The following is a 228,093-nucleotide window of genomic DNA, read 5'->3' as shown; positions in this document are numbered from 1 at the left end:
GCCTTGTTCGTGAAGGTGACGGCAAGCACGGTGGCCGGCGACGCGTAGCCCTGCTGAATCAGCCACGCGATGCGCGTGATCAGCACGCGGGTCTTGCCGCTGCCCGCCCCCGCGAGGATCAGCGCCGGTTCGTTCGGCAGCGTGACGGCGGCGTATTGTTCAGGGTTCAGATTGGCGAGCAGATCGGGCATGGAGCGGCAGCGGACGTGCGAGAAAAGTGCGGACCCGCCATTATAAGTCGGCCGCGCGATGCCGTTTTCGATCCGTTCCGCCGCATGCCGTCGCCCGCGTTGCGGCGCCCCTGCGACCTGCCCGCGCGGGCAAGCAATGGCTGGCCGATGTGCATCCATTTATAATTGTCAGATTCGGCATCCAATTCACGCATTTTTCGGCAGATTTCCACCATGAGCGACAACACGCTTGCGAAGAGTTTCGAGCCCCGCACCATCGAGTCCCAATGGGGGCCGGAGTGGGAAAAGCGCGGCTATGCGGCCCCGGCCTTCGATCCGGCCCGCCCCGATTTCTCGATCCAGTTGCCGCCGCCGAACGTGACGGGCACGCTGCACATGGGCCACGCGTTCAACCAGACGATCATGGACGGCCTCACCCGCTACCACCGGATGCTCGGCGAGAACACACTGTGGCTGCCCGGCACCGACCACGCGGGGATCGCGACCCAGATCGTCGTCGAGCGCCAGCTCGACGCACAGGGCGTGTCGCGACACGACCTCGGCCGTGAGAAGTTCGTCGAGCGCGTGTGGGAATGGAAGGAAAAGTCCGGTTCGACGATCACCGGCCAGGTGCGCCGCCTCGGCGCGTCGCCCGACTGGTCGCGCGAATACTTCACGATGGACGACAAGATGTCCGCCGCCGTGCGCGACGTGTTCGTCACGCTCTACGAACAGGGCCTGATCTACCGCGGCAAGCGCCTCGTCAACTGGGATCCGGTGCTGCTCACCGCGGTGTCGGATCTCGAGGTCGCGAGCGAAGAGGAAAACGGCCACCTGTGGCACATCCGCTACCCGCTCGTCGACGGTTCGGGCTCGCTGACCGTCGCGACGACGCGTCCCGAGACGATGCTCGGCGACGTCGCGCTGATGGTCCATCCGGAAGACGAACGCTACGCGCACCTGATCGGCAAGCTCGTCACGCTGCCGCTGACGGGCCGCGAGATCCCGGTGATCGCCGACGACTACGTCGACCGCGAGTTCGGCACGGGTGTCGTGAAGGTCACGCCCGCGCACGACTTCAACGACTACCAGGTCGGCCTGCGCCACAACCTCACGCCGATCGAGATCCTGACGCTCGACGCCAAGATCAACGACAACGGCCCCGAGCAGTATCGCGGCCTCGACCGCTTCGACGCGCGCAAGGCGATCGTCGCCGACCTCGATGCGGAAGGCTTCCTCGACTCCGTGAAGCCGCACAAGCTGATGGTGCCGCGCGGCGACCGCACGGGCGTCGTGATCGAGCCGATGCTGACCGACCAGTGGTTCGTCGCGATGACGAAGCCGGCGCCGGAAGGCACGTTCAACCCGGGCAAGTCGATCACCGAAACGTCGCTCGACGTCGTGCGCAACGGCCAGATCAAGTTCGTGCCGGAAAACTGGACGACCACCTACTACCAGTGGCTCGAGAACATCCAGGACTGGTGCATCTCGCGCCAGCTGTGGTGGGGCCACCAGATTCCCGCATGGTACGGCGAGAACGGCGAGGTGTTCGTCGCACGCAACGAGGAAGACGCGCGCGCGAAGGCCGCCGCGCAAGGCTACACGGGCGCGCTGAAGCGCGATGAAGACGTGCTCGACACGTGGTTCTCGTCGGCGCTCGTGCCGTTCTCGTCGCTCGGCTGGCCGAACGAAACGCCTGAACTGAAGCACTTCCTGCCGTCGTCGGTACTCGTCACGGGCTTCGACATCATCTTCTTCTGGGTCGCCCGGATGGTGATGATGACGACGCACTTCACCGGCAAGGTGCCGTTCCACACCGTCTACGTGCACGGCCTCGTGCGCGACGCGGAAGGCCAGAAGATGTCGAAGAGCAAGGGCAACACGCTCGACCCGATCGACATCGTCGACGGCATCGACCTCGAGACGCTGGTCGCGAAGCGCACGACGGGCCTGATGAACCCGAAACAGGCCGCCACCATCGAAAAGAAGACGCGCAAGGAATTCCCGGACGGCATCGCCGCGTTCGGCACCGACGCGCTGCGCTTCACGATGGCGTCGATGGCGACGCTCGGCCGCAACGTGAATTTCGACCTCGCGCGCTGCGAAGGCTATCGCAACTTCTGCAACAAGCTGTGGAACGCCACGCGCTTCGTGCTGATGAACTGCGAAGGCCACGACTGCGGCGCCGACAAGCCGGAAGTGTGCGGCGCGGGCGACTGCGGCCCCGGCGGCTACCTCGACTTCTCGGCGGCCGACCGCTGGATCGTGTCGCTCCTGCAGCGCACCGAGGCCGACATCGCGAAGGGCTTCGCCGACTACCGCTTCGACAACATCGCCACCAGCATCTACAAGTTCGTGTGGGACGAGTACTGCGACTGGTACCTCGAACTCGCGAAGGTGCAGATCCAGAACGGCACGCCGGAACAGCAGCGCGCGACGCGCCGCACACTGCTGCGCGTGCTGGAAACGGTGCTGCGCCTCGCGCACCCGATCATTCCGTTCATCACCGAAGCGCTCTGGCAGAAGGTCGCGCCGCTCGCCGGCCGTTATCCGCAAGGCAAGGCCGAGGGCGAAGCGTCGCTGATGACGCAGGCGTATCCGATTGCGAACCTGCAGAAGATCGACGAGGCATCGGAGCAATGGGCGGCCGACCTGAAGGCGATCGTCGACGCGTGCCGCAACCTGCGCGGCGAGATGAACCTGTCGCCGGCGACCAAGGTGCCGCTGCTCGCGGCCGGCGATGCCGAGCGCCTGCGCTCGTTCGCGCCGTACGTCCAGGCCCTCGCCCGCCTGTCGGAAGTGCAGATCCTGGCCGACGAAGCGACGCTCGACCAGGCGGCGCACGGCGCGCCGATCGCGATCGTGGGCCCGAACAAGCTGGTGCTGAAGGTGGAAATCGACGTCGCGGCCGAACGCGAGCGCCTGTCGAAGGAAATCGCGCGTCTGACGGGCGAGATCGCGAAGTGCAACGCGAAGCTCGGCAACGAGGCGTTCGTCGCGAAAGCGCCGCCGGCCGTGGTCGAACAGGAGCAGAAGCGCGTCGCGGAATTCCAGAGCACGCTGGAAAAACTGCGCGCTCAGCTCGATCGGTTGCCTGCGTAACAAACAGTAAGGTCGTTTGCGTTCACTATAATCGGAACGTGAACATAGACTGTCTGACAAGTCGATTACAGGAATAAAGGTTCGATCATGTTGAAAGTCACCAAGGCGGTATTCCCCGTTGCCGGTCTCGGCACGCGGTTCCTCCCGGCAACGAAGGCGAGCCCGAAGGAAATGCTGCCCGTCGTCGACAAGCCGCTGATCCAGTACGCCGTCGAGGAAGCGATCGCCGCGGGCATCACCGAGATGATCTTCGTGACCGGGCGCAGCAAGCGCGCGATCGAGGATCACTTCGACAAGTCGTACGAAGTCGAGGCCGAACTCGAGGCGCGCGGCAAGGAGAAACTGCTCGAACTCGTGCGCAGCATCAAGCCGAGCCACGTCGACTGCTTCTACGTGCGCCAGCCGGAAGCACTCGGCCTCGGCCATGCGGTGCTGTGCGCGGAGAAGCTCGTCGCCGACAATCCGTTCGCGGTGATCCTCGCCGACGACCTGCTCGACGGCAACCCGCCCGTGATGAAGCAGATGGTCGATGTGTTCGACCACTATCACAGCTCGGTGATCGGCGTGGAAGAGATCCCGCCGTCGGAGACGAAGTCGTACGGCATCGTCGACGGCAAGGAATGGGAAGAGTCGATCGTGAAGATGTCGGCGATCGTCGAGAAGCCGGCGCCGGAAGTCGCGCCGTCGAACCTCGGCGTGGTCGGCCGCTACATCCTGAAGCCGCGGATCTTCCAACACCTGCGCGCGCTGAAGCCGGGCGCAGGCGGCGAGTTGCAGCTCACCGACGCGATCCAGGCGCTGCTCGCCGATGAACAGGTGCTGGCGTACAAGTACCAGGGCACGCGCTACGACTGCGGCAGCAAGCTCGGCTACCTGAAGGCGACGGTCGAATTCGCACTGCGCCACCCGGAAGTCGGCGCAGAGTTCGACGCGTACCTGCGCGCGCGCGGCAACGGGCAACCGGCTGCCTGAACGGCGCACGGGCCGGCCTCGCCTGGCGCGGCGGGCCCGCCCTCACCTCACGGCCGGCGCGTCAGCGCATGGCGGCCGACTTCACAGAGACGACGCTTGGCATTGCGCCCGCGTCGTCTTTTTTCGTCTTCACGAGCCAGCCGTCGCCCTGCTCGAACGGCAGATTCGCGAGCGCGCTCTTCACGAGCGTCGGCGCGGCCCGCTGCGTGCCCGCATCGCGATCGCGCATCGACGCCGACACGCGATAGACGTCGGCGCCCGACTTCGCGTCGACGAAACGCAGCGTCAGCACGTGGCGGTACACCTTGCCGGCGAACGGCAGCGCCAACGGTGCCGGCCCGTCGACGGTCACGCACGCGCTGCTTGCCGCACCGCACTGGTCGGCCGTCGCCGCGACCGACGCCGGCTGCGTCGCGTACGCGATCGACAGCCGGTAGCGCGCGGCCTGGCCGGGCTGCGCGTCGAAGCCGCGGTGCGCGAGTTCGTCGCGCACGAGCGTCTCGATCTGCCGGTATTCGGCGTCGTCCGCCTGCGCGGCCGTGCGAACGAAATCGTAGTCGTGCGCCCCGGATTCGAACGCGGTCGGCTGCCCGAGCGCGCTCACGCCGGTCGTGACGCCGGCGCAACCGGTCAACAGCGCCACCGCCACCGCGGTCGCTGCCCATTCCTTTCTCATGACTTCCCCCAAATGCCTGCCGTCGTGCCCGGCCCTGTCAGGCGGACGGCTCGTCGATCGCGGGCAGCGACACCGTCACCGCGGTGCCGACACCCACTTCGCTGTCGACCGTCACGCTGCCGCCGTGGCGCGTGACGACCGTCTTCACGAATGCCATGCCGAGCCCCGAGCCCGAGATTTCAGGCCGCTCGCCCGCATGGAATCGCTTGAAACGCTCGAACAGATGCCGCTGATCTTCCGGCGCAATGCCGTACCCCTGATCGCGAATCGTACAGAACATCCGCTTCGACGCATGCTCGACCGTCAGCGTACACGTGATCACCGTGTCGGACGGACTGTATTTGACCGCATTGTTCAGCAAGTTGACGAACGCGCGCGTGATCAGCGAGCGGTCGGCACGCGCCCAGCACATGTCGGTGCCGACGTCGGTCTCGATGCGGATGCGCTTCGCCTGCGCCTGCGGCCAGACTTCGTCGCTCGCGTCGATCAGCACGTCGACGAGACTGGTCGGTTCGAGCTGATATGCCTGCGACTCCGCGCGCGCCAGCTGCACGAACTCGTCGGCGAGTGACAGCGCGCGGTGCGCATACCGCTCGATCCGCGCGAGCAGCCCGCGCATCGCGTCGGTTTCGACGCGATCGCGCTCGATCTCGACGAGCGCGAGGATCGACGACTGCGGCGAGCGCATGTCGTGCGACAGCAGGTGCAGCGCCTCCTCGCGCTGCCGCTCGGCCGCGTGCAGTTCGGTCACGTCGACGAGGCCGGCGATCCAGCCCGTCACGTGGCCCTGCGCATTCGTACACGGGGCGTAGCGTAACAGATGGTCGAGCCCGTCGCGATCGCGCACCTCGATGCCGCGCGCCATCGCTTCGTCTTCGGCCCCGAGCGTCGGGTCGAGCGCGGCCGGCCAGTGTTCGCGGATCGTGACGTCGTGTTCGGCGTTGCCGTCGACGGTCTTCACGAAGGTCAGCTCGCCGAGCGCGGCGCGCAGCGGCCGCCCTTCCGGCAGCGGCAGCGCGAGGCGTTCCCCGTAGCGCTTCGCCGCGTGGTTCGCGATCAGCACGGTCCCGGCCAGGTCGGTGACGAAGATCGGCTCCGGCATGCTGTCGAGGCTGTCCCACACGAAGCGCTTCATGTCCTGGACGCGCTGCGCGGCCTGCGCCATCAGCGCCATCTGCCGTTCGAGCACGTCGCCGCCGACGCTGCGCGTGCGCGGCGCCTCGGGCAGCAGATGCGGCTCGTCGGCCAGCCGCTGCAGTTCGCGGCGCAGGTACGACATCGTCATTTCCAGGCGCCGCCAGTTCCAGATCGGGTAGACGGCGATCAGCCCGAAGATCGCCGGCGCGGGCGACAGCCACACGCGCGCCTCGAACAGCAGCGCCAGGCTCGCGACGACGGACAGCGCGGCCAGGCTCAGCGTCAGCAGCAGCGCGCGCCACGGCGACAGCATCAGGAATCCGCCCAGCAGCACGGCGAGCGGCAGCAGCGATGCGGCGAAGAGCCAGATACGAGACGCGGGCAGGATCGCGCTGCCGGTGGCCAGCATGTCGAGCACGTTCGCATGAATGTACACGCCGGCGAGCGGGCCGAAGTCACCCGACACCGGGGTCGCGAAGCGGTCGTAGAGGCCCGATGCGGTCACGCCGACGACAACGATCTTGCCGCGCAGCGCGTCGGGTTTCACGCGTCCTTCGAGCACGTCGTCGAACGACAGCGTCGGATAGGCGGGCGTGTTGCGGCTGAACGGGATCAGGTAGCGGCCCTCCCCGGTCGCGTCGCGCGACAGGTCGTGCGCATTCGCGCCGGGCACACCGCCGACCGGATGCAGCCGGCCGGCCTGGATCGCACGATAGACGGGCACCATCAGTTGCGGCCAGCGCACGCGTCCGTCGCTTTCGAACAGCGCGACGCTGCGCACGATACCGTCGGGGTCGACTTCGAGATTGATGTGGCCAAGCCCCATCGTGCGTGCCGACAGCTCGGCCACCGGCGGATCGATGGTGCGCGTGCCGTCCGCCTGCTCGGGACTCAGCAAGACAGGCAGGAAGGTCGGCACACGGGTCATTGCGTCCGCGAACGCGCGATCTTCCGGCGACGGCTCGGTAAACAGCACGTCGTAGACGACGGCAGCCGGCTGCACACGCGCCAGCGTGTCGAGCAGCCGCGCGTGCACGCTGCGCGGCCACGGCCAGCGACCGAGTGCGGACACGCTCTGGTTGTCGATGTCGACGACGACGACATCGGGCGACAACGGCAGGCTGCGCAGCATCAGCAGCCGGTCGTAGATGAGCCCGTCGACGCTGGACGAGAACCGGCCGAACGCGCACGCGAGGATCACCGCGATCCCGAGGCAGCCGATCGCGATCCACTCGATCAGGAAGCGGCGGCCGAGGCGCCGCCGCGGGGAAACGGAGTCGGTTTTCATGCGCCGCGGGTCAGCGCGACAACGTGAACGCGCTGACCGGACTCGTCTTCTGATAGAACTTGCCGCCGTCGAACTCCTCGACCGTCACCGCCCAGTAGTAGTCGCCGGGCGGCAGGTGCGAAACCGTGATCCTGCGCGCCTGCAGGCCCATCTGGTCGACGACCGGCGCGCTCAGGTCCTTCGAGCGCGACAGCACGAACCGATAACGCGCATCCTTGCTCGCGCCGTTCGGCGACCAGCGGAACTCATAGCCGTTCGGGCCGGGCGACGCCGTCGCGTCGAGCCCCATCAGGCGCCGCTCGAACGCGTAAATGTGCGGCATGCCTTCGAGGCCGTTGTCGTCAATCGCGGCAATCCGGACGAAGTACGTACCGTTCGGCACCTCGCGGAACACCGCGCGCGACGAGACCGTGCGCGTTTCGCTGAACAGCTCGAGCATGCCCGCGTCGCGCGCGAGCTGCAGGTGATAGGCATGCGCACGCTCGAGCGGCACGATGTCGAACGTGAGGTCGGACTCGTCCTGCACCTTGTCGGGATGCATGAGCGCGGGCGCCGGCAGCAGTGGCACGGGTGCGCCGACCGCGCCGGACGACGTCGAGACGCTGCCGAAGTTCGCATGCACGAGCGTCGGATCGGCCGACTGCTGCTTGCCCGCGACGCCGACGGTGCCGTCGAGCACCTCGACGCGCGTCGCCGCGTTGCCGGCGGCGTCGTAGTTCACGCGGAACCGCGTGCCGCGCACACCGGCCACGACCGACGGCGAGCGGATCTGGAAGCGGTCGTCGCGCTTCTTCAGATGCGTGACCTCGCTGTCGACCGAGCCGCGCGTGAGTTCGAATTCGCGATCGAGCGTGCCGGTCAGCACGGTGCGGCGCAAGGTCTTCAGGTCGAGCTGACTGTCGGGCGGCAGGCTCATGTGCGTGCCGTCGGCCAGTTCAAGCGTCAGGAAGCCGTTCGCGCCCGTGCGCACGCGGTCGCCCTCGGTGAGCGTCGCATCGCTCACGAGCGGCGCGTAAGCGGCGCCGGACGCGCGCTCGGCCGTGCCCTGCACTGCGACGACGCGCGCGGTCAGCTTTTCCTTGCGCAAGCGCGCGACGGGCAGCTTCAGCACAACGCCCGGCTGCAGGCGCTTCGGCGCGGGCACGCCGTTGATCTGCTGCAGGAGTTGCCAGTCGTCCGGCCCCTGCAGGTAGCGCGCGGCGACGTCGTACAGCGTGTCGCCGGCATGCGTGCGGTAGACGACCGTCTTGCCCACGGCAGCGGGCGGCTGCGCAACGGCCTGCTGTGCCGCGAACGCGAACGCAACCGCGACCGCGCACGCCGCGTGCAGTGCCGCCGTGCGCAAGCGCGCCGTGCGCTGCGTGATTCGCTGGGTCACTCCGGTTCTCCCTGGCCGACCCGCTCGAGCCGGTAGCCGTAGCCGTAGATCGGCGCGAGGCGATAGCCGTTTTCCGGCCGCAGGCCGAGCTTCGTGCGCAGCATCGAGATGTGCGTGTCCATCGTGCGCGACGGAATGTCGGTCGCCTGCTTCCACACGAGATCGAGAATGTGCGCGCGCGACAGCGGTCGGTCGAGGTGCTGGAACAGCAGCAGCGCGAGCTCGAATTCCTTCTGCGTGAGGCTCACGGCCTTGTCGCCGACGTACGCCTGCTTCAGGTTCACGTCGAAGCGGAACTGGTCGAACTCGCGAACGGTCGCCTCCGCGTTGACCGGATACGCGCGCCGCAGCAGCGAGCCGATGCGCGCGCGCAGGATCGGGCCCGACACGGGCTTGACCACGTAATCGTCGGCGCCGGCATTGAGGATCTGCGTGATCCCCGCCTCGTCGTCGCGGCTCGTCATGAAGATGATCGGCAGGCTGTGCTCGGTCTGGTTCGCACGCACCCACTTGAGCACTTCCTCGCCGGACATGTCCGGCACATTCCAGTCGAGCACGAGCAGATCGAACGTCTCGCGCTGCAGACGCTTCTTCAGGGCCTTGCCTTCCTTGAACGCATAGCATGTGTGGCCGGCGGCCGTCAGCGTTTGACTGACGAAATCCGTCTGGGCCGGATCGTCATCCAGTACAGCAATTCTCATAGCACCCCGCAAATCGAAATCGATTCGTCCAGTTCAGCTCCCCGCGCTCACCCCGCGCAACCGCCGACGCCGGCCGGCGAGCCGTCGTTTGCCGAGCGCGCAACCTGCGCGACACGGCACCCCGGCAAAATATCTCGAAAACGGGGCACGGACGAACCGGCGATTTCACCATAGTAGTATGAAATTCGCCAAGAAATTGCGCGAACTACGGTCCTTTATTCGAATAATCCTTCCCGTCGCGCGATCACGCGCCTAGTCGGGGCCGGCCTTGCCGGCCACCGGCTCGGCCAGATCGTCGGTCGACAGGCGCCGCAGCCGCGCGACCGGGAGATCTTCCGGTTGCCGCAGCAGCCGCTCCAGCTGGCCGCGCACGCGCTCCCACGCCGGCGCCGCGTAGTCGGGCTGGCTCGCCGCCCACGTCTGCGCGATATCGAACACGCGCTCGACCGTTGCGCCGCAATACGTGAAGCCTGCGCCGTCGTCCTGCGCTGCGCCGCGCAGCCTTTCATCGAGCGATTCGGCCAGCCACGGCATCTCGGCCGCCGCCGAATCGGCATACGCTTCCAGCGCGGCACGCGCGTGGCGATCCCGTTCCGGGTCGAGCTCGATCCGGCTCAACCCCGCCGCGCGTGCGGGCGCGATGCATTCCGCTGCGGACGGACTTCGAATGGTCCCTGGTCTGAAGGACATGTCCTCTCCCCGTTTGTACGACGGTAGCGTCAGGCATGGCCCCCGTGCCAGCCTCATGTGACGTACCGTGGCCGGCGCATCCATCCGAGACGGACGACCGGCCGGGTCAGTATACGCAGCCGGCCGTGTGACGAGGTTTAAGAATTGTCAGAGGTGTCAGAGGCGCGGCCAGGCCGCAACGAGCGCTGCCCGTGGGTGCCGCAAGCGGCGCGTGATGCGGACCGTCAGCGGCGGCGCATCAGGAATACGAACGTCTTGTCCTGGGTCGTGACTTCGACGATCTCGTTGCCCGTCTGCTTCGCGAATGCGGCGAAATCGCGCTGCGAGCCCGGATCGGTCGCGAGCACCTTGAGGATCTGCCCACTCTCCATATCGGCGAGCGCTTTCTTGGCGCGCAGGATCGGCAACGGGCAATTGAGCCCGCGCGCATCCACTTCCTTGTGAATCTGCATCGGCTGTCGACCTTCGAATGACGCGCCACACGGGCGCGGGAGGAAACAGCGATTTTACCGCAGCGCCCCCCTGCCCGCGCGGCCGGGGCCCGGCCATGCGACGCGGCGAGCCCGCCCTCGCGAGCCCTCGCCCGTCAGGCGCCCGTGAAACCGCCCGCGAGCCGCTCGCGCAGGTGCCGCACGAGCGCGCGCACGGCACTCGGCACGACCGGGCTGTACGGCCGGATCGCGAAGATGTGGTCGCCGAACGCGCCCGACGGTCGCCAGCCGTCGAGCAGCACGACGAGCCGGCCGGCGTCGAGATCGCGCCGCGCGCTGAAATCCGGCAGCAGCGCGATGCCGAGCCCGCCGAGCGCGGCCTCGCGCATCGCCTCGCTGTTGTTCGCCGCAAAGCTGCCGCGCACGGGCACGCTCACGCGCTGGCGCCGGCGGCCGTCCGGCTCGAAGCTCCAGGCCGCCGGTTCGTTGTCGCGCAGGTAGCACAGGCAGCTGTGGTCGACGAGTTCGCTCGGGTGGCGCGGCGTGCCGCGCGCGTCGAGGTAGTCTCGGCTCGCGACGAGCAACGAACGCGTGTCGCACAGCTTCCAGGCGACGTGGGTTTGCGGCGCGATCGTCGTATGGCGGATCGCGAGGTCGAAACCCTCCTGCGTCAGCGAATGCAGCCGGTCGGACAGGTCGAGTTCGATATGCACGCCCGGATGCTGCCGCAGGAAATCGGGCAAGTGCGGCACGACCTGCTGGCGCCCCAGCGCGACGGGCACCGTCACGCGCAGCAGCCCGCGCGGTTCGCCGGCCAGGTCCTTCACGCGCGCGAAGTGCTGGCCGATCGATTCGAACGCGTCGCGCGTGCTGTCGACCAGCGTCTGCCCCGCGTCGGTGAGCCGAACGCTGCGCGTCGTGCGCCGCACCAGCGGCACGCCGGCCGCCTTCTCGAGATCGGCGATGCGCTGGCTCATCGCGGCCTTGCTGATGCCGAGCCGCTGCGCGGCGGCCGTGAAACTGCCTGCCGCCGCCAGTACGGTCAGCGAATGGATATGCGGCCAGAGCGCCTGGACATTTTGCTGATTCATTCACCGATTATTCATAATTCTGAACAGTGAATCAAGCTGCGCGGCCTTCTCCCGCCCCGCCGCTTTGCCTAGACTAGGTTCCGTCCACCCCCATCCTCTGGAGACACGATGAACCCGGTTCCCGCCTACACGTCCGACGCCGACGTCGGCCACTATGTCGACGGCGCGCCCGTTGCCGGCCGCAGCGGCCGCTTCCAGGACGTCCTCAATCCGGCGCTCGGCCGCGCGGTGCGCCGCGTCGCGCTCGCCGGCGACGACGAGGTGCAGAAAGCCGTCGCGTCCGCTCACGCCGCGTTCCCGGCCTGGGCCGAGACGCCGCCGATCCGCCGCGCACGCGTGCTGCACCGCTTCCTGCAGTTGATGAATGAACACCGCGACGCGCTCGCCGCGATCATCACGGCCGAGCACGGCAAGGTGTTCTCCGACGCGCAGGGCGAAGTCGCGCGCGGCATCGACATCATCGAATTCGCATGCGGCGTGCCGCAGCTTCTGAAGGGCGACTTCACCGATCAGGTCAGCACCGGCATCGATAACTGGACGATGCGCCAGCCGCTCGGCGTTGTCGCCGGGATCACGCCGTTCAACTTCCCCTGCATGGTGCCGTGCTGGATGTTCCCGGTCGCGCTCGCGACGGGCAACACGTTCGTGCTGAAGCCGAGCGAACGCGACCCGTCGGCGGCGCTGTTCATGGCCGACCTGCTGACGCAGGCCGGCCTGCCCGCCGGCGTGTTCAACGTCGTGCAGGGCGACAAGGGCGCGGTCGACGCGCTGCTCGACCATCCGGATGTGCAAGCCGTCAGCTTCGTCGGCTCGACGCCGATCGCGGCCTACGTGCAGCAGCGCGCGGTGCAGTCGGGCAAGCGCGTGCAGGCGCTCGGCGGCGCGAAGAACCACCTCGTCGTGATGCCCGACGCGAACATCGAGCAGGCGGTCGACGCGCTGATCGGCGCCGCGTACGGCTCGGCGGGCGAACGCTGCATGGCGATCAGCATCGCGGTGCTGGTCGGCGACGTGGCCGACAAGATCGTGCAGGCGGTCGCCGAGCGCGCGCGCGCGCTGGTGATCGGCGACGGGATGTCGCCGGAAGTCGAGATGGGCCCGATCGTCACCGGCGAAGCGCTGAAGCGCATCGAAGGCTATATCGAGCAAGGCGTGAGCGAAGGCGCGCAACTGGTGGTCGACGGGCGCGGGCTGCGCGTGCCGGGCCGCGAGGCAGGCTTCTTCACCGGCGGCACGCTGTTCGATCATGTGACGCCCGACATGCGCATCTACAAGGAAGAAATCTTCGGGCCCGTGCTCGGCTGCGTGCGCGTGAAGGACTTCGGCGAAGCGGTCGACCTGATCAACGCGCACGAGTTCGGCAATGGCGTGTCGTGCTTCACGAGCGACGGCGGCATCGCGCGCGAATTCGCGCGGCGCATCCAGGTCGGCATGGTCGGCATCAACGTGCCGATCCCGGTGCCGATGGCATGGCACGGCTTCGGCGGCTGGAAGAAGAGCCTGTTCGGCGACATGCATGCATACGGCGAGGAAGGCGTGCGCTTCTACACGCGCCAGAAGTCGGTGATGCAGCGCTGGTCGTCAAGCATCGGCAAGGGTGCCGAGTTCGCGATGCCGACCGCGAAGTAAGCGCGATGGGTATGCCGCCCGCCGGATGTGCCCGCGGGCGGCAGGCATGCGGAAGGCCGGTGTCAGCCGGCCTTCGTGCCGTGCGCTCCGTCGGCGGTCGGCAGGTACGACAGCTCGAGCCGGTATGCGAGCGCCACGAACAGGCTCTGCGCGAGGCCCATCGTCGCGGTCAGCGCACGGAACCCGAACGTCGCGCTGTCCTGCACCATCAGCGTCACCTCGGCATCCCGCGCCAGCGGGCTCATCCGGCTGTCGGTGATCGCGATCAGGCGCGCGCCGCGCTGCACGGCCTGCTGCGCGACCTGCACCGTCTCTTCCGCGTACGGCATGAACGAGATCACGATCATCACGTCGCCTTCGCGCACCGACCGGATCTGCCCGAGATGCATGCTGCCGAGCGCGCTGAACAGGCCGATGCGCTTGTCGGTGTGCTGCAGCGCGTAGTCGAGATAGACGGCGATCGGAAACGCGCGGCGCGAGCCGGCGATCCAGATTGCCTGCGTGTCGGCGAGCAGGTCGACGGCCTGCGCGAGCGCCTGCGGGTCGAGCGTCTGCCGCAGCTGCTGCATCCCGGCAATGCTGCCCTTGATGAATTCGTCGGCGATCTGCTCGGGCTGCAGGCTCGACGAGCCCGATTCGATGACGTCGCGCAATCGCAGGTTGTACGCGCGGCCCGGCGCGATCTGCTGGGCCAGGCCCTCGCGGAACAATCGCTGCATCTCGGAGAAGCCGGAAAAGCCGAAATGCTTCGCGAACCGCACGACGGCCGACGGCTGGACCCCGCACGCCTCCGCGAGCGACTGGATGCCTTCCAGGCCAAGCTGATCCCGATTCGTTTCCACGTGACGCGCGATCACCTTCAGGCGATTGCTGAGGCCGTCGTACTCCTGCGTCAGATGCTGCAGGAACTGCTCGACGGTGGCGGGAGGTTTCTCGGATGAACTCATCGGATAGCGCGAAATTGACGGCCCCGATGCGCGCGCGATACCGACGCACGCCGCCCGGGACTCACCTGTACACATGCATGAAGGGCGAATTTAATCACGTTTGCGGCACGGACCGCGCCGCACGCTCGCTCCCACGCGCTCGATCATCACCTGCACACGCTCCACGGCTTGGCTGGAAACGATTTTCCAACGTGCTTGCCCCGGCGTAAAGACTAGGGCGTTCACCGACGCCGATGCCGGCATCGCCCCTCCATCGCTCAACGATAGTCGACCCACACGCCGCCCGCATCGGCGGAGCGCACGCAGTTCTCGACCCATCGCACGCCCTCGACACCCGCGCGGACGTCCGGAAAATGGATGGCCTCCAACGCCTGCCCGTCGCCGCGATCGGCGGCGTCCATCGCGAGCGCGAAGCGCGCGTACAGGTTCGACCACGCTTCGAACAGCCCTTCCGGATGCCCGGCGCCGATGCGATCCTCGCGCAATGCCTGCGGATGCAGATACCCCATTCCGCGATCGAGCACCTGCGCGGGCTGCCCCTGGATTTCGTAGCGCAACTGGTTCGGATGCTCGTCCCACCATTCGACGCTCGCCTTCGACCCGATCACGCGCACCTTCTGTCCGTGCATCGACCCCGCGTTCACCGCGCTCGACCAGACGTAGCCGATCGCGCCGGTGTCGTATTCCATGATCGTGAACGCGTTGTCCTCGAGCGGCGCGCGGCTCTTCACGAAGCTCTGCCTCGAACACATCAGCCGCTTGATCTTCAGTTCCGGCGCCATCACTTCCGAGATGTACAGCGGATGGGTGCCGATGTCGCCGAGCACGTAGCTCGGGCCCGCGAACTTCGGGTCGACGCGCCAGCGTGCAGCCGCGCTCGCGGCCTCGACGCCCTCGCTGTGGAAGCCGTGCGCGAACTGCATCTGCACGATGCGGATCTCGCCGAGATCGCCGCGCGCGATCATCTCGCGCGCCTGCTCGATCATCTGGTGTCCGGAATAACCGTACGCGACGCCGACGATTCGATTCTTCTCGACCGACAGCCGCTGCAGTGCCTCGGCTTCCTCGGTCGTGAAGCACAGCGGCTTCTCGCAGACAACGTGCAGCCCAGCGCTCAGCGCCGCGCGGCAGATCTCGAAGTGCGTGTTGTTCGGCGTCGCGATCGACACCGCGCGGATGCCGTCGGCGCGCTTCGCCTCGGCTTCGAACATCGTCCGGTAGTCGAAATAGCAGCGTTGCGCGTCGACACCGAGCTTCACGCCGAATTGCCGGCCGCGCTCGGCATCGATGTCGAACGCGCCGGCGACCAGCTGGAAACTGCCGTCGCGCAATGCGGCCGATCGGTGGCTATAGCCGATCTGGCTGCCGAGGCCGCCGCCGACCATGCCCCAGGGAATCGAATGCCCGAGCAGAATCTGTCCGTCAATCATGATGGTGGTGTTCCTGGTACGTGTTCATAAGATCATGCAAAACCGGCCGACGCGAGAAACGCGCGGCTCGCGGCGACGTCGCGCAGGCTCGTGCCGGCGTTGCGCGGGTCGCGCTCCTGCTCGATCGTGATGTAACCGGCGTAGCCGATCTCGTCGAGCGCCTGGCGGATCGCGCGGTAGTCGAGCACGCCGGTGCCGATCGGGCACATCACGCCGCGCGCGCACGCGGCGAAGAACGCGATGTGCTCGCCCATCACCGCGTCGTACACCGCCGCGTCGATATCCTTGAAATGCACGTAGTCGACGCGCGCCGCGTGACGGCGCAGCCAGGCTTCCGGCTCCATGCCCGAGTAGTACAGGTGGCCCGTGTCGAGACAGAGGCCGGCCGTGTCGGCCGGAATGTCCGCGACGATCCGGTCGATCTCGTCCGCGAACTCGATGTAGCCGCCCGCGTGCGGATGAATCACCGCGCGCACGCCGAACTCGTCGCGCGCGATCGTCGCGATCTGCCGGATATGGTCGACCATCGTCGACCAGCGCTCGTCCGACAGCCGCGGCGCACGATCGCCGTGGCCGGCCGCGTAGTCGCGTTCCTCGTGGCCCCAGTCCATCACGACCAGGTACGGCGCCGCATGGCGCTGGCCGTCCTGCGTCGGCAGCCTGGGCAGCCGCGTGATCAGCGCGCAGATGTCGCGGGTCTGGCGCAGCAGGTTCGGCAGGTTCTCCGGCGACACGAGATCGTCGAAGATCGTGCCGGCGGTGATGCTCAGGCGTTGCTGCTCGAGCTCGGCGCTCACCACGTCCAGTTCGAGCGGAATGTAGCCGTAGGGCCCCAGCTCGATGCCCGAGTAACCGGCCTGCGCGGCCTCGGCGAGCACCTGCCGCCACGGCGGCAGGTGCGGGTTCTTCACGTCGTCGACACCCCAGCAGCACGGTGCGCAGCCAATCTTCATCGTCATGTCGGTCGGTCCGTTAGACAAGCGGCGGGTGGCCGCGGATCAGCCGCGATAGAACGCGGGACGGTCGGCCATCGCGATCGGTTCGACCGCGCCGCTCTTCTGTGCGCGCACGCACGCATCGGCCGCGACCGCCGCTGCGTAGCCGTCCCACGCGGACGGCCCGGTCAGCGCGCCCTGCCGCACGCCGTCGATGAACGCCTGCAGCTCGACGTCGTACGACGCGATGAAGCGCTCCTTCCAGTCGGTCATGATCTCGACCGACTGCCGTGCCGCATGCTTGAGCCCGACGGCCGGCGGATCGGGCAGCTTTGCGATGCCCTGCTCGCCGACCACCTCGCACTGGATGTCGTAGCCGTACTGGCAGTTCACGAAGACCTCGACGTCGATGCGCACGCCGCTCGCGGTTTCGAGCAGCACGATCTGCGGATCGGCGAGATGCGCTAACGCATGGCGCGTCTTCTTCGGATAGACGACCTGCGCGCTCGTGTAATCCTCGCCGAGCAGCCAGCGCAACACGTCGAGTTCGTGGATCAGCGTGTCGGTGATCGCCATGTCGGTCGTGTAGCGCTCGCCGACCGACTGGTTGCGGTGCGCGCAATGCAGCATCAACGGTGCGCCGATTTCGCCGCTGTCGATCACGCGCTTCAGCGCGCGGTAGCCTTCGTCGTACGGCCGCATGAAGCCGACCTGCACGAGCCGCTTGCCGTGCGCGACTTCGGCTTCGACGATCCGCATGCAGCCGTCGGCCGTGACGGCCAGCGGCTTCTCGCAGAACACCGGCTTGCCGTGCGCGATTGCGTCGAGCACGAACGCTTCGTGCGTCGGCCCCCACGACGTGACGAGCACGGCCTGCACGTCGGCGGCCGCGACGACCTCGTGGCCGTCGCCGTAGATCTCCGCATCGAGCCCGTACTTCGTCACCGCGTCGCGCGCCTGCTGCGGATCGATGTCGTTGACGGCCACGACGCGCGCGCCGGACAGCGTGCGGGTCAGTCTGCGGATATGGTCTTGGCCGATCGCGCCGCAGCCGATCACGCCGATTTGCAAGGTCATCTACGAGTCTCCAGTCGTTCATCAGCGGCGCGGCCCGTGCCGCGCCGGTCAACAATCGGTCAGCGCGCGGTGCGGTCGAAATGGCGATCGACGTAGCGCTGGATGGTGTCGCGCATGTAGCGCGACGATGCTTCCGCGCGGTCCTCCCACGCGAACACGCACGACGACATCACGCCGTCGAAGCCGGCGGTGCCGAGCGCGCGGAAAAACTCGTCCCAGTCGATCTCGCCCTGCCCGATGTCGAGATGCTGGTGCACACGGACCTGGTTCGAACCGGGCGGGTTCACGATGTAGCGCAGCTGGCTGCTCTTGCGGTGGTCGAACGTATCGGCCACGCGCGCGTGCGCGAGGATCGGCGCGGCCTGCGCGATCATCGCGGCCATGTCGTCGCCGTAGTAGAACGTGTGCGGCGCGATGTACGACAGCTTCAGCGACGGCGAGCCGAGGTTCGTGACGATGTCGATCGCCGGCTGCAGCTGCTCGATCCAGTCCTCCGGATGCGGCTCGACAGACAGCACGATGCGTTCGCGCTCCAGAATCGGCAGCAGTTCGTCCATCGACCGGAACCATGCGGCCTCGCACAGCTCCTTCGGGTTCGCCCCCGGCCGCTCGCCGACCGAGCGCTCGGGCGACGCGCCGCGCCCGAACTCCGACACCATCAGCGCGCACTCCATCTCGACCGCCACCTCGATCGCCTTCTTCCAGCACCGCACGGCCCATTGCCGCTCGTCGTCGAACGGGCTCGCCCAGCGGTACATCGGCTGCAGCGACGCGAGGCCGACGCCGCTTGCGCGCATCGCCTGGCGGAACGCGGCCATGCGCTCGCGGGTCGCACGCGGCATCACCCACCAGTCGAGAAAGTCGCTGCGCGGCGACAACTCGATCTGGTCGTAGCCGAGCTCGGCCACCGCGTGCGGCAGCCGGTCGAGCGGCAGGTGGCGAATCATGTAGGGATCCAGCGCAATCTTCATCGGGCTTCCTTCGCGAATGGGGGTGGCTGACGCGAGCGCAGGCGTGCGCTCAGCGGCGCTTCTTCTTGTTGCGATACTGGTCGGCGATCACGGCCGCGACGATGATCGCGCCCTTGACCATCTCCTGGTAATACGCGTCGATCCGGATGAACGTGAAGCCCGACGTCATCACGCCGAGGATCAGCACGCCGATCACGGTGCCCGTCACGCGCCCGAGACCGCCCGACAGCGACGTGCCGCCGATCACGACGGCCGCGATCGCGTCGAGCTCGTACATCACGCCCATGCCCGACTGGCCGGAGATCGCACGCGCGGCCGTCACGGTGCCGGCAATGCCGCTCAAGAGGCCCGCGATCGCATAGACGAACACCAGGTGACGCGTGACGTTGATGCCCGACACGACGGCCGCGTGACGGTTCGCGCCGATCGCGTACGTGTACTTGCCGAAGCGCGTGTAGCGCAGCACGACGTGGAAGATCGCGGCCACCACGACGAAGATGATGACCGGGTTCGCCCCCGCGCCGATCGCCGCGAACTGGTCGGTCAGCATCGACACCGGCATCCCGTTGGTGAACCACTTCGCGAAGCCGCGCGCGGCAACCATCGTGCCGAGCGTCGCGATGAACGGCGGGATTCCCGTCAGCGCGATCAGCGAGCCGTTCAGGAGGCCGACCAGCAGGCCGACGCACACGCCGGCCAGCACCGGCCAGATGATCGGCAGGTCGGTCAGGTGCGGGAACACCGCGCGCGGAAAATCGGATACCTGTGCGAGACTGGCCGACACGACGGCCGCCGCGGCGACGACCGACCCCGACGACAGGTCGATCCCGCTGGTGATGATCACGAGGTTCACGCCGACCGCGATGATGCCGATCACGGCCATCTGCAACACGATGATCTCGAGCCGCTCGGCGTTGAACAGGAAGCTCTGGCCGACGACGAGCCAGCCGATCACCTCGAAGAACAGGCTGATGCCCACCAGCACCAGGAAGATGCTCAGCTCGGGCGGCCACTTCGCGTGCCGCGTCTTGATCGTCATGGACTGCGCGTCCGCGACCGGATTCAGGTTGCCCATTTCAGTTGTCTCCATGCTTGTTGCGGCTCAGCGCGAGGCCAGGTCCATGATGCGGACCTGGTCGGCGTCCTTGCGCTCGACGATGCCGGTCATCCGGCCTTCGTGCATCACCATCACGCGGTCGCTCATGCCGAGCACTTCCGGCATTTCCGACGAGATCATCAGAACCGCGACGCCCTTGCCGGCGAGCGCGCTGACGAGCCGGTGGATCTCGGCCTTCGCGCCGACGTCGATCCCGCGCGTCGGCTCGTCGAGGATCAGGATGCGCGGTTGCGTCAGCAACCACCGGCCGATCAGCACCTTCTGCTGGTTGCCGCCCGACAGGTTCTGGATTTCCTCGTGCAGCCCCGGCGTCTTCACGCGCAACATCCGGCTCATTTCCTCGCAGTCGCGCTTCAACTGCGCCTGCCGCACGAAATTGAACTTCACGTAGCGATGGCTGAGCACCGCCGCTTCCATGTTCGCGAGCAGGTCGAGATTCAGGAAGCAGCCGGTGTCCTTGCGGTCCTCGGTGAGGAACGCCATCCCGTGCTTCATCGCCTGCGCGGGCGTGGAAACTCGCACCGGCTTGCCGTCGATCCGGATCTCGCCCGTGGTCGCCGGCACGACGCCGAACAGCGCCTCCGCGACGTTCGAGCGCCCCGAGCCGACGAGGCCCGCCACACCGAGGATCTCGCCCGCGCGCAGCTCGAAGCTGACGTCGCGGAACACGCCGTCGACGCCGAGGTTCTTCACGGCCAGCACGACGTCGCCGATCGGCACCTCGTCCTTCGGGAACATCTGCGTGATCTCGCGGCCGACCATCATCCGGATGATGTCGTCGCGCGTGACGTCGGTCGACGCATGCGTGCCGATGTACTTGCCGTCGCGGAACACCGAGAATTCGTCGGCGATCTCGAACAGCTCGTTCATCTTGTGCGTGATGTAGACGATGCCCTTGCCCTGCTCGCGCAGCTGGCGAATGATCCGGAACAGGTGTGTGACCTCCTTGTCGGTCAGCGCGGAAGTCGGCTCGTCCATGATCAGCACGTCCGAGTCGAACGACACGGCCTTCGCGATCTCGACCATCTGGCGGCTCGCGACCGTCAGCGTGCGCACGTCGGCTTCAGGGTCGATGTCGATCGACAGCCGCTCGAACAGCGCGGCGGTGCGGCGGCGCAGCTCGGCGTGATCGATCAGGCCGAAGCGGTTCTTCGGTTCGCGGCGGATCCAGATGTTCTCCGCGACCGTCATGTACGGCATCAGGTTGAGTTCCTGGTGGATCATCGCGATCCCGCGATCGAGCGCGTCGAGCGGGCCGCTCAGCACGACCGGCTCGCCGTTGATCAGGATCTCGCCCTGGTCAGGCGTGTAGACGCCGGCGATGATCTTCATCAGCGTCGACTTGCCGGCGCCGTTCTCGCCCATCAGCGCATGCACGGTGCCGCGGCGCACGCGGAACTGCACGCCGTCGAGCGCGACGACGCCGGGAAACGACTTGCCGACGCCGCGCACCTCCAGCAGGCAATCGTCGACGGGCGCAGCGGACGAACCCGATGCGGCGAACGAGGCGGCCGGCGCGCTTTCGCTGGCCATCGAGCGCGCCATCCTGGCTGTAAACATGGACGTTCCTCGAAATTCACACGCGAACCCGGACGCGCCGGGCCCGCGCAGTTCAGCGGAAAAACCGGTCAGTGCTTCGCGTACTGGTTCATGTTCTCGGGCGTGACGAGCTCGAACGGCACGTTCACGTAGCGGTCGACCGGCTGCTTCTTCGCGAGCTTCAGCGCGGTCGCGACAGCCTGCGCACCCTGCCCGGCCGCGTTCTGGTACACGGACACCTTCAGGTCGCCGCTCTTCATCGCCGCGAGCCCGTCCGGCGTCGCGTCGATGCCCGCGACGACCGTTTTCGGCGTCAGCTTGCGCGCGGCCTTCAGCGCGTTGATCGCGCCGATCGCCATTTCGTCGTTGTTCGACACGATCGCGTCGAACTTCGTCCCGGAGCTCAGCCAGTTCATCGTGATGTCCTGGCCCTGCGTGCGGCTCCACTTGCCTTCGCGCTTGTCGACGATCTTCATGCCGGAACAGTCCTTGGTCGCGATCACGTCCTCGATGTCCTTGGTGCGGGCGCGGGCCGACTCGTTGGACAGCTCGCCCATCAGCACGAGGATGTCGCCCTTGCCGCCGAGCAGCTTGCACACCTGGCGCGCCTGCAGCGTGCCGGACTGTTTCTCGTCGGACGCGACCACCGCGACGCCGGCCGGCAACTTGTCGAAATCGACCGGCTTGCGGTTCACGTAGACGAGCGGAATCTTCGCGGCGGTCACCATCTTCGTGATCTTCGGCGTCGCGTCGGTGTCGACCGCATTCACGATGATCGCGTCGACCTTCTGCGCGATCATGTTCTGGACCTGGCTCAACTGCTTGCCGACGTCGTTGCCGCCGTCCTCGATCTGTACGGTCGCGCCGTCCTTCTTCGCCGAATCGGCGATGCTGTTGCGCAGGATCGTCAGGAACGTGTCGTCGAACGATGCCATCGTCACGCCGATCTTCTCGGCATGCGCGAGCGGCATGGCCAGGATCGCGGCGGCCGCGGCGGCCATCAGCTTGGTCTTCATGATCACTCTGTCTCCTCATCTCCGGGGGGCGGAAAACGGCGCGTTGCGCGCCGCCGGGCCGAGTCCGATAACGGACTGAAGCATCCGGATGAAACTGTAGATCACTTCCTCGAACATTTGGAAATTTATTTCTACGTGATTTCACCTAGGGAACTGGATTTCCAAAAAGTCTAGACTCCGTTCCGTAGCCCGAGTCGTTGCGGCAGGCGCATTCGCGTCGCGTCGTGACATGCGACGAAGATCCGTCGCTGGATCGGTCCCCAATCCGCCGGCATGGTCGAACGCCGGCCGCGAGCGTGATACGTGATATGAGCCCGTTGAACTTTCCGACTGACCGCCCCGTCGATCTCGCCTGCCTCGGCCGCGTCGCCGTGGACCTTTACGCGCAACAGTACGGCAGCCGCCTGGAAGACGCGCGCAGCTTCCAGATGTATCTCGGCGGCTCGTCGGGCAACGTCGCGTTCGGCGTCGCCCGGCTCGGGCTGAAGACCGCGATGATCTCGCGCGTCGGCGACGAGCAGATGGGCCGCTTCGTGCGCGAGACGCTCGAGCGCGAAGGCTGCGACACGAGCCAGCTGCAGACGGATCCGGAACGGCTGACCGCGCTGGTGCTGCTCGGTCTGAAGGATCGCGACACGTTCCCGCTGCTGTTCGTACGCGAGAATTGCGCGGACATGGCCGTGCGCGCCGACGAGATCCGCGAGGACTTCATCGCCGGTTGCCGCGCGCTCGCGATCACGGGCACCCATCTGTCGACGCCGGGCACCCGCGAGGCATCGCTGACCGCGCTCGGCTACGCGCGCCGCCACGGCGTCGTGCGGATCCTCGACATCGATTACCGGCCGGTGCTGTGGGGGCTGACCGCGCGCGGCGCGGGCGAAAACCGTTACGTGCCGGACGCGCAGGTCACACGGCAGTTGCAGCAGGTGCTCGGCGAATTCGATCTGCTGGTCGGCACCGAGGAAGAATTCCTGATCGCGGGCGGCGTGCCGCACGACCTGATCGCGTCGCTGCAGGCCGTGCGCCGCGCGAGCGGCGCGGCGCTGGTGGTCAAGCGCGGTGCGCTCGGCTGCTGCGTGATCGAGGGCGACATCCCCGCACGCATCGAGGATGCGCCGACCTTCCATGGCGAACGCGTCGAAGTGCTGAACGTCCTCGGCGCGGGCGACGCGTTCCTGTCGGGCCTGCTGTCCGGGCTGCTGCGCGGGCGCGACTGGGCCGAATCGACGCGCATCGCGAATGCGTGCGGCGCGATCGTCGTGTCGCGCCACGCGTGTTCGGCCGCGATGCCGACGCCTGCCGAGCTCGCACACTGGTTCGGCGGCAGCCGCAATCCGCGGGTGGACGCCGATCGCACGCTCGCGCACCTGCATCGCGTGACGGTGCCGCGCCGCGAATGGGACGACCTGTGCGTGATGGCGTTCGACCATCGCAGCCAGTTCTACGAACTCGCGGTGCAGGCCGGCGCGGACGAGGCGCGCATCAAGACGCTGAAGCGCCTGCTCGTGCGCGCGGCCGAACAGGTCGAGCGCGATCGCCATATCGAAGGCCATGTCGGCGTGCTGATCGACGGCGGCGCGTACGGCAGCGACGCGCTCGCGTCGGCCACCGGCCGCGGCTGGTGGGTCGGCCGCCCGGTCGAACTGCCCGGCTCGCGGCCGCTGTGTTTCGACGACACGCGCTCGGTCGGCTCGTCGCTCACGCACTGGCCGACCGAGCAGGTCGTGAAGTGCCTCGTCCACTACCACCCCGATGACGACGTCGACCTGCGCGTCGCGCAGGAGCAGCGCGTGCTGGAGCTGTGGGAAGCCACGCGCGCGAGCGGCAACGAGTTGCTGCTGGAAATCATTCCGCCGCGCGCGGTCACGCCGGCCGGCACCGAGGACGACGCGGTGCTGCGCACGGTCGCGCGCTTCTACAACCTCGGCGTGATGCCCGAGTGGTGGAAGCTCGCGCCGATGAGCGCCGACGGCTGGGCGCGGCTCGAGACGCTGGTTGCCGAGCGCGACCCGTACTGCCGCGGCGCGGTGATCCTCGGGCTGAACCAGCCGCTGCAGTATCTCGTCGACAGCTTCCGCTCGGCGACCAATCCGATCGTCAAGGGCTTCATGGTCGGCCGTACGCTGTGGGCCGACGCGTCGCTGCACTGGCTCGCCGGCCGGATCGACGACCAGGCGCTGATCGACGAAGTGGCCGGCAATTTCGCGCAGCTGGTCGACGCCTGGCTCGGCCGCCGTGCCGCCGCGCGCACCGCGGCAGCAGCCTGATGCAGATGTCCGTGACGACCACCCGACTCCTCTTGATCGACAGACGATGACCACCACCGTGAGACTGACCGTCAGCCAGGCGCTCGTGCGCTACCTGGCCGCCCTGCGCGCCGAAGTCGTCCAGCCGGACGGCCGCACCGAGATCCTGCCGTACTGCGGCGGCGTCTTCGCGATCTTCGGGCACGGCAACGTGGCCGGGCTCGGCGAAGCGCTGCACGCCGAAAAGGACCGGCTGCCGACGTTCCGCGCGCACAACGAGCAAGGCATGGCGAATGCGGCCGTCGCGTTCGCGAAAGCGAATTTCCGCCAGCGGATGATGGCGGCGACGTCGAGCATCGGCCCCGGCGCGACCAACATGCTGACCTCCGCCGCGCTCGCGCACGTCGGCCGGCTGCCGCTGTTGCTGCTGCCCGGCGACGTGTTCGTGTCGCGCTTGCCCGACCCGGTGCTGCAGCAGGTCGAGGATTTCGAACAGGGCGACGTCAGCGCGAACGACTGCTTCCGGCCGGTGACGCGCTACTTCGACCGGATCACGTCGCCGGAACAGTTGCTCGTGGCGCTGCCGCGCGCGATCCAGGTGATGACCGATCCCGCACAGTGCGGACCCGTGTGTCTCGCGCTGCCGCAGGACGTGCAGACCTTCGCGTACGACTGGCCGGAGGATTTCTTCGCGCCGCCAGTGATCCGGACGCGCCGGCCGCCCGCGGACTCGCTCGAACTCGCGGATGCGCTGGACGTGCTGAAGGCCGCGAAGAAGCCGCTGATCGTCGCCGGCGGCGGCGTGCTGTACAGCCAGGCATGGGACGCGCTGCGCACGTTCGCCGACACGCATGGCGTGCCGGTCGCCGAATCGCAGGCCGGCAAGGGCAGCCTCGCGTGGGACCACCCGTTGAACCTCGGCTCGATCGGCGTGACGGGCTCGCCTGCCGCGAACCGCGCGGCCGCACAGGCCGACGTGGTGTTCGCGGTCGGCACGCGCCTGCAGGACTTCACGACCGGCTCGCACGCGCTATTCGGCAACGCGACGCTGCTGAGCCTGAACGTGCAGCCGTTCGACGCGGGCAAGAAACGCGGCCGGCAATTGATCGCCGACGCGCGCACCGGCCTCGGCCAGCTGTCGGCCGCGCTCGCGGGCTGGCAGGCGGATGCGGCGTGGACCGCCGCGAACCGCGACCAGGCCGCCGCGTGGAACGCGCGCGTGACCGAGCTGACCACGCGCGTGCCGAAGGACACGCTGCCGTACGACGCGGAAGTGATCGGCGCGGTGCGCGACTCCGCGGCCGACGCGGGGCACGACAGCGCGCGCGACGATCTCGTCGTGTGCGCGGCCGGCACGCTGCCAGCCGAGCTGCACAAGCTGTGGCGCAGCGGCGTGCCGGGCAACTATCACATGGACTACGCGTACTCGTGCATGGGCTACGAGGTCGCGGGCGGCCTCGGCGCGAAGCTCGCGCGGCCCGAGCGCGAAGTGATCGTGATCGTCGGCGACGGCTCGTACATGATGCTCAACGCGGAGCTCGCGACGTCCGTGATGCTCGGCCGCAAGATCATCGTCGTGATCCTCGACAACCGCGGCTACGGCTGCATCGAGCGGCTGCAACTGAACTGCGGCGGCGCGAGCTTCAACAACATGCTCGACGACTGCGTGCCCGAGGGCGGCGAACGCTCGACGATCGACTTCGCGATGCATGCGCGCGCGATGGGCGCCGAAGCCGTGCACGTGCGCGACGTCGGCGAGCTGCGCGGCGAAATGAAGCGTGCGCGCGCGGCGAAGACGAGCCAGGTCATCGTGATCGACACGACGCACGAGCGCACGACCGCGGACGGCGGCGCGTGGTGGGAAGTCGCGGTGCCGCAAGTGTCCGCGCGCGCCGGCGTCGACGATGCGCATCGCGCGTATCTCGACGCGAAGACCCGGCAGCGGCGCTGACCCGCTTTCCGTTTCAATCCGCCGCCCCGCGACAACAACATTCGAACCAAGGAAGCAAGTCATGAGCTGGAACGTTCGCATCGGTATCAATCCCCTGTCGTGGATGAACGACGACCTGCCGTCGCTCGGCGGCGAGACGCCGCTCGAGACGGCGCTGAAGGAAGGCGCCGAAATCGGCTATGCGGGCTTCGAGCTTGGCAACAAGTTTCCGAAGACGGGCCCCGAGCTGAAGGCGAAGCTCGCCGAATTCGGGCTCGTATGCGTGTCGGGCTGGTATTCGGGCTTCCTCGCGGAAGTCGAACCGGGCATGAGCGACGCCGATGCGCTCGCCGCCGAAATCGAGCGCTGCCGCGCGCACATGACGAAGCTGCAGTTCAACGACGTGAAGGTCGCGGTGTACGGCGAATGTGCGGGCACGATCCAGGGCCGCATCGACACGCCGGTCGCGAAGCGTCCGCGTTTCGTCGACGATGAAGCCTGGCGACGCTATGCGGCACGCCTCGACGCATTCGGCGCGCACCTGCTCGAGACCTACGGGATCAAGCTCGCCTACCATCACCACATGGGCGCTTACGTCGAATCGCCCGCCGACGTCGACCGGCTGATGGCGCTGACCGATCCGGCGAAGGTATTCCTGCTGTTCGACACGGGTCACGCGTATTTCGGCGGCGCGGCCGATCCCGTCGCACTGCTGAAGAAGCACGTGTCGCGCGTCGTGCACGTGCACTGCAAGGACGTGCGGCCGCAGGTCGTCACGCAGGCGCGCAACGGCGGCTGGAGCTTCCTGAACGGCGTGATCAACGGCACCTTCACGGTGCCGGGCGACGGCGCGCTCGATTACGAAGCGACGCTTCGCACGCTGAAGGACGCCGGCTACGAAGGCTGGCTCGTGGTCGAAGCCGAGCAGGACCCGGCCGTCGCGCCGAGCTATCAGTACGCGAAGAAGGGCTACGAATCGCTGCGCGCGATCGTCGACCAGTTGAGCGCGTAAGCCCTGTCACCCCATTGCGGAGCCCCGTTCCATGACGATTTCTCCCCTGCTGGTCAAAGCATCCGCCGACCGCGAAATCTGCAACGTGACGCCCGAGTCGGCCGGCTGGAAACATGTCGGCTTTCGCGCGCTGCGCCTGAAGGCCGGCGACACCGAAACGCTCGATACCGGCGCGCGCGAACTGTGCGTCGTCGTGCTCACCGGTACGCTGCGCGCGCAAGTCGACGGCGAGACGTACGATGCGCTCGGCAAGCGCGACAGCGTGTTCGAGGAAGTGTCGCCGGACGCGCTGTACGTGCCGGGCGGCAAGACCGTCACGCTGGTCGCGACGCGCGATGCGGAAGTCGCGCTGTGCACCGCGCCTTACGCGAGCGGCGACAAGCGCGTGCAGCGCCTCGACGGCGAACGGATGCGGCGCGCGGTGCGCGGGCACGGCACCAACACGCGCTACGTGTGCGACATCCTGATGGGCGACAATCCGGCCGCCGACCGGCTGCTCGTCGTCGAAGTGATCACGCCCGCGAGCCACTCGAGCAGCTATCCGCCGCACAAGCACGATCGCGACGCGGCGCCGGACGAGACGTCGCTCGAGGAAACCTATTACCACCGGATCGATCCGCCGCAGGGTTTCGCGTTTCAGCGTGTGTACACGGACGACCGCAGCCTCGACGAGGCGTGCGCGGTCGAGAACCACGACGTGGTTCTGGTGCCGCGCGGCTATCACCCGGTGGTCGCGCCGCATGGCTACAACCTGTACTACCTGAACGTGATGGCCGGGCCGAGCCGCGCGTGGGCATTCAAGAACGACCCCGCGCACGAATGGATGCTCGACGCGGCACCCGGGCGCTGACGCATCGATGCGCTGAACGATCGACGGCCGGCGCGCGAGACGCAGGATGAAAACGCGTGCGTGAGCCGCATTTGCGACGACACGGAGTTGCCATGGCGACCACCTTCCCCCGCTTCGCACCCGCGCCCATCTGCGACACCGCGTCGACACCGATGCTGTCGCACTTCGATGCCGACGTCGCGCGCCGGCTCGGCGACATCGCCGTCAATCTCGCGGCGCGCCGCGGGCTGCCGATCGCGGTCGGCATCGTCGGTGAAACCGCGCCGCTGTTCTATTGCGCGCTGGACGGCAGCCGCGCCAACGACAGCGACGCGATCCGCCGACGACAGAACACGGTGTTCCGTTTTGGCGTCAGTTCGTTCGAGGTCGGCGCGCGCTTTCGCCGCGCCGGCTGGTCGTTGCAGTCGCAGGGATTGTCGGACGCCGACTATGCGCTCGATGGCGGCGGCGTGCCGTTGCGGCTTGCCGGCGGCGGCATCGTCGGCGCGATGACCATCGCAGGGCTCGACGACGCACGCGATCACGCACTCGTCATCGAGAGCCTGCGCTGGCATGTCGGCGCGAACGCGCTCGCGATGATCGCGTAGCCGCCCGCGCCGACTCGCGCGATCAGTGCAGCCCGCCGCTCGCGACGAGGCGCTCGCCGGTCAGCCAGCGGGAGTCGTCCGATGCGAGGAACACGGCGACCGACGCGATGTCGTCCGGCTCGCCGAGGCGGCCGAGCGGCGTCTCGCTGCGCACCTGCTTCTCGAGATCCGACCCGATGATGCCCGAGCTGTGCGTGCCTTCGGTCACGATCATGCCCGGGTTGATCGCGTTCACGCGGATCTTGCGCGCGCCAAGCTCGAGCGCGAGCACGCCGGTGATCGCGTCGACGGCGCCCTTGGTGCCGCTGTACACGGCGCTCGCGGGCGGCGTGATGCTCGTCACGACCGAGCTGATGTTGATGATGCTCGCGCCTTCGCCGAGATGCTTGACGGCGGCCTGCGTCGTCAGCAGCACGCCGAACACGTTCGTGTCGAACTGCCGGCGGTAGTGCTCTTCGGTGATCGCCTCGATCGGCGCGAACTCGTAGACGCCGGAGTTGTTGACCAGCACGTCGAGACGGCCATAGTTTTCGATAGCGGCATCGACGATGCGCTGCGCGTCCGTTGCCTTCGACACGTCGCCGCCCACCGCGACCGCACGGCCGCCCGCTTCGACGATCGCGCTCACGACGGCGTCGGCACCGGCCTTGCTGCTCGCGTAGTTCACGACGACCGACGCGCCTTCGGCGGCCAGCGCCTTCGCGATCGCGGCGCCGATTCCCTTGGACCCGCCCGTGACGATCGCTACCTTGCCTGTCAGCTTGCTCATGATTTCATTCCTCAGTCGGAAGACATTCGATGGATGAGGGCCGGTTGCCGCGTGCGCGGCGCGTCGGCCTTGCTGGCAATATTCGCGGTTCGCGCGACGGCGATAAAGCGGCTCGGCACGAATTGACTGGCGGGGTTTGCCGAACAATCGGCGCGCTTGCGCTCAACCGGCACTCAGCCACGCACTGACGACGTCGGCGCCGAGCCCGTCGAGCGCGCCGTCGTAGACGATCCGTCCCCGCCCCATCACCGCGACGCGCCGCGCGAGCCGCGGCGCGAGTTGCAGCCGCTGCTCGATCAGCAGGATCGCGACGCCGTCGGCCTGCAGCGCGGCGAGACAGGCGCCCACCTCGTCGACCGCGAGCGGCGCGAGCCCTTCGGCCGGTTCGTCGACGATCAGCACGCTCGGGCGGCCCGCGAGCGCGCGCACCAGCGCGAGCACCTGCTGTTCGCCGCCCGACAGCCGTCCGGCCTTCACGTCCGCCCGCGCGGCCAGCAGCGGAAAGCGCGCGAGCAACCGGTCGAGCGCCGCGCGTTCGGCCGTGCCGTGCACGCCGCGCAGCCCGAGCCGCAGGTTGTCGCGCACGCTCAGTAGCGGAAACACGTCGCGGCTTTCGGCAACGTAAGCGACACCGCGCCGCGCGATCTCGAAGGTGCGCGCGCCCGCGCATTCGGCGCCGGCGACGCGCACCGAACCCGCCGTGCGCACGAGTCCCATCACGGCCTTCGCGAGCGTCGAGCGGCCCGAGCCGTTGCGGCCGAGCAGCGCGAGCGTCTCGCCAGGCGCGAGCGCGAGATCGACACCGTCGAGCACGGGTTGCATCCCGTACCACGCGCGCAGGCCGCGAATGTCGAGCAGCACGCTCATGTGCCCTCGCCAAGATAGGCGGCGCGCACGGCCCGGTCCGCGCGGATCGCGTCGGGCGCGCCGGTTGCGACCACCGCGCCGCGCACGAGCACCGTGATGCGCTCGGCGAAGCCGAACACCGCATCCATGTCGTGCTCGATCATCAACACCGTGCGGCCCTGCGTCGTCGCACGGATCAGCGCGATCATCCGCGCCGCCTGGTCGCGGTTCATGCCGGCCGTCGGTTCGTCGAGCAGCAGCGTGCGCGCGCCGCTCGCGAGCGCGATGCCGAGATCGAGCGCGCGCTGTTCCGCATAGCCGAGTTCGCCGGCCGGCGTGTCGCGCCGCCCATCGAGACCGATGTCGCCCAGCACGCGCGCGGCCACGCGATCGACCGACGCGGATTCGCGCAGCCGGTTCCACCAGCGCGGCCGCTCGGCCGGCGCATGCAGCGCCGCGCAGCGCAGGTTGTCGAACACGCTCAATCGTGCGAACACGCTCGTCTGCTGAAAACTGCGGCCGACGCCGAGCCGGCTCGCCACGATCGGCCCGCGCCCGCGCAGCTCGACGCCGTGCAGCAGGACGCGCCCGCGCGTCGGCCGCGTTGCGCCGGCGATCACGCCGAACAGCGTCGACTTGCCCGCGCCGTTCGGCCCGATCAGCGCGTGACGCTCGCCGGCCGGGACGTTCAGCTCGACGCCGTCGAGCACGGTCTGCACACCGAAGCGCTGTACGATCCCGTGCAACTCGATCGCGCTGCCGCTCATCGCCCGTCCCCCCGCTTGCCTTGCCCGTGGCTCTGGAACCGTGCACGCCAGCCCCACAGCAACGTGCCGATGCCGGCCGCCGAGCATGCGACGGCCCAGCCCGCCGGCGCATCGGCGTCGATGCCCCACGCGCCGAACGCGATGCCCGTGCCGTCGTCCTGCGCGAAGCGCCATGCATAGCCGAGCTCGGCCGCGCAGACGATCGCGACGGCCCAGAACGCACATGCGCCGACGCCACACAGCACGCGCCAGCGCTCGGCGGGAGGTGCGTCGCCGCGCAACGCATGCGCCAGCGTCTGCGCGATGCCCGCGATCCCGCGCGGCGCCGCGACGACGACCGCGACGAACAGGAGGCCGAGATACAGCGCCCATGCGCGCGACACGCCCGCGACGACGACGCTCAGCGCGGTCAGCACCACCGCGCCGGCCGCCGGCCCGAAGAATGTGCCCGTGCCGCCGATCACTGCTGCAATCAGCACGGTCGCCGAACGCGCCATCGACACGCTGTCGGGTGTCGCGATCTCGACGTCGATCAGCGTCAACGTGCCGGCAATGCCCGCGAAGAACGACGCGGAGGTCACCATCGCAAGCCGCACGCGACGCGGCTCGGTGCCGAGCGCGGCAACGCGCGCGGGGTTGTCGCGCACCGCGTTCGCGAGCCGCGCGAGCGGCGTGCGCGTCAGCGCGTGCATCGCCACCGCGGAGACGATGCACCATGCGGCAATCACGGCGTAGGCCTGCATTTGCGCGCCGAAATGCCAGCCGCCCAAAGGCGTGCCGCTCGCGCGGTCGATCGGTACGCCGCCGAGGCCGCCGAACCACGCCGGCACGCTCCACGCCGCAGCCGCGACGCACTCGCCGAGGCCGAGCGTGATCATCGCGAACACGGTGCCCGCGCGGCGTGTCGCGAGCAGTCCGGCGATGAACCCGAAGCCCGCGCCGGCCACGCCGCCGACGAGCGGCAACAGCGGCAGCGGGCCGCCGACATGATTGAACCAATGCGCGGCGGCGAATGCGCCAAGGCCCGCGAAGGCTGCATGACCGAACGACAGCAGCCCGGTCGTACCGAGCTGCAGGTTGTACGACAGCGCGAGCACGACGAGCGCGGCCGTCTGTGCGAGATAGCCAAGCACCGCGCCGTGCGGCCACAGCCACGCGGGCAGCGCGACGCACGCGGCGAACAGCACCCAGCGCAGCGCGCCGGCCCGTGCGCGGCTAGCCATCGACACGCTCGCCGAACAGTCCGCGCGGGCGGGCGACCAGCACCGCGACGAGCAGCAGGTACGGGACCAGCGGTGCGAGCTGCGCGATCGACACGGCAGCGACGCTGTCGGGCAGCGCGACACCCGACCCTTGCGCGAGGTCGCGCAGCGACGTGTCGCTGGCCGCCGCGAAGGTCTGCGCGAAGCCGACCGCAAGCGACGCGACGAACGCGCCGCCGAGCGAGCCGAGCCCGCCGATCACGACGACCGCGAACACCACCGACCCGACGGTCTCGGCCAGCGCCGGTTCGATCACCGCAAGCGGCGCGCCGATCACGCCGGCCAGCGCCGCGAGCGCGGTGCCGGCGCCGAACAGCCCCGTCATCACGCCCGGCACGTCGTAGCCAAGCGCCTCGACGGCCGCGCGGTGCGTGAGCGCGGCGCGCACGACGAGCCCGATGCGCGACGCGCGCAGCAGCGCGCCGAGCGCGACCAGCATCGCCGTGGCAATCGCCATCATGAAGAGCCGGTAGCGCGGCAGCGCGAGGCCGAACACGGCCACGGGCGCACCGTCGAACAGCGGCGGCACCGGCGCCGGCAGCGGCGCGAGGCCCCACAGGAGTTTCGCGCCCTCGCCGATCAGGTACGCGAGCCCGACGGTCAGCAGCAGTTCGCTCGTGTGTCCATGCGGCTGTACGCGGCGCAGCAGCCAGCGCTCGCAGCCGGCGCCGAGCAACCCGACCGCGAGCGGCGCGAGCGCGAGCGCGGCCCAGAAACCCGCGCGGGCGGCGATGCTGTATCCAATGTATGCGCCGAGCATGTAGAAGCTCGCGTGCGCGAAGTTGAGCACGCCCTGCACGCTGAAGATCAGCGTGAGGCCAGCCGACAGCATGAACAGCAGCAACCCGTAGCTGAGGCCATTGAACGCCTGGAGCGCGAACGCGTGCACGCCGCGCGCCCGTCAGCCGGCGAGTGGTTCGAGCGCCGCGCGCAGCGCGTCGGGCAGCGGCACCGGGCGGCGCGTGCCGCGATCGACGTACACGTGCACGAAATGCCCTTGCGCGGCCGGCGCGGCTTCCCCAGCCGCGAACAGTCCGATCTCGTAGCGCACACTCGACGTGCCGAGCTTCGCGACGCGCAGCCCCGCATCGACCGACTGCGGAAACACGAGCGGCGCGAAGTAGTTGCACTGCGTCTCGACCACGAGCCCGATCGTCTGCCCGTGCTCGACGTCGAGCACACCCGCGCGGATCAGGTATTCGTTCACGACGGTGTCGAAGTAGCTGTAGTAGACGACGTTGTTCACGTGCCCGTAGACGTCGTTGTCCATCCAGCGGGTCGTGATCGGCAGGAAGTGGCGATAGGCGTCGCGGGAACGCGGCTGCGGCTTGTCGGACATGGCGATGGCGGTCAGGATGAAGAAGGCGCAGCGGACGGCGCGCGGTGGCCGTTCGCGACGGCGCGCCGGCCAACGGCGGGATGCCGCGTCGCGATCGCGCGCGGCGCGGCGGATGACATTCCGGGAGCGGCGCGGCCCGTCACTGCCCAGCTCGATCGACGAATTCGAAATCGAGGCCGCGCGCGCGCATCCAGTCGGCCAGCGCGTAGCCGGTGCCGGCGCGCCACGGGCGCAGCAACGGCGGCTCGACGAGCCGGTATTCGAGCAGCTCCGGCGACAGCGCGACGGTGCCCGACGCGCGCACGTGGTACGCGATGATCAGCTCGTTCTTGCGCATGAATTCATAGACGCCGACCAGCGTGACCTGCTCGGCCTTCAGCGCGGTTTCCTCGAACACCTCGCGCGCGATGCCGTCCTCGGGCGTCTCGCCGTTCTCGAGGAAACCGGTGATCAGCGCGAACATCCCCTCCGGCCAGGCCGCATTGCGCGCGAGCAGGATCTTGCCGTCGAGCTCGACGATCGCGGCCACCACCGGCAGCGGGTTGTTCCAGTGCACGTAGCCACACGCGTCATCCGGGCAGGCCTGGCGGACGCGCCCGCCCTCGTGTTCGGGATCGGCGCGCTCGGTCAGCGGACGCGCGCAGCGCGGGCAAAAACGGTAGTCGGCGATGGTCATCGATGGGGATCTGGCAGGCGCCGACGGCGGCCGGCAAGCCGCCTCGCACGCCCGCTCGGCGCAGGAAAGGCTTCATTCTAGCGAGTTTGCCCGCGTCGCTGACGATCCGGCCCCGATGATGTCAGGGTTGCATGCTCGGTTGCGCACGCCCGCGTGCGGCCGTCGCCGCGAAGCCGGCGGCACCGACGAGCAAGGCACCCGCCGCGACCCACAGCGCCGGCGAGAACGACCCGAAACGCGCGGTCAGCGGCGCCGCGACGAGCGGGCCGACAATCTGCCCGACCCCGTACGACGCGGTCGCATAGCCCATCAGCCCGGCCGCGCGTTCGCCGTGCAGCCGCCGCGCCTCGCGCATCGCGAACAGCGTGATGGCGGTGAACGGCAGGCCGAGCAGCGCGCTCCCGATCGAGAAGCCCACCGCATTCGGCCACACGATCCCCGCCGCGATCCCGAGCGCCTGCGTCGCGCAACCGGCGGCGAGCAGCAGCCGGTTGTCCCAGCGGCCGGGCAGCCGCGCGGCCGCGATCGCGCCGACGATCAGCGCCGCGCCGAACATCGGCCAGAACAGGTCCGGCCACGGCGAGCCGGCCGGCAGCGCGGCGCGCGCGATCACTGGCAGGAACGTCGCGGTGATGATGTAGCCGAAACCCGGCATCCCGTACAGGACGACGAGCCATGCGGCGTCGGCCCGATGGCGCCGCGCGTCGTGCGGTGCCGCGTCCGTCGCCGCATGCAGGACGGGCGCGGCTGACGTGGCGCCTGCCGCCGCCGGCACCGGCGCGCTGCCGAACGTGCGCCAGATCGCGATCGACAACACCGCCGACAACGCCGCGAAGCCGAGCCAGCCGGGCGCCGCGCGATGGCCGGCGAGTGCGCTGCCGATCAGGCCCGTCAGCACGATGCCGACACCGGGCCCCGCGTAGATCACCCCGCTCCATTCGGGCGCGTGCAGTTCGGCGAGCCGCCGCAGCCCCCATTGCGACACGAATACGAACGTCCATGCGCTGACGACGCCCGCGACGAAGCGCACCACGAGCCACACCGGCAGCACATGGCCGACGCCCATCGCGGCGGTCAGCAGCACGGTGGCGGCAAGCCCGAAGCGCACCATTCGCGCGGGCGCGACGCGCATCGCCGCGCAACTGACCGCGCCGACGAAATAGCCCGCGTAGTTCGCCGACGCGAGCCAGCTGCCGGCTTTCAGGCCGATCGAACCGTCGGCGAGCATCAGCGGCAGCAGCGGCGTGAACGCGAAGCGGCCGATGCCGAGCGCGACGGCAAGCCCGATCATGCAGGCAAGCGCGACCGCGCGGGCGCGACGGTCGGCGTCATCGGAAAGGGGTACGCCGGCGGCGCTCGGAGCATCGGAACGGGACATGGCGGCATGGGCCGCGCGGGTTGCGCAACGGCCGGAACGAGAATCGGATTGCTTGTATCGTAGCTTGACCGAACGTTCTCTAAAAACGAATAATTGAGAATCCAGCAATCTCACGGAGAGAATCATGGACCTGGCGGCGCTGGCGATTTTCCGGGCCGTCGTGCGCGAGAACGGCATCACGCGCGCGGCGGTGAAGCTCAATCGCGTGCAGTCGAACGTAACGACGCGCATCAAGCAGCTCGAGGAGGAACTCGGCGCGGCGCTGTTCGTGCGCGACGGCCGCCGGCTCGTGCTGACGCCGGCCGGGCATACGCTGCTGCCGTACGCGGAGCGGCTGCTCGAGCTTGCCGACGAGGCGCGCGACGCCGTGCGCGAGGACACGCCGCGCGGGCGGCTGCGGCTCGGCACGATGGAAAGCACGGCCGCGAGCCGGCTGCCGGCCGTGCTCGCGCGCTATCACCATGCGTGGCCCGACGTATCGCTGGAACTCGTGACCGGCACGACCGGCTGGCTGATCGACAAGGTGCGCGACTTCGAGGTCGACGCGGCGCTGTTTGCGCGGCCGCCCGAGCCGGACACGCTGCCCGACACGTTCGAGACGGTGCCCATCTTCCGCGAGGACCTGGTGCTGCTGACGCCGCGCGGCCATCCGCCGGTGCGCACGCCGCGCGACGTGATCCTGCCGACGCTGATCGCGTTCGAGCGCGGCTGCACGTACCGGAAGTATGTCGAGCGATGGTATGCGGCGCACGGGATGAAACCCGCGCGCGTGCTCGAACTGGGTTCGTATCACGCGATCGTCGCGTGCGTCGCGGCCGGTGCGGGCGTCGCGGTCGCGCCGCGCTCGGTGCTCGAGCTTCAGCCCGAGACCGGCAACGTCGCCGCCCACAGGATCGCGGAACTCGAAGCAATCGACACGCTGCTCGCGTGGCGGCACGGTTACGCGTCGGCGGCACTCGCCGCGTTGCGCGATGCGCTCGGCGATGCCGCGCGGCAGTCGGGAGATTCGCCCTCGTTGCCGGCAACGGCATTACCGGCCTGATTCCGCCGCGCCGACGCGCCGGCATGCGCTCATCCTGCGCACCGGCAAAAACAAAACGACCCGACCGGCCACCGCCGATCGGGTCGTTTTCTCGTGCGCTGCGACGGGGTCAGCAAGACCGCATCGCATCAGCCATGCCGATCAAAGACGCTCTTCAACCCAGCCCTTGACGCCTGCCAGCGCGCCCGGCAGGTTCGCCGGTTCCGTGCCGCCTGCCTGTGCCATGTCCGGACGGCCACCGCCCTTGCCGCCCACCTGCTGCGCGACGAAGTTCACGAGCTCGCCGGCCTTGACCTTCTTGCTCGCGTCCGGCGTGACGCCCGCGATCAGGCTGACCTTGCCGCCTTCGACGGCCGCGAGCACGATCGCCGCGCTCTTCAGCTTGTCCTTCAGCTTGTCGACCGTTTCGCGCAGCGTCTTCGCGTCGGCACCGTCGAGCGTCGCCGCGAGCACGTACACACCGCCAATTTCGACGGCCTGCTGCGCGAGTTCATCACCCTGGCTCGATGCGAGCTTCGACTTCAGCGCGCCCAGTTCCTTCTCGAGCGACTTCACCTGGTCCTGCACCTGCGCGATGCGCTGCGTGAGCTCCGACGGCTGTGCCTTCAGCGCCGCCGCCGCCTGGTTCACGCGGGCGTCGAGCTCCTGCACATAGCGCACCGCGTTGTCACCGGTGATCGCCTCGACGCGGCGGATGCCGGCCGCGACGCCGCCTTCGACGACGATCTTGAAGAAGCCGATATCGCCGGTACGGTGCACGTGCGTGCCGCCGCACAGTTCGCGCGAGAAGCCGAGGTCGAGCACGCGCACTTCGTCGCCGTACTTCTCGCCGAACAGCGCCATCGCGCCGCCCTTCACCGCTTCGTCATACGGCATCACGCGCACGATGCCCGGCGCGTTCGCGAGGATTTCGTTGTTGACGATCTGCTCGACGCGACGGATTTCATCGTCGGTCATCGGCGCGTTGTGCGCGAAGTCGAAGCGGGTTTTCTCCGCGTCGACGAGCGAACCCTTCTGCTGCACGTGCGCGCCGAGCACTTCACGCAGCGCCTTGTGCATCAGGTGGGTGGCCGAGTGGTTGCGCTGGGTGCGCGCGCGGCGGTGCGCGTCGATTTCCGCGCGCAGCACGTCGCCGATCTTCAGCGTGCCCTGTTCGAGCGTGCCGTGGTGGCCGATCACGTCGGCCTGCACCTTCAGCGTGTCGGCCACCGCGAAGCGCGTCGCGGCGTTCGCGAGCACGCCCTGGTCGCCGACCTGGCCGCCCGATTCCGCGTAGAACGGCGTGTGGTCGAGCACGACGACCGCGTCCTGGCCGTGCTTCACTTCGTTGACGGCCGAACCGTCGACGTACAGCGCGACGACCTTCGCGTCGTCGAACGCGATTTCCTCATAGCCGTGGAAGGTGGTCTTCGCGCCCGAGTATTCGAGGCCCTGCGTGGCCTTGAACTTGCCGGCCGCGCGCGCCTGCTCGCGCTGGCGCGCCATCGCGTCGTCGAACGCCGGCTCGTCGACCGTCATCCCGCGCTCGCGGCACACGTCGGCCGTGAGGTCGAGCGGGAAGCCGTAGGTGTCGTGCAGCTTGAACGCGAGTTCGCCGTCGAGCACCTTGCCGCCCTTCGCCTCGACATCCGCCAGCGCGGCCTCGAGGATCGACATCCCGTGTTCGATCGTCTCGAAGAAGCGCTCTTCTTCCTGACGCAGCACGTCCGTCACGCGCTGCTCGGCTTCCTTCAGTTCCGGATACGCGGCGCCCATTTCGGCGACGAGGTCGGCCACCAGCTTGTGGAAGAACGAGCCCTTGCGGCCGAGCTTGTAGCCGTGGCGGATCGCGCGGCGCACGATGCGGCGCAGCACGTAGCCGCGGCCTTCGTTGCCGGGGATCACGCCGTCGACGATCAGGAACGAGCACGCGCGGATGTGATCGGCGATCACCTTCAGCGAGTTGTTGTTCAGGTCGCTGATCTCGGTCACGCGCGCGGCGGCCTTGATCAGGTTCTGGAACAGGTCGATCTCGTAGTTGCTATGCACGTGCTGCAGCACCGCGGCGAGACGCTCGAGGCCCATGCCGGTGTCGACCGACTGCTTCGGCAGGCGCGTCATGTTGCCCTGCGCGTCGCGGTTGAACTGCATGAACACGAGGTTCCAGATCTCGATGTAGCGGTCGCCGTCTTCTTCCGGCGATCCCGGCGGACCACCCCAGACGTCCGGGCCGTGGTCGTAGAAGATTTCCGTGCACGGGCCGCACGGGCCCGTGTCACCCATCGTCCAGAAGTTGTCCGACGCGTAGCGCGCGCCCTTGTTGTCGCCGATGCGGATGATCCGCTCGGTCGGCACGCCGACTTCCTTCGCCCAGATGTCGTAGGCTTCGTCGTCTTCCTGGTAGACGGTGACCCACAGCTTTTCCTTCGGCAGCTGGTAGACCGTGGTCAGCAGTTCCCACGCGAACTTGATCGCGTCATGCTTGAAGTAGTCGCCGAACGAGAAATTGCCGAGCATCTCGAAGAACGTGTGGTGGCGCGCCGTGTAGCCGACGTTCTCGAGGTCGTTGTGCTTGCCGCCCGCGCGCACGCTGCGCTGCGCCGTGGTGGCGCGCGAGTACGGACGCGGGTCCGTGCCGAGGAACACGTCCTTGAACTGGACCATGCCCGAGTTCGTGAACATCAGCGTGGGGTCGTTACCGGGCACGAGGCTCGACGAGCGGACGATCGTGTGGCCCTTCGATTCGAAGAATTTGAGGAATTTCTCGCGGATTTCGGCAGCTTTCATGGCGTGCGGGGAATGTCTGGCTGAGACGGCTTCAAACGCCGGCCGTCCTCGCGGACGCACGGCGGGCAAATATCGTAAACGATCGATTATACGATACAGACCGGCGCCCCAGACGGCAGCGGCCCGGCGCGGCGGACGACCGGCCTGGGCCACCCGTGCGGCCGATTCGCCTTAAGATGCTCGGCATGCCAATCCGCCTTGCCCCGGCCAGGCGAGCCATGAAAGGAGACGATTCGACGATGGGTGCCTTGAGCCATATCCGCGTGCTTGACCTGACCCGCGTGCTCGCGGGCCCGTGGTGCGCGCAGACGCTCGCCGACTTCGGCGCGGACGTAATCAAGGTCGAGCGCCCCGGCGCCGGCGACGACACGCGCCACTGGGGGCCGCCGTACCTGAAGGACGCGAACGGCGACGATACGGCGGAGGCCGCGTACTATCTCGCGGCGAACCGCAACAAGCGCTCGGTGACGGTCGACATCGCGACGCCGGAAGGCCAGCAGATCGTGCGCGAGCTCGCCGCGCAGAGCGACGTCGTGCTCGAGAACTACAAGGTCGGGCAGTTGAAGAAGTACGGGCTCGATTACGAATCGCTGCGCGCGGTGAAACCCGATCTCGTCTACTGCTCGGTCACGGGCTTTGGCCAGACAGGCCCGTACGCGCACCGCGCGGGCTACGACTTCATCGTCCAGGGAATCGGCGGATTCATGAGCATCACCGGCGAGCGCGACAGCGAGCCGGGCGGCGGCCCGCAGAAGGCCGGCGTCGCGATCGCCGATCTCGCGACGGGCCTCTACTCGACGATCGCGGTACTCGCCGCGCTTGCGCACCGCGACCGGACGGGCGAAGGCCAGTACATCGACATGGCGCTGCTCGACGTGCAGGTCGCGCTGCTCGCGAACATGAACACCAACTTCCTCGCGAGCGGCAAGCCGCCGGTGCGCTGGGGCAACGCGCACCCGAACATCGTGCCGTACCAGACGTTCCAGACGAGCGACGGCTGGATCATCGTCGCGGTCGGCAACGACGGGCAGTTCCGCAAGTTCGTCGAGGCCGGCGGCCGGCCCGAGCTGGCCGACGACGAACGGTTCGCGACCAACCCGTCGCGCGTGCGCCATCGCGATACGCTGGTGCCGATCCTCGCCGAGATGGTGAAGACGCGCGGCAAGGCAGACTGGATCGGCGCGCTCGAAGCGGCCGGCGTGCCGTGCGGGCCGATCAACGAGCTCGACGAGGTGTTCGACAACGAGCAGGTGGTCGCGCGCGGGATGCAGGTGTCGCTGCCGCACCCGTGCGGCGCGGACGTGAAGCTCGTGCGCAATCCGATCCGGATGAGCGCGACGCCGCCCGATGCGCGCACCGCCCCGCCGCTGCTCGGCGCGCAGACGGAAGACGTACTGCGCGACATGCTCGGCTACGACGAGGCTCGGATTGCGGCGCTGAAGGCGAAACAGGCGATCTGAACCGACCCGGGACGAGTGCGCCGCAGCGTCTTCCGGGGGCACGCGGCGTGCCCGAGCGCTGGCGGACGCTGACGGCTCGATGGACCGGCGGTTAGCAGCTAACCACTAGCGCGCGAGCGCATCGAGCCAGCCTCGCGCGTCGGGCCAGTCGCCGAGTCCGCTGTCCGCGTTGATGTGGCCGCGCGGGCCCAGGTCATGGAAGGCGCTGCCCCACGCATCCGCGCAGCCGCGCGCGAACGCGATCGAGCCGTACGGATCGTCGCTGCTTGCAACCACGCAGGTCGGAAACGACAGCCGCTCATGCGGCACCGGTCCGAAGCCGTGCGCGTCGGCCGGAAACGCCCGCCCGGCCGGATCGGGCAACGCGACGAGCAACGCACCGCGCACCTTCGCGAGCGCGGCCGGCCGCGCGTAGCGCGTCGCCCACCACGCGGTGGTCAACGTGCCGAGGCTGTGCGCGGCGATCGTCACGGGGCCCGGTGCGGTCTCGATCGAGCGGTCGAGCGCGAGACACCAGGCGTTGCGGAACGCACTGTTCCAGTCGGGCATCGCGACGCGCACGAAACGCGCGTCGGCGCGCTCCCAACGGCTTTGCCAGTGGAGCGGACCGGAGTTGCCGTAGCCCGGCAGCACGAAAACAAGAGAATCGCTCATGGATGGTTCGTCGACGAATGAAGTCGTTATGTAACGTCGACGAAGTGTCGCACACCCGCTCCTCCCTGATGCTGCCTGTCGAATCGCGGAATGGATGTGCGAAGCAGAAACGGGCCGTGACGCTGCGGCAATACCGTCACGACCAGCCGGCGCTCACGCGCGCCGGCTTCGATCAGCGCACGCCGGCGCCGACCAGGCCACCCGCCGCGGCGCCGGCAACCGTGCCGACCGGGCCGCCCGTGATCAGGTAGCCCAGCGCGCCGCCCGCGGCCGCGCCGATACCTGCATTACGCTGCGTCGTCGTCATCGCGCATGCGCCGAGCTGCGACAGGGCCGCGACGATTACCGCGGTACGAACGAGAAAAGTGGTCTTCTTCATCATGATTGTTGGTGTCCTCCCGCCAGCAAAAAATACGAATGGCGGCATTGAATCGGTAAAAGCCATCATAGGAAAAGCCGAATGCGCCGGGCAATCCGATTTACGTCGTGTTACAGCCGACACACAATCGAGATATTGCGGTTCCGCGCCGCGAACCGCCCGCCCGGTGGCGCAACCCGCGCGGGACGGACCCCGGTCAGGTAGAATTGCGGGATTACCCCGGCGCGACGCGCCGACACAACCTGACGCCAACCGCATGAGCACCGAACGCAACGACGCCCCCGCGGCTTCCAATTTCATCCGCAACATCATCGACGACGACAACCGCACCGGCAAATGGGGCGGCCGCGTCGAGACGCGCTTTCCGCCCGAGCCGAACGGCTATCTGCACATCGGCCATGCCAAGAGCATCTGCCTGAACTTCAGCGTCGCGCGCGACTACGGCGGCGTGTGCCACCTGCGCTTCGACGACACGAACCCGGAAAAGGAAAGCGTCGAGTACGTCGACTCGATCGTCGACGCGGTCCGCTGGCTCGGCTTCGACTGGCGCAAGGATGCGGTCGATCACCAGTATTTCGCGAGCGACTACTACGACAAGCTGTACGAATTCGCCGAGTTGCTGATCCAGCGCGGCAAGGCATACGTCGACAGCCAGAGCGCCGAGGAAATGCGCGCGAACCGCGGCTCGCTGACCGAAGGCGGCAAGCCGTCGCCGTTCCGCGACCGTTCGCCCGAGGAAAACCTCGACCTGTTCCGCCGCATGAAGGCCGGCGAGTTCAAGGAAGGCGAGCACGTGCTGCGCGCGAAGATCGACATGGCTTCGCCGAACATGAACATGCGCGATCCGGTGATCTACCGGATCCGCTACGCGCACCACTACCGCACCGGCGACGCGTGGTGCGTGTATCCGATGTACGACTACACGCACTGCATCTCGGATGCGCTCGAAGGCATCACGCATTCGCTGTGCACACTCGAGTTCGAGGATCACCGCCCGCTGTACGACTGGGTGCTGAACGAACTCGCGGAAGCCGGCGTGTTCACGCGCCCGCTGCCGCAGCAAATCGAATTCTCGCGGCTGAACCTCACGTACGCGATCACCAGCAAGCGCAAGCTGCTGCAGCTCGTCACCGAAGGCCACGTCGACGGCTGGGACGACCCGCGCATGCCGACGATCGTCGGCGTGCGACGCCGCGGCTTCACGCCGGAGAGCATCCACTTGTTCTGCGAGCGGATCGGCGTGACGAAGATCGATTCGTGGATCGACATGAGCATCTTCGAAGGCGCGCTGCGCGACGACCTCGACGACAAGGCGGCGCGTACGGTCGCGGTGCTCGATCCGCTGAAGCTCGTGATCGACAACTATCCGGAAGGCCAGGAAGAAGCGTGCACGGCGCCCGTGCATCCGCATCACCCGGAGCGCGGCGTGCGCACGTTCCCGATCTCGCGCGAGCTGTGGATCGAACGCGAGGACTTCGTCGAGAACCCGCCGAAGGGTTATTTCCGCCTGTTCCCGGGCAACAAGGTGCGCCTGCGCTACGGCTACGTGATCGAGTGCACGGGCTTCGACAAGGACGCCGACGGCAACGTGACGGCCGTGCACTGCAACTATTTCCCGGACAGCAAGTCGGGCACCGAAGGCGCGAACACCTACAAGGTCAAGGGCAACATCCACTGGGTCAGCGTGAAGCATGCGCAGGCGGCCGAAGTCCGGATCTACGACCGGCTGTTCAAGGAGCCGCATCCGGACGCGGGCGGTGCGAACTTCCTCGAGGCGCTGAATCCGGATTCGAAGAAGGTCACGCAGGCCTACGTCGAACCAGGCGCCGGCGACGTTGCGCCGGAAACGCGCCTCCAGTTCGAGCGTCACGGCTATTTCGTCGCCGACCGCGTCGATTCGAAACCGGGCAAGCCCGTGTTCAACCGGATCGTCGGGCTGCGTGACAGCTGGGGCAAGCCGGCCTGACGGCCTGCTCCATGCACGGCGCGCGGCTCCGGGCCGGCGTCGCGTAGCGATAAAAAAACCGGCCTTCGGGCCGGTTTTTTATTGCGCGCGCGGGATCGTCGGAATCGACGCGGCAGCGCTCACGCGCCCGCCAGTCGCCGGTGCAGATCCGCGAGCGACAGCGTCGTGCGAAACAACCGCGCGAGGCTGCGGCTCGCATATGCGTCGACGTCGCCGGGCGCGGTCCAGCGATACGCGTCCATCTCGGGAATCGGCGAGCCGTCGCGACGGCTCGGGAACATCGACGTGCACGTGCAGTGCGCGGGATCGATCTCGTCGTCCGCGACCCGCACCGCGAACAGGTGCAGGTCCTTGTCGTGACGATATGCGAAGCGGCCGAGATCGAGCAGCCGCGCCGCCGCGAGTTCGATGCCGGTTTCCTCGCGCAACTCCCGCAGCGCCGCGTCGGCCGGTGACTCGCCGGGCTCGCCCTGCCCCTTCGGGATGTCCCAGTGCGTGGTATCCGTCGCGTGCGCGAGGAACACGCGGCCGGCCCCGTCGAGAATCACGACGCCGCACGATACCGTGCGCCGCGCACCGCTGCGCTTCATTGCTCGCGCGCTCAGCGCTTCTGCAGCTGCCACTTGCCCGCGGCGGTCTTGCAGTAGACGGGCTTGAGCGTCATCGTCTGGCCCTTCGCGGTAATGTCGGTGGCGATTTCGCGGCAGGTCTTGCCGTCGTTCTCGGACGTCGACGGCGTGAGCTTCGCGTCGATCTGCGTGCCGCGGCCGCTGCTCTGCCACGTCGTGGTCTCGCCGTCCTTGCCTTCGTCGCGCACCTGCACGACGGCCTTGGCCAGCGACGCGCGGTCGGTCTTGCTGAAGTAGGTCAGCGGCGTGTCGTTCAGGAAGCCCAGGTTGCTTTGCGCGTGGGCGGGCAGCATCGCGGCTGCGCACGCGGCGCCGGCCAGCACGCGCGTGACGACGGAAAGGGATGCACGCATCGACATGTGTTGTTCTCCTTGGATGTTCGATCGAACGGCGTGGCGCGCGGCCGGCGACCCGGCACGCGCCACGCCCGTCAGCCAGCGAGCATAGCATGCGTGCCGCAAGGCCCGTGTTCTAGCGCGCGGCCGACGTGGCCGCCGGTTGATATCCGTCGGTCAGCGTGTTCAGGAACGCGATCACGTCCTTGATCTCGGCCGCGTTCAGCGCGGGGGCGTCGCCGCGCTTGCGGTCGAACGGCGGCTCGCGGTTGATGTTCGGCCAGTAGCGCTTCGGCAGGTCGTCATACACCTGCACCTTGCCGTGCACGACCGGATAGAACTTCTCGGGATGGATGTCGCGCTCGACATAGAAGCGCATCACGTCCTCGAGCGAGTGATACACGCCGTTGTGGAAGAACGTCTTGCGCAACGCGACGTTGCGCAGCGACGGTGTGCGGAACAGCCCGCAGAATTCGTCGCGGCCCTTCAGGTCAGTGCGCTCGGGGCCGCACGCGCCGAGATCGTGGAAGCGCGGATCGCGATTGACCGGCAGCGCGCGGTTGCGCGGCACAGCGATCGCGATCAGGCCGAAATCGCTGAACTGCGGCGGCCCCCCTTCGAGCGTGCGCTGGCTCACGTGACAGCTCGCGCAGTTGCCCTTCTTCTCGTCGTTGAACAGCTGCAGCCCGTGCAACTCGGCGGGCGTGAGTTGCGCGTGGCCGGCCAGATACGCGTCGTACTTGCTCGTGTACGGATCGAACAATGCCGGCTGCTGCTGGAATGCGTCGAGCGCACGCAGCACCGCGCCGAACGTCGCCTGGTCGTCGCCGAGGACCCGATCGCCGAATGCCTTGCGGAACGCGTCGGCATAGGGCGCGGCACGCACCGCCTTCGCGACCCGCGCCGGCGAGCTGCTCATCTCGAATGGCGACGTGAGGGGAATACGCGCCTGCGCATCGCGCGTGTCGACGCGACCGTCCCAGGTCAATCCACCGGTCGGGCCTGCATCGATGCTTTCGTCGCCTTCGTCGGGCGAATCGTGGAAGTGCTCGGTGAATGGCGGAATGCCGCGCACGTACTTCAGCGACGGCACCGCGCGAAAGCCCATGCGATGCATGTCGTCGCCGCCGAGCTGCACCGACAGCGCGTTCGGCGGACCGAACGCATGCTCGGCGCTATGACACGACGCGCATGCGAGCTTGCCGGAGCCGGACAGCGACGGATCGAAGAACAACTGCTTGCCGAGCGCCGTCATCTGCTTCACGCCCTCGAATACCTGCGCGCGTGTCTGCGGCTGGCTGGCCGGCGCGACCGCCGGGGTGGCCGGGGCGGCCGGGGCGGCTTGTGCCGCCGACACGACGGAGACCGCCTGCGCGTTCGCACCGGGCCGCGCATCGCAGCCGGCGAGCGGCGCGAGCCCGCCCATCAGCGCGAGCGTCGCCGCGGCGGGGATCAACGATCGCGCGAACGCGAAGGATTTCAGAAGGCTGTGCATCGTCGTTCTTCTTGTAGCGGTGGGCAATCGGCCGGAGCTTATGTCAGTTCCGTGACCGGTGCATGACGTTCGACCGACAGTCAATTGAAAGCGCCCCTACACCCGGCTGTCAAACGGGTTTCAGATAATGCGCGCAGCCGGTTGGTGCCCCGTGGTTCCTGCGCCGGCCCGACGCCAACCCGGTTCCCACACGCGACAAACGACGAAAGAGAGAGAACATCGCATGAAGAAGCACGCCTGGATTCGCTACACGCCGATCGCCCTCGCGGCCGCGCTCAGCCTGACCGCCTGCGGCGGCGACGATGTCACGCAGCAAGGCCTGTCGGCCGTCAAGAACGTCGTCGTGATCTACGCGGAAAACCGCAGCTTCGACAACCTCTACGGCAACTTCCCGGGCGCGAACGGTCTGCAGAACGCAACGGCTGCGAACTCGGTGCAGAAGGATCGCGACGGCTCGACGATGGCGACGCTGCCGAAGGTCTGGGGTGGCCTGACCGCAACCGGCATCACGCCCGCGGTCACCGAAGCGATGACGGCGAACCTGCCGAACGCACCGTTCGCGATCGACGATCCCAACGGCTTCAACCAGTCGATGAGCATCGCGACGCGCGACATCGTGCACCGCTTCTACCAGGACCAGATGCAGATCGACGGCGGCAAGAACGACATGTATGCCGCATGGACCGATGCGGGCGGCCTGACGATGGGCCACTACACGCCGGATCCGTCGAAGCTGCCGCTGTGGAAGATCGCGCAGCAATACGTGCTGGCCGACAACTTCTTCATGGGCGCGTTCGGCGGCTCGTTCCTGAACCACCAGTACCTGATCTGCGCGTGCGCGCCGTTCTACGCGAACGCCGACAAGAGTCCGGCGGCCGGCAAGATCGCAGTCCTGAACGCCGACGGCAAGTCGCTCGCAGTCGCCGCGAACTCGCCGGCCTCGGCGCTGAGCGGCCCGCCGAAGTTCGTCAACGACGGCGCACTGACGCCGGACTTCTACGGTGTCAACACGATGCAGCCGGCGTACCAGCCGAGCGGTAACAAGGCGGCCACGGGCGGCGACCCGCTGCTCGCCGACCCGGCCAATCCTTCGACGATGCCGCCGCAGACGGCGACCAACATCGGCGACCTGATGACCAATGCAAACGTGTCGTGGGCATGGTATAGCGGCGCATGGGGCCAGGCGCTGCAGGCGAGCCAGAACGGCACGTCGAACGTGATCTACGGCGCCGACCTCTCGACGCCGAACTTCCAGCCGCACCATCAGCCGTTCAACTACTACGCGAACCAGGCACCGGGCACCGCGAGCCGCGCGCAGCACCTGCTCGACGGCGGCGCGAACGGCGCGGACTTCATCAAGGCGATCGACGCGGGCACGCTGCCGCAAGTTACGTTCTACAAGCCGCAGGGCAACCTGAACGAGCACCCGGGGTACACGGACGTCACCTCCGGCGATCAGCACATCGCGGACGTGATCGCGCACCTGCAGGCCAGCCCGCAGTGGAAGAACATGGTCGTGGTCGTCACGTACGACGAAAACGGCGGCTTCTGGGATCACGCAGCGCCGCCGAGCGGCGATCGCTGGGGCCCCGGCACCCGCATTCCGGCGCTGATCGTGTCGCCGTTCGCGAAGAAGGGTTTCGTGGACCATACGCAGTACGACACGGGTTCGATCCTGCGCTTCATCACGCGTCGCTTCTCGCTGCCGCGCCTCGCGGGCCTGCAGCAGCGCGACGACGCGCTGAAGGCGAACGGCGCGCAGCCGATGGGCGACCTGACGAACGCGCTCGCGCTGTCGCCGAACCTGTAACGCCATCGCGGCAAACGGGCCGGCCGCGGTGCCGGCCCGGACGCACGAAGGGCGGCCCCGCGCGGCCGCCCTTTTTTCATGCGCGCGCGGTGCCGCGCGGCCGCGTCACCAGCCGTACTTCAGCTCGATGCCGGCGTAGTCCGCGTTGTGCCCGCCCGCCTGCCGGATCGCGTCGCCGACCTGGAAGTGCACGGCCTCGACCGCGCCGATCAGGTTCGCGGCGATCGTCCAGTCCGCACGCAGCTGCACGTACATCCCCGTCCACAGGCCGCCCTTGCCTGCCGTGCCGGGTACCGCGACGTTCGGCTGCTGATAGACGGCGTCGCCGGTGGTCTCGCGCCACTGGAAGCCGAGCGCACCGAGCAGCGACAGGTTCGGCGACGGCTTCAGCGTCACCGACGGCTTCACGTGGATCAGGTTCGAGTAGCCCGTGTAGCCGGCAAGCGTGAAGTAATAACCGTTCGGAAAGAGCGGGTTGAAGGTGCCGACGCGGCCATCGTGCGGATGCCGGTCGCCCGATGCCGCATCGACCTGCAGCGCGATGCGCGGCGACCACGGCGCATCGAGCTTGTAGCCGGCGATCGAGCCGACGGCCCACGCACCGATCGTGTTGTTACCGACCGTCCCCGTCTGCAGCATCGTCTCGAGATCCAAGTCGAAGCGGCCCTGCGTGCCGGTGTAGCGCAAGTCCCATACGTCACGATGCTCGGGGCCGCTCGCATCGAGGAAACGTGCGTTGCTGCGGTTGTAGCGCGACCAGTAGCCGGACAGATCCCCCGGCCCGACCGACTGCCGCTCGAAGCGCACGCCACTGAAGGTGAGGTCGCGGTTCGACACGTCATCGAACGCGGACACCGTGCGGTTCTGCACGGGCTGCGTCGCATACCCGATGAAGCGCCACTTCTGATATTCGTAGTCGGCCCACACTGCATCGAACGCCTGCCTCACGTTCGGGCCGTCGCGCGTGGCAATGAAGCGCTGCAAGTCGAACGCCATTTCCTGCCGGCCGACGCGGAACTTGAACGTGCCACCGCCGAGCGCGCCCGTGTAGGTCGCGAACGCCTGTTCGAGATCGAGCGGGTTCCTGTCGACCGGCGAGATCGTGTTCTTGCCGAATGCGCGGTCGTCCTGCAACTGCACGAAGAACTGCCAGTGCTGGCCCAGATGCGCATCGGCATGCACTTCGACGCGCTGGATCAGGTACGTATCCGATTGCGCGGAGCCGATCCCGAACAGCGGCGCGTCGTTGGTCTCCAGCCGCTCGCGCAGGTTCACGCCGAGCGACAGATAGGAGGCCGGATCATTGCCGAGCGGAATGTATTTGAGCCCGTCGAGCGGCGCGCGCGGCACGCACGGATTCGCCAGCACCGACCAGTCTTCCTGCCAGCGGTTGAACAGCACCGTCGGCCGCTTCGCCGTGCATGTCGAAGCGGTTGCGTCACCGTGTGTCGATGTCGACGTGGAAGTCGACGTGGATGTCGCCGCCGTTTCCGCGAACGCCGCGTCGGCGCCCGCGAACAGCAGGCCCGCGACGATGGACAAGCGCGCGGCCTGCTCGAAGCGGCGGCCGTGGCGCCTCCCTTGACTCCCCCGCTCCCGCGCGATCATGCGCGCTCCTGCGTGGCCGGTCCGGCCGCTTGCGCCGCACACAGTGCGAGCATCGCAAGCACGCCGACGGGTACGAGCAGCGCCAGGAATCCGACATGGCGGAACCCGAGCGCACCGCCCGCCGCGCCGAGCGCGAACGCAACGATCGCCGGCAGCATCTTGCCGAAGCGCGCCCGCGCCGCCGCGCGCGCGGTGTCTGCGGTGCCGGCCGACAGCAGGTCGACGACATCGAGGATTGCCTGCGTCACGTTGCCCGTCATCACCGTATTCGGCACGCCGCCCGCACGCGGAATCACGCGCGGATGCGCGTTCTGCACCCCCATCGCGAACGTACCGACAATGCCGGCCACGAGTGCCGGCAACGCGTCGGGCTGCGTGACGGGCGTCGCCCACACGCCGGCCGCGCAGAAGCCGAGCAGCAGCACGGCCTGCACCGCGTGCAGCGCGCGCGCACCCTGCCAGGCGGGCCGCCCGGACATCGACCGCGCGATCAGGCTGCTCGCGATCACGCCGCACACGAACGCGGGAAACACGCTGAGCTTCAGCACGACACCCTGGCCGAAGCCCGCGATGCCCGCGCCGATCAGCACGAAGTTGCCGGTCACGTGTGCGGTGAACAGCCCGAATAGCGCGACGAAGCTCAGCGTATCGACGAAGCCGGCCACCGCGGCAAGGAGCGTGTCTTCGTGCTTCATCGCGCGGCGCTCGCATGGATCTCGGCGACATAGCCGCCCGGGAACTGCACGAGTGCAGCGTCGCGCCCATCCGCCGTGAACGGCGGCACGAGCACGGTCGCACCCGCGGCTTCGGCCTTCTTCAGCGTCGCGGCGAGATCGGGCACGTCGTAGCCGGTCATCTCGCGCCCGAACGGGTAAGGCAGATGGCCGTCGGTCACGAGCACGGTCATCTTGCCGAAGCCCGACTCGATGCGGATGCGGCGGTACGTGTCGTTCGGCCGGCCGATCTCGATGCCCGGCGCCTTCAGGTTGTCCGACACCACCTTGCCCTTCGAGAACTTGACGAAGTCGTGCACGAACTTGCGTACGCTTTGCGGCGACACGTAGACGCGGTTCTCGGGGATCGTCTGCAACGCGTCGTAGTTCGGCGCCTGCGTATGCCAGTAGAGCTGCATCTTCACGCCGCCCGCCCACGCAATGACCGCATCGCGGCCGATGGGATCCGGGAACGTGTCGATGATCACGTCGGCGCCATGCTCGCGCGCCGACTTCACGGCGACATCCATGTCCGTGACGAGATAGCCGGTGCGCTCCGCGCAGAACGGATACGGGATCGGCGTCTTGAAGCCGAACACCGAGATCGTGCCGACGGGCGTCAACACGAGCTGCGACATCGTCTGGCTCGGTGTCGGCGTGACCTGGAACACGCCCTGCTTCGACTTCTTGCCGCCGAACGTCGCGACCAAGCTGTCGGTGAAGCGGTCGAAATCTTCCGGTGCCACGCACACGTGCGTCGTATCGTACTGCGGACCGACGGCAACCGTGGGCGCGACGGCGGGCGGCACGGGCGGTTTCGCGAACGCGGCAGGCGCGGCGACGAGGCCGCTGGCAACCGCAAGCGCCAGCAACGCGGAACGAAGGATTTTCATGACGGATGTCCTTGTTGTTTCATCAAATGGTGCAGCGGCTCGGGCGATCCCGGTCACCCGAGGCCGTCGCCGGCCGGTGGCCGAGCATCGTCGAGCACGGTCGCGAGCACGAGTGCCGCGATCACCCAAGATGCTCGAAAAAGCTGTTGAGCGCCATGAAATGTTCGGCGCCCGAGCGGTTCCAGAAATCGTTCGCCACGACCATCGCGACGAAGCGGCCCGCGGTGATCGCCACTGCGGTCGCAGACGGGTTTGCGCGGTCGAGCGTCGTGAACCTTCCGTCGTGAAGGATCAGATCCGGTTGGGACTCGGTTGCGCTCATCAATATGTCCTCGATGCAATCAGAAACCGAGCCAGTGACGGACCGGTGCGACGACCGCCACGCCGATCAGCATGCCGGCCAGCCCGACCAGCGCGATCAACGGCGGTGCGGGCGAGCGCACCTTGATCACGCTGTATATGACGCCGACCAGCACGCCCGCGCCCAATGAAGCCAGATACGATTCCATACGCCCTTCCCGACTGAATTAGAATGTGCCGCATTGCCGCCCGGGCGCGGTGCGCCGGCTGCACGAACCGTTGCCGCCCCGTCCGCTTCACTTCGCCGCCACGCTCTCCAGCCATGCAACATCTTCCCGATCTCGAAGCCTGGGCCATCTTCGCGCGCGTCGCCGAGACCGGTTCGTTCGCCAAGGCCGCCGACCTGCTCGGCATCTCGCAACCGACGGTGTCGAAAGCGATCGCACGCCTCGAAAAGCGCCTCGGCGCGATGCTGCTGTACCGCACGTCGCGCAAGCTGTCGCTCACGCCGACCGGCGAACTGCTGCGCGATCGCGCGATCCGGCTGCTCGCCGACGCCGAGCTGATCGAGGGCGAGGCATCCGCGCACGCGCTCGAACCGCACGGCCTCGTGCGCGTGAACGCGCCGATGTCGTTCGGGCTGCACCACCTGGCACCGGTGCTGCCCACGTTTCTCGAACGCTACCCGCGCGTCGACATCGACCTCGTGCTGACCGACCACTTCGTCGACATCGTGTCGGGCGGTTTCGACGTCGCGATCCGGATCGCCGAGCTGAACGATTCCTCGCTGCGGGCGCGTCGTCTCTGCGCGGTGCGCCGGCCGCTCGTCGCATCGCCTGCGTATCTCGACCGGCATGGCCGGCCGACCCATCCGAGCGAACTCGACCAGCACGTGTGCCTGACCTACACGAACATCCCGACGCCCGACTACTGGCGCTTTCGCCATGCCGCGTCGAACGACGAAATCGGCATACCCGTGCGCGGCCGCATCCGCACCAACAACGCCGACGTCATTGGCCCCGCGCTGCTTGCAGGCCACGGTCTCGCGCTGCAGCCGACATTCCTGGTGTGGGATGCGCTGCAAAGCGGCGAGCTCGAGGAAGTCATGCACGACTGGAAAATCGCCGACATCAACGTCAATCTCGTCACGCCACCCGGCATGCTGCGTGCCGCGCGCGTGACGGCATTGCTCGACTTCCTCGTCGAACATCTGTCGCACGCGCCGTGGGCTCTGCCGCCCGTCTGAACGGGCGGCCCGCGCCCGTTACTTCGCCGGCACGGCCGGGATCGACTCGTGCGGCGTCGCGGTGCGCTGCGCGGCCTTGTGGACCATCGTGTACGCGTAGTCGACGCCCATGCCGTACGCACCCGAATGTTCCTTCGCGATCGCCATCACGGCGTCATACGTCTCGCGGCGTGCCCAGTCGCGCTGCCACTCGAGCGCGACCTGCTGCCAGGTGACGGGCACGACGCCGGCCTGGATCATCCGCTGCATCGCGAAGTCGTGCGCGTCCTTCGACGTGCCGCCCGACGCGTCGGCCACCATATAGATCTCGTAGTCGCCTTCGAGCATCGCGCAGAGCGCGAACGTCGTATTGCAGACTTCGGTCCACAGGCCCGAGACGACCACCTTCTTGCGACCGTTCGCGGCCAGCGCATCGCGCACCTTCTGGTCGTCCCACGAGTTCATCGACGTGCGTTCGAGCGTCTTCTGGTTCGGGAACACGTCGAGCAGTTCGGGATAGGTGTAACCCGAGAAGCTGTCGCTTTCGACGGTCGTGATCGTGGTCGGGATGTTGAACGCCTTCGCGGCCTTGGCGAGCCCGACGACGTTGTTCTTCAACGTCTGGCGATCGATCGACTGCACGCCGAATGCCATCTGCGGCTGCTGGTCGATGAAGATCAACTGGCTGTTCTGGGGGGTGAGGACTTCAAGCTTCGGGTTGCGCATGGCGCGAATCATCCTTTGAACAGGAATCGTGGGAGGCTTGCCTCGATCGGAAACCGAGAGGAGCCGGCTGTGCGTTACCCCGGATCTGCGTCTTCCGGTTGCAGGCATTTAATCGGAAAAGCCGCGGCTCGAACATCCAAGAAATGGAATCGATCGAATTCCGAAAGAAGGGGCTCTTCAAGGGCTATCCGCCCTTTTGTTCCACACGTAAACCCGATACGCTTCCAGCACGTTGAAGACGCGCCCTTCGCCCCCCGATCAGCCTATCACGAACGATTTTCATCATGAAACCGTATTTTCTGTCGCTGTTCGCAGGCATCCTCGCCGGCGTCATCTACGGCGCGCTCGGCGTGAATTCGCCGGCGCCGCCGATCATCGCGCTCCTCGGCCTGCTCGGCATGCTGGCCGGCGAGCAGATCCTGCCGCTCGCGCGCCGGATGCTGTCCGGCTACGGGCTGAATACCGCGTGGCGCGATGCGCAATGCAGCCAGCACATGTTCGGCGCGCTGCCGGGCGGCGCCGCGAACGACCGCAAACCGTCGTGATGCAAGGCTCATGACCAACGTCGAACTGTTTCATTACCTGCTGCTGTTGATCTGCGGCGCCGGCGCGCTAACGTGGCTCGCGGAGCGGATCTCGATTCCACCGGCCGTCGTGCTGCTGCTCGGCGGCTGCGTGGTGGCCGTCGCCGGCAAGCGCGTGCCCGACATGGACCCGGCGCTGCTGCTTGCGGCCGTGTTGCCGCCGCTGCTGATGTCGAGCGGCTTCTATACGGCATGGAAGGAATTCCGGCACGAGCTCGGATCGATCGCGTCGCTCGCGCTCGGTGCGGTGGCGTTCACGACGGTTGCGGTCGCGCTCGCCGTGCATGCGGTCAATCCGGCGCTGCCGTGGGCCGCGTGTTTCACGCTCGGCGCGATCGTGTCGCCGCCCGACGCCGTCGCCGCGAAGGCGATCCTGCAGCGCCATCCGCTGCCCGCCCGGCTCGTCGCGGTGCTCGAAGGCGAAAGCCTCGTCAACGATGCGTCGGGCCTGCTGCTGTATCAGATGGCCGTGTCCGCCGCGCTCGCCGTCACCATCACGACCGCGAGCGCCACCGGCCTGTTCTTCTCGCTCACGCTGATCGGCATCGCGGTCGGTCTCGCATGCGGTCATGCGATGTGCTGGGTGTTGCAGCGCCTGCGCGAGCCGATGCTCGGCATCGTCGTGACCTTCGCGATGGCGTGGGGCAGCTACGGGATCGCGGAAGCCGTGCACGGCTCGGGGGTGCTGTCGGTCGTGACCTGCGGCCTCGTGCTCGGCGTGCGCCAACATCGCGTGTTCGACGCCGACATGCGGATCAAGGCGAAGGCGACCTGGGAAGCGATCGTCTTCGTGCTCGACGCGCTCGTGTTCATCCTGATCGGCCTCGCGCTGCACGCGATCCTCGCGCGCGTGAACCACGAAGGCGCGGTGCTGATGGCCGGCCTGCGCGTCGCGCTGCCGGCGACGGCCGCCGCGATCGCCGCGCGCGTCGTGTGGGTGTTCGTCGCGATGTGGCTGCCGGGCCGCCTGCGCGCGCCGCGCGCGGGCCACGCGCCGTGGTCGTGGCGCGAAGCCGTCGTGCTCGGCTGGTCCGGCATGCGCGGGGTCGTGAGCCTCGCGGCCGCGATCGCGCTGCCGAACGACTTCCCCGGGCGCGACCTGATCCTGTTCAGCACGTTCCTGCTGATCATCGCGACGCTGGTGGTGCAAGGCGGCACGCTCGCGCCGCTGATCCGCGTGCTGAAGCTGCGCCCGGCCGCGCGGCACACGATGTCCGAGCATGCGGCGCGCGCGTACACGTTCGGCGCGGCGCTCGCCGAACTCGATGCTCGCGAACAGCGCGGCCCGGGCCTCGAACGTGCATCGCTCGACCGGCTGCTGACCGAATACCGCAGCCGCGTCGCGTTCAACGAGCACGCGCACCGCGACGGCGCGCAACCGGCGGACGTACGCGCGCGGATGCTGCGCGTCGAGCTCGAGCTGGTCGGCGTGTCGCGCGACGCGCTGCTCGACCTGCATCGCGATGGCCGGGTCGACGACGCGGTGCTGCACCGCATAGAATCCGAGCTGGATTTCGAGGAACTGCGACTGCAGCGCCTGCTCGAACCGTGACGCCCGGCCATGCCTGGCCGGCCCGTCTCCCCTTTCCCCACATGGAATTGCAATGAGCGAACTGTCCGTCGAAGCGAGCATCGGCTCCGTCGATTACCTGGTCCATTTCACCGACGGCGTGCATCAGTGGCGCGCCGACGAACCCGTGTCGCTCGGCGGCGGCGACACCGCACCGACACCCGTCGCGCTGCTGCTGTCGAGCCTCGGCGCCTGCACCGCGATCACCCTGAAGATGTACGCGCAACGCAAGGGCTGGCCGCTCGCCGAAGTCCACGTGAAGCTCGCCCACGAAGCGGGCAGCGCGGGCAGCACGATCATGCGCCGCATCACGCTCGACGGCGACCTGACCGACGAGCAGCGCGAGCGCCTGCTGCAGATCGCGAACGCGTGCCCGGTGCACAAGATCCTCACGCACCCGATCACGATCGATACGGCCATCGCCTGACTCACCGAAACCGGGAGACCCACCATGTCCGCATCGATCAAGACCCTGCTCACGCCGCGCGAGAGCGACATCGGCAACCTCGTCGTGCGGCGCGTGCTGCCCGCGCGCGCCGCGCGCCTCGTCGGTCCGTTCATCTTCTTCGACGAAATGGGGCCGGCCGTGCTGCCGGCCGGCAGCGGGATCGACGTGTTGCCGCATCCGCACATCGGCCTCGCGACCGTCACCTACCTGTTCGACGGCACGCTGATGCATCACGACAGCCTCGGCTTCCGGCAAAAGATCGTGCCCGGCGACGTGAACTGGATGACGGCCGGGCGCGGCATCGTCCACTCGGAGCGCTCGCCCGACGAGGACCGCCCGCATGAACAGCCCGTGCACGGGATCCAGACCTGGGTCGCGCTGCCGGTCGAGCACGAGGACACGGCGCCCGCATTCGTGCATCACGCGGCCGACACGCTGCCGTCGTTCACGCGCGACGGCGCGAGCGTGCGCGTGATCGCGGGCACTGCATTCGGGCTCACGTCGCCCGTCGCCGTGTTCTCGCCGACGCTGTATGCGTATGCGGAATTCGCCGCGGGCGGGCAACTCGCGCTCGATGCGGAACACGACGAGCGCGGCGTGTATCTCGTCGACGGCGACCTCACGATCGACGGCACGCCGCTCGCAGCCGCGACGATGGCCGTGCTCGAACCCGGCGCGAACGTCGCGCTCGCCAGCGGGAACGGCGCGCGCGTCATGCTGCTCGGCGGTGCGCACCTGCCGGGCGAGCGGTTCATCGAATGGAATTTCGTGTCGAGCGAGCGCGCGAAAATCGAGGCGGCCCGCAACGCGTGGGCCGAGCAGACCTTCGGCAAGGTGCCCGGTGAGGAAAACGAATGGACGCGCCAGCCGGCGCGCCGCGCGCAGTAGGCCGGCAGCAGTCGGCTCATCGATGCGACGCGGCCGGCATTCGCGCCGGCCGCGTCGCGTTTACCGCTTCAATCCCATCAGCTTCGCCAGCACCGGCCAGCGGTCGAGCGATTCGACGAACGCGCGCCGCGCCTGCTCGTCGACGTAGCGTGCCGGGTCCAGCGCGGGCAAGTGCCGCGCAAGGCCGAGCACGTCGTTCGGTTGCGACAGGCGATCGTCGTCGCCTTCGCCGATATTTACTGTTCGTCGATCCATACGCCGTCCGGGGTCTTGACCGCATAGCCGGCGCTCGTCTGTATCGTCACCGTGCCTTCGTTCTCGCCGACCATCCGCGTGCGCGGCAGGTCGGCAGCATATTGCGCGAGCGTCGCGCCCGGCTTGAACGGGCTGTTCGACACGAGGTTCGACAGCAGCTGCGCGAGCGCGAGAAAGCTCGTCGGCTGGTCGATCACGGTCGTCGTGCCGTGATTGCCGGCGAAACCGACGAGCCGCACGCCGACCGGCCCGTGAACGATGCGCGGCGTCGGAATCTCGCGCAGGCCCGCGACCTGGTTCTTGTCGCCGCGCAGCGCGGCGCCGTGCTCGGGCACGAATACGATCACCGCGCGCCGGCCCGACTGAGCGATCAGGTCGGCGAGCCGGTCGAAGTCGTTCATCAGCTTGGTCGCGCGCTGCGGATACGAATCGATGCTGGTCAGCGCGCTCCCCGCCACGCGGTTGCCGTCGTGCAGGCTGATCGTGTTGTAGTACAGCGCGACCGGGCCCGGCACCGACGCGCGCTGCGCATACCAGTTCGCGAGCGTGCCGTAATCGTCCTTGATCGGCGAACCGTCGAACGCATGCATCGCGACCGGGGCGGCGGCGTTCGAGATCATCGGCGCGTCGGGCACGCCGATATTGTCGTGAATGACCTGCAGGAAGTTGTCGAAGTGGCCGTCGTGGTTCAGCAGCGACTGCACCGTGTAGCCGGCGGACGCGAGCTGCGAAAACAGATAGCACTGCTGGGGGGCGGCCTTGTAGAGGTCCGCATGCGCTTCCTGCCCGCAGCTTGCGCGCAGCACGCGGATCGCGGCCGGGCCGCTGTAGCTCGCGGCCGTGCTGAAGTTGTTGAACAGGTAGTCGAAGTGACTCAGCATCGGGTGGTTGCGCACCTTCGCGGCGTCGAGGTCATCCCACGACAGCGAGCAGATATGCAGCACGATCACGTCGAACTGCGCGGCCGAGTCGTTGCCGAGATGACCGAACGCGACCTGGCGCTGAGATTCCTGCGCGCGGAACGTCGCGAGCGCCGCGTTGTGATCCTCGGGCTGGCCGGCGCGCGCGCCCGTCGCATCGGCCTGCTGCGGAAGCGGCGCGACGACGCGCGCCATCAGCCCGTTGCCGGCCTGCCACAGCGGCATCACGATCAGCGCGGCCAGCACGAAGGTCGCGACACGCACCCAGCGGTTGACGACGAAATAGACGATCAGCACGCCCGCGACCGTCAGCACCAGCACCGGCGGCAACAGGCGCGGCAGCAGCTCCATCCAGTAGTCGAGGCGGAACGTGGCGACCTCGCGCGCGGCTTCGGCGAGGCGTGCGAGCGGCGGCGCATGCATTTCGCGCGCGAGAAGCGGCACCGCGATCGCGATCGCGACGAGCTGTCGCACGATGCGCCACGCGCGCCGCCGGATCGGCGCGCTCACCGCGAGCGCCAGCGCGAACGCGAGGTTCGCGAGCCACAGCGGCTGCAGGTGGCCGGTCGCGAACAGCGCGAACTTCAGGATGAAATACAGATTCCAGAACGTCATCTAAACCACTCCGTGATGGGCGCCGCGTCAGTCGCGCGCCCGATCGAGCTTCGGCGCCAGAATCGACTGCACGCCGCGCGCCGCGCCCTTCCACATTCGTACGTAACCGTCCAGGCCCACGCGCAGCACTTCCTTCAGCCCGCGCAGCGGCGTGTCCGTACGCGCGCCCGCGTGCCAGTCGAGCCACGCGTCCGCGCGGCCGAACGTGCACTGCACGAGCTGGCGCTCCTGCTCGAGCGTCAGCGCCTCGAAGCTCACGCCGACATGCGTCGGCGTCACGCGGCTCACGCGCACCGGGAACGGGAACGGCCGGTCGCCACGCGACACGCACACCGTCAGCGTGTCGCCGACCGCGAGCGGCAGCCCCGGCACCGCTTCGAGGCCGAGCCCGCCGGTCGAGTAGTCGCTGGTGAAACAGGCGGCCGTCGACCCGTCGGCGAGCAGCAACGTCGCCGGCACACGCATCGCGATCCGGTGCGTGACGCGCACCTGCTTGGTCTCGCGCGCGACGGCCAGCGCGGCGCCGAGCATCGCGAGGTTGTAGACGGTCCAGCCGAGCGTGATCAGGATCGTCGACGCCTCGTCGCCCTGGTCGGCCACGAGCCGCCACACGCCGGCCACGATCGCGAGCACGTTCAGCGCGAACAGCACGAGGTACGGCTTCGACGTCGACCAGTCGACGTAGCCTTCGTCGATCTTGCCGCCCTTGTCGGTCACGTTGAACTTGCCGTGCTTCGGGCTGAAGAACGCGACGGTGGTCGGCAGCGCGATGTACCACGCGAGCACGGATTCGTAGACTTCGGCCCAGAACGAGTGGCGATAGCGCCCCTGCATCCGCGAGTTGGCGACGTTCGCGAGCACCAGGTACGGGATCACGTAGCTCGCGAGCGCGATCGACGACGCATTGATGAAGTACAGGTGGAAGAACAGGTATGCGAGCGGGATCGTCAGGAACACGAGCCGCGGGATCCCGTAGAAGAAATGCAGCATCGCATTGCCGTAGCAGATCCGCTGGATGAAGCCGAGCCCGCGCCCGAGGAACGGATTGTCGATGCGGAAGATCTGCGCCATCCCGCGCGCCCAGCGCGTACGCTGCTTCACGTGGCCCGCGAGGCTCTCGGTCGCGAGGCCGGCCGCCTGCACGGTCGGCAAGTATGCCGACGTGTAGCCGCGGCGATGCAGCTTGAGCGCGGTGTGCGCGTCCTCCGTCACGGTCTCGACGGCGACGCCGCCCACCTCCTCCAGCGCGCTGCGCTTGAGCACCGCGCACGATCCGCAGAAGAACGTCGCGTTCCACAGGTCGTTGCCCGACTGCACGAGCCCGTAGAACAGGTTGCCCTCGTTCGGGATCTCGCGGAACGTGCCGAGGTTGCGCTCGAACGGATCGGGCGAGAAGAAATGGTGCGGCGTCTGCACCAGCGCGCACTTCGGATCGCGCAGGAACACGCCCATCGTGGTCTGCAGGAACGAGCGCGTCGGCACGTGATCGCAGTCGAAGATCGCGATGTATTCGCCGTGCGTCTTCGGCAGCGCGCGGTTGATGTTGCCGGCCTTCGCGTGGCGATTGTCGTCGCGCGTCAGGTAGCCGATTCCCGCTTCCCGCGCGAACGCCTCGAACTCGGGGCGGCGGCCGTCGTCGAGCAGGTAGACACGCAGCTTGGCCGTCGGCCAGTCGATGCTCTGCGACGCGAACACGGTCGGCTTCACGACCGACAGCGGCTCATTGTAGGTCGGGATATAGATGTCGACGCTCGGCCAGCTGTCGGGATCGTCGGGCAACGGCACGATCGGCCGATCGAGCGGCCATGCGGTCTGTATGAAGCCGAGCAGCAGGATCATCCACGTGTAGGCTTCGGCACCGTACAACAGGTAGCCGGCGAACGCCTCGACGGGGCTGCGGAAATCGAGTGTCTGGGTCGTGCGCCACCACACATAGCGGACCGTGGCGAGCAGCGCGAGCGACGCGAGCGCGAGGGTCGGCAGATGGCCCGGCAGGCGGCGCAGCGCCAGCGCCAGCACCGCGACGATCGCGAAAAACGCGAACTGCGCGCCGGGCATCAGCGGCGACATCCCGGCCGCGGCCCACATCAGCGCACCGGCAATCAGCAGCAGCGGCGCAAGCCAGCGGTGCTGGCCGACGCCGTGCGCGCGCGCGTCGAGCCAGCCGCCCCAGCGCGCCCACGGCAGGCGCCCGAGGAGCGCGTCGAGGCGGGCGCCGAGCGCGCGCGCCGCGACGTAGACCGGCACGACGAACGTGTCGAACCATGCGAGCGGATCGCGCGCGGGCCGCTCGTCGGCCGCGCGCGGCGCGCGCACGATCGCGCGCCACAGCCATTCGCGCGGGCTCAGCGGCTGCAGCACGCCCCACTCCTGCGCGAGCCGCAGGAAGACGACGCGCGCCCGGCGGCCCACGGGATCGGCCCGGCCGGGCGGCGGCGCATGGAAGAACAGCCGCACGAGCCAGTCGAGCAGTGTGCGCTGGGCCGGCAGCCCGATCCCGCGCGCGCACCAGTTGGTCGCACGCCGAGTCGCGGCGCGCCAGCGCGACACGAACGCGGCCTTCATCGCCGCGCTCCCGTGCGGCCGGCCGCGGCTGCCACGAGCCACGTGTCGACCCAGTTCGCGACGCCGTTCAGGTCGTGCGACGCCTGCGAATACGGCGCGTCGTCGAAGATCCAGGTGCCGCGCGCAAGCGTCTCGGGCACGGCCGCATCGACGTGAATCCGCTGTTCGAGCATCGACGCGGTCCCCGCGACCGCGCGCAGCATCGCGAGTGCATCGCGCTGCATGTCGCGCGCCGGGTTCAGCCGGTTCACGACGATCTGCAGGTCGCCGCCGCCGGCCCGCAACGCATCGAGGCGCGCGGCGACCGTCGCGCACGCGGCCGGTTCGGGCGGCACGACGACGAGCGTCAGGTCGGCACGGCGAATCGCCTGCTCGGCCTGCGGCGACGGGTAGCGCGCGGTGTCGACCAGCACGACACCGTCGGCCGGCAGCGCGATCTCGTCGAGCGCGCGCGACAGCCAGGCCGGATCGGCCGCGAGCCGCGCATCGCAGGCGGCGGCGCCCGCCGCGTCGACTTGCCCGTACGGCACGAATAGCACGCCATCGGCATTGCGCCACGTATGCGCGTGCCACGGCGCGGCGTCGCCCGCGTCACCGAGCAGGCTGTGCGCGAGCCCGTGCTCGGACAGCGTATCGAGACCGAGCGTCGCGCCCATCAGGTTCTGCGCGTCGAACTCGACCGCGACGACGGGCCGGCCGCGGCGCGCGAGCAGCACCGCGAGCGCGCCCGCGAGCGTCGTGCGGCCCGCGCCGCCGGTCGTCGACGTGACGGCGATCGTCTTCATGGCGCGGCCTCGTCGGTACGGCCGGCTTCGGGCAACAGGCGCCCGCGCAGCGCGACCGGCACGAGTTCGCACGGCACCGCGTCGCGCCGGTGCAGCCCGCGCGGCGCATGAAAACCGCGGCCGAGGCCCAGGTGCTGCGCGATGATCCACACCGGCACCGCGATCGCGATGCCGACAACGAATCCGATGACGAGTTCGGCGATCATGCGCCCTCCGGCTTGCGCAGCGGCATCGCACTGCGGGTGGCGCCGCGCGTGCGCGCGACGGGAAATTCGGCGGACGGTGCCCGCGCATCGGCGGCCGGCGTTGCGTCGTCGGCGTGCGGCGGCGCATCGGCATGCTCGTCGACCGTCCCGGCCGCTGCGACTTCGGCGTCCGGTTCAGCGGGCGTCGCGACATCCCCCGCGCGTTCGACCGGCACGCGCGCCGCACCGGCCGGCTTCACCGTCGCGAACAGGTCGCTGTAGTCGGCGATCGGCGCGCGCCGGTTCTCGGTCTTCAGCGCATCGAGCTCGGTGTCGATGCTGCCCTGCCCGAGACACACGACGCGATCGGACAGCGTATCGACCGGTACGTCGAAGATCCGTGCGAGCGCGTCATCGGCATCGGCCGGCTCGCACGCGAACAGGAACACGTACAGGTGTCCGGCATCGGCGGTCACGACATCGCCCGCGCGGCGCGGCCGGCAGTGCCGCAGCGCATCGACGTGCGACACGCCGGGCAGCAGCGCGATCTTCGCGAGCGTATGCGGCAACGCGAGCACGGCGCCGCGATCGAGCACGGCGCGAATTCGCAGGCAGAAGGCGCCGACCGGCAGGTAGCCCAGCACCGAATCGCCGAGCGCGGCCGCGAGCGCCGCACGATAGTCGGCCGCGACGGGCCGCGCATAGAGCTGCCCGCGCAGCGCGCTCACGGCCGCGTGCATCCGCGACACCGGCAGGTCGCGCGCGACGACGCGGTTCGCGCCGACGCTCAGCACGAGCATCTCGAACTGCTGGCGCAGCACCTCGCCGCGTTCGACGACGGCGATCTTCAATGCGCCGCCGGATTGCCGGCGCAGCGTGTGAACGGCCGCGCACAGCGCCTCGAGCTGCGCGTGCGTGCGGAACGCCAGAACCGCGGTCGCGGCCTGCGCATGCGCACAGGCGGCGACGACCGCCGCGTTGTCGTCGACGATTTCCCAGCCGGCGGGTACGCGACTCGCTTCGTCGAGCGCCGCGCGGCTGACGACGACGCGATCCTCGTCGATCGCGAGCTTCATCCGGCGCGACGGCTCGGCGGCGGCGCCGTCGACGATCGCCGCGAGCCGACCGCTCGGCGCGAAACGCAGCGGCCGCACTTCACCGGCCGCGAGCGTGTCGCCGGCACGCCAGAAATCGACGACCCACAGCAGCTCGCCATGCGTGCGCTGCAGTTGCGAGACGCCCGAGCACACCGCGTGAAAGCCGCTGCGCGGCGCGCGATTCGCATCGCGCACGAGCGGCGGATCGTCGGTATCCGGGTCCGCGCCGGTGCGCACGATCTCGGGATCGACCAGCAGCACCAGCGCGATCCGGTGCGTGCGGCACCAGTCGGCGAGCGCATGCGCCTCTTCCGCGAGCGCCGCCGGATCGTCCCAGCTGAACCAGCGCTGCGCGCCTTCGATGAAATACAGCGAGCGCGCACGAAAGCCGTAGCGCTTCATCGCGCGCAAGCCGCCGGTGAGCCGTGCGAACGGAGCGGGCGCCGCACGGCGCGGCGCACCCGGTTCGCGCGCGGCATCGCCGCCGGCCGGCTCATGCGCGGGCGGCATCGCCAGCACGTTCAGGTTACGCGGCCAGCCCGCCGGCTGCGCGCCGCCCGCGAAACCGCGCGACGCCATCTGCGCGGCAACGCGCGCCGCGTCGCGCGACAGCACGACCGTCACGTCGCGCGTGCGCGACTGCCGCGCGCTTTCCCACACCAGCGCGTCGCACGCCGGCGTGCCGGCAGCGGCATAGATCGTGTACAGGCCGCCCGCTTCCAGCTGCGTCCACGCATCGGGCAGCCCGTCGATCGCGAGCCGGCTCAGCGGGCCGGTGCGGCCGCCGGGCCGCCCGGTGCGCAGCAGCGCGCGCAGGCGGCCCAGCAGGCCGGCGGCGCCGAGCGCGGGACGGGTTGCATCGATTTCCGTATTCACGCGCTTCCCCTAGTAATCCGAATAAAGCCGCACCGGCGTCGGCGTGACGAGCCAGCTGCGCTCCGCGCGTGCGTCGAATGCATAGCGCAGGTACACGAGCGCCGAACTTGGCGCATAGTCGTGCGACCGGTCGACGTGCAGTTGCGCGCCGACGCTCAGGTGCGGATTCACGCGATATTCGACGATGCCGTTCACGCCGTACGAGAACGACACGCCGCGTGTCGAACTGCCCGCGTAGACGAACCCCGCCGCCTCCTGCGCGGCGCGCTGGTTCGCGAAGGTCGGGTAGAACAGCGAATCCTTTTCGTAGCTGTTCGAGATCCCGCCCGTGACGGTCAGGTCCCACGACAGCGCGTCGCGCCGCCCTGCCCATTCGATCGGCACGCCGAGCGACAGGTAACGCTGCGGGCTGTAATAGCCGCCCTGTCCGTAGGTGTAGTAACGCAGGTTCTGCGCGTAGTGCCACGCATTGCCGACGAGCCCCGTGCTCACCTTCATCGTCGCGCGCTCGTATACGGGCACCGTGAAGCCCGAGCGCAGCGTCACTTCCGCGTTGCGCTCGACGTTGCGGCCGGACAGCACGCCCGCGCCGAGTTCGGCGAACAGGTTCACGCGGCCGACGTCGACCGACCCGCGCAGGTTCACGCCATCGCGACGCACGCCGCCCCATACCGCGCCCGACCACGGGTCGCGCATCCCCGCGTACGACAGCACGCTGCTCGTCTCCGGCCGGCGCGACGCGTTCACGCTGAAGCTCGCCGGCCCCGCGTCGAAGCGATAGCGCACGCCGCCGACCAGGTAATGCACCGGGAAGCCGAGCGGCGACGTGCCGAGATCGACGCGCCATGCATCCGTGCGATAGCCGGCGCCGAGCGCGACGCCCGTCATCGACTGATGCAACGCACCCGGCGGGTTCGCGATCAACACATCGGCCGGCCGGGTCAGATGGAACGGCGGCGGCAGCCCGTTCAGCGCCTTGAGCGCCGCGTAAGTCCCGAAGGTCTTCAGCGAATACGCGTTCGGGTCGCTCGTATCGAGCGTGCCGGCGTCCAGATGCACGGTGTCGAGCTGCAGGAACGCATGCCCGTCGTAGCGCACCGGCAGCTGCATGTAGATCGGCACCTGCTGCGCGCGGTACGCGGAAATCCCCTCGTCGCCCGACTTGTACGCGGGCAGCCAGCCGATCTCGATCTCGGGATCGCGCCGCTGTGCGAGATCCGCGAATGCGGCCTGCGCGGGCGTGCGGCCGTCGCGGCCCGGGCTCACGCCGCTCGTGCGCTCCTGCGACAGCGACAGCCGGTACAGCGATGCGGCATCGTCATAGCGACCCTGCGCCTCGGCCACGCGCCCCGCCGCGACCGTCACGTCGGCACGCGCCGGGTATGCGGCCTGCAGCGGGTCGATCACCTGTGCGGCTTCGTCCGGGCGGCGCAGCGCGTTCAGGCGGCGCACGACCGACAGCCGCGTGTCGACGTCGTCGTCCGGCGTGCGCGCGAGCACCGCCTGCACGCGTGCGAGCGCGGCCGCGCGGTGGCCGCCGTCCTCGTCGATGCGCGCGAGCGCGAGCTGCGTATCGGCATCGTCCGGCGTGCGCGCGACGACCGGCGCGAGCGCATCGCGTGCCGCGTCGTAATGGCCCTGCGCGCGTTCGAGGTCGGCCAGTTCAAGTGCGTAGCGCTTGTCCGCGCGTCCCGCCGGACTCGCCTGCTCGAGCAGCGTGCGGGCGCGCGCATAGTCGCGTTGCGCGATCGCATCGTCCGTCCGCCGCAGAACGAGCCGCAGCGACTGGTCCTCGATCCGCGCGGTCTGTGCCGGCGTCAACGCCGGCTCGCGGCGCAGCGCGTCGAGCCACGCGGCGAGCGCGTCGTCGCGCCCCGCGCTGCCGAGCAGGTCGCCGTAGCGCAGCCGCACGTCGGGATCGGCCTCGTGCGGATGCGCGGCGATCCAGTCGCGCAGCGGCGCGAGGCCGCGCTCGGGTTCGCCCGCGTCGATCCACTGCGCGCCGATCGCGGCCAGCATGTCGGGATCGTCCGGCGCGCTCGCCTGCGCATGTGCGAGCGACGCGGCGAAGGCCGCACGATCGCCACGGCCGAGCGCGCCGCGCGCGCCGGCCAGCGAACTTTCCGCGTCGAGCTTGCGCGCGAGCGCACGCATGCCGTCCGAGCGTTGCGCGTCATCGACGCCCGCAAGCGCGGCCTGGGCGCCCGCGATGTCGTCGAGCGAGTTGCGATACAGCGCGGTCGCATAGCGCATCTCGGGCGTGCCGCTTTGCGCGAGCCCGTCGTCCATCACCGTGCGGCCGAGCTGCGGCAGCCCCATGTCGCGATACAACCGGGCGAGCGCGAAACGCGTCCACGGCGCATCGGGCGCCGCGCGCACCGCCGCTTCGTAGCGTTGCGCGGCTGGCCCGCGTTCGCCCTTGTCCGCAAGCGCGCGGGCCTCGCTCGCGAGCAGGTCGGCGCGCAAGCCGTCGAGCGCGCGGCGGTCGTCGCGGCCCGTCACGCGGCTCTGCAGCGCGTCGAGCAGCGGGCCGATTCGATCCGCGCGGCCGGTGTTCTCGTACAGCGTCGCCGTGCCGCGCACCGCCGACAGATTCGGCGAACGTGCGGCGAGCAACTCGCGCAGCAACGGCTCCGCGCGCGCCCAGTCGCGCTGCGCGAGCAGCGCATCGGCAAGCTGCAGCTTCGCGTCCGGGCTGTCGGGCTGCATCGCGAGCGCGGCGCGCGCCGCGCGCTCGGCATCCTGCGGCCGTCCGGCCGACGCCGCCGCGCGCCCCTGCGCGATCAGCCCCCAGAACTGCGCGGTGCGTGCGAGGCTCTGCCATTTGCCGCGCTGGTCGGTCGACAGCGCCGCGGCGCGCGTAAACAGCGCGCGCGCTTCGTCGTGCCGGCCTTCGCGCAGACGCAGCAGGCCGAGCCCGCCGACCGCATCGGCGTCGCCCGCACGCGCCTGCGCGGCGCGCGCGAGCAGCGGATCGGCGCCGGCCAGGTCGCCGCGCGCAAGCGCCTGCAAGCCACGCTGTTGCGCGATGTAGCCCGGATCGCGCTCAAGCAGCCGCTGCGCGTCGCGCTGCCGGTCGAGTGCGGCGACGCGATCGCGGAATTCGGTGTCGTCCGGCACGAGCGCGAGATATGCATGCAATGCGTCGAGATACGCGGGATCGGTGCCGGCGGACTGCAGCACGCGCCGCCACACGGCCATCGCTTCCGTATGATCGGCGTCGCCCCGCTTCGCGAGCGACCACGCGATGCGGTTGGCCTCCGCACGCGTGTCGTCGCGCTGGTTCAGGAGCCGCGCGAGCGCCAGCGCCGCGCTCGAATCCTGTGGGTCGGCCGCGACCGCGCGGCGCAGCGCGGCGATCGCCGGTTCGCGGCCGCCCGGCGCGTTCGCGACGATCTGGTAGTACTCGGCGCCCAGCGCACCAGACGGCGCACCGTTCGGAAACAGCGCGACGATCCGCCGGGCCGCCTCGTCGGCGCGGCCGCTGCGCGCGAGCAGGCGGATCTGCGCCATCTCGCCGCGGCCGCTCGTCGCGACGCGGTATTCGTCGGCCGCGCGGCGCGTGTCGGGCGCCGCGGGCGCGCGCGCCTGCAGGCGCGCCAGCGTGGCCTGCGCACCTTGCGCGTCGCCGATCCGCAGCAGCACGCGCACCTGTTCCGCGAGCAGTTCGGGATTGTCCGGCGCGATCAGGAGCCCCTTGCGCAGTGCGTCCCGCGCGAGGTCGTCGCGATGCTTGGCGCCCCACATGCGGGCGGTCGCGAGCTGAAGCCGCGCATCGGACGCAGCGGTCGAAGCCGGCGCCGACGCGGCTTTCGGCGCGACGGGTTTCGTCGCCGCGACGGCAACGGCGGCCGGCACCCCCGCAGAGACCGACGACGCGAGCCACGCAAGCCCCGCGACACGCCGCGCGGTGGACTTCATCGGCCTGCGCATGACGGGCCCTCCCAGCGCGCATCGAGCGACCCGTCCGCGCCGAACCGGTAGCGGCCATCGCGCCATCCGAGGCCGAACAGCGTCAGCACGCTCGTGTAGTAGCCGGGCGCCGACTGGCGCGCGAGCGCGTCGACACGGGCCACCTGGGCATCGGCGAGCGCATGCTGGCCGCGCGCGTCGAGGAACGGCACGGCCGCCGCCGAGAAGCCGCCATTGCCGTCGTTCGGCCCCGCGACGCCGGTTGTCGTGTCGACCTTCTCCGGCGGCGCGCCATGCGCGGCGATGTGATCGGCGAACGGCGCGAAGCGCGCGAGCAGCGGTGCCGCGAGCGGATCGGCGCGATCGAGCATGCCGGCCCACAAATACACGCGAATCGCGTTGTAGGCGCTTTCCGCGTGGGTCTGCGGATCGGGCGCGAAGCCGGCACCGGCGCGATACAACGCCCAGTCCGGCGCAAAGCCCTTCGGTGCGGTGTCGAGCAGCACGCGGCCGGTGCTGGCCGCGAGCGCGGACCAGCGGCGATCGTCCGGCAGGCGTGCGGCGAGCCCGCGGATCACCTGCGGCGGCGAATAGCTCGGGTTCACGCGCCATCGCCCGTCGGCCAGCCTGAAGCCGGTCGGCCCGGGCAGCAGCGTGAGGCCGAGGTCCGGCACGCTGGCCGTCTCGTCGTCGAGCACGCGCTTCGCGAGCAGCGCGCCGCGCGCGGTGTAGCTGCGCTCGTGCCACAGCCGTCCGGCTTCGACGAGCGTGTACGCGATCCACAGGTCGGCATCCGACGCCGCGTTCGCGTCGAGCACGCGCCACGCGCCGTCCGGCGCGCGGCCCCACAGCCACGCCGGCAGACGGGCGCTCAGGTCGCCCTGTGCAAGGTTGTTCTCGGTCCATGCGAGGATCGTGTCGAACGTGTGCCGGTCGTTCGCGACGAGCGCGAAGAACAGTCCATACGCCTGCCCCTCCGATACCGTGCGCGAATCCGCCGAGCCGACGTCGATCACCCGGCCGTCGGCCGACACGAAATCGCGCTTGAACGCGTCCCAGCGCGGCCACACCGCGCCGCACCGCTCGTCGGCCGCGCCGCTTTGCGCGGCCTGCGCGCGCCCGGCGGCGCCGGTCGCCGCGCACGCAGCCGCGACGGCCAGCACGAGCGTCGTGCCGACCCGCCGCGCCGGCTGCGTTGCCCGTCGCCTTGCGAATGCCCACGCCATCCGTTACATCCCCCGTCGGCGCGCGGCGATTCTCTGCAGCACGCTGAACACGCCGAGCGCGAGCAGCAGCCCCGCGACGACGCCGACCACGCCGAGCACCACCGGGTGCTGCGCCGCGTGCGTCCAGACGCGCGCGTACCACGGCACGAAGCCGACCACGTAAGGCTCGCCGACGCGCAGGCTGTCGACCTGCCCCGGCCGCACCAGCGCGAGGTCGCCCTGCAGCTGTGACACGAGGCCCGGCTTCTCGAACACGTCGAGCAGGTCGGCAAGACGCGTCTGGTCGGTGGCCGTCAGCGCCACGACGCTGCGGCCATGGCTGCCCGGCAGCTCGAACCCGGCCAGCGCCGCGAGCGAGCCCGTCTGTTCGATATGCGCGCCGCCGTCGGCCATGCCGATGCCGTTGCGCCAGCGCTCCTTCACCGAAAACGCGACACGCGTCGCGCCCGTGCCGGCCTGCTGGTCGATCGACAGCGGCAACGCCGCGCGCCAGTGCGACAGCAGCGGCGACGCGGGCGAGCCGTCGATCACGAGCAGGTCCTTGCGGCCCGCGAGCGCGGCGACGTCGCCGGGTCGCGCGACCTGCACGCGCAGCGCCGGGAAGCCGGTCCACTGCCCCATGTGGCCGAGCATCGTCAGGTAGGCTTCCAGTTCCTGCGGCGACGGCCGGTCCGGCATCACGACCGCCGTCTGCGACAGGTCGGCGAAGCGCGTGAACGGGAAACCGCTGTTCGCGAAGAACGCCAGGTTCGGCAATTGCGCGTAATGGACGAAGTGCGAGAAGTCGATCGTCGAATCCGGATCGATCGCCGCGCGCTGCGGCTCGGTCGCGGTGCTCGAGCAGAGCCCCGTCTTCTGCGAATCGAGCGTGAAGCGGAACTGCAGCTGGTTGCCGCTGCCGACGCGGAACGCCGGGATGTCGACATCGCTCGTCACGCGCCCTTCCGGCACCGACAGCAGCGGCAGTTGCATGCGCCCGCGCGCGTCTTCCGCGTGGGCCGGCCCGAGCCGGTACGACTTCACGAGTTGTTCGTTGATCTCGACGGCGAGCGTCGAGTTGTCCTGCACGGTCGGCGCCGTGTAGCGGTAGCGCAGCGTGATCGGCACGCCCGAGCCGTTCCACGAATGCAGATCGGCCGGCACGCGCAGGTTCAGCCGGATCGCGTCGGGCGACGTGCCGCGCACTTCGAGTTCGCGCGGATCCGACACCAATTCGCGGAACGCGATCGGCCGGTTCACCGGCAGCCAGCGCGGTGCGTCGTACGGCTTGCGCGGCGCGCCGAGATCCACGTGCGCGACCGTCGCTGCCGGGCCGGACAGCGCCGCGCGGCCGAGCACGAGCGCCGCGACCGCGTCGTCGACCTCGGCGGCCGTGCGGCCCGTCACGACCAGCAGCTTGCGGCCCGGCGCGGCCGGGTTGTCGGCGACGGCGAGCAACGGCCCGTTGACCGACGGCAGCGCGAGGCCGGCCGGCAACGTCGCGGCCGTGCCGACCACCACCGCCTGGTCGTCGGCCGGGAGCGTCGCTGCAACCGGGAAGCGCGCCTGCCGGTAGTCGGCCTGCGCACCGAACCACGACGCGAGCACGCCGGCGCTGCGCAGCGTCGCCGAGTCGGGCGACGCTGGCAGCACGAACGGCAGCCGCAGGAGCCCGTTGTCACGCCGGTCGAAGAACGGCGCGGGCAAGAGCGCGAGATCGTTCGGCAAGCGCACCGGCGACTCGTCGAGGATCAGTTCGCTCGTCGGGCTCACGTCGGCCCACAGCGCCGAGCTCGACGGATCCTCGCAGTGGTCGAGTGTGTAATGCGCGATCAGGCGCAGGCCGATCTGGTTGAAATCGGAGAAGTAGCGCGGATCGATCGGGATGTCCTGCGTGACCGTGCGGCCCGCGCGCGTCGCGTCGAACGGGACGGTCGCGACCACCTCGCCGTTCATCGACACCTTCAGGTGCGACATTGGGAAGACCAGCGACGGCGAATACGCGTAGGTCAGGCGCAGCCGCGCGCCGGTGACCACGCGGTCGAGCCGCACGCCCGCATTGATCGTGCGCGCGTCGTCGGCGCCGCGCAGGTGGACCGGATCGAACGCGCCGAGCGACGCGAACGGCAGGTGTACGGTCGTCGCGGGCAGGCCGGCGGACGCCGCGCTGGCGGCGCTCGGCATGGCCGCGAGCGGCGGCACGGCCGCGCCGCTGGCGGGCACCGGCACGGCCTGACTGCCGGCTGACGCCGAAGCGGCCGCAGCCGGCATGGGCGCGGCCGCCAGCGCGGCCGCATGGAACGCGCCGAACGTGGCGACCGACAGGACGAACAGCGACGCGGCCGGCTTCATGCGCGGCCCCGCATCGTCACGATCGTCCGGTCATCAAGCGCGCCGCAACCGACGCGCGCAAAGCAGCTATGCCCGTGAGTGCACATCCCCACTGCTTCCCCTCAAAGTCTGGCCTGAATGCATTTATCGAAACAACGCGGCGAATCATTTCGCTGCCGACTCGTCGGACAGCGCGCACCTGGCACCGGCGCTCGCACATTCGTCACACTATCTCAAAATCAAGACAAAACTCGCCCTGATTCGTGCTGACGAAGCGAAAAACAACTCAATCCGGTCGGAAATGCTGCGCGTCGCGATGGAATGGCAAGAGTTACACCGTTGCTGCCGGCCGGACCGACCGGCATACTCCCGGCGCTGCCGAACCGACGGCCCGGCGCCCCGGGAAACCGGCCGGATGCCGGCGGCGGCCCGTTGCGGGCCGCCCGGAACGCGCTGCCGCGTGAGCGGCGCGTATGCTACCGCAAGCTCGGGCCGCGCGCTGTGCTTTCTTCCTGGAAAACTGACTTGGATCAAATCGTCGACACCGCCACTCCGTCCCCCGACACGCTGCTGCGCATCATCGCCGCGCAAACCGAGATCGCGAAACTCGGCCTCGACCTCGGCAGTGTGATGGCTTACGTGACCGAGCAGGTGCCGCAGCTCACGGGCGCGAGCGGCGCGGCGGTCGAATTCGCCGAAGGCGACGACATGGTGTACCGCGCCGCGTCAGGCTCCGCCGCCGGGATGCTCGGGCTGCGGCTGCGCCGCTCGGGCAGCCTGTCCGGCCTGTGCGTGACGCGCGGCGAACTGCTGCACTGCAAGGATTCGGAATCCGACCCGCGCGTCGACCGCGATGCGTGCCGCCGCGTGGGGCTGCGCTCGATGCTGGTGATGCCGCTCACCCATGCGGACACGACGGTCGGCGTGCTGAAGGTGATGTCGCCGGACCTCGACGGTTTTTCGGCCGCCGATGCCGGGACGCTGCGGCTCACGGCCGACCTGATCGCCGCCGCGATGTTCCATGCGGCGCGCAACGAGGCCAACGAGTTGTACCTGCGCGCGACGCACGACGCGCTCACCGGCCTGCCGAACCGCGCGCTGTTCTACGACCGCCTGCGCCAGTCGATGCATACGGCGCTGCGCGCGAACGGCCGGCTCGGCATCCTCAACATCGACATGGACGGGCTCAAGCCGATCAACGACGACTACGGCCACCGCGCGGGCGACGCCGCGCTGCGTGCGATCGCCACGCGGATGCAGCGCGCCGTGCGGCGCTCGGACACGGTCGCGCGCGTGGGCGGCGACGAGTTCGCGGTGATCCTGCCGGACATCGGCAGCCGCGACGACGTCGATGCGCAACGCGCACGGCTCGCCCGGCAGGTCGGCGAGCCGTTCGAATTCGAGGGGCATCCGCTGCGGCTCGGCGTCAGTGTCGGCGTCGCGATACTGCCTGACGACGGCACCGACATGAACGCGCTGATCGAGCACGCGGACCAGGCGATGTACGCGGTGAAGCGCACGCGGACGCAGCGGGCGGCGCACGCATGACCCGCTTGGCCACCGCGAGCCGCGGCCGTCCGGGCCGGTCACGGATGGCTGACCAACCCGCGCGGGCGTCAAGCGCACTGCGCGCGCCGGGCGAGCGGCCGCGGCCGCGCGCCTCTCACGCGAAGAACGCGAAGTCCGGCAGGTCGAGCTCGTCGACGACGTGCGCGACGCGCGCAGAATGTTCGTGGCCGCGATGCAGCAGCACGATCGCACCACGGCAGCGCGGACCCGTCGCGGGCCCGTGACGATAGAGCGGCGTTTCGCCATCGCGCGTGATGAAGTCGGCCTCGCGGGCCGCGCTTGCGTTCATGCGGTCTCGCTCGTTTCGTTATTCGAATCATGCGGCGGCGCCCTCCGGCGCCGGTCCCACTACCGCCGTCAGCCGCCCGCTTCGGCGATCCCGGCCTGCACGCGCCGCACCACCGTCACGATCGACAGCACGATCAGCACGCGCCACAGCCACGCGGCGAGGCTGCCGACCGGCAGACCGAAACCGATCCACAGCGCGAACGCGCCGAGCGCGAGCGCGCGGTCGCTCTTGCCGAACGGGCCGTCGTAGCGGCGGGTCGCGCCGGCAAGCGGGCCGATCAGCCCCGCGCATTCGACGATGACCGCCGTCAGCGCGAACAGCCAGACGTCCGCCGCAGCGAACGCGGGAATCGCGAGAAACGGCAGCACGAGCGCGACGTCGGACACGACGTCGCCGAGCTCGTTCAGGTACGCACCGAGCGTGCTCTTCTGCCCGTGCTCGCGGGCAAGCATGCCGTCGATCGCGTTGAGCGCCATCCGCACGAACAGCCAGATCGGGATCAGCAGGAACAGCACGCGAGCGAACACGCCAAGCCCCGCGAGCGCGCCGACGACGATCGAGCCGCCGGCCGCGAACAGCGTGACCTGGTTGGCCGTGACGCCGCGTTCGGCAAGCGAATCCGCGAACGGACGCAGACGATTCTGGAATTTCGGTTTGAGTGCGTAGAGGCTCATCGTTTTATTGGTTCTTTGCGTTCGGACACGTTTGCGGCCCGGCCCCGGGCAGCGCACCCGTCGGCGGCGGCTTTCGACAGGTGGGCGTAATCGTCGCCGAGCGGTCCCCACGCGTCAAGCCGCACCCCGCTCCGTGCCACGCCGGGCAATCTGGCGTTTTCGACGGAAACTCGCGATAATCCGCTGGCCCGCGAGCGCAGCAATTCATTCGAACTGTGGCCGGGCGCGCGTGCAACAGCCGATTATCACGCCGTCGAACGGCGAATTCGCCGCGACGCAATACCCGCCGGTGCATCGTCCGATTATCGCGGCCCTGCAACAGGCAGCCACGAATTTGAAAAAACTTAAACAAGGGCCGACCGGCGCGCATCCTGCCGCACCGGCATTCCGGGATTCCGCCCGCCGCGCATGCGCGGCCGCGCGGGCATGCATGCAGGAGGCGCGGCGCCGATGAACATCCTGAACGTCTGGCAGCGCGATTTCCTGCTGTCGATCGTGCGGCTCGTCGCCGGCGCGTATCCGGTCTGGCATCAGGCGCCGCCTTCCCCGACGCAGAAGATCTACTTCTCGAACCATACGAGCCACATCGACACGCTCGCGATCCTCGCCGCGCTGCCGCGCGACGTGCGCGCGGTCGTGCGGCCCGTCGCCGCGCGCGACTACTGGGACAGCAGCAACGTGAAGCGTCACATCGCGCAGAAGCTGCTGAATGTCGTGCTGATCGACCGTCACCGCGAAAGCGGCGGCGACCCGCTGGACCCGGTGCGCGATGCACTACGGCAAGGCCACTCGATCATCATCTTTCCGGAAGGCACGCGCGGCGCCGAAGTCTTGCCGCAGCCGTTCAAGAGCGGCCTGTTCCATCTCGCGACCGAGTTTGCGGAGGTCGCGCTCGCGCCGGTCTATCTCGAGAACCTGCAACGCATCATGCCGAAGGGCGCGATCTGGCCCGTGCCGCTGATCTGCAAGGTGCACTTCGGTGCGAACGAGGCGCTCGGCGCCGGCGAAGACAAGCCGACCTTCCTCGCCCGCATGCGCGACGCGATCGTCGCGCTCGCGCCGCCGCAGCGGCCGGCCGGCTGAACGCGGCGCCCCTCTCTCTCCCTTTTCCGGACCTCTCCATGCGAACTCTCTTCTGGGAACTGGTCGCAGGCGTCACCGGCGTGCTGGTGCTCGCGACCGTGATCGGCGCGATCCTCGGCGCGCGCAGCGGCGGCACCAGCGCGACCATCGTCAACCTGAACCAGCGCATCCGCGCGTGGTGGGCGATGATCGCGATCATGGTCATCGCGATCAGCCTCGGCAACAACGTCACGTATCTGGTGTTCGCGCTGCTGTCGTACCTGACGCTGCGCGAATTCATCACGCTCACGCCGACGACCGCAAGCGACCACACGACGCTCTTCATCGCGTTCTTCATCGCGATTCCGGTGCAGTACCTGCTGCTCGGGATCAACTGGTACGGGATGTATTCGATCTTCGTGCCGGTGCACCTGTTCTTCGCGATGTCGCTGGTGTCGGCACTCACGCAGGACACGCGGGAATTCCTGAGCCGCAACGCGAAGATCAACTGGGCGCTGATGGTGTGCGTGTACGGGTTGAGCCATGCGCCCGCCGTGCTGATCCTCGACATCCCGCGCTACGCCGGGCAGAACGCGCTGCTGCTGTTCTTCTTCCTGTTCGTCGTGCAGATCAGCGACGTGCTGCAATACGTCGTCGGCAAGTTGTTCGGACGCCGCAAGATCGCGCCGCAGCTGTCGCCGTCGAAGACGATCGAGGGCTTCATCGGCGGCGGGCTGCTGGCCACGCTGTGCGGTGCATCGCTGTATCGCGTGACGCCGTTCAGCTTCGGCGCGGCGTTCGGGATCTCGCTCGCGATCGTGATCGCGGGCTTCGTCGGCGGGCTGGTGCTGTCGGCCGTGAAACGCTCGCTCGGCACCAAGGACTGGGGCTCGATGATCGCGGGCCATGGCGGGATGCTCGATCGCGTCGATTCGATCTGCTTCGCCGCGCCGGTGTTCTTCCACCTCGTGCGCTACGCGTACGTGTGATGCGCGGGCGGCGCCACGCCGCCCGGTTCCGGTTACTGCACGCTCGATCTCGCGCACGACGTCGTCGACGCCGCGCTGGACGCGGCCGGCTGCCCGCCCGACGCCTACTTTGCGGCCGGATCGACGTGCAGCGATTCGCCGATCGCATAAAAGTTGCCGCCCGCGATGTAGTGCAGGCTGCGCAGCGCCGGATCGGCCGATTCGAAATACCAGTGCCCGTCGCGGAACACCCGCGTGTCGGACCACGCCGCGACCACCTCCCCGATGAACAGGTCGTAGGTCTGCTGGTTGTGCGGCTCGGGAACCAGCCTGCACGCGAGCCAGCCCGAGCAGCCGGCGACGAACGGCAGGTCGTGGCCTTCGACGTCGAACAGCGTGACGCCCGCCTCGCGCAGCTTGTCCGGCCGCTCCGCGAGACTGTGGCTGCCCACCGCATGCGTGAGCTGCAGCTGCGCGGCCGTCGGCACCTGGATGACGAACGTCCCGCTACGCTCGACCAGCTCGCGCGTCTTCGCCGACTTGTCGAGCACGACCGTCAGCTTCGGCGGCAGGAAGTCGAGCGCGCAGGCCCATGCGGCGGCCATCACGTTGTCGACGCCGTCATGACGGGCCGACACGAGCACGGTCGGGCCATGGTTGAGAAGACGGTAGGCTTTCTTCAGCTCCACCGGAGCGATGTGAGTGTCCATGCGGGTTCCCTGGTGAGCGGCACGACGCGTGCCGGCCGAAGGCCGCATTCTCGCACCCGATGCCAATTGCCGCTGACGGCGAGCGCGCCGCATCACGCTCGCGCGATGCGCGCCATAACACACCCCGGTCTGCATCACGCGATTCAATTCATTAAATAATCAATTGATGAATCGACGACGAATGCGTCGCCATCGAAATTCGACCGAAAATCACGCGGAATTATCACGAATCCGGCAATGCACCAATCGCCCCACCCTGAAATTCAGATCGATTGATGCACAGTTCTCAATAATGTGAATCTCTCAATGGACCTTGCCGCAGCACGTGCATGTCTGCTTTACGTCACATCGAAGAATTTCATTTTTGCCGTTCGTCGGCGGCTCGGTAGTCTCCTGCCCATCCGGTTCAAGCAAGCCAATCGCAAGGAGATGAAATGAAACGCACGACCCTCTCGCTGATTTCGCTCGCATCGTTCGCGGCGATGCCCGCCGCGCATGCGCAGTCGAGCGTCACGCTGTACGGCGTGATCGACACGTCGATCACGTACGTGAATCACGCGCAGGGTAAGGACAATGCATGGATGCTCGGCAACAGCAGCGCGGGCAATCTTGCTGGCAGCCGCTGGGGCGTGAAGGGCACCGAGGATCTCGGCGGCGGGCTGAAGGCGCTATTCCAGCTCGAGAGCGGCTTCGACCCGAGCAGCGGCCGGCAGGGCCAGGGCGGCCGCCTGTTCGGCCGGCAGGCGTTCGTCGGGCTGTCGAGCGACCGCTACGGCACACTCACGTTCGGCCGCCAGTACGATCCGCTCGTCGACCTCGTGCAGGGCATCACCGCCGACAACTATCTCGGCAGCGTGTTCGCGACGCCGGGCGACGTCGACAACTACGACAACAGCTTCCGCGTCGACAACGCGGTGAAGTACACGTCGGCCGTGTATTCGGGCCTGCAGTTCTCGGCGATGTACTCGTTCGGAGGCATCGCCGGCAGCACCGGCGCCGCGCAGTCGTATTCGGCTGCCGTGTCGTACAACAATGGCCCGTTCAGCGTCGCGGGCGGCTACTTCCACGCGACCAACAGCCCCGCGTCGAACGGGCTGCGCAACGGCTGGACCAGCTCGTCGGACGGCACCTTCGACGGCCCGATCAACACCGGCTATGCGAGCGCGCACTCGATCGGCATCGCCCGCATCGCGGGCCAGTACGTCGCCGGCCCGTTCACGTTCGGCCTCGGCTACAGCAACGCGCAGTACCGCCGCGACGCGAGCTCGGTGTTCAACTCGAACGAGCACTACAACACCGGCCAGGGCTTCGTGAACTACCAGGCGACCAATTCGCTGCTCGTCGGCGTCGGCTACAGCTATACGCGCTCGGGCGGCGATACGTCGGCGACCTATCACCAGGTGTCGGCCGGCGCGGACTACAACCTGTCGAAGCGCACGGACGTGTACCTGACCGCCGCGTACCAGCACGCGAGCGGCCAGACGGGCGACGGCAACGGCGGGGCGATGGCCGCGCAGGCGTCGATCGGTTCGTACGGCTATGCGGGCACCAGCTCGCAGACGATGGTCAACCTGGGCCTGCGTCACCGCTTCTGATCGACGATGGCCGGTTGCGCGGCATCGCGTGGCCGGTCGATCGGTACCGAATCGGGGATCGAGAAATCACCGACACGGCGGCTGCGGCCGCCGTCGTCGCTTCTACGGCCCGCGCAGCGCCGGATGCGCCTCTCGTCTCCGCTTCGCTGCGCCATTCACTGCCGCCTCCGCGGCGCATCTGACGCGTGGCGTCAGTATTGCGACTGCGCGCGCCTGCCGGCATGCGCACGATTGCAGTCTTTTTTACCGATTCCGTCCTGCCGCGCGTCGATACCGGCGCCAACGAAAATGCGCGACACATGCGCCGGCAAATGCAAAGGAAAGTTTGACGCGAGCCATTTGACTGCGCGCTATGGCACACTTCGCGTCTGCGTAATTTCCTTGCACCGGGCGGCCGGATTCCGCCCCATCCTGCCATGCCGCGTCAGACTGCCCGTTCGATCAGCCACGCCACGCCGAAGATCGCCGCGACGATCGCGCTGTCGTGCGCGCTGCACGGATTCGCGCGTGCCGACTGCCTCGACGACGCGGCCACGTTCCAGAAGGTGAGTGTGAGCCTGCTGCGCGGCATCGCGCAGGTCGAATCGGGAATGAACCCGAATGCCGTCAACACCAACACGAACGGCACCGTCGACATCGGGCTGATGCAGATCAACAGCACGTGGCTGCCGACGCTCGCGCGCGAAGGCATCTCGCGGGAAAGCCTGTTCGATGCGTGCACCAACGCGTACGTCGGCGCGTGGATCCTGTCGCAGAACATCCGCCAGCTCGGCGCCAACTGGAACGCGATCGGCGCGTACAACGCCGCGTCGCCCGACAAGCGCCTCGCGTATGCCCGCAAGGTCTATGATGCAATCCGGACCATGCCGGATTCGCCGGATACTCCCATGCCCATCCTGCCACCCTCTTTCACGCCGCCGCAGCAGGTGCAGGCGTACAACCCGTTCGCGAGCCTGAGCGTGTCGGCACCGCCGGTCGCGCGTGCCCGCACGCTCGCGCCGGCCGCCCCGCCGCCGCAGCCGCAAGGCGGGCCCGCCGGCCCGGCCGGCACGTACAACTTCGGCTGGACGGTCACGGGTGCCGACCAGGCCAAGCCGACCCAGGTGTTCGACGACGGCGCGCGAATCTACGTGCAATTCAGCGACATGAAACACGTGCCGGCGATCTTCACCGAGACGTCGTCGGGCCGCGTGCTGATGTCGTGGGAGCTGCAGTTCCCGTATGCCGTTCTGACGCGTCCCGCGCAAACGTTAATCTTCCAGCTCGGGCCGTTCGAGGCGCGCGCGCAGCGCGGTGCGGCAGGGGCGACTGCGCAGGCAGGGGCTGGGGCGGGAGCGGCAGCGGGAACGCCGCGTTCAGGCGCGACGGCGGCAACGGCTGCCGCGGCGCCGACGGTGAAGCACACTGCCAATGCGCTCTGGTATATCGATACGGCGTCGACGTCAGGATCGGCGGCGACCTCGAGTACGGCAAATACCTCGACGGCATCGACCACGTCGCAGACGCCCGCGACGTGGCCCACCGCCGTGACGTCGAACACGCCGCCCCCCGTCGCGACACCTCAGGCGCCGGCCGCGACGAAGCCGGCTGCACGCGTCAGCACCGACGCGCTCTGGTATATCTCGAAGTAACGCACGCACCGCCCAGCCACATCACCCGCGCCGCACCCAGATCACCTTGCCGTCGCGAATGCCAAGGTCGCGGCGCTCCGGGCGATAGTCCATCGTGCCCGGCAACGACTGGCCGTCGCGCTCGAGCACGCGCCACAGGCAGCCGTCGAGCAGCGCGGCCGCCTCGCCCTCCGTCTTGCCGATCAGCGCATCGTCCGGCGCGGCGTCCGCCTTGCATGCGTTCACGGCGCCCGACGGAGCCGGGTTCGTCACTGCGCCGCCGGCGGTGGCGTTGCGGTGTTTCGTGTTCATATCCGCACATCCTGCGAAGGTTGCGCTCGCAACGAGTGCCACGAGCATCGCGATCGTTCTCTTCATCGGTATCTCCCAGTCGCGGCCCGGCGATTCACGTGCGGCATGCGTGCAAGGCCGGGTATCGCTTGCGTGATCGGCGCCGCGCGCCGCCGGCCCTATCCTGACGGATGGCAGCCGGCGAATGGCGGCGATGCACAACGCGGTCGAGCCGTTCAGGCGCACCGGCGTCGCAGGCCCGGCGCGACGCCGGACCCGCCCGCATGTTACCGCACGCGGTTCGCGGCGACGGCCGTTCAGGCGCACCGGCGCGTCATGTCCGGCACGCGCGCGCCGGCCACCCGTTCAAAACCTGTAGGTCGCGCCGGCCATCCCGTAGTAGTTGCTGCGCGACTGGACGATCGGGCTGTCGCCATAGCGCCCGAGCAGGCGCGTCACGCCGCCCGTCGCGACGACCGACCAGTGCCGCGACAGGTTCCAGTGCCACGCGACCGACATCGTCGCGCTGTCGATCCCGCCGCTCGTCGAATATGGCCGGAAGCGGCTCGCCATCGACTGCGCGTCGGTCACACCGTAGAACGTCTGCGTGTAGCGTCCGGTCCCGGCATGCACGCTGCCCGTCACGACGATCTCGTGCCGCGCGGTCTTGAACACCGGCACCGCGAGGTCGACATGCCCCGACACGCCGCGCGACGTATGCGTCACCGGGGTGTCGACCGACACGCTCAGCTCCGCCGCATCGAACAGCGTCAGCCCTGCCCGCACGCCGACGAGCACCGAGCCGGGAATCCGGCCCATCCCCTTCAGGTAGTCGGAACCGGGCAGGTCGAAGCGGTTCTCGTCCGCGCGGCCCGCGTCGTAGCTCACCGCCGCCGACACGAACGCGCCGTGCGGGAGGTCCAGCCGATAGCCGGCGCCCGCGGTGCTGTCGATGAAGAAGCCGTTGCCGAACTTCGCGGAAAACCCCGGCGCGACGACGCCGCGATACTGGTTGCTCCCCTGGTAGCGCGGCGCGAACCCGCCGCCGAGCGAAAGCGAATACTGGTTTTCCGCATGGGCGGCGGCGGCAAGGGTCAGGCCGGCAAGCGGCACGCAATAACGGGAGCGGCGAAGGGTTGGGCGCACAATATTGAATTAAGAGTGACGGAGCCCGAAGTCTAGGTGCCGCCGTGCGCCGGGACTGTCCGGAATCTGCGGGGAATCTGTGCTCAATTGTGTTCGATTGTTCGCGATTGTCGCCTTGCTGCCCAGGCCGCCGGAACGCCGGATAGAATTCGCGTGCCGCGCCGCGCGCCCGCCTGCCGGGATGCGGGACGACGCGCGCGCATCGAGGAGACCATGTACGACAATCCGCTCAAATACCGTGTACTGCTGATCGAGGACGACGACCGCCTCGCGCAGCTCGTGCGCGAATACCTCGACAACTACGAATTCGCGGTGACGGTCGTGCGACGCGGCGACCTGGCGGTCGCGGCGGTGCGCGAACACCAGCCCGCGCTCGTGATCCTCGACCTGATGCTGCCGAACCTCGACGGGATGGAAGTGTGCCGGCGCATTCGCGCATTCACCAACGTCCCGGTGCTGATTCTCACCGCGCGCGCGGACGTCTACGATCAGGTCGCGGGCCTCGAAACCGGCGCCGACGACTACGTGACGAAGCCGATCGAGCCGCGGGTGCTGGTGGCGCGCGCCCGCGCGCTGCTGCGCCGCGCGCAGCCGGCCGCGACGGACAGGCCCGCTACCGCGCCCGAAGCGCTGGTATTCGGAGAACTGACGATCTCGCCGCCGAACCGCACCGTCACATGGCGCGGCGATCCTGTCGACCTGAAGACGGCCGAGTTCAACCTGCTGCTGATCCTCGCGCGCGCGGCCGGCACCGTGCTGAGCCGCGACGACATCCTGAAGCAGTTGCGCGGGATCGAGTTCGACGGGCTCGACCGCTCGGTCGATTCCGGCATCTCGAAGCTGCGCCGCCGCTTCGAGGATGCGTCGTCGGAGCCGCACAAGATCAAGACGATCTGGGGCCGCGGCTACCTGTTCAGCCCTTCCGCGTGGGACGAATAAATGCTGCGCCCGTTGATCAGGCTGTACCTCATCGTGATCCTGTGCGTCGCCGGATCGATCGCATTCATCCAGTTCTCGTTCGACCGGATCTTCTATGATCGCGTCGCGCAGGCGCAGCGCGATTCGCTGACGACCTACGCGTTCGTGCTGAACGATTATCTGGAGCGTCATCCGGGCGCGCAGCGCATGCTCGCGCTGCGCGAACTCGCGAAGCACGGGAACGAAGGATTCGGCTTCATGACGATGGCCGACGCCCGCGCGCAGTTGAGCGGCACACCGCTGCGCGATCTCGACGCGGGCCGGATCGCGATCAGCTACGACGCCAAGGATTACTACATGCCGCTCGCGGACGGGTCCGTGCTGCATGCGCGCCCGACCGAGGCGGCCGATCTCGACATCAAGATCTACGCGTACCTGCTGCTCGCGCTCGCCGCGCTGTTCGCCGTGGTGCTGTGGATCTCGTATCACTGGCGCGACCTGCGCAAGCTGCAGGCCGCCGCGCACGCGTTCGGCGCGGGCAAGCTGTCGACGCGCGTGAAGCTGTCCGGGCGATCGAACATCTACGAGCTGTCGCAGCAGTTCAACGACATGGCCGAGCGGATCGAGGCGTCGATCAAGCAGCAGCGCGAAATGATGCATGGCATCTCGCATGAGCTGAAGACGCCGCTCGCGCGCCTCGAATTCGGGCTCGCGCTGCTCGCCGAATCCGACGAGAGCGGGCGGATGCGCGAACGCCGCGACGAACTTCGACGCGACGTGCGCGAACTCGACGGTCTCGTGACCGAGCTGCTGACGATCGGGCGGCTCGAACAAGGCGCAAGCGAGCTCGCGCCGATGGACGTCGTCGTCGATGCGCTGATCGACAGCGTGGCCGGCAACGTCGCGAACGACGTCGCCGACCGCGGCCTCACGCTCGGCGTGTCGACGAGCGGCGCCCCTGCATCGCACGTGTGCGATCCGAAGCTCGTCGCACGCGCGCTGCTGAACCTGATCCGCAACGGCGCGCGTTATGCGTCGCGCACCGTCCTGCTGTCCGCGACGCACGATGCGTCCGGCGCGCTGGTGCTGAGCGTCGACGACGACGGTCCCGGCATTCCGGTCGCCGAACGCGCGCGCGTATTCGAACCGTTCCAGCGGCTCGATTCGAGCCGCGACCGGCAGACCGGCGGATTCGGGCTCGGGCTCGCGATCGTGCGACGCGTCGCGCTCGTGCACGGCGGCGACGTGCGGCTCGAGGATTCGCCGCTCGGCGGCGCACGCTTCGTGATTACTCTACCGCCGCGGGCGTTGCCGGACTTCCTCGGCGACGCACCGGAAAATACGGCACGTGGCCTAGCCGGCCGCGCATCGTCCATTTCACTGGGCCAATGAATGCAAGCGGGGCGTCGTCGCCCCCTCACCCGCCGCTCCTGAACGCCGGCAGCTGCTGCCCGAGCCGCGCGCCCATCTCCGCGCCGAGCGCCTGCAGCGCGTTGAACGGACGGATCATCACCTCGAATTCGACGATCCGTCCGTCGGCGTCGAAGCGGATCATGTCGATCCCCTTCAGCCGCTTGTCGCCGACCGTCGCACTGAATTCCAGCACGACGCTCGTGCCGTCGTCGTCGGCGAACGCGCGGTGATATTCGAAGTTCTCGAGGATCGTGAGCACCGTGCGCAGCGCGAGCAACAGTGCGGGCGCCGGCCCGTACGGCTTGAACGCCATCGGCGAACGGAACACGGCATCCGGATGGACGATCGTGTCGAGCGCGCTGAAATCCTTGCGCGCGAGCATCGCGTGCCACGCAGCAAGCGAGGCCGCGACGGCAGGCTGCAGATTCGACAGGGATTGCATGGTCAGCGACTCCGGTAACGTTACACGAAAGAACCTCGATCGAAGGCGATGCCCGGTCGGGCCACCGCCGCGTGAACCGGCACCGGCGTGATCACGCGTCCGGCAGGATCACGACCTTGCCCTTGACCTGCCGGTTCGCCATGCGCGCAATGGCGTCGGCCGCACCCGCGAGCGGCACGCGCTCGGTGATCGCGGGCCGCACCTTGCCGGCCGCGAACCATTGCGCGAGCTGGCGCATGTTCGCCGCATGCTGCGCCGGGTCGCGCCGCACCGCATCGCCCCAGAACACGCCCAGGATGTCGCGCTCCTTGAGCAGTGCAAGGTTCAGCGCGATCTTCGGAATTTCGCCGGCCGCGAAACCGACCACGAGGAACCGGCCGCGCCACGCGGTCGCCCGCAGCGCGGCCTCGCTGTACGCGCCGCCGACCGGATCGTAGACGACGTCCGCGCCGCGTCCGCCGGTCAGTTCGTCGACGCGGCGCCGCAGGTCCTCGGTCGCATAGTCGATCGTGTCGTCGGCGCCGGCTTCGCGGCATAGCGCCAGTTTGTCCGCGCTCGACGCGGCCGCGATCACGCGCGCGCCCAGCGCCTTCGCGATCTCGATCGCGGCGAGCCCGACACCGCCGCCCGCGCCCAGCACCAGCAGCGTCTCGCCCTGCTGCAGGCGCGCGCGCTGCTGCAGCGCATGCAGCGACGTGCCATACGCCAGCACGAGCGCCGCGCCCTGCTCGAACGTCATCCCCGGCGGCAGCGCCGCGATCTGGTGCACGTCGGCCACGCACTGCGCGGCGAAGCCGCCGTGGCCGGCGAACGCGACCACCTCGTCGCCCGGCCGCCAGGCGCTCACGCCGTCGCCGACCGCGTCGATCACGCCGGCGAATTCGGCGCCGGGCGAGAACGGCAATGCCGGCTTCACCTGATACAGCCCCTGAACGATCAGCGCATCGGGGAAATTGAGCGACGCCGCCTTCACGCGAATCCGCACCTGACCAGCGGCCGGTTCGGGAATCGCGACGTCCTCGATACGCAAGCGGTCGATCGGGCCGAATGCGGTACACAACAGCGCTTTCATGCTCTCCATTCTCCTTGCGCGACATCGCCGCGCATCGATACGGCAGCGGGACGCGCCCGCGCGACCGGCGCGCGGCACAGGCCAGGCGGCCCGCACCGCGACACCTTCATCCGTGCGGCGCGACGCTCAGAACCACGCGTCGCGCATGTCGAGCGTCGTCGTATCGACGCTCGCCAGCAGGTCGAGCTGCGCATCCACCTTCGGCAGTTCCCAGCGAAAGAAGTATCGCGCGGCGGCTCGCTTGCCGTCGTGAAAATCGTCATCGCGTCCGCGCGCGGCGAGCGTCACGTCGAGCCACAGCCACGCGACGACCAGATGGCCGAACGCCTCCAGATAGACGCTCGCATTCGCGAGCCGCACTTGTGGATCACCAAGCGCGGCCAATGCGCGCGTGACGTCGACTAGCCGTGCCCAGCGCGGCGCCAGCGCATCGGCATGCACGCGCGTATCGCCATCCGCCGCCCGCGCACGTTCGAGCGTCGTTTCGATACGTGCATCGAGCGTACGCAGCAGCGCGCCGTCGTCCTGACCGACCTTGCGGCCCAGCAGGTCGAGCGCCTGGATGCCGTGCGTGCCTTCGTGGATCGGGTTCAGGCGGTTGTCGCGATAGAGCCGCTCGACCGGATAGTCGCGCGTATAGCCATATCCGCCGTGCACCTGGATCGCGAGATCGTTGGCGGCGAGACACCACTGCGACGGCCAGCTTTTCGCGATCGGCGTCAGGATGTCGAGCAGGCGCGCGGCCTCGGCGCGCACCGCCGCATCGCCGTGCGCGCGCGCTTCGTCGACGAGCCGCGCGCAGTACAGGATCAGCGCGAGCCCGCCTTCGACGTACGCCTTCTGCGCGAGCAGCATGCGCCGCACGTCCGGGTGCGCGACGATCGGCATCTGCGGCGCCGCCGCGTCCTTGCCGGCCGGTCCGAGCGGACGCCCCTGCGGCCGGTTGCGCGCATAGTCGAGCGCATGCAGGTAACCGGTGTAGCCGAGCGCCACCGCACCCGCGCCGACGCCGATGCGCGCCTCGTTCATCATGTGGAACATGTAAGCGAGGCCGTGATTGGGCTCGCCGACCAGATAGCCGATCGCACCGGCGCGCCCCTGCGGACGATGGCGCGTGCCTTCGCCGAAGTTAAGCAGGCAGTTCGTCGTGCCGCGATAGCCCATCTTGTGATTCAGGCCCGCAAGCACCACGTCGTTGTGCTCGCCGTGAGCGGCGCCGTCCTCGGCCGGCAGATACCTGGGGACGATGAACAGCGAGATGCCGCGCGTGCCGGGCAGCAGCCGCCCTTGTTCGTCGGGAATCTTCGCGAGCACGAGGTGAACGATGTTCTCCGCCAGTTCGTGCTCGCCACCCGAAATCCACATCTTGTTGCCGGTGATCCGGTAGCGCGGGCCGAGCGGCGACGCGCGCTCGAAGTCGGCACGCGTGACGATGTCCGACAGCGACGAACCGGCCTGCGGCTCGGATAGGCACATCGTGCCGAAGAAGCGCCCTTCCAGCTCGGGACGCGCGAACGCGTCGATCTGCGCGGGGCTGCCGTGCGCGAGCAGCAGGTTCGCGTTCGCGACGGTGAGGAACGGATACGCGGCGGTCGCGATGTTCGCGGCCTGGAAGAACAGGAACGATGCGGCTTCGATGAGTTTCGGCAGCCGCATCCCGCCGAATGCTTCGTCCTGGCCCGCGGCGATCAGGCCGGCGTCGGCGAAGGCACGCACCGCCGGCTCGACCTCGGGAATCAGCGTCACGCGCTCGCCGTCGAACTGCGGCTCCTCGCGGTCGCCGCGCGCCGCATGCGGCGCGAACAGGTCCGCCGCGATCCGCTCGCTGGTGTCGAGCACCGCATCGAACGTCTCGCGGCTGTGCTCCGCATAGCGCGGCAGCGCGGCGAGCGCATCCGCATCGAGCCAGTCATACAGCAGGAACGCGAGATCGCGTCGCGACATCAGCAGGCTCATCGCGACGCCCTCCACGCGGCCCGCACGCCCCGCTCGGTCCGCGGGTGCTCGATCGATGCGCTCCATCACGTCTGTCTCCTGTCGGGCGACGCGCCGGCGCGCCCGTTGGCGCCGGTTGCCGGAACCGGATGATTAGGTCGGTGACTGCAAATGCTGGCGGGAATTTAGCACGGTCGTTCTAAAACAACAATGGCGAGTCACCCCGACGGCGAACCGAGGCGATGGCGGCGTGCGAAGGTCGGTCGATGCGGGGCTGTCTCGGCAATTGATCCTTCGAAGCGCAACGCTTTTGCAGCCTTCCAATTGCTTGCCGAATCCGGATTCGGCCTCGGGAAAGACAGGAACCTGAACAAGATGATGGCAATTCGCATCGCCGTGCGCGCACGACATCGACGCTGAGACGCCGAATCCGCCGGTGCCATATGCCCCCCCAACGCTCGCACTCTTCGATTCGTTCGTACTGCGTGGGCCTTGCTGCGACTTGTATCCTGCCCCCCACCTCCGCAATCACCTTGTTGGCGTTCGCGCGGGCAGCGGCGGCCTGGTCGCTCGGAGACGGCGCCTGTTGTGCTTGCGCAGCAAGCGTGATCAGAGTAGTGATTGGTAAAACCGCCAGCCGATTGGTAAAACCGCCAGCCGTCTGGTCTTTTTCATTTGCTTATTTTTAATTAACGGGAATAAGCAGCAAAAATTCCCCGTTATCGATATAACGCTGACCATCAATTCGCATCAACGCCTCACTATGATCGATATTTAAATCAATTCCCCGAAACTCCGAGCCGCGCGTCCTGCCGCAACTTCTCAACCAGTTGATTCCAGACACCCTCGTATAAGAGAAATGATCCCTCATCCTGAGAAGCGGTTCTAGCCCGCATCACAGCCGTCAGAAAAATTGACAGCTCGTTAGAATTCAACGATTCCGTTGAGATAAAGCTCATCCCTCCTTCTTCCATAGGAAGATAAACCTCATCCTTAACCCAAATGTCAGACAAGCCAAACTGATCACCGATTCTGCTAACCAAATAGTCGAACTGACTCGTACTCACCGGAACGCGAACGTCTTTAGAAATAACTATCGATCCCGCCATTTTCGCCTCACTTGACTAGAATGATCTTCGCCTGCATTTTTTTGCGGAACATTACCAATCACCTTGATAAGCAAGATTTTATTCACCTCACTCAAAAACCTAGAAGTAAGCGGCACAAAATCTGCAGAAGTCGCTTGAGCCGAGAAAGCATTCATGAAGTGATCGACGTGGGCGGTTTCGCACACGCCATCGCCACTCTGAAATCCCAAAATTTGACGGGAGATCAGTCACGAAATTCGATCTCGGACCGTATTGCAGCGCCAATTCTCGAATATTCTTCGCAAGAGACGCTCTTTCAGCATCCGTCATTTTTTGCAATTCGCTACCAATTTGCTGCAGCAACTCTATGGACGCATCCAGATCTACGATACCCTCCCCGGAATATTCCAAAAATATCGAAACGTCAACAATTAATTTTGCGAAACGAACATTTTTCATCTAACGAAATCTACATCAATAGCACCCCAAAAATTACCCCCTCTTTCACTCTCACTATCTTCAACCCATGGATTGAGCGAATGATCAATCTCACCGAATAAGAGGAATCAATTTCGAGTTTCGGCAACCTCCCATCGAGAATCGATCGAAGCTCTCCAGGCATGCCAACCAATTGGAAGGGTTGCCAATTCAAGCACCGACGAATCAAGATCAGTAATGTTTTTCAAACTTACCACAGATGCATCGCCTTCCCCCAATGGCTCAGTGCGATTTGTATGGAATTGCCACATTCCGTCATCGCGGTCGTGAGAAACGTATGCAATCCAGTCTTGTCGGCTCACGATTCTCTTGTCAGCGATAACAGCTACGTTTTGCGGATCAGAAAACGGCCATTCCTTTTTTTCCATGATCAAAAACCCTTATTTAGGCGGCTTATTCGATTTGTCTCGATTCTGCTCCCGAGACAAAACTTGCGCATTACTATAGCTATTGGTCCCCGCTGGTGCATTCGAATCTGCCGGATTCTTTGCCACAATGTGGTCAATTTGAACCTCATTGGGAGGCGGAGTAACCCCCTTTTGACTTTTACTCGCAGGCACCAACAGTGTCCCATCCAGATCAGACCTCAATTCGCCACCATTGTTAGCAATGTTCTGTTCAATGATGTTTTTCTTCTGCGTTGCCGTGAAATTTTTCCCTGGCCCCACACTTGAGGAATCGGTAAGGTTCGAATATGGGCCATTCCCAGTTGCACCGTTCGCATTAGCATTGGCGTCACCCCCACCATTATTCGACAAGATTGCTTTGGACGGCGCGCCTCGCGAACCCGTCAACGAAGCGTTCGCAGCCTGTTCCATAGAGGAATTTACCAGTACTGTACCTGGACCGGCCATCGGCGGCTCGCCGCCTTTCGAACCCAGGACCGTGTTGGCCCCATTCGCTATGCTCTGAGAAATCAACTGGGCCGGCGACTGCGAAATCTTATCCTGCGCGTCCCGCTTCATCAGCGTACTGAACTGGCTCGCAGCCCAATCGATCGCCTTACCAATTGCGTCACTCACGGGGTTTCGTAGCCCGGCCGCAGCTCCGAATGTGCCAAAGGTGGCCGCCAATGCCTGATTGATCTGCCCCTGAAGCCCGGCCGCCTTCGCTTGCGCATCCTTGTTGTTGGCGTCGTTACCTGCGTTGTAAAGCTGGACGTTTGACGCCATCGCGGCGCCCGCGCTACCGCCAACCAGTGCGCCACCAACCGTTGCTGCGACGTTCGCAGCGATATTGCCGACAAGCGACGAGCCGGTCGTATCGCCGACCGATTTACTGATCCTCTCAGCTTGGTTCGCCAGCAATGACGACATGCCGGCTCCCGCTGCACCACCAATCGCCGTGAGCGCGCTACCGCCACCGAGTCCGCCGATCAGCGCACCGCCCCCCATCTGCAGTTCCGCGCGCGACGCACCGCCTTCCATCCAGCCCTTGGCTTCGTTCAACTCCGCCTGTGCACCCGCCAAATCACCAGCCTTGTAGGCTTTGTCGGCCGCGTCCAATGCTGCGTCGCGCTTGTGGTCGGCATACAGACCGATCGCCTGCGAAACCGTCTGCCCGACCGCCTGCGCCGCGTTCATCGTGTCGGCCTGCTGAGATAGCGTTTTCTGAACGTCGGGAGTCTTCGAAAAGGGCTGCGGCTTTGGCGTCAATACAAAGCAGGGACAACAACTCTTGAAGAGCTGCGATCAGGAGTCGGACGCTTAATGGCGAAATATCGATCGAACGAGAAATCCGCTCGTGGAATGTTCAAAGGCGACGGCTTCAACGTCATGACCCTTGTGAAGTCGCTAGAGGACAAGATTCCCGAGATTGCGAAGGTTTACGACAACCTATCGAGCTATGTCCACGGTGGATTCGAGGAGCAGATGCTTACGCGAAAAATATCATGGCTTTCAGATATGAAACGCGATCCGAATCCGATCATGGAGTCGTATGAGGTTTTCGCAAAAAAACTCCGGGAGGTAGCCTTCGATGATTTTTCGGAACTCCTGCGAATCACCAAACCGCTGCGAGAGCGCTACGACGCGAGGCACAAGCGCGAGGCATAACAATCCACGGAAGCCGGCGATACCGCTCCACACTCTCAGCGTCGCCGCCCAGCTCATCGCTTCGCGGTCGCAGCAGTCCAACGCGAACGTTAGGCGCAGCGGTTCGCCGTTGTCGCAACGAAACTCGAAGCCGTCAGAACACGAGCGTTGATGCGCCTTGGCTCATTGTCTTCAGAACTGAGCAGTCACCTGAAAACCGAGCGTCACGCGCGCGGTTGGAAAACCGGACGGCTTGTAGACAGGTGTACCCGCGAAGAGATCGTAGCCGTATCCGCCGAACCGAGTCGTGACACTGCCCTTGACGCCAATCACTGCACCGGCGAGCTGCGTGCCAACCAAGGCAACCGGCTCCGGCCCCCAGACCCGACCGTAGTCGAGACCAGCATAGGCCGATAGCCCGGTCTGCGCGATGGGAACCTGCAATTCGTTGCGCCAGTAGAGCCCGCGCGATCCCGCCAGCAGCGTTTCACCGTCGAATCCCCGCACGGTATAACGACTGCCGATCGTGACGCTATCGAGGTATGAAACCGTATTGCCGGTGTACTGACCATGAAAGGTCGTCACATATTTGAACGGCTGCGTACCGATGACGAACGGTGTCGACAGATTCGCATCGAGCACGACCATCTTGAATCTGTAAGTCTGTCCACCCTCCGCCGCGAACATGCTGTCGGTCGAGCCAAGCCAGCCGAGCCCCTGACGATAGGCAAGCGAGCCATCGAACTGCGACGAGCCGAAATAGTGCCGGTCGTTCAGCCCGAATTCGAGAAAGGTCGCGTTCTGATGTGACGACGGTATCGTCGTGCCTTCGATATAGCTGTCGCCGAAACGGCGCGTCAGGCGAACCTGTGCACCGAACACATCGTTCCGGCTGCGCGCCAACACACGATTGAGCCTGAAGTCGACCGTCTTCATGTTGCCGCTCGCAACGAACGTCTGGTTCACGGCCGCGAGTGGTTGAAAGTACGTACTGGTATAGGCCGAGAGAGTGCCGGTCCAATAACCCCAAGGAACCGAGTAGAACGCGTTCCAGCCGTGCGAGCCGAAGCGCTTGTCGCCGAATTCCAGATCCTGGTTGAAGCCTACGTTGAAGATGTCATTGAGACCCAGCGGGTTGTCGATGCCAAGCGACACATTGCCTTGCAGTTTGCCGGTCGCGCGCGTACCGGAATTGTCGATGGACGCAACAACGGTCCATGGTTTGCTGCGCTTCACGTCGAGCACGACGTCGCTTTCGCCGGGCGTATCTCCGGGTGCAATCCTCATTGACACATCCTGACTTGAGACGCGCTTCATCTGCTCAAGCCCTTGCTCAATGTCGCGCAGGTTCAACACTTCGCCGTCGCGCGTCGGGAACGCGGTCTTCCACGTACCGCGCAACTTCTCGTCCTCGAAACGCACGTGCCGGATGACGCCCGGAATCAGGGCAAGCTTCAATGTGCCGGTAGACAAATCCTGTTCGGGCACGAGTACGCGGGTCGTGATATAGCCGCGTGCGAGGATGGCCTGCGACACCCCTTTGACGATCAGGTCGACGCCTTGCTTACCGACGCATTGGCCGGCGTAGTAAGCGAGCCAGTCGCGGGCAAAGGCGAAGCGATCCATCGGCAAGGCGGATGCGCCTTGCGCCTTTGACGCAGCCGGTAACGAGTCGGGCACGTCGAGCGCGAAACGATCGATTCGAAAGCACGGTGTTTCGGTCGGCAGTACCGGATAGGCTTCCGGGCGCGGCACGTCCGAACGCACGCCCGGCGTTTGCACGGTGGCGTCGCGCTGCTGCGCGTCACGGCGCTGCTGCACTTGCTGGATTTGCTCGGCGTTCGCGCGAGCGGCGGCGGCCTGGTCGTTCGGAGTGGGGGCCTGTTGTGCCCGTGCTACGAACGGAATGAAGACGAAAAGTGACCAAAACGCAAACCTCCTCATAATTTCCCTTTTAAGATTGGTCACTTCTGGTCAGGAATATTTTTGACTAACTTCAACCAGCAATTTTTCCCTGAACTCATCAGGAGAAAATTCATGCCCGGACCATAGATATCCCGCATCGTCGTAAATTATTCCGCCCGTCACCAACGAGATTGCAGAAACAACAATAGCCGAAAACAATTCATCCCCTCGACTCTCGATCGAGCATGCGTAGGGGCAATCGTTAGCGATTCGCTGCCCCGGCGGCCATTCTATTACGTTGATCCAACACCATTCGTCTTCTCGCTGCCCCTGGGCGTACAGGGCTTTGCTGGAATTTCCGTAATTTCTCGACGTAATGATTGGGCGTGACCTCCCAAGCTCCATAAAATAAATTTCGATGCACCTCGCCAATTGATCATCTTTGAGACGCTCTTTCATATTTATCAAGGAATTCTTCATTTGCGTCCTCCGGGTGGAGCGGCGATCGCAGCCTTTGTCAAATCAACCCAGCGACTCCAAGCTCACCCAACTTGACATGACAAATCAAATCCCGCCTCACGAATAACCGCTTTCGCCTTCTCAAAAAAGTCGAGTGCGGCCGGCGACAGCGGATATTTTGCAAGCAATTCAATCTCGCACTGACAACCACGCGCATTTGGGAAGTGCTGATATAATTCGCCACCCTCAATGAATCTCAAATATGTATTGATTTTTTCCTGAAGAAGAAGAAGATGTTCATCTTCTGGCGCCGACCATTCCAAATGATCGGAAATCCCGAGCTTGGCGATTTTCTTGGATGGATCAACGCCAATCAAATCAACAACATTCGTTTCGGTAATGGACATTCAATTCCCCTTTAGCCGGCTACCCCTCACGCAGCAAGCGTTCTACGGTCTCCTTGTCAGATTCGGCAAATACGACCTCGAAGCGATGTGCTTCGTCTGGACGCCAATCGAGAGCTGAGTCGCGCAGCAAACGCAGATATATCTTGAGCTCCGACTGCTGCAACATCGGGAGCTCTGGATGGATCAACACGATGTCGTGTTCGTTTAGCCAACTGAAGTCACGGAAGCAGTCAAACAACGCATCCCAGTTGAAGCCGAAATATGCCGGAAATGCGAGTAAGGACGCGAGCGCCTCAAGCAAGCCGCTCTTCGTTCCAATGGTCGAGGGAAGCATGGCAACGAATGCGTCTTTCGGGCGGTAACCATTTGGTTGTGCCTCGTAACGAAACGGGTTGACGATTGTCATCGCGGTTACCTTTTTACGGGAATGAACGTCTTATAGTGGTCGGGCGTGTAATACACCTCGCCATTTTGCCCGGTCACGATCCGCTGCGGACCAACACCGTTCACCCCAGGTGTCGGAACAACGTATTCCGTGTAGTAGCCTGCTGGCTGCCGCGGCAAAAGCCCTTCGTTATTGCTGAACGTGGTGCTGTCGTTACGTGAAGGATACTTCACGCCAGACGCGATTCGATCTAGCGTCGGCTGAAGATCAACGGTGCCTTGGTAGACGTTTCCGGTAACCCGGTCGGTTACCGTAACGCCATTGATCATGGGTGCAGAGCCGGAGGTGCTGTTTGTGGCCTTCCCCGATGACTTCCCTGCGCCTCCCGTGGCCTTGCCGCCGCTCAACACACCCGCCACGGCCGTGGCCGGCACAGTTGTCAGTCCGTCCTCTTGGCGTTGCGTCAGATTGACTTGGCCGATCATCGCGCGCTCTTTATCCAGCGCCTTCTTAAGCTCCGCGATTTCCTTCTGATCTTCGCCCCGAAGCTTGTCTTCGCTGGCATTGTAAAGCTCGACGTTCGATGCGGCGGCCGCTCCGGCGCTGCCGCCGACCAGTGCGCCACCGACCGTTGCCGCGACGTTCGCAGCGATGTTGCCGACCAGCGACGAGCCGGTCGTATCGCCAACCGATTTGCTAATCTTCTCGGCCTGTCCGGCCAGCAGTGACGACGTGCCGGCTCCCGCTGCGCCGCCGATCGCCGTGAGCGCACTGCCGCCGCCGAGCCCGCCGATCAGCGCACCGCCAGTTGCTTGCAAGCCCGCGCGCGACGCACCTCCCTCATCCCAGCTCTTCGCCTGGTCGATGTATGACTGCATCGCAACGAGGTCGCCGCGCTCGTATGCGGCCTTGGCCGCGTCGATCGCATCCTTGCGCTTGCCATCGGCATACAGCCCGATCCCCTGCGAAATCGTCTGACCGGCCGCCTGCGCCGCGTTCATCGTATCGGCCTGCTGCGACAGCGTTTTCTGAACGTCCGGCGTCTTCGAAACGGTCCCGTTCAGATTCGTCGCATCGCGGTTCAGGTTCGCGAGGTGCTGCGTCTGCTCGCCCGGCTTCGTGATGGTAATCGTGCCTGCGCTCACCGCGCTCTTCGTCGTCGCGCTCTGGTCGCCGCTGTCGTTCTGGAACACCATCGGCGTGACGCCGCCCGAGCCCGATACCGATGACGGGCCAACTGCCTTGTTGCTCGGCCCGACCGATGCGCCCGCGCTGAAGCCCGCGCTGTTCGCGCTGTAGTGCGAGTGGTTCTCGATGTCGCTGGTCGTCAGCGTGCCGGTCGTCAGGCTGTTCTTCGACGGATCGGCCGTGCTGCCGATATACGCACCCTTCAGGTCGGTGTTGCCCTTCACGGTCACGTCGAACCCGCCAGCACCGGCCTGGATGCCCGCCTGTTCGTTCACGCCCGCATAGTTGCCGTCCGCGTGGCCGTTCTGCGCACTGAAACTAGCTCCGCCGCCGGTCTGGCTGATCGTGAAGCCGCCGCCCGCGCTCGACTGATGCGCGGCGCTCACAGTCGTATCCTGAACGCTCGCCACGTTCAGGTTGCCGCCCACATCAGCCACGACCTTGTTCGCGTTCACGTTCGCACCGATCACGTTCGTGTCGCCGCCGCTCACAATGGTCGCCGTCTGGCTCGCGTTGATATGCGTGTTGTTCTGGATCGCCGCGTCCGAATTGCCGTCGCCATGCGCACGCTGCATCGACGCGGACACGCCAATACCGTTCGTACCTATCGACACGCCGACGCTCGATCCCGACGACGAGTTCGAACTCTGCGTCTTGTCCGTATCGGTCGTGTTGACGAGATTGACCCGGTTGTTTGCGACGAGCGCCACGTTGGCCGCGTTCACGTTCGAGCCCGCGATCGTGATGTTGCCATCCTTTGGCGTGCCGTTGCCCGTCGCAATCAGCGACGCGGTTCCGCCCGCATTGACGCTGGAACCCCGCTGAATCGTCTGATCTTCCGACGACTGCATCGAGCTATGGCTCGAACCAACGCTGACCTGCACGCCGATGCTCGGAGCCTGCGGCCCCTTGGCACCGTTCAGAAGCGCTGCGCCGCCCATGCCGCCGAATGCCACGTCGCCGGCCGCCGCGATGCTATGCAGCGCCGACGCGCGGCCGTTGCTGTCCTTCGCTGATTCGCGCGCGGCCTGCGTCTCGCTGATCGCATTGTTGATCGCATCGCCCACCGAGCCCGACAGGCCGACCGTCAGCCCACTCTTGCTCGTCTGTTGCTGTTGCGCTTGATGCGTGGTGTCGGTGGCCGAATCGATCACGATGTTCGCGGCCGTCCCTGTCATGTCCTTGCCCGCGACCAGATCACTGCCTTGGACGTGCAGCGTATTGCCCGCGTGAACCGACAGATTGCCGTCTACCGAACCGACCGTACTGGCGTTGTTGGTCACGCTCGACGATTGATTCTGCTGCGCGAGTTTGCTGTTGCCGACCGAGAACGACAGGCCGCCGCCCGACATCAGGCCCGAGTGCTGTTCCTGATAGGTGGTCGACGACTGGCTGGTGTTCTGCGAAGTCGTCACGTTCACGTCGTGCGCCGCGTTCAGTGTCACGTCGTGTGTACCGACGACCGTACTACCCTGAACGTTGATGTCCTTGCCGCTACCAATCGAGACGCCATCCGCCGAAATCAGGCTGCCGTTCGCCACGGTGCTGGTCGCGTCCTGACTGCTGGCGATTTTCGTGCCGCTCACGACACCGCTACGGCTATGCGTCTCCTGCGAGTTGTACACATGCGTTTCGGTGGCTGCGCCGACATTCACATCGCCGGCGGCCAGCAAGTTCGCATCGCCCTTGTTCAGGTCGATCGTGCTGCCGATGACATTGATGTCCTTGCCCGACACCACATTGAGCGTATCGCCGCCCTTGACGGTCGTGCCCGCCAGCGCCTCGTCCGACCCATGCCGGGTTTCCGCATAGCTGCGATTCCCTTGATCGCCCGAGCTATTGGCGTTGATGGTCGACGTGGTGCTGGCCGCGCCGAAGGTCACGTTGCCCTTGGCCGCGACCGTGCCGCCTTGACCGAAATTGAGTTGTGCGCCTAGCGCCGTCAGGTCGCCGCCGACACCGATGGCCGACTTGCCGCCGACGCTCACGGCGCTGCCCGTTGCGCTGTTGAGGTCCGTATCCGACACTCCGTTCGCACGCTGCACGACCTTGTGTTCACCGGTCTGCTGCGCGCCGAGACTCCAGTTCCCGCCGACATCGGCGTTCAGGTTCCCGCCGACGTTCAGGTTGCCCGCGTTCTGCTGGAAGTCGCCACCGGTTTTGATCGATGCGTCGCCCTTCACGTCCAGGGTCGCGGTGGGGCCAAGCGTCGTCTTGTCGCTCGTCGCGCCGTCGCGGCTCACCTGGTGTGTGGTCTGCGTCGCGGTATCCAGAATCAGCTTGTTGCCCGCGTTCAGGTCGAGGCTACCGGCCTTCACATTGGCCGACGTGAGATCCACGTTGCCCGTCGTGTCGAGCGACATCAGCCCGCCGCTTTGCAGCGCGCCGAATGCGTTGTCGATCTGCTTGCCTTGAAGCGCGAGCGTCGTGTCCGCCTTCACGGTGCCGCTGTTCGTGAAGACCTGCGTGTTCTTCAAATCGATATTGCCGGCCGTGATCAGCGGACCGTTCGCGTTCTGCTGATCGGCCTTCGCAAGATACACGACCGGTACCAATACCTGCTGGCCGCCGACCGTCTCGGTCTGCATGATGATCACGTTGGTCGTGAGCGCGGCCACCTGCTGCGGCGACAAGCTCATGCCGAGCGGCAAGTTCAGCGACTTCGACAATTCAGCCCCCGCCAGCATCAGCGACTGATACATACCCTGAAGGTCCGTATACGGCCCCAATACCGCCTTGCCCGTCAGTTGCGTGACCTGGTTGCGCACGAGCTGCTGCTCGTAGAACCCGTCTCCGAGACGCTTTTCGGTCGTCAGCGGATTCACGCCGATCTGGTTCAGGTAATAGTCGCTCGACAGGAAATTGTTCATTCGAGTGAACGCGGGGTTCGTCTCGATGAGGTATGTCGGGTTCGGGGCAGGATTCGGCCGGTACAGGCCGCCTTGCGGAATCGTCAGGTTGTTCAGCACGTTCACGGCGGTCGCGCTCGCGATCACCGGATCGATCCAGGTGGGCGTACCTCCCTTGATCGCGGCGGCTCCCGACTGCGTGCCGCTCGCGTTGCCGCTCACCGTGCCGATCGTCAGCCCCGGCACGGCCTGACCGGGCAGCAGGCCGAGCGACGGAATGGTCGCGTTGGCCGCCGTGTTGTTCACGCTCACGCCGTTGCCCGAGATCGTGCGGTTCGCACCCCACGTCGAGCGATAGTCGGGCAAGCTGTATTGCCGCACATCGGCCGGCGCGGCTTGCGTATAGCCGCCCGGCCCGCCGACGAAGGGCTTGTCGCCGAACGGCAAGGTCCAGTTGTGTTCCGAGTTGTCGTAGTTGTTGTAGTGGTAGTACCCGGAATACGTGACCGTCACGCCCGGCGCTTGCTGGCCGGTCGCGCCCCAGCCATCCATATCGAGACTCACGGGCTGCTTGATGTTGCCGACCGCCGTCACGCTGCTCCAGTAGTTCTGGAACGTCTTGACCGTCGACGCGTCGAGATCGCCACCGGACGCGATCTGCGCGCCCGGGCTCAGATTCGTCACGGTGTTGGCGACCGCCTTGCCCTCGTAGGTCGTGTACTGATAGCCGCTGTTCCATTGGCCACCGTTCGGCGGTACCGTAAAGACACCGCCCGGCTGCAATTTGAGCGCCGCGATAATCGGCGCGGGATCGTAATCCGGGTAATTCGGATCGTGGAACAAGTTGATCCAGTGCACGTCCTGACCGCTACAGGCCGCGATGTAGTAAGCGGCACACCCCGACATACTGATGCCGAGCTGTTGCAGCAATGCCAGATCGACCTGACTCGTGTTGCCCGAGGTCTGCATCACGCGCCGCGTGTTCGTGACCTTATCGGCGTGCAGTTCCATCGAGCTGCCCGATTGGATCGCCGCCGACGAATTGTTGATCAACGCCGCGTTCGTGTAGTTGCCGTTCGCATCCTTGCCGCCCGCCAAAGCCACTTTGCCGAGCCCGAAGATCGTCGTGGTCGGCATCGAATCGCCCAGCGTCGTGTCGTCGCGGTTTTCGATGTCGTGCGCGAGAATTTCCAGCAGGCCCGACGTGTCCGATGCGCCGATCAACGCGACAGGGCCGAGGTTCGACACCGTGCCGCTGGCCTGAATCGAGACGCTGCCCCCGACCATCGCGCCGTAGTTCGTCAGATCGCCCGAATGCGTGCTGAGCAGACTGCCTGCCGTCATCGCCCCCGTGTTGACGATGTTGCCGGCGTTGACCGTCAGGTTGTTGACCGATTGCAGGTCCGCGCTGTTCGCGAAGGTACCCGGCAACGTGAAGGTCAGGTCGTGACCGATGTTGAACTGCGTCTGTGGCGTGGTCGTGAAGTTGCCTTGCAGGTTGATCGTCGCGTCGTGCGTCGCGCTGTATGCGCCGCCGCCAAGCAGCGTCGAAGCCGCTATCGTCAGGTCGCGAGTCGAGCTGATCGAACCGTTGGCGTTCGAGATCGCGCCCGTCGTCGTGACATCCACGTCGCCGGTCGCGCTTGTAACCTTGCCGGCGACGTTGCCTAATTGCCCGCCGGAATTGTCGACCGTATCGCCTTTGACATGGAGCGATCCGCCCATCAACTGGCCGCCCTGCGTGTTCGAGATCGAACTCGCACCGATCGTCACATCGCCTTGCCCCGTCATTTGCCCCATGCCGGCGACACCGCCCGCATGGCTGTTCACGATCTGGCTGCCGCCCTGCACGTTCATCGCGCCGCTGCCGAAGTCGTGCACAGCGCCATCCGTATTGTCGATCGATGCGGCCTGAATCGACAGCGTGCTGGCGTCACCCGTCTGACCGGCTTCGATGTGCCCTTGCTGGTTCGACAGCGCCCCGTTGCTGATGATCGACAGCGCCGCGTTCGAGCGCATCAGGCCTTGAGCGTTGTTCATCGCCCCGGCGATCGTGGCCGACAAACCCAGTTTGGCGGCGATGACCCCGCTACCATTGTCCAGACTACCGGCCTTCACGATGGCCTGTCCGTTGGTACCGATCGTGCCGCCGATATTTTGCAAGGTCCCCGCGCCATTACCCGGTGCGAGCGTCAGTGTGCCGGTGCCACCATGCGTGATGGTGCCCTTGGAGTTGTCCAGAACGGCCGGTGCGAGCGTCAGGTCCGTGCTGTTGCTCTGGATGACGCCGCCGTTCGAATTGTCGAGCGTGCCGGAAATGGCAAGCGTGGTCGGCCCGCTCTGCCATTGCGAAATGCGGCCGCCCTGGTTCTTCAGGTTCGCGGCTGTCAGTGAGAGCTGATTGCTTTCGATGTCGCCATTCTGGCTGTTGTCCACGAGTCCGGCGACGGTTGCCGTGAGCGTGGGCGAAACGATTTTGCCGCCGAGGTTCGACAGCGAGCCGCTATGAATCGTCGTGGTCGCCGTCTTCGAACCAAGTTCGCCGCCGTCGTTGATCAGTGCAGCGCCTGCAGTCACGTCGACGTTGGCGTTCGACGTGAGCTTGCCGCTTGCATTCGTAATCGAGTCAGCCGCATTGACGCTGAGGCCCGTTTGGCCGGACGCCGAACCGGCCGAGTTATCGATCGTCTTGCCTTGCAGGACGGTTCGGCCGTTGCTGGCAATGGAGCCCGCTTTGTTGCTGAGCGTACCCGAACCGTTGCCGACCGTCAGCGTGCCGGTGCCGACGTGCGTGATCGTGCCGCCGTTGTCGTTGATCAGGACGGCGGGCGCGAGCGACAGATCCGTGCTGCGCGTCTGGATCAGACCGTTGTTCGAGTTGTCGAGCGTGTCGGTAATCGCAACCGTCATCGGGCCGGTGCCGGTCTGCGTGACCGTACCGCCGTGGTTCAGCAGAGTCGAACCGTTCAGCGAGACCGTCGCCGCATTGACCGTGCCTTGGGAGTTGTCCAGCGTCGTGCCGTTCAACACGACGCTTTGGCCTTCAACTCGGCCGTCGGCATTCGCAAAATGATTGCCGGCGTCGACTGTCGCGGCCTGCCCGGCGTGCAGAATACCGTTGCCGTTGTCGACGCTCCGACCGATCACGTGCAGGTTCGCGTCGGCCGACATCGAGCCGCTGTTCGTAACCGTGTTGCCCTGTACGGTCACTTCACCCTTGCCGCCGATGACGCCGCCCGGATCGCCGCTCACGTTCGCGCCGGCCGCGTTCGTGAGTGCGCCGGTTGCCGTCACCGACAGGCCGTCTGCGTTCAAGGAGATCAGCCGACCGGCGCTATTGTCGATCGATGCGCCAGCAATCGTTTGCTTGCCCGCGCTCTGAATCAGCCCGGCATTGTTCTGGATCGCACTCCCGCGAACGTCGGCCGTGCTTTGGGAACTCAGCATGCCGTTTTGGTTCGACACGGTGCTGGCCATCTGTACCGACAGCGGGCCTTGCGAATTGGCGCGACCGCCCTGATTCGACAGGTTGCCGCCGCCAAGCGTCATGCCCGCGCCGCTGGACAGATTGCCCCGGTCGTTGATAACCGTGCCGCTCGCTTGCGCGTTCACAGCGCCCTTGGCGCTGGCGGTCGAGCCAGTCAGGTTCACGTCGCCCGCCGTCGCTGTCAACGCGAGGTTGCCGTTGGCAGCCGTCGCACTGTTCGACAGATCGACGCCGCTACCGGCGAAGGTCGCGTTGCCGGCCGCGCTGTTAGTCCCCGTTGCGGTCAACTGACCGCTGCTCGTGACACTCAGATCGCCACTCGAGCCGACCGTGCTGTCGGCATTGATGCCTGCGCCGAGGGTGCCCGTCGAGTTGAGACTGCCGACGTTGGCGGTCAGGTTCTGTTGGGCGGTCAACGCACCGCTGTTGGTCAGGTCCGCACCGGTGTTGACCGTGACCGACTGTTTGCCATACGTGACGCCGCTGTTCTGAATGCCTCCCGAGGCCGACAGCGACATATTGCCGGCCGCATTGGTCTGCCCCGACAGCACGAGGCGGCCGTTCGCTTGCAGCGTCAGATCACCCGCCTGTGCCGCGATGTCGCCCGCGTTCGCAACACCGACGCCATTCTCGGAACTAACGAGAAACACCCTATTCGCGTACATGCCGCCGAGTTGACTGACATCGATCGCGATGGTGGGCGCGGGGCCATTGCCCGCAATCGGCGTGGCGTTCAGGGTGTTGTAGTCGACCTGGTTCGATCCAGCCACCACGTTCAGGGTCTTCGCGTAAGCCTTCGCGTTGATCTGTACGGCGCGGGCCAACAAATCCACCTGATCGACATTGGCCGTGTCGAGCCCCGCGCCGACAACCGAAATCAAGCCCTGGTTGACGTTGAAACCCGTGAGCGAGCCGTCAGGCCCGAAGTTCGGATTGCCGGTTGTCAGTGTGGCTCGGCTCGTATTCAGGAAACCGCCACCATCGACAACCAAACCGGCCTGATTCGCGATCACGAGTTGCGCCGACGCGCCGCCGATTTCGACTTTGCCGCGAATAAAGCTCGGGTTGTTGCTGTTGACCTGGTTGACGATCAGACGCGCCGCATCGCCGGCCTGGAAATTGGGGTTCCCGCCGATAATGCCGCCCAGTTGAGTCTGGACGTTAATCGGGGAGTTGTTGAGAATGATCCCGGGCTTGGGTACATCGAACTGGTTGTACGTGTTCATCGACACGCCCGACGAGCCGGGGCGGTTGATGTTCACCTGTTGAAGTCCGTTCTGTGTCTGGATCACGGACGGGGCGTGTGCGCCGCCCGCAACAACCTGGGCATTGGCCCATATCGGCACCACGCCGGCCGCAACCAGTACCGCGAGTGCCACATGACGAAGCGCGAATCTTGCGAATGCGCGCGGCGAACGAATGGCGAAACCGATTTCGCCCCGCCCTGCGTTACCTGATGCACTCGCGGTTTCTTCCACCGCAATCAACATACCCCGCACGCGGCTGAATACCAGCCGATAATGGTTTTTGTTCATGGTCTTGGTCTACTCGCGATTCGTCTGATCCGCTCTCACGGCCTTCGAACATCGCACGGAATCTAATCGAACAGCGTCAACAAGTGTCAAGCGTTGCCAGGAATCGACGAATTGTGAAATTCGAATAACCTCATCGCCCCCACCCAGCAGTGGGTCCGTCGATCGGCACTCTCGATCTCGCGACCGGACAACGTATTCAACTAGTCGAAAATATCAACGATATTAGCTACAGCAATCGGCGGAATGTTACCCCACCTCTCATCTCAAAAATCCCTGACAGGATTGCGAGGTCGAATCGGCGCGCGACTCGGAATTAACATTTTTTCAACCACATATCACATTCCTGAATAGGCCAGATATGGTCGCTCCGCCGATGCATTTCCGCATCGGCGCACTTCGTTCAGGAGTTTCCGTGATCTCTGATCCCCCTACCCGTCTGGTACATGCAGTCATGCATGTCATGCAAAAGCCGCTGCCAGCTTAGATGTTGTGAGGTTTCGAGGCAGTTCTGTACGCGCTGCTTGACCAAGCAGTTGAGCCTGCGACTGCTCAGTAAGAAGGCCCGCTCCGTCAACGGCCCCGTTGTGCTCGAAATCACCTGAATCTGCGTCAACCGGAACAGCAGTTGGATTGGTCGGATTTGCACATTGCGCAACGTCGGCCAAATCCAATCTCGGATCCTGTCCGACAGTTTGTTTGAACTGCTGCGCTTGCTCGGTCCGCTCGCTAACGCCCCACCACCTCGACACGCTCGAACAGCTGTGGATTGGTCAACAGGCATGCTGCCTACACGAGCATGCCGACAGAGGATGGGGAATTTGAAAATACCAGCTAACGCACTGATTTCACTGGCCCGCCCTACACGATTCGAACGTGTGACCTACGGCTTAGAAGGCCGTTGCTCTATCCAACTGAGCTAAGGGCGGTCGAGGGGAAAAGACACGGCCACACAACCCGGGCCGCATTTGACGCGAAAGGCTTCGAGCACAACACGGCACAAACCGGACTCAAAGCCCCGATACGAAACGGGCCCGGCATGAAGCCGAGCCCGAAATTATACCCGATCATCGCGTCATATCATGCGCGACGCGCAACCGGCACCGCAACCGTCAAACCGGCTGCGGATGCAGCATGAACCACCCGAGGCAAAACACTCCGGCAATCACGCAATACACGCCGAACGAAGCCAGCCGCCCGCGCCCTTCGAAATAGCGCATCAAGAACCGCACGCTCAGATAAGCGGCAATCGCCGTCAGCACGCCACCGAGCAGCGCGTCCGCGAGCTGATCGCGTGCATGGAACAGCTTCGGCAGTTCCAGCACGCCCGCCGCAAAAATGATCGGCGTGCCGAGCAGGAACGAAAACTCCGCCGCCTTTTCCGCCGTCAGCCCCGCCGCGTTACCGGCGATCATCGTCAGCCCGCTGCGCGAAAAACCCGGGATCAGCGCGCCGATCTGCGCGAGGCCCACGAAGAACGCCTGCTTGAACGTCATCTTCTCGGGCGGCTGGTGTGCACGGCTGCGCTGGATCCGATCGCCGACCCACAGCAGCACGCCGTTGATGATCAGGGCGATCGCGACGATCCGCAGGTCGTGGAACACGCGCTCGATGCGCTTCTCGAGCAGCAGGCCGACGATCCCGGTCGGGATCGTGCCGATGATCAGCGCCCACATCAGGTGTCCGTCGTCGTTCTTGCGGCCGCCGAGCTGCGCGAAGAAGCCGCTGATCAGCGCGATCCAGCGTGCGCGGAAGTACCACAGCAGTGCGAGCGCGGTGCCGAGGTGCAGCGCGACGAGGAACGGCAGCAACTGCGGTGCGTGCTTGTCGATGTGCATGCCGAACAGCGCGGGCACGAGCAGCGTGTGGCCGAGACTGCTGACGGGGAAGAGTTCGGTGACGCCCTGCAGGACGCTCAGGAATATCAGAAACCAGAGACTCACGCGTCGGTCCTTTTAGTGATGATCAATCGGGTAGAAAAGCGGACGACGCATCGCGCGTCCGAAAAAACGCGCCCCGATTATGCCCAGCCAGGATTACTGCGCCAAGGCATTTGGCCGGTTATTGCGGCAATGCACACAAACGCTTGCAACTTGTAAGCGCTCAGAAAGCAAAAAGCCCGCCATTTGCATGGCGGGCCTTTCGATTCCGGCAGAAATTGCCGTCAGCGGCCGAGCTGATAGAAAAACAATACCGTGCTGCCGGTAAACATGCCGAACAGTGCGATACCCATTGCCATTGCCAGATCCATGGCCCCCTCCACGAAGTGTCATGACCCGGCAACATCACCGGTTTAACGCCATTATCCAGACCGTCGGCAGTCTGAAAAACTCGCGATTTCCCCGAGAAGGGTTTTCCCCGACCGCCTCGCGGCCCGATAATGGAGCGCACCATCGCGCACCCGTCCACCCGTTCATACCGATTCGCCATGCCGATCTTCCAGCAGCACGACATTCATGAACTTCACGCCGGCCCGTCGCTCGTCCGGGTCGCCCCGCAATTCGGCGGCCGCCTGCTGTCGTGGCACGTCGACAACGAGCCAGTCATCTTCTGGCCGGAAGCCGCCGACTGGAGCAACCTCGCGCGCGTGCGCGGCGGCAATCCCCTGCTGTTCCCGTTCCTCGGCCGCCATCGCGTCGACGGCGAACTGGGCCGCTGGCGCGATGCCGCCGGCGTGGTCCGCGACCTGCCGATGCATGGTTTCGCGCGCGACCTCCCGTTCGCGGCACAACCGTCGGCCGACGGCGCCGCGCTGTCGATGACGCTCGATGCGAACGACGCGCTGCGCGACAGCTACCCGTTCGATTTCCGGTTCGAGACGACCTACCGGCTCGCCGATGCCCACACGCTCGACGTCGCGCTCACCACGACCAATCGCGGCGACACGCCGCTGCCCTACTACGCGGGCCACCATTTTTACTTCGCGCTGCCGCACGGCGAGCGCGCGCAAACCACGCTCGAGCTGCCGCCGACGCGCCGCTGCATGCAGCGCGCCGACGGCTCGATCAGCCCGCTCGAGCCCGGCGAGGCATCGTACAGCCTCGGCGATCCGGACATTCTCGACCGCTTCCACTGCCTCGACGGCGCGCCGTCCGAGCCGGTGCGCATCGTGATGCCGGGCCGCCGCCGCACGATCGAGATCGCGCTCGACGTCCCGGGCTCGATCCCGTGGTACGCGGTCACGACCTGGACGGAAAAGCCGGAATCGGACTTCTACTGCGTCGAGCCGTGGCTCGGCCTGCCGGACGCGATCCACAACGGCCTTGGGCTGCGCACGCTCGCACCCGGCGCGACCGAAACGGCATCGCTGCGGATTCGCGTGCTGCCGCTCGCCGGCTGACGTCGGCCGCACGGGCGAACCGGTGCGCGCCGGCCGCGCCCGCGGCCCGAAACTGCGGTGCTCGGGTCGAACCCGTTAAAATCGGACGTTTTGTATCGCCTGCCGCATCGCGCGCGGCGGGGTTTTGCGAGGTTCAATGTTCGGAACAACAACGAAGCGGCTCTTCGCGGCCGCCTGCGCCGCACTGCTCGTCGCGTGTGGCTCCGCACCCGTCGGCCCGGGTTACTACCGCGTCGAGCGCGGCGACACGCTCTACAAGATCGCGCGCGAGAATCGCACGTCGATGGCGAACATCGTGCGCTGGAACCAGATCACGAATCCCGACGCGATCGAGGTCGGCCAGGTGCTGCGCGTCGCGCCGCCGCCCGGCACGACGGCCGCATCGACCACCGGCACCGGCAGTGCGGGCCGCAGCCGCCCCGCGCCTTCGGCGCCGGTCGAATCGGCCGTCAAGCCGGCCACCAGCATCGCGCTGATCTGGCCGGCCGCCGGCAACGTGGTGCGCAGCTTCGACGGCTCGAAATCCAAGGGCATCGATATCGCCAACGCCACGGGCACGCCGGTGCTGGCCGCCGCACCGGGCACCGTCGTCTACGCGGGCAACGGATTGCGCGGCTACGGCAACTTGATCATCCTCAAGCACAATGCCGACTACCTGACGGCCTACGCGCACAACCGTGCGCTGCTCGTGAAGGAAGGTCAGTCGGTCACGCAGGGGCAAACGATCGCGGAGATGGGCAACAGCGACAGCGATCGCGTCGCGCTGCACTTCGAGCTGCGCTACGGCGGCCGCTCGATCGATCCGGCACGCTTCCTGCCGGCGCGCTGAGCGCGCCGCCGCCGAAGGAGGACGACACGCGATGCCGGCATGCATCGCATGTCGTCGCGAGGGAGATCGGTAAGGTTGTGTCAGCGCTTGCGCAGACGGCCGGTGAACCGGCCCGACAACGGATCGACGCGGCTGGCAAACGCCACCAGCGCACCGATTCCGAACAGGCTGAACCCCGCAGCTATCAGAAGCAAATCCATGGTCTCATCACTGTTTTTTCATGATCTTATGCGTCATGGCGGAATCGTGCACTGAGCCGCCCCCGTTGGACGAGTCCGCACATTCCCTATCCGTCAGGCGCCATTGTGAATTCGGTCGCGTGAAATGCCGATGTAATCTATCGACCAATGCCGACGATCGACGCCAAGGAGACACGCGATGCTACCCGCCGCCGACCGCTACGACGACCTGCTCTCCCGCTTCGCGTGGGACGTTCCGGCCCGTTACAACATTGGTGTGGACGTCTGCGACAAGTGGGCCGACGGGAGCGGACGGCTCGCGCTGATTCACGAAACGACGCAAGGCGACGTGTCCCACCTCACGTTCGACGACCTGAGGAATGCTTCTAACCGGCTCGCGAACAGCTTTGCGCGTGCGGGATTGCAACGCGGCGACCGGATCGCCATCTTCCTCGCGCAGGGCCCCGAAACCGCGATCGCCCATCTCGCCGCGTACAAACTCGGCGCGATCGCGGTGCCGCTGTTCACGCTGTTCGGCGCCGACGCGCTCGAATACCGGCTCGCGAACAGCGAAGCCGCCGCGCTCGTCACCGACGCGGCCGGTTACGCGAAGATCGCGCCGCTGCGCGCGCAACTGCCGGCGCTGCGCACATGCTACTGCATCGGCGACGATGCGCCCGATGCGCCCGGCGTGCTGCGCTTCGACGCCGCACTCGCCGCCGAATCGCCGGATTTCGTGCCGGCGGACACCGCCGCCGACGACCCGGCGGTCATCATCTACACGTCCGGGACGACCGGGAAGCCGAAAGGCGCACTCCATGCGCATCGCGTGCTGCTGGGCCACCTGCCGGGCGTCGAGATGTCGCAGCAATGCTTTCCGCGCGACGCGCGCCTGTTCTGGACGCCCGCCGACTGGGCGTGGATCGGCGGGCTCCTCGACGTGCTGCTGCCGTCATGGCACCACGGCGTGCCCGTGCTCGCGCGCCGCTTCGAGAAGTTCGACGGCGAAGCCGCGTTCGCGCTGATGGCGCGGCACGGCGTGACCCACGCGTTCCTGCCGCCGACCGCGTTGAAGCTGATGCGCGCGGTGCCCGCGCCGCGCGAGCGCCATGCGCTGGCGCTGAAATCGGTCGCGAGCGGCGGAGAATCGCTCGGCACCGAACTGACCGCCTGGGGACGCGACGCGCTCGGCGTGACGATCAACGAGTTCTACGGACAGACCGAATGCAACATGGTGCTGTCGTCATGCGCGGCGCTGTTCGACGCGCAGCCCGGTGCGATCGGCAAGGCCGTGCCCGGCCATGCGGTCGCGATCGTCGACGAGCACGGCACGCCGCTCCCGCCCGGCGTCGAGGGGCGCATCGCGGTGCGTCGCCCCGACCCGGTGATGTTCCTCGAATACTGGCGCAATCCCGCCGCGACGCGCGACAAGTTCGTGGGCGACTACCTCCTCACCGGCGACACCGGCACCATCGATGACGACGGCTTCGTGCGCTTCGTCGGCCGCGACGACGACGTGATCACGAGCGCCGGCTACCGGATCGGGCCGGGGCCGATTGAAGACTGCCTGCTCACGCACCCGGCGGTGCGGATGGCGGCCGTCGTCGGCGTGCCCGATCCGACGCGCACCGAGATCGTCAAGGCGTTCGTCGTGCTGAACCCCGGCCATGTCGGCGACGACGCGCTCGTGCAGGCACTGCAGGCCCACGTGCGAACGCGCCTGGCCGCGCACGAGTACCCGCGCGCGATCGCGTTCGTCGACAGCCTGCCGATGACGGCAACCGGCAAGATCGTGCGCCGCGCGCTGCGCGACGCATGAACCGGGCGCGCGCCGCCGCGCCGCGTGGCTGGCCGCGCGCCCGGATGGTTTATAGTGGCGCCCACGCAGTCTTTTCAGTACACGACCGATGTCCTCCGACCAACACGAATCCGCCGCGGGTGCGTCGCACAGCCCGCTCTACGCCAAACTCCTCGGCGAAACCGCCAAGATCGACTGGTGCGACCTCGAGCGCTTCTTCGCGCAGGGCAAGCTGCTGTCGGTCGCACGCGATCTCGATCTCGTCAGCGTCGCGGAAGCGATCGCCGGCGACGACGCCGAACAGGTCACGCGCTGGCTGTCGTCCGGTCTCGTCGCGCGCATGCCCGCGGAAACCGCCGCCGACTTCGCGGCGCGCAATCCGGAGCTGTGGGCGGTAGTCGTGTCGCCGTGGGTCTGCGTGCAGGAACGCGCCTGACGCGTTCGCCATGTCCGAATCCGCATTACCGCACGGAGCCGGCACCGGGTCGGCCGCGGTCTCGCACCGGCGCGTCCTCGCGCTCGCCTTCCCGATCGTCCTGGCGAACCTGACCCAGCCGATCCTCGGCGCGGTCGACACGGCCGTCGCCGGCCACCTCGACGGCGCGCAGTATCTCGGCGGCGTCGCGCTCGGCGGGCTGTTCTTCAACTTCGTGTTCTGGGGCTTCGGCTTCCTGCGCATGGGCACGACCGGCCTCGTCGCGCAGGCGCACGGCGCCGGCGACGCCGCCAGCATCCGGCTCAACGTGCTGCGCGCGCTGATCGTCGCGTTCGCGCTCGGCGCCGCCGTGCTCGCGCTGCAGGTGCCGCTGCTGTCATTCGCGCTGACCGCGCTGGGCGGCAGCGACGCCGTCCGCGCGACGGCGCTGGCCTATGGCCACGCACGAATCTGGAGCGCGCCGTTCGCGCTCGCGAACTACGTCGTGCTCGGCTATCTGCTCGGCGTGCAGCGCGTGCGGCTCGCGCTCGTCGCGCAGGTCTTCATCAACGCGGTGAACATCGGCGCCGTGCTGCTGTACGTGTACGGCTTCGGCTGGGGTATCGCCGGGATCGGTGCGGCGACCGCGACCGCGGACGCGTGCGGCTTCGCGCTCGGCGCATGGATGCTATGGCAACTGCGCCCGCGCGGCCTTGCGCCGCTGGCCGCGGGTGCATTGGCGGATCGCGCGGCGCTCAAGCGGCTGATCGCGCTCAATCGCGACATCTTCCTTCGCACGCTGTGCCTGCTCGGCGCGTTCGGCTGGTTCGCGCACCTGGGCGCCAAACAGGGTGACGCGACGCTCGCGGCCAACGCATTGCTGCTGAATTTCCAGACCTTCATGGCGTACGGGCTCGACGGCTTCGCGCATGCGGCCGAGGCGCTCGTCGGCGCCGCATCCGGCGCGCGCGACCGCGCCGCATTCCGGCGGGCCGTGCGGGTCACGCTGCTGTGGTCCGCTCTCGGCGCGCTGCTGTTCGCGCTCGTCTACTGGGCGGCCGGCGGCTGGATCGTCGCACAGCTGACCGACCAGGCCGGGATCCGCGCGGTCGCGCTGCAATACCTGCCGTGGGCGGCGATCTCGCCGATCGTGTCCGTATGGGGGTTCCTGCTCGACGGCGTGTTCATCGGCGCGACGCAGACGCAATCGCTGATGCGCGCGATGGTCGTGTCGTTCGCGATCTTCATTGCCGCGACGCTGGCGGCTGTCGGCCCGTTCGGCAATCACGGGCTGTGGTTCGCGCTGCTGCTGTTCATGGTGGCGCGCGGCGCGACGCTCGCGCGCTACCTGCCGGCGCTGACGCGGCGAATCGGCGCCGACGCACCCGCAGCCGGCACCTGACGGCCACGCAGGCCGGCCGGTTTCGTTATTGCGCGGATGAGGGTGCGGGTGCTGACGGCGCAGGCGCACCGAGCATCGACGGTGGCGTCATGTCGGTCGGCACGCCGTGGTAATCGGCCGGATCTTGCGGCGGGTGGCCGCGGCGGGTCTGGCGGGGATCGCCGGAACAGCCGGCGAGAACGGACGCGGCCAGCACGGCCAGCATGAAACGGGTCATCGGTGAGGCTCCGGAAAACGGCGCGCCCATCGCGCGCCAGGACCGCGCCGAGTCTAGCGGAATTCCGGGCTAGGGGTTGTCCCGCGCATGTTCTACCATGTACCCATGGCGCTGTGCCGTTGAAAGGAGGCTGCCATGTCGTCTGAAGAAATCGCCGGCCTGATCGGTCTGTTCATCGGTCTGATGGTGCTCGTCGCCCTGTCCTATTTCGAGTCGCGCGAATACAAGCGCAGCCACGGCGGCGAAGGAATGATCCATCACTGGATGGCCGAACACCACCTGCTCGACTGGCGGCGCAAGCACTAGGCAAGCCCGCCCTGTCGTCCGGGCCGCCGCTTGCGCGGCCTGCTCCGAACGTGCGCCTGCGTGCACGGTGGGCAGTGCGTATCACCCAAATTAACAGGGCCGGATAGAACAACTTCCTCGGAACGAACAAACGCCGTCGCGCGGCAATCTGCCGTGCGACGGCGTTCGCTTGCGTGCGCGCCTGAGCAGCGCGCCGCGATCAGAATGGCTCAGCCCAGAAAGTGCCGGGCGTAGCGGGCGTTGATGTCCGACAACCGGAACAGCGTCAGGAAGTCCGCGCAGTTGAAGTCGGGATCCCACGCCGGAGCACCGCAAATCTTCGCACCGAGACGCAGGTAGCCCTTGATCAGCGGCGGCGGTGCGACGACGGTGCCCGTCTGCAGTTCGTCGACCGGCAGCGCCGTATGAGGGAACGCGCGGTATTCCGGCGCCGTCAGCGAGTTGGCCGGCAGCGACTGATACAGGTTCGCCGCATAGTGCCCGCCGTCGGCCATCGACACGCTCGCGCAGCCGAGCATCGTCTCGTAGCCGTTCTGCATCATGTACGCGCCGAGACCGCCCCAGAGCGCCATGATGACGGCGCCGCTGCGGTAGTCGCTGTGCACGCACGAGCGGCCGACCTCGACCATCTTGCCGCGCAGGTGCGTCAGGCGCGACAGGTCGAATTCGCCTTCGGCGTAGAGACGGCCGACACGCGCGGCCTGGTGCGGCGGCAGCACACGGTACGTGCCGACCACCTTCAGCGTATCGAGATCGCGCACCAGCAGATGATCGCAATAGGCGTCGAACGGATCGACGTCGAGACCGGATGGACCGCTGACCTGCGCGCCCATCTCTTCGGCGAACACGGTGTAACGCAGGCGCTGGGCCTCGCGCAGTTCGTCTTCCGTGCGGGCCCAGGCGGCCCGCAGACGGAACTCGGATGTGACGGTTTCAGCAGCGCGCGGCAGGTGACGCCGCGACGTGTCGAGGGGAAGCGAGGCAAAGGGGAGCGTAGGCGTCGGCAGTTCTCGCATTAGGCTTTCCTGATCGTAAGGAATAGGACGACATGCCAGCCAATGTAGTAACCGGTCGTTACCGTTCTGTGGCACGACCGTGTCCTTTCAATGACGTGTCGCCGAATTGACTTTAGCAGAAAGCCTGCGAAACCGTATGATCAATGCCTTCGAACCCCTTCAGACAAGGTCTGGCGTCAATACCGCGCGCAGCACGGCCTGACGGCTGCCGTCGCGCGTGCGGCTCGCGAGCCACACGATACCGCCCTTCTTGACGCTCCAGCTGTCGCCGTTGCCAGCGATCAGCTGCGCCGCGACGCTGCCGAGCGTCGGCTGGTGCCCGACGATCACGACCGTCGGCGCGATGCCGTCGGGCCACCCGGCGGCCGCCAGCACGTCTTCGACGCTGCCGCCCGGCGCGAGCGCATCGACGGTCCGGTATTGGTCGGTCAGCGCCTCGACGGTCTGCACGGTGCGCGCCGCCGGGCTGGCGAGGATCACGCTGCTCGACTCGAGCCGGCCGCGCAGCCATTTGGCCATGGCCTGCGCTTCCTTGCGCCCGCGGGCCGTCAACTGGCGTGCGAGGTCGCTTGCCGCGTAGTCCTCGGCTTCGGCGTGGCGCCACAGGATCAGGTTCATCATGATGTCTCTCCATGCTTCGACGAATGATCCGGCCGCACGCTCGCAGGCCGGACGATCACGCCTCGAATTGTCGCCAATCGTGAGCGTTTCGTGATGACGTGCGCCTTATGCAAAACGTGATTGACCCAGTTACCCATTAGACGATAGAATCTTTGGCTACGTCGGAGCGTAGCGCAGCCTGGTAGCGCATCTGATTTGGGATCAGAGGGTCGTAGGTTCGAATCCTATCGCTCCGACCAAAGGAATCAAGGGGTTAGCGAAAGCTAACCCCTTTTTCTTTGGGGCGTCGCGCGGGCATTGCTACCATCTGGATCGATTCCCATAAAGAACTACATCCGATGGTAGCCGATCCCGTCCCTGTTCAACACCGCTTGTTCATCGCCCGTGAAGACTGGCGTGATGACGCCAAGTACCCGCCCACCAAACTTCAGGACCCGTCTATTGGGGCTTGGGAACTGCTCCGACGCAACAATCAGTACGCGCAGGATTTTGCCGATTGGCATCAGCGAGTTACAGACGTTCCCCCGCTCCCGTTTCCCAAAATGTTCCTGGATGGGTATTTTTGCGCCCCAGAACCTGAATCGGGCACGACCTACGAACAGTATCGGGCCAAACATCCCAACCACCTTGTACTTCCGCTCCTAGACCATATTCGCGAACGCTGGGGTATAACCCGCCTATTCGAGCCGACAAGCGTGAGGCGTCCGCCAGACTGAAGAGCCGGATGAAGTTTCTGCACGGTGAACTCCATCGGGTCAGTATTCGCATGGCAACAAGAGCGTTGTTGCTCGGCGATCGGCTTCCGTGATGATCCACAGCCGCTCGCGAAGGGTGCCAAGTTCGTATGCAGACAGCAGCCGCGTTCGATTCGTCACGGCGCGATCGTTCGAGCGAGCGTCGTCTGCACAGACCGCACCCCAATCGCCTCTACCGTGCCGTCGAAGTAATGCATTGGCGTTCGTGCCGGTTCGGTCGAGAAGATCGAGCGCGCCCGGTGTGGCAACAATCAAGCCGAGAGGGAACAAAGGTTCACGACGATATGCATACATAATTAGGTATCCATATCAATTAAGACGAGCGAAGGTGCCGAACTGATGTTCGGGAGCAAGCTCAAGGATGGGAATGACTGAAACGCGAGGTGATACAGGGACGTTTCAGGCAAGCGAGGTGCGATGAACGGGATCGCGGGAGCCGTTGAAGGCGCGATGCTCAGGTGAGCCGGAAACGGGCAGGCAACCGCGAGGCAGAAAGGCAAAACTAGGGATTTTTGCTGGAAATCGACAAAAAACACCCTAGAACGACACTTCAGCAAGCGAAATGTATCACAATCCGGCCAAAATTCATAAAAGGGACAGATTTCCAGCCCCTGAATCGGTAATTTTTTGCTTCTCAGTGGCTTCGAATCCGTCTCGAATGCTCTGCCCATATCGGAAATGACCCTCCGCCCCCTTTTGTGGCCCGTCAGGGGCTGCAATTCACCCCGGATAGGGGGTTGCATGGGTGCAACCATGCGGCGGCGACGGGCCGGATTTTCACTTAGAAAGTATTTTGTAATGTTTGCGCAACATGGCAGACGCAGGATGGAACCGTTACAGGGGCGAAAAATGGGTACTTTGCTCATTTTTTGAGCAAAGTAGGCCATTCCAGGTACTTTGCACCCCGAAATATAGGCTGATGCCTTTATTACCCACCCAAACCGGGCGCTGAAATGCCAAAACGAGGCTCGATATTGGTTTCCAGTCCGGTCAAATCCGCTCAAGCGACGCCGAATCAAGGTTCTGACGACTTAACTACCTCGTAGCGACGCTTCCGCCTCGTTTTTTCCAGGGTAATCTGCGACAGGTACTGACATTGAGCGCACCAGTTGCCAGCTGACGAAACCTGCCGGGGTCTCGCCCACCATCGATGACCGCGCGCGCACTCCCATTTGAGCTTCGTGTTGTTGTCGACATAGTGCTCAGATACGCAGATGCCGCCCCGGTCCGCGGCAATCGATCGCATCAATTCGATGGCCTGCCGCTGCCTATCTTCGGTGCGACATGTCGGACACCAGTGCCCCTTCAAGATTTCCGTACCCCACGCCATCCACTCGTGTCCCCGCTCGCACTGAAATGGGTAACGAGCCTGAATACGTTGATAGCGGGATGCGAGACATCTGCCGCCTTGCTCTGCCGCCTTCTCTTGTAGCTTCGCAAGTCCGTCTGGCATTCGCTTACGATCTGAAGAGCATTCTTGGCACCACGCCTTGCGCAAGACGTCGTAGCCCGCGGCCTCCCATTCGTGTCCTGAGCCGCATCTCAATCGGTATTTCGCCATCCGGCCATCGTAGACGGTCGACAAGCATTCGCCGCCCCGCTCTCGCGCACGATCCTGTATCGGCTTCAGTCCGCCTTGATATCTACGACGCTCGGATCGCCGTTCAGTCGAGCACTTTGCGCACCAGTGACCGCCCAAGACTGAAGCGGCCGTGGCCTCAAACTTATGGCCTGCGGCACAGACGAAGCGGTAATTCGCATGTTTTCCACGATACCGCTTGCTCAGGCACAGACCGCCTGCTTGATGGGCGACGTCATAAATACGAATCAGAGTCTTTTTAATCCAGCACTGATGGCATATTAATGGCCCGCCACGTCCGCGCACCCGGAGCATAAAACTTGCCCCGGACATCGACGAAACGTGCTTGCCCACAACGGAATCGATACTGATGATGTACGGTATGCCACTTGCGGTCGAGTAATACAAAACCCGCGTCCGCAAGGTAAGCCCGAAGCATTTCGAAACGTTCGTCACGGGTTGTCACTGAAACAGGGTCTCGCTACCGATAGAGTAGAAAAGAAGCCGGCATCTCGATATCGGCCCAGTGCCAAACGGAGTCACTTGATCCGTTCAATATTCCGTTCGTATCACCTGCCGTTCAGACCTCGACATACGATACCGACTGCGACGCCACCAGCTTCGGCGGCGTTGGACAAGCGCACCGACAGAGGTCGTCACTCAACGCCGACTGTCGGCCATCCGGCCCAGTACTCGAATGACGTGGGCCGTCGCACACGATCACGCCGAGCGTCTTGCACACCGGGCACCACACCGGATCGTGTTCATACGCTTGTTCTCGGTCGTGCAGAATGTCTTGTCCGTCACCACCCTGCACTATGCCTCCAACCGTCGTCGCATCACCTTTCACGATGTCATAGCGCCTCATCGCAAGCCCTCCTGCTCAAACCGCGCCCGGCCGCAGCCGAAGGCTGTTCAGCAGCGTATCCCATGTTTGCAGTGCGCCGGCCTCATCAACCGGAGAACTTGCCTGGTCGGGCGACAGGTCGTGACTGGGGGCGCCTAACAGCAATTGAATTGCCGTATGTGGCTTCGCAAGCGTGGTCGGATCGCCTGGCGCAAGCAGGTAGAAACGGTACGACGTGATCTCGCCCTCCTTCAACGCGAACAGCACTTCCTCCGCGTCCATCCCCGCCACCGTGCGCTTGCCCTGCCGCAGAATGCGGTAGCTCCCGCTCGACACCTGATCCATCTTCGCACGAAGATCAGGAAGCGTTTTGGTCAATGGCGAATTCTGGTCCCCGTCTACCGACTCGCGCATCTGGATGACGAACAGCGCCGGTCGCCCCGGCATCAATGCGAACGACTGGCTGACCTCCTCGGAGTAGGTCGACGAGCCAGTGGCAATGCCGCCGTCAAAGCAGAATCCCGATTCGGTCGGTACCGACCAATTGTCGCGTGCCTTGATGCGCCGATAGAGGTCCGTGTAAACCGGATCAAATTTATCCAAACCGTTTGAGCCAAATGACCCAGTTGTATGGAATAACGTGTTGTTTTCGAAAATATAACCTTCAGTATGAAACGGCTGAGCGACCCCTTCAGTATAAAATTTTTTATAAGCAAAAACTTTTGAGTCAGCCGTTGGCGACAACACTTTTTCCAACCACGGATTATATGTTTTATTGCCTCTACTACCTGGATCAGTGCGCTTTTTTGCATTCAATTCTCTTTCGAGGCTACCAATCTTGGTCTGATACGTTGCAGCCGACACATTGTGCTGCGTCTCCAGTTTCTCTCCCCAAAATGCGTATCGCTGATTCGTAATTTCGCTGGTAGCAGGTCGTTGGAAAACGAAGCGCCCGATGCACCACGGGCGCTGCTTGGACAACAAGGGATTTGTCATGGTCGGTTCCCCGGAGAACGTTACCGAGCAGGCGCAAACGCCCACCACTAAAAACAGGAGTCGCCCAATACGCGTCAGCATGATGGCTCCTGCGCATCCTGAGCAATTTGTACGATGCTGTACAGGAGCGCCCATCGGGACCACGGGTGGTTATAGCTTTCCTGGTGCACATAGCCTCCTTGGTCAAATATCATTTGTACGCCGTGCGCCGCTCCGCCTTCTGCGCCGTACGCAGGAGCTTCCGCGGACCAGACCGGTACTGTACCGTCGCCTGGCACAATGCCATTTTTTTTAGGATCGGGCGTGTCGCTGCCCGGCGGCAGCTTCGCCACCTTTTGCACTTCGAACTCGATGGTGAGGTTACGAGAATCCAGGTGCACGCGTAGCGTCCCAGTGTGCGAATCGGCGCCCTTTTCACTCAAGAACCGTGCGGCGCGCAACTCTTCCTCCGTCACATCCGGCGGCACGTTACCCTTCCAAATCACTGTACCCCATGCCAACAAATCCTCCAGCTTCTCGCTTTTCTCGATCTCGGGTCTGTCGCTCCTGGGTTCGCCGTGATTGTCGCCTGACGTGGGTGCACCCTTGGGTTTCAAATCCCCGTCCCCATAGGCAACGTACGTTCTATCGTGGTATGTATTTATTATGTTTTTCTGGTTATCCACCACAACACCCATAACATCGTTGAAATTTTCAGATATGGTCGCCTTTATTGGTCGACTGTCGAGTCGCTTCTTAATGATCCCAGCAGGATCAAGCAATGAATTCGATTCACTCGGCACCAAGCCATACCATTTCGAATTAGCATAGATTTCCTTGTATGCACTTCCTTCCTTCGGAAACTTCATCACTGGAGTGCCGTCGAGTCGCGAAAAGATCCACCATGCCTCCCCGTTGTGGTAATCCGGCATCGGTAACAACTCAAGCGGTCCCGGCGCATTCGCGGCTACCGCCACAAACTCGTCTGCATTGCTCCCGAGCAAGGCGCCGTTGATAAAACCGTTCACCCCACCCTCGCTACCGCCACCAGTGCGGAACCGCTTCGCCGCGATTGGCGCCCCGGTCGCTGGTAGCACGTTGTGGAACACGCCGTGCATTAGGTCCGCTCCGCCGTGCATGGCGATCGCCATCCGTGCAACTAGCCCACCCATCGAGTGCGTGAGGATAATCGCCTTGCCGCTATGGTTCTCCTCGATGATCTCCCTGATGCCCATCAGGCGCGCCGTCTTGCCGGTCTTCTTGTCCGTGAAATTCGCGCCATCAATCACCTGTTGCGCCGATTTTTCATTCGATTGCAGCCAGTTGTAGCCGATCGCGTACACACGGTACTGGAATTTCATGAAGTGCTTGAACACCTCCGAATCTTTCGTGATCGCCTGCCCCCTGCGTAGTGCGCCAGCGTCGATCGCTCCATAGTCGGAAGGCTCGGTGTCCAGCAGTGGCTTGAGCGCCCATTTCTTGCCTTCAGGGTCGCCTTGAATCCACGGCCCTTTATGCTTTCCCAGATGCATCGGCTCGTTCAGTTGCTCCTGTAGCCACGCCAACATCGGCTGATAGCTCGACCGATACACCGAGCCCCAACCCCGCCGAATGGCCTCCTTCTCGTCCACGTACTGGTTCGGGTCGTCATCCTTTTCGTGCTTGCCAGCACTGACCGGCCCGAACGGTGTCACAGCGGCCTTAGTCGGGTCGAACTGCGTTTCTCGCGTGGACGCGCCCTTGAACCACAGGCCGATCAGTGCGGGCAATGCGCCCGCCTTCCCAAATAGGCCGTCCGTCTCCGGCGCAAAGAACAGCTCGTCACCGGTGTCAACGTTCACCAACGGCGAGCCCATCACGCCCGGCAGGAAGATCACCGGAATGATCGGTCGCACATCGCAAAGCAGTTCCTTTTGTCGTGTATCGCTCGCCGGCGTCAACGTAAAGTGCCCGACCGAGGCCCCGTCCTTGTCCGTGCGACCGGCCTGCTGGACGACTTCGTTCTCGGCATCGTCATTGAACGGCGATCCGCCGCCGGATTGATCTGTGTTTTCGCTCATCGTCGTTCTTCAGATTCGACCATCGGTTATCGGATTCATGCTGCAGGACCGTTCGGCTTCGGCCGCAATGCGCGCACCGCCAACTTCTCGATATCCTCGCTCTTCTGCTCGGCCACGTGCCCCAGCTCGTTCGTCATCCCGGTCAGACGTGTGCCGTCCCCGCGGATCAGTTCGTACGGGTGGTTTTTCAGCACCTCGCCCGTGATGCGATCACGCAGCACATACGGATCGTTAAATTTGGCCTGCGGCAGACTGTTCATATGCTGCGCAATCGAACTCGGCCCCTGACGGCTGAGCGACGCCGATTTAATCGTGCGCGGGCCTTGCGTACCGTCTTCAATGCCAGCCGCCACCCAACGGGTGTATGAGCCGCCCGCCTTGATGATGATTTCATCGGCGTCGAGCACAATACGCTTGGCCTTCACCGTCACGTCTTTACCCGCATTAACGTTCACGTCATCCGTGTTGGCCGACAGCTTGATCGGACCTTTCGCCGTCACAAAGAATGCGCCGAGTTTGTGCGCGAAGAAGCTCACCTTTTCCGCGGCCGCCACGACGAACGACTTGCCAGTTGCCACGTACGTGTTCTCGTTACTGACGACGTTGACCTCTTTCTCGGCCACGATATGCGTCGAGTTGTCTGCGACCAGTGCAATGTCCTTCGGCGTCGATACCAATATGTTCGGCTGCGCAAATCCGTTGGCACTGCCAGTACCGCCACCCGCCGTCACGCCGCCCGACGTATCGCCCGACACCGGATGCTGGATGTCCGTCGATAGCGCCTTGAGCGCATCCTGTCCGGTTTGCAGTGATTCCGCCTGAGCGGTTGTGCTTGCGCTAGACAGCGACTCGACCAGCATTCCCGCCTGCTGCAACTGCGACCGCGCCTCGTCCACGCCCATCTGTTCATCGTCGTAGGATTTCGAGTGCGCACTGATGGACAACCCCTTGCTGGCACGAACTGCCCCGAACTCGTCGGCGTGCAGGATGAAACCTTTACCCAGGTACTGTCCGCGCGTGTTGCCGTCATGCTTGATCAGGTAGCCCTGCGTCAGCGCCGCATAGCTCTTGCCGGTATAGCTGACCAGCCGCGTGCCGCCTTGATTCGTAGAATCGTCGTGGACGAACGAGTTGTATGCTCCTGTCTTGCCGAATCCCTCCGACTTGAACCCGGACAACAATGCGTTTGAATGCCATGGAGAGGGGGTCGCGCCTCCGTTGATACGCCCTAATACGAACGGCTTGTCACAGTCGCCGTTCCAGTAACCAACGATGACCCATTCCCGCGCCCTCGGGACGTGGACAGCCCCATAACCGTTCCCGGTATCGGATTGAAGCGACGACAGCAATGGTGAGGAATTGAAGGCTTCCGGCGGGTTCTTGCGATCCCATGCGAAATGCACCCTGATCTGGTTTCGGTCGTTCGTCCACGCCTCCGCGCCATCCGGGGTCACAACAAGCGCGTGTTCGATCGAGATGACCGGCTTCGGATGATCCAGCGGGCTCCGGTATTCGACAGCCGTAGGTTGCGCCTCGACTTCGAGCACGAAAAATCCGGCCGAACCATCCGCCTCATGTCCCAGCGTCTTGAATCGCTCACGGTGAATCGCCTGCTGCTCGGCCAGCGTTGCGCGAAGACTTTGCGGAAACTCGGCCGTCTGCGGGCCGATCGGGACGTTGTTCTCGATGAACCACCGTGCCTCGACCACCAGAAACTCTCGCTTCTTCGAATCGCCGTCCTCGTGGCGGGGATGACCGTTCAAGACGAACCGCAAACCGGCATCCAGCCACCGCACACCGCCTACGCCGAAATATCGGCTTGCTCGCGCATCCCACATCTCTACTCGCCGTCGCGCTCGCACCTCACCGGTGTCTGAGCTGGAATAGCCGTAAGCCGTCGATTCGTAGACCGTCATCGGCGCATCAGGAACGCTATGCTCAGCTTTCTGGCCGCGCTCCTCCATAACATAGCTCGTCGCGGCAAGTCCGCTTTCAACCTGAAAATCGGACGCGGGCCGCTTGTAATCAAACGCACGCGACATGTAGCGCGTGCTCTGCATCGTCTGCACCGCAGCCCAATGCGCGAAACCGTCAGATTCGTTGCTGTCGTTCGCTCGAATGAACTCAACTGACTTGGCATCGGGAAGGGTCGAGACGCGGTCAACGATGACGAGCGTCGTCTTGGGCGCGTCACCTTCGCTAACGTTTTCGTGGACCCAGTAGAAATACCAGCCCTCGGCCTCAGCCAAGCGGTTCACAAAGTGAAGATCGGATTCGCTTTGCCTGCACCAAGAACGCTTGGCAGGATCGGATGACAGCGCAAAACGGTACTGCCCGCGCAATTGCGGGTACCGATCGAGCACGTCGGAGATGATCTCGCGAGCGTCTTTCTCGAGCCAGCCTTCTTCGTTGTGGGTCTTCTCAAGGAAGACCAGTGCCGATGAAAACTCGATCTGGTATGTCGAAAGGCCGCCGTTTCCGCCCAAATAGGCCACCCGATGTACGAAGCCGTGGACCGGACGATAGACGGGAACCGCAAAAGGAGCCGTAACCTGCTGAATCCGCAGGGTAACGGGTTGGTGCATCAACGACAGCAGCGCAGTGTCATCGCGCGTCGACGCGACGTCAATCGTGTACGAATAGTCGCGCCCGATTCTGGCCGATCCGCGGGCCCGTAACGGCACCAGCGCATTCTTGCCGAGCGGCGTATCCAGCATCAGCAGTCGCCCCTGCTGCAAAACGCCCTTGCTGATCGCCTCATAGAGGTCGCGCAACTTCAGGTCCCCGAGTGCGGACGGTCTGATATCCATTTTCGTTATTTCTCTCAGGTTCGACCGTCAATCCAGTGATAAAGGCGACGGTCAGCCATTGCTACAGCAAGTTTCTCGCGCGATTCTAATCTAAAGTCTGAGAAATATGGTGCGGCTTGACTGAGTTTGACCCCCGGTCATCTAGCGGAGCGGAGGCTCGCGCTCAGGTGCAATCGGCGATAGCGAGTCATTGATCACAAATTTGCTGAGCTCCGCTTGGGCGTTGGCAATGACGCACGACGGGTAATTCAGCAATTGCTCGTTTCGGAGGACGAGTACCTTCTGGATCGCGGCCATGCCATCGGCCATAGTCGTGAATTTGTCTTCAGCCTTGCCGCAGACGACGCAATCGTGAAGCGCCGCTTCATCAGCGGCCTGGAACAAGTCCAGGCCGGTTCGCCCCTCCGTCACTTCGTGGACGAAGTGCACGCAATAGGTGGCGCAGAACGGCTAAGCGACAACAAGACCGGCCCCGGCGCTAGTCGCGGGAGAATCGCCACTCTCTTTGCCGGTACAGGTCGCCGAGCTTTCCCCGTCCCTACGCCACCGCACGCTTATCAAATTCCCCAATCCAATCGATCATGAGTTTCGGGTCATCGGCCAGCTCGTCGACTCCGGGAAGGGTGGCGTCGAACTCGTCGCACTTTGAGTGCTCAAACCGAGAATATTTCGTCGTCATTTGATCGACGAGCACACTGTCATCTTGTGTGATCTTTGCGGGTGAGCGAATCTGCGGAGTCTGACGGAGCGCCGAAATCTTTCGATTAAGCCGTTCAGCACGACCTTTTCGACCGACCGCTCGACCGGTATCGAAAACCGCCACAGACGGCTTTGTCGGGACGTTCCCTTCCCACATCGAGCGCATCCACCACGCCTACCAGCGAGCCCAGTCGCCGCAATGATATGAACGCTCGTGACGGGAACGTGCTGCCCGTGGCCGCCGCGTTCTTGCTGTTCCAACGCATCATCGAGAAGCGCCAGCAATGAAAGTCTATGTGTGAAGCAACCACCTGTCGTGTGCGCGACAGCTCAACCAGCGATAAGGGTCAGAGCTTGCGTCCTTGCCTTATCGACTGTCAGATCGGGATAGCCCTCAATCTTGATCCGCCTGGCTTACGATTTACTTTCCGATAGAGAATGAACGTCTTGACGCCGCTCGGGCCGATGCCGATCGCAATACCGCTCACCTTCGTGTCGTAGTAATACTTCCAGCCCTTCTCTGGCATCAGCAACGCTTCGGTCGCTGCTTTCGTAAAATTCAAGGCATCCTTGCCCGCCCGCTGCGTTTTCTCGCTATCGCTCATCGTTGCTAGCATTTTGCTACTACGTGCAGCGTTGTGGATCGGAACAGCAAATCGCAATGAGCTTAAGTTCCACATCAAATCAATGATTTATAACTTCCATCGATCGCCAGCGACGTTGAAAATTGCAGGGACACCCGATTTGGGATCAGAGGGTCGTAGGTTCGAATCCTATCGCTCCGACCACGAGATACACGATAAGGGTTGCAAGCCCTCGCGCTTGCAGCCCTTTTTCGTTTGGTCCGCTGCCCGCTTGCGCCACCGGTGCCGTACCGCCCGCAGCCCGCGCACGAAAATTGCGGGAACACGCGATAATGTCCGCGACCAACCCGCAATCGCGCATGAAAAACCACGTTTTCAAGACTGCCCTGCTCGGCGTGCTGCTCGCAATCGGCACCCTCGGTGCGTCCAGCGTCGCATCGGCCAAGTCGCTCGATGACGCGCTCGACTGCCATTCGAACGGCCACAAGTTCGTCGCGCCGCTGCTCGCGGCAGGTGACATCCAGTCGGAGCCGATGCACGTCGAATCGAATTCGGTGAACGCATTCCGCACGAACCATCCGCTGACCGCCTACGGCTTCGGCGTCTATGTCGTGCTCGGCTACCAGGCGAACGATCCGATTTTCCAGCCCGGCGACGGCACGCCGATCGGCAACTGGGCATACGGCGTCGTGGTGCGCGGCACGAAGAACGCGGTCGAGCAGGCCGTGCGCAAGGCAGGCAGCGACGCGACCGTCAAGCAGGCATTCCCGTTCCTGACCGCGATCGTGTGCTCGGACTGAGTGCATCGCAAGGCAGCCTGGCGGCGCGAGCGCACCGCCGTCGTGCCGGCGCGTCACGCGCCCGTATAAACCACGCGGTACGGAATACCGACCTTCTCCCACTCGGCCGCTTCCTGGCTGAGGCTGTAGTCGGTCAGCGGGTTCTGCTCGACCCATGCGCCCGGCAGGCGCACTTCATACCCACCCTTCTTCATCTGCGACACGGAAATGTCCGGCAGCCCGGCATCGGTCCGGCGCCGGCACAGCAGCGCCGCGAGCCTCAGGCAGAACAGCAGCGGCCATTCGACGTCGCGCGCCTGCGATAGCTTGCCGAGCTTGCCCGCATGCCCGAGCACGAGCGCGGCAAGGCGCGCCTGGTCGGTGCGCGAGAAACCCGGCATGTCGGCGTTGCTCGCGATATAGGCGGAATGCTTGTGATACGAGCTGTGCGAGATCGACAGGCCGATCTCGTGCAACGCGGCGGCCCAACCGAGGAACATCCTGCCTTCCTCGCGTTCTTCGTCGTCGGATTCGTCGAGCTCGTCGTAGAACCGCACCGCGAGCGCACCGATGCGCCCGGCCTGCGCGCGATCGACGCCGTAGCGGCGCGTGAAGCCCTCGACGGTCACCGCGCGCATGTCCTCGTGCTGGGTCCGGCCGAGCAGGTCATACAGCACGCCGAGACGCAGCGCGCCGTCGGTGGTATCGACGTAGTCGACCCCCAGTTCCTCGAATACCGCGAGCATGATCGCGAGGCCGCCGGCGAGCACCGGCACGCGATCGGGCTTCAGCGCGATCAGCTTCAGCCGGTTCACGTTCTCGGACTTGATCAGCGCGCGCTTCAGGCGTTCGAGCCCGCCGCGCGAAATGCCGTGCGTGATGCCCGCGTCGTTGAAGCCGTTCGCCTCGACGAGCTCGGCGAGCGCACGCGCCGTGCCGGACGAACCGATCGCCTGGTCCCATCCGGCCTTCTTGTACTCGCTGGAAATGATCTGGATCTCGCGCTTGGCCGCGAGTTCGGCCTGCCGCATCGTGTATTCGTCGACGTTGCCGGCCGGGAAGAACGCGCGGCTATGGCTCACGCAGCCGATGTAGAGGCTCTCCATCACGATCGGCGTGTAGTGCGAGCCGATGATGAATTCGGTCGAGCCACCGCCGATGTCGACGACGAGCCGCTTGCCGGCGCTCGCTGGCACCGAATGTGCGGCGCCCGCATAGATCAGACGTGCCTCTTCGCGGCCCGCGATCACTTCGATCGGAAAACCGAGCGCCGCTTCGGCCTCGCCGAGAAATTCGCCCGCGTTCTTCGCGACGCGCAGCGTGTTGGTCGCCACCGCGCGCACATGATCGGGATGGAAATCGCGCAGGCGCTCGCCGAACCGCTTGAGCGCCTCCCAGCCACGCTCCTGCGACGCGCGATCGAGCATCTTGTCGCTCGACAGGCCCGCGGCCAGTCGAACGGGCTCGCGCAGCGCATCGACGGGATAGATCTGGCTGCCCGCCGGCGTTTCCTCGACGCGCCCGACGATCAGCCGAAAGCTGTTCGAGCCGAGATCGACGGCAGCCAGCAAGTGGGGGGATGTAACCATCAGAAGGGGGCTCCGTGCGCGTTCGCCCGCGGCAGCCGGCCGGCCACGCTGGGCGATCAATCAAAGGCGACATTTTAAGCGTGGAACGCTTGCCGTTGCCACGCTTCACGGGCATGTACACGGGTAGATTGTATATGGCCGAAACATTTATGAGACAAAACGGTTCAGGCGTAGAATTTCCCGATATAAATACATTATCGTCATCAGCACGTCATCGTACCGTGAGAGTTTCCGAGCGTCCTTTCGAATCATCGCCCGAATCACCCCCTACTCTGCCGATGTCCGTCCGCTATCCGCTTCTCAATCGTGAACTCGGCATCCTCGGTTTCAACGAGCGCGTGCTGGCCCAGGCGGCTGACCCGCAGATTCCGTTGCTCGAGCGACTCCGCTTCATCTGCATCACGAGCAGCAACCTCGACGAATTTTTCGAAGTCCGGATGGCCGGCCTTCAGGAACAGATCCGCGACAACCCGGGCGCACTGACCCCCGACGGCATGTCGCTGCAGCACGCTTACGACCTCGTCGTCGAGCGCGCGCAACGGCTCGTGCACCGCCAGTACACGATGCTGCACGATACCGTGCTGCCCGCGCTCGAACAGGAAGGCATCTACTTCCACGCGAGCGACACGTGGAACGAAGAGCAGCTCGAATGGGCGCGCCACTACTTCCTCGATGAACTGCTGCCGGTGCTGACGCCGATCGGCCTCGATCCCGCGCACCCGTTCCCGCGCGTGCTGAACAAGAGCCTGAACTTCGTCGTCGAGCTCGAGGGCCGAGACGCGTTCGGCCGCCAGGCGGTGATGGGCATCGTGCAGGCGCCGCGCGCGCTGCCGCGCGTCGTGCGCATGCCGCAGGCGCTGTCGGGCTTCGAGCACGGCTTCGTGCTGCTCAGCTCGTTCATGCAGCGCTTCGTCGGCGAACTGTTCCCGCAACTGGTCGTGAAAAGCTGCAACCAGTTTCGCATCACGCGCAACAGCGAGCTCTTCGTCGACGAGGACGAAATCACCAACCTGCGCGTCGCGCTGCAGGGCGAGCTGCCCGCGCGCCACCTCGGCAACGCGGTACGGCTCGAAGTGTCGGCCGATACGCCGGCGCATATCGTTCGGCGCCTGCTCGAGGAAAGCCTGCTCAGCGAGAAGGACTGCTATCGCGTGGCCGGCTCCGTGAACCTCGTGCGACTGATGCAGATCCCCGATCTCGTCGATCGCCCCGACCTGAAGTTCGCGCCGTTCGCCGCGTCGATCCCGCCTGCGATCGTCAACGCGCCGACGATGTTCGACGCGATCGACGACGGCGACATCCTGCTGCACCATCCGTACGAAAGTTTCCAGCCGGTGCTCGAACTGCTGCAGCAGGCCGCGAAGGACCCGAGCGTCGTCGCGATCAAGCAGACGATCTACCGCACCGGCACCGATTCGCCGTTGATGGACGCGCTGATGGAAGCCGCGCGCAACGGCAAGGAAGTGACCGTCGTCGTCGAGCTGCTCGCGCGCTTCGACGAGGAAACCAACATCAACTGGGCGTCGCAGCTCGAAGCCGTCGGCGCGCACGTCGTGTACGGCGTGGTCGGCCACAAGTGCCACGCGAAGATGATGCTGATCGTGCGGCGCGTCGTGCAGAACGGCAAGGCGTCGCTGCGCCGCTACGTGCACCTCGGCACCGGCAACTATCACCCGCGCACCGCCCGCCTCTACACCGACTTCGGCCTGATGACGGCCGACCAGAAAATCTGCGAGGACGTCCACCACGTCTTCCAGCAACTGACCGGGATCGGCGGCGAGCTCACGCTGCACGAGCTGTGGCAGTCGCCGTTCTCGCTGCATCCGCGCATCATCGAATCGATCCGCGCGGAGATCGACAATGCGCGCGCCGGCAAGCGCGCGCGCGTGGTCGCGAAGATGAACGCGCTGCTGGAGCCGTCGGTGATCGCCGCGCTGTACGAAGCGTCCCAGGCCGGCGTCAAGGTCGACCTGATCGTGCGCGGCGTGTGCGCGCTGAAGCCCGGCGTGCCGGGGCTGTCGGAAAACATCACGGTGCGCTCGATCGTCGGGCGCTTCCTCGAACACCACCGCATCTACTATTTCCACGCGGGCGGCGCCGAGGACGTCTATCTGTCGAGCGCCGACTGGATGGACCGCAACCTGTTCCGCCGCGTCGAAGTCGCGTTCCCGATCCGCGAGCGCAAGCTGAAGCGCCGCGTGATCGCCGAAGGGCTGTCGGTCTGCCTCGGCGACAACCAGTCGGCCTGGCAGATGCTCAGCGACGGCCACTACCGCCGGCGCCGTGCGGGCAAGACGCTCCGCAACGCGCAGCTCGGGCTGCTCGCGAAGTTCTGTTCGTAGACACGGGGCGGCGCGCGGTTTCGCGTACCGCGCCACCAAACAGAAAAGCACAGCCCACGGGCTGTGCTTTTCTGTTTGCGGCGTATTTGCGTTGGGATGCCGACGTCAGGCACCCGACTCGCGTCACGCGCTCATGCTTCGAACGCGGCCGGCCGGATCGCGATGATTCGCGAGGCCGGGAAGCGCGCGGTGAACGTGCTGCCGCGCCCCTCCTCGCTCTGCACGTACAGGTGCGAGTCGTGCCGCTGCAGCACGTGCTTGACGATCGCGAGGCCGAGCCCCGTGCCGCCCGTATCGCGCGAGCGGCTGCGGTCGACGCGGTAGAAGCGCTCGGTCAGCCGCGGCAGGTCGGCGGCCGGGATGCCGAAGCCGCTGTCGGTGACCGAGAACACGCCTTGCGCGCCCTCGCGCCGCCACGACACGAAGATCTTGCCACCGTCCGGCGTATAGCGGATCGCATTGGTCACGAGATTCGCGAACGCACTGAACACTTCGGTCTGCGCGCCCGTGACGCCGAGCGTCTCGTCGATCGTGAACGTAATCTCGTGATGCCCGTTCGACAGCGTCTGCGCATCCTCCTTCAGATGGTCGAACACGGCACGCATGTCGATCGCGTGATCCATCGGCGGCTTGCTTTCGCCCTCGAGCTTCGCGAGCACCAGCAGATCGGTGACGATGTGCCGCATCCGCGACGCCTGCTGCTCCATCATCTCGAGATAGCGCGCGCGATCTTCCCCGTTCAGCGGCAGTTCGCGCATCGTCTCGAGGAAGCCCGACAGCACGGTGAGCGGCGTCTTCAGTTCGTGCGACACGTTCGCGACGAAGTCGCGCCGCATCGCGTCGGTCCGCTCGAGCTCCGTGATGTCCTGCGTGAGCAGCAGCTTGCGGTTCTCGCCGTACGGAAACACCTGCACTTCCAGCACATTCTGCCGCGAGTCGCCCATCCCGCGCATCACGAGCGTCTCGTCGTAATGCTGCGCGTTCAGGTAGCGGACGAATTCCGGATGACGAACCAGGTTCGTGATGTGCTGGCGCAGGTCGCGCTTCGCATCGAGGCCGAAATGTACCTCGGCGATCGCGTTGCACCACTCGATCTGGTCATGATCGTCGAGCATCGCGACGCCGTTCGGCGACGCCTGGATCGCCTGGATGAAGCGCGAATGCTGCTGCTCGACCTGCCGCACCTGCGCATGCCACTGCTTCGCGAGCTTGTGCAGCCGATAGTAGATTTCACCCCAGATGCCCGGTGCGCTCGGCACCTCGCCGTAGACGGGCGCATCGAGCAGACGCCACAGGCGTTGCGTATGGAAGGTACTGAAGAAGCCCTGCGCGACCAGCATCACGACCGCGAACCCGAGGCCCGCGATCGGGCCGGCGAACACGCCGACCAATACGCTGATCAGCACGAGCAGCACGAGCGACACGAGAAAGCGCGCCCAGATGATGTTCATGTTTCAGCGCCCGAAAGAATGAACGACATGCCGTGGCACACGGCATGTCCGGATACGTTACGCGTGCTTGGCGAGCCGGTAGCCGCTGCCGCGCACGGTCTCGATCATCGCATCGCAACCGGCCGGTTTCAAGGCCGCGCGCAATCGTTTGATGTGGACGTCGACCGTACGCTCTTCGACGAACACGTGGTCGCCCCAGACCTGATCGAGCAGTTGCGTGCGGCTGTGCACGCGCTCCGGATGCGTCATGAAGAAATGCAGCAGGCGGAATTCGGTCGGGCCGAGATCGAGCTTGATCTCGCTGCCGTCGCCGTGCGCGGCGACCCGATGCGTGGCCGGATCGAGGCGCAGCCCGTTGATCGACACGACGTCCTCGGTCAGCTGCGGCGCGCGACGGCGCAGCACGGCCTTGATCCGCGCCATCAGTTCCTTCGGCGAGAACGGCTTCGTCACGTAGTCGTCCGCGCCGATCTCGAGGCCGAGCACCTTGTCCTGCTCGTCGCCCCGCGCGGTCAGCATGATGATCGGGATGTGCTTGGTCCGTTCGTTGTTGCGCAGGTCGCGCGCAAACGCAATGCCGGACTTGCCCGGCAGCATCCAGTCGAGCAGCACGAGGTCGGGCAGCACGTCGCTGATCAGGTTCTGCGCCTGCTCGGCGTTGTACGCGCGAATCGGGCAGTGACCGGCATGCTGGAGATTCACCGAGATCAGTTCGGAAATCGCGGGCTCATCTTCGACGACGAGAATGTTGCTGGGCATCGGCACCTCTGTTCTTCCTTACGGAGTCGATTAACTGTTGGCTTCGCGATCGAGCGTGTCGCGCGGCTGGTGCCGCACGTCGGTACCCTTCACGATGTAGATGATGAATTCGGCGATGTTCTTCGCGTGGTCGCCGATCCGTTCGATCGCCTTCGCGATGAACAGGTACTCGAGGCCGACCGAGATCGTGCGCGGGTCTTCCTGCATGTACGACACGAGCTTGCGCACGAACGCGCGGAATTCGAGGTCGATTTCCTTGTCGTCCTTGACGATCTGCGCGGCCGCTACCGTATCGAGGCGCGCGAACGCGTCGAGTGCGCGGCGCAGGATCGTCACGGCCATCTCGCCCGACACCTTGATCTCGGCGATGTTCACCGCACGCGCGGCCGGCTCGTCGATCAGGCGGCGCACGCGCTTCGCGATCTTCTCGGCCTCGTCGCCGGCGCGCTCGAGGTTCGTAATCGTTTTCGAAATCGACATCAGAAGACGCAGATCGCGCGCGGCCGGCTGTCTCCGCGCGATGATGTTGCCGCACTCCTGGTCGATGTCGACTTCCATCGCGTTCAGCGTTTCCTCGGCCGCGATCACCTTCTCGGCCGTCTCGCGGTCGAATTCGTTCAGCGCATGCATCGCACCGACGATCTGCGACTCGACGAGTCCGCCCATTTCCAGCACTTTCGACGACACGGCATTCAGGTCCGCGTCGAACTGGCTCGACAGATGTTTATCCGACATGGTTGTGATTCTCCGTCATCAGCCGAAACGGCCGGTGATGTAGTCTTCCGTTTCCTTGCGCACCGGCTTGATGAAGATCTTTTCGGTTTCGCCGAATTCGATCAGTTCGCCCAGGTACATGTAGGCCGTGTAGTCCGAGCAGCGCGCAGCCTGCTGCATGTTGTGCGTGACGATCACGACCGTGTAGTCGCTCTTCAGCTCCGCGATCAGCTCCTCGATGCGGCCCGTCGAGATCGGGTCGAGCGCCGAGCACGGCTCGTCGAGCAGCAGCACTTCCGGACGGATCGCGATACCGCGCGCGATGCACAGACGCTGCTGCTGGCCGCCGGACAGCCCGTAGCCGCTCTGGTTCAGCTTGTCCTTCACTTCGTTCCACAGCGCGGCCTTCGTCAGCGCCCACTCGACGCGATCGTCCATCTCCGAGCGCGTGAGCTTCTCGAACATCTTCACGCCGAACGCGATGTTGTCGTAGATCGACATCGGGAACGGGGTCGGCTTCTGGAACACCATGCCGATCCGCGCGCGCAGCAGCGAAATGTCGCGCTTGGTGGTCAGCAGGTTCTCGCCGTCCATCAGGATTTCGCCTTCGGCGCGCTGCTCCGGATAGAGCGCGTACATCTTGTTGAACGTGCGCAGGAGCGTCGACTTGCCGCAACCCGACGGACCGATGAACGCCGTCACCTTCCCTTCGGGAATGCGCAGGTTGATGTTCTTCAGCGCGTGGAACTTGTTGTAGAAGAAGTTGAGGTTGTTGACCTCGATCTTCGCGTTCAGCGGCGCCAGCGGACGGCCATGTGCCGCATCTTGCGTGCCGGCGGGCGCAGCGGTGCGCTCGACGGGATTCAGGTGGCTTTCTGCCATATTCATCGGATTGCTCCGCCGTTACTTTTTCGAGAAGATCGAGCGCGCCAGGATGTTGAGTCCGAGCACCCCGAGCGTGATCAGGAACACGCCCGCCCATGCGAGCGACTGCCATTCGGCGAACGGGCTCATCGCGAACTTGTAGATCGTCACGGGCAGGTTCGCCATCGGCTGGCTCATGTCCCACGAGAAGAACTGGTTCGACAGCGCGGTGAACAGCAGCGGCGCCGTTTCGCCGGCGATCCGCGCGATCGCGAGCAGCACGCCCGTGATGATGCCGCCCACCGATGCGCGCAGCGTGATCTTCAGCACCATTCGCCACTTCGGCGTGCCGAGCGCGAAGGCTGCTTCGCGCAGCGCGTTCGGCACGAGCTTCAGCATGTTCTCGGTCGTGCGGATCACGATCGGGATCTGCAGCAGCGCGAGTGCGATCACGCCGGCCCAGCCCGAGAAGCGCCCCGACTTCGCGACGACGATCGCGTACACGAACAGGCCGATGACGATCGACGGCGCCGACAGCAGGATGTCGTTGATGAAGCGGATCGTGCCCGCCAGCAGGTTCTTCTGGCCGTATTCGGCGAGATAGACGCCCGCGAGGATGCCGATCGGCGTGCCGACCAGCGTGCCGAAACCGCACAGCAGCAGGCTGCCGACGATCGCGTTCGCCAGACCGCCGCCTTCCGTGTTCGGTGCCGGCGTCGATTCGGTGAACAGCTGCAGCGACAGACCGCCGACGCCGAGATGCACCGTGGTGTAGAGAATCCATACAAGCCACAGCAGGCCGAACGCCATTGCGGCGAGCGACGCGGTCAGCGCGATCGCGTTGGTCACCTTGCGCTTGCGCTGCAGGCGGTTGCGCATCGCGTCGAGCGCGGCGCCGTTCGGCCCCGGGAAATTCATGACGGGCTCGCTCATTTCTTGCCCTCTCCTTTCTCGAGACGAAGCAGCAGCAGTTTGGAGATGGACAGCACGATGAACGTGATCACGAACAGGATCAGGCCCAGCTCCATCAGCGCGGACGTATGCAGGCCCGGTTCCGCTTCCGCGAATTCGTTCGCGAGCGCCGACGTGATGCTGTTGCCCGGCGCGAACAGCGACACGCTGTCGAGCAGGTTGGTGTTGCCGATCACGAAGGTCACGGCCATCGTTTCGCCGAGCGCGCGGCCGAGGCCGAGCATCACCCCGCCGATTACGCCGGTCTTCGTGTAGGGCAGCACGACCTTCCACATCACTTCCCACGTCGTGCAGCCGATCCCGTAGGCCGATTCCTTCAGCAGCACGGGCGTGACTTCGAACACGTCGCGCATCACCGATGCGATGTACGGGATGATCATGATCGCAAGGATCACGCCGGCGGCGAGAATGCCGATGCCGATCGGCGGGCCCGCCGTCAGCGGACCGAGCACCCACACGTCCTTGAACAGACGGCCGATCGGCTTCTGAAAGTATTCAGCGAAGATCGGCGCGAACACGAGCAGGCCCCACATGCCGTACACGATCGACGGAATCGCGGCGAGCAGCTCGATCGCGATGCCGAGCGGGCGACGCAGCCACACGGGCGACAATTCGGTGAGGAACAATGCGATGCCGAAGCTGACCGGCACCGCGATGACAAGCGCGATGAGCGACGTCACGATTGTGCCGTAGATCGGCACCACTGCACCGTAGATATCCGAGTTCGGATCCCACTCGGTTTGCAACAAGAAGCCGAGGCCGAACTTCTGGATGGTCGGCATCGACGCAATGATCAGGGAAACGATGATCCCGCCCAGCAGCAGCAGGGTCACGATCGCGGCGAGCCGTGCGAGGCCGCCGAACAGAACGTCTCCGAGACGGCTCGGCGCGCGTTGCTGCGCGACATCGGGCCGAGAAGACGTGTAGGAAATATCAGACATGGGCGCCTGTTCTGGATCGCCGGGCGCCGTGACGCCCGGCCTTACCGCACACACTGCCCGGCCGGCACGGCCGGGCAGCGAACCGCTGGATTGCTTACTCTGCGGCGACCGGCTTGCCCGATGCGTCCGTCACCTTCGTCTTCCACTGCTTGCGGATTTCCGTCTCGACCGACGACGGCAGCGAGATGTAGTCGAGGCTGTCGGCTGCCTTCTCGCCGTTCTTGAACGCCCAGCTGAAGAACTTCAGCGTTTCGGCACCCTGCTCCGGCTTGTCCTGCTTCGCGTGCAGCAGCACGAACGTCGCGCCGACGACCGGCCATGCTTCCTTGCCCGGCTGGTTCGTCAGGATCTGGTAGAACGACTTCGACCAGTTCGCGCCAGCAGCAGCAGCCTTGAACGTTTCGGTCTTCGGCTCGACCACCGTGCCCGTCGAGTTCTTCAGGGCCGTGTAGGTCATGTTGTTCTTCTTCGCGTACGCCCACTCGACGTAGCCGATCGCGCCCGGCAGACGCTGCACGAAGGCCGCGACGCCGTCGTTGCCCTTGCCGCCCGTGCCCGTCGGCCAGTTGACCGTCGTGCCTTCGCCGATCTTCGACTTCCACTCGTCGTTGACCTTCGACAGGTAGTTCGTCCAGATGAAGCTCGTGCCCGAACCGTCAGCGCGGCGAACGACCGCGATGTCCGTATCCGGCAGCTTGACCTTCGGGTTCAGCGCGGCGATCGCCGGGTCGTTCCACTTCTTGATCTTGCCGAGGTAGATGTCGCCGAGCACCGGGCCCGACAGCGTCAGTTCGCCGGCCTTCACGCCCGGCACGTTGACGACCGGCACCACGCCGCCGACCACCGTCGGGAACTGGAACAGGCCTTCCTTCGCGAGCTCTTCATCCTTCAGCGGCGCGTCCGAACCGGCAAAATCGACCGTCTTCGCGTTGATCTGCTTGAGGCCGCCCGACGAACCGATACCCTGGTAGTTCACCTTCGCGCCGCCGGACTGCTGGTAGTCGGCAGCCCATTTCGTATAGATCGGCATCGCGAACGTGCTGCCTGCGCCCGTGATGTCGGCAGCTTGCGCGGCGACTGCGAAAAGCGCGCCAGCCAGGCCGGCAATCGCGGTTTGCATCAATTTCATGAGACCTCCAGTGTGTGAGCGGATGACTACGGCACCGCGAAGGTTAGGGGCTCCTCATGACGATAATGTGACAATCGATGAAACTGGTGTGACAGTAGCATGACTGGTTGAAAGGGAGTATCGGGCCCTGTGAGGGCGGCCGCGCAAGGGCAGCGCGGCGGGAATGACGGCAAGAATTACCGGTCAGGAAGGGCTGTTCGGTACCCGCTGATGCGAGGCCCGGAGCGAAACATATGCACCGCACGTGGGGGCAGGAAAACCCATCGCCACAGCCAATGCAATTCAGGGTCGGATGTTTTCCTCCGTCAGACGAAATCCGCGCCGAAGTCGCCCTCTATTTAATAGCGCAAACCTTTGCGTCTGACGAATTGCGGCGCCTGAGAGCGCCGCCCGTCGAATCACCAAAGAGGCGGCGCGCACACGGCCTGACCGTCGCGCGCCGTCACCGGTTCGGCTCAGCTTGTCGCCGCGCGCACCGCGTCGGCAATCGCTTCCGCGTGAAGGGTCGCGTCGGCCGCATGCTGTGCCTCGACCATCACGCGCAGCACGGGCTCGGTGCCCGACGCGCGGATCAGCACACGGCCGCGGCCGGCGAGCGCGCTTTCGGCTGCGTCGATCGCCGCGCGAATCGATACGCTGCCCTTCCAGTCGGCACCCGCCTTCATCCGCACGTTGATCAGCTTCTGCGGGAACAGCGTGACGCCGTCCAGCATCTGCGCAAGCGTGCGGCCGCTGCGCTTGAGCGCGGCCAGCACGAGCAGCGCCGACACGATGCCGTCGCCGGTCGAATGGCGGTCGAGCGACAGGATGTGGCCTGAGCCTTCCGCGCCAAGCTGCCAGCCGCGCTCGCGCAGCTGTTCGAGCACGTAGCGGTCGCCAACGGCCGCACGCACGAACTGCACGCCCTCACGCTGCAGCGCGACCTCGACCGCGAGGTTCGTCATCAGCGTGCCGACCGCGCCGTCGACCTTGCCGGCGGTCGCAATCCGGTCCTTCACGAGCACGTAGAGCAACTCGTCGCCGTTGTACAGCCGGCCCGTCGAATCGACGACCTGCAGGCGGTCCGCATCGCCGTCGAGCGCGATGCCGAGGTCCGCATGGTTCGCCCGCACGGCACGCACCAGTGCGTCGGGCGCCGTCGCGCCGACACCGTCGTTGATGTTGAAGCCGTTCGGCGCGACGCCGATCGGGATCACGTCCGCGCCGAGTTCGTGGAATACGTGCGGTGCGATCTGGTACGCGGCGCCGTGGGCGCAGTCGATCACGAGCTTCAGCCCGCGCAGGTCGTATGCAGCCGGGAACGTGCTCTTGCAGAACTCGATGTAGCGGCCGGCCGCGTCGTCGAGGCGGCGCGCCTTGCCGAGCCGGTCCGACGACGCGCATTCGAGCGGCTTGTCGAGCCATGCTTCGATCTCGGCCTCGGTATCGTCGGGCAGCTTGTTGCCATCGGCCGAGAAGAACTTGATCCCGTTGTCCTGATACGGGTTGTGCGATGCGCTGATCACGACACCGGCCGACAGGCGCAGCGCGCGCGTCAGGTATGCGACGCCCGGCGTCGGCATCGGGCCGGCCAGCATCACGTCGACGCCTGCCGCCGAAAAACCGGCCTCGAGCGCGGCCTCGAGCATGTAGCCCGACACGCGCGTGTCCTTGCCGATCAGCACCGTCGGACGTACCCCCGCCGCGACGTCGGCCGCGCCGGCCAGTACCTTGCCGGCTGCATAGCCGAGACGCAACACGAAATCAGGCGTGATGGGCGCATCGCCCACCGTGCCGCGAATGCCGTCCGTGCCGAAATATCGACGTCCCATGGCGAACCTTCCTCCTTCGTCTTTCTGACTTCTGACTTATCGTTGCCGCGCGGCTTCGCGCACGGCGTTCCAGACCTTCAGTGCATCGACCGTCGCCGCGACGTCGTGCACACGCACGATCGCCGCACCGCGCCCGACCGCGCACAACGCGGCCGCCACGCTCGCCGCGACGCGTTCGATCGGCGGCTTGCCGCCGATCACCGCGCCGAGCATCGACTTGCGCGACATGCCCGCGAGAATCGGATACGCGCGCCCGTCGGGCCGCGCGGGCGCCGTGTCCGGCAACGCGGCCAGCAGCGCGTAGTTGTCATCGACCACGGCCTTGCCGAATCCGAACCCGGGGTCGACGCAGATCCGTTCCGGCGCGACGCCCGCGTCGCGCAGCGCCTGCACGCGTGCGGCGAGAAAGTCGCGCACGTCGGTCACGACGTCGCCGTAGTCGGGCTCGCCGACCTGCATCGTCTGCGGCTCGCCGAGCATGTGCATCGCGCACAGCCCGCCGTTGCCTTCGCGCACGGCGTCGATCGCACCCGGCTGGCGGAACCCCCATATGTCGTTGATCATATCCGCGCCGGCAGCGAGCGCCGCACGCATCACGTCCGGCTTGTAGGTGTCGATCGAAAGCGGTACGTTCAGTGGCCGCAGCGCTTCGACGAGCGGGATCACGCGCGCGAGTTCCTCGTCGAGCGGCACGGGCGGCGCACCGGGACGCGTCGACTCGCCGCCGATGTCGATCAGGTCGACGCCTTCGGCGATCATCCGCTCGGCCTGGCGCAGCGCATCGTCGCGCGCGAGGAAGCGGCCGCCGTCGGAAAACGAATCGGGGGTGGCGTTGAGAATGCCCATCACGAGCGGGCGTTCGAACGTCAGCGAGAAACGGCCGCACTGGAGCGGCGCGGGAATGGAGGCTGGAACTGCGGATTCGGGCACGGGCGGGAGACGTTGATGAATGCAAAACGGGCCGGTGTGAAGCCACACCAGCCCGTGAACGGCGCTACGGCGAAGGTCAGGCGGGCGAAGCAGGCGCCGGCGCGTTGCCGGGCTTCACTTCGGCAGCCGTGCCGCCACCCGACGAATCGCCACCGACGGCCGGCGAGCTCTTCGGCGAGCGCGGCGGACGCCCTTCCATGATGTCGTTGATCTGATCGGCGTCGATCGTCTCCCACTCCATCAGCGCGGCCGTCATTGCCTCGACCTTATCGCGGTTCTCTTCGAGCAGGCGACGCGCAAGGCCGTACTGTTCGTCGAGCACTCGACGGATTTCGCTGTCGACCTTCTGCTGCGTCGCTTCCGAGATCGTGCGGGTGAAGCCGCGGCCAAACGGGCTGCTGTCGTTCTCGTCGTCGACGTAGACCATCGGTCCGAGCGCATCGGTCATGCCGAAACGCGCCACCATCGCACGCGCCGTCTGCGTCGCCTTGTTGAAGTCGTCCGACGCGCCGGTGCTGATCAGGTTCAGGAACAGCTCCTCAGCCACGCGGCCGCCGAACAGGATCGCCAGGCGGTCGAGCAGGTAGTCCTTCGAGTAGGTCTCGTTGTCATGCTCCGGCAGCTGCCACGTGACACCCAGCGCGCGACCGCGCGGGATGATCGTGACCTTGTGCACCGGGTCGGCCTTCGGCAGCAGCTTCGCGATCACCGCGTGGCCCGACTCGTGGTAAGCCGTCGCACGCTTCGCTTCTTCGCGAATCACCGCCGACTTGCGCTCCGGACCCATGAAGATCTTGTCCTTCGCGTCCTCGAAATCCTGCATCTCGACGATGCGCTTGCCGCGACGTGCGGCGAACAGCGCCGCTTCGTTCACGAGGTTCGCGAGATCGGCACCCGAGAAGCCCGGCGTGCCGCGCGCGATGACCGCTGCGTCGACGTCGTTCGCGATCGGCACCTTGCGCAGGTGCACGCGCATGATCTGCTCGCGGCCGCGGATGTCCGGCAGGCCGACATAGACCTGGCGGTCGAAACGGCCCGGACGCAGCAGTGCCTTGTCGAGCACGTCGGAACGGTTGGTCGCGGCGATCACGATCACGCCCGAGTTCGCTTCGAAGCCATCCATCTCGACCAGCATCTGGTTCAGCGTCTGCTCGCGCTCGTCGTTGCCGCCGCCCATGCCGGCGCCGCGATGACGACCGACCGCGTCGATTTCGTCGATGAACACGATACACGGTGCGTGCTTCTTCGCCTGCTCGAACATGTCGCGCACACGGGCCGCGCCGACGCCGACGAACATTTCGACGAAGTCGGAACCCGAGATGCTGAAGAACGGCACCTTCGCTTCACCGGCGATCGCGCGGGCGAGCAGCGTCTTGCCGGTACCCGGGGGGCCGACGAGCAGCACGCCGCGCGGAATGCGACCGCCCAGCTTCTGGAATTTCTGCGGGTCGCGCAGGAAGTCGACGAGCTCGGACACTTCTTCCTTCGCTTCGTCGCAGCCCGCGACGTCGGAGAAGTTCACCGCGTTGTTGTTCTCGTCGATCAGCCGCGCCCGCGATTTCCCGAACGAAAATGCGCCGCCTTTGCCGCCTCCCTGCATCTGTCTCATCATGTAGAACCAGAACACGATGATCAGGATCGTCGGCCCGAGGTAGTACAACGCGGACATCAGCGCGTTCGGTTCGTCATCGGCCTTGCCGCTGACCTGCACGCCGTACTTCATCAGATCGCCGACCATCCAGATGTCGCCGGGCGACACGATCTGGTATTTTTGGCCATCAGCCGGAGTGACGGTGAGGTTGCGCCCCTGCACGATGACGTTCTTGACCTTGCCGTTCTTGGCGTCGTCCATGAACTGCGAATAGGACACACCTTCCTGGACGCGGGGCTTGTCGAACTGCTTGAACACCGTAAACAGCACCAGTGCGATCACCAGCCACACCGCTGCCTTCGAAAACATATTGTTGTTCAAAGCACCACTCCTTCACTCGTAGACGAGCGCCTACATTTTCCTTGCGGCGCTCCTCGGTCATTCTAATCCAGTCCGACCACCCCTGCCATAAGCATTGACAACCGTCGCAATAGCGCTTCGCTTGTCTGGCAAGGGCCGGAGCCCGTTTGCGGCACAGCGCTCCGCGTCACCGCGGATGCTTCAGTTGCCGGCCCAAAATGAACGTTTCGGACGATTTGTCGCGGGACGCCTTCGGCTTGCGCGGCGCGACGATCTTAAACTGCTGTTTGAACTTTTCGACGATCTGGCTGTAGCCGCTGCCGTGGAAACACTTCACGAGCAGCGCACCTTCCGGCTTCAGATGATTCTGCGCAAATTCGAGCGCCAGATCGCACAGATGCTCGATGCGCGCCGCGTCCGCCGAGGCCACGCCTGAAAGGTTGGGGGCCATGTCCGAAATAACAAGGTCCACCGAGCGGCCTTCGAGCACTTCCTCCAGCCGGTGAAGAACCTCGTCCTCGCGGAAGTCGCCCTGGAGGAAGTGGACGTCGGCGATCGGTTCCATCGGCAGGATGTCGAGCGCCACGATCGTGCCGTCGATGCCGCCTTCGCGCTCCGCGTCACGCTTCTTGCCCTGCGCGAGCTTGTTGCGGGCATACTGGCTCCAACTGCCCGGCGTCGCGCCGAGATCGACGATCACCTGGCCCGGACGGATCAGCTTGTCCTGCTCGTCGATTTCCTTCAGCTTGTACGCGGCACGCGCGCGATAGCCCTCCCGCTGCGCCATTTTGACGTACGGGTCGTTGATGTGATCGTGCAGCCAGTGCTGGTTAAAGCGGTTTTTTGCCATTCGAGAGAGAGATTGCTGCTATTTGCTTCGTGAAGCCGTGCTTTTGGCGGATAATACGCGTCTTCTTCGCGCGGCTACGGCCCCTTCCAGGGCCCAAGCCGCGATTTTACGTGGTTTCGGCGCGCGGCTGATGCGGTAACTTCCCGCGATTCGCTTCTGATGCAGCGCGCCCCTATTTAGATTTCGACATTTCCATGCCCGCCCTTTCGCTTTCCCCCGCCGAGCGCTCCGCGCTGCGCTCCCAGGCCCATGCGCTCAAGCCCGTCGTGCTGATCGGCGCCGAAGGGCTGACCGACGCCGTGCTGAAGGAAATCAAGGTACACCTCGCCGCGCACCAGTTGATCAAGATCCGTGTGTTCGGTGACGAGCGCGACGAGCGCGTCGCCATTTACGACGAGATCTGCGACCGCCTGAACGCGGCGCCGATCCAGCACATCGGCAAGCTGCTGGTGATCTGGAAGCCCGAGGCTGCCGTGGCGGCCCCGACCCGCGGTCGTCGTGCCGGCGCGCTGCCGAGCGCAGCCGAAGCCGTCGACGACAAGAAAGGCCGTGCGCCGCGCACCGTCAAGGTCGTCAAGGTGTCGCCGAACGCGAGCCCCGTGCGTCGTCCGAAGCCGACCAAGGTCGTCGTGCGCGGCAACGAGCGCGTGACGGCGGGCGGCAACGTGAAGCGCGCGAAAAAGCGCCAGGCCAGCACGAAGCGGCCGCACCAGGACAAGTAATCCTGCCGCGCGGCACGGGGCAGCCCGTGCTGCCCTGCCGGTGCGGCGCTCAGGCCGTTCAGGCGTCTTGCGCCGGCAAACGCCAGATCAGCATCAGCCCCAGCACGCTCTCGACGAGATAGAACAGGCTCGAGACGCCGTGCAGCATCCCGAAGCGGCTCGCATACGGCGAGTTCGCGATATCGGTGCCCGCCTCCATCGCGGCCACCCGCAGCGCGTTCATGAACGGCTGCAGCGCGAAATACCCGACCAGCACGCACGCGACCATCGCCGCGACGATCCAGCGCACGCGACGGTAATCACCGCTGCCGCGCCGCACCTGCTGGTTCGACAGCGCGAGCAGCAACACACCGCATACGACACCGAGGATCGCCTCGATGCGAAACAACTGGGCGGCGACCGTGCCGGCCGTCATCCGCTCCAGCGTCTTGAACAGCACGGGCGCGACCGCATACCCGATCGTCAGCAGGCTGCCGACCCACACGGCCGACAGCAGACGGAACACGCGATGCGGCATCACGTCGCCCCGCTTCAGATGTAGCTGACCGAGATGATTTCGTATTCGCGCACGCCGCTCGGCGCCTGCACGGCCGCGACGTCGCCTTCGGACTTGCCGATCAGTGCGCGTGCGATCGGCGAGCTGACCGAGATCAGGCCGTGATCGATGTCGGCTTCGTCGTCACCGACGATCTGGTACTTGACGGTGTCGCCGGACTCGAGATCCTCGAGTTCGACCGTCGATGCGAAAACCACTCGGCCTTCGGCGTCGAGCACGGTGGGATCGATGACCTGCGCGGCCGACAGCTTCGATTCGAGTTCCGCGATACGACCCTCGATGAAGCCCTGCTTTTCCTTCGCGGCATCGTATTCGGCGTTTTCGGACAGGTCGCCCTGTGCGCGGGCCTCCGCGATCGCGTTGATCACGGCCGGCCGCTCGACGGACTTGAGGCGCTGCAATTCATCGCGCAGGAGTTCTGCGCCACGCTTTGTCAACGGAATGGTGCTCATAAACGGCTCAATCGCTAAAAACGGCTTTAAAAAAAATCACCGCGATTAAGCGCATTTCCGGCGAACCGGAAACACCGCTTAATCGCGGCACGTGTTGCTTCGACAGGTAACTGACCGCTTAGTTTAGGCGAGCGTGAAGACCTTGTAAATCATAGACTTCCAGATCCTTCAGGTAGCGCAAGCCTTCGACGGCCGCGCGCGCGCCCGACATCGTCGTGTAGTACGTGACCTTGTGCGCCTGCGCACTCATGCGGATCGAACGCGAATCGGCGATCGCCTGGCGCGTCTCGTCGACCGTCGTGAACACGAGTGCGATCTCGCCGTTCTTGATCATGTCGACGATGTGCGGACGGCCGTCCTTCACCTTGTTGACGACCTTCACCGGCACGCCGGCCGCTTCGATCGCGGCAGCCGTGCCCTTGGTCGCGACGATCGGGTAGCCGAGGTCGTGCAGCATGCGCGCGACTTCGACCGCCTTCGGCTTGTCGGCGTCCATCACGGTCAGCAGCACCGTGCCCGACTCCGGCAGGCGCGAACCGGCCGCGAGCTGCGACTTGAACAGCGCCTCGCCGAACGTCTGGCCGACGCCCATCACTTCGCCGGTCGAACGCATTTCAGGCCCGAGGACCGGATCGACGGTCGGGAACTTCACGAACGGGAACACCGCTTCCTTCACGCTGAAATACGGCGGCTCGACTTCCTTCGTCACGCCCTGCTGCGCGAGCTTCTGGCCGACCATCGCGCGCGCCGCGATCTTTGCGAGCGGGAGGCTGGTCGCCTTCGACACGTACGGCACCGTGCGCGATGCGCGCGGGTTCACTTCGAGCACGTAGATGATGTCCTGCTTCGACCCGTCCGCCTGCGGCACCTGCTGGATCGCAAACTGCACGTTCATCAGGCCGACCACGTTCAGCGCCTTCGCCATCGCACCCGTCTGGCGCTTCAGTTCGGCGACCGTTTCCTTCGACAGCGAGTACGGCGGCAGCGAGCATGCCGAGTCGCCCGAGTGAACGCCCGCCTGCTCGATGTGCTCCATCACGCCGCCGATGAACACGGCTTCGCCGTCGCAGATGCAGTCGACGTCGCACTCGATCGCGTCGTTCAGGAAGCGGTCGAGCAGCACCGGCGAATCGTTCGACACCTTCACGGCCTCGCGCATGTAGCGCTCGAGGTCGCGCGGCTCGTGGACGATTTCCATCGCGCGGCCGCCCAGCACGTACGACGGGCGCACGACCAGCGGATAGCCGATTTCCTCGGCGAGCTTGAGCGCTTCGTCTTCGGCGCGTGCGGTGCGGTTCGGCGGCTGGCGCAGGCCGAGGTCCTGCAGCAGCTTCTGGAAGCGTTCGCGGTCTTCGGCCGCATCGATCATGTCCGGCGACGTGCCGACGATCGGCACGCCGTGCGCCTCGAGGTCGAGCGCGAGCTTCAGTGGCGTCTGGCCGCCGTACTGGACGATCACGCCGACCGGCTTTTCCTTGTCGACGATCTCGAGCACGTCTTCCAGCGTCAGCGGCTCGAAGTACAGGCGGTCGGACGTGTCATAGTCGGTCGACACCGTTTCCGGGTTGCAGTTGACCATGATCGTTTCGTAGCCGTCCTCGCGCATCGCGAGCGCTGCGTGCACGCAGCAGTAGTCGAACTCGATGCCCTGGCCGATCCGGTTCGGGCCGCCGCCCAGCACCATGATCTTCTTGTTGGTGGTCGGCTGCGCCTCGCACTCTTCCTCGTAGGTCGAGTACATGTAGGCCGTCTTGGTCGCGAACTCGGCCGCGCAGGTGTCGACGCGCTTGTACACCGGACGCACGTTGAGTTCGATGCGGCGGCGGCGCACGTCTTCCGGCGTCGCGCCGAGCAGCTTCGCGAGGCGGCGGTCGGAGAAGCCGCTCTGCTTCAGGTAGCGCAGCTCGTCGAACGTCAGCGACGCGAGCGTGCGGCCCGCGAGCGCCTTTTCCTTCAGGATGATCTGCTCGATCTGATGGAGGAACCACGGATCGATCGCGGTTTCCGCGAAGATTTCCTCGGCCGTCATGCCGATGCGGAACGCGTCGCCGACATACCAGATGCGGTCCGGGCCCGGCTCGTGGATCTCGATCGCGATCTCGTCGCGGTTGGTCGACTTCTCGTCGAGACCGTCGACGCCGACTTCGAGGCCGCGCAGCGCCTTCTGGAACGACTCCTGGAACGTGCGGCCGATCGCCATCACTTCGCCGACCGACTTCATCTGCGTGGTCAGGCGCGAATCGGCTTCACGGAACTTCTCGAATGCGAAACGCGGGATCTTCGTGACGACGTAGTCGATCGTCGGCTCGAACGACGCCGGTGTCTGGCCGCCGGTGATTTCGTTCTTCAGCTCGTCGAGCGTGTAGCCGACCGCCAGCTTGGCCGCGACCTTCGCGATCGGGAAGCCGGTCGCCTTCGATGCGAGCGCCGACGAACGCGACACGCGCGGGTTCATCTCGATGACGACCATGCGGCCGTCCTTCGGATTGATCGAGAACTGCACGTTCGAGCCGCCGGTGTCGACGCCGATCTCGCGCAGCACCGCGAGCGATGCGTTACGCAGGATCTGGTATTCCTTGTCGGTGAGCGTCTGCGCCGGCGCGACCGTGATCGAGTCGCCGGTGTGCACGCCCATCGGGTCGAGGTTTTCGATCGAGCACACGATGATGCAGTTGTCGGCGCGGTCGCGCACGACTTCCATCTCGTATTCCTTCCAGCCGAGCAGCGACTCTTCGATCAGCAGCTCGCGCGTGGGCGACAGGTCGAGACCGCGCTTGCAGATCTCTTCGAACTCTTCGCGGTTGTACGCAATGCCGCCGCCCGAGCCGCCGAGCGTGAACGACGGACGGATCACGACCGGGTAGCCGCTGCCGCCCGTCTCCGCCATGATCTCGGCGTGCACCTTGGTCGCCTCTTCCATCGAGTGCGCGATGCCCGACTTCGCGGAGCCGAGACCGATCTTGGTCATCGCTTCCTTGAATTTCTGGCGGTCTTCCGCCTTGTCGATCGCTTCCGGCGACGCGCCGATCAGTTCGACGCCGAACTTCTCGAGCACGCCGTGGTGGTGCAGGTCGAGCGCGCAGTTCAGCGCGGTCTGGCCGCCCATCGTCGGCAGGATCGCGTCCGGGCGCTCCTTCTCGATGATGCGTGCGACGACTTCCCACGTGATCGGCTCGATGTAGGTCACGTCGGCCGTGTTCGGGTCGGTCATGATCGTCGCCGGGTTGCTGTTGACGAGAATGACCTTGTAGCCCTCCTCACGCAACGCCTTGCAAGCCTGCGCGCCCGAATAGTCGAACTCGCACGCCTGGCCGATGATGATCGGGCCGGCGCCGATGATGAGGATGCTTTTGATGTCTGTGCGTTTTGGCATGGCTTGTGAATTCAGTAAGTAATCTTTGTCGTGGCGTTGTCGCGGATCGGCGGTTGCGCTCAGCTCATGGTGGCGAGCGCGAGCTTCACCGAGAAACCGATGAACAGGCCGCCCACGCTGCTCGCCGCGCCCGCCGCGAGCTTGCGGCGGCGGCGGAAATGCTCGGCGAGCCGCGCGCCCGCGAAGATCAGCGTGCTCAGGTACAGGAAGCTCGCGCATTGCGCGATCGCCCCGAGCACGACGAACGACAGCGCGGGATGCGGGAACGCCGGGTCGACGAACTGGATGAAGAACGAGATGAAGAACAGGATCGCCTTCGGATTCAGGAGGCTCACGATCAGCGCCTTGCGGAATGGCCGCTCGCCGTCGACCGCACGCGGTGCATCGGCCGGCGCATCGGCGCGCGCGCGCAGCTTCTGCCACGCGCTGCGCAGCATCCCCGTGCCGATGTACAGCAGGTACGCGGCACCGCCGTACTTGACGACGGAGAACAGCAGCGGGTTCGCCTTCAGCAGCGACGCGACGCCCGCGGCGGACAGCACCATCAGCACCGTGTCGCCCAGGAACACGCCGCAGGCCGCGCGATAGCCGGCCTTCACGCCGCGCTGGGCCGCAAGCGACAGCACGTACATCGAGTTCGGCCCCGGCAGCAGGATGATGAAGATCACGCCGAACACGTAGGTCCAGATATCCGTGATGCCGAGTGCGTGGCCGAACATGATGCGAATCTCCCGTTCTTCGGTTGCTTCAGTCGCGTCAGGCGTTGCGCTGCTTCGCCGCGTCCATCAGTGCGGTGAAACGGTCGAACAGATACGCGATGTCGTGCGGGCCGGGCGACGCTTCCGGGTGACCCTGGAAGCAGAATGCCGGCTTGTCGGTCAGCTCGAAACCCTGCAGCGTGCCGTCGAACAGCGAAACGTGCGTCACGCGCGCGTTGGCCGGCAGCGAATCCGCGTCGACCGCGAAACCGTGGTTCTGCGACGTGATGACCACGCGACCGTCGCCGAGATCCTTCACCGGGTGGTTCGCGCCGTGGTGGCCCGTCTTCATCTTCAGCGTCTTCGCGCCGACCGCGAGGCCCATGATCTGGTGGCCGAGGCAGATGCCGAAGGTCGGCACACCGCGCTCGATGAACTCCTTGGCCGCCGCGATCGCGTAGTCGCACGGCTCCGGGTCGCCCGGGCCGTTCGACAGGAAGATGCCGTCCGGATTCAGCGCGAGCGCGTCGGCCGCGCTCGCCTCGGCCGGCAGCACCGTCACGTGGCAGCCGCGCTCCGCGAGCATGCGCAGGATGTTGTACTTGACGCCGAAGTCGTACGCAACGACGCGGTACTTCGGCGCTTCCTGCATGCCGTAGCCGCTGCCGAGGCGCCATTCGGTCTGCTTCCACTCGAACGGCTTCGTGGTCGACACGACCTTCGCGAGATCCATGCCCGCGAGGCCGGGGAACGAGCGAGCGAGTTCGATCGCCTTCGCCTCGTCGTTCGAGCCGGCCAGGATGCAACCGTTCTGCGCGCCCTTGTCGCGCAGGATACGGGTGAGCTTGCGGGTATCGATGCCGGCGATCGCGACGACGCCTTCGTCGCGCAGGTAGTCGCCGAGCGTGCGGTCCATGCGGAAATTCGATGCGAGCGTCGGCAGATCACGGATGATCAGGCCGGCGGCATGGACTTTCGTGGCTTCGACATCTTCGGCGTTGACGCCGACGTTGCCGATATGCGGGTAGGTGAGCGTGACGATCTGACGCGCGTAGCTCGGATCAGTCAGGATTTCCTGATAGCCGGTAATCGCGGTGTTGAACACGACTTCACCGATCGTGTGGCCTTCGGCCCCGATCGAATAACCACGAAAGACCGTGCCGTCGGCGAGTGCAAGCAAGGCGGGAGAAAAAGACGGCAACACGGGAGGCTCCTTGGGGAACACCCTGCTGCCGACCTGTTTACCCTGCCGCGCGAGCGCCGCGCTGCATAGGCGCGCGGAGTCGCTAGCTGGACGCGACCTGCTGTGTCGGCACGCGAACCCGGCGCGTGGCGCACGAGGCTTCGCGGCATCGCCCGACAGGCGGCGTGCGGCGTGCGGCGGATGAACGGGATAAGTGAGGTAGGCGCTAGGGTGCGAGGTTGATCAGCACAAACTTTCAAATTATAGCCCGAAAATGACCTTATCTTCAATTGATATGGCCGTCCGATCACGCATGCGGCGCGCGCAATGCCGTGGCATCAGGCGCGACATTCCTTGCTGCGGCCCCGTTTCCGCAGCCGCCCTACCCGTCAGCGTACCGCCGGATCAACGTGCTTGCCAGCACTGCGCGCGGGCCACACGTACCAGACCGCGCTGGCAAGCTGCAGCGCGAGCAGCACGCTCCACGCGGTGACGTGGGCGGCAGCCGGGTAATGGCCGTCGACGGCCGGCCAGTGCGACAGCACCGCGCCGATACCGATCTGGAACGCAAAGATCAGCACGAAGATCACGAGCGTCAGTGTCGTATTCGCGCGGCCGATCAGATGGGCCGGGAAGTGACCGGCAAGCACAGCATAGGTCAGGATCCCGACGCCGCCGAACATTCCGTAGGCCGCCCACAGCACGGCCGGCGGCAGCGGCACGCGCGCGACGATCGCGATTTGCGTGGCGACGAACAGCACCATGCCGACGCCGCAAAATGCCTGGACGGACACCCCGCGGCGCTCGAGCACGCGCGCCGCCGCGCCGAAACCGACACAGCCGGCCATCATCGCGAAGCCGAGCACCGACACGAGCCGCGCGGCGCGCTGCGCATCGAATCCCGCGACGTCGCGCAGGTACGGACCGACCCACAGTGACTGCATCGCGTAGAACACGCCCTGCGTGACGATCGAGAATGACGAGATCTTCCAGAATGCGCGGCTGCCCAGGATGTGCCACGTGCCCTTGAACTGGCTGACGAGCCCGCCCTGATGGCGCGGCCGCTCGGCTTCCGGCGCACCAAAGCCGATCGCGGCCGCGACGACGACCGTCAGCACCGCGAGGCCGCCGCAGATCACACGCCAGCTCGTGACGCCGAGCAGCCAGGTCAACGGCGAGCCGACCGCGACGCCGCCCAGGCCGCCGACGGCCATCACGAGACCGTTGACGAGCGGCAGCCGGCCGACCGGAAAATGCTGCGCGAGCGCCTTGAACGCCGCACCGAGACACACCGATACGCCGACGCCGATCAGCAGCCGGCCGACCATCATCGTGCCGAGGTCGTGCGCGACGCCAAACACGGCGGCACCGGCGGCCGCGAACAGCAACATCCCGGCCGTCACGCGGCGCGGGCCGAAATGGTCGAGCAGCACGCCGGCCGGAATCTGCGCGCCGGCAAAACCGAGGAAATAGAGACTGGTGAGCAGTCCGAGATCGGCGGCCGATAGCCCGAGCTCGTGCGTGACGAACGACGCGAAGCCGAGATTGACGCCGCGGAACACATAGGACACGAAATATCCGACCGCAAACAGCGCGAGCACCCTCACCTGCACCGACGACATCGCTCCTCCTCGTGATCCGATCCCGGCCCCGCGAAGCAGCGACCCCGCTGCCGCGCACAAACGAAAACGCCGTCACCTCGGTGACGGCGTTGCTTCGTATTTCATCGGATGATAACGCAAACACACGGTCCGGCCGGACCGCCGCGCCGCGGTCGCGCTACTTCTTCTTGCCCTTGCTTGCAGCGGCCTTCGGCGCTGCCTTGGCCGGCGCCGCCTTCGCGGGAGCAGCCTTCGCGGGAGCAGCCTTCGTCGCGCGAGCCGCCGGCTTCGCGGCACCGCGCTTCGCGCCGCGCGACTTGCCGCCAACGGACAGGCTCGCACGCTCGATATGCGCGCCGGAGGTCGACGTCGCGATCCGCTCCGGACCCGGCTCGGCCGGCACCGCGCGGCCGACCGGCACGTGCAGCACGAGCGCCTGGCCCGGCATCGCGAGATCGCGATGCGTGCGGTTCCATGCCTTCAGCTGGCCGACCGACACGCCGTAGCGGCCGGCGATCGCCGCCATCGACTGCTTGCGGCGCACGCGGATCAGCATCTTGCGCGTGTCGGGTACGTCGGGCTCCATCGCGAGTACGCCGTTTTCCGCAACGTCCGCGCTGATGTCCTCGTCGTCGTCATCGCCGCGCGGCACGACGATCGTCGAGCCCGGCTTCAGGCGCATGCCGGCGGGAATCTTGTTGACCGACATCAGCGTATCGGCGTCGACACCGATCTTCTCGGCGATCGCGGCCGGGCGCGCGCGCTCGCTGACCGTATAGGTGGTCCACGTCGACAACTGGCCGTTGTAAGCCTTCAGGTTCTTCTCGAACGCTGACGCGTTGTCGAACGGCAGCAGGATCTGCGGCTCGGTCGCGCCGAGGATCACCGGCTTCGAGAACGACGGGTTCAGCGAACGGAACTCGTCGAGCGACAGGTTCGCGAGCTTCGCGGCCACCGCCACGTCGATGTCGCGCGACGTCGTGACCGTCACGAAATACGGGTGGTTCGGGATCTCCGGCAGCGTCAGGCCGAACTGCTGCGGATTCGCGATGATGTTCTTCACCGCCTGCAGCTTCGGCACGTAGTTGCGCGTCTCGTTCGGCATCCGCAGGCTCTGGTAGTCGGTCGGCAGGCCGGCCGCCTGGTTGCGTGCGATCGCACGCTGCACGTTGCCCTCGCCCCAGTTGTACGCGGCCAGCGCCAGATACCAGTCGCCGAACATGTCATGCAGGCGCGACAGGTAGTCGAGCGCGGCGCTCGTCGACGCGAGCACGTCGCGTCGTTCATCCTGCCACATGTTGCGCTTCAGGTTGTACGTGCGGCCGGTGCCCGGCATGAACTGCCACATGCCGGCCGCCTTCGCGACCGACAGCGCCTGCGGGTTGTAGGCGGATTCGATGAACGGCAGCAGCGCGAGCTCGGTCGGCATGTGGCGCGCTTCGAGCTCCTCGACGATGTGGTACAGATATTTCTGCGAGCGCTCGGTCATGCGCTGCACGTAATCGGGACGCTGCGTGTACCAGGTCGTCTGCATGTCGACGAGGTCGCTCTGCAGGTCGGGCATCTGGAAGCCGCGACGGATACGGCCCCAGAGATCGGAATCTGCACTGGTCAGGTCGCCGACGGATTGCTTGTCGACGTCGACAGTTTCTTTGGCGGTGGCTGATTTACGGAGGTAGTTGGACGCTGCCTGCGAATCGGCGGCGTTGTTGGCGACAGGAGCCTGGCTCGCACAAGCGGCGAGCAGCAGGACCACCATCGCACTCAATATAAGTCGCATGAAAATCTCGGCTTCCGACGGCTGGAAATTGCTGGCGATACTACGGAAGTGCGTGCTTCACGTCAATAAAAACACCGAAAACTCAGCCAAATCCTACAGTTGGAGCAATTTTTACAGGCTCTGCCTGAGCTTTTTGGAGTCCTCCGGAAATCGTCATCGGAACCGGTTTTTCCACTCGCGCATCAGCGTGAATGCCGCCAGGCGATCCGGCACGGTTTCGTGCAGCTCGGCCTCGAGCGTCGCATGGATGGCCGCGCTGTCCGACCGCATGAACGGGTTGACGGCGCGTTCGTGCGCGATCGTAGTGGGCAGCGTCGGCACGCCGCGCGCGCGCAGCGCCTGCGCTTCGTCGCGCCAGGCGGCGAGCGCCGCATTGCCCGGTTCGCACGCGAGCGCGAAGCGGATGTTCGACAGCGTATATTCGTGTGCGCAATGCACGCGAGTGTCGCCGGGCAGCGCCGCGAGCGCGTCGAGCGATGCGAGCATCTGCGCGGGCGTGCCTTCGAACAGGCGACCGCAGCCGCACGAGAACAGCGTGTCGCCGCAGAACACATGAGGGGTGGCGGCGCCCTGCCCGGCCGCCTGGAAATAGGCGATGTGACCGCGCGTATGCCCCGGCACGTCGAGCACGTCGAACGTGAGCGCCGGTGCGTCGAGCGTCACGCGATCGCCGCCCTCGAGCGGCCGCATGACCACGCCGATCGCCTCGGCCGCCGGGCCGAAGACGACCAGTGGCACATCGTCCGGTTGGCCATCGCGCAGCGCGGCGACACCGCCGACATGGTCGGCGTGATGGTGCGTGAGTAAAATAGCGGTCAACCGCCAGCCGCGTTCGGCAAGAACACGGCGTACGGGCGCGGCTTCACCCGGATCGACGGCGATCGCATCGCGGCCGTCCGAGACGAGCCAGATATAGTTGTCTTCGAATGCCGGAACCGGCACGTATTCCAGCTCGTTCATGGGCGCGCAATCATCGTTATGTCCGATCGTCAAATTATAGACTGGCCCGCCTGGACCGACTCGCCGCCCGGCCGCTATGTGCTGGACTGGGAGCAAGCGCAGCTCGACCGGATCGTGTCCGACGTCTTCGGGTTTCACGCGCTGCAGCTCGGCCTGCCGCAGCTCGATGCGCTGCGCGAGAACCGCATGCCGTATCGCGGCCTCGTGCTCGACCCGGCAAGCGGCGCGAGCGCGCCCTACCAGTATCCGTGGGCGCGCGAGGCGCACGCGCCCGAACACGCGCCGGCCGGTCGCAGCACCACGTGGTGCGACCTGCTCGACCTGCCGTTCGAGTCGCAGAGCGTCGACCTGATCGTGATGCCGCACACGCTTGAATTCACGTCCGACCCTCACCGCCTGCTGCGCGAAGCCGAACGCGTGCTGATGCCGGAAGGCCAGCTCGTGATCACCGGCTTCAATTCGTTGAGCCTGTGGGGCATGCGGCAATCGTTCGGACGCATGGCGAACCGTCCGTTCGTGCCGTCCGCGCGCGACCAGATCGCGTTCATCCGGCTCAAGGACTGGATCAAGCTGCTCGGCTTCGATCTCGAGCGCGGCCGCTTCGGCTGCTACCGGCCGCCGCTCGTCACCGACAAATGGCTTGCCCGCTACGGCTTCATGGAAGCCGCCGGCGACCGCTGGTGGCCAATCTTCGGCGCCGTCTACATGGTCACGGCCGTCAAGCGCGTGCGCGGCATGCGCCTCGTCGGCCCGATCAAGATGAAGAAGCCCGTGCTCGCGCCGGGCCTCACGCCGGCGGCCACCCCGACCACCCATCAAGAACACTCATGACCACCGACACCATCGACATCTATACCGACGGCGCCTGCAAGGGCAACCCCGGCCCCGGCGGCTGGGGCGCACTGCTGCGCTACGGCGACCGCGAAAAGGAGCTGTTCGGCGGCGAGCCCGACACGACCAACAACCGCATGGAACTGATGGGCGTGATTGCCGCGCTCGAGGCGCTGAAACGGCCGTGCCGCGTGATCGTGCATACCGACTCGCAATACGTGCAGAAAGGCATCAGCGAGTGGATCCACGGCTGGAAGAAGAAGGGCTGGGTCACCGCGGCGAAAACCCCGGTGAAGAACGCCGACCTGTGGAAGCGCCTCGACGCGCTCGTCGCGCAGCACGAGGTCGAGTGGCGCTGGGTGAAGGGCCACGCGGGCCACCCCGAAAACGAACGCGCGGACGCGCTCGCGAATCGCGGTGTCGAATCGCTCGTGGCCTGAACGCAGGCCACCCAACCCTACTGTCTTTCCTGATTTATCCGACATGCGCCAGATCATTCTCGATACCGAAACCACCGGCCTGAATCCCCGCACGGGCGACCGCCTGATCGAAATCGGCTGCGTCGAGCTGCTGAACCGGCGGCTCACCGGCAACAACCTGCACATCTACGTGAACCCCGAGCGCGACAGCGATCCGGGCGCACTGGCCGTGCACGGCCTCACGACCGAATTCCTGAGCGACAAGCCGAAGTTCGCGGAAGTCGTCGACCAGATCCGCGACTTCGTAAAGGACGCCGAGCTGATCATCCACAACGCGCCGTTCGACCTCGGGTTCCTCGACGCCGAATTCGCCCGGCTCGACCTGCCGCCGTTCAGCGAGCATTGCAGCGGCGTGATCGACACGCTCGTGCAGGCCAAGCAGATGTTTCCCGGCAAGCGCAATTCGCTCGACGCGCTGTGCGACCGGTTCGGCATCAGCAACGCGCACCGCACGCTGCACGGCGCACTGCTCGACTCGGAACTGCTCGCCGAAGTCTATCTCGCGATGACGCGCGGCCAGGACAGCCTCGTGATCGACATGCTCGACGACGCAGGCGCCGACGGTGGCGCCGCGAACGGCCAGCGCGTGTCACTCACGTCGCTCGACCTGCCGGTTCTCTCAGCGAGCGACGACGAACTCGCCGCCCACCAGACCCAACTCGACGAACTCGACAAGTCGGTCAAGGGCACCTGCGTGTGGCGCAAGTCCGCCGATGCGGATGCTGGCGAAGCCGCCAAAGCCGCCTGACGCAGCATCTCCCGACCGGCGCCTGCAGCCGCGCTCACGCGCGCGGCTGCAGCGCGATGATGGCCATCCCGCCGAGCGCAAGCACCGCGCCAGCCACATCCCAGCGGGACAGCGCGATGCCGTCGACCACCCGCAGCCAGATCAACGCCACCGCGATATACACGCCGCCGTATGCCGCATAGGTGCGCCCCGCCGCGCTCGGATGCAGCGTCAGCAGCCACGCGAACAACGCGAGCGACAGCGCTGCCGGTACCAGCAGCCACACGGGCCGGCCGCCCTTCAGCACGAGCCAAGGCAGGTAGCAGCCGACGATTTCGGCCAGTGCAGTGACGGCGAACAGCGCCGCAATCCTGATCAGTTCGGTCATCCGGTTCCTCGCAGATTCGCCCCACCCGCCCGGTGGGCCGCGCGCCGCCGATCATACCGGAGGCGACCCGGGCGGAACCGCCGCCAGACGGGAGATTCCGGGCAATTTGCACGATCGTCTGCCATCGTGCTATCATGTCGCCAGTTTCAACATTCAATATCTGTCTATTCGATTTCGAAAGGAGTCCGTCCGCGCGTTGCAGGCCGGTGCTTCGACCGAAATTGCATCCACAGGAAAGCCCGCCCGACAGGCCCGCTTTTCTCGTTTCGTTGCCCCTCCGGGGCGCTTGCCGGAACGCCGGACACCGTCCGCACCGGCATCTGCCGCTCGCATCACGCGGCCCATTCTTCATGAGCGCACAGTCGCGACGGCCCATCGGGCCCGCGTCGAAGCAGTCCCTTCCGGCCCTTTACCGCCTCATGTGCAGTAAGCGCTTAAATGGCCTGCCCCGACGCGCAGCACGCGACATCGCGCTCGCCGGCAAACCGTGTCGGACGGCCCGCCCGTTCCGGCGCAGTCAAAGGAGTGCATGACCTTGACCGCAACACACGTCAGCCCGACCGCTGCTTCTTCCTCCACGTCGTCCGGCGAGGTCCCACTCGCCGCGGACGACATTACCGTCGTCGACCAGAGCCTGCTCAAGCGCGCCGTCAGCGCGATGGCCATCGGCAATGCGATGGAATGGTTCGACTTCGGTGTCTACAGCTATATCGCCGTCACGCTCGGCAAGGTGTTCTTCCCCTCCAGCAGCCCGTCCGCGCAGTTGCTCGCGACCTTCGGCACGTTCGCGGCCGCATTCCTCGTGCGCCCGCTCGGCGGCATGGTGTTCGGCCCGCTCGGCGACCGCATCGGCCGCCAGCGCGTGCTCGCCGCCACCATGATCATGATGGCCGTCGGCACCTTCGCGATCGGCCTGATCCCCAGCTACGCGTCGATCGGCATCTTGGCGCCGATACTGCTGCTCGTCGCCCGCCTCGTGCAGGGCTTCTCGACCGGCGGCGAATACGGCGGCGCCGCCACCTTCATCGCCGAATTCTCGACCGACAAGCGCCGCGGCTTCATGGGCAGCTTCCTCGAGTTCGGCACGCTGATCGGCTATGTGATGGGTGCGGGTGTCGTCGCGCTGCTGACCGCATCGCTGTCGCAGGAGGCGCTGCTGTCGTGGGGCTGGCGCGTGCCGTTCCTGATCGCCGGCCCGCTCGGCCTGATCGGCCTCTACATCCGGATGAAGCTCGAGGAAACGCCGGCGTTCAAGCGCCAGGCCGAAGAGCGCGAAGCGCAGGACAAGGCCGTGCCGAAGGCGCGCTTCCGCGAAACGCTGATGCGCAACTGGCGTGCGCTGCTACTCTGCGTCGGCCTCGTGCTGATCTTCAACGTGACCGACTACATGGTGCTGTCGTACCTGCCGAGCTTCATGTCGTCGACGCTGCACTTCGACGAATCGCACAGCCTCGTGCTGGTGCTGATCGTGATGGTGCTGATGATGCCGCTGACGCTCGCCGCCGGCCGCCTGTCGGACAGGATCGGCCGCAAGCCCGTGATGCTGGCCGGCTGCGTCGGCCTGCTCGTGCTGTCGATCCCATCGATGATGCTGATCCATACGGCCACCACCGCGTCGGTGTTCGGCGGCCTGCTGATCCTCGGCGTGCTGCTGTCGTGCTTCACCGGTGTGATGCCGTCGGCACTGCCGGCGCTGTTCCCGACCGAGATCCGCTACGGCGCGCTTGCGATCGGCTTCAACGTGTCGGTGTCGCTGTTCGGCGGCACGACGCCGCTCGTCACCGCGTGGCTCGTCGACGTGACCCATAACCTGATGATGCCCGCGTACTACATGATGGGCGCCGCCGTGATCGGCATCGTGTCGGTCGTCGCGCTTGCCGAAACCGCGCGCCAGCCGCTCAAGGGCTCGCCGCCGGCCGTCGCGACGCGCCGCGAGGCGCACCAGTTGGTACGCCAGATGCGCGAGGACGACGATGCGGAGATTTACGGCGTCGTGTCGACTGTACGCGCCTGAGCAACGCCCAAGAAAAAGCCCCGGCAAAAGCCGGGGCCAGATCGAATCCGATCCGCCCGACCGGCTTGCGCCGGCCGGGCTTTTTTTCATCTGTTGGGTGGCTGCGCGATCATGCGTGCGCTTCGCAGTGGCGGCAGAAGATCAGCGCCCGCGAACGCGACACCGCAGCCTGCGCACCGCGCGCCGCGACGATCAGGCCGACCTGGCCGAGATTGAAATCGCGCTCGACCATCAGCTGCGTCAGCGCGGCAAGCGGCAACACGACGGACGGGTGGTACAGACTCGATTCGATCAGCGCTCTCATCATCGGCTCCATCAGGCAATGCTTATTCGATGGAATGGATTCTAGGGATCGGCCGCAACCGGATAAACAGCGCGAATGCGAAGTCACTTGTCAGTGACGGAGAACAATCGGCCGGGCCTTTGGCGCACGGGGCCGAGCGGGCGGCGGCGGATGGTTCGGGAGCGCCAGACGGACGGCGCGCGGCGGCGTCTTGCGGACGCCGCGCCGGGCGAAAACGGGCGACCGGGCAGCCGATAGCGGCCGGGTCGATCGGTGCCGGAAGCCGGCACGAGTCCCGGCGGGACCGCACGCCGGTCGCGTCGCCCGTCGCCCCCGCTCCCGTGCCGACGCGACAGCCGCCGGCTTCAGTCGAGCGGCGTCTCGACAAACGCCGGCAGCGCTTCCGCCCGCGCCGAATGCGCGGCGAGTGCCGGATAACGGGCCGGATCGATCCGTGCGAGCGCCGGGTAATCGGCGGTCATGAATTGCGTAAAGCGCCACGCGACGGCGACGGTCACGTCGGACTGCAGCAGGCGCGCGCCGCCGAGCCAGCCGTTCGCGGCCGCGACGAGCGGCTCGAGCTCGCCATACGCGGCCTCGATCTGGCCCAGCACGCGCTCGAGCCATGGCGAGTGCTGCTTCTCGGCTGGCCGCAGCGCGTGCTCGTACACCACCTGCACGGTCTTCTCCGCCGCTGCCAGCGCGAATCCGACCGGCACGAGCGTGCGTAGCCGCGCGTCGGCGGCGTCGGGCAGCAGGCGCCGCTCGGGCGCGACGCGATGGTCGAGATAGTCGACGATCAGCGACGAATCGATCAGCGTCGCACCGTCGTCGGTCACGAGGGTCGGCGCCTTCACGACCGGGTTGAATGTCTGGAACCGGTCGAACTGACGGAACACCGAGATCGACTCGTGTTCGAACGGCAGGTCGAGCAGCTTCGCCGAAATGGCGGCACGGCGCACGAACGGGGAATCCAGCATGCCGATCAGCTTCATCGCGAACGCTCCGCTTGAGGGAATGGGACCGACGACTGTAGCAGCGCCGTGCGTCGCCGCCTAGGGCCTGTTCGCGTTTCCGACACCCGCTGCGCGGCCAGAGTGACCATAATGCAGATTCACGCCCCCTCCGCCCCAAGGTTCGCCATGTGGTACACCGTCGTCGAGCAGCAGCGGGAATGGATGCGCGCCTGGCGCGCGGCGACGCGCCACGCGTTCGACACATGGCCCGCCGCGACGCTGGCGCACGCCGCGTCGTCGTGCTACGACGACCTGTTCGAGCCGCTCCTCGGGCCCGCCGCCGGGCCGCCGCGATTCGAGATCCGGCGCCCGGCGATCGACGAGCGGATCGTCGCGCGCACGCCGTTCTGCCAGTTGCGACGCTTCGCGCGCGACGCCGCGCGGCGCACGGTGCTGCTGTGCGCACCGCTCGCCGGACATGCGGCCGTGATGATGCGGGAGACCGTCGAGGCGCTGCTCGCGGACGGCGACGTCTGCGTGACCGACTGGGTCAATGCGCGCGACGTCCCGCTCGCGGCCGGTCGCTTCGGGCTCGACGAATACGTGGCGACGCTCGACGGCTTCGTCGACGCGCTCGCCCGCGACGAGCGACCGCTGCACGTCGTCGCCGTGTGCCAGGCCACCGTTCCCGCGCTCGGCGCACTTGCGCTGCGCGCCGCTCGCGGCCTCGCACCGCCCGCGAGCATCACGCTGATCGGCGGGCCGCTCGACGCGCGCGTCAACCCGACCACGCTCGGCACGACCGCCGCGTCCCGGTCGCTCGCGTGGTGCCGCCGCCACCTGATCGACATTGTGCCGCCCCGCTTCCCCGGCCGCGGCCGGCACGTGTTCCCGACCTATCTTCAGCAAGGCGAGATCGCGCTGCTGTATCCGCAGCGCTTTCTGACGCTGATCGAGGACTACGCGCGCGCGGCGTCGCATTTCGACCTGACGGCGCTGGCGGACGCGCGGCGTGCGCTGCGCGAATACACGGCGCTGCTCGACATGCCGGCCGAATACTTCCTGGATACCGTCGATATCGTGTTTCAGCGAATGTGCCTCGCGAACGGCACGTGGGACGTCGGCGGGCAGCGCGTCGAGCCGGCCGCGCTGCGCGGCGTCGCGCTGCTGACGGTCGAAGGCGGATGCGACGCCGTCACGGGCGTCGGCCAGACGCATGCAGCGCTGGCCATGTGCCGCGGCCTCAAGGCCGGTGAGCGCCAGCGCCTCGATGTCGACGATTGCGATCATTACGGGTTGTTCACGGGCGCGCGCTGGCACGGCGAAGTCCATCCGGCGCTGCAGCGCGTATTCGTGCAGGCCGAAGCCGCTCGCCCGGGATCGCGCCGGCGCCGTATCAGGCGGACGTGATGTCGTCGTCAGGCGCGCGGGCCGCGTCGAGGAGCGCACGCACCTCGTCGTCCCCGGTCTGGTCGAAACGCGCGTAGAACTGGCTGATTGCGAGGAACGACAGCGGCTGCAACACCGTCACGAACGCGTCGGCCAGATCGTCGAACGCATGCCGGGCACCGCCCGGCGCGACGGGTGCGGCGGCCACGATGCGCGCGGGGTGGCGTTCGCGCAGCGCCTGCAGCGCAACGCGCATCGACGCGCCGGTCGCAACGCCATCGTCGACGACGATCGCGATCCGGCCGTCGACCGGCAGCGGCGGCCGGGCGCCGCGATACAGCGCTTCGCGGCGCTGCAGTTCGGCTGTCTCGCGCGCGATCACGTCCGCCAGTTGCGCATCGGTCACGCCCATCGCGCGGATCGCCGAATGCTGCAGGTAGATCGCTCCGCCGGTCGCGATCGCGCCGATCGCGAATTCCGGATCGGACGGCATGCCCAGCTTGCGCACCACCAGCACGTCGAGCGGCGCGCGCAGCGCCTGCGTGACCGGGAATGCGACCGGCACGCCGCCACGCGGCAGCGCGAGCACGACGACGTCGCGACGCCCCGCATAGTCCTGCAGCGCATGCGCAAGCCGGCGCCCCGCGTCGGCGCGATCGGCAAAACATTCGATCACGATGGCTCCCTGCCCGTTGCGCCGGATGCGCGACGCACGCACCGGCACCCTGTTCAACGAGCATGGTTCATCGGACGCGCCGATGCAAGCGGGGTCATACCGGCGCGCGCGGCATGCGGATTACGGCGGGAAAAGGATGGGTGGCGGTTTGCCCGGGCGGGTCCGCCGTCAGGCGCTCAGAGCCCGCCGGCCTGCCGGTACAGCCGCCAGAACGACTGCGCGTACGACTGCGCGAGCTCCGGTGCGCGCTGGAACACGTTCACCGTTTCCGCGTGCGCGGGCGCGCCGTCGGACAGCGTCGTCAGCGCGACGCTGTCGTCGACGATCACGAAGCGCGGCGCGGGATCGCCATGCCGCGAATCGATCGCGACGTCGATGCCGGCCGATTTCAGATAACCCGCGCCGCTGTATTTGCCCGCACGCGGCGAACGCACCAGCACGACCCGCACTTCGATCCCGCGCGAACGCGCGTCGCGCAGCGCCGCCGCGACCGCGGGCGGCACGTACGCGTAGCCGGCCAGCAACACGCGGCGCTGCGCCTGTCCGATCAGGTCGACGGTCGCGTCGGCCGCCGCATTGTCATACGAAAAGTACGTGCCGACCGATGCGGCATCGGACGGAATCGGGCTGGCGTGGGCGGTCGCCGCGCCGCAAAGCACGGCGAGGAGGAAGGCGGCTGGTCTCATGGCGGGCGCCATTGTAGCGACGCCAATTCGCGTGGCAAGCGCCTGCTGCGACGCTGCTGCGCCGGCGCAACACCCGGTGCGCAACCACCACCTGGCGGGCCGGTTCCGGAATCGATCTCGCCGGGATTTCCAGGCGTTTCCGGGCCGCTCGCGCGCCGCCCGTCAGCCGGGCGCGACGCGCGCGAGCCAGTTCGCGATACCGTCGACCGAACGGAAATCCGCGACGCTGCGTGCCGGCAGTGCCGGATAAGCGCCGCCCGCCATCTCGGCCAAGGCTCGGCCCGGGCCGAGCTCGAGAAACGCGGTCGCGCCGGCCTCGACGCACGCGGCCAGGCAGGCCGCCCACTCGACCGGCTCCGCGATCTGCCGCGCGAGCTTGTCCAGCCCCGTGCCGACATCGAGCACCGACGCACCGTCGATCCCCGAAAACAGCCGCGTACCAGGCAACGGCCGGCGCACGTTCACGCCAGCCAGCGACGCGCGAAACGCGGGCACCGCCGACGCGAGCCGGCGCGTGTGCGACGCGATCCTTACGCACACGGGCGCGACGCGCACCGCACCGTCGCGTGCCGCGTCGTCGGCCACCGCGGCAACGTCGGCCTGCCGCCCCGCCACCACGAATGCGTCGCCCGGATTGGCGATCGCGATCGCCGCATCGCGACCGTCGCACAGTTGCGTGAGCTGCGCGCGCGTCAGCCCGCGCACGAACGCCATCCGCTCGTCGCCGCCGCTCGCGGCGTCCATTGCGCGCGCGCGCGCGTCGGCCAGATCCAGCGCGTCGTGCGGATCGATCATCCCCGCGACGCTCCACGACGCGACTTCGCCGACGCTGTACCCCGCGACACAGCGCCGGCGCGGCCACACCGCTTCGAGCAACGCGGCCGCCGCGAGCGCCTGCACCGTGCAAAGAATCTGCGCGGCGCGGTTCTCGCGCAGCGCGTCCGGTTCGGCATGCCGCACCCAGTCGCGCGGATCGTCGCCAAGGAGCCGGCCCGCATGCTCGAACAGCGGATCAGCCTGTGGCGCGGCGCCGGTCAATTCGAACATGTCCGCCCGCTGCGCGCCTTGCCCCGAACACAGGATCGCCAGCGTCATCCCCCCTCCTCGGCCGCTTCGAGTGCGTCGACGAACACGCTCATCGCCAGCAGGTCGGCCGCGCCGCCCGGGCTCAGCCGGCGTGCGACGAACGCGCGGTGCGCGGCGGCCGCGCGCAATCGCCAGTCGCGAGCGCGTATGCCGCCGCGGGCGACGAATGCGCGTGCCGTGGCCCGCGCGAAATCGAGGCCGGCCTGCCCACCCCGGTGCAGCAGATTCGTATCGTCGAGCGCGGCGATCAGCGCGAAGCATGCGTCGACGCGCGCGGCCTCCGGATCGTCCGGCACGCGGCGCTGCGCGCTGCGCAGCGCCGGCAATCCGACGCCGTACACGGTCGCGAACCCGTCGGCCGCCTCGCGACGCGCGCCGCCGACGCCGTAGCGGCGGCTCGCGCGCTCGCCGTGACTGTCGGGCAGCCGCGGGCCGCCGAGGATCTCGGTGCCCCACCGCTGCGCGACGAACGCGCCGAGCGTCATCGTGCGGGCCGCCGTGCCGGGCACCGTGCGGCGGCCGGCGGCCGCGCACAGCAACCCGAGCCCGAAAATCGCGCCGCGATGCGTGTTGACGCCGCCGGTCGCCGCGAGCATCGCGTGTTCCGCGCGCAGCCCGATCTTGCGCAGCACGGCCATGTCCGCGTCACGCGCGCCGGCGTCGGCGAGTTCCGCGAAGTACGGCCGCAGCACGGCCGCGCTGCGCGCGAACGTCGCGGCGTCCATGTCCGCATGGCTGCCGGTGTCGACGTGACTGACGAGGCCCGGTTTCGGATAAGTCTCGATTTCGAGCACGAGACTGCGCTCGGCGAGTTCGGCGATGCGCTCGGCCTCGGACGGCGCCGCCGCCCGGCGTGCGGCCCAAGCACTCATCGCGTGCCTCCCGTGAATGCGTCGGCGGACATCAGTTCGACGGTGATCGCCGTCTTGACCGCGACTTCAGGCAGCCGCGCATGCAATTCGCGCCAGTTCACGCCCGCGCCGTCGTCGCGCAGCAGTTCGCCGTCGATGCGCATCGGCGCGCGCGTGTCGAGTGCAGCCAGGCCGTCGAGCAGCGCAGCGAGCGATGCGGCGTCCGGCAGCGGGAACACGATGTCGAGATCGGAGGACGCGCTCAGATAGCGCTCGCCCGTCAGCGCCTGCCACGCGAGGCTGCCGAACACGCGACCCTGCACGCCGCAGCGCGCGCCGAGCGCATCCAGCTCGCGCAGCGTCGCGTGCCATGCGTCGGGCGCAGCGGCCAGCACGTCGGCCAGCGTGGGCAGCGGGCCGACCGACTCCACCGCGTCGTCGGCGACGTTCAGTGCGACGCGCCGTTTGCCCGCGGAAGGCGGCAGCGGCAAGCCGAGCGGCACGCGCCGCGCATCGGCCTCGTCGGGCGACGCGCGGCGCACGATCGTCGGCCAGCCGCGCGCGGCCCACGCGTGCACGAGCGGATCGGCCGCCAGCGCGGGATCGCGCGCGCATGCCGCACGCCACCCGGCCGCCGTCAGCGTGACGAGCGTGTGGCGTCGCAGCGGCGTGTCAGCGTGCGGCACGCGCGAGTGCCTCGACGCGCCGCGCGACATCGGCCGCGACCGGCCGGCCGCGCGCCGCACGACCATCGGTGCGATCGGCCGGCTTGCCGAGCCATTCGCCGACCTGCGCGTCGAGCGCGCGGGCTGGATCGAGCACGGCGTCGACAGCGCCCATCTTCACGAGATTGTCGAGCCCCGGCGCGAACACCGGCGTCGAGCGTGCCATTGCCTTCAGCACGTCGATCGGCAGCTTCGTCACGCGCGACATCGACGGCAGGTCCATCACCTCGGGCTCGGCACCCGGCACCGCGAGCAGCGTGCGTGTCGCGAGCGCGGTCGCGATGAACGCGCCTGCGGCCGTATGGCCGTACAGCAGGCCGATCGTCCGGTGCCCGGCAAGCTCCGCATGCATCAGGCATTTCGCGAGATGCGACAGCCCTTCGTTCAGGCCGAGCAGTTCGTCGCGCTTGCTCATCCGCTGGCTGTCGCTGTCGACGAGCACGAGAATCGGCGTGCCGCCGCCACGCTCGATCGTGTCGAGCACGTGCGATGCGAGCGTGATGGCTTCGTCGATGCCGAACGGCAAGCGATCGGCGACGCCGATCACGTCGACGCGCGTGCCGGTCAGTTCAGCGTGGCCCGTCAGCAGGCCGCCGTTTCGCTTGATCGAATGGCCTTCGGGAAACAGCGAATTCAGAACTTCATCGAGCGTCATGCTGCCTCCCGCCGGGCCACCCCAAGGGAGGCAGGCGCCCCCTCGGGGGGCAGCGAACCAAGTAAGCGTGGGGGTCGTGTCATTTCTGCTCCTGCAGTTGATCGGCGAGCTTCGCGAATTCATCGTCGGACATGCCGGGAATCGCTTCCGGCTCGCTCGCGCCGAGCGCGCGCCACACGTCGAGCGCATCCCTGCACGTGCCGAACCGCTCGACGCGCGCTTCGAGCCGCGCCTGCTCCGCGCGCAGCATCGCCGCATCGAATGTCGGCGCACGGCCGATCAGGTCGAGCGCGGCCGCGCGAAACGCATCGGGCGTATCGGCCACATAGCGATCCGCGCTGCCGATCAGCCGACGGTGCTTGCCGCCCATCGTGCGCCAGATCAGCGCGCGGTCCTTCGCGTCGAATTCCTCGACACCGCGGTTGGTCTCGATCACCTCGGGCCCCGACACGCTGATGCGCCCCTGCTCGGACACCGCGCGCGCCGAGCAGCACGCGGCGAGCAGCCCGCCGCCGCCGTAACAGCCCGCGCGCCCGCCGATCAGCCCGATCACCGGCACGCCCGCCGCGCGCGCCTCGACGAGCGCACGCATGATCTCGGCGATCGCGAGCTCGCCCGCATTCGCTTCCTGCAGCCGCACGCCGCCGGTGTCGAACAGGATCAGCACCGGCTTGCCGACGTCGCGCGCGGCGCGCAGCAACCCGGTGAGCTTCGCGCCGTGCACTTCGCCGAACGCACCGCCCATGAAGCGGCCCTCCTGCGCGGCGACGAACACCGGCTGGCCGCCGAGCCGGCCGTGGCCGACCACCATCCCGTCGTCGAACTGCTGCGGCAGGTCGAACAGCGGCAAGTGCGGACTCATCACACGCTCGCCCGGCCCGAGAAATTCCGTGAAGCTGCCCGCGTCGAGCAGCCCGTCGACGCGCTGGCGCGCCGACGCTTCGTACCAGCTCGCGGCGTTCGCGACGAACGCGGGCGCGTCGTGGATCGCGTCGGTCATCATGCGTCCCCCTCGATCGCGCGCACGGCTTGCGCGAGCCGCAGCGACACCATGTCCGGCCGCGCGCCGCCGTCGTTGATCGACAGCTTCAGGCCGCCCGGCGCGCGCCGTTCGACGAAGTCCGACACCACCGCCTGCCACACCGCGCCGAAACCGACCGCCGCGGTGCGGATGTCGATCTCGCATTCGTTGCCCGGCAGCACGCGCTCGACGAGCACCTCGAGATTGCCGGACGCGACCACGCCGACGAGCGCGGTGGCCAGTTCGCCCCGCGCACGCCCGCGCGCGGTGAAGCGATAGTTCAACTGTTCCATGCCCTCTTCCTCACCAGTTGCGGAACCGGGCCGGCGGCGCATACAGGCCGCCCGACCAGTGCACGAGATCCTTGATCGAGCGCGCGGCGAGCCAGCGGCGGTCGGCGTCGAGCGGATCGATGCCGAGATCTTCCGGGCGGCGGATCACGCCGCGCTCGCGCAGGCGCTCGACCATTCTGCGGTCGCGGCCGCGGCCGACTTCCGTGTAGCCGGCCACGCCGCGGATCGCATGCTCGCGTTCGTCCTTGTCGCGGCACATCAGCAGGTTCGCGATCCCTTCCTCGGTGACGATGTGCGTGACGTCGTCGCCGTAGACCATGATCGGTGCGAGGTCGAGCTGCAGCTTGTCGGCGAGCTTCAGCGCATCGAGCTTCTCGACGAACATCGGCACGTTCTTGTCGCCGAAGGTCTCGCCGATCTGCACGACCAGCTTGCGGCCGCGCCTGAGCGCCGCCGGCGTGTCCGGGTCGGCTTCCGCGCCGGCCTTCAGCCACGGCTCGCTCGGGTGGCGGCGGCCGCGCGCGTCGCTGCCCATGTTCGGCGCGCCGCCGAAACCGGCGATCCGCTCGGCGGTGACCGTCGACGAATGGCCGGACAGGTCGATCTGCAGCGTCGAGCCGATGAACATGTCGCACGCGTAAAGGCCGGCGGTCTGGCAGAACGCACGGTTCGAGCGAAGCGAGCCGTCCGGGCCCGTGAACCACACGTCGGAGCGCGCGCGGATGTAGTCGTCCATCCCGACTTCGGAGCCGAAGCAGTGGATCTGCTCGACCCAGCCCGATTCGATCGCGGGAATCAGCGTCGGGTGCGGATTGAGCGCCCAGTGCGTGCAGACCTTGCCTTTCAGCCCGAGCTTCGCGCCGTAGGTCGGCAGCAGCAGCTCGATCGCGGCCGTGTTGAAGCCGATCCCGTGATTCAGGCGCTTGATCCCGTACGGTTCGTAGATGCCCTTGATCGCGAGCATCGCGGTCAGGATCTGTGTCTCGGTGATCGCGGCCGGGTCGCGCGTGAACAGCGGCTCGACGTAGAACGGCCGGCCGGCCTCGACGACGAAATGCACGCGGTCGCCCGGGATGTCGACGCGCGGCACCTTGTCGACGATCCGGTCGACCTGCGCGATCACGATGCCGTCCTTGAACGCGGTGGCCTCGACGACGGTCGGCGTGTCTTCCGTGTTCGGGCCGGTATAGAGATTGCCGTCGGCGTCGGCGCTGACCGCCGCGATCAGCGCGACATGCGGCGTGAGGTCGATGAAGTAGCGCGCGAACAGTTCGAGATACGTGTGCACCGCGCCGAGCGCGATCTTGCCGCCGAACAGCAGCTTCGCGATCCGCTGCGACTGCGGGCCCGAATACGCGAAGTCGAGCCGCTTCGCGATGCCGCGCTCGAACACGTCGAGATGCTCGGGCAGCACGACGCCCGACTGCACCATGTGCAGGTCGTGGATCTTCGCGCTGTCGACGTCGGCGAGCGCCGTCGCGAGCAGGTCGGCCTGCTTCTGGTTGTCGCCTTCGAGGCACACGCGGTCGCCGGGCCGCAGCACTGCTTCCAGCAACGCGACGGCGTCGCGCGCATCGACCCGCTTGCCCCGCGCGAATGCCGCGCCGGCCGCGAGGCGTGCATCGCGCGCCTGCCGCGCGTGATTCCATCCCGTCATGAACAGTTCTCCCGCTTCGATGGTTCAGCGGCATTCTAAGCCTGGCGCCGCCGCCGATTGATGATGTTGACGAATGCGACTCAGAGGACGCCGCGATGGATGCGGCCCGCGCGCGACGGGCCATGCGCGGTCACGCGCCGACCAGCGCGCGCGTCGTGAAGAACAGCACCGACGGCCCGAGCAGGCAGCCGACGCCGGTATGGAACGTCGCGACCAGCGCGCCATACGGCACGAGCCGGCGGTCGGTCGCGGCAAGCCCCGCACTCACGCCGCTCACGGTGCCGGCCAGGCCGCCGAAGATCATCGCGGAGCGCGGCGTCTTCAGGCCCATGAAGCTGGCCGCGACCGGCGTGCCGACCATCACGATGATTGCCTTCACGAGCCCGGTCGCGATGCTGAGCGCGATCACGTCGGAGCCCGCACCGATCGCCGCGCCCGTGACGGGCCCGACGATGTAGGTGACGGCGCCCGCGCCGATCGTCGTCATGCTGACCGCGTCGGTATAGCCGAACGCGCGCGCGATGCACGCGCCGACGATGAACGGCAGCACGGTGCCGAGCAGCAGCGACACGACGCCGACGAGGCCGGCCTTGCGCGCCTCGGCCGGCTGCACTTCGAACGCGGTCGCGACGATCGCGAAATCGCGCAGCATCGCGCCGCCCATCAGGCCGATACCGGCGAACAGCTTGACGTCGGCCAGCCCCTTCTCGCCACCGGTGAATGCGCCGCCGACATAGGCGAGCACGAGGCCGATCACGATCGCGATCGCGGAGCCGTGCACGCGGCCGAACGTGAGCTTGCGCGACGCGATCGACGACAGCCACATGATCAGGCCGACCAGCGCGAACGATGCGACGAGCCCGTTGTGGGCGACGGTTTTTTCGAGCATCTGCAACATGGTGGCCTCCGTCACTGTTCTTCGAATTGCGGCACGCCCGCGAAGGCCGTGTCGTCGCGCCCGGTGCGCACGAGTACCGCGATGCAGCATGCGCAGATCGCGACCGCGCCAATGGCGGCCAGCAGCGCGACGGGGCCGCCCTTGAGCGCGGCGACGACGTTCTGGTTCGCGGCCATCGCGACGACCACCGGGATGTACATCGCGCCCCAGAAACCGACGCCGGCCTCGGTCTCCTTCGGCAGCCAGCCACGGCGATGCAGCCACAGGCGCAGGCAGATCAGCAGCAGCATCGCTATGCCGACGCCGCCGACGTTGGTTTTCACGCCGATCGCGGTGCCAAGCAGGTCGCCAAGGAACAGTCCGGCCAGGTGGCAGAACGCCAGCAGCGCGGTTCCGTAGATGATCATGAGTCGTCTCCAGTCTCTTCGTGACGGGCGCCGAACGCGTGCGGGAGTCAGGCCCGCACGCCGATCCCGGGCGGACTGTCTGTCTCCTGCGGCGGTGCGCCGCGGCCCGGCGGCTCGTCGTGCGAGCACGTTCTCGGGGTCGATGGGATGATGCGGTTTCGGGCCGGACGCCGGATGGCTTAGACTGACCGATGCAGCCGGCGGCGCGACACGGGCTACGCGTCTGGTGGCCCCCGGTCGCAGAGGTCGCACCGGCGCGTGATCCGATACTAGCCCCGCATAATCCGGCCATTTATGAAGTTGTCGAAACCGATTCAGTGGATTTAGCAATGCGCCCGTTACCGCCTGAGCTGCTGCGCAGCTTCGTTGCCGTCGCCCAGTCCGGCAGTTTCACCGCCGCATCCGAGCGCGTGAGCCTGTCGCAGTCGACCGTCAGCCAGCACATCCGCCGCCTCGAGGAGCTGCTCGACCGGCCGCTGTTCGAGCGCGACACGCGCAACGTGCACCTGTCGCAGCACGGCGACGCGCTGTTCCGCTACGCGGTGCGCATCCTCGAGCTGATGGACGAGGCCGTCACGTCGGTGTGCGGCCCACCGCTGTCGGGCAAGGTGCGGCTCGCGATGTCGGAGGATTTCGCGTCCGCGCACCTGACGGCCGCGCTCGCGAGCTTCGTGCAGCGCAATCCGGACGTCGAGCTTGCGATCTCGACGGGGCTGTCGGGCGACCTGTTCGACGCGCTCGACGAAGGCCGGCACGATCTGGTGTTCGCGAAACGCATCGCCGGCAGCCGGCGCGGCCGCGTGATCCGCAGCGAGCCGCTGTACTGGTGCACCGGCCCCGATTCGCGGATCACCGGCCACGAGGCCGTGCTGCCGCTCGCGATGCATCCGGAGCCGAGCGTGTCGCGCCGCCGCGTGCTCGAGTCGCTCGAGGCGGTCGGCCGCCCGTACCGGATCGCCGTCGTGAGCAGCAGCATCGCGGTGCTGCGCGCGGCCGCGAGCGCGGGGCTCGGCGTCAGCGCGTTCGCCGGCTACGTGATTCCGGCCGGGCTCGCGCGGCTCGACGCAGGGCTGCCCGAACTCGGCGAACTCGAATACGTGATCGACCGCCCGGCGGCCGCGTCGCGCTCGACGCTCGCGCTCGAAGCCACGCTGATCACGGCGGCGGCCGAGCTGTAGCGCGGCACCGCGCGCCCGGCCGCACCCGGGCGCGTCCGTCGCACCTGACAGCGTTGCCCGGAACGCGTCATCGTCCGCGCAGCACCCGCTCGCGACAATGGGCTCACATCGGAACGCATCGCACCTCGCCGCGCGCCTCCGGTACCCCGTCCCATTGATCGGAGCCCACCATGAAGAACGTCCTGCGATTCGCCGTCGCGACCGCTGCAGCCGCCCTGCTGTCCCCCGCCTTTGCCCAGACCGATGCGTCGGCCCCCACACCGGGGCTGACCCGCGCGGAAGTCATCGACCAGCTCAAGCAGGCCTATCTCGACGGCGAACTGCCGACGAACGACGGCAACTACCCGCCGAACGCTGCGACGCGCGCGCGCAATCGCGAACTCGTGCAGGCCGCGAGCCCCGCCTGGCTGGCCCAGACGCCGCCCGCCCGCCAGGCGATGTCGCAGCAATAGCCAGCGCAGCCGCGCCGGCGCGCCCGGATCAGGGCAGGAAGCTACGGCGCCGCGCGTCGATCAGCTCGACGAGCAACCGGTCGCGCTCGGCCGCCAGTTCCTGCATCGAATGCTCACCCTGGATCGCGCGCAGTTCATCGTTCAGCTTGCGATCGACTTCCGGATCGAACGACGGCGTGCCGAGGTCGTCCCACCAGCTCGTGATCGGCCGCGACAGGTGTTCGAGAAAGTGCGCGATCCCGCCCGCGCCACCGCCGAGGTGATAGGTCAGGCACTGCCCCATCAGCCCCCAGCGCAAGCCCGGGCCCCACGCGACGGCCTTGTCCGCATCGGCGACGCTCACGACGCCTTCGCCGACGAGGTGATACACCTCGCGGAACAGCGCGGCCGCGAGGCGGTTCGCGACGTGGCCGGTCATCTCCTTGTTGAGCACGATCGTCTGCTTGCCGAGCGCGTCGTAGAAATCCTTCACGCGCGCGATCATGCTCGAGTCGGTCGCGTCGCCGCCGACCAGCTCGACGAGCGGGATCAGGTGTGGCGGATTGAACGGGTGCGCGATCAGGCAGCGTTCCGGATGCTTCGCGCACGCGGTCTGGATATCGGACATCTTCAGGCCCGACGAGCTCGACGCGATCGGCACGTGCGCGGGCAGCACGTCGTCCATCTGCCGGTACAGCGCACGCTTCAGGTCGAGCCGCTCGGGGCCGTTCTCCTGCACGAAGTCGACACCGTCCAGCGCACGCACGAGATCGGCATCGAACGACAGCCGCGCGGCAAGTTCGGCGGCGCGCTCGCCGAGAAACGCAGCCAGCGCGTCGCGCAGCCGCACGTCGGCCTGCGGCGCCGGGTCGGTCGCGACGACGTCGAAACCCTGCGTCAGATAGAAAGCCGTCCAGCTCGCGCCGATCACGCCGGTGCCGACGATCGCGATACGTTGAATGTCCATGTGCGTCCCGTTTCCGTGGTCAGTTGATGCGCGGGGATTGTCGCATCGATTCGCGGCGTCGCGCTGCGGCGATGCAACGTGCGATTTCCCTCTTGAAATACGTTTCGACGGCCTCTAATTACGCGGTGCCGGGCAGTGCCGGTATCGCGCACCGCCCCGTTTCAATCCCGCGGAAAACCGCGCGGCACCTTGTCGTCAACGCCCGTCGCGTATTCCGCGCTTCACGTGCAGGAGGACCATCATGAGCGATCTCTATTTCGGCAACGACCTGTTCGACGAATTCGCCCGCGTCCAGCGCCAGATGGCGGGCCTGTTCGGCGGGCTTCCGACCGGCATCCGCGAGGGCCGGCCAAGCGCGTTCCCCGCGCTGAACATCGGCGCCACCGACGACACGATCGAAATCGTCGCGTTCGCGCCCGGCATGGCCGCGGCGGACTTCGACGTATCGATCGACAAGGATCTGCTGACGATCAGCGGCGAGCGCAAGCCCGTGCCGCAGCAAGCCGGCGACGACGTGCGCACGTATGCGCAGGAGCGCTTTCACGGCAAGTTCCGCCGCGTGGTCGAGCTGCCGCAGAACGCCGATCCCGACAACGTCAGCGCCCGCTACCAAAACGGCTGCCTGCTGATTCGCGTCGGGCGTCGCGAAGAATCGAAGCCGCGCGCCATCACCGTCCAGTAACCTCGGCATCACCCTCAGGAGAACGACATGAATACGAGCCAGACCCTGACCGAACGCCAGCCCGGCACCCCGTCCGCTGGCGCTACCGCCGCCGCCGAGGACGCATCGCGTCGGCCCGCGATCGTGCCGGCCGTCGACATCGTCGAAGATTCGCAGTGCGTCACGCTGCGCGCCGATCTGCCCGGCGTGCCGCGGGAAAACCTCGACGTGAAGGTGCACGACAGTACGCTGACGATCGAAGCCGAAGCGCGCATCGACACGCCGGCCGAGTTGCGCGTGCGGCATGCGGAAGTTCGCGCGCCGCGCTTCGTTCGCACGTTCGCGCTGAGTGCGGACCTCGACACGTCGAGGATCGACGCGAACCTGCGCGACGGCGTGCTCACGCTGACGATTCCGCGTCGCGAAGAAGCCCGCCCGCGCCGTATCGACGTGAAAGCCGGCGACGCATGAGCGTCGCGCCCCGGCACTGCCCGTGGCCGTACCGGCGATGAACAAGCCCCGCCAGGCAACGCCTGTGCGGGGCTTGTTTCACGACGCGCGGCATGCGGCGGCTGCCGGTGGCTTCAATCGAAATCGAACAGGTCGAACACCGACTTCTTGCGACGCCGGCCGTCGTGCCGGTAACGCTCGTCGTGCGAGCGCCCGTCGCGTCCCCAACCGTCGTCGCGACCGCGCTGCGCGGGCGCATCGGGTGGCGCCGGCGCGGCGTCGCGGCGTGCCGGCGCGTCATCGGTTTCGCGGGCGATCAGCTTGTCGAGTTCGCCGCGATCGAGCCACACGCCGCGGCAGGTGGGACAGTAGTCGATCTCGATCGACTGGCGCTCGGCCATCAGCAGGTCGGGCGTCTTGCAGACAGGGCATTTCATCGCGTCTCTCCTTTCCGGGCGAATGTCGTCCGGGTTCCGTGTGACGCGCGCGAGCCGGCCACAGCCGGCGTCACGCGCGGTGGCTCAGTGACCTTGCGTGCGTGCCGCGCGCTTCGCCTTCGCACGCCGAGCCAGCATGTTCATGCCTTCGACGAAGGCCGAGAACGCCATCGCCGCGTAGATGTAACCCTTCGGCACGTGCGAACCGAACCCTTCGGCGATCAGCGTCATGCCGATCACGACCAGGAACGACAGCGCGAGCATCACGATGGTCGGGTTGCGGTCGATGAAGCGTGCGAGCGGCTGCGCGGCGAACAGCATCACGCTCACCGCGACGATCACCGCGACGAACATGATCGGCACGTGTTCGGTCATGCCGATCGCGGTCACGATGCTGTCGATCGAGAACACGATGTCGAGCATCACGATCTGGCCGATCGCGGCCCACATCGTCAGGCCGGCCGCGCCGCCGGCACCGCCCGCGCCTTCACCGTCGTGCGACACGTGGTGATGGATCTCGGTGGTCGCCTTCCACACGAGGAACAGGCCGCCCGACAGCAGGATCATGTCGCGCCACGAGAACGCGTGATCGAACAGGGTGAATACGGGTTCGGTGAGGCTCGCGATCCACGCGACGCTGCCGAGCAGCGCGAGGCGCATCACCAGCGCGAGCGCGATACCGAGGCGCTGCGTGCGGGCGCGCTGCGCTTCGGGCAGCTTGTTGCTGAGGATCGAGATGAAGATCAGGTTGTCGATGCCGAGCACGACTTCCATCACGACGAGCGTGAGGAGCGCGGCCCAGACGGCGGGGTCGGCGGCAAGCGTCAGCAGGTAGTCCATGAATGGGCCGATACGAAAGTGGAAAGCCAGATGATATGCCGCCACGAACTTCGTAAAAATCAGAGAGAATCTGATTTTTAATTCGGTTTTTCCGAAATTACGATCCGATGCTCAATTTCCGACATCTGTACTATTTCTGGGTCGTCGTGAAGGAAGGCGGCTTCGCGCGCGCGGCCGCGCGGCTCGACATGGCCGTGCAGACGATCAGCGCGCAGGTGCGCGAACTCGAGAAGGCGCTCGGGCACCAGTTGCTGCGCCCCGCCGGGCGCGGCGTCGCGATGACCGACGCCGGCCAGGCCGCGTATGCGCGCGCGGAGGTCATCTTCGAGATGGGCCGGCTGATTCCCGACGAAGTGCGCGCGGCGGCCAGCCAGCCGACTGTGCGGCTCGCGGTCGGGCTCGCCGACGGCATCTCCAAGCTCGCCGCGCACGCGATCCTCGCGCCCGTGCTGGATACGCCCACGCTGCGGCTGCTGTGCCACGAGGGCGAGCACGACGCGCTGCTCGCGGAACTGGCGCTGCATCACCTCGACCTCGTGCTGGCGGGCCAGGGCGCGCCGTCGGGGTCGAACCTGCGCGTGACGAGCGAGCGGCTCGTCGCGTCGCCGGTCGACTGGTACGGACCCGCGGCACTCGTCACGCCGGCTGCGCGGCAGCGCTTTCCGCAGTGCCTCGCCGAGCTGCCGGTGCTGCTGCCGACCGCCCACTCGGCGCTGCGCGCCCGCCTCGACCTGTGGCTGGAACGGGAACGGATCGTGCCGCGCGTGGCCGGGGAATTCGAGGACAGCGCGCTGATGGCCGTGTTCGCGGCGCGCGGCCTCGGCGTGTTTCCGCTCAGCGAACTCGGCGCGAACGACGCGTCGCTGCTGCGCGGGCTGCGCCGGCTCGGCCGGGCGGGCGACGTGACCGAGGAGATCCATGCGATCCGCTCGCGGCGCGGCGAACACCACCCGCTGGCGTCGCGCCTGCTCGCCGCCGCGCGGCCGGCGCCGACCGCCTGAAGCGAGCGCGACATCAAACGAAACTATAATGACGCCCCGGCCATACGAGATTGCCACGCGCATCGCACCGGCCCCGCCGCTGCGCCCGCAGCTCCGCGCATCTCGCCGAGCCTTCTGAAAGACGCCATGCACAACCGATTTCGCCTGTTTTCCGTTTCGTGCGCGCTCGCGGCCGCGACCGTGCTGGCGGCGTGCTCGTCGCCGCCCAAGCCGATCTACCAGCAGGAGCAGTTCGACGCAACGAGCAGCCCGTACGCGCACACGTTCCGCTCGAAATCCGACGCGTCCTGCGAGGCCGCGCGGCGCGCGCTGCTGAGCCAGGGCTACGTGGTGTCGTCGTCGCGCAACGATGCGGTCGACGGCAGCAAGAATTTCCAGCCGAGCAACGACATGCACGTCGTGATCGAGTTTCACGTCGTGTGCGCCGACGCGAATGCCGACGGCTCGTCGAGCATCGCGTACGTGAACGCGGTGCAGGACCGCTACACGCTGAAGAAGTCGAATACGTCGGCGAGCGTCGGGCTCAGCGTGTTCGGCTCGCTGTCGCTGCCGATCGGGTCGAGCGACGACGCGCTCGTCAAGACCGCCAGCGAGACGATTCCCGCCGGCGTGTTCTACGAGCGCTTCTTCAACCTCGTCGAGCATTTTCTGAAGATCGATCCGGCCCGCCGCGACCGCGCAACCGTGAAGGCGGCCGAGAAGGAACCCGTCACGCCGCTGCCCGAACCCGCGCCGACGCCGCAGGGCGAGCCGATGAAGATGACGACGCCGGTCGTGCCGACGCCGCCCGCCGCGCCGGTGCCGCTGTCGGGGCCGGGCGTCGCGCCGGCTTCGGGCATGTCGGCCGCGCCTGCCTCGCCTGCGGCATCGGCCGTGGTCGCGCCGGCGGCGATGCGGGGTGGCGTGCCGGCTTCGCCCTCGGCATCGGCTCCGGCACCCGCGTCGGCTGTGCCTGCTTCGATGTCGGCTTCGGCACCTGCCTCCGTTCGGACGCCCGCGTCTGCCTCGGCACCGCCCGCATCGACGCCTGCCGCTGCCACGCGAACTGCACCAACGTCGGCATCGGCCGCGCCTGCCCCGGCAGCCTCGGCACCGGCCCCCGCGAACGCTGCTCCGGTATCGGCTGACAAGGCCCCCGCGCCCGCTGCCGCCGATCCAGTCGCCTCGTCCGCACCGACCGGTGCCAGCGCGCCGTCCGCGAACTGATCGCGCGACCGTCTCTCCGCGTCGTGCGCCCGTCGCGCGCGGCGCGCCATGTGCGCCCTTCCCCGCCGCGCCACGTGATCGTCGTACACCCGAAGGCCGGTTGCGCATGCGCGCCGTAACGTGACCGGCGATCGAGTGCAACCCGTCGCGCGGACCACATGAATCCCGGGTCCTCGGACGCCCCCGATCATTCCCGCCGCGCGATCACGCCGTCGTTACGTCTTCGCCCGCATCGCCGCCCGGCTGCGCCGCGGCACGCGCGCCACCGCGTTACTGCAACGTCGCGTTCAGCGTCTGCAACTGCTCGGCCGTCGCCGTCACGCCGCCGCACACGATCACCGCGATATCCGACGCACGAGCAAGCACCGGCACCGGCTGTTCGAGCGCGGCCAGCGCGGCGCCGCACGCCGGCTCGACGACGATCCGGTGCTCGTCGACGAACCGCAGCGACGCAGCCACCGCCTGCGCATCCGACACGACGACCGGATGGATCGCGTGCCGCTTCGCCCACTCGACCGCCGCGTCGCACGGCCGCTTCGCGCCGAGCGACGTCGCGATGCTCGTGATCGCCGGCAATTCGACCGGATGCCCCTGCGCGACCGAGCGCGCATAGCTGTCCGCGCCCTCCGTCTCGACCGCGACGACCGGCACGTCGTGCCAGCCGTTGCGTGCGAGCCCCTCGAGGACGCCGCACAGCAGCCCGCCCCCACCGACCGCGAGCACGACCGCGTCGGGTTTCGGGCCGGCCGCCGCCATCTCGTCGATCATCGTCGCGTGCCCCTGCCACAGCACGGGGTCGTCGAACGGATGCACGAACGCGTCATGCGCACCGACGGCCGACAGCGCGTAAGCGTTCGCCTCGACCCAGCTCGCGCCGTGTACGACCACCTCCGCGCCCTCCGCGCGGATCAGCGCCCGCGCGCGGGCCGACGCGGTTTCCGGCACGGCGACGAGCACCGGCACGCCGAGCTCGCGACCGCAATACGCAACCGCGATGCCCGCATTGCCGCCCGACGACGACACGAACCGGCGCGCGCCGGCCGCATGCCGCGCTTCGCACACCGCGCCGATGCCGCGCAATTTGAACGAACCGGACGGCTGCAGCGCGTCGAGCTTCAATCGGATGTGCTTGCCGAGACGGCGCGACGCGATTTGCGAGCGGATATAGGGGGTCTGGATATGAAGCGGCATGGTGCGGGACACGGTCGGGACAAAGGGAACGCACGCGGCCCGTGAACGGGCCCGGCAACGTCGATCATCGTACGGCACGTCCGCCATGCTTTTCCAATACCATCGAATGGCACTTGCTATGCTTGACAGGCATATCCACCGAATCAAGGCCGACAACCGGAGTCGACACCGCATGCGCCAGATCGAACTGCGTCACCTGCGTTACTTCGTGGCCGTCGCGCAGGCCGGCAGCGTGATGGCCGGCGCCCGCGCGGCGGGCATCGTCCAGCCTGCGCTGTCGCGGCAGATTCGCGAGCTCGAGGATGCGATCGGCACGCCGCTGCTGATCCGCCGCGCGACGGGCGTCACGCTGACGGCGGCCGGCGCGAGTTTCCTGCAGGATGCGACGGGCCTGCTCGCGACGTTGCAGGACAGCCGCGAACGCGCGTTGCGCAGCGCGTCCGGCCAGCTCGGCGAGCTGCGCCTCGGCGCGCTGCCGAACTGCCTGCCGCTGCCGGTCGTCGCGAACGTGCTGAAGGCGTTTCGCGACGCGTGTCCGGACGTGAAGCTATCGATCGCGCCGATGCTGTCTGCCGAACAGGCGGCAGCGCTGACGCGCGGCCAGCTCGACGGCGGCATCATGGCGTGGCGCCGAGACGAAGCGCCGCATCTGTCGGGCGTGCGGCTGCTGAGCGACCGCTTCGTGCTCGCGATGCCCGCGCCGCCCGGCGGCCGCTTCCGCGCGCCGCGCACGCTCGCCGACGTCGCACACGAACCGTTCGTCTGGTTCGACGCGCAGCGCTCCGCCGCGCACCACCGCTTCCTGATGGTGCAGTGCGAACAGGCCGGCTTCACGCCGCGCATCGCGCAGGTGGGTAGCGACATCCCGACGCTGATCGGTCTCGTGGCGGCCGGCATGGGCTGCGCATTCGTGCCGGAAAGCGCGTCGCCGACGTGCCCGCGCACGGTCCGGCTCGTCGCGCTCGACGAACTCGCGAGCCGCTTCGACATCGAGTTCGTATTCGACGGTGCGGCGGTGCCGGCGTCTCCCGTCGTCGCGCGGTTTCTCGAAGCAGTGCGCGACGCGGCCGGCCAGGCGGAATGATCGATCGCCGACATGCGCCATCCGTGCGCGGGCGGTGGATTCCGCCTCGTCGCATGGCCGTGGATTCAGCCGGCTTCGCCGTTATCGCGCACTAAACATCCGCTCGGACCGACGAAAAATCTTTCAGATCGAAGGCGAATGACGCCGTCACGTCGGAATTGTTAAATTGGCACCAAAAGAGGCCGTTAAACGTCAGTTCGAAAGCCTATGCCCCGAAATATACTGCGCCCGCATCCAACCCTCGTGCCAAAGAGCGGATGCTTTTCGCCCCGGTCACGGCCCCCCTGTGACCGGGGCTTTTTTCGACGGCGAGCCGCGCCGACGAATCGCTGAAACCTGCGCCCCACGGGCCGCACGCGCATGCCGCCTCGACTCCGGATTATTGATATCGAATCAAGATAATTTCGCCGGAGCGCGGCTTTTTCCGCAAAAGTAATGCAGGCACACTTCACCCTGTCCGCAATGGCCCGGTGCCGTTGCCCAATGCTTGCAGGAGCTCATCGCGTGAACAGCACGACTTCTTCCCCTTCCCGCCCGGGCGGCAGCGCCGCGCTGCCGCTGCTGGCGCTCGCCGCCGGGGCCTTCGGCATCGGCACGACCGAGTTCTCGCCGATGGGCCTCTTGCCCGTGATCGCCGACGGCGTGCACGTGTCGATTCCGCAGGCAGGCATGCTGATCAGCGCGTATGCGATCGGCGTGATGGTCGGCGCGCCGCTGATGACGCTGCTGCTCGCGCGCTGGTCGCATCGCTCGGCGCTGATCGCGCTGATGTCGATCTTCACGATCGGCAACCTGTTGTCGGCCGTCGCGCCGGACTACACGACGCTGCTGCTCGCACGGCTCGTCACGAGCCTCAACCACGGCGCATTCTTCGGGCTCGGCTCGGTGGTCGCGGCGAGCCTCGTGCCGCGTGAAAAGCAGGCCAGCGCGGTCGCGACGATGTTCATGGGCCTCACGATCGCGAACGTCGGCGGCGTGCCGGCCGCGACCTGGCTCGGCCAGATGATCGGCTGGCGCATGTCGTTCGCGGCAACCGCGGCGCTCGGCCTGATCGCGATCGCCGGCCTGTTGGCCGCCCTGCCGAAGGGCGCAGCCGGCAAGATGCCGAACCTGCGCGCCGAACTGTCCGTGCTCACGCGCCCCGTCGTGCTCGGCGCGCTCGGGACCACGGTGCTCGGCGCCGGCGCGATGTTCACGCTGTACACGTATGTCGCCCCGACGCTCGAACACCTGACAGGCGCGACACCTCGTCGGCGGGCTGATCGCCGCGGCGGGACTCGCGCTGGTCGCATTGCAGATGATCCAGCGCCGCCGCGCGCCGGTCGCCGCGCGTTCGTAAGCACACGGCGATCCGCACGGCGGCGGTAAGCGACACCGCAATCGGGAAACGCCCGCACCGGCATGGACAGCTCGGCTGCCTGCCGGCACGCGGGCGAGGCGATGCGTCAGTCAGTTCAGTGCTGAACCTCGCCGCGTTCGAGCGGCAGGATCAGGCGCTCGGGGATGCTGCGTCGCGATGCACGCGCACCGACGTAGTACAGCACGGCCGGCACGACGAGGCCGAGGATCCACGAGATGTCGGTGCCGCCGAGCGCGTCGACGAGCGGGCCCGTGTAGATATGCGTCGACATGAACGGCAGCTGCACGAGGATGCCGACCACGTAGATCGTGATCGCCATCACGTTCCAGCGGCCATAGCGGCCGTCCGGATCGGACAGCGCCGGCACATCGTAGCGCGAGCGCGTGAAGCAGTAATAGTCGACCAGGTTGATCGCGCTCCAGGGCGTGAAGAACGCGAGCAGGAACAGGATGAACGCGGTGAATTCCTTCAGGAACGAATGGCGGCCGGCGAGCGCGATCAGCGTCGACACGCAGATCATCCCGAAGATGTACGCGAGACGGCTGCGTGACGACACCGCGCCCTTGCCGCGGAAACCGCTGACGATCGTCGCCATCGACATGAAGCTGCCGTACGCGTTGAGTGCCGTCACCGTCACCTTGCCGAACGCGATGGTGAAATACAGCAACGCAGCCACGGCGCCCGTCGAGCCGAGGCCGACGATGTAGGACACCTCATGGTGCGCGAACTGGCTGCCGGCCAGCGCGGCCGCGAACACGCCGAACACCATTGCCGCCTGCGCGCCGATCACCGAGCCGAGGCCAACCGCGAGGAACGTGGCGACCGACGACGTCGAACGCGGCAGGTAGCGCGAATAATCGGCGACGTACGGGCCGAACGCAATCTGCCACGACGCGGACAGCGACATCGACAGCAGGAAGCTCGCGAGCGAGAAGTGCCGGTTCGCGAGCAGCGCGCCGACGTCGTGGTTCGCGAACAGCTGCGCGAACATGTAGACGAAAGCGACGATGCCGACCACGCTCGCGATCCGGCCGACGAAGTGGATCGCACGATAGCCGAACACCGTCAGCACGACGATCACGGCCGCGAACAGCAGGATGCCGGCCGCGTCGCCGACGTGCAGCAGTTGCGCGACGGCCTGCCCGGCCAGCACCGAGCCGCTGGCGGAAAAACCGATGTACATCAGGCACACGAGCACGATCGGGATCATCGCGCCGTAGACGCCGAACTGCACGCGACTCGAGATCATCTGCGGCAAGCCGAGTTGCGGCCCCTGCGCGCCGTGCAACGCCATCACCGCGCCGCCGACGAACTGGCCGAGCAGCAGCGCGACCAGCGACCAGAACACGTCGCCGCCGAGCACGACCGCCAGCGCCCCCGTGACGATGGCCGTGATCTGCATGTTCGCCGACAGCCACAGCGTGAACTGGCTCAGCAGGCCGCCGTGGCGTTCGGCGTCGGGAATGAAATCGATCGAGCGTACCTCGATCAGACCACCGGCTTTTCCATTGGGATTCGTCGACACGGGAAAATCTCCAGGATACTGAGGATCGCAAATGGTTTGGACGAGACGGGGAACGTGCCGAGCCGCCCCTTCGACTCGTCGGGTGCGGCGCGCCGTGGATCGCCGGGGCACGCACCACGCAAGGTCCGCACGCGGGCGCGCAGCCGGCACGACCCGCGCCGAGAGTGCCAGCGGATCATCTTGTATATACAACATGGCTGATATCGGTGATTACCCGGTGTCTGGCAGTTTTGCATATCGCCCGGGAAAGCCGAGCACATCCGGCGGCCGGATGCGTCAGTTGAACGTATGAAAAATGCAGGGAAAACGAAACCTCAGGTGCCGGCGGGCGACACCTGATCGGATGCGGCGACCATGTCGCCGGCGGGAAGGAGCGTCAGCATGCGCCGCGCAGCCTCGACGTCGCGCGCATGCAGCCATTCGTCGTAGTCGTCGCGACGCAGGATCACGACGCCCCGCTTCTCGTCGCCGGGCCGATGCATGCGCGCGAACACCGGATGATCGTCGGCATTGACCGTGAGCATCGTCATGCCGATGCACTCATGGCCATCGGCGGTTTCGTAACGCCGCCAGAGGCCGGCGACGCAGCACGGTTGCCAGCCGTCGACACCGATCCGGTGCCATACGTTGCGGCCCGTTTCGTAGCACGGCTCGAAGATCCAGCGCACTGGAATCAGGCAGCGCTGGCCGTTGCGCCAGGCGTTGCCGTAGAGTCGCGACGAACCGATCGTTTCCGCGCGCGCGTTCACCGTATCGAGCTTCTTTCGCTTACGGCCGTTCTCGTCGAGACGCTCGGGCTGCATGAACTTCGGCCAGAAGCCGAACACCGCGCGAACGACCGCGAGGCCGTCACCGTCGGCACGCGCGATCGGTGCCGCGTAATCCGGATAGACGTCGGGCTCCCACGGAGCGCGACGAAACAGGTCGCCGATGCCGATCCTCAGCTCGCTGATACCCGGGTCTTCATCAGGGGCGCGGTAGTGGGTGCACACGATTGGGCAGACGATGGACGCGATGTCTTCATCGTAGGTCAGCGTGCAGCCACTTGTCCGCCATTGCGTGGTGTGACGAAACAGTCTTACAGCAGTTCGGCCCGCTCGACGGCGTCGTGCGCGAACAGCCGGCGCAGGCCGTCCGTTCGTTCATCCGTGCCGCCGGCAGCGCGTCGTCGCCCGTTCCGGTTCAGGCCAACCGCTCCGATCCGATCACATGCACGCCCGGGCGCGCCTCTAGCGCGGCGTCGAGCAGCGCGCGGGCAATGCGCGGCGCGGGATTCACGCGCCACTTCCGCGGCAGCAGCGGCCCTGCGACGCTCAACGCAAGCACCAGCATCCGTTCGCCGAACCGGAATTCGTCGCGGCTGCCGCCGATCAGGCCCGGTCGCACGCAGGTAAGCGACGCGAACCCGATGCCCGCGAGCGCGCGCTCGACCTCGCCCTTCACGCGGTTGTAGAAGATGCGCGAGCCCGGATCGGCGCCGAGCGCGGAATTCAGCACGTAGGTCGGCGTGCCGGACCGATGCGCGAGATGCGCGACAGCGAGCGGATAGTCGTGATCGACGCGTCGAAATGCGGCCTGCGAGCCCGCGACGCGCATCGTGGTGCCGAGCGTGCAGATCACCGCGTCGGCCTGCCACCAGTCGGCCGCCTCGGGCAGATGATCGAAGTCGACCTCCAGCGCGCGCATCTTCGGATGCGGCGACAACGTCCGGCGCGCGAGCACGACGACCTGGTCCACCCGCGCATCGGCCAGCGCGGCTTCAAGGACGTGACGCCCGACGAGTCCGGTCGCGCCGACGAGCAACAGTTTCATGGCAAGTCATTCCGTGTGGGGCCGGTGAATCGGCGTGGAACCGACACGATGAACGGTCCGCGCGGGAGGGTCAACCGCAACCCGCATCCCGCCCGCTACGAGCGCGTTCCCGCCAGCCACGACACGCTCGGCGCGACGCTGGTCCAGCGCTTGTGCGCCTGCGAGAACGGCGACATGTCGCTGAACCCCAGTTCCGCCGCGATTTTCCTTGATCGACAACCGCCCTTCGGCGACCAGCGCCTGCGCGCGCGTCTTGCGCACCGCATTCGAGATGTCGCCGAAGCATGCGCCCTCTTCCTGCAGCCGGCGCGTGAGCCTGTGCTCGCTCGTGTTCAGCAGCGTCGCGATGCTCTTCAGCTGCGGTGGACGGTCGAACGGCCGTGTGCGTAACCCGCGCACACAAAAAAGCCCCGCCGTGGCGGGGCTTCGATCGATATGAGCAACGACGCGGAGATCACACATGCAACGCATGCCCCAGCGCACGCAACGCCGCCTCCTGCATCGCTTCGCCGAGCGTCGGATGCGCGTGGATCGTGCCTCCGATGTCTTCGAGCCGCGCGCCCATCTCGAGCGACTGCGAAAACGCCGCGGCCAGTTCCGACACACCGCGCCCGACCGCCTGCCAGCCGACGATCAGATGCGTGTCGCGCCGCGCGACGACGCGCACGAAGCCATCGGTCGCCTGCAGCGTCATCGCGCGGCCGTTCGCCGCGAACGGGAACGACGCGCTGATGCAGTCGACGCCGGCCGCCTTCGCGTCGTCGGGCGACCAGCCGGACGTGACGACCTCGGGATCGGTGAAGCACACGGCCGGGATCGATGCCGGCGTGAACTTGCGGCGGCGTCCGGCGATCAGCTCGGCCACCATCTCGCCCTGCGCCATCGCGCGATGCGCGAGCATCGGCTCGCCGGCGACGTCGCCGATCGCCCATACGTTGCGCATCGACGTCCTGCATTCGTCATCGATGCGCAGCGCGCGGCCATTGCGATCGAGCGGCAGCGATTCGAGCCCGAAGCCGTCGACGCGCGGCCGGCGGCCGACCGCAACCAGCACGCGATCGGCCGGCAGCGTCTTCTCCGCGCCGTCGGGCGCCTGCACGCGCACCGCGCCGTCGCTCGCGAGGCCCAGCACCTTGTGGCCCAGCCAGAGCCCGACACCGAGCCGCGCGAGCGAATCGGCGACCGGCTTCGCGAGTTCCGCGTCGTATGCGGGCAGCACGCGTTCGGCCACCTCGACGATGCCGACGTCGACGCCGAGCTTGCGATAGACGAATCCGAGTTCGAGCCCGATGTACCCGGCGCCGACGACGATCAGCCGCTTCGGCAACGACGCGGGCGACAGCGCCTGGGTCGACGACACGACGTGGCCGCCGAACGGCATCGACGGCAGCGCGACCGGTTCCGAACCCGACGCGAGCAACAGGTGCTCGCATGCGATCCGCGTCGTGTGGTCGCCGGCCACGACGTCGACCGTCTTGCCGTCGACGACGCGCGCATCGCCGTGCAACACGCGCACGCCGTGCTTCTTCAGCAGCGCGCCGACGCCGCGCGTGAGCCGCTCGACGATGCCGTCCTTCCACGCGACGCTTTTCGCGATGTCGATCTCCGGCGTGCGCACGCGAATCCCGAGCATCCCCTCGCCGGCCTGCCCGCACGCCTGCTCGAACGCATCGGCGACATGGATCAGCGCCTTCGACGGAATGCAGCCGATATTCAGGCACGTGCCGCCGAGCCGTTCGCGCTCGACCAGCACCGTCGGAATGCCGAGCTGCCCCGCGCGAATCGCAGCGACGTAACCGCCCGGCCCGCCGCCGATCACGAGCAACGTGGTGTGTTCGTTCTTCATCGCGCTCACTCCACGAACAGCAGCGCCGGACGCTCGAGCAACCCGCGCACGGCCTGGATGAATTCGGCCGCATCCGCGCCGTCGACGACGCGATGGTCGAACGACGACGACAGGTTCATCATCTTGCGCGCGACGATCGCGCCGTCGCGGATCATCGGCCGCTCGACGATCCGGTTCACGCCGACGATTGCGACCTCGGGATGATTGATGACCGGCGTCGACACGATGCCGCCGAGTGCGCCGAGGCTCGAGATCGTGATCGTCGAGCCGGTCAGTTCGTCGCGCTGCGCGCGGTTCGCGCGCACCGCGTCGGCGAGCCGCGCGATTTCCGCCGAGATCGACCACACGTCGCGCGCTTCCGCGTGACGCAGGACCGGCACCGTGAGACCGCCGTCCGTCTGCGTCGCGACGCCCACGTGCACCGCGCCGTAGCGCGTGACCACACCGGCTTCGTCGTCGTAGCGCGCGTTGATCTGCGGGAAGTCGCGCAGCGCGATCACCATCGCGCGAATCAGCAGCGGCAGCGGCGTGAGCCGGCCGCGCGTGTCGCCGTGGCGCCGGTTCAGCTCGGCGCGCAGCGATTCGAGCTCGGTGACGTCGAGCTCCTCGACGTAGCTGAAGTGCGGAATGCGGCGCTTCGCTTCCTGCATCTTGCGCGCGATCGCGCGCCGCAGGCCGATCACCGGCACGTCGGTTTCGTCGTTGCGCTCGTCGTAGCCGCGCGCCTGGGATCCGCGCGGCGCGCCGCCGCCCGTGCGTGCGTACGCATCGAGGTCCGCATGCAGGATCCGCCCGGCTTCGCCGGTGCCGCGCACGTAGCGCAGCTCGATGCCCATGTCCCATGCGCGCTGGCGCACCGCCGGCGACGCGAGCGGCCGTTCGCCCGGCGCGAGCGCCACGCGCGGCGGCACCGCGTGTTCCGCGCGGCCCGGCTCGGCCGGCACGCGGGACGCGGCAGGCGGCGGCGCCGTCGGTGACGCATGTGTTTCGGATCCCTCAGCGATGGACGACGTCTCCGCACGCACATCGACCGCCGCCGGAGGCCGCGTCACCTCCGCGCCGGCATCGCGCGCCTTCGCGCCCGGCTTCAGGTTGCCGTCGCCTTCGACTTCGAGACGGATCAACTCGCTGCCGACCGCCATCATCTCGCCGATTCGCCCGCCAAGCTCCAGCACCTTGCCGGCCACCGGCGACGGAATCTCCACCGCCGCCTTGTCGGTCATCACATCGGCGAGCGGCTGGTCTTCGGCGATCGTCTGCCCCGGTTGCACGTGCCAGGCCACCAGCTCGACCTCGGCAATCCCTTCGCCGATATCCGGCATCTTGATGACATGAATCCCCATCTCAGGCCTCCATCACGCGTCGCAACGCTTCGCCGACCCGCGCCGGGCCGGGGAAATACGCCCATTCCTGCGCGTGCGGATACGGCGTGTCCCAGCCGGTCGTCCGCTCGATCGGCGCTTCCAGATGGTAGAAGCAGTGCTCCTGGACGAGCGACACCAGTTCCGCGCCGTAGCCGCAGGTGCGCGTCGCTTCGTGCACCACCACGCAGCGGCCGGTCTTGCGCACCGACGCGACGATCGTGTCGAGATCGACCGGCCACAGCGTGCGCAGGTCGATCACTTCCGCATCGATGCCGGTCTCCTCGGCGGCGGCCAGCGACACGTGCACGGTCGTGCCGTACGTCAGCACCGTCAAGTCGTTGCCGGGCCGCACGACGGCAGCCGTATCGAGCGGCACCGTGTAATAGCCTTCCGGCACCGCGCTGCCCGGATGCTTGAGCCACGACGTGACGGGACGCTCGTGATGGCCGTCGAACGGCCCGTTGTACAGGCGTTTCGGTTCGAGGAAGATCACCGGATCGTCGTTCTCGATCGAGGCGATCAGGAGTCCTTTCGCGTCGTACGGATTCGACGGCATCACCGTACGCAATCCGCAGACCTGCGTGAACATCGCCTCCGGGCTCTGGCTGTGCGTCTGGCCGCCGTAGATGCCGCCGCCGCACGGCATCCGGATCGTCATCGGCGCCGTGAACTGGCCCGCGGAGCGGTAGCGCAGCCGCGCGCCTTCCGACACGATCTGGTCGGACGCCGGATAGAAGTAGTCCGCGAACTGGATCTCGCAGACCGGCCGCAATCCATACGCCCCCATCCCGACCGCGGCGCCGACGATCCCGCCTTCCGAGATCGGCGCATCGAACACGCGCGACTTGCCGTACTTGGCCTGCAGCCCCTCGGTGCAGCGGAACACGCCGCCGAAGTAGCCGACGTCCTGCCCGAACACGACCACGTCGTCGTCTCGGCCGAGCATCACGTCCATCGCGGAGCGCAGCGCCTGGATCATCGTCATCGGCTGCGCCGATGACGTCGTCGTTTCATGTTGCGCCATGATCAGGCTCCCAGTTCCTGGCGCTGACGGCGCAGATGCGCGGGCAGCTCCTTGTACACGTCGTCGAACATCGAGGCCGGCGACGGAATCCGGTCGTCGGCCAGCGTCCCGAACTTCTCCGCTTCCTTCTGCGCGGCCATCACCTCGGCCTCCAGCTCGGCCGTGAGCGCGTCGTGCGCGCTGTCCGACCAGATGCCCTTCGCGATCAGGTGCTGCTTGAAGCGGGCGATCGGATCGCCGAGCGGAAAATGTGCCCAGTCGTCGCTCGGCCGGTATTTGGTCGGATCGTCCGACGTCGAGTGCGCGCCGGCGCGATAGGTCACCCACTCGATCAGCGTCGGGCCGAGATTGCGGCGCGCGCGTTCGGCCGCCCAGGTCGATGCCGCGTAGATCGCGAGGAAGTCGTTGCCGTCGACGCGCAGCGAAGCGATGCCGCAGCCGACGCCGCGCCCGGCGAACGTCGTGCCCTCGCCGCCCGCGATCGCCTGGAACGTCGAGATCGCCCACTGGTTGTTGACGACGTTCAGCACGACCGGCGCGCGATACACGTGCGCGAACGTCAGCGCGGTGTGAAAGTCGGATTCCGCGGTCGCGCCGTCGCCGATCCATGCGGACGAGATCTTCGTGTCGCCCTTGATCGCCGACGCCATCGCCCAGCCGACCGCCTGGATGAACTGCGTCGCCAGATTGCCCGAGATCGAGAAGAAGCCGGCTTCGCGGTCCGAATACATGACCGGAAGCTGGCGCCCCTTCAGCGGATCGCCTTCGTTCGACATCAACTGGCAGATCATCCGTTCGAGCGATACGTCGCGCGCAATCAGGATGCTTTGCTGGCGGTAAGTCGGGAAGCACATGTCGCCATGACGCAGCGCCATCGCATGCGCGGCGCCGATCGCCTCTTCGCCGAGGCTCACCATGTAGAAGGAGATTTTCTTCTGACGCTGCGCGATCATCATGCGCGCGTCGAAGATGCGGGTCTTGAGCATCGCTCGCATACCCGCGATCAGGCGCGCATCGTCGAGGTCCGGCGCCCACGGGCCGAGGGCTTCGCCGTGGTCGTCGAGCACGCGCACCAGGCTGCGGGCGAGATGGGCGGTATCCGCCGGCGCAACGTCGATCGGCGGGCGGCGAACCGCGCCTGCCGGCGATAGATGCAGATAGGAAAAATCCGTCTTGCAGCCCGGACGCCCGGTGGGCTCCGGCACATGCAGACGCAATGGCTCTGACAGGCTCATCGTGTCGTCTCCACGCTCGATTGTGTCTCACGCTGATGGAAACGCGCGGCCGGTTGCCGGCTCACGCGCGAGCTGGCGCACGGGTAAGCGCGCCAACCTTGGAAATTTATGCCTTATGGCGCGAAACGTCGATGGCCAACCCGCTCGTTGCGGGTGAGCAGATTTGCCATGGCGGGGTCGATGGACGATCGATGCTGGCGGCGGCGTGAACGCGCGCCGCCCGTGCTGCGCTGCGTCAACGGCCGGTGGAGCGTGCGTATCGAGGCCGGACCGATCGGCACACCGCGGTCATATCGGACGATACGAAGCAAAAGACCCCGCGAAATCCTGGATCCCGGCGGGGTCTCGGTGCGTCGGGGCGCTTGCGCGCCAGCTTGGCCGGCTGGCCGGCTGGCCCCGGCGGGCGATGAATCACGCGTCGGGGCGCGCGATGTCGAAGCGGCTGCCGGGCGTCACGTGCACGTAGGCCGATGGGCCGCCGGCGCGCAGGATGATGCCCGCGCCGAACGTGTCGAAGATGCCGTCCTTCAGCAGGTCATGACGGATATGCACGGCGATGACCTCGCCGAGCACCAGCGTCGCCGGTGTCTCGACGCCGCGGTGATCGCGCAGCCGGATCACGTCGGTCACCTTGCATTCGAAGTTCACGCCACTTTCCGCCACGCGCGGCACGTCGACGAGGCGCGACGCAATCGCGGTCAGGCCGCCGAGTTCGAATTCGTTGACGCCATACGGCACCGCGGCACAGGTCTGGTTCATCCGCTCGGCAAGGTCGCGCGTCGCGAGGTTCCAGACGAACTCGCCGGTTTCCTGCACGTTGCGCAGGCTGTCCTTCGCGGCGGTGCTCGAAAAGCCGATGATCGGCGGACGATAGTTGAACGCGTTGAAGAAGCTGTACGGCGCGAGGTTCAGCGTGCCGTCGGCGCCTCGGGATGAAATCCAGCCGATCGGGCGCGGACCCACGATTGCGTTCAGCGGGTCGTGCGGCAGCCCGTGGCCTTGCGACGGTTCGTAATAGTGGTAGTTCGAATCGGTCATGGCGGATCGTGTTGCGACAGGCAAATTGTGTTGAAAGCGCTCGGCGCAGGTGCGTGTGCCGGTGAAGCACATGCGTGCGGCGCGACGTGTGTTCCAAGTATCACATGGCCTCACGTTCGTCGCAGCGAAGCTGCACCGCGGGCAGCGTTGCAACGCCGATGCGGGCGGCGCGCACAATGAAAAACCCGCGAGTGCATGGCATCTCGCGGGTCTTATCGAGGCCGGACTCCACGCGATCCACCCGTCCGGCACCACTGCAAGAGGAGAACGGCCCGCGATCCTTCACGCTATCGCGTGCGGGCCGATGCGGTGGCTGGCGAACGGTGCCCGCGAACAGCAGCCGTGTCAGAAATGATGCAGTAGCGCGACACGCACGACGTACTGGTTCGGGCTCGACGAGATGTCGGCCGCGCCCGGAACGTACGCGTAGTCGAAGTCGGTCCCGGTGTGTGCGTTCATTGCATGCTGATAGACCCCTTCCACGAATACCGACGTGCGCTTCGACATGTCGTAATTCAACTTCGTGCTCAGCTGATGCCACTTCGGATTGAACGAGCCGACCGTCGAGGCGACACGGGCCTGCGTATAGGTGTAAGCCGCGCCGAGGTACAACGCGGGCGTGAAATGATAGAGCCCGTTGACCTCGAAGTTATCGAATTTCCACGCGTTCCATGTGCCGCCGGCCGGCTGCGTCGTCCCGGTGAAATACGCATTGGACGTCGGATCGTACACATCCACGTGCGAGTATGTGAACCCGACGAGCGCATTCGCAAACGCGTAGTTCACGCCGATGCCGATGTTCTGCTGCGACGACGCATCGAACGTGTTATCGCCGGTGATCGCGCCGGTCGTATCGCCATTGTGTGCGTTGTTGATCTTCAAATACGACGCGCCGACCGTCAGCCCGCCCTGCTGGTACTGCAGCGCGGCGCCATACAGACGATTGTTCGCAAAGCCGCCCGCCTGATTGCTGAATCCGTACATGGCTTCCGCGGTAATCCCGTGCCACACGGGCGACACGTATTTCACCGAGTTGTTCACCCGGAACGAGTAATCGGTGTTGTCGTTGTCGTAGGGATGCGCAAACAGATAGCCCGTCCAGTTTCCGTTCGCGGTGAGCGGCGAGAAAATGTCGACGCTCGGATCGTACTGGCGGCCGAACGTCACGGTGCCGTAACGCTCCGACGCGATGCCGACGAAAGCCTGACGGCCGAATTCCCGGCCGCCCTGGCTCATTTTCCCGTTGTTGACGTCGAAACCGCTCTCGAGCGTGAAGATGGCCTGGTAGCCTCCGCCGAGGTCCTCTGTACCCCTGATGCCCCAGCGGCTGCCGTAATCGTAGCCGCTTTGCAGTTGCACGGTACCGTGGCCGCGTGCGTTGCTCGTGTAGTTGATACCGTCCTCGATCTTGCCGTAGAGCGTCACGCTGCTTTGCGCATGCGCGGCGGTGGCAAGCAACGCGGCTGGCACGATGATCCCCCAACGCTTGTTCATGATGATTTACCCCCCAAGGTCTCTCGTTTGCTGGTCGCAAGGCTTGCGCGCTGCGAATGCGTGCCGCGTCGATGTATCCCGCGATGCGACGGGCGCAGTGTAATGAGCCGTTTTTCTACTGTTAGTGACCGGCAGCGGAAAGGTGCTCTCCGGAACAGAGACTATTTTTCGGCACGGAAACCGGATAGCAAGGCGGTAAAGACCACTTCATCGGGGGCGACGACGTGCGACGCGTAACAGCCCGTACCCATACGCCGGCATACACCCGCATGCCCTCGGACGTGAAGGGCACCCGAGCAGGGCCTGAAAACAAAAGACCCGCGAGAAACGTGTTTCTCGCGGGTCTTCTGAACTTCATGGCATCGCATTGAAGCGAATCTGGTGCCGGGGACCGGACTTGAACCGGCAAGCCAATCAAGGCGGCGGATTTTCGTCACACTGCTTCTTTCAAAGCCGGCGGCGTCGAAACGAAGCCGTTCGTGCGCTGGACTATGCCTTCGCCGTCGCGCGCGGGCGTGATCGCCGCCCGTGCGCCTTAGGCGCCCCCCGTCTAGTCTCTACACCTTCCTCGCTTGAGCTGTACCGCGAGGCTTGGCTCGGCGTTGCCTCGATGCGCGCATCAGGGGTTTCGCCGAATTTGAAGGGTTCTGCACCGACCGTTTCCGGCCGGGCACTCAATCGTTTAAGTCCGCTATGTTTACCAATTTCATCACCCCGGCAAAAGGGCGGACGCGATTCTACCATTGCTTGCACATGCGTTAGCGGATTCACGCGCATTGCATCGCGATGCAGCATGTCGGCCCACACCGTCCGCGCCCCGATCTATCCGCCGTCATCGACATCGACGCGACACCTTCATCGATTTCGTCCCGCGCCGCAGCATCCGCCGATACAATCGAATCCGCCCCGCTCGCCGGGCGCCAAACGTCAGATGTTTGTGTCGTGCTGCTCGCGAAACAGACGTCTCGCGCGTCATCGCGAGGTCACAAACGTTTTCGATAATTTCCCTGCCGAAAACGTTTACATCGCGTAACTTCATGACCCCGACCATCAAGGACGTCGCCGCGCTCGCCGGCTTCTCGATCGCCACCGTCTCGCGCGCGATCAACGCGCCGCACACCGTCAGCCCCGCCACGCTGGCGACGATCCGCACCGCCATCGACACGCTGCAGTTCCGCCCGAGCCCGCTCGGCCGGCAGTTGCGCGGCGAGCGCACGCGGCTCGTCGGCGTCGTCGTGCCGACGCTGTCGAACCCGGTCTTCGCCGACTGCCTGCAGGGCATCGACGAACTCGCGACCGCGGCCGGCTTCAAGCTGATCCTGATGACGACCGAATACGATGCGGCGCGCGAGCGCCATGCGATCGAGACGCTGCGCGAGCAGCGCGTCGAGGGGCTGATCCTGACCGTCGCCGATGCGGACACGCATCCGCTGCTCGACATGCTCGACCGCGACGGCCCGCATTACGTGCTGATGCACAACGACACGCAACGCCGCCCGTCGGTGTCGGTCGACAACCGCCGCGCCGCCTATGACGGCGTCCGTCTGCTGACCGCGCGCGGTCATCGCCGCGTGCTGATGCTGGCCGGCTCGCTCGCCGCGTCGGATCGCGCACGCCAGCGCCATCTCGGCTACGCGCAGGCACTCGAGGAAGCCGGCGTCGCGACGCTGCCGCCGGTCGAAGTCGACTTCAACGCGGCCGAGTTGCCCGACGCGGTGCTCGCGCACCTCACCGCGCAGGCCACGCGCCCGACCGCCCTCTTCTGCAGCAACGACCTGCTCGCGATGGTCGTCATGCGCGGCCTGCGCCGCGCGGGCTTCTCGATTCCCGACGACCTGTCGGTGCTCGGCTTCGACGGCATCGCGATCGGCGAGTTGCTCGCGCCGCCGCTCGCGAGCGTCGCGACGCCGAACCAGGACATCGGCCGCCATGCATGGCGGCGTCTCGTCGAATGCATCGGCGGCGCGACGATCGAGCGCACGTCGCTGATCCTGCCGCATACCGTGCGCGACGGCGCGACGGTCGCGCCGCCGGCCGCCGACCTTCAGTTGCACCAGGCCTGAACGCACGCGCCGCGCCATCGCGCACGGCGCGGCGACATACCCTTACCCTGCCCGGAGACCCACCGTGTCCTTTCGCCTGACCTCGCTGCTGCGCGTGCTCGCGGCACCCCTCGCCTGCGCCGCGCTCGTCGCGTTCGCACCCGCCGCCCACGCCGACGAAACCGCGATCTGCTACAACTGCCCGCCCGAATGGGCAGACTGGGCCGCGCAGATCGCGGCGATCAAGCAAAAGACCGGCATCCGCGTGCCGTTCGACAACAAGAACTCGGGCCAGGCGATCGCGCAGCTGATCGCCGAGCAGAAGAGCCCGGTCGCCGACGTCGTCTATCTCGGCGTGTCGTCGGCGTTCCAGGCGAAGGACAAGGACGTGATCGCGCCGTACAAGCCCGCGCACTGGAACGACATCCCCGCGAACCTGAAAGACCCGCAGGGCTACTGGTTCGCGATCCACTCGGGCACGCTCGGCTTCTTCGTGAACAAGGACGCGCTCGACGGGAAGCCGGTTCCGCGCTCGTGGGCCGACCTGCTGAAGCCCGAATACAAGGGGATGGTCGGCTACCTCGATCCGTCGAGCGCGTTCGTCGGCTATGCGGGCGCGGTCGCCGTCAACCAGGCGCTCGGCGGCAGCCTCGACAACTTCAAGCCGGCGCTCGACTGGTTCCGCAAGCTGAAGGCCAACGCGCCTATCGTGCCGAAGCAGACCGCGTATGCGCGCGTGCTGTCCGGCGAGATTCCGATCCTGCTCGACTACGACTTCGACGCGTATCGCGCGAAGTACAAGGATCACGCGAACGTCGAGTTCGTGATTCCGAAGGAAGGCACGATCGCGGTGCCGTACGTGATGAGCCTCGTCAAGGGCGCGCCGCACGATGCGAACGGCAGGAAGGTGCTCGACTTCGTGCTGTCCGACGAAGGCCAGAAGCTGTGGGCCAACGCATACCTGCGTCCGGTGCGCGCGCAGACGCTCGGCGCCGACGTCGCCGCGAAGTTCCTGCCGGCGAGCGAATATGCGCGGGCGAAATCGGTCGACTTCGGCAAGATGGCCGCCGGTCAGCAGGCGTTCGGCCAACAATACCTGCAGGTGATGCAGTAAGCGCCGGACTCAAGCCATGCTCGACCTGACTTTCCCGCTGCGCTGGCGCGTCGCGCTCGTCGCGCCGGCGCTCGCGGTGTTCGCCGCGTTCTGGCTGCTGCCGATGGCGGCACTCGTGCAGGTGTCCGCCGACGGCGCGTTCTTCACGCAGTACGCGACGCTGCTCGGCAACGCGCGTTACATGAAGAGCCTCGGTGAAACGGTTGCGTTGTCGGCCGGCGTCACGCTCGCGACGCTCGCGCTGTCGACGATCTCGGGCCTGCTGCTGGCGCGCCGCGAATTCGCCGGCAAGCGCGTGCTGCTCGCGCTGCTCACCTTTCCGCTCGCGTTCCCGGGCGTCGTGGTCGGCTTCATGGTGATCATGCTCGCCGGCCGGCAAGGGCTGATCGGGATGCTGTCCGCGAAGCTGACCGGCGACAAGTGGGTCTTCGCGTATTCGGTTGCGGGGCTGTTCGTCGGCTACCTGTACTTCTCGATTCCGCGCGTGATCGTCACGGTGATCGCGGCCGCGTCGAAGCTCGACGCGTCGCTCGAGGAAGCCGCGCGCTCGCTCGGCGCGTCGCCGTGGCGCATCTTCGTCGACATCGTGCTGCCGGCGCTCGCGCCAGGCCTGATCGCGGCCGGCGCGATCTGCTTCGCGACCGCGATGGGCGCGTTCGGCACCGCCTTCACGCTCGCCACCGACCTGAACGTGCTGCCGATGACGATCTATACCGAATTCACGCTGAACGCGAACATCGCGACGGCGGCCGGCCTGTCGATCGTGCTCGGCATCGTCACCTGGGCCGTGCTCGCGCTCGCGCGCCGCTTCACCGGCCACACCGCCGCCGCCGCGGCCTGAGGATTTCTTCATGCAATCGCTTTCCGGTTCGTCGGCGCCGTCGCCGGCACCCGCCCCGTCGCATGCGCACGGCGCCGCACGGCGCGCGCCGCGCGTGTCGGGCGCGCGTGCAATCGCCGCGCTGCAATGGGGCGTCACGCTGCTGCTGTGCGCGTTCCTGATCGTGCCCGTCGTGATGTCGGTGCTCGCGGGCCTCACCGTCAACTATTTCCGCGGGCTGTCGAGCGGCCTCACGCTGCGCTGGCTCGAACAGGTGTGGCAGCAATACCAGGGGTCGGTCGCGCTGTCGCTCGGCGTCGCGTTCGCGACGCTCGCGATCGTGCTCGTCGTCGGCGTGCCGGCCGGCTATGCGCTGGCACGCAGCAAGAACCGCGTCGCCCGCGTGATCGAGGAAGCGCTCGTGCTGCCGGTCGCGCTGCCGGGCCTCGCCTCGGCGCTCGCGCTGCTGGTCGTGTACGGCGGCTTCACCGCGTTCCGGATGAGCCTGTGGTTCATCGTCGTCGGCCACGTCGTGTTCACGCTGCCGTTCATGGTGCGCGCGGTCGCGGCGGTTGCCGCCGGTGCCGACCTGCGCACGCTCGAGGAAGGCGCGGCGAGCCTCGGCGCGTCGTTCGTCACGCGCTTCGTCACGATCGTGCTGCCGAACCTGCGCCCCGGCATCGTCGCGGGCGCGCTCGCGGTGCTCACGCTGTCGATCGGCGAATTCAACCTGACGTGGATGCTGCATACGCCCGACACGAAGACGTTGCCCGTCGGGCTCGCCGACACCTACGCATCGCTGCGCCTCGAGGTCGGCAGCGCCTACACGATCGTGTTCCTGCTGATGACGCTGCCGCTTCTCGTCGCGATGCAGTGGCTCGGCGTCGATCCGTCCGGCACGCGCGCGCTGAAGCGTCGCCCGCGCTGACCCTGCGTTGACTTTCCCGCTCCCATGAAACTCGATTCCACTCCCATCACCCTGACCCGCTGCGCGAAGACGTTCCGCGGCACGCGCGTGCTCGAACCGCTCGACCTGTCGATCGGCGCGGGCGAGACGCTCGTGCTGCTCGGCCCGTCGGGCTGCGGCAAGACGACGACGTTGCGCCTGATCGCCGGCCTCGACACGCCGGACGCCGGCGGCACGATCCTGTTCGGCGGCGACGACGTGACCGCGCTTCCGATCGAGCGCCGCCAGGTCGGCATGGTGTTCCAGAACTACGCGCTGTTCCCGAACCTGACGGTGCGCGGCAACGTCGGCTACGGACTGAAGATCCGCAAGACGGAGCCGCGCGCGTTGCGCGAACGCGTCGACGAATTGCTCGCGATGATGCGGCTCGACGCGCATGCGGACAAACCGGTCGATCAGTTGTCGGGCGGCCAGCGCCAGCGTGTCGCGCTGGCGCGCGCGCTCGCGGTGCGCCCGCGCGTGCTGCTGCTCGACGAGCCGCTGACCGCGCTCGACGCGAAGCTGCGCGACGTGCTGCGCCGCGAGATGAATACGCTGCTGCGCGACCTCGGTGTGACGACCGTGTACGTCACGCACGACCAGGCCGAGGCGATGGAGCTCGGCGACCGGATCGTCGTGATGGGCGCGGGCCGCATCGAGCAGATCGGCACGCCGCGCGACATCTATTACCGGCCGGCGAACCGCACGGTCGCGCAGTTCATCGGCACGCTGAACCGGCTTGCGGGACAATGGCGGGACGGCGCGCTCGTGACGACCGGTGGCTCGATCGTCACGCCGCACGCCGCCGACGAGTGGTTCTTCCGCCCGGAGGATGCGCAGCTCGCCGATCCCGCGCATGCGCCGCTGCGCGGCGCGATCGGCGCGTGCGCGTTCCTTGGCGAGCGCACGCGGCTCACGATCGAGCATGCGGCACCCGACGCGCTCGTCATCGACGTGCCGGGCCGCATCGAGCTCGCGCGCGGCACGGCGGTCGGCCTCGCGATCGCGGCGGAGGGCCTGATCGCACTCGCCGCGTGAGTAACACCGCCCAACGATAACCAGACATTCCGAGGAACGACGATGCTGCTTGCTCAAATCAGCGATCTCCACATCAAGCGTCCGGGCCAGCTCGCGTACCGGCGCGTCGACACCGCCGCCGCGCTCGCACGCTGCATCGCGAAGCTCAACGCGCTGGTGCCGCGTCCCGACGCGGTGCTCGTCACGGGCGACCTGACCGACTTCGGCCACGACGACGAATACCGCCATCTGCGCGACCTGCTCGCGCCGCTCGAGATTCCGTATTACCTGATGGTCGGCAATCACGACGATCGCGCGGGGCTGCGCCGCGCGTTCGCCGATCGCCCCGAATTGCAGGACGGCGAATTCGTGCAGTACGCACTCGACATCGGCGCCGTGCGCGTGCTCGCGCTCGATTCGCAGGTGCCAGGCGCCAGCCACGGCGACCTGTGCGACGCGCGGCTCGCGTGGCTCGCCGCGCAGCTCGACGCCGCGCGCGACCGGCCGGTGATCGTCGCGCTGCACCATCCGCCGTTCGCATCCGGGATCGGGCACATGGACGCGCTGCGCCTCGCGCCCGCCGCCGCCGCGAAACTCGATGCGCTGCTGCGCGGCCATCCGAACGTGGAACGCGTGCTGTGCGGCCACGTGCACCGGACGATGTTCACGCGCTTCGGCGGCACGCTTGCGTCGGCCGTGCCGGCGCCCGCGCACCAGGTCGCGTTCGACCTGCGCGCGGACGCGCCGTCCGCGTTCCGGCTCGAGCCGCCCGCGTTCGCGGTCCACGTGCATACGCCGGAAGGGGGAATGATGTCCCATCACGTGTACGTGGACGAAGGCGACGGGCCTTATCCGTTCTATGAACCGAGCGGCGAACTGGTCGACTGAAGGCGCGCGTCGCTCGCGATGACGGGCGGCTGCGGGCGGTCGCGGCCCGTTCGGCGGATCGCGACCGATAGCGACCGATAGCGACTGAAAGCGGCCCGTCACGCCCTGGCCGTGCCGCCCGATCGCCTGGCGGCACGGCCGGCAGGATTCACCGTGCTCCGGTATGATCGGCACCCTCGATCGGCGCGCGGCCGACGCCGTGCCGCGCGCCCACGCCGCCCAACTTCGTTCCGTTGCCGCCATGTCCGCCGCCTCCACCGATCGTCCGACCGACGCCGCCTCGCCCCACTATTCGCGCAGCCTGCTGTTGCTGCTCGCGACGATCGCGGGCGTATCGGTCGCGAACATCTATTACAACCAGCCGCTACTCGACAGCTTCCGCTCGGCCTTTCCCGACGGCGCGTCATGGATCGGCGCGGTGCCGACCGCGACGCAGCTCGGCTACGCGGCCGGCATGTTCCTGCTCGCGCCGCTCGGCGACCGTTTCGATCGCCGCGGGCTGATCCTGATGCAGATCGCGGGCCTGTCGATCGCGCTGATCGTGGCCGCGACCGCGCCATCGCTCGCGGTGCTCGCCGGCGCGAGCCTCGCGATCGGCGTGCTCGCGACGATCGCGCAGCAGGCCGTGCCGTTCGCGGCCGAAATCGCGCCGCCGGCCGAGCGCGGGCATGCAGTCGGCACCGTGATGAGCGGCCTGCTGCTCGGCATCCTGCTGGCGCGCACGGCGGCCGGCTTCGTCGCCGAATATTTCGGCTGGCGGGCGGTGTTCGGTGCATCGGTCGCAGCGCTCGTCGCGCTGGCCGCGGTGATCGTGCTGCGACTGCCGCGCAGTTCGCCGACGTCGACGCTGCCGTACGGCAAGCTGCTCGGTTCGATGTGGCACCTCGTGGTCGAACTGCGCGGGCTGCGCGAGGCATCGCTGACCGGCGCCGCGCTGTTCGCCGCGTTCAGCGCGTTCTGGCCGGTGCTCACGCTGCTGCTCGCCGGCGCGCCGTTCCACCTCGGCCCGCAGGCCGCAGGTCTCTTCGGGATCGTCGGCGCGGCGGGTGCGCTGGCCGCGCCATACGCGGGACGTTTCGCGGACAAGCGCGGCCCGCGCGCGATCATCTCGCTCGCGATCGCACTGCTCGCGGCGTCGTTCGTGATTTTCGCGCTGTCGGGGACGAGCCTCGTCGGGCTCGTGATCGGCGTGATCGTGCTGGATGTCGGCGTGCAGGCCGCGCAGATCTCGAACCAGTCGCGCATCTATGCGCTGAAGCCCGAGGCGCGCAGCCGCGTGAACACCGTGTACATGGTGTGCTACTTCATTGGCGGCGCGCTCGGCTCGTCGGCCGGAGTCGCCGCGTGGCACGCGTTCGGCTGGACCGGCATGTGCGCGGCCGGCCTGCTGTTTGCCGCGCTCGCCGGCTGGTCCCACCATCGCGGCGCACGGCACGGCTGAACGCCGCCCCGCGCGCCGGCGTCACGCGTCGGCGCGAGACGCGGCCGGTTCGTCGGCCGGTGGAAGCGTGAATGCCGGGGCGGGATCCATGACCGCGGTCGGGTCCACGACGGCAGCCGGTACCGGCACCGCAAGCGATACCGCGGAAGGCGCGAGGATCGGTGCCGGGTCCGGCATCGCGGCTTGATCCGGTGCGGACGCCGCACCTGCCGCTGATTCGACGGCCACGGTTGCCGCGGCCGATGAAGCGTCGGCCGCCGCGCGCGCCGCGGGCCGGCGCGCGGGATCGAACACGAACGACAGCCCGACGCTGCCGAGGATCGCGACCGTCGCGACCACGGTCGCCGTCGTCACGGGCTCGCCGAGCATCAGCGCGCCGAGCGCGACCGCGACGATCGGGTTCACGTACATGCAGCTGCTCGCGATGATCGGGCTCGTATGGCGAATCAGGTAGCCGTACGCGACGTACGCGGCCATCGTGCAGAACACCATCAGGTAGACGAACGCGAACACCGGACCGACCGCGACCTGCTCGATGCGCTCGCCCATCAGCCACGCGGCGATCGTGGACATCAACCCGCCCAGGCCGATCTGCAGCGATGTCGACAGAAACAGGTCCGACGGCAGCTTGAGCCGCGTCGCGAGATGCGCACCGCCCGCCCAGAACAGCGCGCCGGCGAGCACGCAGATCGTGCCGAGCGCCGAGTTCGCGGCGGCCGCGCCGCCCGAATTCAGCACGACGATGCCGACCATCCCGAGCGCGACGGCCGCCCACTCGCCCTTCGTCACCGGACGCCCGGCGACCGCCGCGATCACGGTCGCGAAGAGCGGCACGGTCGCGACCATCACCGCGGCCGAGCCGCTGCTGACCGTGCGCATCCCGAGCGCGATGGTGCCGGACGACAGCGCGACCAGCATCGTGCCGACGATCGCCGAGTTGCGGATTTCCAGCAGCGTCGGCCATTCGGGCTTGCGACGCAGCGCGAAGATGAACAGACCGATCCCGCCGAGCAGGTTGCGCAGCCCCGACAGCAGCAGCGGCGGGAACGACTGCAGCGCGAAATGCAGGCCGCTGTAGGTCGAGCCCCAGACGAAATAGATGAATACCAGGGCCAGAGCGACACGGCCGCCGCGGCTTTGCGGCAGGCGGATCCGGATCGGCAGGCGAGCGAGGAAATCGAGGAGGCGGTCGAGCGGCGTCATCGTTCAGCTCGCCCGCACGACGTGTCGCGTGCTCCGCTGAAAGACGCCGGCAATGCCGGCAAACGGCCCTGACGGGACCAGGAAGGCGGAGACGAACGTGCGGAACGACATGGCAGTGCGAACGGCGACGAATAAGGACCGGCAAGCGGCGGCAGAGGGTCAAAAATACGCGCGCAGACGGCTTTGGCCGCGCACGCTCGGCATTATGGCATCAAGGATTCGAAAGCATCATCGGACCCGTCTGAAAGGATATCGACTGACGTTTCGGCGCGACATTTTTCGGCATCCGGACGAACGGGAATCCGGGGCCGGATATGCGCTGCGCGGACGTCGCGCGGGCCGCACGGCGCTATCGTGCGTTGACGATCGGGAAGAAACGATGACCGACGGATGCGATACGCATGTCCGTGACGCCAGCGAGGGCCAGCCGGCCGAAGCCGCGAAGCAGCTGGGTGTCACTCAGCCGCGCGGGTCCGATCTGTTGCGCGGCAAGATGAACCTGTTCGGGTTCGACGCGCCCGTGAGCATGGCGGCGGCGGTCGGCCTGCGCGTCGATCTGCAGGTACGCGAATCCGCCTGACGCAGCCGTGAAGCACGGCGGTGCGGGGCCGCGCCCCGCCGCTCACGATCCGCCGAACCAGTTGTACCCCTGATCGACCCAGTAGCCGCCCGGGTAGGTGTCGGTCACGAAGATTTCCATGATGTGCTTCGGATTCTTGTAGCCGAGCTTGGTCGGCATCCGCAGCTTCATCGGAAAGCCGAATTCGGGCGGCAGGCGACGGCCGTCGTAGTCGAATGCGAGCAGCGTCTGCGGATGCAGCGCGGTCGGCATGTCGATGCTTTCGTAGTAATCGTCCGCGCATTTGAAGCCGACGTATTTCGCGTGCGTATCGGCGCCGACGCGTGCCAGAAACGCGCCGAACGGCGTGCCGCCCCAGCGGCCGATCGCGCTCCACCCTTCCACGCAGATGTGCCGCGTGATCTGCTCCGCGTGCGGCAGCGCATACAGCTCGTCGAGCGTCCACACGCGCTTGCCCGTCACCCGGCCCGACAGCACGAGCTGGTACGTCGATGCGTCGACGTGCGGCACGTCGTCGATGCCGTAATACGCGTTGAACGGGAACGGCCGCGTGATGTCGGCCTCGGTATAGGTCGGCGCGAGCCGCTCGCCGCTGAACAGCCAGGCCTGCACGCGATCGTTCATGCGCGACACCTTCTCGAGGAACGCGTTGACCGATGCGTCGTCCTGCAGCGTGCAGCCGGTCAGCATCGTCAGGCCGCCGAGCGTCAGCACGCGCCGGTTGAAGAGGCGCCGCGACGGCATCTCGAGTTCGCGGCGCACGTCGAGCTCGAGCGACTTGCGGTCGAGCATCCAGCTCGGCTGACCGCGGTTGTTTCCGGATTCCGACATGATGGGTTCCTTCGCCCGCGGCGTGCGGGTCAGCGACCGCGCAGCATCGCGAGCAGCGAGCGCGGCACCAGCAGCGCCATCGCGACGTGTACGACGAAAAATGCGACGAGCAGCGACATCGCCCAGAAGTGCACGACGCGCGCGTTGTCGTAACCGCCGAACAACTCGCGCAGCAGCGGAAACTGCACGGACTTCCAGATCGTGAGCCCCGACAGCACCAGCACGATCAGATCGACGATCGCGGTCAGGTATGCGGCACGCTGCACCGCGTTGTAGACGCTCAGGTCGTCGTGCGACAACCGGCCGCCCAGCGCCGCACGCACGTCGCGCCATATCGACGCTGGCGTGACGGGCAGCATCTTGCGCGCGAGGCGGCCCGTCGCGATCGACATCGCGAGGTAGAACAGCCCGTTGCAGACCAGCAGCCACATCGCCGCGAAATGCCATTGGAGCGCGCCGCCCAGCCAGCCGCCGAGCGTGATGCCGTGCGCGAACGTGAACGGCGGATAGATCGGCGACGCATCGTAGATGCGCCAGCCGGACAGTGCCATCAGGATCGCCGCGAGCGCGTTGAGCCAGTGGCTCACGCGCACCCACAGCGGATGAATCTTGCGGGCGGGCGGCGTGGCTGCCGTGCGCCCGGCAGCGGGAACGGTTTGCATGATGAAGACTCCCGAAACGTTGCGGCGGTGCGCGATGCGCGGGCGGCCTCGTATACCGCATGCGCGGGCCGCGCCCCGCCCGCGTCGGTCAGTTCGACGGTGCCATCTTGTCGCCCGACATCGACTTGCCCATCGCGTCGTGCGACATCGCGTCCTTCTTCATCGCGTGCTTCTTCATGGCGCCTTTCTTCATCGCCCCATCCTTCGCCATCGCGTCGTGGCCCATCGCATCCTTCGACATCGACGAGCCTTCCTTCGACATCGCGTCGTTCTGCGCATACGCACCCGTTGCGGCCATGGCGAAACCGGCGACACACGCTGCGATCAGTACTTTTTTCATGACATCTCTCCGAAACATGGGTTTGAGGAGACGAATAGACGGAGGACGTCGCGGGATATGACAGCCGTTTCGAAAATATTTTTTTGGGGCTGCCAGAAGTGCCGCAATGCTGCGCCGCGCCGTCGTTGTCAGCCGGGCTGCAGGGCCGTGCGGCGGTGTCATGCATCGCGGCTTGCGCGGCTGGCGCGCCGCCCGCAATGCTGCAACTGCACCGCGGCAACCGATCTGCCACCGGTTGAAACCGCCGCGAAGCCAGTGTATCGTGTGCGCTGCTAACGCGGGGGTCCTGCAATGCGTTCGGTCAAACAACCGGCATTGCGGGTGAGAAATACCCTTTGAACCTGATCTGGATAATGCCAGCGCAGGGAAGCGTACGGATTTCGCCGCCATCCTTCTGACGAAATCCGCCGCCTCACCAAGCCTCGTCTCCTGCTTAGCTCGAGCCCCACATTCGTCAAGGGCTCCGGGCAAGCGCCGTGGCGCCTGTCCGGCGCTCACACAGGAGATTGCATGAACGCCAATCCGAAGTTTCTGTCCGCGGACGCCCATGTCGACGCCGCTGCCGTCGCCCCGCTGCCCAATTCGCGAAAGGTTTATGTAACCGGCTCGCAGCCCGACATCCGCGTGCCGATGCGTGAAATCACGCAGGCCGACACCCCGACCGGCTTCGGCGGCGAAAAGAACCCGCCGATCTACGTGTACGACACGTCGGGCCCCTACACCGATCCGGACGCGAAGATCGACATCCGCGCCGGCCTGCCGGCACTGCGCCAGCGCTGGATCGAAGCGCGCGGCGACACCGAGGTGCTCGACGGCCTGTCGAGCCGGTACGGCCTCGAGCGCGCGGCCGACCCGGCCACCGCCGACCTGCGTTTCCCGGGCCTGCATCGCAACCCGCGCCGCGCGCAAGCCGGCAAGAACGTCACGCAGATGCACTACGCGCGCCAGGGCATCATCACGCCGGAAATGGAATACATCGCGATCCGCGAGAACCAGCGCCGCGCCGAGTACATCGAGAGCCTGAAGTCGAGCGGCCCGAACGGCGCGAAGCTCGCCGCGATGATGGGCCGCCAGCACCCGGGCCAGGCGTTCGGCGCCGCGGCCTTCGGCGCGAACGCGCTGGCCGAGATCACCCCCGAGTTCGTGCGCGACGAAGTCGCGCGCGGCCGCGCGATCATCCCCGCGAACATCAACCACCCGGAATCCGAGCCGATGATCATCGGCCGCAACTTCCTCGTGAAGATCAACGCGAACATCGGCAACTCGGCCGTCACGTCGTCGATCGGCGAGGAAGTCGACAAGATGACGTGGGCGATCCGCTGGGGCGGCGACACGGTGATGGACCTGTCGACCGGCAAGCACATCCACGAAACGCGCGAGTGGATCATCCGCAACAGCCCGGTGCCGATCGGCACGGTGCCGATCTACCAGGCGCTCGAAAAGGTCAACGGCAAGGCGGAGGACCTGACCTGGGAAATCTTCCGCGACACGCTGATCGAGCAGGCCGAGCAAGGCGTCGACTACTTCACGATCCACGCGGGCGTGCGCCTGCAGTACGTGCCGCTCACCGCGAACCGGATGACGGGCATCGTGTCGCGCGGCGGCTCGATCATGGCGAAGTGGTGCCTCGCGCATCACAAGGAAAGCTTCCTGTACGAACACTTCGAAGAGATCTGCGAGATCATGAAGGCGTACGACGTGAGCTTCTCCCTCGGTGACGGCCTGCGTCCCGGCTCGATCTACGACGCGAACGACGAAGCGCAGCTCGGCGAACTGAAGACGCTCGGCGAGCTCACGCAAATCGCGTGGAAGCACGACGTGCAGGTGATGATCGAAGGCCCCGGCCACGTGCCGATGCAGTTGATCAAGGAGAACATGGATCTCCAGCTCGACTGGTGCAAGGAAGCACCGTTCTATACGCTCGGGCCGCTGACCACCGACATCGCACCGGGCTACGACCACATCACGTCGGGCATCGGTGCCGCGATGATCGGCTGGTTCGGCACCGCGATGCTGTGCTACGTGACGCCGAAGGAGCACCTCGGGCTGCCGAACAAGGACGACGTGAAGGAAGGGATCATCACGTACAAGCTCGCCGCGCACGCGGCCGACCTGGCCAAGGGTCACCCCGGCGCGCAGGTGCGCGACAACGCGCTGTCGAAGGCGCGTTTCGAGTTCCGCTGGGAAGACCAGTTCAACATCGGCCTCGACCCGGACAAGGCGCGCGAATTCCACGACGAGACGCTGCCGAAGGATTCGGCGAAGGTCGCGCACTTCTGCTCGATGTGCGGCCCGCACTTCTGCTCGATGAAGATCACGCAGGACGTGCGCGAGTTCGCGGCGCAGCAGGGCGTGTCGGAAACCGAGGCGCTGAAGAAGGGGATGGAAGTCAAGGCGGTCGAGTTCGTGAAGACCGGCGCCGAGATCTATCACCGTCAGTAAGTCGGCAAGCGAACGCGGCGGTCCGCACGGACCGCTTCGCTTCGTGAAGCACGGCAGAAAGCCCGCTTTCGAGCGGGCTTTTTTTGCGCGCACGCATCCCGAGCGCACGCATCCCGTGTACCCGCCGGCGCACGGGAAACAATTGATTACGAAACCGCTCGAGCCTTAACAAGTCCTTACAACCGCCGCGCGGAACGACGCGTAGATTGATTGCATGCGCGGCCGTCAGGCGGTCGCGCGACCTCCGTTCACTACCACAAGGACAACGATCATGAACCATTCGATTCGGCGTTTTGGGGTATGCGCGCTGCTCGTCGCGACGGTGGCCAGCCTCTCGGCCTGTGATTCGATGACACGACGCCAGCGCGATACCGCGATTGGTGCGGGTGTCGGCGGCGTCGCCGGCGCGGCGATCGGCGGCAACGCGCTGTCGACGCTGGGCGGCGCGGCAGCCGGCGGCATCATCGGCAACCAGGTCGGCAAATAAGCCGGCCGGCTTATCCGGCTGCCGCGCGGCGCGCGGCAAGCTCCGGCCTGACGGCGTTTCCGCACGGCGGAAACGCCGTTTTTCACATGCGGCGCCGCAACACGCCGCAGCGGCCCGGAAATGATCCGTTACCGTTTAGCGCATCTTGTCATCCCCGGGCGGCCTAAGCTTTAAGCATCTGCCGATTGCCGGCTCCGCCGGAGAGACATCATGAACAGGACCCTCGTCGCCGCGGCGCTCGCGTGCACGACGCTCGCCGGCTGTTACTACCCTTACGGCTACTATCCGTCCGGCTATTACACGGCGGCGCCGGTGCAGCCCGCGCCCGTCTATGTCGATCCGGGCCCCGCGTACTACTATCCGGCCCCCGCCTATGCTCCGGCCTGGGGTGGCTACTGGGGCCCCGCGGTGTCGCTCAATTTCGGCTTCGGTGGACGCGGCGGCTGGCGCCATCATTGAACGGCCGCCCCGGCCGGCCGTCCGGCCGGTTCGCGTCGGGGCGAGCGCATTTCCCGGTTCTTGCCGTTTCATCCGATCGTGAAACGATGGCATGGGAGCGAGGTGTAAGATTCTCCGCATCCCGTCCCCTCGCCCGCCACGCTCGATGTCACCCAAGAACGCCTTTCTGCTGACCGTCCTCGCTGCCCTGTGGGGCGCGTCGTTCCTGTTCATCCGGATCGGCGTCGCCGACTTCGGTGTCGCGCCGCTGATGGCGCTGCGCGTGGGAATCGGCGCGCTGTTTCTCGCAGGCTTCGCGCTGACGCGCTTCAAGCCCGCCGAGCTCGGCGCGCAGCTACGCCGTCGCGCGTGGCCGTTGTTCGTCGTTGGCGCGCTGAACTCGGGCATCCCGTTCTGCCTGTTCGCGTTCGCCGAACTGACGCTGTCGGCCGGCGTGACGTCGGTGATCAACGCGACGACACCGCTGTGGGGCGCGCTCGTCGCCTATGTTTGGCTGAAGGACAAGCTGTCGCTGCCGCGCGCGCTCGGCCTCGTCATCGGCTTTGCCGGCGTCCTCACGCTCGTGTGGGATCAGATCGCGAACGCGCACGGCAGCACCGGCGCCAACGCGACCGCGCTCGCCGCCGCCGCCGCTCTCGGCGCGACGCTGCTGTACGGCATCGCGGCCAACTACACGAAACGCACGCTCAGCGGCGTCGATCCGCTCGTCAACGCGACCGGCAGCATGATCGGCTCGACCGTGCTGCTGCTGCCGTTCGCGATCGCGACCTGGCCCGCGGCAGCCGTCGGCGCGCATGCATGGGGCGCCGTGCTCGCGCTCGGCATCGCCTGCACGGGGATCGCGTATTTCATCTTCTTCTACCTGATCGCGCATGTCGGCCCGGCCCGCGCGATTACGGTGACGTTCGTGATCCCGGTGTTCGGCCTGCTATGGGGCGCGCTGTTCCTCGGCGAACACGTATCGGTCGTGATGATCGAAGGCTGCGCGATCGTGCTCGTCGGCACCGCGCTTGCCACCGGCGTGATCAAGCGGATTCCCGGGCTCCGCCCGCGCGGCGGCGAAGCAGCCTGAGCGGCGGGCAGGCCCGGCACCCCGCCGGTGCGGGCTCCCCGCGACGCGCCGGCCGCCGATCCTCGAGCGCCGCGCGTCGACCGGTGCGCGACGGCGCATGTCGAGTTTCGCCTGATGCCGATGCAGCCGCCCGGCTTTGCCGCTATCCCGCATTCTTCGCACGCGATGCACGCGACACACGCGACGCTGTCGCCGCATACGCGACCGGTGACCCTTGCGTGTCGCGCTCCCGGGCGGGATGCCCCGTCCAGCCGTCGGTGTAGCGTTTGCGTCTGGAGTTACCCTGATACGCGCGCCGCGCCATTCCCGTTACACTCGGATCACTCATCCGCAGAAGGCGGTCAAGATGCACCACGTTCTTTCGCGTCCACCTGCGCGTGCGACGGCTTCTGCGTGGCGCGCACGATACCGCCCCCCGATCGCCCCAGGGCATCGTTGACATGAAGCCCTCCCGCGACCTCTCGCTCGATTCCCTGCTCGAACGCCTCACGCCGACGCCCAGCGGCTGGATCGCCACGTATCGCGAGACGACGCTGCGCAGTGTGTTTCAACCCGTGCTGTCGATCACGCACAAGCGCGTGGTCGGCTATGAAGCGCTGCTGCGCGTCGTGGACGAGAACGGCACGCTGGTTTCGCCGGTCGCGCTGTTCGACAGAACGCGTGCCGCTGCCGACGCGTTGCTGCTCGACCGGCTCGCTCGCTGCCTGCATACGGCGAACTTCGTTGCGCAAGGCATCGGCGACGGCTGGCTGTTCCTGAACGTGACGCCGCGCGTGCTCGATTCGGGCCTCGTGCAGCGCGAATTCGTCGAGGCGCTGTGCCGTCATTTCGCGCTGCCGCCGAACCGCATCGTGCTGGAAGTCGTCGAGCAGCCGGCGCGCGATGAAGCCGCGCTCGCCCGCACGATCGACATGATCCAGCATCGGGACTTCCTGATCGCGATCGATGATTTCGGCACCGGGTTCTCGAATTTCGACCGCGTGTGGCGCGCACGGCCCGATATCGTCAAGCTCGATCGATCGCTCGTCGAACGCGCGAACGCGTCGGCCGACGATCGCCGCATCATGCATCACCTGGTATCGATGCTCCATCAGGCCGGCGCGATGGTGCTCGCCGAGGGCGTCGAAAGCGACGACGCGCTGCAGACGCTGATGGAGGCCGATATCGATTTCGTCCAGGGCTTCCAGTTCGGCCAGCCCGATGCGTCGATCGCGCACGCGAGCGCCGCGGCGCCCGCGATGCTCGACGCCGCGTGGCAACGCTTTATCGCCCGTCGGCATACGCCAGCGATCACCGAGCAGCCGGGCTTCGACGCGATCGAGCGGCTCGTGCTCGCCGGCGCGGCCGCATTTTCCGCGAGCGGCAGCCTGCAGGACGCCGCGCAGCGCGTATTCGTGGTGCCGGCCGCGCGCCGGGTGTTCGTCACGGACGAGATCGGCGAACAGTTCCTGCCGTCGATCGGCGCGCGTCCCGAGGACGGCCAGACGAGCGGCACGCGGCTCTCGCCGCTGTTCCCGGAGACGCACAGCAACTGGTCGCGGCGACCGTACTTCCAGCGCGCGATCGCGGCGCCAGGGCGCGTCGCGCTAATGGGTCCGCACTTCTCGCTGACCGAAGGCCGCGATTGCTACACCGCAGCCGTCGCGATTCGCGCGCAAAACCGTCTCGTCGTGTTCTGCGTCGACTTCGTGCTCGACAGTGCGGGCACCGTGATGCGGTAGCGCATATTGCCGCACGACGCCGCCCGCCATGCCGGCCGGTCGGCCTTTTCTTTCGTCAGTCGATCACCTTCCCTCTTCCGGACTTCACCACGCTGCGGCGCGACTTGTGTTCGAGCCGCCGCTCCTTCGATGCGCGTGTCGGCCGTGTCGCGACCCGCGCACGCGGCGTGTACGCGACGCTGCCGATCAACGCATCGAGCCGCGCGAGTGCTGCGTCGCGGTTTTTCTCCTGGGTGCGGTATTCCTGTGACTTGATCACGACGATGCCGTCGCGCGTGATGCGCTGGTCGGACAGCGCGAGAAGCCGTTCCTTGATGACGGGCGGCAGCGACGACGCGCGGATGTCGAAACGCAAGTGAATCGCGCTCGACACCTTGTTGACGTTCTGGCCGCCGGCACCCTGCGCGCGCACGGCAGTCCATTCGACTTCGGCCGGATCGAGCGTATAGCGGATCATCATCGCGACGTCTCCTTGCGGCGCCGCGCGAGCGCCTCGTCGACGCGGGCCGCGAGGCCCGAATCGCGTTGCGTACGTGTCGCGACTGCCTGCGCCAGCACGCGCCGCGGGCCGATCACCTGCACGCGCGTGCGCGCACGCGTGACGGCGGTGTAGACGAGTTCGCGCGTGAGCACACGGCTGAACGACGCCGGCAGCACGAGCGCGGCCTCGTCGAATTCGGAGCCCTGCGACTTGTGGACGGTCAGCGCAAACGCCGTCTCATGCGGCGGCAGCGCCGCGGGCGACACGGCGCGCGCGGTGCCGTCCGCGCGGCGGAACCATACGCGCAGCACGCCGTGCGCGTCCGGCAACGCGATGCCAATGTCGCCGTTGAACAGCCCGAGCGCATAGTCATTGCGCGTCACCATGATCGGCCGCCCGGTGAACCAGTGTGCGCCGACCGCGAGCGGCACGTGCACGGCATGCCGCACGTGCGTGGCCACCAGTGCATTGACGTGCTCGGCGCCGCGTGAGCCGGTGCGCGTCGCGCACAGGATCCGGAAGCGGTTGAGCGCATCGAACAACGGCAACGGATCGGGCTGCGGCCCGGACAACGCGGTGCGCAACGCATCGATGTACGCACCGAACCGGCGCGCGAGCCGCTCGACCGTCGACGCCGCAAGCGTCTCGCCCGCGTCGTCGTGAAACGACGCGGCAGCGGCATCGTCAGCCGGCAACGCGTCGAGCGCGCCCTGCACGTCGCCGCGGCGGATCGCGAGCGACAGGCGGCCGATTGGCGAATCGAGACCGAAGCGGTAATTGCGTTCGAGCCACACGACGCAGTCTGCGAGCGGTGCGGGCGACGGGGCGGCGATGTCATCGGCTCGCGTTGCAGTGGTCGACACCCGCGTTGCCGCCCCTCCCGCATGGGCCGGATCGAGCGGCGCGAGCTCGACCGCGTCGAGCCACGCGAGTTCGTCGGCCTCGATCCATGCAGGATCGGTGGCTACGGAGGTGCCTTCGAGGTCAGCGGGTGCAGGTGACGACGAAGCCGCCGGAGAAAGCACCTCGTCCTGCGGGTCGTCGTCGAACAACGACGCCTGGCGCGTATCCACGTTGCGCCGCGCCGATGACTTGCGCGCCCCGTTCGCCGACAATGGCGCGGACGCCGGGGGTTGAGCCGCAACAGCAACCACCCCCGCCGCCTCGCCGTCCGGCACCGGCAAGGCCGCGACGAAAGCCGCTTCGTCGATCCCGAGCGCATCCGCGATGCGCGTGCGCGCAGCGGCGGTGAACGTCGGCCGTGCGCTGAGTTCGGCGAACACGGCGCCGGCCTCGACCGCGGCAAGCTGATCCTTGTCGCCGAGCAGCACGAGCCGGGCGCCCGGCGCGAGCGCATCGAGCAGATGCGCGGCGAGCGCGACGTCGATCATCGACGCCTCGTCGACCACGATCAGGTCGTACGGCAACGGATTGTCGCGATGATGGCGGAAGCCCGCCGCCCCGCCGCCGCCGAGCAGGCGATGCAGCGTGTACGACGTGTCGGGCAGGCGCGCGGCAAGTTCCGGCGGCAGGTCGCCCGCCCGCGCGTGCAGCGCTTCCTGCATCCGCTGCGCAGCCTTGCCGGTGGGTGCCGCCAGCGCAATGCGCAATCCCGGCTGCGCGTCGAGCAGACAAGCCAGCACGCCGACGACGGTCGTCGTCTTGCCGGTGCCGGGGCCGCCGCTGACGATCGTCACGCGTCCTGTCAGCGCAACGATCGCCGCGACGCGCTGCCAGTCCACTTCGCCCGTCGCGGGCCCGAAGTAACGGACGAGACTGTCGCGCAACCGGTCGGGCGACAGCACGTCGCCCGGTGCGGCGACGCCGGCCTGCGCGACGAGCGCATCGGCGAGCCGACGTTCGTAGTCGAAATAACGCGACAGATACAGATGGTCGTGCCGGTCGACGATCAGCGGCCGCTCGTCGCCGCGCGCGAGCGTGCCGAAGGCCACCACGCCGCTCGCGGCAAGCGCCGCGCGCACGTCGTCGACCGGTTCCTCGTAGCGCTGCGCGAGCGCGCCGAGCGACACGCATACGTGGCCGCCCGCGGTCGCCCGGCTCGTCGCAAACGCGGCACGCGCCGCCCAGCGCGCAGCCGCGGCCGGCGCACCCGCGCGGCGCGACAGGTCGCCGATGCGCCGCGCGAATCCTTCCGCGAGCGCGATGCCGAAATCAGCCGGCTCGGGCAGGCGCGCGACAAGGCCGCCGGTGAATTCGAGCGTATCGTCGGACACGTTCATGCGCGGCCCCCTTCCATCATCCGGTCGAGCGCGTCGACGAGTTCGCGCGCGGGCCGCCGCGCATGCACGCCGGCCGGTTCGCCGGCACTGCGCCAGTCCGGCCGCACGCCACGCACGAACAGGTACAGATAGCCCGCGATATGCGTGTCATAGTCATAGTCGGGCAGCCGCCCGCGCAAATAGCGATGCAGCGCAACCGTATAGAGCAGCGCCTGCAGGTGATAGGCATGATTGGCCATCGCGACGTCGAGCGCACGCGGGCCGTAAGCGTCCGGCGTATTGCCGAGATGGTTCGACTTCCAGTCGACGATCCAGAAGCGGCCGTCGTGTTCGACGATCATGTCGATGAAACCCTTGATGAAACCGGCGAGCACGCCCGCGTCCAGCGCAACGTCCGGATAGCCGTGCGCGACCAGCAGCCGACGCAGCGCGCCCAGCTCGAGCGATGGCGCCGGGAACAGGAAACCCATTTCGTCGAGCCGCTTGGCGGGATCGAGATCCGCGAGCCGCATGCCCGGCACGAGCTCCGTGCGCACGACATCGTCGACGAGCCGCGCCATCATCGCGGGCAGACGCGTCGCGAGTTCGGGCTCGGCCTCGACTGGCCGGTCGTGCAGCGCGCCGAGCGCCGCCTGGTGCCACGAATCGGGCTCGGTGAACCGGCTGAGTTCGAACAGGCGGTGCAGACACTCGCCCGCTGCCGCGCCGCGCGGAAACATGAGGATATCGTCGTCCGGCGGCTCGACCTCGACCGCGACGGTGTCGGCCACGGCAAGCGCGCCGTCCGGCGCAACGGCGGCAAGCGCATCGTGATCGGGCCGCAGATCGTCGTCCGGCACGACCGCGACGCCCGCCTCCTCGCGCGCCATCGACGCGGTCAGCGAACTGAAGCTCGCCATCCGCCACGCGTCGCGCAGCACGCGCGTCGCATGGCGTGCGGCGAGCGTCTGCGATGCATCGTGGCCGGCAGCCAGCCGCTCACGGCGCGCCGGCACCGGCAACGGTGCAACGCTCACGGGCCCGCCCGCGAGCGCTTGCCACGCGGCGTCGAGCGCCGCTTCGTCGGGCGGCTCGTCGAGCCACGCGTCGAACGACTGGCCGGCCCCGGCCACGAGCCAGTTCAGCACGCTGCGCCGCGCCTCGCGGGTCGAGCGCGACGACAGATAAGGCCCGGCGACGAGATAGCACCGATAGACCGCGCGCGTGAGCGCCACGTAGACGAGCCGCGCGCGTTCCGCCGCCTGTTCGCGCAACGCCTGGCGCGCGGCATGCTCGGCTGCTTCGTCGTCGCACCCGTAATGCAGCACGGCGTCGCCCGCATCGTCGTGATACTCGCGCGCGTCGGGTAGCGCCGACGCGGGCGGCTCGCGCAGCCCCCCGTCGTTCAGGAACGGACAGAACACGACCGCATATTCGAGGCCCTTCGACTTATGCACGGTCACGATCTGCACGAGGTTGCGATCGGATTCGAGACGCAGTTGCGCTTCCTCGCCGCCGCCGTCGAGCCGTTGCGCGGCGAGCCAGCGCAGCGTCGGCGCGATGCCCGGCTGCGCGGACGCACGCGCCTGCGTCAATTCGGCCAGGTGGTTGATGTCGGTCACGCGGCGTTCGCCGTCGGCGCCGGCCATCAGCCGCTCGGCGACCCGCAGCTCGCGCGTGAACGTGCGCCACATCACCGCGAAGCCGCGTTCGCGCCACAACAGCCGATAGCGCGAGAAGCGCTCGACCCAGCTCATCGCGTCCGCACCGTCGGCCGCTGCGCGCGACGCATCGCCGTCGCCCTGCTCCATCCGCCACAGCGCCCCCGCATCGAGGCCGAACCAGTCGGCGGCCAGCGCCGCACGCAAGCGCCGCAGGTCGCCCGGCGCATCGATCGCCGCAAGCACGCGCTCGAGCTGCTCCGCATCGCCGGTCGAAAACACGGACGCCTGCGCGAGCTCGACGCTGCCGATGCCCCACGTGGCGAGCACGCGCTTCACGAGGCTCCCCTGCCGGTGCGTCTGCACCAGCACCGCGACGTCGCCCGGCGACAACGGCGTATCGCCGAGCCGCACATGTCCTTCGCGCGCGCCGCGCATCAGCCGGGCGATCTCGGCCGCGCACGCCTGGGCGGCCTGTGCCTGCGCGTCGCGCTTGAGCAGCGTGCCGTCGCCGCCCGGGAGCGCCCAGATCCGGAAATCGCCGGATGGACCAGGATCGGTTCCGTCGACGAATGGTGCGCGCACGCGCGTGCCGGCGCGCACCGCGTAATAGTCGAGCCCGTCGAGCACGAACGCACGCGGGTTCGACATGAAGAAGCGGTTGCACGCATCGACGATCGCCGGTGTCGAGCGCTGGTTGACCGCGAGCGTATAGCACGCGCTCGCGCTTGCCCGCGCGGCGAGATACGTATGCAGATCCGCCGCGCGGAAGCTGTAAATGGCCTGCTTCGGATCGCCGACGAGAAAGAGCGGCCCGCCCGGTGCGAAGATCCTGTTGAAGATCGCGAACTGCAGCGGGTCCGTATCCTGGAATTCGTCGATCAGCGCGGCCGGATAGCGCGCACGCAGCGTCTCGGCGAGCCACGGATGCGCGTGCAACGCGTGATACAGGTTCGCCAGCAGATCGTCGAACGACACGACGCGGCGCGTACGCTTGCGTTCGGCCAGCTCGCCCGGCGCTGTGTCGAGCCAGTCGGCGACCAGCGCGAGCCAGCGCGCGCGTTGCGCGGCCTCGGCGGCGGCCACCGCCGCTTCGAGCGCGTCGGCCACGTCGAAGAACGGGTGTTCGGGGGTCGCGCCGCCCTTTTTCGTCGCCTTCGCGAGCGCGGTGCGGGTGAGCTTGAGCGCCGCCTTCGGTATCGCGGCAGCCGCGTTGCCTTGCGCGAAATGCGCGGACCACGCGCCGAGCGCATCGGCAACCGCGTCGGGCTTGTGCGAACGCTGATTGAGCACGGGCTGCGCGGTGCGCAGCAATGCGTCGATCGCATCCCGCTCGTCGGCCCACATCCGCGCGGCCTCCGCGAAGCATTCGACGGCAGCGGCCTCCGCCGATGCGTCCGGTTCGACGACGCCGTCCCAGCGCAGCGCGGCGAGCGGCTTCTTCAGCCGCCGCGCGAGCTGGGCGTCGAGCGCGGCCGGGCCCGCGCCCGAATCGACGAGCCACGTCGCGAAGCCGGGCCAGCGCGCGGCCATCGGCTCGACGCGCGTGCGCCAGAAGTCCGCCGCGAGTTCGAAGCGCAGCGCCGCATCGTCGGCCTGCATCTCGAACGCGAACGGCATCGCGGCCGCGAACGGCGCCTCCTGCAGCGCGCGCTGGCAGAACGCGTGGATCGTGTGGATCGCCGCCTGGTCGAATGCACGCAATGCGCGCCGGATCCGCTTCGCGGCGGTCTCGGGGTCGAGCGCGCCGGCTTCGCCGAGCGTTGTCTCGAGCAGGCGCGCGACGAACGGATCGCCGCCGTCGTCACCGGTATCGAGCGCATGCGCGAGTTGCGCCAGCCGCCCGCGGATCCGCTCGTGCAGTTCGGCCGTCGCCGCCTTCGTGAAGGTCACGACGAGGATTTCGTCCGCGCCGAGATCCTTCTCCAGCAGCAGGCGCACGTAAAGCGCGCAAATGTTCCACGTCTTGCCGGTACCGGCCGACGCCTCGATCTGGTTGACGCCGTCGAGCGGACACGCGAACACGTCGAGTTCGAGCGCCGCCTGCGGCTGGGATGCGGCGCTCATGCGACCTCCTTCAGATGTTCCAGCATCGGCTCGAACACGAGCCGGGCGAGCGTGCCGAACGGCTCGTCGAGTGACGGATGCGCGCCGCGCCACGCGATCGCGATCGCCGGATCGTCGGCTTCGCTCACCACGCGCTCGTTGATCCAGACGCTCGCGGCCTTCGCCTCGCCGTCGGAAATGCGCGCCCACGCACTGCGCGGGAAGAACCGCAGCGGCATGCGCCGCCCCGCGCGAAACAGCGCGGCGAGCGGCGCGAGGCGCTCGAGCGGTGCCGCGACCGGCGTGAGTTCGAACGCGCCGCCGCTGCCGAACCACAGCGTGCGGCGCGGGCCGTCGGGCTCCACCGCGCAGTAGACGAGGTGCGCGAGCCACGCGGACAGGTAGTCGCGCGCGCTCGGCCGTGCATAGCGATAGATGATCTGGCCCGCCGGCGTCAGCCGGTTCAGCGTGCCGTGCAACTCGAGCGGCGCGCTCACCGCATCGCCCGACAGCATCGCGTCATCGGCACCGAACAGCGCCTGTTCGGTGTCGGGCCATGCAGGCGCGATCGCGAGCGTGAATGGCCGCCGTTCCATGCCGTCGGCCAGCGCACGCCGCACGTTCGACGCAAGCTGCGTCATCGAGCCGAGCGCCTGGTCGCGCCAGACGGCGCCTGTCGCGCCGCCCGGCAGCTCCGGGCTGGCGTCCGCGATGCGCAGCGCGTGATCGTGCACGCCGCCTTCATCCGATTCGATCAAAAGCGGCAGCAGGCGCTCGGCGAGCGCGTCGCTGCCCGCGAAGTCGAGTGCGAACGGCTCCGTATCGAGCAGTTCGGCCTGCGCGTCGGCCAGCACGATGCCGAGCCGCGCGCGCAGCAGCGCGCGGGCCGGATGCCGCCAGAACCGCTCGAATTCGCTGAACGCGACGGGCTCGACCGGCTCGGCCGGCAGCGGTTGCGCGAAGAACGGCTGCTCTTGCGTGGCATCGCGTGCGGCTTCGGCTGCCAGCAGTGCCGCGAGCGTCGCGCGCTCGGCGTCGTACGAAGCCAGTTCGCTGCCGGGCCGGAAATACTCGGCCGCGAACGGTTGCAGCGGATGTTCGACGATGAACGCGCGCCGCGCGGCATCGACGGCGTCCGGCGGGGCGTCCGCGCCGGCCGTGACGAGCGCGAGATGGTCGAGCAATTCGTCGACGAGCGCCGCGGGCGGCAACGGCGCGTTGTCGCGAATGCTGCGCCCCGTATAGGCAATCAGCAGCCGGTCGCGCGCGGCGAGCAGCAGGTCGAGGAACAGGTTGCGTTCGTCGTCACGGCGCTGCCGGTCGCCGAGCTTCGGCAACACGGCCATCAGGTCGAACTCGTCCGCGCGAGCGAGGCTCGGCAGCACGCCGTCGTCCATGCCGAGCAGGCACACGACGCGGTATGGCAGCCCGCGCAGGCTCGTCAGCGACGAGAACGTGACGCCGCCCCACGGCACCCCGCCGCGCGCCGGATCGTCGAGCGCGGCTGCCAGCCCCGCGCGTACGACGGCCGCGGGCAAGGCTTCGTCGGGCGCGCCTTCCGTCATCGCGGCGAGCATCGCGTCGAGCGCGTCGCGCACGCCCGACAGCGCATCGGCATACGCGGCACCCGAGTCGAAGAACCGCGCGAGCGTGTCGGCGAACAGTTCGCTCCAGGCGCGCGGCATGTGCGCGTCGGCGAGCCGTCGCGAGAAGCCGTCGAGATCGTCCGTGAAGCGCGCGAGCCGGCCGAGCAGTTCGGCCTCGCTGCCGGTCGCCGCCTCGATCGGCAGCCACGCGCCGACCGGTGCCGCGCCTTCGGGCATCGCATAGCCGAGGAAGAGCCGCGCGAGCGCATCGGAAAACGTATGGCGCGGTGCAGGCACCGCCGCATCGTCGCTCACCGTCGGCGACAGCCCGCGCCGCGCGCCTGCGGCCGCGAGCCAGGTCTGAACCGTCTCGAGCGCGGTTGCGTCGATGCCGTAACGGGCTGCCACCGCGTCGACGCGCAGCCATTCGACCAACTCAGGCGCGCCGACCTGCCGCTCCGGCAACGCGAGCCATTCCAGCAGCACGCGCGCGACCGGGTTCGCCTGCGACGGCGGCAGGCCGGTGATCCGGTAAGGCACGCGCGCGCCGCCGGCGCCCGCCGTTCCGAACACGGCATCGATCAGTGGCCCGGCCGCCGCGAGATCGGCGACCGCCACGAGCACATCGGACGGCTGCAGTGTCGCGTCCGCATCGAACCACGCGAGCAGGCGGTCATGCAGCACCTCGAGCTGGCGCGCGAGGCTGTGGCATACGTGCACCTCGATCCCGCGCTCGGCCGGCGCTTCGCCCAGCTCGGCCTCCGGTTGCAGGTCGAGGATGGCGTTCTGCACGCGCGCGAGCCAGGTCGGCGCGGGATTCCCGACGAAACGCGACGCATCGCCTGACGCGGCGCTTTCAGTCAGTTCGTGCAGCATGTGCAGCTGCGCCTGCGTCTGCCGGCCCCACTCCGCGAGCAGCGGATGGCCGACTTCCTGATAGTCGAGCCGGCCGGCCGCATCGAGCGCTTCGGCATGCGCGGCGGTGACGATGTCGAACCAGAATTCGCGGCACGGATTGAGCGCATAGACGCGCACGTCGATCCAGCGCGACAGCTCCCGCAGCAACGCGACGTGCAGCGGCGGCATCGTCGGCAGCGCGAACACGCTGACCGATTCCGGCCAGTCGGCACGCGCGACGGTCTCGGGATCGAGGTTGCGCGCCTCCACGAGGAAGCGATGCGCGGGTGGCGTGCCGCTGTCGCTCAGCTCCGCGAGCAGCGCGCGCCACAGCGCCGCCTGCCAGTGCTCGTCGTCCCGTGCGGCATCGCTGATTCCGCGCGGCGCGGCGTCGCCCGCGAGCACCGACTCGCCGGCCTGCCATGCGGCCAGCCATTCGGGCCGATAGGTCAGGTAATGATCGAGCACGGCCGCGACGCGCTGTGCGAGCTCGTAGCGCATCGCGTCGTCGGACGCCGACAGATACGCAGCCAGCCGCGGCGACGCGAGCCACGGCGCGCTGCCCGCGCCCTGTGCGAACAGCCGGTAGCAGCGCCACACGAGGCGATCGGGTGCGAACGGCGAGCGCGCGGGCACCGTCAGCACGCGGCCGATCTGCGCCCACAGCCACTGCGCGAGATACGTGAACTCGACGTTCGCGCACACGCCGTGGCGCGCGGCGATGTCGAGTTCCAGACGGCGGCGAAGCGCCGCGCTCGGTACGATGACCTGTTGCGGCGCCCACGGGCCGTTGCGGGCCGGGAACGCGGCCAGGTCGTCGAGCAGCGCGTCGGCCAGCGTTTCGTGACGGTTCGAATAGAAGAGATGGAGCATGAAGCGGGTGTCGGAGCCTCGCGCCGGCCAGGCCGTGCGAACGGGAGCACCAAGGATAGCAAAAGGGCCGTCGCAGCGAACCTCGTCCGAAAGGCCAGGTTTTGCGGACCGCGAAATACGATAGACTCGTCGCCAGTCATTACGACGCCCCGGGCGTCTTCGTCTGTCATTCAGCCCATCGATGCGCTATTCGGTCGAAATCAGAAAGTTTTTCTACAGCCAGTACTTTTTCGGCGGCCTGCGGATCGCGGTCGGCGTATCGCTGCCGGCCGTGCTGTGCCTGATCGTGTTTCACAACCGGGAGCTCGGCTTCACGATCTCGACCGGTGCGCTCGGCGCGTGCGTCGTCGACATGCCGGGCCCGCTGAAGTACAAGCACAACGAAATGCTCGCGTGCAGCGTAATCGGCTTCCTGGCAGCGCTCGCGACCGGCCTCGCCACGCCGAACATCTTCGCGCTGTGGCTGACGATCGTGCCGCTCACGTTCTTGCTGTCGCTGATCGTCGTCTACGGCAACCGCTGGCCGCAGATCAGCTTCGCGACGCTGTTCATGATGGTGATGACGCTCGAGGAGAATTTCACGCCGCTGCAAGCGTTCGTCAATGCCGGCTGGATTCTCGCCGGCGGCCTCTGGTACACGTACTGGGCGACGCTCGTGTCGCAATGGCAGGCGCGCCGGATCGAACAGCAGGCGCTCGCCGAAAGCCTGTTCGCATGCGCCGACTACCTGCTCGCCCGTGCGCAATTCTACGATCTCGATGCCGATCTCGACGAGTGCTATCGCAATCTCGTCGCGAAGCAGATCACCGCGGTCGAAACCCAGGAAACCGCGCGCGACATCGTGCTGCGCAACCTGCCGAAGCTGCGCCGCGGCAAGCTCGACCCCGGCCGCACGATGATGTACAACCTGTTCATCAACAGCGTCGACCTGCACGAGCTGTTCGTCGGCGCGCACACCGACTACCCGCTCGTGCGCAACACGTTCGGCGGCTCCGACCTGATCATTTTCTATCGCGACCTGATCCACAAGGCGGCCCGCGACCTCGAGGAAATCGGCCTCGCGGTGCTCGAGAATCGCGCGCCGCATTCGCGGATCAGCGTGAAGGCCGAACTGCGCGCGATCGAGTACGAGATCGAGCTGATGCGCAAGAAGAACTTCCCGGCCACCAACGCGGAAGCCTACGCAGCCGTGCTCGCGACCTTCCGCCGCATCTGGAGCGCGACGCGCCTGATCGACCGGATGCGCCGCAACCTGTCGGGCCATGCCGATCCGCAGCAGACCGAACTGAAGATCGACAAGGCGCTCACGCGCTTCCTGCAGCGGCGCCGGATGTCGCCGCTCCTGATCTTCTCGAACCTGAACATGCGCTCGCCGAGCTTTCGCCACGCGCTGCGCGTGACGATCGCGGTCGCGGTCGGCTTCTGGCTCGGCCGGCTGCTACCGCTCACGAATGCCTACTGGATCGTGATGACGACCATCATCATCCTGAAGCCCGGCTACTCGCTCACCAAGCAGCGCAACGCGCAGCGTATCGTCGGCACGCTGATCGGCTGCGCGGCGAGCATCGCGCTGATCTACACGGTCAAGGAACCGCACCTGCTGATCGCAATCATGTTCGGGTCGATGGTGATGAGCTACAGCCTGCTGCTGTTCAACTACGCGGCGAGCGTCGTGTTCACGTCGTCTTACGTGCTGCTGATGTTCCACCTGCTCGCGCCGGGCAGCATGCGGATCATCGGCGAGCGCGCGATCGACACGGTGGTCGGCTGCATGATCGCGATCGCGGCGAGCCGCCTGTTCCCGTACTGGGAATACCGGCTGATGGGCAAGCTCGTCACCGACATGCTGACCTCGACACGCAGGTATTTCGAAGCAGTGTGGCGCGCCGGGCGCGGCGTGTCGCCGCCGCCCGTGCCGGCCGCCGACGGCGCGGCGGTCGTGCCGGTCGTCGCGGCGGCAATCGAGACGCCGGCCGCCGCCCTCGACGACGACTACCGCTACCGCCTCGCACGCAAGGACGTGCACATCGCGTTCGCGAACCTCGGCCAGGCGTTCCAGCGGATGATGATCGAGCCGAAGGCGCACCAGCGCTTCGTGCCGGAGCTGAACGACCTGCTCGTGCAGACCCACGTGCTCGGTGCGCAGATCACCGCCGCCGCGCCACTGATCCGGAGCGCGTGTGCGGCCGACGAGAACATCGTCCACGACGATGCGTTGCGCCGCGGCCTGTCCGCCGTGCTCGAGAACCTCGAGAAGGCAGAAGCCGGCGAACCGCCGCCGGCCGACCAGCTCGACGCGACGAAGCAGATCACCCGCGACCTCGACGCGATGGTCGTGTCCGCGGAAAAATCCGACGCGGTCGGCGCCGAGCTCACGCACGACCTGAAGGTGCTCGCGCACCAGTGCAAGCAGATGCTCGCGTCGTCGCTGCTGATTCGCAAGGACGCGAGCGTCATCCGCCTGCCCGCATAACGCCATGACGTCGTTCCGCCACCGGCCGCCCGCACACACGAGCGGGCCGGCCGGCAGCGCTCCACGCTCCCGCAACACCCTCCCGAAGCATGACCCGCACGTCCCTTACGGCCCACGCGCCCGCTGCGCGATGGCCCCACCTTCGATTGTGCCGGTTGCGCCAGTCAGGGAATACCCGATTCCGGTCGCATGGTCAGGCTTGTTATCATTCGGGCACGCCTAAGTTGTATATACAACTTGAACCAACCGGGCCGGCCCCGTTCGCCCGGTCTGTCGCATAACGATATCGGAGACTCAATGAAGAACTTGCAGCGCCATCTGAGCGCGCGGCACATCCGCTTTCTCGCGCTGGGCTCGGCGATCGGCACCGGCCTGTTCTACGGCTCGGCGTCCGCGATCCAGCTCGCGGGCCCGGCGGTGATCCTGGCCTACATCCTGGGCGGCGCGGCTGTCTACATGGTGATGCGCGCGCTCGGCGAGATGGCCGTGCGCGAGCCCGTCGCCGGCTCGTTCGGCCACTATGCGACCGAAAACCTCGGCCCATTCGCGGGCTTCGTCACCGGCTGGACCTACACGCTTGAAATGGTGATCGTCGCCATCGCCGACATCACCGCGTTCGGCATCTACATGGGCTTCTGGTTTCCGGACGTCCCTCAATGGATCTGGGTGCTCGGCGTCGTCGCGGTCATCTGCGGGCTGAACCTGTGCCATGTGAAGGTGTTCGGCGAGCTCGAATTCTGGCTGTCACTCATCAAGGTCGGCGCGATCGTCGCGATGATCGGCGGCGGCGTTGCGATCCTGCTGACCGGCATGCATTTCGGCCATTCGGCCGACGTGCCGACGTTCGCGAACCTGTGGAACCACGGCGGCTTCTTCCCGAACGGGATCGGCGGGTTGATCGCGTCGCTGTCGGTCGTGATCTTCGCGTACGGCGGCATCGAGGTGATCGGGATGAGCGCCGGCGAGGCCAAGGATCCGGAGCGCGTGATTCCGCGCGCCATCAACGCGGTGCCCGCGCGCATCCTGTTGTTCTACGTGCTGACGATGGTCGTGCTGATGTCGATCAGCCCGTGGACCGGCGTCGGCAGCGACGGCAGCCCGTTCGTGCAGATCTTCTCGGCGCTCGGCGTGAAGTCGGCCGCGACCATTCTCAACCTCGTGGTGATCAGCGCGGCGATCTCGGCGATCAACAGCGACATCTTCGGCGCGGGCCGGATGATGTTCGGGATGGCGCGGCAGGGCCAGGCGCCGCGCGTGCTGATGGCGACGTCGCGGCACGGCGTGCCATGGGTCACGGTGCTCGTGATGGCCGGCGCGCTGCTGATCGGCGTGGTGCTCAACTACCTGATGCCGAAGGACGTGTTCCTGGTGGTGGCGGCGATCGCGACGTTCGCGACCGTGTGGGTGTGGCTGATGATCCTGCTGTCGCAGGTCGCGATGCGCCGTCGCCTGTCGAGCGCGGAAGTCGCGGCGCTGAAGTTCAAGGTGCCGCTGTGGCCCGTCGCACCCGCCCTGACGATCGCATTCATGGCTTTCGTGATCGTGATGCTCGGCTGGTTCGAAGATACGCGCGTCGCGCTCTACGTCGGCGCGGCATGGCTCGTGCTGCTCGCGGCCGTGTTCTACGCACGAATCCGCCCGAAATTTGCGCCTGCGTCACGTTGACGCACGGCTGACCCTTCCACGCGGCGCGCCGGCTTCGGCGCCCGCGCCCGTCCCGGCGCGATGCCTCGCGCCGCGCACCGCGTCCACGCTTCCTGCCGTTTCAGCGCATCGCTGGCGGCCCGACCGGGCCACCCAGCGATCATGCGCATCCGCGCCGGCGTCAGTGCGACGCGGCGCTCGCGGCCTCGGCCGGATGGGCCTCGTCGTACGCGTGCTTCTGCGAGATCGCGTTATACAGGATCGTCCCGATCACGAGCAGCACGGCCACGACGATCAGGATGCTCACGTTGCGGACAGGGTTCTTCTTGCGCTGATCGTTCATGATCGGTACGGCTCCGTCGATTTCGTTGAAGCGGGCATTCTACGCGCTTGCGCCCGCGCTGCGACGCCCCGGTAGCGCCCCCTCCTCCCACCTTCCTCCCTGCTTTCCGTCACCTTTCATTTGATAATCATTCCCATTCCAATCTAGAATCCGAAATCTTTCGTTTTGTAATGTTTCGGGTTGCTCGGACGGCAGGCACGCCCCGGAACGCTTCTTCGTCCGCCTGCCTCACCGGAGTCTTCATGTCGAATCCGCGCACCCGCCTGCTGCCACTCGCCGGCGCCCTCGCCCTTGCCGCCGCCGCATTCGCGCCACTCGCCCACGCGGCCGAGGAAGTGAGCCTGTACACCACCCGCGAACCGAAGCTGATCCAGCCGCTGATCGACGCGTTCACGAAACAGAGCGGCGTCAAGGTCAACACGGTGTTCGTGAAGGACGGCCTGCTCGAGCGCGTGAAGGCGGAAGGCGCGCAGTCGCCGGCCGACGTGCTGATGACGGTCGACATCGGCAACCTGCTCGACCTTGTCGACGGCGGGCTCGCGCAGCCGGTGCGCTCGAAGGTGCTCGACGATGCGATCCCCGCGAACCTGCGCGGCGCGCAGGGTGACTGGTACGCGCTGTCGCTGCGCGATCGCGTGCTGTACGTGGAGAAGGACCTGAAGGTCGACGCGTTCCGCTACGAGGATCTCGCCGATCCGAAATGGAAGGGCAAGGTCTGCATCCGCTCGGGGCAGCATCCGTACAACACGGCACTCGTCGCGGCAATGATCGCGCACGACGGCGAAGCCGCGACCGAAAAGTGGCTGCGAGGCGTGAAGGCGAACCTTGCCCGCAAGGCGACGGGCGGCGACCGCGACGTCGCGCGCGACATTCTCGGCGGCATCTGCGACGTCGGTCTTGCCAACGCGTACTACGTCGGTCACATGAAGAACGCGGAGCCGGGCACCGATGCGCGCAAGTGGGGCGACGCGATCAAGGTCGTGCGGCCGACGTTCGCGAACGCGAAGAGCGGTGGCACGCACGTGAACATCAGCGGCGCGACGGTTGCGAAGCACGCGCCGCACAAGGCCAATGCAGTGAAGCTGCTCGAGTACCTCGTGTCGCCGGAAGCGCAGGCGCTGTATGCGCAGGCGAACTACGAATATCCGGTGCGCGCGAACGTGAAGCTCGATCCGGTGATCGCGAGCTTCGGCACGCTGAAGGTCGACCCGCTTGCGCTGACCGACATCGCGAAGCACCGCAAGGCGGCCAGCCAGCTCGTCGACAAGGTCGGCTTTGACAACTGACGCAACGTTCGCCCGCACGCGCCGCCGGCCGCTCCGTTCGCGCGCGGGCGGCCTCTGGCTGGGCGCGGCCGTCGCGATCGCAGCGGCGGTCGCGGCGCCGCTCGCGGTGCTGGTCGCCGCCGCGTTCGGCGCCGATCTCGCGCACTGGAAGCATCTCGCCGAGTTCGTGCTGCCGCAGGCGCTGGTCAACACGCTGCTGTTGCTCGCGGGCGTCGGCGCGATCGTCACGGTGGTCGGCACCGGCTGCGCGTGGCTCGTCACCGCGTACGATTTTCCCGGCCGCCGGATGCTGACCTGGGCGCTGCTGCTGCCGCTCGCGGTGCCCACCTATATCGTCGCATTCGCCTATCTCGACCTGCTCCACCCGATCGGCCCCGTGCAGGGCGCGATCCGCTGGCTGCTCGGCTTCGACAGCCCCCGCCAGTTCCGTCTGCCCGACCTGCGCTCGCTGCCCGGTGCGATCTTCGTGCTCGGCTTCGTGCTGTATCCGTACGTGTACCTGAGCACGCGCGCAATGTTCGTCACGCAGTCCGCGAGTCTTCTCGAAGCCGCGCGCACGCTCGGCGCGGGACGCATCGCGACGTTCTGGCGCGTCGTCGTGCCGCTCGCCCGGCCCGCCATCGCCGTCGGCGTGAGCCTTGCGCTGCTCGAAACGCTGAACGACATCGGCGCGTCGGAATTCCTCGGTGTGCAGACGCTCACCGTGTCGGTCTACACGACGTGGATCACGCGCTCCGATCTCGCCGGCGCCGCGCAGATCGCGCTCGCGATGCTCGCGATCGTCGTCGGCATGATCGTGCTCGAACGTTACGGGCGCCGTCGCCAGCGCTACGCGCACGGCCGACGCATGCGTCCGGTCGCACCGCGCAAGCTGACGGGCGCGGCCGCGTGGAGCGCCGCCGCGCTCGGCTGGCTGCCGGTGCTGCTCGGCTTCGGCGCGCCGGCCGCATACCTCGCGGTCGAGACCGGCAAGCGGCTGCATCTCGTCGGCGGCGTATCCGCTCAATTGATGACCGGGCTCGCGAACACGCTGACGATCGCCGCCGCCGCAACCGTCGCGACACTCGCATGCGGGCTCGTCGTCTCGTGGGCGGCGCGCGCGCAGCGCGACAGCGCGCGTGCGGGCCCGGCCCGCGTGTGTGCGCGCATCGCGAGCCTCGGCTACGCGGTGCCGGGCACCGTGCTCGCGATCGGCCTGCTGATCCCGTTCGCGGCGGCCGACCGGCTGCTCGGTGCGGCGCTCGGCCGTGACGGGCTACTGCTGATGGGGTCGGCGGCCGCCCTCGTGATCGCCTACACCGTCCGCTTTCTCGCGATCTCGGCCGGCAGCATCGAAGCCGGCCTCGCGCGCATTCCGCCGTCGCTCGAACACGCCGCGCGCTCGCTCGGCGAGACGGCCGGCGGCACGCTGCGCCGCGTGCACCTGCCGCTGCTGCGGCCCGCGCTCACGACGAGCGCACTGCTCGTCTTCGTCGACGCGATGAAAGAGCTGCCCGCGACACTGCTGCTGCGCCCGCTGAATTTCGACACGCTCGCGACCTGGCTGTACGCGGAGGCCGCGCGCGGCACCTATGAGGAAGGCGCGGTCGCCGCGCTCGCAATCGTGCTGGCCGGGCTCGTGCCCGTGATCCTGCTCGCGCGCACCCGTCACAAGATCGGAGCCTGACACCGTGAATCTGCTCGAACTCGACGACCTCTGCGTCGCCTATGACACGCCGCACGGCCGCCGCGCGGTGGTCGACGGGCTGAGCCTCGCGCTGCCGCGCGGCGATATCGGCTGCCTGCTCGGCGCATCGGGCTGCGGCAAGACCACCGTGCTGCGCGCGATCGCGGGCTTCGAGCCCGTACGCATGGGACGCATCGTGCTGGACGGCACGCCCGTCGCGGCGCCGTCGCTCGACGTGCCGCCCGAGCGGCGGCGCATCGGGATGATGTTCCAGGACTACGCGCTGTTCCCGCACCTGAGTGCGGCCGACAACGTCGCGTTCGGCCTGCGGCGCATGCCGAAGGCCGAGCGGCGCGCGCGCGTCGCGGACATGCTCGAACTGGTCGGGCTCGCCGCTTCCGGCGACGCGTATCCACACGAACTGTCGGGCGGCCAGCAGCAGCGCGTCGCCCTCGCCCGTGCGCTCGCGCCGTCACCGGAGCTGCTGCTGCTCGACGAGCCATTCTCGAATCTCGACGTCGATACACGCGAGCGGCTCGCGTTCGAGTTGCGCGACATCCTGAAGCGCACGGGTCACACCGCGATCCTCGTCACGCACAATCAGGCGGAAGCATTCGCGATCGCCGACCGGATCGGCGTGATGAAGGATGGCCAGCTCGCGCAATGGGACACGCCGTACGCGCTGCACCACCATCCGGCCAGTCCGTTCGTCGCGGAGTTCGTGCGCCGCGACGCGCTGGCGGACGAACGCGCACGCGCGCTGTCGCGCGGCCGCTGACCGGGCGACAATGGCGCGTATTGGCGGCGCACACACGTAACATCCATGCGCACCGACGCGATCCGTTGCCGTCCCGCGCGCTATGCCGGCTCGGACAGATCGCGCACCGGCAGCGCGGTCGAATACTTGATCTGCTCCATCGCGAACGACGAGCTCACGTCGAACAGCGGCACCGCGCGGATCAGTTGCTTGTACACGCGATCGTAATCGTCGATGCCGGCCACCACGACCCGCAGCAGATAGTCGGTCTCGCCGCTCATCCGATAGACCTCGACGACTTCCGGCATGTCGCGCACGGCCTGCGTGAAGCGCTGCGCCCACTCCTCGGTGTGCTGGTTCGTGCGGATCGCGACGAACACGGTCGTGCCGACACCGAGCTTGCGCGGATCGCACAGCGCGACCTGCGCACGAATCGCGCCGGTTTCCTTGAGCCGCTGCACGCGCTTCCAGCACGGCGTCTGCGACAGGTTCACGCGCTGCGCGAGCTCCGCGATCGGCAAGGTGGCATCTGCCTGCAACAGCTCAAGCAGTTTGCGATCGATGGCATCCATTTACCCAGTCCCTCGTAGATAGAAATTTTTTCTATGCATCCTGCATGACGGGGAACAATATGGAAACCGCTGCGCGGCGTCGACCGGGATAAATACCAATCAGGCCGTGAAGAATCCGCATCACGCACGATCCCGTGCGCAGCGGTCCATCGATCATCGGCACACCAGACGAAACAGGCGATTCCACCCGTCGAGGTGGAATCGCCTGAAGTCACTGCGGCTGCGCTGCCTGGCCAGCCGCTCACGGCGAATACGGCACCTGCGCGCCGCCTCGCCGTGGGATCGCTCAATACGCGACCGTCGCGATCTCGCGCACGAAGCCGTGTTGCTCGAGCGCATCGACGAACGCGACCGCATAGTCTTCGGCCGAGATTCTGCTGTTGCCCTCTGCGTCCACGATCAGCTTGCCCACGCCCGTGCGGAACGTGCCGGTGCGCTCGCCCGGCGCGATCAGGGCCGCCGGCGCGAAGAACGTCCAGTCGAGATCGCCGACCGTCTCAAGATAATCGAGCGCATCGCGGTGCGCGAGCGCGACCGCCTTGTACGCGTCCGGGAAACCTTCGGTGTCGACCAGCTGCTTGCCCGGCGCAACTTCGAGCGAACCGGCGCCCCCCACCACCACGAGCCGCTTCAGGCCCGCCTGGCGCGTGCTTTCCACCAGCGCCTTCGCCGCGGCGACGATCTTCGCGGGATCGTCCTGCTTCGGGCTGTACGCGCTCGCGACGACGTCGTGGCCCGGCAGCGCGGCCGCGATGCTGGCCGCATCGAACAGGTCGGCAGCCTTCGCCGTGATGCCGT

At 67.0% G+C, this 228,093-nt stretch carries 197 protein-coding genes, 2 tRNA genes, 4 pseudogenes and 1 riboswitch (2 of these 204 running past the window's edge); of the genes and pseudogenes, 70 read left to right on the top strand and 133 right to left on the bottom strand.

The window, feature by feature from the left end:
- A protein-coding gene (locus tag BTE28158_RS04820) for a UvrD-helicase domain-containing protein (protein WP_151049663.1) crosses the window boundary here: on the bottom strand, nt 1-191 show its start. It extends 2,173 nt beyond the left edge of the window; 191 of the gene's 2,364 nt are visible here — the first part of the coding sequence; its start codon is at nt 189-191; its stop codon lies beyond the left edge, outside the window.
- A gap of 213 nt (nt 192-404) precedes the next feature.
- Here BTE28158_RS04820 and BTE28158_RS04815 point away from each other — a divergent pair, with 213 nt between their 5' ends.
- Nucleotides 405-3,272 carry a valine--tRNA ligase gene (locus BTE28158_RS04815; RefSeq protein WP_124626506.1) on the top strand — a complete coding sequence of 956 codons (2,868 nt, stop codon included), beginning with the start codon at nt 405-407 and terminating at the stop codon, nt 3,270-3,272.
- Nucleotides 3,273-3,359: 87 nt separating this feature from the next.
- Nucleotides 3,360-4,244: a UTP--glucose-1-phosphate uridylyltransferase GalU gene (gene galU / locus BTE28158_RS04810; protein WP_151049665.1), complete on the top strand. Its 885-nt coding sequence runs from the start codon at nt 3,360-3,362 to the stop codon at nt 4,242-4,244.
- 61 nt (nt 4,245-4,305) lie between these two features.
- Here the strand turns inward: galU and BTE28158_RS04805 are convergent, their stop codons facing one another.
- From BTE28158_RS04805 to BTE28158_RS04775, 7 genes are all read right to left on the bottom strand, one after another.
- Entirely contained in the window at nt 4,306-4,920 is a 615-nt protein-coding gene (locus BTE28158_RS04805) for a DUF4136 domain-containing protein (RefSeq protein ID WP_151049667.1), read from the bottom strand.
- A 37-nt stretch (nt 4,921-4,957) separates the two neighbouring features.
- Nucleotides 4,958-7,345: a CHASE2 domain-containing protein gene (locus BTE28158_RS04800; protein ID WP_151049669.1), complete on the bottom strand. Its 2,388-nt coding sequence runs from the start codon at nt 7,343-7,345 to the stop codon at nt 4,958-4,960.
- Nucleotides 7,346-7,355: 10 nt separating this feature from the next.
- Nucleotides 7,356-8,723: a FecR family protein gene (locus BTE28158_RS04795; protein WP_151049671.1), complete on the bottom strand. Its 1,368-nt coding sequence runs from the start codon at nt 8,721-8,723 to the stop codon at nt 7,356-7,358.
- Entirely contained in the window at nt 8,720-9,424 is a 705-nt protein-coding gene (locus BTE28158_RS04790; protein WP_006402120.1) for a response regulator transcription factor, read from the bottom strand. Before BTE28158_RS04790 ends, BTE28158_RS04795 begins: the two co-directional genes overlap by 4 nt.
- 252 nt (nt 9,425-9,676) lie before the next feature.
- Nucleotides 9,677-10,114 carry a peptidase gene (locus tag BTE28158_RS04785; RefSeq protein WP_151049674.1) on the bottom strand — a complete coding sequence of 146 codons (438 nt, stop codon included), beginning with the start codon at nt 10,112-10,114 and terminating at the stop codon, nt 9,677-9,679.
- A 224-nt stretch (nt 10,115-10,338) separates the two neighbouring features.
- A complete protein-coding gene (locus BTE28158_RS04780; protein ID WP_006753156.1) occupies nt 10,339-10,566 on the bottom strand; it encodes a sulfurtransferase TusA family protein in 228 nt (75 codons plus the stop codon).
- 134 nt (nt 10,567-10,700) lie between these two features.
- Nucleotides 10,701-11,636 carry a LysR family transcriptional regulator gene (locus BTE28158_RS04775; RefSeq protein ID WP_151050263.1) on the bottom strand — a complete coding sequence of 312 codons (936 nt, stop codon included), beginning with the start codon at nt 11,634-11,636 and terminating at the stop codon, nt 10,701-10,703.
- 108 nt (nt 11,637-11,744) lie between these two features.
- On the opposite strand from BTE28158_RS04775, the gene BTE28158_RS04770 reads away from it, so the two are divergent.
- Nucleotides 11,745-13,265, top strand: a complete 1,521-nt coding sequence (locus tag BTE28158_RS04770; protein ID WP_151050265.1) for a CoA-acylating methylmalonate-semialdehyde dehydrogenase — start codon at nt 11,745-11,747, stop codon at nt 13,263-13,265.
- 62 nt (nt 13,266-13,327) lie between these two features.
- Here the strand turns inward: BTE28158_RS04770 and BTE28158_RS04765 are convergent, their stop codons facing one another.
- From BTE28158_RS04765 to BTE28158_RS04730, 8 genes are all read right to left on the bottom strand, one after another.
- Complete coding sequence (locus BTE28158_RS04765) at nt 13,328-14,212, bottom strand: MurR/RpiR family transcriptional regulator (protein WP_124626518.1); 885 nt, start codon at nt 14,210-14,212, stop codon at nt 13,328-13,330.
- A gap of 257 nt (nt 14,213-14,469) precedes the next feature.
- Complete coding sequence (locus BTE28158_RS04760) at nt 14,470-15,642, bottom strand: Gfo/Idh/MocA family protein (protein WP_151050267.1); 1,173 nt, start codon at nt 15,640-15,642, stop codon at nt 14,470-14,472.
- 32 nt (nt 15,643-15,674) lie between these two features.
- Nucleotides 15,675-16,601: a TIM barrel protein gene (locus BTE28158_RS04755; protein ID WP_124903708.1), complete on the bottom strand. Its 927-nt coding sequence runs from the start codon at nt 16,599-16,601 to the stop codon at nt 15,675-15,677.
- Nucleotides 16,602-16,640: 39 nt separating this feature from the next.
- Nucleotides 16,641-17,654: a bifunctional inositol 2-dehydrogenase/D-chiro-inositol 1-dehydrogenase gene (gene iolG, locus BTE28158_RS04750; RefSeq protein ID WP_059606532.1), complete on the bottom strand. Its 1,014-nt coding sequence runs from the start codon at nt 17,652-17,654 to the stop codon at nt 16,641-16,643.
- 59 nt (nt 17,655-17,713) lie between these two features.
- Nucleotides 17,714-18,625, bottom strand: a complete 912-nt coding sequence (locus BTE28158_RS04745; RefSeq protein ID WP_151050269.1) for a sugar phosphate isomerase/epimerase family protein — start codon at nt 18,623-18,625, stop codon at nt 17,714-17,716.
- Nucleotides 18,626-18,674: 49 nt separating this feature from the next.
- Nucleotides 18,675-19,700, bottom strand: a complete 1,026-nt coding sequence (locus BTE28158_RS04740; protein WP_151050285.1) for an ABC transporter permease — start codon at nt 19,698-19,700, stop codon at nt 18,675-18,677.
- Nucleotides 19,701-19,727: 27 nt separating this feature from the next.
- On the bottom strand, nt 19,728-21,302 hold the full coding sequence (locus BTE28158_RS04735; RefSeq protein ID WP_151050271.1) for a sugar ABC transporter ATP-binding protein: 1,575 nt from the start codon (nt 21,300-21,302) through the stop codon (nt 19,728-19,730).
- Between the two features lie 68 nt (nt 21,303-21,370).
- Complete coding sequence (locus BTE28158_RS04730) at nt 21,371-22,297, bottom strand: sugar ABC transporter substrate-binding protein (RefSeq protein ID WP_059681725.1); 927 nt, start codon at nt 22,295-22,297, stop codon at nt 21,371-21,373.
- Between the two features lie 308 nt (nt 22,298-22,605).
- Here BTE28158_RS04730 and BTE28158_RS04725 point away from each other — a divergent pair, with 308 nt between their 5' ends.
- The 5 genes from BTE28158_RS04725 (at nt 22,606) to BTE28158_RS04705 (ending at nt 28,922) form a co-directional block, all read left to right on the top strand.
- Nucleotides 22,606-24,564: a bifunctional 5-dehydro-2-deoxygluconokinase/5-dehydro-2-deoxyphosphogluconate aldolase gene (locus BTE28158_RS04725; protein ID WP_059606522.1), complete on the top strand. Its 1,959-nt coding sequence runs from the start codon at nt 22,606-22,608 to the stop codon at nt 24,562-24,564.
- 46 nt (nt 24,565-24,610) lie between these two features.
- The gene (gene iolD / locus BTE28158_RS04720; RefSeq protein ID WP_124903700.1) at nt 24,611-26,494 is read left to right on the top strand and encodes a 3D-(3,5/4)-trihydroxycyclohexane-1,2-dione acylhydrolase (decyclizing); all 1,884 of its coding nucleotides are present in this window, start codon (nt 24,611-24,613) and stop codon (nt 26,492-26,494) included.
- A gap of 61 nt (nt 26,495-26,555) precedes the next feature.
- Nucleotides 26,556-27,485, top strand: a complete 930-nt coding sequence (iolE, locus tag BTE28158_RS04715; RefSeq protein ID WP_151050273.1) for a myo-inosose-2 dehydratase — start codon at nt 26,556-26,558, stop codon at nt 27,483-27,485.
- A gap of 31 nt (nt 27,486-27,516) precedes the next feature.
- Nucleotides 27,517-28,335: a 5-deoxy-glucuronate isomerase gene (gene iolB, locus BTE28158_RS04710; protein ID WP_124626534.1), complete on the top strand. Its 819-nt coding sequence runs from the start codon at nt 27,517-27,519 to the stop codon at nt 28,333-28,335.
- A 92-nt stretch (nt 28,336-28,427) separates the two neighbouring features.
- Nucleotides 28,428-28,922 (top strand): heme-degrading domain-containing protein, encoded by a 495-nt coding sequence (locus tag BTE28158_RS04705; protein ID WP_151050275.1) that lies wholly within the window; start codon nt 28,428-28,430, stop codon nt 28,920-28,922.
- Nucleotides 28,923-28,944: 22 nt separating this feature from the next.
- On the opposite strand, the gene BTE28158_RS04700 is transcribed toward BTE28158_RS04705, so the two are convergent.
- The 8 genes from BTE28158_RS04700 to BTE28158_RS04665 form a co-directional block, all read right to left on the bottom strand.
- Nucleotides 28,945-29,691, bottom strand: coding sequence for a glucose 1-dehydrogenase (locus tag BTE28158_RS04700; protein ID WP_151050277.1), 747 nt, complete (start codon nt 29,689-29,691; stop codon nt 28,945-28,947).
- 162 nt (nt 29,692-29,853) lie between these two features.
- A complete protein-coding gene (locus tag BTE28158_RS04695; RefSeq protein ID WP_151050279.1) occupies nt 29,854-30,558 on the bottom strand; it encodes an ABC transporter ATP-binding protein in 705 nt (234 codons plus the stop codon).
- Entirely contained in the window at nt 30,555-31,304 is a 750-nt protein-coding gene (locus BTE28158_RS04690) for an ABC transporter ATP-binding protein (RefSeq protein WP_151050281.1), read from the bottom strand. Before BTE28158_RS04690 ends, BTE28158_RS04695 begins: the two co-directional genes overlap by 4 nt.
- Complete coding sequence (locus BTE28158_RS04685) at nt 31,301-32,527, bottom strand: branched-chain amino acid ABC transporter permease (RefSeq protein ID WP_151050283.1); 1,227 nt, start codon at nt 32,525-32,527, stop codon at nt 31,301-31,303. Before BTE28158_RS04685 ends, BTE28158_RS04690 begins: the two co-directional genes overlap by 4 nt.
- Nucleotides 32,520-33,455, bottom strand: coding sequence for a branched-chain amino acid ABC transporter permease (locus BTE28158_RS04680; RefSeq protein WP_174919723.1), 936 nt, complete (start codon nt 33,453-33,455; stop codon nt 32,520-32,522). The genes BTE28158_RS04685 and BTE28158_RS04680 overlap by 8 nt, the downstream gene beginning before the upstream one ends.
- A 12-nt stretch (nt 33,456-33,467) precedes the next feature.
- Complete coding sequence (locus tag BTE28158_RS04675; protein WP_059606502.1) at nt 33,468-33,905, bottom strand: acyl-CoA thioesterase; 438 nt, start codon at nt 33,903-33,905, stop codon at nt 33,468-33,470.
- 139 nt (nt 33,906-34,044) lie between these two features.
- Nucleotides 34,045-34,581: an NUDIX domain-containing protein gene (locus BTE28158_RS04670; RefSeq protein WP_151052624.1), complete on the bottom strand. Its 537-nt coding sequence runs from the start codon at nt 34,579-34,581 to the stop codon at nt 34,045-34,047.
- A 121-nt stretch (nt 34,582-34,702) separates the two neighbouring features.
- A complete protein-coding gene (locus tag BTE28158_RS04665) occupies nt 34,703-35,959 on the bottom strand; it encodes a YbfB/YjiJ family MFS transporter (RefSeq protein ID WP_174919721.1) in 1,257 nt (418 codons plus the stop codon).
- 124 nt (nt 35,960-36,083) lie between these two features.
- Between BTE28158_RS04665 and BTE28158_RS04660 the strand changes: the two genes are divergently transcribed.
- Nucleotides 36,084-37,001, top strand: coding sequence for a LysR family transcriptional regulator (locus BTE28158_RS04660; protein WP_151051596.1), 918 nt, complete (start codon nt 36,084-36,086; stop codon nt 36,999-37,001).
- Between the two features lie 141 nt (nt 37,002-37,142).
- On the opposite strand, the gene alaS is transcribed toward BTE28158_RS04660, so the two are convergent.
- Nucleotides 37,143-39,767 carry an alanine--tRNA ligase gene (gene alaS, locus BTE28158_RS04655; protein WP_124903748.1) on the bottom strand — a complete coding sequence of 875 codons (2,625 nt, stop codon included), beginning with the start codon at nt 39,765-39,767 and terminating at the stop codon, nt 37,143-37,145.
- 239 nt (nt 39,768-40,006) lie between these two features.
- Here alaS and BTE28158_RS04650 point away from each other — a divergent pair, with 239 nt between their 5' ends.
- Complete coding sequence (locus tag BTE28158_RS04650) at nt 40,007-41,227, top strand: CaiB/BaiF CoA transferase family protein (RefSeq protein WP_059524072.1); 1,221 nt, start codon at nt 40,007-40,009, stop codon at nt 41,225-41,227.
- 105 nt (nt 41,228-41,332) lie between these two features.
- On the opposite strand, the gene BTE28158_RS04645 is transcribed toward BTE28158_RS04650, so the two are convergent.
- Complete coding sequence (locus BTE28158_RS04645; protein WP_151051594.1) at nt 41,333-41,881, bottom strand: RBBP9/YdeN family alpha/beta hydrolase; 549 nt, start codon at nt 41,879-41,881, stop codon at nt 41,333-41,335.
- A gap of 172 nt (nt 41,882-42,053) precedes the next feature.
- Complete coding sequence (locus BTE28158_RS04640) at nt 42,054-42,263, bottom strand: ornithine acetyltransferase (RefSeq protein ID WP_124626561.1); 210 nt, start codon at nt 42,261-42,263, stop codon at nt 42,054-42,056.
- 253 nt (nt 42,264-42,516) lie between these two features.
- Between BTE28158_RS04640 and BTE28158_RS04635 the strand changes: the two genes are divergently transcribed.
- On the top strand, nt 42,517-44,226 hold the full coding sequence (locus BTE28158_RS04635) for a glutamine--tRNA ligase/YqeY domain fusion protein (protein WP_059606487.1): 1,710 nt from the start codon (nt 42,517-42,519) through the stop codon (nt 44,224-44,226).
- A gap of 119 nt (nt 44,227-44,345) precedes the next feature.
- On the opposite strand, the gene BTE28158_RS04630 is transcribed toward BTE28158_RS04635, so the two are convergent.
- From BTE28158_RS04630 to BTE28158_RS04620, 3 genes are all read right to left on the bottom strand, one after another.
- Entirely contained in the window at nt 44,346-44,816 is a 471-nt protein-coding gene (locus BTE28158_RS04630) for an NUDIX hydrolase (RefSeq protein ID WP_151051592.1), read from the bottom strand.
- Nucleotides 44,817-44,827: 11 nt separating this feature from the next.
- On the bottom strand, nt 44,828-45,214 hold the full coding sequence (locus tag BTE28158_RS04625) for a hypothetical protein (RefSeq protein ID WP_059606483.1): 387 nt from the start codon (nt 45,212-45,214) through the stop codon (nt 44,828-44,830).
- A 112-nt stretch (nt 45,215-45,326) separates the two neighbouring features.
- Nucleotides 45,327-46,685 carry a cytochrome-c peroxidase gene (locus BTE28158_RS04620; protein WP_174919719.1) on the bottom strand — a complete coding sequence of 453 codons (1,359 nt, stop codon included), beginning with the start codon at nt 46,683-46,685 and terminating at the stop codon, nt 45,327-45,329.
- A gap of 223 nt (nt 46,686-46,908) precedes the next feature.
- Here BTE28158_RS04620 and BTE28158_RS04615 point away from each other — a divergent pair, with 223 nt between their 5' ends.
- Nucleotides 46,909-48,495, top strand: a complete 1,587-nt coding sequence (locus BTE28158_RS04615) for an acid phosphatase (RefSeq protein WP_059606480.1) — start codon at nt 46,909-46,911, stop codon at nt 48,493-48,495.
- Between the two features lie 105 nt (nt 48,496-48,600).
- Here the strand turns inward: BTE28158_RS04615 and BTE28158_RS04610 are convergent, their stop codons facing one another.
- The 5 genes and pseudogenes from BTE28158_RS04610 to BTE28158_RS04590 all read right to left on the bottom strand — a co-directional run bounded on the left by BTE28158_RS04610 (nt 48,601) and on the right by BTE28158_RS04590 (nt 52,218).
- Nucleotides 48,601-50,103: an alginate export family protein gene (locus BTE28158_RS04610; RefSeq protein WP_151051843.1), complete on the bottom strand. Its 1,503-nt coding sequence runs from the start codon at nt 50,101-50,103 to the stop codon at nt 48,601-48,603.
- Nucleotides 50,100-50,798: a YoaK family protein gene (locus tag BTE28158_RS04605; RefSeq protein WP_124626571.1), complete on the bottom strand. Its 699-nt coding sequence runs from the start codon at nt 50,796-50,798 to the stop codon at nt 50,100-50,102. The genes BTE28158_RS04610 and BTE28158_RS04605 overlap by 4 nt, the downstream gene beginning before the upstream one ends.
- Nucleotides 50,795-51,709, bottom strand: a complete 915-nt coding sequence (locus BTE28158_RS04600) for a VOC family protein (RefSeq protein WP_151051845.1) — start codon at nt 51,707-51,709, stop codon at nt 50,795-50,797. The genes BTE28158_RS04605 and BTE28158_RS04600 overlap by 4 nt, the downstream gene beginning before the upstream one ends.
- Nucleotides 51,710-51,762: 53 nt before the next feature.
- Nucleotides 51,763-51,920, bottom strand: a pseudogene (locus BTE28158_RS04595) (DoxX family protein); the annotation flags it as partial.
- 130 nt (nt 51,921-52,050) lie between these two features.
- Nucleotides 52,051-52,218, bottom strand: coding sequence for a DUF1427 family protein (locus BTE28158_RS04590; RefSeq protein WP_151051847.1), 168 nt, complete (start codon nt 52,216-52,218; stop codon nt 52,051-52,053).
- A 113-nt stretch (nt 52,219-52,331) separates the two neighbouring features.
- Between BTE28158_RS04590 and BTE28158_RS04585 the strand changes: the two genes are divergently transcribed.
- Complete coding sequence (locus tag BTE28158_RS04585; RefSeq protein ID WP_151051848.1) at nt 52,332-53,255, top strand: LysR family transcriptional regulator; 924 nt, start codon at nt 52,332-52,334, stop codon at nt 53,253-53,255.
- 18 nt (nt 53,256-53,273) lie between these two features.
- Here the strand turns inward: BTE28158_RS04585 and BTE28158_RS04580 are convergent, their stop codons facing one another.
- Entirely contained in the window at nt 53,274-53,960 is a 687-nt protein-coding gene (locus tag BTE28158_RS04580) for a hydrolase (RefSeq protein ID WP_059606600.1), read from the bottom strand.
- 284 nt (nt 53,961-54,244) lie between these two features.
- Here BTE28158_RS04580 and BTE28158_RS04575 point away from each other — a divergent pair, with 284 nt between their 5' ends.
- Genes BTE28158_RS04575 through BTE28158_RS04560 form a run of 4 tightly spaced genes read left to right on the top strand, consistent with a single transcriptional unit; the run spans nt 54,245 to nt 57,450 of the window.
- Nucleotides 54,245-54,505: a DUF1427 family protein gene (locus tag BTE28158_RS04575; RefSeq protein WP_151051850.1), complete on the top strand. Its 261-nt coding sequence runs from the start codon at nt 54,245-54,247 to the stop codon at nt 54,503-54,505.
- 10 nt (nt 54,506-54,515) lie between these two features.
- Nucleotides 54,516-56,096 (top strand): Na+/H+ antiporter, encoded by a 1,581-nt coding sequence (locus tag BTE28158_RS04570; protein WP_174919717.1) that lies wholly within the window; start codon nt 54,516-54,518, stop codon nt 56,094-56,096.
- Nucleotides 56,097-56,148: 52 nt separating this feature from the next.
- A complete protein-coding gene (locus BTE28158_RS04565) occupies nt 56,149-56,541 on the top strand; it encodes an OsmC family protein (RefSeq protein WP_124626580.1) in 393 nt (130 codons plus the stop codon).
- A gap of 24 nt (nt 56,542-56,565) precedes the next feature.
- The gene (locus tag BTE28158_RS04560; RefSeq protein ID WP_059606463.1) at nt 56,566-57,450 is read left to right on the top strand and encodes a pirin family protein; all 885 of its coding nucleotides are present in this window, start codon (nt 56,566-56,568) and stop codon (nt 57,448-57,450) included.
- Nucleotides 57,451-57,510: 60 nt separating this feature from the next.
- On the opposite strand, the gene BTE28158_RS04555 is transcribed toward BTE28158_RS04560, so the two are convergent.
- The 9 genes from BTE28158_RS04555 to bcsB are packed head-to-tail and all read right to left on the bottom strand — an operon-like array spanning nt 57,511 to nt 72,217.
- Entirely contained in the window at nt 57,511-57,705 is a 195-nt protein-coding gene (locus BTE28158_RS04555; protein ID WP_059691215.1) for a hypothetical protein, read from the bottom strand.
- Entirely contained in the window at nt 57,687-59,240 is a 1,554-nt protein-coding gene (gene bcsG / locus BTE28158_RS04550) for a cellulose biosynthesis protein BcsG (protein ID WP_151052264.1), read from the bottom strand. Before bcsG ends, BTE28158_RS04555 begins: the two co-directional genes overlap by 19 nt.
- Before the next feature lie 27 nt (nt 59,241-59,267).
- Nucleotides 59,268-61,805 (bottom strand): UDP-forming cellulose synthase catalytic subunit, encoded by a 2,538-nt coding sequence (bcsA, locus tag BTE28158_RS04545; protein WP_174919715.1) that lies wholly within the window; start codon nt 61,803-61,805, stop codon nt 59,268-59,270.
- Nucleotides 61,802-62,590, bottom strand: a complete 789-nt coding sequence (gene bcsQ / locus BTE28158_RS04540; protein WP_174919713.1) for a cellulose biosynthesis protein BcsQ — start codon at nt 62,588-62,590, stop codon at nt 61,802-61,804. The genes bcsA and bcsQ overlap by 4 nt, the downstream gene beginning before the upstream one ends.
- Nucleotides 62,587-62,796: a hypothetical protein gene (locus tag BTE28158_RS04535; RefSeq protein WP_059606456.1), complete on the bottom strand. Its 210-nt coding sequence runs from the start codon at nt 62,794-62,796 to the stop codon at nt 62,587-62,589. The genes bcsQ and BTE28158_RS04535 overlap by 4 nt, the downstream gene beginning before the upstream one ends.
- Nucleotides 62,793-64,748, bottom strand: coding sequence for a cellulose biosynthesis protein BcsE (bcsE, locus tag BTE28158_RS04530; RefSeq protein ID WP_174919711.1), 1,956 nt, complete (start codon nt 64,746-64,748; stop codon nt 62,793-62,795). Before bcsE ends, BTE28158_RS04535 begins: the two co-directional genes overlap by 4 nt.
- Before the next feature lie 9 nt (nt 64,749-64,757).
- Nucleotides 64,758-68,681, bottom strand: a complete 3,924-nt coding sequence (locus tag BTE28158_RS04525; RefSeq protein ID WP_174919709.1) for a cellulose synthase subunit BcsC-related outer membrane protein — start codon at nt 68,679-68,681, stop codon at nt 64,758-64,760.
- A complete protein-coding gene (gene bcsZ / locus BTE28158_RS04520; protein WP_174919707.1) occupies nt 68,666-69,886 on the bottom strand; it encodes a cellulose synthase complex periplasmic endoglucanase BcsZ in 1,221 nt (406 codons plus the stop codon). The genes BTE28158_RS04525 and bcsZ overlap by 16 nt, the downstream gene beginning before the upstream one ends.
- Before the next feature lie 3 nt (nt 69,887-69,889).
- Nucleotides 69,890-72,217, bottom strand: a complete 2,328-nt coding sequence (gene bcsB / locus BTE28158_RS04515) for a cellulose biosynthesis cyclic di-GMP-binding regulatory protein BcsB (protein WP_174919705.1) — start codon at nt 72,215-72,217, stop codon at nt 69,890-69,892.
- Nucleotides 72,218-72,721: 504 nt separating this feature from the next.
- Between bcsB and BTE28158_RS04510 the strand changes: the two genes are divergently transcribed.
- Nucleotides 72,722-73,744, top strand: a complete 1,023-nt coding sequence (locus BTE28158_RS04510) for a sensor domain-containing diguanylate cyclase (RefSeq protein WP_151052047.1) — start codon at nt 72,722-72,724, stop codon at nt 73,742-73,744.
- A 37-nt stretch (nt 73,745-73,781) separates the two neighbouring features.
- Here the strand turns inward: BTE28158_RS04510 and BTE28158_RS32380 are convergent.
- Together BTE28158_RS32380 and BTE28158_RS04500 are read right to left on the bottom strand one after the other, a co-directional pair.
- A pseudogene (locus BTE28158_RS32380) lies at nt 73,782-74,054 on the bottom strand (serine aminopeptidase domain-containing protein); the annotation flags it as partial.
- 68 nt (nt 74,055-74,122) lie between these two features.
- On the bottom strand, nt 74,123-74,728 hold the full coding sequence (locus BTE28158_RS04500) for a CDP-alcohol phosphatidyltransferase family protein (RefSeq protein WP_124903658.1): 606 nt from the start codon (nt 74,726-74,728) through the stop codon (nt 74,123-74,125).
- 229 nt (nt 74,729-74,957) lie between these two features.
- Between BTE28158_RS04500 and BTE28158_RS32375 the strand changes: the two genes are divergently transcribed.
- The 3 genes from BTE28158_RS32375 to BTE28158_RS04485 are packed head-to-tail and all read left to right on the top strand — an operon-like array spanning nt 74,958 to nt 76,779.
- A complete protein-coding gene (locus BTE28158_RS32375) occupies nt 74,958-75,182 on the top strand; it encodes a hypothetical protein (RefSeq protein WP_239007135.1) in 225 nt (74 codons plus the stop codon).
- Complete coding sequence (locus BTE28158_RS04490) at nt 75,179-75,811, top strand: lysophospholipid acyltransferase family protein (RefSeq protein WP_151052043.1); 633 nt, start codon at nt 75,179-75,181, stop codon at nt 75,809-75,811. The genes BTE28158_RS32375 and BTE28158_RS04490 overlap by 4 nt, the downstream gene beginning before the upstream one ends.
- A gap of 38 nt (nt 75,812-75,849) precedes the next feature.
- Nucleotides 75,850-76,779 (top strand): phosphatidate cytidylyltransferase, encoded by a 930-nt coding sequence (locus BTE28158_RS04485; RefSeq protein ID WP_124626602.1) that lies wholly within the window; start codon nt 75,850-75,852, stop codon nt 76,777-76,779.
- Between the two features lie 104 nt (nt 76,780-76,883).
- On the opposite strand, the gene BTE28158_RS04480 is transcribed toward BTE28158_RS04485, so the two are convergent.
- A complete protein-coding gene (locus BTE28158_RS04480; RefSeq protein WP_151052041.1) occupies nt 76,884-77,468 on the bottom strand; it encodes a flavin reductase family protein in 585 nt (194 codons plus the stop codon).
- A gap of 434 nt (nt 77,469-77,902) precedes the next feature.
- Here BTE28158_RS04480 and BTE28158_RS04475 point away from each other — a divergent pair, with 434 nt between their 5' ends.
- On the top strand, nt 77,903-79,063 hold the full coding sequence (locus BTE28158_RS04475; RefSeq protein ID WP_124626604.1) for a porin: 1,161 nt from the start codon (nt 77,903-77,905) through the stop codon (nt 79,061-79,063).
- A 416-nt stretch (nt 79,064-79,479) separates the two neighbouring features.
- The gene (locus BTE28158_RS04470; protein ID WP_124903650.1) at nt 79,480-80,694 is read left to right on the top strand and encodes a lytic transglycosylase domain-containing protein; all 1,215 of its coding nucleotides are present in this window, start codon (nt 79,480-79,482) and stop codon (nt 80,692-80,694) included.
- 21 nt (nt 80,695-80,715) lie between these two features.
- On the opposite strand, the gene BTE28158_RS04465 is transcribed toward BTE28158_RS04470, so the two are convergent.
- Nucleotides 80,716-81,051, bottom strand: a complete 336-nt coding sequence (locus BTE28158_RS04465) for a hypothetical protein (RefSeq protein ID WP_124626607.1) — start codon at nt 81,049-81,051, stop codon at nt 80,716-80,718.
- Nucleotides 81,052-81,330: 279 nt separating this feature from the next.
- A complete protein-coding gene (locus BTE28158_RS04460; protein ID WP_059606431.1) occupies nt 81,331-82,077 on the bottom strand; it encodes a MipA/OmpV family protein in 747 nt (248 codons plus the stop codon).
- 246 nt (nt 82,078-82,323) lie between these two features.
- Between BTE28158_RS04460 and BTE28158_RS04455 the strand changes: the two genes are divergently transcribed.
- Nucleotides 82,324-83,049: a response regulator gene (locus tag BTE28158_RS04455; protein ID WP_124903648.1), complete on the top strand. Its 726-nt coding sequence runs from the start codon at nt 82,324-82,326 to the stop codon at nt 83,047-83,049.
- Nucleotides 83,050-84,420: an ATP-binding protein gene (locus BTE28158_RS04450; RefSeq protein ID WP_151047805.1), complete on the top strand. Its 1,371-nt coding sequence runs from the start codon at nt 83,050-83,052 to the stop codon at nt 84,418-84,420. It begins immediately after the preceding gene.
- Nucleotides 84,421-84,445: 25 nt separating this feature from the next.
- Here BTE28158_RS04450 and BTE28158_RS04445 read toward each other — a convergent pair whose 3' ends face one another.
- From BTE28158_RS04445 to BTE28158_RS32775, 4 genes are all read right to left on the bottom strand, one after another.
- The gene (locus BTE28158_RS04445; RefSeq protein WP_059606426.1) at nt 84,446-84,883 is read right to left on the bottom strand and encodes a nuclear transport factor 2 family protein; all 438 of its coding nucleotides are present in this window, start codon (nt 84,881-84,883) and stop codon (nt 84,446-84,448) included.
- Nucleotides 84,884-84,974: 91 nt separating this feature from the next.
- Nucleotides 84,975-85,955 (bottom strand): NADPH:quinone oxidoreductase family protein, encoded by a 981-nt coding sequence (locus BTE28158_RS04440; RefSeq protein WP_151047808.1) that lies wholly within the window; start codon nt 85,953-85,955, stop codon nt 84,975-84,977.
- Nucleotides 85,956-86,081: 126 nt separating this feature from the next.
- Entirely contained in the window at nt 86,082-87,911 is a 1,830-nt protein-coding gene (locus tag BTE28158_RS04435) for an acyl-CoA dehydrogenase (protein ID WP_151047857.1), read from the bottom strand.
- A gap of 758 nt (nt 87,912-88,669) precedes the next feature.
- Nucleotides 88,670-88,999 carry a hypothetical protein gene (locus BTE28158_RS32775; protein ID WP_275404615.1) on the bottom strand — a complete coding sequence of 110 codons (330 nt, stop codon included), beginning with the start codon at nt 88,997-88,999 and terminating at the stop codon, nt 88,670-88,672.
- A gap of 134 nt (nt 89,000-89,133) precedes the next feature.
- Between BTE28158_RS32775 and BTE28158_RS04430 the strand changes: the two genes are divergently transcribed.
- The gene (locus tag BTE28158_RS04430; protein WP_170296381.1) at nt 89,134-89,538 is read left to right on the top strand and encodes a hypothetical protein; all 405 of its coding nucleotides are present in this window, start codon (nt 89,134-89,136) and stop codon (nt 89,536-89,538) included.
- Nucleotides 89,539-89,544: 6 nt separating this feature from the next.
- Here BTE28158_RS04430 and BTE28158_RS04425 read toward each other — a convergent pair whose 3' ends face one another.
- On the bottom strand, nt 89,545-89,844 hold the full coding sequence (locus BTE28158_RS04425) for a hypothetical protein (RefSeq protein ID WP_151047813.1): 300 nt from the start codon (nt 89,842-89,844) through the stop codon (nt 89,545-89,547).
- Between the two features lie 12 nt (nt 89,845-89,856).
- Nucleotides 89,857-91,059: an HNH endonuclease family protein gene (locus BTE28158_RS04420; RefSeq protein WP_275404616.1), complete on the bottom strand. Its 1,203-nt coding sequence runs from the start codon at nt 91,057-91,059 to the stop codon at nt 89,857-89,859.
- 126 nt (nt 91,060-91,185) lie between these two features.
- Between BTE28158_RS04420 and BTE28158_RS04415 the strand changes: the two genes are divergently transcribed.
- Nucleotides 91,186-91,530, top strand: coding sequence for a hypothetical protein (locus BTE28158_RS04415; RefSeq protein WP_151047815.1), 345 nt, complete (start codon nt 91,186-91,188; stop codon nt 91,528-91,530).
- Between the two features lie 171 nt (nt 91,531-91,701).
- Here BTE28158_RS04415 and BTE28158_RS04410 read toward each other — a convergent pair whose 3' ends face one another.
- The 7 genes from BTE28158_RS04410 to BTE28158_RS04380 all read right to left on the bottom strand — a co-directional run bounded on the left by BTE28158_RS04410 (nt 91,702) and on the right by BTE28158_RS04380 (nt 105,664).
- A complete protein-coding gene (locus BTE28158_RS04410) occupies nt 91,702-93,453 on the bottom strand; it encodes a ShlB/FhaC/HecB family hemolysin secretion/activation protein (protein ID WP_151047858.1) in 1,752 nt (583 codons plus the stop codon).
- Between the two features lie 30 nt (nt 93,454-93,483).
- Nucleotides 93,484-93,894, bottom strand: a complete 411-nt coding sequence (locus BTE28158_RS04405) for a hypothetical protein (protein ID WP_151047817.1) — start codon at nt 93,892-93,894, stop codon at nt 93,484-93,486.
- 62 nt (nt 93,895-93,956) lie between these two features.
- Nucleotides 93,957-94,280 (bottom strand): DUF6572 domain-containing protein, encoded by a 324-nt coding sequence (locus BTE28158_RS04400; RefSeq protein ID WP_151047819.1) that lies wholly within the window; start codon nt 94,278-94,280, stop codon nt 93,957-93,959.
- 19 nt (nt 94,281-94,299) lie between these two features.
- Nucleotides 94,300-94,686, bottom strand: a complete 387-nt coding sequence (locus BTE28158_RS04395) for a barstar family protein (RefSeq protein ID WP_082729036.1) — start codon at nt 94,684-94,686, stop codon at nt 94,300-94,302.
- A gap of 5 nt (nt 94,687-94,691) precedes the next feature.
- Complete coding sequence (locus BTE28158_RS04390; protein ID WP_151047825.1) at nt 94,692-103,724, bottom strand: hemagglutinin repeat-containing protein; 9,033 nt, start codon at nt 103,722-103,724, stop codon at nt 94,692-94,694.
- 849 nt (nt 103,725-104,573) lie between these two features.
- Nucleotides 104,574-104,650, bottom strand: a tRNA-Arg gene (locus BTE28158_RS04385).
- A 183-nt stretch (nt 104,651-104,833) separates the two neighbouring features.
- Complete coding sequence (locus BTE28158_RS04380; protein WP_059606402.1) at nt 104,834-105,664, bottom strand: undecaprenyl-diphosphate phosphatase; 831 nt, start codon at nt 105,662-105,664, stop codon at nt 104,834-104,836.
- 485 nt (nt 105,665-106,149) lie between these two features.
- On the opposite strand from BTE28158_RS04380, the gene BTE28158_RS04375 reads away from it, so the two are divergent.
- The 5 genes from BTE28158_RS04375 to BTE28158_RS04355 all read left to right on the top strand — a co-directional run bounded on the left by BTE28158_RS04375 (nt 106,150) and on the right by BTE28158_RS04355 (nt 111,684).
- Nucleotides 106,150-107,061: an aldose epimerase family protein gene (locus tag BTE28158_RS04375; protein ID WP_151047827.1), complete on the top strand. Its 912-nt coding sequence runs from the start codon at nt 106,150-106,152 to the stop codon at nt 107,059-107,061.
- A 136-nt stretch (nt 107,062-107,197) separates the two neighbouring features.
- Nucleotides 107,198-107,890: a peptidoglycan DD-metalloendopeptidase family protein gene (locus BTE28158_RS04370; protein ID WP_151047829.1), complete on the top strand. Its 693-nt coding sequence runs from the start codon at nt 107,198-107,200 to the stop codon at nt 107,888-107,890.
- 378 nt (nt 107,891-108,268) lie between these two features.
- The gene (locus BTE28158_RS04365) at nt 108,269-109,888 is read left to right on the top strand and encodes an acyl-CoA synthetase (protein ID WP_151047830.1); all 1,620 of its coding nucleotides are present in this window, start codon (nt 108,269-108,271) and stop codon (nt 109,886-109,888) included.
- Nucleotides 109,889-109,976: 88 nt separating this feature from the next.
- Nucleotides 109,977-110,303, top strand: coding sequence for a DUF2288 domain-containing protein (locus BTE28158_RS04360; protein ID WP_059606389.1), 327 nt, complete (start codon nt 109,977-109,979; stop codon nt 110,301-110,303).
- A 10-nt stretch (nt 110,304-110,313) separates the two neighbouring features.
- Nucleotides 110,314-111,684, top strand: coding sequence for an MATE family efflux transporter (locus BTE28158_RS04355; RefSeq protein WP_151047831.1), 1,371 nt, complete (start codon nt 110,314-110,316; stop codon nt 111,682-111,684).
- A 25-nt stretch (nt 111,685-111,709) separates the two neighbouring features.
- Here BTE28158_RS04355 and BTE28158_RS04350 read toward each other — a convergent pair whose 3' ends face one another.
- Nucleotides 111,710-111,901 carry a hypothetical protein gene (locus tag BTE28158_RS04350; RefSeq protein ID WP_151047832.1) on the bottom strand — a complete coding sequence of 64 codons (192 nt, stop codon included), beginning with the start codon at nt 111,899-111,901 and terminating at the stop codon, nt 111,710-111,712.
- A 135-nt stretch (nt 111,902-112,036) separates the two neighbouring features.
- Between BTE28158_RS04350 and BTE28158_RS04345 the strand changes: the two genes are divergently transcribed.
- Nucleotides 112,037-112,207, top strand: a complete 171-nt coding sequence (locus BTE28158_RS04345) for a hypothetical protein (RefSeq protein ID WP_162840567.1) — start codon at nt 112,037-112,039, stop codon at nt 112,205-112,207.
- A gap of 209 nt (nt 112,208-112,416) precedes the next feature.
- Here the strand turns inward: BTE28158_RS04345 and BTE28158_RS04340 are convergent, their stop codons facing one another.
- Together BTE28158_RS04340 and sixA are read right to left on the bottom strand one after the other, a co-directional pair.
- Nucleotides 112,417-113,223, bottom strand: a complete 807-nt coding sequence (locus BTE28158_RS04340) for a GNAT family N-acetyltransferase (protein ID WP_059606381.1) — start codon at nt 113,221-113,223, stop codon at nt 112,417-112,419.
- Between the two features lie 159 nt (nt 113,224-113,382).
- Complete coding sequence (gene sixA, locus BTE28158_RS04335; protein WP_151047833.1) at nt 113,383-113,844, bottom strand: phosphohistidine phosphatase SixA; 462 nt, start codon at nt 113,842-113,844, stop codon at nt 113,383-113,385.
- Nucleotides 113,845-114,006: 162 nt separating this feature from the next.
- Between sixA and BTE28158_RS04330 the strand changes: the two genes are divergently transcribed.
- Together BTE28158_RS04330 and BTE28158_RS33060 are read left to right on the top strand one after the other, a co-directional pair.
- A tRNA-Pro gene (locus BTE28158_RS04330) sits at nt 114,007-114,083 on the top strand.
- Nucleotides 114,084-114,182: 99 nt separating this feature from the next.
- Complete coding sequence (locus BTE28158_RS33060; protein ID WP_420868012.1) at nt 114,183-114,560, top strand: transcriptional regulator domain-containing protein; 378 nt, start codon at nt 114,183-114,185, stop codon at nt 114,558-114,560.
- Nucleotides 114,561-114,599: 39 nt separating this feature from the next.
- Here BTE28158_RS33060 and BTE28158_RS32370 read toward each other — a convergent pair whose 3' ends face one another.
- From BTE28158_RS32370 to BTE28158_RS04290, 9 genes are all read right to left on the bottom strand, one after another.
- Nucleotides 114,600-114,893: a hypothetical protein gene (locus BTE28158_RS32370; RefSeq protein ID WP_151047834.1), complete on the bottom strand. Its 294-nt coding sequence runs from the start codon at nt 114,891-114,893 to the stop codon at nt 114,600-114,602.
- Nucleotides 114,894-114,895: 2 nt separating this feature from the next.
- Nucleotides 114,896-115,486 carry a hypothetical protein gene (locus tag BTE28158_RS04325; RefSeq protein WP_151047835.1) on the bottom strand — a complete coding sequence of 197 codons (591 nt, stop codon included), beginning with the start codon at nt 115,484-115,486 and terminating at the stop codon, nt 114,896-114,898.
- 1,272 nt (nt 115,487-116,758) lie between these two features.
- Nucleotides 116,759-117,046: a PAAR domain-containing protein gene (locus BTE28158_RS04320; RefSeq protein WP_151047836.1), complete on the bottom strand. Its 288-nt coding sequence runs from the start codon at nt 117,044-117,046 to the stop codon at nt 116,759-116,761.
- A gap of 15 nt (nt 117,047-117,061) precedes the next feature.
- A complete protein-coding gene (locus tag BTE28158_RS04315) occupies nt 117,062-118,021 on the bottom strand; it encodes a T6SS immunity protein Tli4 family protein (protein ID WP_170296382.1) in 960 nt (319 codons plus the stop codon).
- Nucleotides 118,022-118,095: 74 nt separating this feature from the next.
- Nucleotides 118,096-120,060, bottom strand: a complete 1,965-nt coding sequence (locus BTE28158_RS04310; RefSeq protein WP_151047837.1) for an esterase/lipase family protein — start codon at nt 120,058-120,060, stop codon at nt 118,096-118,098.
- A gap of 35 nt (nt 120,061-120,095) precedes the next feature.
- Nucleotides 120,096-122,870, bottom strand: coding sequence for a type VI secretion system Vgr family protein (locus BTE28158_RS04305; RefSeq protein WP_151047838.1), 2,775 nt, complete (start codon nt 122,868-122,870; stop codon nt 120,096-120,098).
- 141 nt (nt 122,871-123,011) lie between these two features.
- On the bottom strand, nt 123,012-123,254 hold the full coding sequence (locus BTE28158_RS04300; protein WP_174919703.1) for a hypothetical protein: 243 nt from the start codon (nt 123,252-123,254) through the stop codon (nt 123,012-123,014).
- A gap of 154 nt (nt 123,255-123,408) precedes the next feature.
- Nucleotides 123,409-123,726 carry a hypothetical protein gene (locus BTE28158_RS04295; protein ID WP_174919701.1) on the bottom strand — a complete coding sequence of 106 codons (318 nt, stop codon included), beginning with the start codon at nt 123,724-123,726 and terminating at the stop codon, nt 123,409-123,411.
- A gap of 220 nt (nt 123,727-123,946) precedes the next feature.
- On the bottom strand, nt 123,947-124,174 hold the full coding sequence (locus tag BTE28158_RS04290) for a hypothetical protein (protein ID WP_239007136.1): 228 nt from the start codon (nt 124,172-124,174) through the stop codon (nt 123,947-123,949).
- 338 nt (nt 124,175-124,512) lie between these two features.
- On the opposite strand from BTE28158_RS04290, the gene BTE28158_RS04285 reads away from it, so the two are divergent.
- On the top strand, nt 124,513-124,953 hold the full coding sequence (locus BTE28158_RS04285; RefSeq protein WP_151047841.1) for a hypothetical protein: 441 nt from the start codon (nt 124,513-124,515) through the stop codon (nt 124,951-124,953).
- A gap of 53 nt (nt 124,954-125,006) precedes the next feature.
- Here BTE28158_RS04285 and ppx read toward each other — a convergent pair whose 3' ends face one another.
- The gene (gene ppx / locus BTE28158_RS04280; protein WP_059603629.1) at nt 125,007-126,521 is read right to left on the bottom strand and encodes an exopolyphosphatase; all 1,515 of its coding nucleotides are present in this window, start codon (nt 126,519-126,521) and stop codon (nt 125,007-125,009) included.
- Between the two features lie 278 nt (nt 126,522-126,799).
- On the opposite strand from ppx, the gene ppk1 reads away from it, so the two are divergent.
- Entirely contained in the window at nt 126,800-128,863 is a 2,064-nt protein-coding gene (ppk1, locus tag BTE28158_RS04275; RefSeq protein WP_151047842.1) for a polyphosphate kinase 1, read from the top strand.
- Nucleotides 128,864-128,994: 131 nt separating this feature from the next.
- Here the strand turns inward: ppk1 and phoR are convergent, their stop codons facing one another.
- The 11 genes from phoR to BTE28158_RS04220 form a co-directional block, all read right to left on the bottom strand.
- The gene (gene phoR, locus BTE28158_RS04270) at nt 128,995-130,314 is read right to left on the bottom strand and encodes a phosphate regulon sensor histidine kinase PhoR (protein WP_151047843.1); all 1,320 of its coding nucleotides are present in this window, start codon (nt 130,312-130,314) and stop codon (nt 128,995-128,997) included.
- Between the two features lie 57 nt (nt 130,315-130,371).
- Nucleotides 130,372-131,073 carry a phosphate regulon transcriptional regulator PhoB gene (gene phoB / locus BTE28158_RS04265; protein ID WP_006750313.1) on the bottom strand — a complete coding sequence of 234 codons (702 nt, stop codon included), beginning with the start codon at nt 131,071-131,073 and terminating at the stop codon, nt 130,372-130,374.
- 30 nt (nt 131,074-131,103) lie between these two features.
- Nucleotides 131,104-131,808, bottom strand: a complete 705-nt coding sequence (gene phoU, locus BTE28158_RS04260) for a phosphate signaling complex protein PhoU (protein WP_059523442.1) — start codon at nt 131,806-131,808, stop codon at nt 131,104-131,106.
- Nucleotides 131,809-131,826: 18 nt separating this feature from the next.
- Nucleotides 131,827-132,675: a phosphate ABC transporter ATP-binding protein PstB gene (gene pstB / locus BTE28158_RS04255; protein WP_059523444.1), complete on the bottom strand. Its 849-nt coding sequence runs from the start codon at nt 132,673-132,675 to the stop codon at nt 131,827-131,829.
- 15 nt (nt 132,676-132,690) lie between these two features.
- Complete coding sequence (gene pstA, locus BTE28158_RS04250; RefSeq protein ID WP_124905258.1) at nt 132,691-133,584, bottom strand: phosphate ABC transporter permease PstA; 894 nt, start codon at nt 133,582-133,584, stop codon at nt 132,691-132,693.
- Nucleotides 133,581-134,564, bottom strand: coding sequence for a phosphate ABC transporter permease PstC (pstC, locus tag BTE28158_RS04245; RefSeq protein ID WP_059603612.1), 984 nt, complete (start codon nt 134,562-134,564; stop codon nt 133,581-133,583). Before pstC ends, pstA begins: the two co-directional genes overlap by 4 nt.
- A gap of 94 nt (nt 134,565-134,658) precedes the next feature.
- The gene (gene pstS, locus BTE28158_RS04240; protein WP_124626659.1) at nt 134,659-135,693 is read right to left on the bottom strand and encodes a phosphate ABC transporter substrate-binding protein PstS; all 1,035 of its coding nucleotides are present in this window, start codon (nt 135,691-135,693) and stop codon (nt 134,659-134,661) included.
- Nucleotides 135,694-136,148: 455 nt separating this feature from the next.
- Nucleotides 136,149-137,504: a phosphoglucosamine mutase gene (gene glmM / locus BTE28158_RS04235; RefSeq protein WP_151047844.1), complete on the bottom strand. Its 1,356-nt coding sequence runs from the start codon at nt 137,502-137,504 to the stop codon at nt 136,149-136,151.
- Between the two features lie 36 nt (nt 137,505-137,540).
- Nucleotides 137,541-138,350, bottom strand: coding sequence for a dihydropteroate synthase (gene folP, locus BTE28158_RS04230; protein ID WP_437340724.1), 810 nt, complete (start codon nt 138,348-138,350; stop codon nt 137,541-137,543).
- A gap of 160 nt (nt 138,351-138,510) precedes the next feature.
- Entirely contained in the window at nt 138,511-140,406 is a 1,896-nt protein-coding gene (gene ftsH / locus BTE28158_RS04225) for an ATP-dependent zinc metalloprotease FtsH (protein WP_059603600.1), read from the bottom strand.
- A gap of 166 nt (nt 140,407-140,572) precedes the next feature.
- Nucleotides 140,573-141,235, bottom strand: coding sequence for an RlmE family RNA methyltransferase (locus tag BTE28158_RS04220; protein ID WP_059523464.1), 663 nt, complete (start codon nt 141,233-141,235; stop codon nt 140,573-140,575).
- Between the two features lie 194 nt (nt 141,236-141,429).
- On the opposite strand from BTE28158_RS04220, the gene BTE28158_RS04215 reads away from it, so the two are divergent.
- The gene (locus BTE28158_RS04215; RefSeq protein ID WP_124626665.1) at nt 141,430-141,957 is read left to right on the top strand and encodes a YhbY family RNA-binding protein; all 528 of its coding nucleotides are present in this window, start codon (nt 141,430-141,432) and stop codon (nt 141,955-141,957) included.
- 58 nt (nt 141,958-142,015) lie between these two features.
- Here the strand turns inward: BTE28158_RS04215 and BTE28158_RS04210 are convergent, their stop codons facing one another.
- The 8 genes from BTE28158_RS04210 to gloB form a co-directional block, all read right to left on the bottom strand.
- A complete protein-coding gene (locus BTE28158_RS04210) occupies nt 142,016-142,474 on the bottom strand; it encodes a DUF4149 domain-containing protein (RefSeq protein ID WP_059603594.1) in 459 nt (152 codons plus the stop codon).
- Between the two features lie 14 nt (nt 142,475-142,488).
- Entirely contained in the window at nt 142,489-142,965 is a 477-nt protein-coding gene (greA, locus tag BTE28158_RS04205) for a transcription elongation factor GreA (RefSeq protein ID WP_057927897.1), read from the bottom strand.
- A 118-nt stretch (nt 142,966-143,083) separates the two neighbouring features.
- Nucleotides 143,084-146,338: a carbamoyl-phosphate synthase large subunit gene (gene carB / locus BTE28158_RS04200; protein ID WP_151047846.1), complete on the bottom strand. Its 3,255-nt coding sequence runs from the start codon at nt 146,336-146,338 to the stop codon at nt 143,084-143,086.
- Nucleotides 146,339-146,397: 59 nt separating this feature from the next.
- A complete protein-coding gene (leuE, locus tag BTE28158_RS04195; protein WP_059603588.1) occupies nt 146,398-147,057 on the bottom strand; it encodes a leucine efflux protein LeuE in 660 nt (219 codons plus the stop codon).
- 37 nt (nt 147,058-147,094) lie between these two features.
- Nucleotides 147,095-148,240: a glutamine-hydrolyzing carbamoyl-phosphate synthase small subunit gene (gene carA / locus BTE28158_RS04190; protein WP_059523474.1), complete on the bottom strand. Its 1,146-nt coding sequence runs from the start codon at nt 148,238-148,240 to the stop codon at nt 147,095-147,097.
- A 368-nt stretch (nt 148,241-148,608) separates the two neighbouring features.
- Nucleotides 148,609-149,841, bottom strand: coding sequence for an MFS transporter (locus BTE28158_RS04185; RefSeq protein WP_151047847.1), 1,233 nt, complete (start codon nt 149,839-149,841; stop codon nt 148,609-148,611).
- Nucleotides 149,842-149,998: 157 nt separating this feature from the next.
- Nucleotides 149,999-151,600, bottom strand: coding sequence for a transglycosylase SLT domain-containing protein (locus BTE28158_RS04180; protein ID WP_151047848.1), 1,602 nt, complete (start codon nt 151,598-151,600; stop codon nt 149,999-150,001).
- 153 nt (nt 151,601-151,753) lie between these two features.
- Entirely contained in the window at nt 151,754-152,560 is an 807-nt protein-coding gene (gene gloB / locus BTE28158_RS04175) for a hydroxyacylglutathione hydrolase (protein ID WP_151047849.1), read from the bottom strand.
- 18 nt (nt 152,561-152,578) lie between these two features.
- On the opposite strand from gloB, the gene BTE28158_RS04170 reads away from it, so the two are divergent.
- The 3 genes from BTE28158_RS04170 to dnaQ are packed head-to-tail and all read left to right on the top strand — an operon-like array spanning nt 152,579 to nt 154,618.
- Nucleotides 152,579-153,391, top strand: a complete 813-nt coding sequence (locus BTE28158_RS04170) for a class I SAM-dependent methyltransferase (protein ID WP_059603577.1) — start codon at nt 152,579-152,581, stop codon at nt 153,389-153,391.
- Nucleotides 153,388-153,831 (top strand): ribonuclease HI, encoded by a 444-nt coding sequence (gene rnhA / locus BTE28158_RS04165; RefSeq protein ID WP_059523484.1) that lies wholly within the window; start codon nt 153,388-153,390, stop codon nt 153,829-153,831. Before BTE28158_RS04170 ends, rnhA begins: the two co-directional genes overlap by 4 nt.
- 43 nt (nt 153,832-153,874) lie before the next feature.
- Entirely contained in the window at nt 153,875-154,618 is a 744-nt protein-coding gene (dnaQ, locus tag BTE28158_RS04160; protein ID WP_151047850.1) for a DNA polymerase III subunit epsilon, read from the top strand.
- 34 nt (nt 154,619-154,652) lie between these two features.
- Here the strand turns inward: dnaQ and BTE28158_RS04155 are convergent, their stop codons facing one another.
- Nucleotides 154,653-154,985, bottom strand: a complete 333-nt coding sequence (locus BTE28158_RS04155) for a YnfA family protein (protein WP_059523489.1) — start codon at nt 154,983-154,985, stop codon at nt 154,653-154,655.
- A gap of 529 nt (nt 154,986-155,514) precedes the next feature.
- On the opposite strand from BTE28158_RS04155, the gene proP reads away from it, so the two are divergent.
- On the top strand, nt 155,515-156,999 hold the full coding sequence (proP, locus tag BTE28158_RS04150) for a glycine betaine/L-proline transporter ProP (protein WP_151047851.1): 1,485 nt from the start codon (nt 155,515-155,517) through the stop codon (nt 156,997-156,999).
- A gap of 109 nt (nt 157,000-157,108) precedes the next feature.
- On the opposite strand, the gene BTE28158_RS04145 is transcribed toward proP, so the two are convergent.
- Nucleotides 157,109-157,306, bottom strand: a complete 198-nt coding sequence (locus tag BTE28158_RS04145; protein WP_044844954.1) for a hypothetical protein — start codon at nt 157,304-157,306, stop codon at nt 157,109-157,111.
- Between the two features lie 341 nt (nt 157,307-157,647).
- A complete protein-coding gene (locus BTE28158_RS04140; protein WP_151047852.1) occupies nt 157,648-158,277 on the bottom strand; it encodes a glutathione S-transferase in 630 nt (209 codons plus the stop codon).
- A 147-nt stretch (nt 158,278-158,424) separates the two neighbouring features.
- Between BTE28158_RS04140 and phaZ the strand changes: the two genes are divergently transcribed.
- On the top strand, nt 158,425-159,648 hold the full coding sequence (gene phaZ / locus BTE28158_RS04135; protein WP_151047853.1) for a polyhydroxyalkanoate depolymerase: 1,224 nt from the start codon (nt 158,425-158,427) through the stop codon (nt 159,646-159,648).
- Here phaZ and BTE28158_RS04130 read toward each other — a convergent pair.
- The 11 genes from BTE28158_RS04130 to madL all read right to left on the bottom strand — a co-directional run bounded on the left by BTE28158_RS04130 (nt 159,635) and on the right by madL (nt 168,582).
- Entirely contained in the window at nt 159,635-160,303 is a 669-nt protein-coding gene (locus BTE28158_RS04130) for a phosphoribosyltransferase (RefSeq protein ID WP_151047854.1), read from the bottom strand. The two genes, phaZ and BTE28158_RS04130, sit on opposite strands and share 14 nt — an antisense overlap.
- Before the next feature lie 176 nt (nt 160,304-160,479).
- Entirely contained in the window at nt 160,480-161,001 is a 522-nt protein-coding gene (locus BTE28158_RS04125) for a phospholipase D-like domain-containing protein (protein ID WP_151047855.1), read from the bottom strand.
- Between the two features lie 150 nt (nt 161,002-161,151).
- A complete protein-coding gene (gene mdcH / locus BTE28158_RS04120) occupies nt 161,152-162,084 on the bottom strand; it encodes a malonate decarboxylase subunit epsilon (protein ID WP_151047856.1) in 933 nt (310 codons plus the stop codon).
- Nucleotides 162,081-162,947 carry a triphosphoribosyl-dephospho-CoA synthase MdcB gene (gene mdcB / locus BTE28158_RS04115; protein ID WP_174919699.1) on the bottom strand — a complete coding sequence of 289 codons (867 nt, stop codon included), beginning with the start codon at nt 162,945-162,947 and terminating at the stop codon, nt 162,081-162,083. Before mdcB ends, mdcH begins: the two co-directional genes overlap by 4 nt.
- Entirely contained in the window at nt 162,944-163,612 is a 669-nt protein-coding gene (gene mdcG / locus BTE28158_RS04110; RefSeq protein WP_174919697.1) for a malonate decarboxylase holo-[acyl-carrier-protein] synthase, read from the bottom strand. Before mdcG ends, mdcB begins: the two co-directional genes overlap by 4 nt.
- Nucleotides 163,599-164,306 carry a biotin-independent malonate decarboxylase subunit gamma gene (gene mdcE, locus BTE28158_RS04105; RefSeq protein WP_151051775.1) on the bottom strand — a complete coding sequence of 236 codons (708 nt, stop codon included), beginning with the start codon at nt 164,304-164,306 and terminating at the stop codon, nt 163,599-163,601. The genes mdcG and mdcE overlap by 14 nt, the downstream gene beginning before the upstream one ends.
- Nucleotides 164,307-164,385: 79 nt before the next feature.
- The gene (locus tag BTE28158_RS04100; protein ID WP_151051773.1) at nt 164,386-165,309 is read right to left on the bottom strand and encodes a biotin-independent malonate decarboxylase subunit beta; all 924 of its coding nucleotides are present in this window, start codon (nt 165,307-165,309) and stop codon (nt 164,386-164,388) included.
- A complete protein-coding gene (mdcC, locus tag BTE28158_RS04095) occupies nt 165,306-165,620 on the bottom strand; it encodes a malonate decarboxylase acyl carrier protein (protein WP_059603544.1) in 315 nt (104 codons plus the stop codon). The genes BTE28158_RS04100 and mdcC overlap by 4 nt, the downstream gene beginning before the upstream one ends.
- Nucleotides 165,621-165,630: 10 nt before the next feature.
- Nucleotides 165,631-167,277: a malonate decarboxylase subunit alpha gene (mdcA, locus tag BTE28158_RS04090; RefSeq protein ID WP_151051772.1), complete on the bottom strand. Its 1,647-nt coding sequence runs from the start codon at nt 167,275-167,277 to the stop codon at nt 165,631-165,633.
- 130 nt (nt 167,278-167,407) lie between these two features.
- Complete coding sequence (gene madM, locus BTE28158_RS04085) at nt 167,408-168,175, bottom strand: malonate transporter subunit MadM (RefSeq protein WP_151051770.1); 768 nt, start codon at nt 168,173-168,175, stop codon at nt 167,408-167,410.
- 11 nt (nt 168,176-168,186) lie between these two features.
- A complete protein-coding gene (gene madL, locus BTE28158_RS04080; protein WP_124626698.1) occupies nt 168,187-168,582 on the bottom strand; it encodes a malonate transporter subunit MadL in 396 nt (131 codons plus the stop codon).
- Nucleotides 168,583-168,911: 329 nt separating this feature from the next.
- Between madL and BTE28158_RS04075 the strand changes: the two genes are divergently transcribed.
- Together BTE28158_RS04075 and BTE28158_RS04070 are read left to right on the top strand one after the other, a co-directional pair.
- Nucleotides 168,912-169,760 (top strand): LysR substrate-binding domain-containing protein, encoded by an 849-nt coding sequence (locus BTE28158_RS04075; protein ID WP_114176641.1) that lies wholly within the window; start codon nt 168,912-168,914, stop codon nt 169,758-169,760.
- A gap of 170 nt (nt 169,761-169,930) precedes the next feature.
- Nucleotides 169,931-170,212, top strand: a complete 282-nt coding sequence (locus BTE28158_RS04070; protein WP_124626700.1) for a DUF4148 domain-containing protein — start codon at nt 169,931-169,933, stop codon at nt 170,210-170,212.
- Nucleotides 170,213-170,240: 28 nt separating this feature from the next.
- Here BTE28158_RS04070 and BTE28158_RS04065 read toward each other — a convergent pair whose 3' ends face one another.
- Nucleotides 170,241-171,158, bottom strand: a complete 918-nt coding sequence (locus BTE28158_RS04065) for a 3-hydroxyacyl-CoA dehydrogenase NAD-binding domain-containing protein (RefSeq protein ID WP_151051768.1) — start codon at nt 171,156-171,158, stop codon at nt 170,241-170,243.
- 241 nt (nt 171,159-171,399) lie between these two features.
- Here BTE28158_RS04065 and BTE28158_RS04060 point away from each other — a divergent pair, with 241 nt between their 5' ends.
- Nucleotides 171,400-171,840 carry an Hsp20/alpha crystallin family protein gene (locus tag BTE28158_RS04060; protein WP_151051766.1) on the top strand — a complete coding sequence of 147 codons (441 nt, stop codon included), beginning with the start codon at nt 171,400-171,402 and terminating at the stop codon, nt 171,838-171,840.
- A gap of 27 nt (nt 171,841-171,867) precedes the next feature.
- Nucleotides 171,868-172,290, top strand: a complete 423-nt coding sequence (locus BTE28158_RS04055; RefSeq protein ID WP_059603522.1) for an Hsp20/alpha crystallin family protein — start codon at nt 171,868-171,870, stop codon at nt 172,288-172,290.
- 113 nt (nt 172,291-172,403) lie between these two features.
- Here BTE28158_RS04055 and BTE28158_RS04050 read toward each other — a convergent pair whose 3' ends face one another.
- Both BTE28158_RS04050 and BTE28158_RS04045 read right to left on the bottom strand, forming a co-directional pair.
- Nucleotides 172,404-172,706: a TFIIB-type zinc ribbon-containing protein gene (locus tag BTE28158_RS04050; protein WP_151051764.1), complete on the bottom strand. Its 303-nt coding sequence runs from the start codon at nt 172,704-172,706 to the stop codon at nt 172,404-172,406.
- A gap of 84 nt (nt 172,707-172,790) precedes the next feature.
- Nucleotides 172,791-173,546, bottom strand: coding sequence for a TerC family protein (locus tag BTE28158_RS04045; RefSeq protein WP_059603516.1), 756 nt, complete (start codon nt 173,544-173,546; stop codon nt 172,791-172,793).
- Between the two features lie 107 nt (nt 173,547-173,653).
- Between BTE28158_RS04045 and BTE28158_RS04040 the strand changes: the two genes are divergently transcribed.
- The gene (locus BTE28158_RS04040; protein WP_124902046.1) at nt 173,654-174,547 is read left to right on the top strand and encodes a LysR family transcriptional regulator; all 894 of its coding nucleotides are present in this window, start codon (nt 173,654-173,656) and stop codon (nt 174,545-174,547) included.
- Nucleotides 174,548-174,673: 126 nt separating this feature from the next.
- The gene (locus tag BTE28158_RS04035) at nt 174,674-175,753 is read left to right on the top strand and encodes a DUF2242 domain-containing protein (protein WP_174919694.1); all 1,080 of its coding nucleotides are present in this window, start codon (nt 174,674-174,676) and stop codon (nt 175,751-175,753) included.
- A gap of 270 nt (nt 175,754-176,023) precedes the next feature.
- On the opposite strand, the gene BTE28158_RS04030 is transcribed toward BTE28158_RS04035, so the two are convergent.
- Nucleotides 176,024-176,944, bottom strand: coding sequence for a pyridoxal-phosphate dependent enzyme (locus BTE28158_RS04030; protein WP_151051706.1), 921 nt, complete (start codon nt 176,942-176,944; stop codon nt 176,024-176,026).
- A gap of 172 nt (nt 176,945-177,116) precedes the next feature.
- Between BTE28158_RS04030 and BTE28158_RS04025 the strand changes: the two genes are divergently transcribed.
- On the top strand, nt 177,117-178,028 hold the full coding sequence (locus BTE28158_RS04025) for a LysR family transcriptional regulator (protein WP_124623184.1): 912 nt from the start codon (nt 177,117-177,119) through the stop codon (nt 178,026-178,028).
- A gap of 504 nt (nt 178,029-178,532) precedes the next feature.
- A pseudogene (locus BTE28158_RS04020) lies at nt 178,533-179,276 on the top strand (MFS transporter); the annotation flags it as partial.
- Nucleotides 179,277-179,482: 206 nt separating this feature from the next.
- Here the strand turns inward: BTE28158_RS04020 and BTE28158_RS04015 are convergent.
- The 3 genes from BTE28158_RS04015 to BTE28158_RS04005 all read right to left on the bottom strand — a co-directional run bounded on the left by BTE28158_RS04015 (nt 179,483) and on the right by BTE28158_RS04005 (nt 182,725).
- Nucleotides 179,483-180,913, bottom strand: a complete 1,431-nt coding sequence (locus BTE28158_RS04015; protein WP_151051704.1) for a purine-cytosine permease family protein — start codon at nt 180,911-180,913, stop codon at nt 179,483-179,485.
- A gap of 314 nt (nt 180,914-181,227) precedes the next feature.
- Nucleotides 181,228-181,905: an SOS response-associated peptidase family protein gene (locus BTE28158_RS04010; protein WP_059603497.1), complete on the bottom strand. Its 678-nt coding sequence runs from the start codon at nt 181,903-181,905 to the stop codon at nt 181,228-181,230.
- A gap of 190 nt (nt 181,906-182,095) precedes the next feature.
- Complete coding sequence (locus tag BTE28158_RS04005; RefSeq protein ID WP_151051702.1) at nt 182,096-182,725, bottom strand: NAD(P)H-binding protein; 630 nt, start codon at nt 182,723-182,725, stop codon at nt 182,096-182,098.
- A gap of 48 nt (nt 182,726-182,773) precedes the next feature.
- Between BTE28158_RS04005 and BTE28158_RS04000 the strand changes: the two genes are divergently transcribed.
- On the top strand, nt 182,774-183,115 hold the full coding sequence (locus BTE28158_RS04000) for a hypothetical protein (RefSeq protein WP_174919692.1): 342 nt from the start codon (nt 182,774-182,776) through the stop codon (nt 183,113-183,115).
- A gap of 64 nt (nt 183,116-183,179) precedes the next feature.
- Here BTE28158_RS04000 and lpdA read toward each other — a convergent pair whose 3' ends face one another.
- From lpdA to BTE28158_RS03970, 6 genes are all read right to left on the bottom strand, one after another.
- The gene (lpdA, locus tag BTE28158_RS03995; protein WP_151051700.1) at nt 183,180-184,571 is read right to left on the bottom strand and encodes a dihydrolipoyl dehydrogenase; all 1,392 of its coding nucleotides are present in this window, start codon (nt 184,569-184,571) and stop codon (nt 183,180-183,182) included.
- Nucleotides 184,572-184,576: 5 nt separating this feature from the next.
- Nucleotides 184,577-185,914, bottom strand: a complete 1,338-nt coding sequence (locus BTE28158_RS03990; RefSeq protein ID WP_174919690.1) for a dihydrolipoamide acetyltransferase family protein — start codon at nt 185,912-185,914, stop codon at nt 184,577-184,579.
- A gap of 1 nt (nt 185,915) precedes the next feature.
- Complete coding sequence (locus tag BTE28158_RS03985; RefSeq protein WP_151050418.1) at nt 185,916-186,959, bottom strand: alpha-ketoacid dehydrogenase subunit beta; 1,044 nt, start codon at nt 186,957-186,959, stop codon at nt 185,916-185,918.
- A 2-nt stretch (nt 186,960-186,961) separates the two neighbouring features.
- Nucleotides 186,962-188,194, bottom strand: a complete 1,233-nt coding sequence (locus tag BTE28158_RS03980; protein ID WP_059603482.1) for a 3-methyl-2-oxobutanoate dehydrogenase (2-methylpropanoyl-transferring) subunit alpha — start codon at nt 188,192-188,194, stop codon at nt 186,962-186,964.
- Between the two features lie 411 nt (nt 188,195-188,605).
- Nucleotides 188,606-189,232, bottom strand: a complete 627-nt coding sequence (locus BTE28158_RS03975; protein WP_059603478.1) for a flavin reductase family protein — start codon at nt 189,230-189,232, stop codon at nt 188,606-188,608.
- A gap of 345 nt (nt 189,233-189,577) precedes the next feature.
- Nucleotides 189,578-190,726 (bottom strand): porin, encoded by a 1,149-nt coding sequence (locus tag BTE28158_RS03970; RefSeq protein WP_124902055.1) that lies wholly within the window; start codon nt 190,724-190,726, stop codon nt 189,578-189,580.
- A 1,037-nt stretch (nt 190,727-191,763) separates the two neighbouring features.
- Between BTE28158_RS03970 and BTE28158_RS03965 the strand changes: the two genes are divergently transcribed.
- The 7 genes from BTE28158_RS03965 (at nt 191,764) to BTE28158_RS03935 (ending at nt 198,994) form a co-directional block, all read left to right on the top strand.
- Complete coding sequence (locus BTE28158_RS03965) at nt 191,764-192,789, top strand: LacI family DNA-binding transcriptional regulator (protein ID WP_059683094.1); 1,026 nt, start codon at nt 191,764-191,766, stop codon at nt 192,787-192,789.
- Nucleotides 192,790-192,853: 64 nt separating this feature from the next.
- Nucleotides 192,854-193,882 carry an ABC transporter substrate-binding protein gene (locus BTE28158_RS03960; RefSeq protein WP_151050416.1) on the top strand — a complete coding sequence of 343 codons (1,029 nt, stop codon included), beginning with the start codon at nt 192,854-192,856 and terminating at the stop codon, nt 193,880-193,882.
- A 16-nt stretch (nt 193,883-193,898) separates the two neighbouring features.
- Nucleotides 193,899-194,723 (top strand): ABC transporter permease, encoded by an 825-nt coding sequence (locus BTE28158_RS03955; RefSeq protein ID WP_059603465.1) that lies wholly within the window; start codon nt 193,899-193,901, stop codon nt 194,721-194,723.
- Nucleotides 194,724-194,733: 10 nt separating this feature from the next.
- The gene (locus BTE28158_RS03950; RefSeq protein ID WP_151050414.1) at nt 194,734-195,630 is read left to right on the top strand and encodes an ABC transporter permease; all 897 of its coding nucleotides are present in this window, start codon (nt 194,734-194,736) and stop codon (nt 195,628-195,630) included.
- A 24-nt stretch (nt 195,631-195,654) separates the two neighbouring features.
- Nucleotides 195,655-196,686, top strand: a complete 1,032-nt coding sequence (locus BTE28158_RS03945; RefSeq protein WP_059603459.1) for an ABC transporter ATP-binding protein — start codon at nt 195,655-195,657, stop codon at nt 196,684-196,686.
- Nucleotides 196,687-196,728: 42 nt separating this feature from the next.
- Complete coding sequence (locus BTE28158_RS03940) at nt 196,729-197,553, top strand: phosphodiesterase (RefSeq protein WP_151050412.1); 825 nt, start codon at nt 196,729-196,731, stop codon at nt 197,551-197,553.
- 241 nt (nt 197,554-197,794) lie between these two features.
- Nucleotides 197,795-198,994 (top strand): MFS transporter, encoded by a 1,200-nt coding sequence (locus tag BTE28158_RS03935; RefSeq protein WP_059603642.1) that lies wholly within the window; start codon nt 197,795-197,797, stop codon nt 198,992-198,994.
- Between the two features lie 21 nt (nt 198,995-199,015).
- Here the strand turns inward: BTE28158_RS03935 and BTE28158_RS03930 are convergent, their stop codons facing one another.
- Entirely contained in the window at nt 199,016-200,197 is a 1,182-nt protein-coding gene (locus tag BTE28158_RS03930; RefSeq protein WP_151050411.1) for an EamA family transporter, read from the bottom strand.
- Between the two features lie 415 nt (nt 200,198-200,612).
- On the opposite strand from BTE28158_RS03930, the pseudogene BTE28158_RS03925 reads away from it, so the two are divergent.
- Nucleotides 200,613-200,777, top strand: a pseudogene (locus tag BTE28158_RS03925) (XRE family transcriptional regulator); the annotation flags it as partial.
- A 42-nt stretch (nt 200,778-200,819) separates the two neighbouring features.
- On the opposite strand, the gene BTE28158_RS03920 reads toward BTE28158_RS03925, so the two are convergent.
- From BTE28158_RS03920 to BTE28158_RS03910, 3 genes are all read right to left on the bottom strand, one after another.
- Nucleotides 200,820-201,608 carry a molybdopterin-dependent oxidoreductase gene (locus BTE28158_RS03920; RefSeq protein ID WP_151050407.1) on the bottom strand — a complete coding sequence of 263 codons (789 nt, stop codon included), beginning with the start codon at nt 201,606-201,608 and terminating at the stop codon, nt 200,820-200,822.
- Nucleotides 201,609-201,637: 29 nt separating this feature from the next.
- The gene (locus BTE28158_RS03915; RefSeq protein ID WP_124623204.1) at nt 201,638-202,270 is read right to left on the bottom strand and encodes a cytochrome b/b6 domain-containing protein; all 633 of its coding nucleotides are present in this window, start codon (nt 202,268-202,270) and stop codon (nt 201,638-201,640) included.
- An 88-nt stretch (nt 202,271-202,358) separates the two neighbouring features.
- A complete protein-coding gene (locus BTE28158_RS03910; RefSeq protein ID WP_059603444.1) occupies nt 202,359-202,610 on the bottom strand; it encodes a pentapeptide MXKDX repeat protein in 252 nt (83 codons plus the stop codon).
- A gap of 269 nt (nt 202,611-202,879) precedes the next feature.
- A riboswitch (TPP riboswitch) is annotated at nt 202,880-202,996 on the top strand.
- Nucleotides 202,997-203,120: 124 nt separating this feature from the next.
- Between BTE28158_RS03910 and thiC the strand changes: the two genes are divergently transcribed.
- From thiC to BTE28158_RS03885, 5 genes are all read left to right on the top strand, one after another.
- Entirely contained in the window at nt 203,121-205,052 is a 1,932-nt protein-coding gene (gene thiC, locus BTE28158_RS03905; protein ID WP_059603441.1) for a phosphomethylpyrimidine synthase ThiC, read from the top strand.
- Nucleotides 205,053-205,323: 271 nt separating this feature from the next.
- Nucleotides 205,324-205,539 (top strand): YMGG-like glycine zipper-containing protein, encoded by a 216-nt coding sequence (locus BTE28158_RS03900; RefSeq protein WP_059449419.1) that lies wholly within the window; start codon nt 205,324-205,326, stop codon nt 205,537-205,539.
- A gap of 210 nt (nt 205,540-205,749) precedes the next feature.
- Nucleotides 205,750-205,998, top strand: coding sequence for a hypothetical protein (locus tag BTE28158_RS03895; RefSeq protein WP_059603438.1), 249 nt, complete (start codon nt 205,750-205,752; stop codon nt 205,996-205,998).
- 145 nt (nt 205,999-206,143) lie between these two features.
- Entirely contained in the window at nt 206,144-207,070 is a 927-nt protein-coding gene (locus BTE28158_RS03890) for a DMT family transporter (RefSeq protein WP_124623206.1), read from the top strand.
- A 440-nt stretch (nt 207,071-207,510) separates the two neighbouring features.
- The gene (locus BTE28158_RS03885) at nt 207,511-208,791 is read left to right on the top strand and encodes an EAL domain-containing protein (RefSeq protein ID WP_151052456.1); all 1,281 of its coding nucleotides are present in this window, start codon (nt 207,511-207,513) and stop codon (nt 208,789-208,791) included.
- A 55-nt stretch (nt 208,792-208,846) separates the two neighbouring features.
- Here BTE28158_RS03885 and arfB read toward each other — a convergent pair whose 3' ends face one another.
- From arfB to recC, 4 genes are read right to left on the bottom strand one after another with little or no spacing between them, the layout of a single operon-like run.
- On the bottom strand, nt 208,847-209,251 hold the full coding sequence (arfB, locus tag BTE28158_RS03880; protein ID WP_059603429.1) for an alternative ribosome rescue aminoacyl-tRNA hydrolase ArfB: 405 nt from the start codon (nt 209,249-209,251) through the stop codon (nt 208,847-208,849).
- On the bottom strand, nt 209,248-211,512 hold the full coding sequence (locus BTE28158_RS03875; protein ID WP_174919688.1) for an AAA family ATPase: 2,265 nt from the start codon (nt 211,510-211,512) through the stop codon (nt 209,248-209,250). The genes arfB and BTE28158_RS03875 overlap by 4 nt, the downstream gene beginning before the upstream one ends.
- Entirely contained in the window at nt 211,509-215,219 is a 3,711-nt protein-coding gene (gene recB, locus BTE28158_RS03870; RefSeq protein ID WP_151051399.1) for an exodeoxyribonuclease V subunit beta, read from the bottom strand. Before recB ends, BTE28158_RS03875 begins: the two co-directional genes overlap by 4 nt.
- Nucleotides 215,216-218,554: an exodeoxyribonuclease V subunit gamma gene (recC, locus tag BTE28158_RS03865; RefSeq protein ID WP_151051401.1), complete on the bottom strand. Its 3,339-nt coding sequence runs from the start codon at nt 218,552-218,554 to the stop codon at nt 215,216-215,218. The genes recB and recC overlap by 4 nt, the downstream gene beginning before the upstream one ends.
- Nucleotides 218,555-218,735: 181 nt before the next feature.
- Here recC and BTE28158_RS03860 point away from each other — a divergent pair, with 181 nt between their 5' ends.
- Nucleotides 218,736-221,027: an FUSC family protein gene (locus tag BTE28158_RS03860; RefSeq protein WP_151051403.1), complete on the top strand. Its 2,292-nt coding sequence runs from the start codon at nt 218,736-218,738 to the stop codon at nt 221,025-221,027.
- A gap of 297 nt (nt 221,028-221,324) precedes the next feature.
- A complete protein-coding gene (locus BTE28158_RS03855; RefSeq protein WP_151051405.1) occupies nt 221,325-222,692 on the top strand; it encodes an amino acid permease in 1,368 nt (455 codons plus the stop codon).
- A gap of 160 nt (nt 222,693-222,852) precedes the next feature.
- Here BTE28158_RS03855 and BTE28158_RS03850 read toward each other — a convergent pair whose 3' ends face one another.
- Nucleotides 222,853-223,014, bottom strand: a complete 162-nt coding sequence (locus BTE28158_RS03850) for a hypothetical protein (RefSeq protein WP_006476417.1) — start codon at nt 223,012-223,014, stop codon at nt 222,853-222,855.
- A gap of 242 nt (nt 223,015-223,256) precedes the next feature.
- On the opposite strand from BTE28158_RS03850, the gene BTE28158_RS03845 reads away from it, so the two are divergent.
- The 3 genes from BTE28158_RS03845 to BTE28158_RS03835 are packed head-to-tail and all read left to right on the top strand — an operon-like array spanning nt 223,257 to nt 226,744.
- Nucleotides 223,257-224,300, top strand: coding sequence for a Fe(3+) ABC transporter substrate-binding protein (locus BTE28158_RS03845; RefSeq protein ID WP_124623216.1), 1,044 nt, complete (start codon nt 223,257-223,259; stop codon nt 224,298-224,300).
- Nucleotides 224,290-225,966: an ABC transporter permease gene (locus BTE28158_RS03840; RefSeq protein WP_174919686.1), complete on the top strand. Its 1,677-nt coding sequence runs from the start codon at nt 224,290-224,292 to the stop codon at nt 225,964-225,966. The genes BTE28158_RS03845 and BTE28158_RS03840 overlap by 11 nt, the downstream gene beginning before the upstream one ends.
- Before the next feature lie 4 nt (nt 225,967-225,970).
- Nucleotides 225,971-226,744, top strand: coding sequence for an ABC transporter ATP-binding protein (locus BTE28158_RS03835; RefSeq protein ID WP_151050593.1), 774 nt, complete (start codon nt 225,971-225,973; stop codon nt 226,742-226,744).
- Between the two features lie 80 nt (nt 226,745-226,824).
- On the opposite strand, the gene BTE28158_RS03830 is transcribed toward BTE28158_RS03835, so the two are convergent.
- Nucleotides 226,825-227,295: an Lrp/AsnC family transcriptional regulator gene (locus BTE28158_RS03830; protein ID WP_006754321.1), complete on the bottom strand. Its 471-nt coding sequence runs from the start codon at nt 227,293-227,295 to the stop codon at nt 226,825-226,827.
- A gap of 286 nt (nt 227,296-227,581) precedes the next feature.
- On the bottom strand, nt 227,582-228,093 hold the 3' portion of the coding sequence (locus BTE28158_RS03825) for an NAD(P)-dependent oxidoreductase (RefSeq protein WP_059683049.1). Its footprint extends 130 nt past the window's final position; only the last 512 of its 642 coding nucleotides appear in the window; its start codon lies off the right edge, out of view; it ends in the stop codon at nt 227,582-227,584.

It is taken from the genome of Burkholderia diffusa (genome assembly GCF_902499115.1).
GTDB lineage: Bacteria > Pseudomonadota > Gammaproteobacteria > Burkholderiales > Burkholderiaceae > Burkholderia > Burkholderia diffusa.
This window is presented reverse-complemented; position numbering and strand designations above follow the sequence as displayed.

What these genes read in the sequence shown, in the direction of transcription:
- BTE28158_RS04055 (WP_059603522.1), top strand. Translation starts at nt 171,868, where the DNA reads ATGAATACGAGCCAGACCCTGACCGAACGCCAGCCCGGCACCCCGTCC.
- phoU (WP_059523442.1), bottom strand. Translation starts at nt 131,808, where the DNA reads ATGTCGGATAAACATCTGTCGAGCCAGTTCGACGCGGACCTGAATGCC.
- BTE28158_RS04370 (WP_151047829.1), top strand. Translation starts at nt 107,198, where the DNA reads ATGTTCGGAACAACAACGAAGCGGCTCTTCGCGGCCGCCTGCGCCGCA.
- mdcH (WP_151047856.1), bottom strand. Translation starts at nt 162,084, where the DNA reads ATGACGCTGGCGATCCTGTGTTCGGGGCAAGGCGCGCAGCGGGCGGAC.
- BTE28158_RS04610 (WP_151051843.1), bottom strand. Translation starts at nt 50,103, where the DNA reads ATGATCGCGCGGGAGCGGGGGAGTCAAGGGAGGCGCCACGGCCGCCGC.
- BTE28158_RS04000 (WP_174919692.1), top strand. Translation starts at nt 182,774, where the DNA reads ATGAACGGTCCGCGCGGGAGGGTCAACCGCAACCCGCATCCCGCCCGC.
- BTE28158_RS04320 (WP_151047836.1), bottom strand. Translation starts at nt 117,046, where the DNA reads ATGAGGCGCTATGACATCGTGAAAGGTGATGCGACGACGGTTGGAGGC.
- BTE28158_RS04285 (WP_151047841.1), top strand. Translation starts at nt 124,513, where the DNA reads ATGAAAAACCACGTTTTCAAGACTGCCCTGCTCGGCGTGCTGCTCGCA.
- BTE28158_RS04475 (WP_124626604.1), top strand. Translation starts at nt 77,903, where the DNA reads ATGAAACGCACGACCCTCTCGCTGATTTCGCTCGCATCGTTCGCGGCG.
- iolG (WP_059606532.1), bottom strand. Translation starts at nt 17,654, where the DNA reads ATGACCTTGCAAATCGGCGTGATCGGCTGCGGCGCGATCGGCCAAGAC.
- BTE28158_RS04780 (WP_006753156.1), bottom strand. Translation starts at nt 10,566, where the DNA reads ATGCAGATTCACAAGGAAGTGGATGCGCGCGGGCTCAATTGCCCGTTG.
- BTE28158_RS04695 (WP_151050279.1), bottom strand. Translation starts at nt 30,558, where the DNA reads ATGAGCGTGCTGCTCGACATTCGCGGCCTGCGCGCGTGGTACGGGATG.
- BTE28158_RS03830 (WP_006754321.1), bottom strand. Translation starts at nt 227,295, where the DNA reads ATGGATGCCATCGATCGCAAACTGCTTGAGCTGTTGCAGGCAGATGCC.
- BTE28158_RS04100 (WP_151051773.1), bottom strand. Translation starts at nt 165,309, where the DNA reads ATGATGACCGACGCGATCCACGACGCGCCCGCGTTCGTCGCGAACGCC.
- BTE28158_RS04140 (WP_151047852.1), bottom strand. Translation starts at nt 158,277, where the DNA reads ATGAAGCTGATCGGCATGCTGGATTCCCCGTTCGTGCGCCGTGCCGCC.
- BTE28158_RS04605 (WP_124626571.1), bottom strand. Translation starts at nt 50,798, where the DNA reads ATGAAGCACGAAGACACGCTCCTTGCCGCGGTGGCCGGCTTCGTCGAT.
- BTE28158_RS03990 (WP_174919690.1), bottom strand. Translation starts at nt 185,914, where the DNA reads ATGGGGATTCATGTCATCAAGATGCCGGATATCGGCGAAGGGATTGCC.
- madM (WP_151051770.1), bottom strand. Translation starts at nt 168,175, where the DNA reads ATGTTGCAGATGCTCGAAAAAACCGTCGCCCACAACGGGCTCGTCGCA.
- BTE28158_RS04030 (WP_151051706.1), bottom strand. Translation starts at nt 176,944, where the DNA reads ATGCCGCTTCATATCCAGACCCCCTATATCCGCTCGCAAATCGCGTCG.
- BTE28158_RS04125 (WP_151047855.1), bottom strand. Translation starts at nt 161,001, where the DNA reads ATGGCGCCCGCCATGAGACCAGCCGCCTTCCTCCTCGCCGTGCTTTGC.
- BTE28158_RS04625 (WP_059606483.1), bottom strand. Translation starts at nt 45,214, where the DNA reads ATGTCGATGCGTGCATCCCTTTCCGTCGTCACGCGCGTGCTGGCCGGC.
- BTE28158_RS04535 (WP_059606456.1), bottom strand. Translation starts at nt 62,796, where the DNA reads ATGATCGCCGAACTCGTCATCGGATTCGTTGTCGGCATCGCGATCGCG.
- BTE28158_RS04615 (WP_059606480.1), top strand. Translation starts at nt 46,909, where the DNA reads ATGAAGAAGCACGCCTGGATTCGCTACACGCCGATCGCCCTCGCGGCC.
- BTE28158_RS04295 (WP_174919701.1), bottom strand. Translation starts at nt 123,726, where the DNA reads ATGTGGGAAGGGAACGTCCCGACAAAGCCGTCTGTGGCGGTTTTCGAT.
- BTE28158_RS04145 (WP_044844954.1), bottom strand. Translation starts at nt 157,306, where the DNA reads ATGATGAGAGCGCTGATCGAATCGAGTCTGTACCACCCGTCCGTCGTG.
- BTE28158_RS04650 (WP_059524072.1), top strand. Translation starts at nt 40,007, where the DNA reads ATGGGTGCCTTGAGCCATATCCGCGTGCTTGACCTGACCCGCGTGCTC.
- pstC (WP_059603612.1), bottom strand. Translation starts at nt 134,564, where the DNA reads ATGTCTGATATTTCCTACACGTCTTCTCGGCCCGATGTCGCGCAGCAA.
- BTE28158_RS04765 (WP_124626518.1), bottom strand. Translation starts at nt 14,212, where the DNA reads ATGAGTTCATCCGAGAAACCTCCCGCCACCGTCGAGCAGTTCCTGCAG.
- BTE28158_RS04665 (WP_174919721.1), bottom strand. Translation starts at nt 35,959, where the DNA reads ATGTCCCGTTCCGATGCTCCGAGCGCCGCCGGCGTACCCCTTTCCGAT.
- BTE28158_RS04725 (WP_059606522.1), top strand. Translation starts at nt 22,606, where the DNA reads ATGAGCCCGTTGAACTTTCCGACTGACCGCCCCGTCGATCTCGCCTGC.
- BTE28158_RS04180 (WP_151047848.1), bottom strand. Translation starts at nt 151,600, where the DNA reads ATGCGACTTATATTGAGTGCGATGGTGGTCCTGCTGCTCGCCGCTTGT.
- BTE28158_RS03890 (WP_124623206.1), top strand. Translation starts at nt 206,144, where the DNA reads ATGTCACCCAAGAACGCCTTTCTGCTGACCGTCCTCGCTGCCCTGTGG.
- BTE28158_RS04040 (WP_124902046.1), top strand. Translation starts at nt 173,654, where the DNA reads ATGCTCAATTTCCGACATCTGTACTATTTCTGGGTCGTCGTGAAGGAA.
- BTE28158_RS03945 (WP_059603459.1), top strand. Translation starts at nt 195,655, where the DNA reads ATGAAACTCGATTCCACTCCCATCACCCTGACCCGCTGCGCGAAGACG.
- mdcE (WP_151051775.1), bottom strand. Translation starts at nt 164,306, where the DNA reads ATGACGCTCGATGAAGTTCTGAATTCGCTGTTTCCCGAAGGCCATTCG.
- BTE28158_RS04075 (WP_114176641.1), top strand. Translation starts at nt 168,912, where the DNA reads ATGCGCCCGTTACCGCCTGAGCTGCTGCGCAGCTTCGTTGCCGTCGCC.
- BTE28158_RS04415 (WP_151047815.1), top strand. Translation starts at nt 91,186, where the DNA reads ATGGCGAAATATCGATCGAACGAGAAATCCGCTCGTGGAATGTTCAAA.
- BTE28158_RS03965 (WP_059683094.1), top strand. Translation starts at nt 191,764, where the DNA reads ATGACCCCGACCATCAAGGACGTCGCCGCGCTCGCCGGCTTCTCGATC.
- BTE28158_RS04480 (WP_151052041.1), bottom strand. Translation starts at nt 77,468, where the DNA reads ATGGACACTCACATCGCTCCGGTGGAGCTGAAGAAAGCCTACCGTCTT.
- BTE28158_RS04375 (WP_151047827.1), top strand. Translation starts at nt 106,150, where the DNA reads ATGCCGATCTTCCAGCAGCACGACATTCATGAACTTCACGCCGGCCCG.
- galU (WP_151049665.1), top strand. Translation starts at nt 3,360, where the DNA reads ATGTTGAAAGTCACCAAGGCGGTATTCCCCGTTGCCGGTCTCGGCACG.
- BTE28158_RS04410 (WP_151047858.1), bottom strand. Translation starts at nt 93,453, where the DNA reads ATGAGGAGGTTTGCGTTTTGGTCACTTTTCGTCTTCATTCCGTTCGTA.
- BTE28158_RS04585 (WP_151051848.1), top strand. Translation starts at nt 52,332, where the DNA reads ATGCAACATCTTCCCGATCTCGAAGCCTGGGCCATCTTCGCGCGCGTC.
- BTE28158_RS04745 (WP_151050269.1), bottom strand. Translation starts at nt 18,625, where the DNA reads ATGAAGATTGCGCTGGATCCCTACATGATTCGCCACCTGCCGCTCGAC.
- phoB (WP_006750313.1), bottom strand. Translation starts at nt 131,073, where the DNA reads ATGCCCAGCAACATTCTCGTCGTCGAAGATGAGCCCGCGATTTCCGAA.
- lpdA (WP_151051700.1), bottom strand. Translation starts at nt 184,571, where the DNA reads ATGAAGAACGAACACACCACGTTGCTCGTGATCGGCGGCGGGCCGGGC.
- BTE28158_RS03975 (WP_059603478.1), bottom strand. Translation starts at nt 189,232, where the DNA reads ATGACCGATTCGAACTACCACTATTACGAACCGTCGCAAGGCCACGGG.
- gloB (WP_151047849.1), bottom strand. Translation starts at nt 152,560, where the DNA reads ATGAACGAGCTGGAATACGTGCCGGTTCCGGCATTCGAAGACAACTAT.
- mdcC (WP_059603544.1), bottom strand. Translation starts at nt 165,620, where the DNA reads ATGGAACAGTTGAACTATCGCTTCACCGCGCGCGGGCGTGCGCGGGGC.
- BTE28158_RS04050 (WP_151051764.1), bottom strand. Translation starts at nt 172,706, where the DNA reads ATGAAATGCCCTGTCTGCAAGACGCCCGACCTGCTGATGGCCGAGCGC.
- mdcA (WP_151051772.1), bottom strand. Translation starts at nt 167,277, where the DNA reads ATGACGGGATGGAATCACGCGCGGCAGGCGCGCGATGCACGCCTCGCG.
- BTE28158_RS04005 (WP_151051702.1), bottom strand. Translation starts at nt 182,725, where the DNA reads ATGAAACTGTTGCTCGTCGGCGCGACCGGACTCGTCGGGCGTCACGTC.
- BTE28158_RS04670 (WP_151052624.1), bottom strand. Translation starts at nt 34,581, where the DNA reads ATGACCATCGCCGACTACCGTTTTTGCCCGCGCTGCGCGCGTCCGCTG.
- BTE28158_RS04455 (WP_124903648.1), top strand. Translation starts at nt 82,324, where the DNA reads ATGTACGACAATCCGCTCAAATACCGTGTACTGCTGATCGAGGACGAC.
- BTE28158_RS32775 (WP_275404615.1), bottom strand. Translation starts at nt 88,999, where the DNA reads ATGGCGGGATCGATAGTTATTTCTAAAGACGTTCGCGTTCCGGTGAGT.
- ppk1 (WP_151047842.1), top strand. Translation starts at nt 126,800, where the DNA reads ATGTCCGTCCGCTATCCGCTTCTCAATCGTGAACTCGGCATCCTCGGT.
- ppx (WP_059603629.1), bottom strand. Translation starts at nt 126,521, where the DNA reads ATGGTTACATCCCCCCACTTGCTGGCTGCCGTCGATCTCGGCTCGAAC.
- BTE28158_RS04465 (WP_124626607.1), bottom strand. Translation starts at nt 81,051, where the DNA reads ATGAAGAGAACGATCGCGATGCTCGTGGCACTCGTTGCGAGCGCAACC.
- BTE28158_RS04445 (WP_059606426.1), bottom strand. Translation starts at nt 84,883, where the DNA reads ATGCAATCCCTGTCGAATCTGCAGCCTGCCGTCGCGGCCTCGCTTGCT.
- bcsQ (WP_174919713.1), bottom strand. Translation starts at nt 62,590, where the DNA reads ATGAAGACGATCGCCGTCACGTCGACGACCGGCGGCGCGGGCCGCACG.
- BTE28158_RS03900 (WP_059449419.1), top strand. Translation starts at nt 205,324, where the DNA reads ATGAACCATTCGATTCGGCGTTTTGGGGTATGCGCGCTGCTCGTCGCG.
- BTE28158_RS04065 (WP_151051768.1), bottom strand. Translation starts at nt 171,158, where the DNA reads ATGGACATTCAACGTATCGCGATCGTCGGCACCGGCGTGATCGGCGCG.
- BTE28158_RS03940 (WP_151050412.1), top strand. Translation starts at nt 196,729, where the DNA reads ATGCTGCTTGCTCAAATCAGCGATCTCCACATCAAGCGTCCGGGCCAG.
- BTE28158_RS04045 (WP_059603516.1), bottom strand. Translation starts at nt 173,546, where the DNA reads ATGGACTACCTGCTGACGCTTGCCGCCGACCCCGCCGTCTGGGCCGCG.
- BTE28158_RS04730 (WP_059681725.1), bottom strand. Translation starts at nt 22,297, where the DNA reads ATGAAGACCAAGCTGATGGCCGCCGCGGCCGCCGCGATCCTGGCCATG.
- alaS (WP_124903748.1), bottom strand. Translation starts at nt 39,767, where the DNA reads ATGAAAGCTGCCGAAATCCGCGAGAAATTCCTCAAATTCTTCGAATCG.
- bcsA (WP_174919715.1), bottom strand. Translation starts at nt 61,805, where the DNA reads ATGAAGGCCGCGTTCGTGTCGCGCTGGCGCGCCGCGACTCGGCGTGCG.
- BTE28158_RS04700 (WP_151050277.1), bottom strand. Translation starts at nt 29,691, where the DNA reads ATGAGCAAGCTGACAGGCAAGGTAGCGATCGTCACGGGCGGGTCCAAG.
- BTE28158_RS04570 (WP_174919717.1), top strand. Translation starts at nt 54,516, where the DNA reads ATGACCAACGTCGAACTGTTTCATTACCTGCTGCTGTTGATCTGCGGC.
- BTE28158_RS04425 (WP_151047813.1), bottom strand. Translation starts at nt 89,844, where the DNA reads ATGGAAAAAAAGGAATGGCCGTTTTCTGATCCGCAAAACGTAGCTGTT.
- BTE28158_RS04360 (WP_059606389.1), top strand. Translation starts at nt 109,977, where the DNA reads ATGTCCTCCGACCAACACGAATCCGCCGCGGGTGCGTCGCACAGCCCG.
- rnhA (WP_059523484.1), top strand. Translation starts at nt 153,388, where the DNA reads ATGACCACCGACACCATCGACATCTATACCGACGGCGCCTGCAAGGGC.
- thiC (WP_059603441.1), top strand. Translation starts at nt 203,121, where the DNA reads ATGAACGCCAATCCGAAGTTTCTGTCCGCGGACGCCCATGTCGACGCC.
- arfB (WP_059603429.1), bottom strand. Translation starts at nt 209,251, where the DNA reads ATGATGATCCGCTATACGCTCGATCCGGCCGAAGTCGAATGGACTGCC.
- BTE28158_RS04575 (WP_151051850.1), top strand. Translation starts at nt 54,245, where the DNA reads ATGAAACCGTATTTTCTGTCGCTGTTCGCAGGCATCCTCGCCGGCGTC.
- madL (WP_124626698.1), bottom strand. Translation starts at nt 168,582, where the DNA reads ATGATCATCTACGGAACCGCGCTGCTGGCGTTCTGCCACCTGGCCGGA.
- BTE28158_RS04740 (WP_151050285.1), bottom strand. Translation starts at nt 19,700, where the DNA reads ATGGGCAACCTGAATCCGGTCGCGGACGCGCAGTCCATGACGATCAAG.
- BTE28158_RS04215 (WP_124626665.1), top strand. Translation starts at nt 141,430, where the DNA reads ATGCCCGCCCTTTCGCTTTCCCCCGCCGAGCGCTCCGCGCTGCGCTCC.
- BTE28158_RS04800 (WP_151049669.1), bottom strand. Translation starts at nt 7,345, where the DNA reads ATGAAAACCGACTCCGTTTCCCCGCGGCGGCGCCTCGGCCGCCGCTTC.
- BTE28158_RS04770 (WP_151050265.1), top strand. Translation starts at nt 11,745, where the DNA reads ATGAACCCGGTTCCCGCCTACACGTCCGACGCCGACGTCGGCCACTAT.
- BTE28158_RS04560 (WP_059606463.1), top strand. Translation starts at nt 56,566, where the DNA reads ATGTCCGCATCGATCAAGACCCTGCTCACGCCGCGCGAGAGCGACATC.
- BTE28158_RS04325 (WP_151047835.1), bottom strand. Translation starts at nt 115,486, where the DNA reads ATGGCCTACTTTGCTCAAAAAATGAGCAAAGTACCCATTTTTCGCCCC.
- phaZ (WP_151047853.1), top strand. Translation starts at nt 158,425, where the DNA reads ATGTGGTACACCGTCGTCGAGCAGCAGCGGGAATGGATGCGCGCCTGG.
- proP (WP_151047851.1), top strand. Translation starts at nt 155,515, where the DNA reads ATGACCTTGACCGCAACACACGTCAGCCCGACCGCTGCTTCTTCCTCC.
- BTE28158_RS03950 (WP_151050414.1), top strand. Translation starts at nt 194,734, where the DNA reads ATGCAATCGCTTTCCGGTTCGTCGGCGCCGTCGCCGGCACCCGCCCCG.
- BTE28158_RS04580 (WP_059606600.1), bottom strand. Translation starts at nt 53,960, where the DNA reads ATGCGCAACCCGAAGCTTGAAGTCCTCACCCCCCAGAACAGCCAGTTG.
- BTE28158_RS04565 (WP_124626580.1), top strand. Translation starts at nt 56,149, where the DNA reads ATGAGCGAACTGTCCGTCGAAGCGAGCATCGGCTCCGTCGATTACCTG.
- mdcB (WP_174919699.1), bottom strand. Translation starts at nt 162,947, where the DNA reads ATGAGTGCTTGGGCCGCACGCCGGGCGGCGGCGCCGTCCGAGGCCGAG.
- dnaQ (WP_151047850.1), top strand. Translation starts at nt 153,875, where the DNA reads ATGCGCCAGATCATTCTCGATACCGAAACCACCGGCCTGAATCCCCGC.
- folP (WP_437340724.1), bottom strand. Translation starts at nt 138,350, where the DNA reads ATGGGCATTCTCAACGCCACCCCCGATTCGTTTTCCGACGGCGGCCGC.
- BTE28158_RS04735 (WP_151050271.1), bottom strand. Translation starts at nt 21,302, where the DNA reads ATGTTTACAGCCAGGATGGCGCGCTCGATGGCCAGCGAAAGCGCGCCG.
- BTE28158_RS04390 (WP_151047825.1), bottom strand. Translation starts at nt 103,724, where the DNA reads ATGAACAAAAACCATTATCGGCTGGTATTCAGCCGCGTGCGGGGTATG.
- BTE28158_RS04400 (WP_151047819.1), bottom strand. Translation starts at nt 94,280, where the DNA reads ATGTCCATTACCGAAACGAATGTTGTTGATTTGATTGGCGTTGATCCA.
- BTE28158_RS32370 (WP_151047834.1), bottom strand. Translation starts at nt 114,893, where the DNA reads ATGTATGCATATCGTCGTGAACCTTTGTTCCCTCTCGGCTTGATTGTT.
- carB (WP_151047846.1), bottom strand. Translation starts at nt 146,338, where the DNA reads ATGCCAAAACGCACAGACATCAAAAGCATCCTCATCATCGGCGCCGGC.
- bcsG (WP_151052264.1), bottom strand. Translation starts at nt 59,240, where the DNA reads ATGACGTTCTGGAATCTGTATTTCATCCTGAAGTTCGCGCTGTTCGCG.
- pstB (WP_059523444.1), bottom strand. Translation starts at nt 132,675, where the DNA reads ATGAATATGGCAGAAAGCCACCTGAATCCCGTCGAGCGCACCGCTGCG.
- BTE28158_RS04315 (WP_170296382.1), bottom strand. Translation starts at nt 118,021, where the DNA reads ATGACAAATCCCTTGTTGTCCAAGCAGCGCCCGTGGTGCATCGGGCGC.
- greA (WP_057927897.1), bottom strand. Translation starts at nt 142,965, where the DNA reads ATGAGCACCATTCCGTTGACAAAGCGTGGCGCAGAACTCCTGCGCGAT.
- BTE28158_RS04500 (WP_124903658.1), bottom strand. Translation starts at nt 74,728, where the DNA reads ATGAGCCTCTACGCACTCAAACCGAAATTCCAGAATCGTCTGCGTCCG.
- BTE28158_RS04305 (WP_151047838.1), bottom strand. Translation starts at nt 122,870, where the DNA reads ATGGATATCAGACCGTCCGCACTCGGGGACCTGAAGTTGCGCGACCTC.
- BTE28158_RS04025 (WP_124623184.1), top strand. Translation starts at nt 177,117, where the DNA reads ATGCGCCAGATCGAACTGCGTCACCTGCGTTACTTCGTGGCCGTCGCG.
- BTE28158_RS04420 (WP_275404616.1), bottom strand. Translation starts at nt 91,059, where the DNA reads ATGAACGCGGCGCAGGCGGTCGGGCAGACGGTTTCGCAGGCGATCGGT.
- BTE28158_RS04660 (WP_151051596.1), top strand. Translation starts at nt 36,084, where the DNA reads ATGGACCTGGCGGCGCTGGCGATTTTCCGGGCCGTCGTGCGCGAGAAC.
- BTE28158_RS04705 (WP_151050275.1), top strand. Translation starts at nt 28,428, where the DNA reads ATGGCGACCACCTTCCCCCGCTTCGCACCCGCGCCCATCTGCGACACC.
- bcsB (WP_174919705.1), bottom strand. Translation starts at nt 72,217, where the DNA reads ATGAAGCCGGCCGCGTCGCTGTTCGTCCTGTCGGTCGCCACGTTCGGC.
- leuE (WP_059603588.1), bottom strand. Translation starts at nt 147,057, where the DNA reads ATGTTCGGCCACGCACTCGGCATCACGGATATCTGGACCTACGTGTTC.
- BTE28158_RS04815 (WP_124626506.1), top strand. Translation starts at nt 405, where the DNA reads ATGAGCGACAACACGCTTGCGAAGAGTTTCGAGCCCCGCACCATCGAG.
- BTE28158_RS04340 (WP_059606381.1), bottom strand. Translation starts at nt 113,223, where the DNA reads ATGCGAGAACTGCCGACGCCTACGCTCCCCTTTGCCTCGCTTCCCCTC.
- BTE28158_RS03985 (WP_151050418.1), bottom strand. Translation starts at nt 186,959, where the DNA reads ATGGCGCAACATGAAACGACGACGTCATCGGCGCAGCCGATGACGATG.
- BTE28158_RS04645 (WP_151051594.1), bottom strand. Translation starts at nt 41,881, where the DNA reads ATGAGCGATTCTCTTGTTTTCGTGCTGCCGGGCTACGGCAACTCCGGT.
- BTE28158_RS04790 (WP_006402120.1), bottom strand. Translation starts at nt 9,424, where the DNA reads ATGAGAATTGCTGTACTGGATGACGATCCGGCCCAGACGGATTTCGTC.
- BTE28158_RS04620 (WP_174919719.1), bottom strand. Translation starts at nt 46,685, where the DNA reads ATGCACAGCCTTCTGAAATCCTTCGCGTTCGCGCGATCGTTGATCCCC.
- BTE28158_RS04395 (WP_082729036.1), bottom strand. Translation starts at nt 94,686, where the DNA reads ATGACAATCGTCAACCCGTTTCGTTACGAGGCACAACCAAATGGTTAC.
- BTE28158_RS03875 (WP_174919688.1), bottom strand. Translation starts at nt 211,512, where the DNA reads ATGAACGTGTCCGACGATACGCTCGAATTCACCGGCGGCCTTGTCGCG.
- BTE28158_RS03970 (WP_124902055.1), bottom strand. Translation starts at nt 190,726, where the DNA reads ATGAACAAGCGTTGGGGGATCATCGTGCCAGCCGCGTTGCTTGCCACC.
- BTE28158_RS04450 (WP_151047805.1), top strand. Translation starts at nt 83,050, where the DNA reads ATGCTGCGCCCGTTGATCAGGCTGTACCTCATCGTGATCCTGTGCGTC.
- BTE28158_RS03885 (WP_151052456.1), top strand. Translation starts at nt 207,511, where the DNA reads ATGAAGCCCTCCCGCGACCTCTCGCTCGATTCCCTGCTCGAACGCCTC.
- BTE28158_RS03850 (WP_006476417.1), bottom strand. Translation starts at nt 223,014, where the DNA reads ATGAACGATCAGCGCAAGAAGAACCCTGTCCGCAACGTGAGCATCCTG.
- BTE28158_RS04310 (WP_151047837.1), bottom strand. Translation starts at nt 120,060, where the DNA reads ATGAGCGAAAACACAGATCAATCCGGCGGCGGATCGCCGTTCAATGAC.
- BTE28158_RS04785 (WP_151049674.1), bottom strand. Translation starts at nt 10,114, where the DNA reads ATGTCCTTCAGACCAGGGACCATTCGAAGTCCGTCCGCAGCGGAATGC.
- BTE28158_RS03930 (WP_151050411.1), bottom strand. Translation starts at nt 200,197, where the DNA reads ATGACGCCGCTCGACCGCCTCCTCGATTTCCTCGCTCGCCTGCCGATC.
- BTE28158_RS04355 (WP_151047831.1), top strand. Translation starts at nt 110,314, where the DNA reads ATGTCCGAATCCGCATTACCGCACGGAGCCGGCACCGGGTCGGCCGCG.
- BTE28158_RS03860 (WP_151051403.1), top strand. Translation starts at nt 218,736, where the DNA reads ATGCGCTATTCGGTCGAAATCAGAAAGTTTTTCTACAGCCAGTACTTT.
- BTE28158_RS04600 (WP_151051845.1), bottom strand. Translation starts at nt 51,709, where the DNA reads ATGAAAATCCTTCGTTCCGCGTTGCTGGCGCTTGCGGTTGCCAGCGGC.
- BTE28158_RS04350 (WP_151047832.1), bottom strand. Translation starts at nt 111,901, where the DNA reads ATGACCCGTTTCATGCTGGCCGTGCTGGCCGCGTCCGTTCTCGCCGGC.
- bcsZ (WP_174919707.1), bottom strand. Translation starts at nt 69,886, where the DNA reads ATGGCGTGGGCATTCGCAAGGCGACGGGCAACGCAGCCGGCGCGGCGG.
- recC (WP_151051401.1), bottom strand. Translation starts at nt 218,554, where the DNA reads ATGCTCCATCTCTTCTATTCGAACCGTCACGAAACGCTGGCCGACGCG.
- pstS (WP_124626659.1), bottom strand. Translation starts at nt 135,693, where the DNA reads ATGAAATTGATGCAAACCGCGATTGCCGGCCTGGCTGGCGCGCTTTTC.
- iolB (WP_124626534.1), top strand. Translation starts at nt 27,517, where the DNA reads ATGACGATTTCTCCCCTGCTGGTCAAAGCATCCGCCGACCGCGAAATC.
- BTE28158_RS03845 (WP_124623216.1), top strand. Translation starts at nt 223,257, where the DNA reads ATGTCGAATCCGCGCACCCGCCTGCTGCCACTCGCCGGCGCCCTCGCC.
- BTE28158_RS03935 (WP_059603642.1), top strand. Translation starts at nt 197,795, where the DNA reads ATGTCCGCCGCCTCCACCGATCGTCCGACCGACGCCGCCTCGCCCCAC.
- iolD (WP_124903700.1), top strand. Translation starts at nt 24,611, where the DNA reads ATGACCACCACCGTGAGACTGACCGTCAGCCAGGCGCTCGTGCGCTAC.
- recB (WP_151051399.1), bottom strand. Translation starts at nt 215,219, where the DNA reads ATGAGCGCCGCATCCCAGCCGCAGGCGGCGCTCGAACTCGACGTGTTC.
- BTE28158_RS04760 (WP_151050267.1), bottom strand. Translation starts at nt 15,642, where the DNA reads ATGATTGACGGACAGATTCTGCTCGGGCATTCGATTCCCTGGGGCATG.
- BTE28158_RS04070 (WP_124626700.1), top strand. Translation starts at nt 169,931, where the DNA reads ATGAAGAACGTCCTGCGATTCGCCGTCGCGACCGCTGCAGCCGCCCTG.
- BTE28158_RS04470 (WP_124903650.1), top strand. Translation starts at nt 79,480, where the DNA reads ATGCCGCGTCAGACTGCCCGTTCGATCAGCCACGCCACGCCGAAGATC.
- BTE28158_RS04210 (WP_059603594.1), bottom strand. Translation starts at nt 142,474, where the DNA reads ATGCCGCATCGCGTGTTCCGTCTGCTGTCGGCCGTGTGGGTCGGCAGC.
- BTE28158_RS04440 (WP_151047808.1), bottom strand. Translation starts at nt 85,955, where the DNA reads ATGAAAGCGCTGTTGTGTACCGCATTCGGCCCGATCGACCGCTTGCGT.
- BTE28158_RS03920 (WP_151050407.1), bottom strand. Translation starts at nt 201,608, where the DNA reads ATGTCGGAATCCGGAAACAACCGCGGTCAGCCGAGCTGGATGCTCGAC.
- BTE28158_RS33060 (WP_420868012.1), top strand. Translation starts at nt 114,183, where the DNA reads ATGGTAGCCGATCCCGTCCCTGTTCAACACCGCTTGTTCATCGCCCGT.
- BTE28158_RS04155 (WP_059523489.1), bottom strand. Translation starts at nt 154,985, where the DNA reads ATGACCGAACTGATCAGGATTGCGGCGCTGTTCGCCGTCACTGCACTG.
- BTE28158_RS04365 (WP_151047830.1), top strand. Translation starts at nt 108,269, where the DNA reads ATGCTACCCGCCGCCGACCGCTACGACGACCTGCTCTCCCGCTTCGCG.
- BTE28158_RS04060 (WP_151051766.1), top strand. Translation starts at nt 171,400, where the DNA reads ATGAGCGATCTCTATTTCGGCAACGACCTGTTCGACGAATTCGCCCGC.
- phoR (WP_151047843.1), bottom strand. Translation starts at nt 130,314, where the DNA reads ATGAACATCATCTGGGCGCGCTTTCTCGTGTCGCTCGTGCTGCTCGTG.
- BTE28158_RS04755 (WP_124903708.1), bottom strand. Translation starts at nt 16,601, where the DNA reads ATGACGATGAAGATTGGCTGCGCACCGTGCTGCTGGGGTGTCGACGAC.
- glmM (WP_151047844.1), bottom strand. Translation starts at nt 137,504, where the DNA reads ATGGGACGTCGATATTTCGGCACGGACGGCATTCGCGGCACGGTGGGC.
- BTE28158_RS04185 (WP_151047847.1), bottom strand. Translation starts at nt 149,841, where the DNA reads ATGTCGTCGGTGCAGGTGAGGGTGCTCGCGCTGTTTGCGGTCGGATAT.
- BTE28158_RS04485 (WP_124626602.1), top strand. Translation starts at nt 75,850, where the DNA reads ATGCGAACTCTCTTCTGGGAACTGGTCGCAGGCGTCACCGGCGTGCTG.
- iolE (WP_151050273.1), top strand. Translation starts at nt 26,556, where the DNA reads ATGAGCTGGAACGTTCGCATCGGTATCAATCCCCTGTCGTGGATGAAC.
- BTE28158_RS03955 (WP_059603465.1), top strand. Translation starts at nt 193,899, where the DNA reads ATGCTCGACCTGACTTTCCCGCTGCGCTGGCGCGTCGCGCTCGTCGCG.
- BTE28158_RS04405 (WP_151047817.1), bottom strand. Translation starts at nt 93,894, where the DNA reads ATGAAGAATTCCTTGATAAATATGAAAGAGCGTCTCAAAGATGATCAA.
- BTE28158_RS04525 (WP_174919709.1), bottom strand. Translation starts at nt 68,681, where the DNA reads ATGCGCAGGCCGATGAAGTCCACCGCGCGGCGTGTCGCGGGGCTTGCG.
- pstA (WP_124905258.1), bottom strand. Translation starts at nt 133,584, where the DNA reads ATGAGCGAGCCCGTCATGAATTTCCCGGGGCCGAACGGCGCCGCGCTC.
- BTE28158_RS04035 (WP_174919694.1), top strand. Translation starts at nt 174,674, where the DNA reads ATGCACAACCGATTTCGCCTGTTTTCCGTTTCGTGCGCGCTCGCGGCC.
- BTE28158_RS04640 (WP_124626561.1), bottom strand. Translation starts at nt 42,263, where the DNA reads ATGATGAAGAAGACCACTTTTCTCGTTCGTACCGCGGTAATCGTCGCG.
- BTE28158_RS03980 (WP_059603482.1), bottom strand. Translation starts at nt 188,194, where the DNA reads ATGAGCCTGTCAGAGCCATTGCGTCTGCATGTGCCGGAGCCCACCGGG.
- BTE28158_RS04590 (WP_151051847.1), bottom strand. Translation starts at nt 52,218, where the DNA reads ATGGAATCGTATCTGGCTTCATTGGGCGCGGGCGTGCTGGTCGGCGTC.
- BTE28158_RS03855 (WP_151051405.1), top strand. Translation starts at nt 221,325, where the DNA reads ATGAAGAACTTGCAGCGCCATCTGAGCGCGCGGCACATCCGCTTTCTC.
- BTE28158_RS04290 (WP_239007136.1), bottom strand. Translation starts at nt 124,174, where the DNA reads ATGAGCGATAGCGAGAAAACGCAGCGGGCGGGCAAGGATGCCTTGAAT.
- BTE28158_RS03915 (WP_124623204.1), bottom strand. Translation starts at nt 202,270, where the DNA reads ATGCAAACCGTTCCCGCTGCCGGGCGCACGGCAGCCACGCCGCCCGCC.
- BTE28158_RS04220 (WP_059523464.1), bottom strand. Translation starts at nt 141,235, where the DNA reads ATGGCAAAAAACCGCTTTAACCAGCACTGGCTGCACGATCACATCAAC.
- BTE28158_RS04805 (WP_151049667.1), bottom strand. Translation starts at nt 4,920, where the DNA reads ATGAGAAAGGAATGGGCAGCGACCGCGGTGGCGGTGGCGCTGTTGACC.
- BTE28158_RS03910 (WP_059603444.1), bottom strand. Translation starts at nt 202,610, where the DNA reads ATGAAAAAAGTACTGATCGCAGCGTGTGTCGCCGGTTTCGCCATGGCC.
- BTE28158_RS04435 (WP_151047857.1), bottom strand. Translation starts at nt 87,911, where the DNA reads ATGAGCCTGCTGATGTCGCGACGCGATCTCGCGTTCCTGCTGTATGAC.
- BTE28158_RS04170 (WP_059603577.1), top strand. Translation starts at nt 152,579, where the DNA reads ATGTCCGATCGTCAAATTATAGACTGGCCCGCCTGGACCGACTCGCCG.
- BTE28158_RS04630 (WP_151051592.1), bottom strand. Translation starts at nt 44,816, where the DNA reads ATGAAGCGCAGCGGTGCGCGGCGCACGGTATCGTGCGGCGTCGTGATT.
- BTE28158_RS04555 (WP_059691215.1), bottom strand. Translation starts at nt 57,705, where the DNA reads ATGGATCGACGAACAGTAAATATCGGCGAAGGCGACGACGATCGCCTG.
- BTE28158_RS04635 (WP_059606487.1), top strand. Translation starts at nt 42,517, where the DNA reads ATGAGCACCGAACGCAACGACGCCCCCGCGGCTTCCAATTTCATCCGC.
- BTE28158_RS04490 (WP_151052043.1), top strand. Translation starts at nt 75,179, where the DNA reads ATGAACATCCTGAACGTCTGGCAGCGCGATTTCCTGCTGTCGATCGTG.
- BTE28158_RS04690 (WP_151050281.1), bottom strand. Translation starts at nt 31,304, where the DNA reads ATGAGCGGCAGCGCGATCGAGTTGCACGGGATCGTACAGCGCTTCGGT.
- BTE28158_RS04345 (WP_162840567.1), top strand. Translation starts at nt 112,037, where the DNA reads ATGTCGTCTGAAGAAATCGCCGGCCTGATCGGTCTGTTCATCGGTCTG.
- BTE28158_RS04685 (WP_151050283.1), bottom strand. Translation starts at nt 32,527, where the DNA reads ATGGCTAGCCGCGCACGGGCCGGCGCGCTGCGCTGGGTGCTGTTCGCC.
- BTE28158_RS04675 (WP_059606502.1), bottom strand. Translation starts at nt 33,905, where the DNA reads ATGTCCGACAAGCCGCAGCCGCGTTCCCGCGACGCCTATCGCCACTTC.
- BTE28158_RS03895 (WP_059603438.1), top strand. Translation starts at nt 205,750, where the DNA reads ATGAACAGGACCCTCGTCGCCGCGGCGCTCGCGTGCACGACGCTCGCC.
- BTE28158_RS04775 (WP_151050263.1), bottom strand. Translation starts at nt 11,636, where the DNA reads ATGAATCAGCAAAATGTCCAGGCGCTCTGGCCGCATATCCATTCGCTG.
- sixA (WP_151047833.1), bottom strand. Translation starts at nt 113,844, where the DNA reads ATGATGAACCTGATCCTGTGGCGCCACGCCGAAGCCGAGGACTACGCG.